The sequence below is a fragment of the Amycolatopsis sp. EV170708-02-1 genome (genome assembly GCF_022479115.1).
Classification (GTDB): domain Bacteria; phylum Actinomycetota; class Actinomycetes; order Mycobacteriales; family Pseudonocardiaceae; genus Amycolatopsis.
On record NZ_CP092497.1, the window covers coordinates 8,606,702 to 8,831,895 of the forward strand.

213 protein-coding genes, 11 tRNA genes and 15 pseudogenes (2 of these 239 running past the window's edge) are annotated in these 225,194 nt (G+C 69.0%); 109 read left to right on the forward strand and 130 right to left on the reverse strand.

Annotation, left to right across the window (positions count from 1 at the left end; all coding sequences use genetic code 11):
* A protein-coding gene (locus tag MJQ72_RS39265) for an AMP-binding protein (RefSeq protein ID WP_240595980.1) crosses the window boundary here: on the reverse strand, nt 1-151 show its 5' end (the start). The gene continues 1,334 nt to the left of window position 1, outside the view; the window shows 151 of its 1,485 coding nt (coding positions 1-151); its start codon is at nt 149-151; the stop codon falls past the left edge of the window.
* A 292-nt stretch (nt 152-443) separates the two neighbouring features.
* Between MJQ72_RS39265 and MJQ72_RS39270 the strand changes: the two genes are divergently transcribed.
* From MJQ72_RS39270 to MJQ72_RS39280, 3 genes are all read left to right on the forward strand, one after another.
* Nucleotides 444-1,142: a sigma-70 family RNA polymerase sigma factor gene (locus MJQ72_RS39270; RefSeq protein ID WP_240595981.1), complete on the forward strand. Its 699-nt coding sequence runs from the start codon at nt 444-446 to the stop codon at nt 1,140-1,142.
* A gap of 109 nt (nt 1,143-1,251) precedes the next feature.
* Nucleotides 1,252-2,334 (forward strand): DUF5667 domain-containing protein, encoded by a 1,083-nt coding sequence (locus tag MJQ72_RS39275; protein ID WP_240595982.1) that lies wholly within the window; start codon nt 1,252-1,254, stop codon nt 2,332-2,334.
* Between the two features lie 96 nt (nt 2,335-2,430).
* On the forward strand, nt 2,431-3,333 hold the full coding sequence (locus MJQ72_RS39280; RefSeq protein ID WP_016330921.1) for an HAD family phosphatase: 903 nt from the start codon (nt 2,431-2,433) through the stop codon (nt 3,331-3,333).
* A 109-nt stretch (nt 3,334-3,442) separates the two neighbouring features.
* Here MJQ72_RS39280 and MJQ72_RS39285 read toward each other — a convergent pair whose 3' ends face one another.
* The 11 genes from MJQ72_RS39285 to MJQ72_RS39335 form a co-directional block, all read right to left on the reverse strand.
* Complete coding sequence (locus tag MJQ72_RS39285; protein WP_240595983.1) at nt 3,443-4,534, reverse strand: lysophospholipid acyltransferase family protein; 1,092 nt, start codon at nt 4,532-4,534, stop codon at nt 3,443-3,445.
* On the reverse strand, nt 4,531-5,580 hold the full coding sequence (locus MJQ72_RS39290; protein WP_240595984.1) for an NAD-dependent epimerase/dehydratase family protein: 1,050 nt from the start codon (nt 5,578-5,580) through the stop codon (nt 4,531-4,533). The genes MJQ72_RS39285 and MJQ72_RS39290 overlap by 4 nt, the downstream gene beginning before the upstream one ends.
* Before the next feature lie 286 nt (nt 5,581-5,866).
* Nucleotides 5,867-5,968, reverse strand: a complete 102-nt coding sequence (locus MJQ72_RS39295; protein WP_007030867.1) for a 30S ribosomal protein bS22 — start codon at nt 5,966-5,968, stop codon at nt 5,867-5,869.
* A gap of 145 nt (nt 5,969-6,113) precedes the next feature.
* The gene (locus MJQ72_RS39300) at nt 6,114-6,329 is read right to left on the reverse strand and encodes a helix-turn-helix domain-containing protein (RefSeq protein WP_016330918.1); all 216 of its coding nucleotides are present in this window, start codon (nt 6,327-6,329) and stop codon (nt 6,114-6,116) included.
* Between the two features lie 213 nt (nt 6,330-6,542).
* Nucleotides 6,543-7,352 carry a pyrroline-5-carboxylate reductase gene (gene proC / locus MJQ72_RS39305; protein WP_240595985.1) on the reverse strand — a complete coding sequence of 270 codons (810 nt, stop codon included), beginning with the start codon at nt 7,350-7,352 and terminating at the stop codon, nt 6,543-6,545.
* A 24-nt stretch (nt 7,353-7,376) separates the two neighbouring features.
* A complete protein-coding gene (locus tag MJQ72_RS39310) occupies nt 7,377-8,207 on the reverse strand; it encodes a thioesterase family protein (RefSeq protein WP_240595986.1) in 831 nt (276 codons plus the stop codon).
* 141 nt (nt 8,208-8,348) lie between these two features.
* Nucleotides 8,349-9,146 carry a sugar phosphate isomerase/epimerase gene (locus MJQ72_RS39315; protein ID WP_240595987.1) on the reverse strand — a complete coding sequence of 266 codons (798 nt, stop codon included), beginning with the start codon at nt 9,144-9,146 and terminating at the stop codon, nt 8,349-8,351.
* 22 nt (nt 9,147-9,168) lie between these two features.
* On the reverse strand, nt 9,169-10,101 hold the full coding sequence (locus tag MJQ72_RS39320; RefSeq protein WP_240601611.1) for a hypothetical protein: 933 nt from the start codon (nt 10,099-10,101) through the stop codon (nt 9,169-9,171).
* Between the two features lie 695 nt (nt 10,102-10,796).
* A complete protein-coding gene (locus MJQ72_RS39325) occupies nt 10,797-11,786 on the reverse strand; it encodes a Ppx/GppA phosphatase family protein (RefSeq protein ID WP_240595988.1) in 990 nt (329 codons plus the stop codon).
* Between the two features lie 143 nt (nt 11,787-11,929).
* Nucleotides 11,930-12,619 (reverse strand): response regulator transcription factor, encoded by a 690-nt coding sequence (locus MJQ72_RS39330; RefSeq protein WP_005167072.1) that lies wholly within the window; start codon nt 12,617-12,619, stop codon nt 11,930-11,932.
* Nucleotides 12,616-13,848, reverse strand: a complete 1,233-nt coding sequence (locus MJQ72_RS39335; RefSeq protein WP_240595989.1) for a cell wall metabolism sensor histidine kinase WalK — start codon at nt 13,846-13,848, stop codon at nt 12,616-12,618. The genes MJQ72_RS39330 and MJQ72_RS39335 overlap by 4 nt, the downstream gene beginning before the upstream one ends.
* A gap of 272 nt (nt 13,849-14,120) precedes the next feature.
* Here MJQ72_RS39335 and MJQ72_RS39340 point away from each other — a divergent pair, with 272 nt between their 5' ends.
* Nucleotides 14,121-14,768, forward strand: coding sequence for a LuxR family transcriptional regulator (locus tag MJQ72_RS39340; RefSeq protein ID WP_073846221.1), 648 nt, complete (start codon nt 14,121-14,123; stop codon nt 14,766-14,768).
* A complete protein-coding gene (locus tag MJQ72_RS39345; protein ID WP_240595990.1) occupies nt 14,765-15,682 on the forward strand; it encodes a hypothetical protein in 918 nt (305 codons plus the stop codon). Before MJQ72_RS39340 ends, MJQ72_RS39345 begins: the two co-directional genes overlap by 4 nt.
* Nucleotides 15,683-15,773: 91 nt before the next feature.
* Here the strand turns inward: MJQ72_RS39345 and MJQ72_RS39350 are convergent, their stop codons facing one another.
* From MJQ72_RS39350 to MJQ72_RS39385, 7 genes and pseudogenes are all read right to left on the reverse strand, one after another.
* Nucleotides 15,774-16,523: a phosphoglyceromutase gene (locus tag MJQ72_RS39350; protein ID WP_125678918.1), complete on the reverse strand. Its 750-nt coding sequence runs from the start codon at nt 16,521-16,523 to the stop codon at nt 15,774-15,776.
* A 450-nt stretch (nt 16,524-16,973) separates the two neighbouring features.
* A pseudogene (locus MJQ72_RS39355) lies at nt 16,974-17,884 on the reverse strand (DUF4349 domain-containing protein); the annotation flags it as partial.
* Nucleotides 17,885-17,952: 68 nt separating this feature from the next.
* Complete coding sequence (locus MJQ72_RS39365; protein WP_240595993.1) at nt 17,953-18,468, reverse strand: YbjN domain-containing protein; 516 nt, start codon at nt 18,466-18,468, stop codon at nt 17,953-17,955.
* Entirely contained in the window at nt 18,465-19,769 is a 1,305-nt protein-coding gene (mshA, locus tag MJQ72_RS39370) for a D-inositol-3-phosphate glycosyltransferase (RefSeq protein WP_240595994.1), read from the reverse strand. The genes MJQ72_RS39365 and mshA overlap by 4 nt, the downstream gene beginning before the upstream one ends.
* 21 nt (nt 19,770-19,790) lie before the next feature.
* On the reverse strand, nt 19,791-20,603 hold the full coding sequence (locus tag MJQ72_RS39375) for an alpha/beta fold hydrolase (RefSeq protein WP_240595995.1): 813 nt from the start codon (nt 20,601-20,603) through the stop codon (nt 19,791-19,793).
* 89 nt (nt 20,604-20,692) lie between these two features.
* Nucleotides 20,693-21,865 (reverse strand): Ig-like domain-containing protein, encoded by a 1,173-nt coding sequence (locus tag MJQ72_RS39380; RefSeq protein ID WP_240595996.1) that lies wholly within the window; start codon nt 21,863-21,865, stop codon nt 20,693-20,695.
* A gap of 137 nt (nt 21,866-22,002) precedes the next feature.
* A complete protein-coding gene (locus MJQ72_RS39385) occupies nt 22,003-23,055 on the reverse strand; it encodes a UDP-N-acetylmuramate dehydrogenase (protein ID WP_240595997.1) in 1,053 nt (350 codons plus the stop codon).
* 26 nt (nt 23,056-23,081) lie between these two features.
* Here MJQ72_RS39385 and MJQ72_RS39390 point away from each other — a divergent pair, with 26 nt between their 5' ends.
* The 5 genes from MJQ72_RS39390 (at nt 23,082) to MJQ72_RS39410 (ending at nt 26,588) form a co-directional block, all read left to right on the forward strand.
* Nucleotides 23,082-23,579: a DUF2505 domain-containing protein gene (locus MJQ72_RS39390; RefSeq protein WP_240595998.1), complete on the forward strand. Its 498-nt coding sequence runs from the start codon at nt 23,082-23,084 to the stop codon at nt 23,577-23,579.
* The gene (locus MJQ72_RS39395) at nt 23,561-24,358 is read left to right on the forward strand and encodes a class I SAM-dependent methyltransferase (RefSeq protein ID WP_240595999.1); all 798 of its coding nucleotides are present in this window, start codon (nt 23,561-23,563) and stop codon (nt 24,356-24,358) included. The genes MJQ72_RS39390 and MJQ72_RS39395 overlap by 19 nt, the downstream gene beginning before the upstream one ends.
* 63 nt (nt 24,359-24,421) lie before the next feature.
* Entirely contained in the window at nt 24,422-25,081 is a 660-nt protein-coding gene (locus tag MJQ72_RS39400) for a DedA family protein (protein WP_240596000.1), read from the forward strand.
* Nucleotides 25,059-25,943 (forward strand): formyltetrahydrofolate deformylase, encoded by an 885-nt coding sequence (purU, locus tag MJQ72_RS39405; protein WP_240596001.1) that lies wholly within the window; start codon nt 25,059-25,061, stop codon nt 25,941-25,943. Before MJQ72_RS39400 ends, purU begins: the two co-directional genes overlap by 23 nt.
* A 15-nt stretch (nt 25,944-25,958) precedes the next feature.
* On the forward strand, nt 25,959-26,588 hold the full coding sequence (locus tag MJQ72_RS39410) for a pyridoxamine 5'-phosphate oxidase family protein (protein WP_240596002.1): 630 nt from the start codon (nt 25,959-25,961) through the stop codon (nt 26,586-26,588).
* A gap of 55 nt (nt 26,589-26,643) precedes the next feature.
* Here the strand turns inward: MJQ72_RS39410 and MJQ72_RS39415 are convergent, their stop codons facing one another.
* The 3 genes from MJQ72_RS39415 to MJQ72_RS39425 form a co-directional block, all read right to left on the reverse strand.
* Nucleotides 26,644-27,642, reverse strand: a complete 999-nt coding sequence (locus tag MJQ72_RS39415; protein ID WP_240596003.1) for an NADP-dependent oxidoreductase — start codon at nt 27,640-27,642, stop codon at nt 26,644-26,646.
* Nucleotides 27,643-27,741: 99 nt separating this feature from the next.
* The gene (locus tag MJQ72_RS39420) at nt 27,742-28,176 is read right to left on the reverse strand and encodes an SRPBCC family protein (RefSeq protein WP_240596004.1); all 435 of its coding nucleotides are present in this window, start codon (nt 28,174-28,176) and stop codon (nt 27,742-27,744) included.
* Nucleotides 28,177-28,328: 152 nt separating this feature from the next.
* Nucleotides 28,329-29,225, reverse strand: a complete 897-nt coding sequence (locus MJQ72_RS39425) for an ABC transporter substrate-binding protein (RefSeq protein ID WP_396427026.1) — start codon at nt 29,223-29,225, stop codon at nt 28,329-28,331.
* 173 nt (nt 29,226-29,398) lie between these two features.
* On the opposite strand from MJQ72_RS39425, the gene MJQ72_RS39430 reads away from it, so the two are divergent.
* Nucleotides 29,399-30,085, forward strand: coding sequence for an ABC transporter permease (locus MJQ72_RS39430; protein WP_240601537.1), 687 nt, complete (start codon nt 29,399-29,401; stop codon nt 30,083-30,085).
* Nucleotides 30,082-30,798, forward strand: coding sequence for an ABC transporter permease (locus MJQ72_RS39435; RefSeq protein WP_240596006.1), 717 nt, complete (start codon nt 30,082-30,084; stop codon nt 30,796-30,798). The genes MJQ72_RS39430 and MJQ72_RS39435 overlap by 4 nt, the downstream gene beginning before the upstream one ends.
* Nucleotides 30,799-30,800: 2 nt before the next feature.
* Here the strand turns inward: MJQ72_RS39435 and MJQ72_RS39440 are convergent.
* From MJQ72_RS39440 to MJQ72_RS39460, 5 genes and pseudogenes are all read right to left on the reverse strand, one after another.
* Nucleotides 30,801-32,228, reverse strand: a pseudogene (locus MJQ72_RS39440) (aromatic amino acid lyase); the annotation flags it as partial.
* The gene (locus MJQ72_RS39445; RefSeq protein ID WP_240596007.1) at nt 32,225-32,779 is read right to left on the reverse strand and encodes a YbaK/EbsC family protein; all 555 of its coding nucleotides are present in this window, start codon (nt 32,777-32,779) and stop codon (nt 32,225-32,227) included. The pseudogene MJQ72_RS39440 and the gene MJQ72_RS39445, both read right to left, overlap by 4 nt.
* 13 nt (nt 32,780-32,792) lie before the next feature.
* A complete protein-coding gene (locus tag MJQ72_RS39450; RefSeq protein WP_034310520.1) occupies nt 32,793-33,086 on the reverse strand; it encodes a DUF2516 family protein in 294 nt (97 codons plus the stop codon).
* Between the two features lie 86 nt (nt 33,087-33,172).
* On the reverse strand, nt 33,173-33,847 hold the full coding sequence (locus tag MJQ72_RS39455) for a hypothetical protein (RefSeq protein ID WP_240596008.1): 675 nt from the start codon (nt 33,845-33,847) through the stop codon (nt 33,173-33,175).
* Nucleotides 33,844-34,251 (reverse strand): helix-turn-helix domain-containing protein, encoded by a 408-nt coding sequence (locus MJQ72_RS39460; protein WP_378373050.1) that lies wholly within the window; start codon nt 34,249-34,251, stop codon nt 33,844-33,846. Before MJQ72_RS39460 ends, MJQ72_RS39455 begins: the two co-directional genes overlap by 4 nt.
* A gap of 151 nt (nt 34,252-34,402) precedes the next feature.
* Here MJQ72_RS39460 and MJQ72_RS39465 point away from each other — a divergent pair, with 151 nt between their 5' ends.
* Nucleotides 34,403-35,533: a methyltransferase domain-containing protein gene (locus MJQ72_RS39465; protein ID WP_240596010.1), complete on the forward strand. Its 1,131-nt coding sequence runs from the start codon at nt 34,403-34,405 to the stop codon at nt 35,531-35,533.
* On the opposite strand, the gene MJQ72_RS39470 is transcribed toward MJQ72_RS39465, so the two are convergent.
* Genes MJQ72_RS39470 through MJQ72_RS39480 form a run of 3 tightly spaced genes read right to left on the reverse strand, consistent with a single transcriptional unit; the run spans nt 35,498 to nt 36,939 of the window.
* Complete coding sequence (locus tag MJQ72_RS39470) at nt 35,498-36,154, reverse strand: AAA family ATPase (RefSeq protein WP_240596011.1); 657 nt, start codon at nt 36,152-36,154, stop codon at nt 35,498-35,500. The two genes, MJQ72_RS39465 and MJQ72_RS39470, sit on opposite strands and share 36 nt — an antisense overlap.
* A 2-nt stretch (nt 36,155-36,156) precedes the next feature.
* Entirely contained in the window at nt 36,157-36,537 is a 381-nt protein-coding gene (locus MJQ72_RS39475) for a zf-TFIIB domain-containing protein (RefSeq protein WP_396426909.1), read from the reverse strand.
* Nucleotides 36,538-36,570: 33 nt separating this feature from the next.
* On the reverse strand, nt 36,571-36,939 hold the full coding sequence (locus MJQ72_RS39480; RefSeq protein ID WP_240596013.1) for a VOC family protein: 369 nt from the start codon (nt 36,937-36,939) through the stop codon (nt 36,571-36,573).
* Between the two features lie 93 nt (nt 36,940-37,032).
* On the opposite strand from MJQ72_RS39480, the gene MJQ72_RS39485 reads away from it, so the two are divergent.
* Nucleotides 37,033-37,500, forward strand: a complete 468-nt coding sequence (locus MJQ72_RS39485) for a CGNR zinc finger domain-containing protein (RefSeq protein WP_043847862.1) — start codon at nt 37,033-37,035, stop codon at nt 37,498-37,500.
* Between the two features lie 318 nt (nt 37,501-37,818).
* On the opposite strand, the gene MJQ72_RS39490 is transcribed toward MJQ72_RS39485, so the two are convergent.
* Entirely contained in the window at nt 37,819-39,117 is a 1,299-nt protein-coding gene (locus tag MJQ72_RS39490; RefSeq protein ID WP_240596015.1) for a DUF445 domain-containing protein, read from the reverse strand.
* Between the two features lie 29 nt (nt 39,118-39,146).
* On the opposite strand from MJQ72_RS39490, the gene MJQ72_RS39495 reads away from it, so the two are divergent.
* Nucleotides 39,147-40,310 carry a pyridoxal phosphate-dependent aminotransferase gene (locus MJQ72_RS39495; protein ID WP_240596016.1) on the forward strand — a complete coding sequence of 388 codons (1,164 nt, stop codon included), beginning with the start codon at nt 39,147-39,149 and terminating at the stop codon, nt 40,308-40,310.
* A 12-nt stretch (nt 40,311-40,322) separates the two neighbouring features.
* On the opposite strand, the gene MJQ72_RS39500 is transcribed toward MJQ72_RS39495, so the two are convergent.
* Nucleotides 40,323-40,796, reverse strand: a complete 474-nt coding sequence (locus MJQ72_RS39500; RefSeq protein WP_240596017.1) for an RNA polymerase sigma factor — start codon at nt 40,794-40,796, stop codon at nt 40,323-40,325.
* Nucleotides 40,797-41,161: 365 nt separating this feature from the next.
* Here MJQ72_RS39500 and MJQ72_RS39505 point away from each other — a divergent pair, with 365 nt between their 5' ends.
* A complete protein-coding gene (locus tag MJQ72_RS39505; RefSeq protein ID WP_240596018.1) occupies nt 41,162-42,229 on the forward strand; it encodes a hypothetical protein in 1,068 nt (355 codons plus the stop codon).
* A gap of 514 nt (nt 42,230-42,743) precedes the next feature.
* On the opposite strand, the gene MJQ72_RS39510 is transcribed toward MJQ72_RS39505, so the two are convergent.
* Nucleotides 42,744-44,198: a PLP-dependent aminotransferase family protein gene (locus tag MJQ72_RS39510; RefSeq protein ID WP_240596019.1), complete on the reverse strand. Its 1,455-nt coding sequence runs from the start codon at nt 44,196-44,198 to the stop codon at nt 42,744-42,746.
* A gap of 61 nt (nt 44,199-44,259) precedes the next feature.
* Between MJQ72_RS39510 and MJQ72_RS39515 the strand changes: the two genes are divergently transcribed.
* The gene (locus MJQ72_RS39515) at nt 44,260-44,892 is read left to right on the forward strand and encodes a YitT family protein (protein WP_240596020.1); all 633 of its coding nucleotides are present in this window, start codon (nt 44,260-44,262) and stop codon (nt 44,890-44,892) included.
* A 282-nt stretch (nt 44,893-45,174) separates the two neighbouring features.
* Here MJQ72_RS39515 and MJQ72_RS39520 read toward each other — a convergent pair whose 3' ends face one another.
* Both MJQ72_RS39520 and MJQ72_RS39525 read right to left on the reverse strand, forming a co-directional pair.
* On the reverse strand, nt 45,175-45,699 hold the full coding sequence (locus tag MJQ72_RS39520) for a Clp protease N-terminal domain-containing protein (protein WP_240596021.1): 525 nt from the start codon (nt 45,697-45,699) through the stop codon (nt 45,175-45,177).
* Nucleotides 45,699-45,908 (reverse strand): sigma factor-like helix-turn-helix DNA-binding protein, encoded by a 210-nt coding sequence (locus MJQ72_RS39525; protein WP_004559389.1) that lies wholly within the window; start codon nt 45,906-45,908, stop codon nt 45,699-45,701. Before MJQ72_RS39525 ends, MJQ72_RS39520 begins: the two co-directional genes overlap by 1 nt.
* Before the next feature lie 61 nt (nt 45,909-45,969).
* On the opposite strand from MJQ72_RS39525, the gene MJQ72_RS39530 reads away from it, so the two are divergent.
* Entirely contained in the window at nt 45,970-46,743 is a 774-nt protein-coding gene (locus tag MJQ72_RS39530; protein ID WP_240596022.1) for a protein phosphatase 2C domain-containing protein, read from the forward strand.
* A gap of 134 nt (nt 46,744-46,877) precedes the next feature.
* Nucleotides 46,878-47,348: pseudogene (locus MJQ72_RS39535) on the forward strand (DUF998 domain-containing protein); the annotation flags it as partial.
* A gap of 78 nt (nt 47,349-47,426) precedes the next feature.
* On the opposite strand, the gene MJQ72_RS39540 reads toward MJQ72_RS39535, so the two are convergent.
* Nucleotides 47,427-48,431, reverse strand: coding sequence for a D-cysteine desulfhydrase family protein (locus MJQ72_RS39540; protein WP_240596023.1), 1,005 nt, complete (start codon nt 48,429-48,431; stop codon nt 47,427-47,429).
* 76 nt (nt 48,432-48,507) lie between these two features.
* Here MJQ72_RS39540 and MJQ72_RS39545 point away from each other — a divergent pair, with 76 nt between their 5' ends.
* The 7 genes from MJQ72_RS39545 (at nt 48,508) to MJQ72_RS39575 (ending at nt 54,929) form a co-directional block, all read left to right on the forward strand.
* The gene (locus MJQ72_RS39545; RefSeq protein WP_240596024.1) at nt 48,508-49,890 is read left to right on the forward strand and encodes an amidase; all 1,383 of its coding nucleotides are present in this window, start codon (nt 48,508-48,510) and stop codon (nt 49,888-49,890) included.
* Nucleotides 49,887-50,435 (forward strand): TetR family transcriptional regulator, encoded by a 549-nt coding sequence (locus MJQ72_RS39550; protein ID WP_315860923.1) that lies wholly within the window; start codon nt 49,887-49,889, stop codon nt 50,433-50,435. Before MJQ72_RS39545 ends, MJQ72_RS39550 begins: the two co-directional genes overlap by 4 nt.
* Nucleotides 50,432-51,283: an oxygenase MpaB family protein gene (locus MJQ72_RS39555; RefSeq protein ID WP_240596026.1), complete on the forward strand. Its 852-nt coding sequence runs from the start codon at nt 50,432-50,434 to the stop codon at nt 51,281-51,283. Before MJQ72_RS39550 ends, MJQ72_RS39555 begins: the two co-directional genes overlap by 4 nt.
* 100 nt (nt 51,284-51,383) lie before the next feature.
* On the forward strand, nt 51,384-52,832 hold the full coding sequence (locus MJQ72_RS39560; protein WP_396426910.1) for a hypothetical protein: 1,449 nt from the start codon (nt 51,384-51,386) through the stop codon (nt 52,830-52,832).
* Nucleotides 52,829-53,236, forward strand: coding sequence for a FixH family protein (locus tag MJQ72_RS39565; RefSeq protein ID WP_240596027.1), 408 nt, complete (start codon nt 52,829-52,831; stop codon nt 53,234-53,236). Before MJQ72_RS39560 ends, MJQ72_RS39565 begins: the two co-directional genes overlap by 4 nt.
* 18 nt (nt 53,237-53,254) lie before the next feature.
* The gene (locus MJQ72_RS39570) at nt 53,255-54,388 is read left to right on the forward strand and encodes a hypothetical protein (RefSeq protein ID WP_240596028.1); all 1,134 of its coding nucleotides are present in this window, start codon (nt 53,255-53,257) and stop codon (nt 54,386-54,388) included.
* Nucleotides 54,381-54,929 carry a hypothetical protein gene (locus MJQ72_RS39575; RefSeq protein WP_240596029.1) on the forward strand — a complete coding sequence of 183 codons (549 nt, stop codon included), beginning with the start codon at nt 54,381-54,383 and terminating at the stop codon, nt 54,927-54,929. Before MJQ72_RS39570 ends, MJQ72_RS39575 begins: the two co-directional genes overlap by 8 nt.
* Before the next feature lie 58 nt (nt 54,930-54,987).
* Here the strand turns inward: MJQ72_RS39575 and MJQ72_RS39580 are convergent.
* Nucleotides 54,988-55,241, reverse strand: a pseudogene (locus MJQ72_RS39580) (DUF397 domain-containing protein).
* Nucleotides 55,242-55,547: 306 nt separating this feature from the next.
* On the opposite strand from MJQ72_RS39580, the gene MJQ72_RS39585 reads away from it, so the two are divergent.
* Entirely contained in the window at nt 55,548-55,820 is a 273-nt protein-coding gene (locus tag MJQ72_RS39585; RefSeq protein WP_240596030.1) for a hypothetical protein, read from the forward strand.
* Entirely contained in the window at nt 55,817-56,089 is a 273-nt protein-coding gene (locus MJQ72_RS39590; protein ID WP_240596031.1) for a hypothetical protein, read from the forward strand. The genes MJQ72_RS39585 and MJQ72_RS39590 overlap by 4 nt, the downstream gene beginning before the upstream one ends.
* A gap of 6 nt (nt 56,090-56,095) precedes the next feature.
* On the opposite strand, the gene MJQ72_RS39595 is transcribed toward MJQ72_RS39590, so the two are convergent.
* From MJQ72_RS39595 to MJQ72_RS39605, 3 genes are read right to left on the reverse strand one after another with little or no spacing between them, the layout of a single operon-like run.
* Complete coding sequence (locus MJQ72_RS39595; protein WP_240596032.1) at nt 56,096-56,953, reverse strand: SAM-dependent methyltransferase; 858 nt, start codon at nt 56,951-56,953, stop codon at nt 56,096-56,098.
* 14 nt (nt 56,954-56,967) lie between these two features.
* A complete protein-coding gene (locus MJQ72_RS39600; protein ID WP_240596033.1) occupies nt 56,968-57,783 on the reverse strand; it encodes an SAM-dependent methyltransferase in 816 nt (271 codons plus the stop codon).
* Nucleotide 57,784: 1 nt separating this feature from the next.
* Nucleotides 57,785-58,642 (reverse strand): helix-turn-helix transcriptional regulator, encoded by an 858-nt coding sequence (locus tag MJQ72_RS39605; RefSeq protein ID WP_037335949.1) that lies wholly within the window; start codon nt 58,640-58,642, stop codon nt 57,785-57,787.
* Between the two features lie 217 nt (nt 58,643-58,859).
* Here MJQ72_RS39605 and MJQ72_RS39610 point away from each other — a divergent pair, with 217 nt between their 5' ends.
* Nucleotides 58,860-59,768: an MBL fold metallo-hydrolase gene (locus MJQ72_RS39610; RefSeq protein ID WP_240596034.1), complete on the forward strand. Its 909-nt coding sequence runs from the start codon at nt 58,860-58,862 to the stop codon at nt 59,766-59,768.
* Nucleotides 59,769-60,261: 493 nt separating this feature from the next.
* The gene (gndA, locus tag MJQ72_RS39615) at nt 60,262-61,701 is read left to right on the forward strand and encodes an NADP-dependent phosphogluconate dehydrogenase (RefSeq protein WP_240596035.1); all 1,440 of its coding nucleotides are present in this window, start codon (nt 60,262-60,264) and stop codon (nt 61,699-61,701) included.
* A gap of 79 nt (nt 61,702-61,780) precedes the next feature.
* Here the strand turns inward: gndA and MJQ72_RS39620 are convergent, their stop codons facing one another.
* Complete coding sequence (locus MJQ72_RS39620) at nt 61,781-62,503, reverse strand: Clp protease N-terminal domain-containing protein (protein ID WP_240596036.1); 723 nt, start codon at nt 62,501-62,503, stop codon at nt 61,781-61,783.
* 32 nt (nt 62,504-62,535) lie between these two features.
* Nucleotides 62,536-63,749, reverse strand: a pseudogene (locus tag MJQ72_RS44965) (NAD(P)/FAD-dependent oxidoreductase).
* A gap of 89 nt (nt 63,750-63,838) precedes the next feature.
* Here MJQ72_RS44965 and MJQ72_RS39640 point away from each other — a divergent pair.
* The 4 genes from MJQ72_RS39640 to MJQ72_RS39655 all read left to right on the forward strand — a co-directional run bounded on the left by MJQ72_RS39640 (nt 63,839) and on the right by MJQ72_RS39655 (nt 69,026).
* Nucleotides 63,839-65,188: a nucleobase:cation symporter-2 family protein gene (locus MJQ72_RS39640; RefSeq protein WP_240596037.1), complete on the forward strand. Its 1,350-nt coding sequence runs from the start codon at nt 63,839-63,841 to the stop codon at nt 65,186-65,188.
* A 24-nt stretch (nt 65,189-65,212) separates the two neighbouring features.
* Nucleotides 65,213-65,713, forward strand: coding sequence for a hypothetical protein (locus tag MJQ72_RS39645; protein ID WP_240596038.1), 501 nt, complete (start codon nt 65,213-65,215; stop codon nt 65,711-65,713).
* A 239-nt stretch (nt 65,714-65,952) separates the two neighbouring features.
* On the forward strand, nt 65,953-68,730 hold the full coding sequence (locus MJQ72_RS39650; protein WP_240596039.1) for an EAL domain-containing protein: 2,778 nt from the start codon (nt 65,953-65,955) through the stop codon (nt 68,728-68,730).
* Nucleotides 68,727-69,026, forward strand: coding sequence for a GNAT family N-acetyltransferase (locus MJQ72_RS39655; RefSeq protein ID WP_016330853.1), 300 nt, complete (start codon nt 68,727-68,729; stop codon nt 69,024-69,026). Before MJQ72_RS39650 ends, MJQ72_RS39655 begins: the two co-directional genes overlap by 4 nt.
* A 4-nt stretch (nt 69,027-69,030) precedes the next feature.
* On the opposite strand, the gene MJQ72_RS39660 is transcribed toward MJQ72_RS39655, so the two are convergent.
* A complete protein-coding gene (locus MJQ72_RS39660; protein WP_240596040.1) occupies nt 69,031-69,852 on the reverse strand; it encodes an arylamine N-acetyltransferase in 822 nt (273 codons plus the stop codon).
* Nucleotides 69,853-70,009: 157 nt separating this feature from the next.
* On the opposite strand from MJQ72_RS39660, the gene MJQ72_RS39665 reads away from it, so the two are divergent.
* On the forward strand, nt 70,010-70,789 hold the full coding sequence (locus tag MJQ72_RS39665) for a trypsin-like serine protease (protein WP_240596041.1): 780 nt from the start codon (nt 70,010-70,012) through the stop codon (nt 70,787-70,789).
* Between the two features lie 125 nt (nt 70,790-70,914).
* Here MJQ72_RS39665 and MJQ72_RS39670 read toward each other — a convergent pair.
* The 5 genes from MJQ72_RS39670 to MJQ72_RS39690 all read right to left on the reverse strand — a co-directional run bounded on the left by MJQ72_RS39670 (nt 70,915) and on the right by MJQ72_RS39690 (nt 72,505).
* Nucleotides 70,915-70,988, reverse strand: a tRNA-Phe gene (locus tag MJQ72_RS39670).
* Between the two features lie 31 nt (nt 70,989-71,019).
* Nucleotides 71,020-71,093 (reverse strand) — tRNA-Asp (locus MJQ72_RS39675).
* Between the two features lie 28 nt (nt 71,094-71,121).
* Nucleotides 71,122-71,194 (reverse strand) — tRNA-Glu (locus MJQ72_RS39680).
* Between the two features lie 145 nt (nt 71,195-71,339).
* Nucleotides 71,340-72,119, reverse strand: a complete 780-nt coding sequence (locus MJQ72_RS39685) for an SCO6745 family protein (RefSeq protein ID WP_240596042.1) — start codon at nt 72,117-72,119, stop codon at nt 71,340-71,342.
* A 128-nt stretch (nt 72,120-72,247) separates the two neighbouring features.
* Nucleotides 72,248-72,505: a hypothetical protein gene (locus MJQ72_RS39690; RefSeq protein ID WP_020633070.1), complete on the reverse strand. Its 258-nt coding sequence runs from the start codon at nt 72,503-72,505 to the stop codon at nt 72,248-72,250.
* Between the two features lie 512 nt (nt 72,506-73,017).
* Here MJQ72_RS39690 and MJQ72_RS39695 point away from each other — a divergent pair.
* A complete protein-coding gene (locus MJQ72_RS39695; protein WP_125686887.1) occupies nt 73,018-73,437 on the forward strand; it encodes a hypothetical protein in 420 nt (139 codons plus the stop codon).
* 117 nt (nt 73,438-73,554) lie between these two features.
* Here MJQ72_RS39695 and MJQ72_RS39700 read toward each other — a convergent pair whose 3' ends face one another.
* Nucleotides 73,555-73,758 (reverse strand): cold-shock protein, encoded by a 204-nt coding sequence (locus MJQ72_RS39700; protein ID WP_003097368.1) that lies wholly within the window; start codon nt 73,756-73,758, stop codon nt 73,555-73,557.
* A 421-nt stretch (nt 73,759-74,179) separates the two neighbouring features.
* Here MJQ72_RS39700 and MJQ72_RS39705 point away from each other — a divergent pair, with 421 nt between their 5' ends.
* The 6 genes from MJQ72_RS39705 (at nt 74,180) to MJQ72_RS39730 (ending at nt 79,154) form a co-directional block, all read left to right on the forward strand.
* On the forward strand, nt 74,180-75,421 hold the full coding sequence (locus MJQ72_RS39705; protein ID WP_240596043.1) for an Ig-like domain-containing protein: 1,242 nt from the start codon (nt 74,180-74,182) through the stop codon (nt 75,419-75,421).
* Nucleotides 75,422-75,553: 132 nt separating this feature from the next.
* Complete coding sequence (locus MJQ72_RS39710) at nt 75,554-75,910, forward strand: hypothetical protein (RefSeq protein ID WP_240596044.1); 357 nt, start codon at nt 75,554-75,556, stop codon at nt 75,908-75,910.
* Nucleotides 75,911-76,468 carry a SigE family RNA polymerase sigma factor gene (locus tag MJQ72_RS39715; RefSeq protein ID WP_240596045.1) on the forward strand — a complete coding sequence of 186 codons (558 nt, stop codon included), beginning with the start codon at nt 75,911-75,913 and terminating at the stop codon, nt 76,466-76,468.
* Between the two features lie 4 nt (nt 76,469-76,472).
* Nucleotides 76,473-77,075 (forward strand): hypothetical protein, encoded by a 603-nt coding sequence (locus tag MJQ72_RS39720; RefSeq protein WP_240596046.1) that lies wholly within the window; start codon nt 76,473-76,475, stop codon nt 77,073-77,075.
* A 69-nt stretch (nt 77,076-77,144) separates the two neighbouring features.
* Entirely contained in the window at nt 77,145-78,560 is a 1,416-nt protein-coding gene (locus MJQ72_RS39725; RefSeq protein ID WP_240596047.1) for an MFS transporter, read from the forward strand.
* Nucleotides 78,561-78,569: 9 nt separating this feature from the next.
* Nucleotides 78,570-79,154: a PaaI family thioesterase gene (locus MJQ72_RS39730; protein WP_016330842.1), complete on the forward strand. Its 585-nt coding sequence runs from the start codon at nt 78,570-78,572 to the stop codon at nt 79,152-79,154.
* A gap of 24 nt (nt 79,155-79,178) precedes the next feature.
* Here MJQ72_RS39730 and MJQ72_RS39735 read toward each other — a convergent pair.
* Nucleotides 79,179-81,478: pseudogene (locus tag MJQ72_RS39735) on the reverse strand (tetratricopeptide repeat protein).
* On the opposite strand from MJQ72_RS39735, the gene MJQ72_RS39740 reads away from it, so the two are divergent.
* From MJQ72_RS39740 to MJQ72_RS39765, 6 genes and pseudogenes are all read left to right on the forward strand, one after another.
* Complete coding sequence (locus tag MJQ72_RS39740) at nt 81,387-81,650, forward strand: hypothetical protein (RefSeq protein WP_240601612.1); 264 nt, start codon at nt 81,387-81,389, stop codon at nt 81,648-81,650. The pseudogene MJQ72_RS39735 and the gene MJQ72_RS39740 overlap by 92 nt on opposite strands.
* A gap of 396 nt (nt 81,651-82,046) precedes the next feature.
* A pseudogene (locus MJQ72_RS39745) lies at nt 82,047-82,774 on the forward strand (ESX secretion-associated protein EspG).
* Nucleotides 82,775-82,868: 94 nt separating this feature from the next.
* Nucleotides 82,869-83,285 carry a hypothetical protein gene (locus tag MJQ72_RS39750; RefSeq protein ID WP_240596049.1) on the forward strand — a complete coding sequence of 139 codons (417 nt, stop codon included), beginning with the start codon at nt 82,869-82,871 and terminating at the stop codon, nt 83,283-83,285.
* An 11-nt stretch (nt 83,286-83,296) separates the two neighbouring features.
* Nucleotides 83,297-83,848 carry a DUF3558 family protein gene (locus MJQ72_RS39755; protein ID WP_240596050.1) on the forward strand — a complete coding sequence of 184 codons (552 nt, stop codon included), beginning with the start codon at nt 83,297-83,299 and terminating at the stop codon, nt 83,846-83,848.
* Nucleotides 83,848-84,387 (forward strand): DUF3558 domain-containing protein, encoded by a 540-nt coding sequence (locus MJQ72_RS39760; protein WP_240596051.1) that lies wholly within the window; start codon nt 83,848-83,850, stop codon nt 84,385-84,387. Before MJQ72_RS39755 ends, MJQ72_RS39760 begins: the two co-directional genes overlap by 1 nt.
* A 19-nt stretch (nt 84,388-84,406) precedes the next feature.
* On the forward strand, nt 84,407-85,879 hold the full coding sequence (locus MJQ72_RS39765) for a hypothetical protein (protein ID WP_240596052.1): 1,473 nt from the start codon (nt 84,407-84,409) through the stop codon (nt 85,877-85,879).
* Between the two features lie 43 nt (nt 85,880-85,922).
* On the opposite strand, the gene MJQ72_RS39770 is transcribed toward MJQ72_RS39765, so the two are convergent.
* The 7 genes and pseudogenes from MJQ72_RS39770 to MJQ72_RS39800 all read right to left on the reverse strand — a co-directional run bounded on the left by MJQ72_RS39770 (nt 85,923) and on the right by MJQ72_RS39800 (nt 93,107).
* Entirely contained in the window at nt 85,923-86,888 is a 966-nt protein-coding gene (locus tag MJQ72_RS39770) for a glutamate ABC transporter substrate-binding protein (protein ID WP_240596053.1), read from the reverse strand.
* Nucleotides 86,888-88,273 (reverse strand): hypothetical protein, encoded by a 1,386-nt coding sequence (locus MJQ72_RS39775; protein WP_240596054.1) that lies wholly within the window; start codon nt 88,271-88,273, stop codon nt 86,888-86,890. The genes MJQ72_RS39770 and MJQ72_RS39775 overlap by 1 nt, the downstream gene beginning before the upstream one ends.
* Nucleotides 88,274-88,379: 106 nt before the next feature.
* Entirely contained in the window at nt 88,380-89,018 is a 639-nt protein-coding gene (locus MJQ72_RS39780) for a response regulator transcription factor (protein WP_240596055.1), read from the reverse strand.
* Complete coding sequence (locus MJQ72_RS39785) at nt 89,015-90,142, reverse strand: sensor histidine kinase (RefSeq protein ID WP_240596056.1); 1,128 nt, start codon at nt 90,140-90,142, stop codon at nt 89,015-89,017. Before MJQ72_RS39785 ends, MJQ72_RS39780 begins: the two co-directional genes overlap by 4 nt.
* Nucleotides 90,143-90,262: 120 nt before the next feature.
* Nucleotides 90,263-91,521, reverse strand: a pseudogene (locus MJQ72_RS39790) (GAF domain-containing protein).
* 73 nt (nt 91,522-91,594) lie between these two features.
* Nucleotides 91,595-92,467 (reverse strand): ATP-NAD kinase, encoded by an 873-nt coding sequence (locus MJQ72_RS39795; RefSeq protein ID WP_240596057.1) that lies wholly within the window; start codon nt 92,465-92,467, stop codon nt 91,595-91,597.
* On the reverse strand, nt 92,418-93,107 hold the full coding sequence (locus MJQ72_RS39800) for a DUF998 domain-containing protein (protein WP_240596058.1): 690 nt from the start codon (nt 93,105-93,107) through the stop codon (nt 92,418-92,420). Before MJQ72_RS39800 ends, MJQ72_RS39795 begins: the two co-directional genes overlap by 50 nt.
* A gap of 132 nt (nt 93,108-93,239) precedes the next feature.
* On the opposite strand from MJQ72_RS39800, the gene MJQ72_RS39805 reads away from it, so the two are divergent.
* Nucleotides 93,240-94,499, forward strand: coding sequence for a sensor histidine kinase (locus tag MJQ72_RS39805; RefSeq protein WP_240596059.1), 1,260 nt, complete (start codon nt 93,240-93,242; stop codon nt 94,497-94,499).
* Nucleotides 94,496-95,164, forward strand: a complete 669-nt coding sequence (locus MJQ72_RS39810) for a response regulator transcription factor (protein WP_240596060.1) — start codon at nt 94,496-94,498, stop codon at nt 95,162-95,164. Before MJQ72_RS39805 ends, MJQ72_RS39810 begins: the two co-directional genes overlap by 4 nt.
* Before the next feature lie 3 nt (nt 95,165-95,167).
* Here the strand turns inward: MJQ72_RS39810 and MJQ72_RS39815 are convergent, their stop codons facing one another.
* From MJQ72_RS39815 to MJQ72_RS39830, 4 genes are all read right to left on the reverse strand, one after another.
* On the reverse strand, nt 95,168-95,845 hold the full coding sequence (locus MJQ72_RS39815; RefSeq protein WP_240596061.1) for a hypothetical protein: 678 nt from the start codon (nt 95,843-95,845) through the stop codon (nt 95,168-95,170).
* A 235-nt stretch (nt 95,846-96,080) separates the two neighbouring features.
* Nucleotides 96,081-96,284, reverse strand: coding sequence for a cold-shock protein (locus MJQ72_RS39820; RefSeq protein ID WP_005163378.1), 204 nt, complete (start codon nt 96,282-96,284; stop codon nt 96,081-96,083).
* A 248-nt stretch (nt 96,285-96,532) separates the two neighbouring features.
* Nucleotides 96,533-96,703, reverse strand: a complete 171-nt coding sequence (locus tag MJQ72_RS39825) for a hypothetical protein (protein ID WP_162836881.1) — start codon at nt 96,701-96,703, stop codon at nt 96,533-96,535.
* 260 nt (nt 96,704-96,963) lie between these two features.
* Nucleotides 96,964-98,625 (reverse strand): thiamine pyrophosphate-binding protein, encoded by a 1,662-nt coding sequence (locus tag MJQ72_RS39830; RefSeq protein WP_396427027.1) that lies wholly within the window; start codon nt 98,623-98,625, stop codon nt 96,964-96,966.
* A 171-nt stretch (nt 98,626-98,796) separates the two neighbouring features.
* On the opposite strand from MJQ72_RS39830, the gene MJQ72_RS39835 reads away from it, so the two are divergent.
* On the forward strand, nt 98,797-100,029 hold the full coding sequence (locus tag MJQ72_RS39835) for a hydroxyacid-oxoacid transhydrogenase (RefSeq protein WP_240596063.1): 1,233 nt from the start codon (nt 98,797-98,799) through the stop codon (nt 100,027-100,029).
* Entirely contained in the window at nt 100,023-100,445 is a 423-nt protein-coding gene (locus tag MJQ72_RS39840; RefSeq protein ID WP_240596064.1) for a thioesterase family protein, read from the forward strand. Before MJQ72_RS39835 ends, MJQ72_RS39840 begins: the two co-directional genes overlap by 7 nt.
* Nucleotides 100,446-100,494: 49 nt before the next feature.
* Here the strand turns inward: MJQ72_RS39840 and MJQ72_RS39845 are convergent, their stop codons facing one another.
* From MJQ72_RS39845 to lanKC, 4 genes are all read right to left on the reverse strand, one after another.
* A complete protein-coding gene (locus MJQ72_RS39845; RefSeq protein WP_240596065.1) occupies nt 100,495-102,225 on the reverse strand; it encodes an ABC transporter ATP-binding protein in 1,731 nt (576 codons plus the stop codon).
* Complete coding sequence (locus MJQ72_RS39850; RefSeq protein ID WP_240596066.1) at nt 102,222-103,889, reverse strand: ABC transporter ATP-binding protein; 1,668 nt, start codon at nt 103,887-103,889, stop codon at nt 102,222-102,224. Before MJQ72_RS39850 ends, MJQ72_RS39845 begins: the two co-directional genes overlap by 4 nt.
* A 213-nt stretch (nt 103,890-104,102) precedes the next feature.
* Entirely contained in the window at nt 104,103-104,246 is a 144-nt protein-coding gene (locus MJQ72_RS39855) for a SapB/AmfS family lanthipeptide (protein WP_123798255.1), read from the reverse strand.
* A gap of 39 nt (nt 104,247-104,285) precedes the next feature.
* The gene (gene lanKC, locus MJQ72_RS39860; protein ID WP_240596067.1) at nt 104,286-106,826 is read right to left on the reverse strand and encodes a class III lanthionine synthetase LanKC; all 2,541 of its coding nucleotides are present in this window, start codon (nt 106,824-106,826) and stop codon (nt 104,286-104,288) included.
* Between the two features lie 426 nt (nt 106,827-107,252).
* On the opposite strand from lanKC, the gene MJQ72_RS39865 reads away from it, so the two are divergent.
* Together MJQ72_RS39865 and MJQ72_RS39870 are read left to right on the forward strand one after the other, a co-directional pair.
* Nucleotides 107,253-107,618, forward strand: a complete 366-nt coding sequence (locus MJQ72_RS39865; RefSeq protein ID WP_240596068.1) for a hypothetical protein — start codon at nt 107,253-107,255, stop codon at nt 107,616-107,618.
* Nucleotides 107,611-108,033: a hypothetical protein gene (locus tag MJQ72_RS39870; RefSeq protein ID WP_240596069.1), complete on the forward strand. Its 423-nt coding sequence runs from the start codon at nt 107,611-107,613 to the stop codon at nt 108,031-108,033. The genes MJQ72_RS39865 and MJQ72_RS39870 overlap by 8 nt, the downstream gene beginning before the upstream one ends.
* Before the next feature lie 53 nt (nt 108,034-108,086).
* Here the strand turns inward: MJQ72_RS39870 and MJQ72_RS39875 are convergent, their stop codons facing one another.
* The 3 genes from MJQ72_RS39875 to MJQ72_RS39885 form a co-directional block, all read right to left on the reverse strand.
* Nucleotides 108,087-109,073: an MCE family protein gene (locus MJQ72_RS39875; protein ID WP_240596070.1), complete on the reverse strand. Its 987-nt coding sequence runs from the start codon at nt 109,071-109,073 to the stop codon at nt 108,087-108,089.
* A gap of 106 nt (nt 109,074-109,179) precedes the next feature.
* The gene (locus MJQ72_RS39880) at nt 109,180-109,563 is read right to left on the reverse strand and encodes a PPOX class F420-dependent oxidoreductase (protein ID WP_240596071.1); all 384 of its coding nucleotides are present in this window, start codon (nt 109,561-109,563) and stop codon (nt 109,180-109,182) included.
* Between the two features lie 36 nt (nt 109,564-109,599).
* Nucleotides 109,600-109,992, reverse strand: a complete 393-nt coding sequence (locus MJQ72_RS39885; RefSeq protein WP_240596072.1) for a MerR family transcriptional regulator — start codon at nt 109,990-109,992, stop codon at nt 109,600-109,602.
* Nucleotides 109,993-110,048: 56 nt separating this feature from the next.
* On the opposite strand from MJQ72_RS39885, the gene MJQ72_RS39890 reads away from it, so the two are divergent.
* On the forward strand, nt 110,049-111,002 hold the full coding sequence (locus MJQ72_RS39890; RefSeq protein WP_240596073.1) for an SDR family NAD(P)-dependent oxidoreductase: 954 nt from the start codon (nt 110,049-110,051) through the stop codon (nt 111,000-111,002).
* Here the strand turns inward: MJQ72_RS39890 and MJQ72_RS39895 are convergent.
* The gene (locus MJQ72_RS39895) at nt 110,999-112,087 is read right to left on the reverse strand and encodes an alpha/beta hydrolase (protein WP_240596074.1); all 1,089 of its coding nucleotides are present in this window, start codon (nt 112,085-112,087) and stop codon (nt 110,999-111,001) included. The two genes, MJQ72_RS39890 and MJQ72_RS39895, sit on opposite strands and share 4 nt — an antisense overlap.
* Nucleotides 112,088-112,227: 140 nt before the next feature.
* Between MJQ72_RS39895 and MJQ72_RS39900 the strand changes: the two genes are divergently transcribed.
* Nucleotides 112,228-113,424, forward strand: a complete 1,197-nt coding sequence (locus MJQ72_RS39900) for a sensor histidine kinase (RefSeq protein ID WP_240596075.1) — start codon at nt 112,228-112,230, stop codon at nt 113,422-113,424.
* Nucleotides 113,421-114,068 carry a response regulator transcription factor gene (locus tag MJQ72_RS39905; RefSeq protein ID WP_240596076.1) on the forward strand — a complete coding sequence of 216 codons (648 nt, stop codon included), beginning with the start codon at nt 113,421-113,423 and terminating at the stop codon, nt 114,066-114,068. The genes MJQ72_RS39900 and MJQ72_RS39905 overlap by 4 nt, the downstream gene beginning before the upstream one ends.
* Here the strand turns inward: MJQ72_RS39905 and MJQ72_RS39910 are convergent.
* The 3 genes from MJQ72_RS39910 to MJQ72_RS39920 all read right to left on the reverse strand — a co-directional run bounded on the left by MJQ72_RS39910 (nt 114,058) and on the right by MJQ72_RS39920 (nt 115,832).
* Nucleotides 114,058-114,702 carry a GNAT family N-acetyltransferase gene (locus MJQ72_RS39910; RefSeq protein WP_240596077.1) on the reverse strand — a complete coding sequence of 215 codons (645 nt, stop codon included), beginning with the start codon at nt 114,700-114,702 and terminating at the stop codon, nt 114,058-114,060. The two genes, MJQ72_RS39905 and MJQ72_RS39910, sit on opposite strands and share 11 nt — an antisense overlap.
* A gap of 102 nt (nt 114,703-114,804) precedes the next feature.
* A complete protein-coding gene (locus MJQ72_RS39915) occupies nt 114,805-115,008 on the reverse strand; it encodes a cold-shock protein (protein ID WP_016330817.1) in 204 nt (67 codons plus the stop codon).
* Nucleotides 115,009-115,136: 128 nt separating this feature from the next.
* Complete coding sequence (locus MJQ72_RS39920; protein ID WP_240596078.1) at nt 115,137-115,832, reverse strand: SDR family oxidoreductase; 696 nt, start codon at nt 115,830-115,832, stop codon at nt 115,137-115,139.
* A 59-nt stretch (nt 115,833-115,891) separates the two neighbouring features.
* Here MJQ72_RS39920 and MJQ72_RS39925 point away from each other — a divergent pair, with 59 nt between their 5' ends.
* The gene (locus tag MJQ72_RS39925) at nt 115,892-116,455 is read left to right on the forward strand and encodes a TetR/AcrR family transcriptional regulator (RefSeq protein WP_240596079.1); all 564 of its coding nucleotides are present in this window, start codon (nt 115,892-115,894) and stop codon (nt 116,453-116,455) included.
* A 19-nt stretch (nt 116,456-116,474) separates the two neighbouring features.
* Here MJQ72_RS39925 and MJQ72_RS39930 read toward each other — a convergent pair whose 3' ends face one another.
* Both MJQ72_RS39930 and MJQ72_RS39935 read right to left on the reverse strand, forming a co-directional pair.
* A complete protein-coding gene (locus MJQ72_RS39930; protein WP_240596080.1) occupies nt 116,475-117,383 on the reverse strand; it encodes a serine protease in 909 nt (302 codons plus the stop codon).
* A gap of 38 nt (nt 117,384-117,421) precedes the next feature.
* Nucleotides 117,422-118,948 carry a nucleobase:cation symporter-2 family protein gene (locus MJQ72_RS39935; RefSeq protein ID WP_240596081.1) on the reverse strand — a complete coding sequence of 509 codons (1,527 nt, stop codon included), beginning with the start codon at nt 118,946-118,948 and terminating at the stop codon, nt 117,422-117,424.
* A gap of 213 nt (nt 118,949-119,161) precedes the next feature.
* Here MJQ72_RS39935 and MJQ72_RS39940 point away from each other — a divergent pair, with 213 nt between their 5' ends.
* The 4 genes from MJQ72_RS39940 to MJQ72_RS39955 all read left to right on the forward strand — a co-directional run bounded on the left by MJQ72_RS39940 (nt 119,162) and on the right by MJQ72_RS39955 (nt 126,935).
* Nucleotides 119,162-123,619 (forward strand): RHS repeat-associated core domain-containing protein, encoded by a 4,458-nt coding sequence (locus tag MJQ72_RS39940; RefSeq protein WP_240596082.1) that lies wholly within the window; start codon nt 119,162-119,164, stop codon nt 123,617-123,619.
* A 60-nt stretch (nt 123,620-123,679) separates the two neighbouring features.
* Entirely contained in the window at nt 123,680-124,888 is a 1,209-nt protein-coding gene (locus tag MJQ72_RS39945; RefSeq protein WP_240596083.1) for an amidohydrolase family protein, read from the forward strand.
* A 168-nt stretch (nt 124,889-125,056) separates the two neighbouring features.
* On the forward strand, nt 125,057-125,785 hold the full coding sequence (locus tag MJQ72_RS39950) for a dienelactone hydrolase family protein (protein WP_240596084.1): 729 nt from the start codon (nt 125,057-125,059) through the stop codon (nt 125,783-125,785).
* A 121-nt stretch (nt 125,786-125,906) separates the two neighbouring features.
* Nucleotides 125,907-126,935 (forward strand): hypothetical protein, encoded by a 1,029-nt coding sequence (locus MJQ72_RS39955; RefSeq protein WP_240596085.1) that lies wholly within the window; start codon nt 125,907-125,909, stop codon nt 126,933-126,935.
* On the opposite strand, the pseudogene MJQ72_RS39960 reads toward MJQ72_RS39955, so the two are convergent.
* From MJQ72_RS39960 to MJQ72_RS39970, 3 genes and pseudogenes are all read right to left on the reverse strand, one after another.
* A pseudogene (locus tag MJQ72_RS39960) lies at nt 126,883-127,050 on the reverse strand (class F sortase); the annotation flags it as partial. The gene MJQ72_RS39955 and the pseudogene MJQ72_RS39960 overlap by 53 nt on opposite strands.
* Nucleotides 127,051-127,169: 119 nt before the next feature.
* The gene (locus MJQ72_RS39965) at nt 127,170-127,967 is read right to left on the reverse strand and encodes a hypothetical protein (protein ID WP_240596086.1); all 798 of its coding nucleotides are present in this window, start codon (nt 127,965-127,967) and stop codon (nt 127,170-127,172) included.
* A 226-nt stretch (nt 127,968-128,193) separates the two neighbouring features.
* A complete protein-coding gene (locus MJQ72_RS39970; RefSeq protein WP_240596087.1) occupies nt 128,194-128,523 on the reverse strand; it encodes a putative quinol monooxygenase in 330 nt (109 codons plus the stop codon).
* 64 nt (nt 128,524-128,587) lie between these two features.
* Here MJQ72_RS39970 and MJQ72_RS39975 point away from each other — a divergent pair, with 64 nt between their 5' ends.
* On the forward strand, nt 128,588-128,947 hold the full coding sequence (locus MJQ72_RS39975; RefSeq protein ID WP_240596088.1) for a MerR family transcriptional regulator: 360 nt from the start codon (nt 128,588-128,590) through the stop codon (nt 128,945-128,947).
* Nucleotides 128,948-129,455: 508 nt separating this feature from the next.
* Here the strand turns inward: MJQ72_RS39975 and MJQ72_RS39980 are convergent.
* The 5 genes from MJQ72_RS39980 to MJQ72_RS40000 form a co-directional block, all read right to left on the reverse strand.
* The gene (locus MJQ72_RS39980) at nt 129,456-130,070 is read right to left on the reverse strand and encodes a hypothetical protein (protein WP_240596089.1); all 615 of its coding nucleotides are present in this window, start codon (nt 130,068-130,070) and stop codon (nt 129,456-129,458) included.
* A 290-nt stretch (nt 130,071-130,360) separates the two neighbouring features.
* The gene (locus MJQ72_RS39985) at nt 130,361-131,461 is read right to left on the reverse strand and encodes a polymorphic toxin-type HINT domain-containing protein (protein WP_240596090.1); all 1,101 of its coding nucleotides are present in this window, start codon (nt 131,459-131,461) and stop codon (nt 130,361-130,363) included.
* 224 nt (nt 131,462-131,685) lie between these two features.
* The gene (locus MJQ72_RS39990; protein ID WP_240596091.1) at nt 131,686-136,614 is read right to left on the reverse strand and encodes an RHS repeat-associated core domain-containing protein; all 4,929 of its coding nucleotides are present in this window, start codon (nt 136,612-136,614) and stop codon (nt 131,686-131,688) included.
* Nucleotides 136,615-136,701: 87 nt separating this feature from the next.
* On the reverse strand, nt 136,702-138,378 hold the full coding sequence (locus tag MJQ72_RS39995; RefSeq protein WP_240596092.1) for a LamG domain-containing protein: 1,677 nt from the start codon (nt 138,376-138,378) through the stop codon (nt 136,702-136,704).
* A complete protein-coding gene (locus tag MJQ72_RS40000) occupies nt 138,348-143,438 on the reverse strand; it encodes a LamG domain-containing protein (protein WP_240596093.1) in 5,091 nt (1,696 codons plus the stop codon). The genes MJQ72_RS39995 and MJQ72_RS40000 overlap by 31 nt, the downstream gene beginning before the upstream one ends.
* Nucleotides 143,439-144,832: 1,394 nt before the next feature.
* Here MJQ72_RS40000 and MJQ72_RS40005 point away from each other — a divergent pair.
* A complete protein-coding gene (locus MJQ72_RS40005; RefSeq protein WP_396427028.1) occupies nt 144,833-145,501 on the forward strand; it encodes a site-specific integrase in 669 nt (222 codons plus the stop codon).
* Nucleotides 145,502-145,703: 202 nt separating this feature from the next.
* Here MJQ72_RS40005 and MJQ72_RS40010 read toward each other — a convergent pair.
* Nucleotides 145,704-145,779, reverse strand: a tRNA-Lys gene (locus MJQ72_RS40010).
* Nucleotides 145,780-145,878: 99 nt separating this feature from the next.
* Here MJQ72_RS40010 and MJQ72_RS40015 point away from each other — a divergent pair.
* From MJQ72_RS40015 to MJQ72_RS40025, 3 genes are all read left to right on the forward strand, one after another.
* The gene (locus tag MJQ72_RS40015) at nt 145,879-146,418 is read left to right on the forward strand and encodes a DinB family protein (protein ID WP_240596094.1); all 540 of its coding nucleotides are present in this window, start codon (nt 145,879-145,881) and stop codon (nt 146,416-146,418) included.
* A 25-nt stretch (nt 146,419-146,443) separates the two neighbouring features.
* Nucleotides 146,444-147,817 (forward strand): 3-carboxy-cis,cis-muconate cycloisomerase, encoded by a 1,374-nt coding sequence (gene pcaB, locus MJQ72_RS40020; RefSeq protein ID WP_240596095.1) that lies wholly within the window; start codon nt 146,444-146,446, stop codon nt 147,815-147,817.
* Nucleotides 147,818-147,898: 81 nt separating this feature from the next.
* Entirely contained in the window at nt 147,899-148,879 is a 981-nt protein-coding gene (locus MJQ72_RS40025; protein WP_240596096.1) for a hypothetical protein, read from the forward strand.
* A 3-nt stretch (nt 148,880-148,882) separates the two neighbouring features.
* Here MJQ72_RS40025 and MJQ72_RS40030 read toward each other — a convergent pair whose 3' ends face one another.
* A complete protein-coding gene (locus MJQ72_RS40030; RefSeq protein WP_240596097.1) occupies nt 148,883-149,458 on the reverse strand; it encodes a DUF4383 domain-containing protein in 576 nt (191 codons plus the stop codon).
* 131 nt (nt 149,459-149,589) lie between these two features.
* Here MJQ72_RS40030 and MJQ72_RS40035 point away from each other — a divergent pair, with 131 nt between their 5' ends.
* Together MJQ72_RS40035 and MJQ72_RS40040 are read left to right on the forward strand one after the other, a co-directional pair.
* The gene (locus tag MJQ72_RS40035) at nt 149,590-150,489 is read left to right on the forward strand and encodes a hypothetical protein (protein ID WP_240601541.1); all 900 of its coding nucleotides are present in this window, start codon (nt 149,590-149,592) and stop codon (nt 150,487-150,489) included.
* Nucleotides 150,490-150,533: 44 nt separating this feature from the next.
* Entirely contained in the window at nt 150,534-151,385 is an 852-nt protein-coding gene (locus MJQ72_RS40040) for an oxygenase MpaB family protein (RefSeq protein WP_240596098.1), read from the forward strand.
* Here the strand turns inward: MJQ72_RS40040 and MJQ72_RS40045 are convergent.
* Together MJQ72_RS40045 and MJQ72_RS40050 are read right to left on the reverse strand one after the other, a co-directional pair.
* Nucleotides 151,365-152,581, reverse strand: a pseudogene (locus MJQ72_RS40045) (alpha/beta hydrolase). The gene MJQ72_RS40040 and the pseudogene MJQ72_RS40045 sit on opposite strands and share 21 nt — an antisense overlap.
* Nucleotides 152,582-152,717: 136 nt before the next feature.
* Nucleotides 152,718-153,665 (reverse strand): alpha/beta hydrolase, encoded by a 948-nt coding sequence (locus tag MJQ72_RS40050; protein WP_240596100.1) that lies wholly within the window; start codon nt 153,663-153,665, stop codon nt 152,718-152,720.
* Nucleotides 153,666-153,809: 144 nt separating this feature from the next.
* Between MJQ72_RS40050 and MJQ72_RS40055 the strand changes: the two genes are divergently transcribed.
* The 5 genes from MJQ72_RS40055 (at nt 153,810) to MJQ72_RS40075 (ending at nt 158,836) form a co-directional block, all read left to right on the forward strand.
* The gene (locus MJQ72_RS40055; protein ID WP_240596101.1) at nt 153,810-154,277 is read left to right on the forward strand and encodes a MarR family winged helix-turn-helix transcriptional regulator; all 468 of its coding nucleotides are present in this window, start codon (nt 153,810-153,812) and stop codon (nt 154,275-154,277) included.
* A 27-nt stretch (nt 154,278-154,304) separates the two neighbouring features.
* Nucleotides 154,305-155,153, forward strand: a complete 849-nt coding sequence (locus tag MJQ72_RS40060) for an SAM-dependent methyltransferase (RefSeq protein WP_240596102.1) — start codon at nt 154,305-154,307, stop codon at nt 155,151-155,153.
* Between the two features lie 117 nt (nt 155,154-155,270).
* Nucleotides 155,271-155,807 (forward strand): PadR family transcriptional regulator, encoded by a 537-nt coding sequence (locus MJQ72_RS40065; protein ID WP_240596103.1) that lies wholly within the window; start codon nt 155,271-155,273, stop codon nt 155,805-155,807.
* A 9-nt stretch (nt 155,808-155,816) separates the two neighbouring features.
* Nucleotides 155,817-157,835 carry an NADPH-dependent 2,4-dienoyl-CoA reductase gene (locus tag MJQ72_RS40070; protein ID WP_240596104.1) on the forward strand — a complete coding sequence of 673 codons (2,019 nt, stop codon included), beginning with the start codon at nt 155,817-155,819 and terminating at the stop codon, nt 157,833-157,835.
* Nucleotides 157,836-157,858: 23 nt separating this feature from the next.
* Nucleotides 157,859-158,836 carry a prephenate dehydrogenase gene (locus tag MJQ72_RS40075; RefSeq protein WP_255431470.1) on the forward strand — a complete coding sequence of 326 codons (978 nt, stop codon included), beginning with the start codon at nt 157,859-157,861 and terminating at the stop codon, nt 158,834-158,836.
* 72 nt (nt 158,837-158,908) lie between these two features.
* Here the strand turns inward: MJQ72_RS40075 and MJQ72_RS40080 are convergent, their stop codons facing one another.
* The 4 genes from MJQ72_RS40080 to MJQ72_RS40095 all read right to left on the reverse strand — a co-directional run bounded on the left by MJQ72_RS40080 (nt 158,909) and on the right by MJQ72_RS40095 (nt 162,742).
* Complete coding sequence (locus MJQ72_RS40080) at nt 158,909-159,136, reverse strand: antitoxin (RefSeq protein WP_016330787.1); 228 nt, start codon at nt 159,134-159,136, stop codon at nt 158,909-158,911.
* Nucleotides 159,137-159,197: 61 nt separating this feature from the next.
* Nucleotides 159,198-160,130 (reverse strand): TauD/TfdA family dioxygenase, encoded by a 933-nt coding sequence (locus tag MJQ72_RS40085; RefSeq protein ID WP_240596105.1) that lies wholly within the window; start codon nt 160,128-160,130, stop codon nt 159,198-159,200.
* Between the two features lie 235 nt (nt 160,131-160,365).
* Nucleotides 160,366-160,704: a hypothetical protein gene (locus MJQ72_RS40090; RefSeq protein ID WP_240596106.1), complete on the reverse strand. Its 339-nt coding sequence runs from the start codon at nt 160,702-160,704 to the stop codon at nt 160,366-160,368.
* A 73-nt stretch (nt 160,705-160,777) separates the two neighbouring features.
* Nucleotides 160,778-162,742, reverse strand: coding sequence for an FUSC family protein (locus MJQ72_RS40095; RefSeq protein WP_240596107.1), 1,965 nt, complete (start codon nt 162,740-162,742; stop codon nt 160,778-160,780).
* Between the two features lie 49 nt (nt 162,743-162,791).
* Here MJQ72_RS40095 and MJQ72_RS40100 point away from each other — a divergent pair, with 49 nt between their 5' ends.
* Nucleotides 162,792-163,232 (forward strand): SRPBCC family protein, encoded by a 441-nt coding sequence (locus MJQ72_RS40100; protein ID WP_240596108.1) that lies wholly within the window; start codon nt 162,792-162,794, stop codon nt 163,230-163,232.
* 229 nt (nt 163,233-163,461) lie between these two features.
* Here MJQ72_RS40100 and MJQ72_RS40105 read toward each other — a convergent pair.
* The 6 genes and pseudogenes from MJQ72_RS40105 to MJQ72_RS40130 all read right to left on the reverse strand — a co-directional run bounded on the left by MJQ72_RS40105 (nt 163,462) and on the right by MJQ72_RS40130 (nt 169,244).
* Nucleotides 163,462-166,085, reverse strand: a pseudogene (locus MJQ72_RS40105) (CHAT domain-containing protein).
* Nucleotides 166,086-166,103: 18 nt separating this feature from the next.
* On the reverse strand, nt 166,104-166,583 hold the full coding sequence (locus tag MJQ72_RS40110) for a carboxypeptidase regulatory-like domain-containing protein (RefSeq protein WP_240596109.1): 480 nt from the start codon (nt 166,581-166,583) through the stop codon (nt 166,104-166,106).
* Nucleotides 166,580-167,185, reverse strand: coding sequence for an RNA polymerase sigma factor (locus MJQ72_RS40115; protein ID WP_007030724.1), 606 nt, complete (start codon nt 167,183-167,185; stop codon nt 166,580-166,582). Before MJQ72_RS40115 ends, MJQ72_RS40110 begins: the two co-directional genes overlap by 4 nt.
* Nucleotides 167,186-167,513: 328 nt before the next feature.
* Nucleotides 167,514-167,684: a hypothetical protein gene (locus MJQ72_RS40120; RefSeq protein ID WP_167337756.1), complete on the reverse strand. Its 171-nt coding sequence runs from the start codon at nt 167,682-167,684 to the stop codon at nt 167,514-167,516.
* Nucleotides 167,685-167,809: 125 nt separating this feature from the next.
* Nucleotides 167,810-168,526 (reverse strand): SGNH/GDSL hydrolase family protein, encoded by a 717-nt coding sequence (locus MJQ72_RS40125; protein ID WP_240596110.1) that lies wholly within the window; start codon nt 168,524-168,526, stop codon nt 167,810-167,812.
* An 85-nt stretch (nt 168,527-168,611) separates the two neighbouring features.
* Complete coding sequence (locus MJQ72_RS40130; protein ID WP_240596111.1) at nt 168,612-169,244, reverse strand: NAD(P)-dependent oxidoreductase; 633 nt, start codon at nt 169,242-169,244, stop codon at nt 168,612-168,614.
* Nucleotides 169,245-169,340: 96 nt separating this feature from the next.
* On the opposite strand from MJQ72_RS40130, the gene MJQ72_RS40135 reads away from it, so the two are divergent.
* Nucleotides 169,341-169,931 (forward strand): TetR/AcrR family transcriptional regulator, encoded by a 591-nt coding sequence (locus MJQ72_RS40135; protein WP_240596112.1) that lies wholly within the window; start codon nt 169,341-169,343, stop codon nt 169,929-169,931.
* Between the two features lie 134 nt (nt 169,932-170,065).
* Here MJQ72_RS40135 and MJQ72_RS40140 read toward each other — a convergent pair whose 3' ends face one another.
* Complete coding sequence (locus MJQ72_RS40140; protein ID WP_240596113.1) at nt 170,066-170,569, reverse strand: GbsR/MarR family transcriptional regulator; 504 nt, start codon at nt 170,567-170,569, stop codon at nt 170,066-170,068.
* Nucleotides 170,570-170,663: 94 nt separating this feature from the next.
* On the opposite strand from MJQ72_RS40140, the gene MJQ72_RS40145 reads away from it, so the two are divergent.
* Both MJQ72_RS40145 and MJQ72_RS40150 read left to right on the forward strand, forming a co-directional pair.
* A complete protein-coding gene (locus MJQ72_RS40145) occupies nt 170,664-171,560 on the forward strand; it encodes an ABC transporter ATP-binding protein (RefSeq protein WP_240596114.1) in 897 nt (298 codons plus the stop codon).
* Nucleotides 171,557-173,191 (forward strand): ABC transporter permease, encoded by a 1,635-nt coding sequence (locus MJQ72_RS40150; RefSeq protein WP_240596115.1) that lies wholly within the window; start codon nt 171,557-171,559, stop codon nt 173,189-173,191. The genes MJQ72_RS40145 and MJQ72_RS40150 overlap by 4 nt, the downstream gene beginning before the upstream one ends.
* A gap of 317 nt (nt 173,192-173,508) precedes the next feature.
* On the opposite strand, the gene MJQ72_RS40155 is transcribed toward MJQ72_RS40150, so the two are convergent.
* From MJQ72_RS40155 to MJQ72_RS40175, 5 genes and pseudogenes are all read right to left on the reverse strand, one after another.
* Nucleotides 173,509-173,820 carry a hypothetical protein gene (locus MJQ72_RS40155; protein ID WP_240596116.1) on the reverse strand — a complete coding sequence of 104 codons (312 nt, stop codon included), beginning with the start codon at nt 173,818-173,820 and terminating at the stop codon, nt 173,509-173,511.
* A gap of 53 nt (nt 173,821-173,873) precedes the next feature.
* A pseudogene (locus tag MJQ72_RS40160) lies at nt 173,874-174,430 on the reverse strand (TetR/AcrR family transcriptional regulator).
* 63 nt (nt 174,431-174,493) lie between these two features.
* Complete coding sequence (locus MJQ72_RS40165; protein ID WP_240596117.1) at nt 174,494-175,279, reverse strand: metal-dependent hydrolase; 786 nt, start codon at nt 175,277-175,279, stop codon at nt 174,494-174,496.
* Nucleotides 175,279-175,686, reverse strand: a complete 408-nt coding sequence (locus tag MJQ72_RS40170) for an STAS domain-containing protein (protein ID WP_240596118.1) — start codon at nt 175,684-175,686, stop codon at nt 175,279-175,281. The genes MJQ72_RS40165 and MJQ72_RS40170 overlap by 1 nt, the downstream gene beginning before the upstream one ends.
* 214 nt (nt 175,687-175,900) lie before the next feature.
* On the reverse strand, nt 175,901-176,209 hold the full coding sequence (locus tag MJQ72_RS40175; protein ID WP_016330769.1) for a WhiB family transcriptional regulator: 309 nt from the start codon (nt 176,207-176,209) through the stop codon (nt 175,901-175,903).
* A 190-nt stretch (nt 176,210-176,399) separates the two neighbouring features.
* On the opposite strand from MJQ72_RS40175, the gene MJQ72_RS40180 reads away from it, so the two are divergent.
* The 3 genes from MJQ72_RS40180 (at nt 176,400) to MJQ72_RS40190 (ending at nt 178,089) form a co-directional block, all read left to right on the forward strand.
* Nucleotides 176,400-176,816, forward strand: coding sequence for an anti-sigma factor (locus MJQ72_RS40180; protein WP_016330768.1), 417 nt, complete (start codon nt 176,400-176,402; stop codon nt 176,814-176,816).
* Entirely contained in the window at nt 176,813-177,586 is a 774-nt protein-coding gene (locus MJQ72_RS40185; RefSeq protein WP_315860798.1) for a SigB/SigF/SigG family RNA polymerase sigma factor, read from the forward strand. Before MJQ72_RS40180 ends, MJQ72_RS40185 begins: the two co-directional genes overlap by 4 nt.
* Before the next feature lie 77 nt (nt 177,587-177,663).
* Nucleotides 177,664-178,089: an ATP-binding protein gene (locus MJQ72_RS40190; protein ID WP_240596119.1), complete on the forward strand. Its 426-nt coding sequence runs from the start codon at nt 177,664-177,666 to the stop codon at nt 178,087-178,089.
* Here the strand turns inward: MJQ72_RS40190 and MJQ72_RS40195 are convergent.
* Complete coding sequence (locus MJQ72_RS40195; protein WP_240601543.1) at nt 178,058-178,534, reverse strand: MarR family transcriptional regulator; 477 nt, start codon at nt 178,532-178,534, stop codon at nt 178,058-178,060. The two genes, MJQ72_RS40190 and MJQ72_RS40195, sit on opposite strands and share 32 nt — an antisense overlap.
* Nucleotides 178,535-178,589: 55 nt before the next feature.
* Here MJQ72_RS40195 and MJQ72_RS40200 point away from each other — a divergent pair, with 55 nt between their 5' ends.
* Complete coding sequence (locus MJQ72_RS40200; protein WP_240596120.1) at nt 178,590-179,225, forward strand: nitroreductase family protein; 636 nt, start codon at nt 178,590-178,592, stop codon at nt 179,223-179,225.
* Here MJQ72_RS40200 and MJQ72_RS40205 read toward each other — a convergent pair.
* Nucleotides 179,203-179,859, reverse strand: coding sequence for an alpha/beta fold hydrolase (locus MJQ72_RS40205; protein WP_240596121.1), 657 nt, complete (start codon nt 179,857-179,859; stop codon nt 179,203-179,205). The genes MJQ72_RS40200 and MJQ72_RS40205 overlap by 23 nt on opposite strands.
* A 28-nt stretch (nt 179,860-179,887) precedes the next feature.
* Nucleotides 179,888-180,535: an HNH endonuclease family protein gene (locus tag MJQ72_RS40210; RefSeq protein WP_394329966.1), complete on the reverse strand. Its 648-nt coding sequence runs from the start codon at nt 180,533-180,535 to the stop codon at nt 179,888-179,890.
* Between the two features lie 177 nt (nt 180,536-180,712).
* Between MJQ72_RS40210 and MJQ72_RS40215 the strand changes: the two genes are divergently transcribed.
* Nucleotides 180,713-181,705: a tetratricopeptide repeat protein gene (locus tag MJQ72_RS40215; protein ID WP_240596122.1), complete on the forward strand. Its 993-nt coding sequence runs from the start codon at nt 180,713-180,715 to the stop codon at nt 181,703-181,705.
* Nucleotides 181,706-181,865: 160 nt separating this feature from the next.
* On the opposite strand, the gene MJQ72_RS40220 is transcribed toward MJQ72_RS40215, so the two are convergent.
* Nucleotides 181,866-182,759: an SWIM zinc finger domain-containing protein gene (locus MJQ72_RS40220; RefSeq protein WP_240596123.1), complete on the reverse strand. Its 894-nt coding sequence runs from the start codon at nt 182,757-182,759 to the stop codon at nt 181,866-181,868.
* 4 nt (nt 182,760-182,763) lie between these two features.
* Entirely contained in the window at nt 182,764-183,432 is a 669-nt protein-coding gene (locus MJQ72_RS40225) for an SDR family oxidoreductase (RefSeq protein WP_240596124.1), read from the reverse strand.
* A gap of 46 nt (nt 183,433-183,478) precedes the next feature.
* On the opposite strand from MJQ72_RS40225, the gene MJQ72_RS40230 reads away from it, so the two are divergent.
* Nucleotides 183,479-184,036, forward strand: a complete 558-nt coding sequence (locus MJQ72_RS40230; RefSeq protein ID WP_240596125.1) for a TetR family transcriptional regulator — start codon at nt 183,479-183,481, stop codon at nt 184,034-184,036.
* A 2-nt stretch (nt 184,037-184,038) separates the two neighbouring features.
* Here MJQ72_RS40230 and MJQ72_RS40235 read toward each other — a convergent pair whose 3' ends face one another.
* Nucleotides 184,039-185,214, reverse strand: a complete 1,176-nt coding sequence (locus tag MJQ72_RS40235) for a YDG/SRA domain-containing protein (RefSeq protein WP_240596126.1) — start codon at nt 185,212-185,214, stop codon at nt 184,039-184,041.
* A 613-nt stretch (nt 185,215-185,827) separates the two neighbouring features.
* Between MJQ72_RS40235 and MJQ72_RS40240 the strand changes: the two genes are divergently transcribed.
* From MJQ72_RS40240 to MJQ72_RS40260, 5 genes are all read left to right on the forward strand, one after another.
* Nucleotides 185,828-185,901 (forward strand) — tRNA-Arg (locus MJQ72_RS40240).
* A 125-nt stretch (nt 185,902-186,026) separates the two neighbouring features.
* Nucleotides 186,027-186,115, forward strand: a tRNA-Ser gene (locus MJQ72_RS40245).
* A 3-nt stretch (nt 186,116-186,118) separates the two neighbouring features.
* Nucleotides 186,119-186,190 (forward strand) — tRNA-Arg (locus MJQ72_RS40250).
* 15 nt (nt 186,191-186,205) lie between these two features.
* Nucleotides 186,206-186,277: transfer RNA gene (locus tag MJQ72_RS40255), tRNA-Cys, on the forward strand.
* Nucleotides 186,278-186,386: 109 nt separating this feature from the next.
* Nucleotides 186,387-187,553: an HNH endonuclease signature motif containing protein gene (locus MJQ72_RS40260; protein ID WP_240596127.1), complete on the forward strand. Its 1,167-nt coding sequence runs from the start codon at nt 186,387-186,389 to the stop codon at nt 187,551-187,553.
* A gap of 70 nt (nt 187,554-187,623) precedes the next feature.
* Here MJQ72_RS40260 and MJQ72_RS40265 read toward each other — a convergent pair.
* The 8 genes and pseudogenes from MJQ72_RS40265 to MJQ72_RS40300 form a co-directional block, all read right to left on the reverse strand.
* Nucleotides 187,624-187,697: transfer RNA gene (locus tag MJQ72_RS40265), tRNA-Arg, on the reverse strand.
* Nucleotides 187,698-187,739: 42 nt separating this feature from the next.
* Nucleotides 187,740-187,828 (reverse strand) — tRNA-Ser (locus MJQ72_RS40270).
* 65 nt (nt 187,829-187,893) lie between these two features.
* A pseudogene (locus tag MJQ72_RS40275) lies at nt 187,894-189,539 on the reverse strand (phosphatidylglycerol lysyltransferase domain-containing protein).
* Nucleotides 189,540-189,569: 30 nt separating this feature from the next.
* The gene (locus tag MJQ72_RS40280) at nt 189,570-191,546 is read right to left on the reverse strand and encodes an acetoacetate--CoA ligase (RefSeq protein ID WP_240596128.1); all 1,977 of its coding nucleotides are present in this window, start codon (nt 191,544-191,546) and stop codon (nt 189,570-189,572) included.
* Nucleotides 191,547-191,565: 19 nt separating this feature from the next.
* Nucleotides 191,566-192,327 carry an ESX secretion-associated protein EspG gene (locus MJQ72_RS40285; protein ID WP_240596129.1) on the reverse strand — a complete coding sequence of 254 codons (762 nt, stop codon included), beginning with the start codon at nt 192,325-192,327 and terminating at the stop codon, nt 191,566-191,568.
* The gene (locus tag MJQ72_RS40290; protein ID WP_396427029.1) at nt 192,327-193,349 is read right to left on the reverse strand and encodes a PPE domain-containing protein; all 1,023 of its coding nucleotides are present in this window, start codon (nt 193,347-193,349) and stop codon (nt 192,327-192,329) included. Before MJQ72_RS40290 ends, MJQ72_RS40285 begins: the two co-directional genes overlap by 1 nt.
* A gap of 113 nt (nt 193,350-193,462) precedes the next feature.
* Nucleotides 193,463-193,942, reverse strand: coding sequence for a hypothetical protein (locus MJQ72_RS40295; RefSeq protein ID WP_240596131.1), 480 nt, complete (start codon nt 193,940-193,942; stop codon nt 193,463-193,465).
* 48 nt (nt 193,943-193,990) lie between these two features.
* Nucleotides 193,991-194,623, reverse strand: a complete 633-nt coding sequence (locus MJQ72_RS40300) for a dienelactone hydrolase family protein (RefSeq protein ID WP_240596132.1) — start codon at nt 194,621-194,623, stop codon at nt 193,991-193,993.
* Nucleotides 194,624-194,720: 97 nt separating this feature from the next.
* Between MJQ72_RS40300 and hisC the strand changes: the two genes are divergently transcribed.
* A complete protein-coding gene (gene hisC / locus MJQ72_RS40305) occupies nt 194,721-195,776 on the forward strand; it encodes a histidinol-phosphate transaminase (RefSeq protein ID WP_240596133.1) in 1,056 nt (351 codons plus the stop codon).
* 48 nt (nt 195,777-195,824) lie between these two features.
* Here hisC and MJQ72_RS40310 read toward each other — a convergent pair whose 3' ends face one another.
* The 3 genes from MJQ72_RS40310 to MJQ72_RS40320 form a co-directional block, all read right to left on the reverse strand.
* Nucleotides 195,825-196,586: a sulfite exporter TauE/SafE family protein gene (locus tag MJQ72_RS40310; protein WP_240596134.1), complete on the reverse strand. Its 762-nt coding sequence runs from the start codon at nt 196,584-196,586 to the stop codon at nt 195,825-195,827.
* 81 nt (nt 196,587-196,667) lie between these two features.
* Nucleotides 196,668-197,018 carry a VOC family protein gene (locus tag MJQ72_RS40315; RefSeq protein WP_240596135.1) on the reverse strand — a complete coding sequence of 117 codons (351 nt, stop codon included), beginning with the start codon at nt 197,016-197,018 and terminating at the stop codon, nt 196,668-196,670.
* 1 nt (nt 197,019) lies between these two features.
* On the reverse strand, nt 197,020-197,646 hold the full coding sequence (locus tag MJQ72_RS40320) for a GNAT family N-acetyltransferase (RefSeq protein WP_240601544.1): 627 nt from the start codon (nt 197,644-197,646) through the stop codon (nt 197,020-197,022).
* A 74-nt stretch (nt 197,647-197,720) separates the two neighbouring features.
* Between MJQ72_RS40320 and MJQ72_RS40325 the strand changes: the two genes are divergently transcribed.
* Nucleotides 197,721-198,413, forward strand: coding sequence for a FadR/GntR family transcriptional regulator (locus MJQ72_RS40325; protein WP_240596136.1), 693 nt, complete (start codon nt 197,721-197,723; stop codon nt 198,411-198,413).
* Nucleotides 198,414-198,490: 77 nt separating this feature from the next.
* Entirely contained in the window at nt 198,491-199,306 is an 816-nt protein-coding gene (locus MJQ72_RS40330) for a class I SAM-dependent methyltransferase (RefSeq protein ID WP_240596137.1), read from the forward strand.
* A 61-nt stretch (nt 199,307-199,367) separates the two neighbouring features.
* On the opposite strand, the gene MJQ72_RS40335 is transcribed toward MJQ72_RS40330, so the two are convergent.
* Nucleotides 199,368-199,868, reverse strand: coding sequence for an FBP domain-containing protein (locus MJQ72_RS40335; protein ID WP_016330740.1), 501 nt, complete (start codon nt 199,866-199,868; stop codon nt 199,368-199,370).
* Between the two features lie 84 nt (nt 199,869-199,952).
* Here MJQ72_RS40335 and MJQ72_RS40340 point away from each other — a divergent pair, with 84 nt between their 5' ends.
* Nucleotides 199,953-201,431, forward strand: coding sequence for an adenylate/guanylate cyclase domain-containing protein (locus MJQ72_RS40340; protein WP_240601545.1), 1,479 nt, complete (start codon nt 199,953-199,955; stop codon nt 201,429-201,431).
* Here MJQ72_RS40340 and MJQ72_RS40345 read toward each other — a convergent pair.
* Nucleotides 201,418-202,454, reverse strand: a pseudogene (locus MJQ72_RS40345) (beta-ketoacyl-ACP synthase III). The gene MJQ72_RS40340 and the pseudogene MJQ72_RS40345 overlap by 14 nt on opposite strands.
* Before the next feature lie 153 nt (nt 202,455-202,607).
* Between MJQ72_RS40345 and MJQ72_RS40350 the strand changes: the two are divergent.
* Nucleotides 202,608-203,081, forward strand: a complete 474-nt coding sequence (locus tag MJQ72_RS40350) for an Lrp/AsnC family transcriptional regulator (protein ID WP_037333334.1) — start codon at nt 202,608-202,610, stop codon at nt 203,079-203,081.
* A 290-nt stretch (nt 203,082-203,371) separates the two neighbouring features.
* Nucleotides 203,372-203,776, forward strand: a complete 405-nt coding sequence (locus tag MJQ72_RS40355) for an SsgA family sporulation/cell division regulator (protein WP_240596138.1) — start codon at nt 203,372-203,374, stop codon at nt 203,774-203,776.
* 79 nt (nt 203,777-203,855) lie between these two features.
* On the opposite strand, the pseudogene MJQ72_RS40360 reads toward MJQ72_RS40355, so the two are convergent.
* A pseudogene (locus tag MJQ72_RS40360) lies at nt 203,856-204,958 on the reverse strand (S1 family peptidase).
* Nucleotides 204,959-205,430: 472 nt separating this feature from the next.
* On the opposite strand from MJQ72_RS40360, the gene MJQ72_RS40365 reads away from it, so the two are divergent.
* The 6 genes from MJQ72_RS40365 to MJQ72_RS40390 all read left to right on the forward strand — a co-directional run bounded on the left by MJQ72_RS40365 (nt 205,431) and on the right by MJQ72_RS40390 (nt 212,678).
* Complete coding sequence (locus MJQ72_RS40365; RefSeq protein ID WP_240601546.1) at nt 205,431-208,379, forward strand: AAA family ATPase; 2,949 nt, start codon at nt 205,431-205,433, stop codon at nt 208,377-208,379.
* 179 nt (nt 208,380-208,558) lie between these two features.
* Complete coding sequence (locus tag MJQ72_RS40370; RefSeq protein ID WP_240596140.1) at nt 208,559-209,410, forward strand: ESX secretion-associated protein EspG; 852 nt, start codon at nt 208,559-208,561, stop codon at nt 209,408-209,410.
* A gap of 31 nt (nt 209,411-209,441) precedes the next feature.
* The gene (locus MJQ72_RS40375; RefSeq protein ID WP_240596141.1) at nt 209,442-209,852 is read left to right on the forward strand and encodes a hypothetical protein; all 411 of its coding nucleotides are present in this window, start codon (nt 209,442-209,444) and stop codon (nt 209,850-209,852) included.
* Between the two features lie 11 nt (nt 209,853-209,863).
* On the forward strand, nt 209,864-211,831 hold the full coding sequence (locus MJQ72_RS40380; protein WP_240596142.1) for a hypothetical protein: 1,968 nt from the start codon (nt 209,864-209,866) through the stop codon (nt 211,829-211,831).
* Nucleotides 211,828-212,157 carry a type VII secretion target gene (locus MJQ72_RS40385; RefSeq protein ID WP_240596143.1) on the forward strand — a complete coding sequence of 110 codons (330 nt, stop codon included), beginning with the start codon at nt 211,828-211,830 and terminating at the stop codon, nt 212,155-212,157. The genes MJQ72_RS40380 and MJQ72_RS40385 overlap by 4 nt, the downstream gene beginning before the upstream one ends.
* Nucleotides 212,154-212,678 (forward strand): YbaB/EbfC family nucleoid-associated protein, encoded by a 525-nt coding sequence (locus MJQ72_RS40390; RefSeq protein WP_240596144.1) that lies wholly within the window; start codon nt 212,154-212,156, stop codon nt 212,676-212,678. Before MJQ72_RS40385 ends, MJQ72_RS40390 begins: the two co-directional genes overlap by 4 nt.
* Nucleotides 212,679-212,730: 52 nt before the next feature.
* Here the strand turns inward: MJQ72_RS40390 and MJQ72_RS40395 are convergent, their stop codons facing one another.
* The 3 genes from MJQ72_RS40395 to MJQ72_RS40405 form a co-directional block, all read right to left on the reverse strand.
* Nucleotides 212,731-213,924, reverse strand: a complete 1,194-nt coding sequence (locus MJQ72_RS40395; protein ID WP_240596145.1) for a diguanylate cyclase — start codon at nt 213,922-213,924, stop codon at nt 212,731-212,733.
* 236 nt (nt 213,925-214,160) lie between these two features.
* The gene (locus tag MJQ72_RS40400; RefSeq protein ID WP_240596146.1) at nt 214,161-215,423 is read right to left on the reverse strand and encodes an MFS transporter; all 1,263 of its coding nucleotides are present in this window, start codon (nt 215,421-215,423) and stop codon (nt 214,161-214,163) included.
* A 72-nt stretch (nt 215,424-215,495) separates the two neighbouring features.
* Nucleotides 215,496-216,230: a glutamine amidotransferase-related protein gene (locus MJQ72_RS40405; protein WP_240596147.1), complete on the reverse strand. Its 735-nt coding sequence runs from the start codon at nt 216,228-216,230 to the stop codon at nt 215,496-215,498.
* A gap of 76 nt (nt 216,231-216,306) precedes the next feature.
* On the opposite strand from MJQ72_RS40405, the gene MJQ72_RS40410 reads away from it, so the two are divergent.
* Complete coding sequence (locus MJQ72_RS40410; protein ID WP_240596148.1) at nt 216,307-217,155, forward strand: LysR family transcriptional regulator; 849 nt, start codon at nt 216,307-216,309, stop codon at nt 217,153-217,155.
* Here the strand turns inward: MJQ72_RS40410 and MJQ72_RS40415 are convergent.
* Together MJQ72_RS40415 and MJQ72_RS40420 are read right to left on the reverse strand one after the other, a co-directional pair.
* Complete coding sequence (locus MJQ72_RS40415; protein WP_240596149.1) at nt 217,143-217,778, reverse strand: hypothetical protein; 636 nt, start codon at nt 217,776-217,778, stop codon at nt 217,143-217,145. The two genes, MJQ72_RS40410 and MJQ72_RS40415, sit on opposite strands and share 13 nt — an antisense overlap.
* A gap of 138 nt (nt 217,779-217,916) precedes the next feature.
* Nucleotides 217,917-218,741, reverse strand: coding sequence for an SDR family oxidoreductase (locus MJQ72_RS40420; protein WP_240596150.1), 825 nt, complete (start codon nt 218,739-218,741; stop codon nt 217,917-217,919).
* Between the two features lie 145 nt (nt 218,742-218,886).
* On the opposite strand from MJQ72_RS40420, the gene MJQ72_RS40425 reads away from it, so the two are divergent.
* Nucleotides 218,887-219,645, forward strand: coding sequence for a serine protease (locus MJQ72_RS40425; RefSeq protein ID WP_240596151.1), 759 nt, complete (start codon nt 218,887-218,889; stop codon nt 219,643-219,645).
* 7 nt (nt 219,646-219,652) lie between these two features.
* On the forward strand, nt 219,653-219,871 hold the full coding sequence (locus MJQ72_RS40430) for an RNA-binding S4 domain-containing protein (protein WP_016330720.1): 219 nt from the start codon (nt 219,653-219,655) through the stop codon (nt 219,869-219,871).
* A 77-nt stretch (nt 219,872-219,948) separates the two neighbouring features.
* On the opposite strand, the gene MJQ72_RS40435 is transcribed toward MJQ72_RS40430, so the two are convergent.
* The gene (locus MJQ72_RS40435) at nt 219,949-220,902 is read right to left on the reverse strand and encodes an Ldh family oxidoreductase (protein WP_240596152.1); all 954 of its coding nucleotides are present in this window, start codon (nt 220,900-220,902) and stop codon (nt 219,949-219,951) included.
* A 113-nt stretch (nt 220,903-221,015) separates the two neighbouring features.
* Here MJQ72_RS40435 and MJQ72_RS40440 point away from each other — a divergent pair, with 113 nt between their 5' ends.
* The 3 genes from MJQ72_RS40440 to MJQ72_RS40450 all read left to right on the forward strand — a co-directional run bounded on the left by MJQ72_RS40440 (nt 221,016) and on the right by MJQ72_RS40450 (nt 221,822).
* Nucleotides 221,016-221,303 (forward strand): DUF2277 domain-containing protein, encoded by a 288-nt coding sequence (locus tag MJQ72_RS40440; protein ID WP_240596153.1) that lies wholly within the window; start codon nt 221,016-221,018, stop codon nt 221,301-221,303.
* A 23-nt stretch (nt 221,304-221,326) separates the two neighbouring features.
* Nucleotides 221,327-221,689, forward strand: a complete 363-nt coding sequence (locus MJQ72_RS40445) for a DUF4190 domain-containing protein (protein WP_240596154.1) — start codon at nt 221,327-221,329, stop codon at nt 221,687-221,689.
* A gap of 44 nt (nt 221,690-221,733) precedes the next feature.
* Nucleotides 221,734-221,822, forward strand: a tRNA-Ser gene (locus MJQ72_RS40450).
* Nucleotides 221,823-221,872: 50 nt separating this feature from the next.
* Here the strand turns inward: MJQ72_RS40450 and MJQ72_RS40455 are convergent.
* Complete coding sequence (locus tag MJQ72_RS40455; protein ID WP_240596155.1) at nt 221,873-222,670, reverse strand: RICIN domain-containing protein; 798 nt, start codon at nt 222,668-222,670, stop codon at nt 221,873-221,875.
* On the reverse strand, nt 222,610-223,596 hold the full coding sequence (locus tag MJQ72_RS40460; RefSeq protein WP_240596156.1) for a hypothetical protein: 987 nt from the start codon (nt 223,594-223,596) through the stop codon (nt 222,610-222,612). Before MJQ72_RS40460 ends, MJQ72_RS40455 begins: the two co-directional genes overlap by 61 nt.
* Nucleotides 223,597-223,699: 103 nt before the next feature.
* Here MJQ72_RS40460 and MJQ72_RS40465 point away from each other — a divergent pair, with 103 nt between their 5' ends.
* Together MJQ72_RS40465 and MJQ72_RS40470 are read left to right on the forward strand one after the other, a co-directional pair.
* On the forward strand, nt 223,700-224,107 hold the full coding sequence (locus tag MJQ72_RS40465; RefSeq protein ID WP_240596157.1) for a YciI family protein: 408 nt from the start codon (nt 223,700-223,702) through the stop codon (nt 224,105-224,107).
* Nucleotides 224,108-224,115: 8 nt separating this feature from the next.
* Nucleotides 224,116-225,194, forward strand: the 5' portion of a protein-coding gene (locus MJQ72_RS40470; protein WP_240601547.1) for an RNA polymerase sigma factor. 55 nt of this gene lie beyond the right edge of the window; 1,079 of the gene's 1,134 nt are visible here — the first part of the coding sequence; it begins with the start codon at nt 224,116-224,118; its stop codon lies beyond the right edge, outside the window.

The window sequence follows — 225,194 nt, forward strand, 5'->3', positions numbered from 1 at the left end:
CGCGCTCGATTCCCGCGTCGAGCAGGGCACGGGCCAGCCCGTTGGCGGCGTTGTCGAGTTCCGCCCAGGTCAGCGCGACCCCTCCGCCGGTCTCCTGGACGGCCACCTTGCCGGGCCACTGACGGGCGGCCTCGGCGAGCAAAGTGGGCACATTTGGATCGGCAACCTGCTCCGCGCTCAACTGCGAACCTCTTCCCTCGGTGAACGGCGTTGCCAGTTTGTCATCCCGGCCACCGTCATGGGGGTCACTCGCTTTCGTCGCAGTTCCGTAACCCCGCCACCGCTACCTACTTCGCGGTAACTACACGTATGCTGCTGGGCGTCGTCGAGTGGTGTTGATCACTCGATGGTGAGAAAGGGAGTCCGGACGTGCAGATCTTGCAGGCCCACGCGGCGGTGGGACATGCGGGCCGATCCTCCCTGTCCGGAACGGGAGGTGGACCGTGACTCTTCCCGCGCCGAACCCCGTCTCGATGCTGGCGGGCCACATCCTCCGCCGGAGTGGTTTCCCCGCGGCGCCCGCAGCCCGGCCCAAGGCCGACGAAGGCTCAGACGCCGCCGAAGCCGCGAAGGCCGAAGCGTGGGAGCTGGTCAGCGCCGCGCAGGACGGCGACACCTCCGCGTTCGGACGGCTCTACGACCGCTATGTGGACGTCGTCTACCGCTACGTCCTGTTCCGCCTCGGCGACCGGGACCTCGCCGAAGACGTCACCAGCGAGACCTTTCTCCGGGCGCTGCGCCGCATCACGTCCGTGAGCTACCAGGGGCGTGATGTCGGCGCCTGGTTCGTCACCATCGCGCGCAACATCATCCTCGACCACGTGAAGTCGAGCCGATTCCGCCTCGAAGTCGTCACAGACGAGGTCGCCGAGCCCAACGGGGCGCCGATCGGGAACGTCGGCGTGCAGGCCGTGGCGGGCCCGGAACAGCAGGCCATCAGCCGCGCCACCCGCGCCGAACTGCTGCGTTGCGTCGCCGAACTCGGCGAGGACCAGCGCGAGTGCATCGTGCTGCGGTTCATGCAGGGGCTCTCGGTCGCCGAGACCGCCGCGATCATGAAGCGCAACGAGGGCGCCATCAAGGCCCTTCAGCACCGCGCGGTACGCCGTTTGGCACAACTTCTGCCCACAGGATTGCGTTAAAGTCCCATATTTATGCCTCACCCGGCCTTGCCGTAACCCTTGGGCGTCCCCGCTCGTTTTCACTGCCAGACCGGTGTCAGGACCGGGCTGAGCAGATGGAGACTTCGCCGTGGGCGTGCCGGGATGGTTCGCGCGGGAGCGGGCGGACGGTGACCGCTTCGCCGACCTTGTCGACGGCACCGAATCCCCGGACGACGACGAGTTCGCGCACGAGCTCGCGCTCGTCGGCGGTTTGCGTGAACTCGGCGCCGGCGGCGCCCCCGACGCGGAGACCCGGCAACGCATCCGAGACGAGATCGCCGGGCGTCTCGCCGAAGCCGAAGCGGCGCCGAAGCGACGTGGTCACGCCGTCGCCAATCTCGCCGCGGCCGCCGTCGCGCTGGTGCTGGCGCTCGGCGGGATCACGCTGTTGCTGTCCAAGGACGCGTTGCCGGGCGATCCGCTCTACGGCATCAAACGAGCGGGTGAATCGGCCTCGCTCGGCCTCACCTTCGACGAGCACGACAAGGCGAAGAAGCATCTGGAGTTCGCCGCGAACCGCGTCGGCGAACTGGACGAGCTGACCAGGCAGGGCGCGCCCACCGACGCGTATTTCACCGGGCTCGCCGATTTCGAGACCGATCTCCGCGCCGGCGTCTCGCAGCTGACGGCGCTCGTCACCGATCAGGGTGGCCAGGCCCGGCTGGCCGAACTCCGCACGTGGGCGCGGAACCAGTCCGACCGGCTCGGCCTCCAGGTCGAGCAAGCGCCCGCCGAGGCGCGCGACAAGTTCTCCGCGGCCCGTGCCCTGCTCGACAAGGTCCAGGAGCGCACGACGGATCTCGGCTCGCGCCTGGTCTGCTACACGATCACCACAGGCACTTCCGACGAACTGGGCGCGGTCCCGGCCGCCGGCGACTGCGTCCGCAACCCCGACTCCCCCGACGCCGTCCTGCCGCCGGTGACGTCTTCCCCGCCGTCGTCGGCTCCGTCGGCGACGCCGACACCGACCTCGGCCCCGCCGTCGTCCGCTGTGGACACCGCGACCCCGACCGGACCGCTCGCCCCGCCGACCGGAGGCACACCGCCGCCCGTGGTGGCCACGCCGCCGCCGACCACGCGGACGGTTCCGCCGACGACCACCACGCGGCCGCCGCCGCTGGTTTCGATTCCGCCGCTCATCCCGGGACTACCGCCGATAATCATCGGCTGACTCGGTGTCACATGAGGCAGTCGCCACACCCGGGACAGCCTGGTCGGCCGCTCGCTACGCTGTGCACAGGCACCTGGGATTCCGGAGGCGGTGTGCGTGTCAGTGTGGCGGGGCAGGGATAAGAGTCAAGAGCTCGAACGGCTGGCCGAGCTCGCGGGCGAGGCGTCGGCCGAGGCCGCCATGGCGACCGCGTCCGCCGAAGCCCTCGAACCGCCCGCGCCGCCCGCTCCGCCGGACCTGACGGCGGCCGCGTTCTTCGACGTCGACAACACCATGATGATGGGCGCGTCGATCTTCTACTTCGCCCGCGGGCTGGCCGCGCGCAAGTTCTTCACGTCCGCCGATCTGGCCGGATTCGTCTGGCAGCAGGTGAAATTCCGGCTCGGCGGCCGGGAGAACAAGGAGGACATCAAAACCCACCGCGAGCGCGCACTGTCCTTTGTGGCCGGTCGCACCGTGCAGGAACTGACCGACATCAGCGAAGAGATCTACGACGAGCTGATGGCGGACAAGATCTGGTCCGGCACCAGGGCGCTCGCGCAGATGCACCTCGACGCCGGACAGCGTGTCTGGCTGGTCACCGCGACCCCGATCGAACTCGCGGCCATCATCTCGCGGCGCCTCGGCCTCACCGGCGCGCTGGGCACCGTCGCGGAGACCAAGGACGGTGTCTACACGGGCCGCCTCGTCGGCGACCTGCTGCACGGCCGCGCGAAAGCTCACGCCGTGCGGGCGCTGGCGTCACGCGAAGGGCTGAATCTCAAGCGCTGCACGGCGTATTCGGACTCGCAGAACGACGTCCCGATGCTGTCGGTCGTCGGGACCGCCGTCGCGGTGAACCCGGACGGCGGTCTTCGCGACGTCGCACGGGCGCGCGGCTGGGAGATCCGTGACTTCCGGACCGGACGCAAGGCCGCGAAGATCGGCGTGCCGTCGGTGCTCGGCGTCGGTGCCGTGGCCGGTGCCGTCGCGGCGGGCATGGCCTACCGGAAGCGCTGACCGCGTAACTCGCGTGCTTGAGGCCGTAACTCACGTGCTTGAAGCCGGAACTCGTGAGTTACGCCTTCAAGCACGCATGTGACGGCTTCGAGCACGCGAGTTACGTGTTCTAGCCCTTGAAGACGCTCTTCCGCTGCGAAAGGCGTTTGTACAGCGACTGCTGGATCGACTCCCGCACCTGGTCGGTCAGCGTGAACACGAGCATCGGGTCGTCGACGGCGTCCGCGTCGTAGGTGTCCGTGCGGATGGGCTCCCCGAACTCGATGCTCCACTTCGTCGGCAGCGGGATCGCGCCGAGCGGGCCGAGCAGCGGGAAGAACGGCGTCACCGGGAAGTACGGCAGGCCGAGCACCCGCGCGAGCAGCTTGATGTCCCCGACCTTCGGGTAGATCTCCTCCGCGCCGATGACGGACACGGGGATGATCGGCGCCCCGGTCCGCAGCGCGGCGGAGACGAAGCCACCGCGGCCGAACCGCTGCAGCTTGTACCGCGACGAGAACGGCTTCCCGATGCCTTTGAACCCTTCCGGCCAGACGCCGACGAGTTCTCCCTTGCGCAGCAGGCGTTCCGCGTCGGCGTTGCAGGCGAGCGTCTGCCCGGACTTGCGGGCGAAGGAGCCGATCAACGGGAGCTGGAACACCAGATCCGCGCCGAGGCCGCGCAGGTGCCTGCCGCCGGGGACGTGGTCGTGCACGGCGACGGCGGTCATCAGCGCGTCGAGCGGCACCGTGCCGGAGTGGTTCGACACCAGCAGCGCGCCGCCGTCGGCCGGCAGGTTCTCGACGCCGAAGGTGTCGACCCGGAACCACTTCTCGTACAGCGCGCGCAGCGGCGGCAGCAGCAGGGTCTCGGTGAGCTCGGCGTCGAAGCCGAACTCGTCGACGGTGTAGTCGCCGGTCAGCCTGTCCCGCAGGAACGCCAGCGCCGTCCTGAGCGAGTCCGGGAGGAGGTCCGCGTCGGCGGGCCGGGTCCGGGCGGGCGAGACCCGCGCCGCCCCGGGGAACTCGACGACAGGTGCGTCGGCCCGGCGTTCCTGCTCCAGATGCTCTTGAGCTTCTTCCGACTCGCGAAGATCCCGTTCCGCCTGGGCGGCCGGGTCCGGCTTCTCTCTGCCGGGGCCGTGCAACGGGATGACCTGCGCTTCAGCGCCGCTCACGTCTTCCGCCTCGCCTTCGTGAGAGTTCTCGTGTGGCCTGCTCATCGGTGCGCCGCCTGTCCGGTCGCCGCGGCCACCAGCACCTTGCCGGCGAATCCGGCGAGCTTGCCGCCGTCCACCACGGGCCGGAGCCCGCGGCCGGTGATGTAGTCGTCGAACGCTTCCCGCGTCGTCCACCGCGGGGTGTAGCCGAAGTCCTTCTTGAGCTTCGTGATGTCCACGACGCGGCCGAAGTTCAGCAGCCGGACCTGATCGGCGGAGAAGTCGACCACCCGCGCACCGCGCAGCACCTTGCCGACCGACGGCACGACGCCGCTGGGCATCGGCAGCTCGACCCGCCCGGCTCGCCGGATCGCCTGGGAAAGGGTGAGAACCCCCTCCGAGCCGACGTTGAACACGCCGGGCCGGTCGTTCAGCGTCGCCTGTTCGAAGACGGCCAGCGCGTCGGAGGCGTGAAGCAGCTGGATGCGCGCGTCGTAGCCGAAGACGGTCGGGACCACCGGCAGCGCGAAGTAGCGCGAGAGCACCGTGTCGATCTCCGGGCTGATGATGTTGGCGAACCGGAGCAGGGTCGTCGTGATGTCGGGACGACGGCGCATGAGCCCGCGGACGTACCCCTCCATCTCGACGGCGTCCTTCGCGTAGCCGCTGGCCGAGGTGGGGATGAGCTCCGAATCCTCGGTGAAGACGGCTTGGGAGCGCGCGCCCGCGCCGTAGACGGCGGCCGTCGACTTCACCACGAGCTTGCGCACGAGCGGCGAACGCTGGCAAGCCGCCAGGAGCCGCATCGTGCCGATGACGTTGACCTCTTTGATCGCCGTCCGGCGAGCCGGCCCCGCCGGATGCGCGGTGCACGAGGCGTGCACCACGGTGTCGACCTTGGCCGTGCTGATCACCTTCGCGATCAGCGGATTGCGGATGTCGGCACGGACGTACTCGGCGTGCCCCATCCGCTGCAGCACCGACTTCTGCGGAGGCGTGGTGTCGACGCCGATCACCCGCTCGAACTCCGGATTGTTGCCGAGTCTGGCGAGCAGCTTCCCGCCAAGGTCTCCCCCGACCCCGGTCACGAGCACGATGTTCGACGGCATAGGACTCCCTGCGGCTTTGGGCGGTTCTCGGACTTCGATCACGGGGTCCTGATGACCTTGAGCGCAAAATTGATCCACCGAGTGTGCGCGTACCTGCACTCATTGGAAGCATCGCGCGGCTGCCCTTGAGATGTTACCGCTCATTAGGGGTAGTCGAGTCAGCGCTTACATGCTATTAACCCGCTGCTCGCAGAGGGGATGCACGTCTCACTCGAATGGGCGGAAACCGTCCACGAAATGGGAATGGCCCGCCCAGAACCTGGGCGGGCCACTCACCGGCTGTGTCTTACTTGCCGGCCTTCCTACGCTGAACGCGCGTCCGGCGCAGCAACTTGCGGTGCTTCTTCTTCGACATGCGCTTACGGCGCTTCTTGATCACAGAGCCCATCGTGAGCGCTCCTTCCTTCGTCGTCGGTCACGCTGCCCGGCGCAGCGTCCAACGGGTGGAGCGCACAGGCACGAGCGGTCTTCCAGGGTACTCGCGCCCCGGAAGACGCCCTCGGGCGGGCACGTTGTGCTCCGCGGACCGAGCCTCAGCCCACGTCGAAGTACGCGCCCTGCAGATACTCGTGTACGGCCTTTTCGGGCACTCTGAACGACTTCCCGACGCGTACCGCGGGCAGCTCGCCCGAGTGAACGAGGCGGTAGACGGTCATCTTGGAGACCCGCATCAGCGTGGCCACCTCGGCGACCGTCAGGAACTGGACCTGGCCCACTGAAGGCAGGTCATCCTTCTTGTTCGGCGGCATGATTCACCGTGTCCTTCGACACGTGTCGCGCCACGAGGCTTCCCCACCTGTGGTATCGACACGCACGTGCTCTCCTGAGAGTAGCGGGACACGTGTGGCTAAAGCGACGCGAGTCACCGGGATGGGCCCGTATCCGGGGGCTGAAGGACGCTTTCACCGCGTCTTATGCACTGAAAGCGTCCTTCACCGCGTGTTATGCGGGGAAAGTCCCCTTCAGCCCTCGTGGGCGCGGCCCAGCTCGGTCGAGCGGTCCTTCGCGGCCTCGATGGCGGCCAGCAGCGCCGCGCGGACGCCGTGCTTCTCCAGCTCGCGGATGGCGTTGATGGTCGTCCCGGCGGGCGAGGTGACGGCTTCGCGCAGCAGCACCGGGTGTTCGTCGGACTCGGCGAGCATCTTCGCCGCCCCGACCGCCGACTGGATGATCAGCTGCCCGGCGAGCGCCCGCGGCAGGCCGAGCAGGATCCCGGCGTCGATCATGGCCTCGACCAGGTAGAAGAAGTACGCCGGACCGGAGCCGGAAAGCGCCGTGACGGCGTCCTGCTGCGATTCGGGCACCTCGACGACCTGCCCGACGTGCGAAAGCAGGTCCTTCACCACCGCGATGTGCTCGGCGGTCGCGTGCGCGCCCGCGGAGACCGCGCTCATCGCCTCTCCGACGAGCATCGGGGTGTTCGGCATGACCCGCACCACCGGGACGCCGTCGGCCAGCCTGCGCTCGTACAGGGCGGTCGGCAGGCCCGCGCACAGCGAGACCACCAGCGACCCCTTGCCGAGCAGCGGCGCGAGCTCGTCCAGTACCGGCTCGATGTCCTGCGGTTTGACCGCGACGACCAGCACGTCGGCCCGGCGGGCGGCATCGGCGACGCTGACGCCGTGCACGCCGTAGCGCTCGGTCAGCTCGGCCGCGCGCGCCGGATACCGCTCGGTGAACAGGAGGTCGTCCGGGCTGTGCCCGCCGTGCAGCAGGCCCGAGAGCAGGGCCTCCCCGATCTTCCCGGCACCCAGAACCGCGATCACGCTCATGCGCTTCAGCGTGCCAAACGGCCGTCAGGCTCCAGGCGCCGGGGCAAGCGCCAGCTGCCGCGCCTGGCAGACCAGCCTGCCCTGCGAATCGACCACGAGGGCGTCCGAGTCGAACCAGGCCTCGTGCACCGACTGGCTCTGGACGATCACGCGCAGCCAGCCCGGCGCCGGCCGGGTGCGCAGCAACGCGGTCAGCTGCACGGTGGGCGCCCAGCCGACCCGGCCGAGGTTGTAGACCACCGGCGGGTTCACGTCACTCGCGAGCAGGGCGAAGTACGGGTCCGCGAGACCGTGCCGGGGCCGGACCCACAGCCGCATCCTCGGCGGGTCGCCGATCCGGCCGTGCAGGTAGCCGACGCTCGCCGGGTCGAGCCGGACCTCGCAGCCCTTCGCGAGGTTGAACAGGCCTTCGGAGGTCTCGCCGGTCACGGGCACCGCGCCGGGCGGCGGCTCCGCGGCCATCGCCGGGACGTCGGTCCACTCCGGCCGCCGCATCGGCAGGCGTCCGGTGGTCACCCTGGCCTCGACGCAGCTGCGGCCCCGCTGCTCCAGCAGGACCCCGACGACCGAGGCGCGCCTGCCGACCTTCCGGACGTCCATGCGCAGCAGCACCGGCCCCACCGCCGGCGGGTGCAGGAACTCCGCGCTGATCGCGAGCGGCTCGGACGGCGGCTCGCCGCGTTCGTGGAGGAACGTGAGGGCGGCGCGTGCCATCAGGGCCATCAGGAAGCCGCCGTGGGGGTGTCCACCGATCGACCATTCGGTACGGAGTACCGCCGTGAACGTGCCGTCACCCAGTGATCTCGTCGCGCATGCCTCGTCGAAGGAGGTGCTCGTTTCGTCGGTCGCGCTCACCGAGCACTGACCCAGGCCACGAGCCGATCCATCGGGGTGCGGGAGATCAACAAGCGCAGCTGGTTCACGGTCGGAACTTTACGTGTACCAGCGCCTCGAGCGCAGGGAGGAATGAATCTCCGCACCTGGAGACGATCTTTGTCACTGACCGAGGTGGAGCCTCGCGAACAAGAGTGACTCCGCAAGGTCCCGCGACCGCCGCGCCGCGCTCGGCGACCGGCGGGTGTTGATCTCCAGCACGACCTGTCCGGAGAAATCGCTGCTCACGAGCTTTTCGAGCAGTTCGGCGCAGGGTTCGATGCCGCGTCCGGGCACCAGGTGCTCGTCCTTCGGGAGTCCGGTGCCGTCCGCCAGATGGACGTGCGCGAGCCCGGAACCCATCCGATCGGCGAGCGCGAGGGCGTCCATCCCGGCTGCCGCTGTATGGGACAGGTCGAGCGTGTAGTGGCGAAACCCTACGTCCGTAGGGTCGATCGACGGCCGGAACGCCGACACCCGCGACGTCCGCGAGCCACCGGGCGGGCGGACCTTGAACATGTTCTCGACCGCGATCTCGATGCCACTGGCGTCTTCGAGTTCGTCGACGAGGTCTCCGAACGCGTCGCCGTAGCGGCGCTGCCACCGGAACGGCGGATGCACGACGACCGTGCGCGCGCCGAGCTCCTGCGCGGCTTCGACCGACATCCGCAGGCGCACCACGGGATCCGGCGACCACACGCGCTGGGTGATCAGCAGCGAGGGCGAGTGGATCGACAGCACCGGCACCCCGGTGCGCCGCGACCAACGGCGCAGCGCGGAGACGTCCTGGCTGACCGGGTCGGCCCAGACCATCACCTCGACACCGTCGTAGCCGAGGTCGGCGGCCAGTTCGAACGCCGCACCCGCCCGCAACGGCCAGACGGACGCCGTCGAAAGGCCTACCGGAACCTGCTGGACCATTCCGGCATTCTTCCCGAGGCCGCTAACGGGCGACCAGCAGGAGTGCGGCCGGTGAGACCGTCACCACCAGTCCGACCAGCACCGCGAGCACCAGGGTCTGCAGATCCTCCGCCTTGCGGATCTTCCGGACGATCCACACCAGCGCGACGATCACCAGCAACGCGGCGACCAGCGCGGCGGCGGGAAGGTTCACCCACAGCCAGTTGAAGCCCAGCCACACCGCGGCACCGCCGACCACGCCGAGGGCGAGCTGACCGGCCAGCGCCAGCCACTGCTTGCCCGGCGAGACCTTCTCCGCGGGCGCCGCGGGCTCGTCGACGACGTCCTCGGCCTGGTCGTCGTAGTCGTCCTCGTACTCGTCGGCGCGGTAGCCGTAGTCGTCACGCTCGAAGTCCGGGCCGCCGTCGGGGTACGCCGGGTCGGCGAACTCGCGTTCGTACTCGTCCAGGTTGTCCTGGCGGTCACGGTCGTCGAGGGAATGCGGCGGCACGAACGGCATCGGCGCCGGGTGGCCCATGGTCGGCGGGCCCGCGTCGAACGGGTCCGGCTCGGGCTCGGGGTCCGGCTCGACGGGCGCGACCGGGGGCGGCACCGGCGGGATCCCGCCGATCTCGGTGTCCTCGGACTGCACCTTCTGCCTGCGCTTGCGCCAGCCGGCGAGCCCGGCGGGCGGTGCCGCCGGCTCGACGGGCGCCTCGGGTTCGGGCGCGGTCTCGTCGCCGACCGCGGCGAACTGCTCGGTGCTCGGCTCGGCCTTCGGCTGCGGCGGACGGGCGGCCGGACGGCGGCGCCGCGCCGGCTGGGCGGGCGGCGTCGCGAACGCGCCACTGGCCATCGGGCCCGGCTGGTCCTGGACGTCTTCCGCCGGGGCGTCGAGGCCGCCGTCGAGTCTCGCCGAGAGGCCGGAGGACGGGGGCCCGGCAGGCGGCTCGGGACGGCGGCGGACCGGCGGCACCGCGCCACGGGTCTCCTCCGGTCCCGACGGCCGCGGACGGCCGCGCGGGGGCAGCCCCTCGGAGTCCGGGGACGCTGCTGGTAGCCGGACTGCTCCTGCGGCGGCGTCGGCCGCACGAACTGACCCGACTGCTGCGGCGGACGCTGCTGGTAACCGCTCTGCTCCTGCGGCGGCGTCGGCCGCACGAACTGTCCGGATTGCTGCGGCGGACGCTGCTGATAGCCGCTCTGCTCCTGCGGCGGGCGCACCGGCGGCGTCTGCCGGGTCGGGGCGTTCGGCGGCACCGGCAGCGGCCCGGAGTCCTGCTGCGGCTGCGGGAGCGGACGCGCGCCGGAATCCTGCTGGGGGCGCGAGCGGCGCGGCGGACGGTTGGCGGGCGGCGGGGTGTCGCCGGACACCCTGTCGATGATCGCCTGCGGCGCGGTGTCGCTCACCGACGGCGCGCGCCGTCCGCGAGTGGGCTCGGGAGCCTCGTCGTCGTCGGCCGCGCGGCGTCGCCTGCGGCGCCCGCCTTCTGGCTGGGCTCCGTGCTGCGCGAGCAGCTCCGCCACGGTCTTCTGTGGCTGGCCGCTCTCTGTCTCGTCCGTCATACCGTGCTGTCCAATGCGCGCTCCAGCCGTTGTGAACCGGCACGCGACGGGGCATCGGCGGCGTCGCGCGCGCTATCCACCGTCATCCGCATTTCCGTCACCTCTTCACCGTGCCCGTTCTCCGTCGACTAAGTCCAGTCGGGCGCTGCCGCCCACAGTCTCGTCCGCACCGTTCGAATGGTCCAGCCGTCGAAGGATGACACCTTCTCGCAGCGCCCACGGACAGATCTCCAGTTCTTCCAGGGAAAGCGCCCGCATGGTGGCTTGTGCGACGAGCGCGCCGGCCACCAGCTGATGCGACCTGCTCGCGCTGACCCCCTCGAGTTGGGCCAGGTCATGGGCGGTCATCCGGGAGATGAACGCGATGAGCTGGCGCAACGCGGTGTCGGTCAGGGTACGGCGCACATGCGGCCCGCTCGCCGACGGCGCCGCTCCGGTCAGCCGGGCGAGTGACCGGAACGTCTTCGAGGTCGCCACGACACGATCGGGTTCACCCAATTTGGCGACCTTCTTCGCGAGCGGGGCGAGTTGTTCTTCGAGCCACACCGAAGTCGCGATGAGCTCCGAACGCGACGGCGGATCGTGCTGGAACCGCGTCCGCGTGGTCCGGCCCGCGCCCAGCGGCAGCGATTCGGCCAGGTCCGGTTCCTCGTCGCGGCCCATCGCGATCTCGAGCGAGCCGCCGCCGATGTCGAGCACCAGCAGCTTGCCCGCCGACCAGCCGAACCAGCGGCGCACGGCGAGGAAGGTGAGCCGGGACTCGTCGATCCCGGAAAGCACCTGGAGTTCGACTCCGGTCTGCTCCTGGACCTTCGCCAGCACCTTCGGGGCGTTCTTGGCTTCGCGGACCGCGGAGGTGGCGAACGCCATGACCTCTTCGCAGCCGAGCCGGGCCGCGGCCGCCTTCGCCGATTCGACCGCGCGTACGAGGCTGTCCGCGCCCGCGCGGCTCAGGTCGCCGTTGCGGGTGATCTGCTCGGCGAGGCGGAGGACGGCCTTTTCGGAATGCATCGGGGTCGGGTGGGCGCCACGGTGGGCGTCGACCACGAGCAGGTGGACGGTGTTGGAACCGACGTCGAGTACCCCTAGGCGCACGAGCGTCTACGGTACCCGCCCCCACGTCAGGTCACGAAACCGTAACCGTGATCTGTATCGCAGGAGGCCGGGGGCTGAAGGACGCTTTCCCCGCATGCGATGCGACGAAAGCGTCCTTCACCGCTCCATCCATGCCCTTCAGCTCACGTCTCGAACTTGTAGCCCAGGCCCCGGACGGTGACCAGGTGCCGGGGCGAGCCCGGGTCCGGCTCGATCTTCGACCGCAGCCGCTTCACGTGGACGTCGAGCGTCTTGGTGTCGCCGACGTAGTCCGCGCCCCACACCCGGTCGATCAGCTGCCCGCGGGTGAGCACGCGGCCCACGTTGCGCAGCAGGTACTCGAGCAGGTCGAACTCCTTGAGCGGCAAGGACACCTCCTGGCCGTCGACGGTCACCACATGCCGCTCGACGTCCATCCGCACCGGCCCGGCGGTGAGCACGAGCGGGGCCAGGTCGCCTTCCGAGCCCGGCTCGCCGCCGCGGCGCAGCACCGCCCGCACCCGCGCGATGAGCTCACGGGCCGAATACGGCTTGGTGACGTAGTCGTCGGCGCCCAGTTCCAGCCCGACGACCTTGTCGATCTCGCTGTCACGCGCGGTCACCATGATCACCGGTACCGCGGACCGCTGCCTCAGCTGCTTGCAGACGTCGGTGCCGCTCATACCGGGGAGCATGAGGTCGAGCAGGACGATGTCGGCGCCGTTGCGGTCGAACTCCTCGAGCGCCTGCTGCCCCGTCACGGCGACGGCGGCGGTGAAGCCCTCTTTGCGGAGCAAGAACGCGAGCGGGTCGGCGAACGACTCTTCGTCCTCGACGATGAGAACCCTCGTCACAGGTTTCCTCCATGGTCGGGGCTTTCTTGCCCTGTTGCCACGAGACGGGGTGTCCGCTCGGGGGTCTTCTCCGGCCGGGACACCGGCGGAGCCTGTTTCACGGGCGCGGCCGGTTCGGCGGGGATGTGCGCGGGGATGCGCAGGGTGAACGTCGACCCGGTGCCGGGACGGCTCCACAGGCCGACCGAACCGCCGTGGTTGGCGGCCACGTGCTTGACGATCGCCAGCCCCAGCCCGGTGCCGCCGGTCGCCCGCGACCGCGCCTTGTCCGCGCGGTAGAACCGCTCGAAGACGCGCTGCTGCTCGTCCTCGGCGATCCCGATACCGCGGTCGGTCACCGCGATCTCGACCTTGCCGTCGACCAGGCGCCTGCTGATCGACACCGGGCTGCCCGCCGGCGAGTACGCGACGGCGTTCTCCAGCAGGTTCGAAAGCGCGGTGACCATCAGCGTCCGGTCGCCCTCGATGAGCAGCCCGCTGGCCGCGTCGGTGGTGATGGTGATCTCGGCGGATTCCGCCGAAAGCGTCGTCCGGCCGAGTGCCTCGCGGACCACGGCGTCGACCTCGACGACGTTCAGGTCGGGCAGCCGCTCGGCGCCCTGCAGCCGGGACAGCGCGATCAATTCGGTGACCAGCTGGCCCAGCCGGGTCGATTCGCGGAGGATCTTGCCGCCGAAGCGGCGGACCTCCTCGGTGTCCTCCGCGGCGTCGAGGACGGCCTCGGTGAGCAGCGCGATCGCGCCCACCGGCGTCTTCAGCTCGTGGCTCACGTTCGCGACGAAGTCCCGCCGGACGGCTTCGAGCCGGATCGCCTCGGAGTGGTCGACGGCCTCGACCACGGTGAACCCGTCGCCGAGCGGGCGGACCTCGCCGAGGACGGCCTCGGGCTGACGGCCCCTCGCCTCCAGCGGGGACAGGTCGATCTCCATCGGCTCGTCGGTCTCGACCACCTGCTCGGCGGCCTTGCGGGCCCGCGGATCGGCCTGGTTGACCTTCACCAGCCCCAGCTCGTAGGCGCGCGGATTGTGCAGGACCATGTCGCCGAACTTGTTGAGGACGACGACGCCGTTGTTGCTGGACCGCACGAGGCGTTCCAGCAGTTCGGCCACGGTGGGGCCGATCGGCCGCCGCTCCTCGCGGCGGGCACGGCCCCTCGCGATCAGGAAGCCGAAAACCACACCGACGATCAGTCCGCCGACGGCCAGGGCGAGTGCAACAGGCGTGGTCACAGGGGAATCGTAAGCGCGTGGGTAGTCTTTTGGCCTAGTCCCGGCCGCGTACTCGTGATGCCTATGACACCTGGAGACACCCTGTTCGCCTGCAGGTCAGCCGCCGTTCACGTGGCCGATCCCTGGCCGAGACCTCGTGGGTGAGGCGGGTCACCCGAAACGGGGACATCGTCGCCGTGTGATGCCCGGATCCCGACTTTCGTCGTGACTATCCACAGGCGAATAGCGACGTTCCCGTCACGGTCCCCGGGGAATGTTGGAAGACTGTCGCCGTGGAACTCGTCAGTGACATCTCCCTGATTCGCGGAGAAGAAGAGCTGTTCGACCGGACGGCTCATCTGTTCGTCGCGGCGACCGACATCGCGTGCGCGGCCGACGACCTCTACACGTGGGCGCTTTCGCGGCCGTCGCTCACGCGGCAGGGCGAACGGCTCGTGCACGACAAGCGGATCCGCAAGCTGTACCGCCCCGGCGTCCTGCTGAACGAGCAGACCGCGCAGCATCTGCACCACCTGTCCGGGCTGGGCGCGCAGATCAGGATCGGCACCGAGGAGATCAACGAGACGATCCTGCTCGACGAGCGGGTCGCGATCATGGCCGGCGACGAGGGCAAGGCGGTGCGCTCCTACAGCGTCATCTCGCGGCCCGAGCTGGTGCAGGGCATCCTGTCGCTGTTCGAAACCGCCTGGCTCGCGTCCACCACCCTGGAGACGTTCGACGCGCGGTTCGCCGACATCCGGATGGAGGCACCGCAGATCCTCGAGTTCCTGACCACCGGCTGCAAGGACGAGAAGGCCGCGAAGAGCCTCGGAATGGGCGTGCGCACCTATCAGCGTCGCGTCTCGGAGCTGCTGGTCGCGCTCGGCGTGACGTCGCGCCTGCAGGTCGACGCGCGGGCACGGGAACTCGGCCTGCTGTGAAGCGCTGGGCGGGGTTGGCCGTGCTGCTCGCGCTCGCGGGCTGCACCACCACGGTCTCCGGCACCGCCCGGCCCGAACCGGAGAGCCCGCCCGCGAATCTCGCGCTGGTCGATCCCGCTCGGACCGCATCGGTCCTGAACGCGGTGAAGACGGCCGCCGAAGCGGTGTTCTCCTACGACAGCACGGCCGTGCCCGCCTACGAGAAGGCGCTCGCCGACAACGTGACGCCGGGCGCGCGCGACGAGCTGGCGAAACTGTTCGCCGAGGTCCGGAAATCGCCCGAGCCGGTCAAGCTCGTGACCAAGGTGATCGTCTCGGCGGCGATCGAGCAGACGCCGGACAAGGCGCGGGTGCTGACCATGCTCGACCAGAGCAGCACCAGGGCCGGTGCCACCAGCAAGGGCGTCGCGTCGGTGCTGCTCGCGGCCGTGCGCGAGGGTGACCGCTGGCGGATCGGCGAGGTCAAGGTGAATCCGGCGGACTCCCCGCCCGCGGCGGAGAAGCCGGGCGCGGGCGACCGGGTGTTCGCGAGGGTGCGCGATTCCGCGCGCGATGGTGCGCTGCGTGCCGCGGAAGCCCTGCTGAACGTGAATCCGGCCGACCCCGAAGGCACGTACGCCCGCTACGAGTCCGTGTCGACCGGGCAGCTGCTGACCCAGTTTCAGCAGGACAAGGCGGCGCGGCTGAACCAGATCCGGTCCGGGGGCACGAAGGCGTCGCTGGCGCCGAACCCGGCCGCCGCGGTCATGGAGGTCGTGGACGACAAGGCGAGTGTGCTGCTCTTCGCGACGTCGGACGTCACGGACGCGGCCGGGCAGGCGACGAAGCGGTACCTGCCGCTCGTCCTGCGCCTCCAGCGGCTGCCGGACGGGTGGAAGGCGGCGGGCGTCGAGTCGGTCCAGCCCCTGCCCTGAGCTGAAGGACGCTTTCCCCGCGTCTCATGCGATGAAGGGAGCTTTCACCGCGTGAGATGCGGTGAAAGCTCCCTTCAGCAATCTGGGGAGGTCAGCGGCCCTGGTTCGCCACGGCGGCCGCGGCTTCCTTGGCGGCCTCCGGGTCCAGGTAGGTCCCGCCGGCGGTGACCGGCTTGAGGTCTTCGGTCAGGTCGTAGCGCAGCGGGATACCGGTCGGGATGTTGAGCCCGGCGATCGCGTCGTCGGAGATGCCGTCAAGATGCTTCACCAGCGCGCGCAGCGAGTTCCCGTGCGCGGCGACCAGCACGGTCTTGCCCGCGCGCAGATCCGGCACGATCTCGGACTCCCAGTACGGCAGCAGCCGCGCGACGACGTCCTTGAGGCATTCGGTCAGCGGGGCGGCGTCGCCGAGGTCGGCGTAACGCGCGTCGCCCACCTGGCTGAACTCGTCGGCCGGGTCGATCGGGGGCGGCGGGGTGTCGTAGGAGCGGCGCCAGAGCATGAACTGCTCCTCGCCGAACTCGTCGAGGGTCTGCTTCTTGTTCTTGCCCTGCAGCGCGCCGTAGTGCCGCTCGTTGAGGCGCCAGTCGCGCTTCACCGGGATCCAGTGCCGGTCGGCGGCGTCGAGCGCCAGGTTGGCGGTCGAGATCGCCCGGCGCATCAGCGAGGTGTGCACGACGTCCGGCAGCAGGCCGGACTCCGCGAGGAGCTGCCCGCCCTTGCGCGCCTCCTGCTCGCCCTGCTCCGACAGCGGCACGTCCACCCAGCCGGTGAACAGGTTTTCCGCGTTCCACGTGCTCTGCCCGTGACGCAGCAGCACCAGAGTCCCAAGCTCAGCCATGGGGTTCAGCCTGCCAGAGGGAGCGGAAGCGCCGGTCAGAGGGCCGCACTCGACCTTGTTTCTACGGAGAGTGCGTTACCCGTGAGTAACACCTTCACCCGTCCAGAAGACGGGTTGCCAACAAGTCCCGATCCCCGGAAATCAGGCTGCACTCCGTTATCCCGGTTTTCGAAGTTCACTCGAACGGAGTAACCGGTAGTCTTGTGATTACAGGTGGAGATCTGACAGGTTGACTACGTCCCGCGCGGCCGGATTCCACGCACTCCCCGGCTCGACGTGGGTGACGACCGCGACTCGTCTCCCCCCTGCCGAGTCGCGGCGCCCGCCGGCCCCGTTGGCATCCCCCTCGTCACCGGGTCCACCTTGGCGGGAACTTCAGCGGGGCGGCTCGAGATCGCGACTCCCCCCTCCCTCGAGCCGTCCCGCCTGTTCATCTTCGGGGGCCGCAAAGTCCAGCGGAGGCGCGGACGGCAGATCCGAAGCGGTCGCCATCGCGGGTTCCGCCGGACGGCGCCGCTTGCGCAGCCACCACACCAGCGCGGCCGCGGGAACGCCGAAGACCAGCAGGAACGGCGCCATCGCGCCGATCGCGGTCAGGAGGCCGCCGCCGAAGGTCAGGAAAGCGTCCCAGCCGCCGGCCAGCCCGCCGAGGAAGCCGCTGCGGGACTCCTCCGCCGCCGCGACCGTCTCCGCCTTCACCTGCAACGAGATCGTCGACATGGCGACACTGCCCGCCAGGCTTTCGCGACGCTTCTGGAGTGACTCGAGTTCGGCTTCCCGGCTCGTCAGCTCGCTCTCCACCGAGGCGATCTCCGAAACCGACGTCGCCCTCGCGAGCAGCGCGCGGATGCGCTCGACGCTCGCCCGCTGGGTGGCCAGCCGCGATTCGATGTCGACCATCTGCTCGGTCACGTCCGTCGCGGTGACCTCGCGTTTCACCTGCTTCCCGAGCTTCCCGAGCTGGTCCAGCACACCGTCGAGGCGTTCGGAGGGCACGATGACGTTGACCGACGCCCGCTTCTCCTGGGTGCTCTCCTGCCCGGTGTAGCCGGCGGCGCCCTGGGTGATGACGCGCACCTGCGAGATCACGTCGGCGACGTTCGGGGCGGTGAGCTCCAGGCTCGCCGTGCGCACCAGCTTGCGGTCGGTGATCCCCGGCTGCCCCGCGGGCGCGGGGCCTTGCCCGAACCCGCGCTGTCGGTGGCTTCCTTCTTGGGCGCACCTTGGTTCGGCGCCGCTTGCTTCGTGTCGGCCGACATCGGCATCGCGGCCGACTCGCTGCTGCCGGAATCGTTCGCCGAGCAGCCCGCCAGCGCCAGCACGATGCCGGCCGCGGCGGCCCATCTCAATCCCTTGTGCATCAAAACCGTCTCCCTCCAGTGCTGCGGAAAGAGACGGAACGGACGACGGTGCCGTTGCACCGTTCGGGTCACGAGTCGGTCAAGGCTCCGGGTTCGTGCCCGTTCGAAGGCTCGACGAGATGTTTGAACGCCTGGAGGTTCGCGAGCGACTCGCCACGGGAAACGCGCCAATCCCATTCGCGTTTGATCGATTCCGCGAAGCCGAGCTCCAGCAACGTGTTGAAATCGCCGTCGGCGGCTTCCAGCACCTGCCCGAGGATCTTGTCCAATTCGGCTTCGGTGACCGTGTCCAGGCCGAACCGGCCGACCAGGTAGATATCGCCCATCGCGTCCACGGTGTAGTGCACGCCGTACAGCTTCGCGTTGCGGCGCAACAGAAAGCGGTAAACGTCCTCATGGGACTCATCAGGACGGCGGCAGACGAAGGCTTCGACGGCGAAAGCGTGGTCACCGGCGACCAGCCAGCAGTTGGTCTGCAGCTTCTTGGTGCCGGGCAACGTGACGAAATACTTTCCCTCGCCACGCCTTTCGTATTCCAGGCCCGCACTGTCCAAAGAGGACCGCAAGGTCTCGTCGAGCGTCAAACCGCCACCTCCGCGCGCTGTTCGAGGGCACGCCGGAACGCGCCGGTCGCCTGAGCGTACGTGTCCAGCAGGCGGTCCGTCGTCCGGCGCCACGAGAAGCGCCGCGCGTGGACGACGGCGTTGGCCGAAAGCTCGGCCCGCCGATCGGGCCGCAACGCGATGTTCGCGAGCGCGCCCGCCCAGTCCTTCGCGTCGTGTGAGGGCACGAGCAGCCCGGAGACACCGTGCGGGACGGCGACCGGCAGCCCGCCGACCTCGGCCGCGATCACCGGCGTCCCGCAGGCCTGCGCTTCGAGCGCGACCAGCCCGAACGACTCGTTGTAGCTCGGGACGGCGACGACGTCGGCCGCCCGGTAGACGTCGACCAGCGACTGGCCTGGCTGCGGCGGCATGAACCGGGTCTGCGCCTCGATCCCGAGGGAACCGGCCAGTTCGCGCAGGGCCTGCGGCTGCTCCAGCCCGGTCCCGGACGGACCACCGACGATCAGCACCACCAGCCGCGACGCCAGCTCCGGCCGCTCGCGCAGCATTTCGGCCGCGGCCAGCAGGAGGACGTCCGGCGCCTTCAACGGCTGGATGCGGCCCGCGAAGGCCAGCACGATCGCGTCCGTCGGGAGCCCCAGCGCCCGGCGCGAGGCGGCCTGGGAGCCGGGCGTGAAGCGGTCGAGGTCGACGCCCGGCGGGATGGCGTGCACGGCGTGCGGGTCGGCTTCGTACAGCTCGATCAGCTCACGGGCCTCGACTCTGGTGTTCGCGACCAGGCAGTCCGCCTCCTCGACCACCTGCTCCTCGCCGATCACCCGGGTGCGCGGCTCGGGGGTGTCGCCTTCGGCCAACGCGGCGTTCTTGACCTTCGCCAGGGTGTGCGCGGTGTGCACCAGCGGCACGCCCCAGCGGTCGCGGGCGAGCCAGCCCGCCTGGCCGGAAAGCCAGTAGTGCGAATGGATGAGGTCGTAGTAGCCCGGTTCGTGGAACGCCTCGGCCCGCAGCACGCCGGCGGTGAAGGCGCACAGCTGCGCGGGCAGCTCGTCGCGCCCCAGCGGCTCGAACGGCCCGGCCGGGATGTGCCGGACGAGCACGCCGGGCGCCAGTTCGGCGATCGGCGGCTGATCCGAGGACGTGGCCCGCGTGAACACCTCGACCTCGACGCCCCGGCGGGCCATCTCGGTGGCCGTCTGGCTCACGTAGACGTTCATGCCGCCGGCGTCGCCGGTACCCGGCTGCTCCAGCGGAGAAGTGTGCAACGACAGCACCGCGACGCGCCTGGGCGCGGCGTCGAACCCGTGCAGAGGGATCGTCACCTGGTCAACACTCCCGAAGTCCTACTGATCGGCGAACCCGCGCAGCAGTTCACCGAACTCGTCCGCCGCTTCGGCGAACGGCAGATGCCCCACCTCAGGTAGCCAACGCACGACGGCCCCCTGAATCTTCCCCGCCGCGTACTCCGACGCCGTCGGATCGATCACAGCGTCCGCGAGACCATGGACGATAAGTGCCGGTTTGTCCAGATCGCGAAGGACGTCCTCGCTCCCGACGTCACGCCGGAACAGCGCGGAGCGCACCGCGGGCGGCGTGGAAAGGCAGGCACCGAGCAGCGATTGGGCGAGCGTGCCGGACACCGGGGCGGCGGTCATCCGCGCGCTGAACTGCACCAACGCGGGAATCGCGACCGCCGGATCGTCCGAAAGCACCGCCGGGATGGCGTCGCGCATCGCGGGCCCGACCTTGCCGCCGGGGCGGTTCTTGCCGATTTCTGTGATAGCGCCCACAAAAACGACGCCGCCGAGCCGCGAAGAGCCGTGCACCCGGAGGTAGTCGGTGATGACCAGCCCGCCGTAGGACCAGCCGACGACGATCGCGTCCTCACCGGCGAAGTCGAGAACGGAGGCGAGATCCTCCGCCCACACCCTCGGATCGTCGTAGCCGGCGGAGGGCACTTCGGAATCCCCGTGACCTCGCAGATCCATCGCGACCAGGCGGAACCGCTCACTGAGCGCGGGATCCGCCAGCTGCGGCGCCCAGGCCCGGCCCGACTGGGCCCAGCCGTGCACGAACACGATCGGACGGGTGTTCTCGGCGCCCTCGACCCACAAACCGATCCGGGTCCCGCCGTAGCCGACTACCTCGGTCTTCATGCCCGCAGCCTATGAGGTTCCGGTATGCGTGGGGCTCGTGAGTGGCAAGGACGGTTCTAACCGTCCTTGCCACTCACGAGGCCGACCGGCTACTTGATCGCCGAAAGCGCCTTCCAGGACTTCCAGTCGTAGAACCAGTTCTTGACGTCCGATTTGGTCGGGCTGCCCAGTTTCGAACCGGTGATCTCGACCGGGTCGCCGATCATCGCCGAGTCGAAGTACTTCTTGGCGTCCGCTTCGAGCAGGTTCACGCAGCCGTGCGAGGTGTTGGCCTTGCCGATGTTCGCCGCGTTGTCCTGGTTCTCGTGGATGTACTCGCCGTTGTTCGAGATCCGGCAGGACCACTTCTTGTTGACGTTGGTGTAGCCGTAGCGCGCGTTGTCGAACCGCGCCATCGGCTCCTTCGTCATCACGATGAACGTGCCGTTGGGGGTGTTGCGCTGGACGTCGGAGTCCAGTCCGTTCGAGCAGGGGTAGCTCGCCGATTCCGATCCGCCCCGGTAGACCTTCATCACGTGGTCCGGGGTGTTGATCTTGACCACCTGGTTGCGGCCGATCTTGAACTCGGTCGTCACGTCGGCCTTGCCGTACGCGCCGCCGCCGAGCGCGACGCCGTAGAGCTTCGCCTCGACGTTGACCTTGATGTTCGCCGGCCAGTACTCCTTGGGCCGCCAGTCGACCTGCGTATCCGACAGCCAGCCCCAGGAGCCCTCGACGTCCTTGTCGGTCTTCACCTTGAGCGCCTTCTCGGCGGCCGCCTTGTCCTTCACCGGGGACGCGAACTTCACGCTGATCGGCATCGCGACGCCGACCTCGGCGTCGTCGGTCGGGTTCAGCGTGGCGCGAACCTCCTTGGCGGGCTTGACCGTGCTGAACGAGCCCTTGAACTCGGCGGGCTTGTTGTCGCTGCCCGTGGCCTTCGCGGCGTACGTGTACGTCTTGCCGTAGCCGAGGACCTCGGTGCTGGTCCAGGTGAGTCCGTCGGGGGAAAGCTCGCCCTTCACGTCCTTGCCGCTGTCCCCGGTGACCTTGACCTCGGTGAGCTTGCCGTCGGCGACCTTCACCACGACCGGCGTCACCACGGACGCGTCCTTGGCGTCGGCGGCGGGTTCGGCGGTGATCTTCGCGACCGGGGCGGCGTTCTGCTCCCCGCCGCTGCCTTCCGGCTTGGCGTTCCCGTCTTCCCCGCTGGAGCAGGCAGCGGCCAGCATGGCCGCCCCCGCGGCGAGCGCGGCCTTGAACACCGAGCGCCGTTCGATCACCGTGTACCTCCCATGAAGATCCCCGCGAGCTTCTACCCGCTCAGCGCCGGGAACCTCTCCGACGTTACCCGCGGCGACGGAACTCACCCTCGCCCCTCAGAGGGATAGACGCACGAGGGTGGCGTGGGGTTGTTCGCTCAAAGCGCGCAGTTGATGAGCAGGGGTTCAGGGTGCAGCGAAACGCCGAAGCGCGCCTCGACGCCGTCGCGCACTTCGCGCGCCAGAGCGAGAAGGTCCTCGGTCGAGGCCTTGCCCCGGTTCGTGAGCGCGAGCGTGTGCTTCGTCGACAGCGAGACACGGCCGCCGGGCCCTTCGTGCCCCTTCGCGAACCCGGCGCGCTCGATCAGCCAGGCCGCGGACAGCTTCGTGCCGCCGGGCGCCGGGTACTGCGGCACGCGCACGTCCTCGCCGACCACGTCCACGATGCCCGCCAGCACCTTCGCCAGCCGCGCCTCCCCGATGATCGGGTTGGTGAAGAACGAGCCCGCGCTCCAGGTGTCGTGGTCGTCGGCGTCCAAGACCATGCCCTTGCCGCGACGCAGCCCGAGGACCGCTTCGCGCGCTTCGGCCGCCGGGACCCGGTCACCGATCTCGACGCCGAGCGTGCGGGCGAGTTCGGCGTAGCGGATCGGGGCGGAGAGGCCGTCCTCGTTGACCTTGAAACGCACCGTGAGCACGACGCCCGCGTCGGTCCCCTTCAGGATCGACGTGCGATACCCGAAGCCGAGCTCGTCGGCGGTCAGCGTGCGGATCTCGCGGGTGGCGCGGTCGTAGAGGTCGACCGAGACCAGAGATTCGGCCACCTCGCAGCCGTACGCGCCGACGTTCTGGATCGGCGTCGCGCCGACCGAACCGGGGATCCCGGAGAGGCATTCGAGCCCGCCGATGCCCTCGGCGACCAGGCCCTCGACGAAACCGTCCCAGTTCTCACCCGCCGCGACCTCGACGAGATCTCCGTCACGTGTCCAGCCGGTGTTGTCCACCTTCAGCACCGTGCCCTCGAAACCGTCGTCGGCGACGACGAGGTTCGAGCCGCCGCCGAGCAGCAGGACCGGCTCGCCCGCTTCGTCGGCTTCGCGGACCGCGTCGACCAGGTCCTGCACGGTCTTCGCCTCGGCATAACGCCGCGCCGGACCGCCGAGACGCAACGTGGTGTGATCGGCGAGGGTGGGAGTTTCGGCAGTGCTCACGCCCGTGAACGGTACTGTCTGGCGCCATGGCCTCCCGTATCGAGCACCGCTCAGCGTTCTCCGCAGACCTCGCGACCACGTTCGACGCGGTCGCCGGCGAGGCGGCGCTGCGGGCGAGGCTGGAGCAGATCGGCGGCGACGACGCGGAACTGCTGGAGTACGTCCCGGCCGAAGACGGAGTGCGCTACAAGCTGCGTCAGGGCATCAGCTCGGACAAGCTCCCGTCGGCCGTGCGGACGCTGCACCGGGGCGACCTGATCGTCGAGCGCGAGCAGAGCTGGAAGGCGGCCGGGGACGGCTACACCGGCACCGCGACGGCGGTGGTCTCGGGCGTGCCGGGTGAGATCACCGCGAAGACGTCGCTGACCGCCGAGGGCGGGCGGACGACGCTGGTGAACAGCGGCCAGGTCAAGGTGCGGATCCCGTTCGTCGGCGGAAAGCTGGAGGGCGTGATCGCCGAACAGGTCACCAAGCTGCTGGAGCGCGAGGCGGAATTCGTCGCGAAATGGCTGGCCGAGCGCTGAAACCGGTCGGGGCACCGACACGGGGCACGACCAACCCCAACCGGCTCCGCCGCGTGGACCGGTGGCTCGCGAGCGATCCGGGAGCGACGCGGCTGCTGCGCGGCGCGGACGAACCGCTCGTGGTGGACCTCGGCTACGGCGCCTCACCGGTGACCACGGTCGAGATGGCGCGCCGGCTGCGCACGGTCCGTCGCGACGTCCGCGTGCTGGGCCTGGAGCTGGACGCCGAACGGGTCGCCGTCGCGCAATCCGCCGTCGACCGGCCGTGGCTGGACTTCCGGCGTGGCGGCTTCGAACTCGCCGGGACCCAGCCGGTGCTGGTGCGCGCGTTCAACGTCCTGCGGCAGTACGACGAAGCCGAGGTCCCGGGTGCCTGGTCGCTCATGCTGGACGCGATGGCACCGGGCGGACTGCTCGTCGAAGGCACCTGCGACGAGATCGGACGGCTGAGCACCTGGGTCGCCGTCGGGCGCGACGGGCCGCGCACGCTGACCCTGTCGGTCCATCTCGCCAGCCTGGAACGTCCGTCCACAGTGGCCGAACGGCTGCCCAAGATCCTCATCCATCGCAACGTTCCCGGCGAACGGGTCCACGAACTACTGTCCACTTTGGATACTTGTTGGGCGACGGCGGCACCGCATCAGAACTTCGGCGTCCGTGCCCGCTGGGCGCACGCCGTCCACCTGCTGACTGCCCGGGGCTGGCCGGTGCTGAACCGCCCGTCGCGGTGGCGGCTGGGTGAACTCACGGTGCCGTGGTCGTCGGTGGCCCCGGAGTAGGAATTCACCGGTCGAACCCCGCTCCGTCACCCCAAAGCGACCTGCGGTGATCACCATGGAACCGTGGAACTGCTGGAGTACGTCACCGGGCTGCTCGAGGGCACGCTCGGATCGCCCTGGCTGTGGGTGATCGTGTTCCTCGTGTCCGGGTTGGACGCGCTCCTCCCGTTCATGCCGAGCGAGACCACCGTCATCACCGTCGCCGTCCTGATCGGCACGGACTTCTCCTTGCTGGCGCTGCTCGCGCTGATCGCCGCGCTCGGGGCCTGGCTGGGCGACTGTCTCGGCTACACCGTCGGCGCCGCCGCGGGCCCGCGGGCGCTGGCCCGGCTGCAGCGCGGCCCGGACGGGGTCCGGCGCTACGAATGGGCGAAGATCCAGGTGCGGCGCAACGCGGTCCTGCTGATCCTCGCCGCCCGCTACCTGCCCGGCGGCCGCGTCGCGAGCGGGCTCGCCAACGGCAGCCTCGGCTACCCGCCACGCAAATTCATCCCGCTCGACGCCCTCGGCGCGGGCATCTGGGCGGTGTACAGCGTCCTGATCGGGCTCGTCGGCGGAGCCGCCTTCGCGGACGAACCGGAGAAGGGCCTTCTGCTGTCCTTCGCGCTCGGCCTCCTGCTGGTCGCGGCGATCGAGATCGGGCGGCGCGTCCGCGTCCGCATCCTGACCCGGCGCCACGCCGCGGCCGGGACCAGCGACAATGGTGTGCGTGTCGAACCCTGAACGTCGCTATGTGATCTCCTTCGGCTGCCCTGACCGCACCGGCATCATCGCCCGCATCTCGGGTTTCCTCGCCGAGCACGGCGGCTGGATCGTCGAAGCGGCGTACCACACGGACCCCGACACCGGCTGGTTCTTCACGCGCCAGGTCGTGCGCGCCGATTCGCTCCCGTTCGACGCCGCCGAGCTGCGTACGCGCTTCGCCGAGGTCGCGAAATCGCTTTCGGACGAGTCGAGCTGGCAGGTCAGCGACACCGGCGAGCGCCGCCGCGCGGTGATCCTCGTCTCCAAGGCCGGGCACTGCCTCTACGACCTGCTCGGCCGGGTCGCGTCCGGGGAGCTGGACGTCGACGTCGCCGCCGTCATCGGCAACCACGCCTCCCTGGGCGACATCACCCGCGCCCACGGCATCCCGTTCCACCACGTCCCGTTCCCCGCCGGCGACCCGGCCGCCAAGGCGTCCGCGTTCGCCGAAGTACGGAAACTGGTCGACGAGCACGACCCGCACGCAGTCGTCCTCGCAAGATTCATGCAGGTCCTGCCCCCGGAACTGTGCGAGGCGTGGGCCGGGCGGGCGCTCAACATCCACCACAGCTTCCTGCCGTCGTTCGTCGGCGCGCGGCCGTATCACCAGGCCCACGCGCGCGGCGTGAAACTCATCGGCGCGACCTGCCACTACGTCACCGCCGACCTCGACGCGGGCCCGATCGTCGACCAGGACGTCATCCGCGTCGACCACGGCGACTCGGTCGAGGACATGGTCCGCAAGGGCCGCGACATCGAGAAGGTGACGCTGGCGCGCGGGCTCCGGTGGCATCTGGAGGGCCGCGTGCTGGTGCACGGGAACCGGACTGTCGTGTTCTAGTGGTTCACTGTCGTTATGGGGACCTCAGAGATCAAAGTGATCGAGACGCACGAAGCGCTGCGTGAGCATCTCGGCCACCCGGCCGAGCGCACCAAGGGGAAGATCATCCCCTTCCTCGATCCGCACGCGCGCACGCTGATCGAGCACTCGCCGTTCTACCTGCTGGCGACGGCGTCGTCCGACGGGACCTGTGACGTCTCCCCGCGGGGCGACCCGGCCGGTTCGGTGAAGGTGCTCGACGACAAGACGCTGGTGCTGGCGGACAGGCCGGGCAACAAACTGCTCGACAGCCAGACCAACATCCTCGAAAACCCGCACGCCGGGCTGCTGTTCCTGGTGCCGGGGATGAACGAGACCCTGCGGATCAACGGCCGCGCGAAACTGGTCGCGGACGGGCCGTTCTTCGACGATCTCGTGGTCAAGGGGAAGCGGCCGGCGCTGGCGATCCTGGTCGAGGTCGAAGAGCTGTACATGCACTGTGCCAAGGCTTTCCTGCGGTCGTCGCTGTGGAAGCCGGAGACGTGGCCGGAGCGGTCCAGCCTGCCGACCGCGGGCCAGATCTTCCGTGACCAGATGAAGCTGGACATGTCGGCGGAGGCACTGGACGCCGCGCTGACCGAAGGCGCGCTCACGACGCAGTACTGAGCCGAAGGACGCCTTCCTCGCATGAGATGCGGGGAAAGCGTCCTTCGCTTCAGGGTCAGACGCGGACCAGCATCTTGCCGGTGTTCGCCCCGCCCAACAGGTCGAGGAACGCCTGCGGCGCGTTGCGGATACCGTCCACAATGGTCTCCGAGTACTTCAGCTGTCCGGAGGCGACGAGCGGAGCGACCTCCTGCACGAACTGCGGCTGCAGCGCGTAGTGGTCGCCGACCAGCATGCCGCGCATGGTGAACCGCTTCGCGATGATCGACGCGAGATTCCGCGGTGCCGCGGCCGGTTCGGTGTTGTTGTAGACCGAGATCATCCCGCAGATCGCCATCCGGCCGTGCAGGTTGATCGAGTCGATGGCCGCTTCGAGGTGCTCGCCGCCGACGTTGTCGAAGTACACGTCGATGCCTTCGGGCGCCGCCGCGCGGAGCTGCTCCATCACCGGGGCGTCCTTGTAGTTGAACGCCGCGTCGAAGCCCAGCTCGTCGGTCAGCCACTTGACCTTGTCGTCCGTGCCCGCGCTGCCGATGACCCGCTTCGCGCCCTTCAGCTTCGCCAACTGGCCGACGACAGACCCGACGGCGCCCGCCGCGCCGGACACGAAGACGGTGTCGCCCTCCTTGAACTCCGCGACCTCGAGCAGTCCGGCGTAGGCGGTGAGCCCGGTCATGCCGAGGACACCGAGGTACGCCGTGACCGGGGCGGCCTCCGGGTCGACCTTCACCGCGTGCTTCGCGGCGACGACGGCGTGCGAACGCCAGCCGAGGCCGTGCAGCACGATGTCACCGGGCTTGAAATCGTCCACGGTGGACTCGAGGACTTCACCGACGGCGCCGCCGTGCATGACCTTGCCGACCTCGTACGGCTCGGCGTAGGACTTCGCACTGCTCATCCGGCCGCGCATGTACGGATCCACGCTCAGCACCTGGTTGCGGACCAGGATCTGCCCCTCGCCGGGCACCGGGATCTCGACGTCGGCGATCTCGAAATTCTCCAGCGTCGGGACTCCGTGCGGACGGGAGGCGAGCCGGATCTCGGTTGCGTTCACGAGGTAACTCCAAGTCTGTTGCCGAAGCGGGGCGATCGCCCCGTATTCACGTCGGGTACAACGAGGGAACCGGGGCGACCATTCCGGTTGTGGCGAGCGCTACACGACCTCGGCGAGCTTGCCGAGCACGCCCTCGTAGATGCGCTTGAGCCCACCGGGCGCGAACGTCTTCTCGAAGAAGCCACCGATGCCGCCCGCGCCGTCCCAGGTGGTCTCGATGCGGACGAGGCTGCCGCCCGGCACCTCGCGGACGGTCCAGGTGGTGACCATGCTGGAGTTCGCGTCGGTCTCGACGAGGGTGCCTTCGGACGGCTCGGTCACCGTCGCGGCGACGTCACGCACGCGCTTCGACGTGGCCTGCAGCTTCCAGCGCGCCTTCGTGCCCGCGCCGGCGCCGCCTTCCGTGACCTCGTAGTCGCGGTAGTGCTCCGTCAGCAGCTTCGGCCGGGTTTCGGCGTAGTCCGCGACGAGCGCCCTGACCTTGTCCGCCGGCGCCTCGATGGTGCGCTCCGCGACGGCCGTGACCTTTCCCATCCCACTCCCTTTCACCCGTGTTGCAAGACAGCGTCCACGATTCCACCGCTGCTCGCAGGGGGAGCGCGCACCCCCTGCCCCGGACGCGATGAAAGGTCCCTTCCTCGCGAATTTCGCAAGGCAGGGACCTTTCATAGCGCGTGCGATGGGAGCTAAATGAGGGACTTCTCCTTCAGCCAGTCCTTCGCGACGTCTCCCGGCTTCTCGCCGTCCGAGTCGACGCGCTTGTTCAGCTCACGCAGCTGCCCGGTGTCGAGCGCCTTGCTCACCGCGTTGACGACGGCCGCGAAGTCGGCGCCGCGTTCGTCGAGGACCTTCTTGTTCACCGCGGGAACGACGTTCTCGGTCGGCACGATGGCGAGGTCGTCCTCCAGCGCCACGAACTGCGGGTCGCCGACGAGCGGGCTCACCGAGTCGACCGGGATGACGGTGACCTTGCCGGACCGCAGCTGCTCGACGCGCGGCCCCGCCTCCTGCACCGTCTGGAACGTGGCCTTCAGCTTGTAGACGTCGGTGAAGCCCTTGAAGCAGGGAAGCCGTTCCGCGCACTCCGGAGCGCCGGCGACGGTGACCTGGCCGACCTTGGCCAGATCGCTGATCTTCGCCAGCCCCTTCTCCTTGGCGAGATCGGCCTTCACGATGTAGGTGTTCTTGTTCTCCGCCGGCGAGTAGTCCAGCAGGCCGATGCCGGACGGCTCGAACAGCTTCTTGAGCTGTTCGTGCTCGCCCGCCGCGTCCTTCGCGGCCTCCTTGCCGAAGCCGGTGCTGATGGCGGCGCCCTGGTACTCCGGGACGAACTGGAGCTCGCCGGACTTCAGCGCCGGGTACATCAGCTCGCGCGAACCGAGGTTCAGCTTGCGGGTGATCGGATAACCCTTGGCCTCCAACGCGTTCGCGTACAGCTCGGCGAGGATCACGCTGTCGGTGAAGTTGAAGGAGGCGACCACGATCGGCGCCCCGCCCTTGCTCTGCGCGGCCGGGGCCGCCGCGTCGTCGCCACCCCCACAGGCGGTCATACCGAGGACGGCGGCGGCGAGCACCGCGCCCACTCGAACATTCCGTGTCCAGCGCACGTGCACACTCCTATGACTCGTTCAGAGGAATGGACAGTATCTCCGGGTCACGACAGAATCCACATTTTGAGAGTTGCACCCCTTGCGCTCCCAGAGAACGGAATCCGGCGCCCCGAACGGGGTAAGGTCGGCCGGTGCGCGCCTCCTCCGTGTTCCCCGTTCCCGCCCAGGGCGGACGGCCGCTCTTCGAGTGGCGGTGGGTGGACCGCCACCTCGACGAGATCTTCGAGCGGCTCGGTGAGCACATCACCCTGACCGCGGCGGCGCTCGCCATCGGGCTGGTGGTGTCGATCGGTGTTTCCGCGATTTCGCTGCGTCGCCGATGGTTCTACGTGATCGCGTTGGGCACGGCCGGTTCCTTGTACGTCATCCCAAGTCTCGGCGCCTTCGCCGTTCTGGTTCCCTTCACCGGCTTGACGTCCTTCACCACCGCGGTGATCCCGTTGGCGACGTACACGTTGCTGATCCTCATCCGCAACATCGTCACCGGCGTCGAACAAGTACCCAAGGAAGTCCGCGAAGCCGCGATAGGTATGGGTTTCACGCGGTCTCGCTTGCTGTGGCAGGTCGAACTCCCGCTCGCGCTGCCGGTGGTGGTCGCGGGCCTGCGGGTCGCGGCGGTGACCACGATCGGGCTCGTGACGGTGACTTCGATGCTCGGCAAGGGCGGCCTGGGGTACTTCATCCGCAACGGCATCCAGACCGCGACACCGAACCCGACGTCGATCATCGTCGGCGTCGTGCTTTCCGTGGTACTGGCCGTGGTGGTGGATCTGCTGCTGTGGCTCGGTGGGCGCGCGCTCGCGCCGTGGTCGCGGAAGGCGGCGTCGCGATGAGCATCATCGACCAGACCATCGAGTGGCTCGGCGAACCGAACCGCTGGAGCTGGACGGATCCGGCGGGTGTGCCGTACCGGACGGTCGAACATCTCCAGTTCTCCTTGCTGGCCTTGGCGATCTCGGCCGTGCTGACGATCCCGCCCGCGTTGTGGCTGGCGCACTACCGCCGCGCGCAGTTCCTCGCAACGAGCGCGGTGAACATCGGCCGCGCGATCCCCAGCTTCGGGCTCGTGATCCTGTTCTGGTTCCTGGCTTCCCGGCTCGAAGCCGACACGACGTTCTGGCCGTTGATGCTCGCGCTGGTGGCACTGGCGCTGCCGCCGTTGTTCACGAACACCTACGCGGGCGTCATCCAGCTGGAGCAGGAAACCGTCGACGCCGCGCGCGGAACCGGCTACCGGGAGTGGCAGATCATGCTGCGGCTGGAGTTGCCGCTCGCGTCGCCGGTCATCCTGGCGGGTGCCCGCGTCGCGTTCCTGCAACTGGTGGCGACGGTCGCGATCGGCGCGATCGTCAACGACGGCGGCGGGCTCGGACGGTACATTGTGGACGGTTTCGCCCTCGGCGATCCCGGCCACGGCGAGATCCTGGCGGGTGGCATCGCGGTCGTCGTCCTGGCTTTGGTGTGCGAAGGCGTTTTCGCGCTCGTCACGCGTTGGGTGACCCCGCGCGGGCTGGCGATCCAGTCCCGCGCGGAAACCCGGACCTAGTCCAAGGTCGTCAGGTCGTTGAAGTACGAATCCCGCAGCACGGCGATCAACGCGGTCACCTCGGGCCCCAGCGGCCGGTCCTCCGTGAGCGGTGGAACGAGCCCGCTCAGCCACTCGTAAGCGGCACGGAGCCGAGGCGAACCCTCCCCGTGCGCCAGGAATCGCGCCTGCGAACCCGTGATCAGCTCGCAGGCCGTGATGGCGAACATCCGCGCGCAAGCGTCACGGAGCTGGTTCCCCGCCGCCCAAGCGAACGCCTGCACGTCCTCCTGCCCGCCGGACGTGTCGACGGAACCCAACGTCGCGGGTGTGGCCAGCCGCCGCAGCGCGTGCAGCTCCCCCACCGCGCGTTTGTGCAAGGGGACCAGCCCCGCCTGCGGCCCAGGATCCATCGCGAGCTGTGCGGGAAGACCGCTGAACCGCTCGTCGAGCAACCGGTGCGTCCGCTGCACGCTCACTTCGCCGAGATGCGCCAGCGCCGCCGTCACCGCGTCCATCCGCAACCCGAGCTCGACGGCGTGGAACCCCGTGGTGGACACGAATTCACCGTCGAGGAAGGCAGGCGAGTCCGTCGGCGCCGAGCGCCGCAGGACATCGTCCAACTCGCCGTTCACCCGCGTCAGGTGAGCGATCGCGCGCGGCGCGACACGCACGGAGACCGGCGCCTGGACGACTCCCTGGCGCACGGTGGCACTGTCGAGCAAGCCGCCGATCTCGTACAGCACCGACTCCAGCACCTGATCGTCTCCCGCCGACGCCGGGCGATAGATCGCTTGCGGCGCACCGAGGACGTCGATCGCGATCGCGGCGGCCAGCGTCTGGAGGTCCACCACCTGCTGGACCTCGGTCCGCGCGAAGGCGGCGAGCGTCTCCGCCAGCGGCGAGCCCTGGATGAGGGTCGCGGCCTCCTTGAGACCTGGCTCGTACGGCTCCGCCAGCACCTCCGACGCGGGTGTCTCGACGCCGTCCACCAGCACGGTCCCGACGCCGAGGAAGGTCTGGAAGGCGTGCGCCAGCGGGATGATCTCGCCGGCACTGCCCAGGCCCGTCCGCGGTACGGCGGGGGTGAACCCCTCGTTCAGCCGGTCGACGAGGAACGTCACCAGCTCCGGGCTCGCGCCCGCCTCGGGCGCGAGCAGATCCCGCAGGCGCACCAGTAGCAGCCAGCGCACTTCCCCGGCCGACAGCCAGGGCGGGCCGCCGACGGCGCGGCCGATCAGGAGGTTCCGCTGGTGTGCGCTCGACGCGGGCGCGGCGACCCCGGCGAGGCGCCCCATCCCGGTGTTCACGCCGTAGACGGGGCGCTCGGTCAGCGCGGCGAGGACGCGGGCACGGTTCTCACCGAGGGCGGCGAGCAACGCGGCGTCGATCTCCAGGTGTCCGGCCTCGAAGGCGGAGGCCAGTGGGAAGTCCTTTGTGGACAGCCTCACTCGACGGGACGCGCGAGCCCGTCGATCACCTCGGCGCCCGGCAAGGACGCGAGGACCCGGCCCGGGATCAGCAGCTTGCCGCCGCGGATACCGCTGCCGATGACCAGTTCGGGTTCGTCGGCGACGCGCTGGTCGATCAGGATCGGCCATTCCCCGGGCAGGCCGACCGGCGTGATGCCGCCGTACTCCATTCCGGTGAGCGAGACGGCCTCGTCCATCGGGGCGAAGGAGGCCTTGCGGACGTCGAGACGGCGCTTGATCACGCCGTTCACGTCGGCGCGGGTGGTGGCGAGGATCATCGCGGCGGCGAAGCGGACCTCGCCGGCGCGTTTGCCGGCGACGACGACGCAGTTCGCGGACGCGGAAAGCGGTGAGCCGTATGCCTCGCAGAAGGCGGCGGTGTCGGCCAGCTCGGCGTCGATCTCGACGACGCCGACGGCGTCCGGATCGGGCAGGGCGGCGAGCGCCTTGGCGACGGACTCGGCGAGCAGATCCGTGCGGGTGAGGGCGGGGACGACGGTGAGGGTTCCGGCGATGGTCCAGTCAGTCACAGGCCCACCCTAATCACCAGTTGCGGCCGCCACGTTGCACCTCGATGAGCTTGGGGCGGACGTCCACGAGGTAGACCAGGACCGCGACCAGCGCGGGCAGCCACAGGATCATGCCGCCGCCGTAGAACTGGAAGAACGTCAGCACCACGGTGGACCCACCGGTGATGAGCATCCAGATGGGTTTGGTCTTCCGATCGGCGGCCGAATACGCGTCCGCACGCTGCAACAGCGCGTGCACGAACGCGAACAGCCCCGTCAGCGCGCCGCCCCAATGGATGGCGATGAGGATCCAGGTGGCAACGAACACGAACTCAGCTTACGTCAAACCGGGCGAATGACCCGGGCCCCCGGCACCGAAGCGGGTGCCGAGGGCCCTGGGATTCACGCGGACCTTTACTTCTCGGTGGTCTTCGGCGCGGTGGCCGGCTTCTTGGCGGCCGGGCTGGAGGTGGTGCGGCGCGCGGTGGCCGTGGTCTTCGGCGCGGTCTTGTTGGCGACCTTGCGCGAAGCCGAGCGGGTCTCGTGCGCGAGGTCGTCGCCGAGCTCCTCGACCTCGTCGGCGATCTCGCCGGCGACCTCGGTCACCTTGCGGGCGGTCTTCTCGCCCGCCGAGCGGGTGCCCTTGGTGACCTTGCCGAGCACGGTGTCGATGCGCTCACGGGCGTCGGTGGTCGCACCCTCGACGCGGTCCTGCGCGGTGCTGATCGCGTCTTCGAGCTGCTCGATGGCCTTCTTGACCTGCGGCTGCGCGGCGATCTTGTCCCACGCCTGCTCGCCGGACTCGGCCAGCTTGTTGTACAGCTTCAGCGCGGCCTCGGTGTACTCGTCGATGACCTTGCGCAGCTCGGCCGGGTCGAGCTTCTCGCGGAGGCCCTCGACGTCGTGCGGGAGCTCTTCGATGTTCTTGCGGGCGGTCTCGCTGCCCTCGACGACCTTCTCCTTGGCCTTCGACACGGCGTCGACGACGGCCTGGCCCGCCAGGTTGCCGGCGCCCAGCGCGGCCAGCAGCGGCGTGCGGACCTGGTCGAGGGCGGTGTGCTTGCGTTCGGTCTTGGTGGCCGTGGTCATGCTGACTCCTTGGTTTCGGTGGCTTCTGTTTTCGCCTCGGCCGCCTGCTCGGGTTTCGCGGCGGCGTTCTCGCGGCGGAACGATTCGTAGACGTCGAGCAGGACCTGCTTCTGCCGTTCGGTCAGCTCGGTGTCGGCGCGGATCGCGTCGCCGACCGGGCCACCTGTCGGCAGATCGAGGATTCCCGCTTGCACGTAGAGCGCCTCGGCCGAGATACGCAGGCCCTTGGCGATCTGCTGCAGGATCTCCGCGCTGGGTTTGCGGACCCCGCGCTCGATCTGGCTCAGGTACGGATTGGACACGCCGGCGAGTTTCGACAGCTGCCGCAAGGAGATCTTCGCGTTGCTGCGCTGCTGGCGGATGTACTCGCCGATGTCGGAAGCGATGTCCGCGACCTTCTCCATCGGTCCGCCCGATGTGGGCTGATCCCGGTCGGTGTCTGACATCGGTCACCTCCTCGCGACGTCTTCAACGCTACGCCCGAGTGCTAGCAATTGCAAGCACTCTGCTTGCAACCATCGGGTGTGTTGGTGCTCACCCCGCTACCGTGGAGGGATGTCGAACGCCACGCGGCTGCGGCGGCGCCTCGTCGAGCACCTGCTCGCCGAGGGCGTGCTGCACGACGCGCGCTGGATGACCGCGTTCCGCTCCGTGCCGAGGCACGTCTTCCTGCCGCGGTTCTTCGTCCCGGCGGCGAACGGCTGGGCCGCGGTCGAGCACGGCGACGACGAGTGGCTCAGGCGCGTCTACTCCCCCGACGTACTGGTCGTGCAGCTGGACGACGATTCCGGGCTCTGGGAACGGGCGCGCTGTCTCGGCGCGCAGCCGGGAACGCCGACGAGCTCGTCCAGCCAGCCGTCGATCATGGCGATCATGCTCGAAGAGCTCCGCGTCGCCGACGGACATCGCGTACTGGAGATCGGCACGGGCACCGGGTACAACACCGCGTTGCTGTGCCATCGGCTCGGTGCCGGGCTCGTGTACACAGTGGACATCGACCCGGAACTCGTCGACGCCGCGCGCAAACGGCTCGCGGAGATCGGGTACGTACCTTCGTGCGCGGCCGCCGACGGCGCCGAAGGCTTCCCGGCGGGAGTGCTCTACGACCGGGTGATCTGCACCTGTTCGGTCTCGTCGATCCCGCCCGCGTGGCTGGCGCAGACGATGCCCGGCGGGCTGATCCTCACCACGCTGAACCGGCCGATCGGCGGCGGGCTCGTCCGGATCGTCGCGGGCGAAGGCGCCACGGGGCATGGACGGGTGCTCGCCCGCGACGGGCGCTTCATGCCGCTGCGCGCGCACCGGTTCAAGCAGTCGAAGGTGCCGGACGGCGCCGTCACCTGGCGGCCGACGCGGCTGCCGATGGGGGTGATCACCGAGGTCCGCAGCCGGTTCGAGTTCTTCGCCGGGCTCTGCCTCCCGGGCGTGACCGCCTCACGAGACGACCAGGGCACGGCCTTGGTTCATCCGGACGGCTCATGGCTGCGCCATCGACAGGCGGGCGACGAGTTCGAAGTGGCCGAAGGCGGCCCGCGGCGGCTGTGGGAGATCGTCGAAGCCGCGTACGAAGAATGGCTCGACCTCGGCCAGCCGGGACGGGACCGATTCGGGCTCAGCCTCGACGGGGACGAGCAGGTGATCTGGCTGGATTCACCCGAGGGCCGCACGTGGCCGCTGGGCTCCTGAAAGCAGGCCTCGCACCCACTTCTCGACATGGTCGACGGCGTCGCCGACCGGGATGTGGGTGGTGTCGAACAGCTCGACCGGCGGCTCCATCGCGGACGCTTCCGCTTGCAGCCACGCGTTGAACTCCAGCATCTCCTCGACGCGCTCCTCGTCCCACTCGCGCCAGGCGGGCCGCGCGAGCAAACGCTTGCGCAACGCGTCGGGCTCGCTGACGAGCGCCAGGTAGTGGATGTCGGAGAAGAAGACGCGCTCGGGCAACCGCTCGAATTCGGGCGGCGCGACGGTGCCGCACAGCACGACCGGCCGTCCGTTCTGGTGCAGCATCGCCGCCATCCGCAACCAGGTCGAGCGGAACGCGGGATGGCCGGGGACGTCGTCGCGCAAGGCCCCGGTCCACAGCACGTCCTGCTCGACCACGAGCGCGAGATCGCCGAGCCGTCGCGCCAGGAGCGGCCCGACCGTCGACTTGCCCGCCCCGCTCGGGCCGGTCAGCGCGAACAGCGGAAGGCGCCGGAACGGCCACCGGTGCGCGCACACCGCGCACACCAGCAGCCCGCTCTCGACTCGTGGCCGTTCGGCGCGATCACCGCAGGCCGGGCAGATCTTGAGATCGAGGACCACGGTCAGTCGAAGAGGCCTTCGAGGAAGCCACCCTTACGACGCTTGTGGCCGTAGCCGTGCGGAGAGTCCGCGTACCCGCCGCGGTACCCCTTGGGCGAGTCGGCGTATCCACCCCGGTAGCCCTTCGGCGAGTCGGCGTACCCGCCGCGATGCGGCCGCGGGGAGTCCGGACGGCCGTAGTGCGGCGCCGGCGCGTGCCCACCCCCCTGATACGGCGGAGGAGGCTGGTGTCCACCGCCGCCGTAGTACGAGGTCTCGGCGTTGGTGATGGCTTCCAGCTCACCCCGGTCCAGGAAGATGCCGCGGCATCCCTGGCACTGGTCGATGTGGATACCGTTCTTGTCGACGGTCTTCATGGCGTTCTGGCACTTCGGACAAATCACGTATCAGAGATTACGCATTTTTCTCGCCCGGGGTCAGCAGGCGCACAGACAAAACGGGTGTCCCGCCGGATCCGCGTAGACCCGGAAGGTCTCCGGCGAGTCGTCGAGCAGCTTCGCGCCGATGGTCAGCGCGCGCTCGTGGGCGGCTTCCATGTCGGTGACGTCGAGGTCGACGTGGGCCTGCTGCGGGTTCTCGGCGGACGGCCACGCGGGCGGCCGGTAGTCCGGCACGCGCTGGAACGAGAACCGCGCGCCGCCCTCCGGGTTCCGCAGGGTCACCCAATGGCCGTCTTCGGCGACTTCGGCCGCCTTCCAGTCGAGCAGCTCGCGGTAGAACTCCGCCAGCGCGACCGGATCCGGGCAGTCGAGAGCCACCGCGCCGAAGGTCGGTACCGCACCCATGGTTCAGCCTCCAGAATGATCGAGTAACCAGTGAAACGAGTATGAGGGTTATCAAAGCCGATGACAACCGGTCTCGCCCGTACACTGGGCGAGGTGAACACCGACGCGTCCCTGGTGGTCGAGTTTCTGAACACGGTGAACGTCGAACGCGGCACCGACCTCCTGGACGAGCTGGAGTCCTGGCAACGTTGGGCCCGCGATCACCGGCTGCGTGCGGATACCCCCGCGGCCGCGCGCGAAACCCGGGACGCGCTGCGGGCCGCGATCGGCGACCCGCGACTCCCCCGCCTCGGCCTGCGCGCGCCGGCGGAGATCGTCCTCGGCGCCGAAGGCCCGCTCCTGGTCTCGGAAACGGTCTGCGAGGCGGTGCTGGCGGCTTCGACCCGGCTGACCGTGCTCGGCGAATGGATCCGGCTCAAGATCTGCCCGGCGGACGACTGCCTGTGGGCGTTCTACGACGAATCGCGGAACCGGTCGAGGACGTGGTGCTCGATGCGGGCCTGCGGGAACCGCGAAAAGGCGCGGGCCTGGCGCGCCCGGACCGCGGACGTCTCGACCTGACCCGCGGCCCGGACTGAGGTGCGGCCCGGGCTGAGGTGCGGCGTGGGCTGAAAGCGTCCTTCACCGCATCTCACGCGGTGAAGGACGCTTTCGTCGCGTGAGATGCGGTGAAAGCGTCCTTCAGCCCCCGCTCGACCCATGACCCGCCGGACCCGAACGACCACAACTTCTGGTGTCACCCACCCCCGAGTTACCCCCAGGGGTTGTGCACACCGTTAGGCCAAAAACGTGAAAAGCTGTGGATAACCCTGGGGATGACTCCACTTCCTGTGGACAACTCCCGGTGCGGCCTCCGGAGTGTGGTATACGCGTGGCCGCTCAGAAGAGCAGCTGCGCGACCGTGTAGATGACCAGGCCGGCGAGCGCGCCGACCACCGTGCCGTTGATCCGGATGAACTGCAGATCCCGGCCGACCTGGAGCTCGATCTTGCGTGAGGTCTCCTCGGCGTCCCAGCGCTCCACCGTGTCGGTGATGATCGTGGTGATCTCCTTGGAGTAGTGCGTGACGACGTACGCCGCCGCACCCTCCACCCAAGTGTCCACTTTGGACCGGATGTGCTCGTCGGAGACCAGCCGCTCCCCGAGCGTCTCGAGGCCCGTGCGCACGCGGCGCCGCAGCTCGCTCGACGGGTCCTCGGCGGCGTTGAGCAGCATCTCCTTCGCCGTCGCCCACGCCGAGCCGATCAGCTTCTGCACCTCGTCGTGCCCCAGCATCTGGGACTTCACCTGCTCGGCGCGCGCCATCACCTCGGGGTCGGTCTGCAGATCCTGGGCGAACTCGCCGAGGAACTTGTCCAGCGCCAGCCGCATGGGGTGGTTGACGTCGGTCTTCACCGCCCAGACGAACGACAGCACCTCGCCGTAGACCTTGTCCGCGAGCATCTCGTCGACGAATTTCGGCGACCAGCTCGGCGCCCGGTCCGACACCACGCGCAGCATCGTCGTGTGGTTGTCCCGCACCCATTCGTAGGCGCGGTCGCACATCAGGTCCACCAGCTTGTGGTGCGCCCCGTCGGCGAACACGCCTTCCAGGATCTTGCCGAGCGGCGGCCCCCACGGCTTGTCCACGATCCGCTTGACCACGGCCTGTTCCATGATCGCCTGGACGTCCTCGTCGCGGAGCACCTTGACCGCCGCCCGCACGACGGTGGCCAGCTCGGACGTCACGCGTTCGGCGTTGGCGGGCTGCGAGAGCCAGCCGCCGAGCCGCTTCGAGACCTCGACCCGGCTCAGTTTCTCGCGGACCACGGACTCGGACAGGAAGTTCGAGCCGACGAAGTCACCGAGGCTGCTGCCCAGCGCGTCCTTCTTGTTCGGGATGATCGCGGTGTGCGGGATCTTGATCCGCAGCGGATGCCGGAACAGCGCCGTCACCGCGAACCAGTCGGCGAGCGCGCCCACCATCCCGGCCTCGGCGGCCGCGCGGACGTAGCCGACCCAGGCGGGCCAGCCCGCGGCCTCGGCCCAGCTGGTCAGCAGGAAGATCACCGTCGCGCCGAGCAGGAACGACAGCGCGACCATCTTCATCTTGCGCAGGCCGCGGCGCTTCTCCTCCTCGGCGGCGGTGCCACCGGGCGGATCGGCTGGGGTCACCTTGGCGGGCGTCAGTTGCTCCACACCGCCATTGTCCGTGAGGATGGCTGATCGTGCGCGAACCTGTCCTCGTACCCCGCCTCCAGCCCTTCACGTCGACCATCTTCGCGGAGATGACGGCACTCGCCGTCCGCCACGAAGCCGTCAACCTCGGCCAGGGTTTCCCCGACACCGACGGGCCCGCCGGAATGCTCGACGCCGCCAAGAACGCGCTGTTCGGGGGTGCGAACCAGTATCCGCCGGGTCCGGGACGGCCCGAGCTGCGCGCGGCGATCGCGCGGCACCGGCTCCGCTACGGCGTCGAGTACGACCGCGACACGGAGATCCTGGTCACCGCCGGTGCCACCGAGGCCATCACGGCGTCGCTGATCGCGCTCACGCAGGCGGGTGACGAGGTGATCGTCATCGAGCCGTACTACGACTCGTACGCGGCCGCCGTCGCCATGGCGGGTGCGGAGCGGCGTGTCGTCGGCCTGGTGGAACGCGACGGCCGGTTCGCGCTGGACGTCGAGGGCCTGCGCGCCGCGGTGACCGGGCGGACCAGGGCGATCCTGATCAACTCGCCGCACAACCCGACCGGCACGGTGTTCACCCGCGCCGAGCTGGAAGCCGTCGCCGCGCTCTGCGTGGAGCACGACCTGATCGCGATCACCGACGAGGTGTACGAGCATCTGGTGTTCGACGACGCCGAGCATGTCCCGCTGGCGACCTTCCCCGGGATGCGCGACCGCACCGTGTCGATCTCCAGCGCGGGCAAGACGTTCAACTGCACCGGCTGGAAGATCGGCTGGGTCTGCGCGAGCCCCGAACTGGTCGCGGCGGTGAAAGCGGCGAAGCAGTTCATCACCTTCGTCTCGGGCGGCCCGTTCCAGCCCGCCGTCGCCCACGCGCTGGACCACGAACTGCCGTGGGCCGAGGAGCTGCGCACGAGCCTTCAGGGCAAGCGGGACCGGCTCGCGGCCGGCCTCGCGGAGGCGGGCTTCGCCGTCCGGCCGACCGCCGGGACGTACTTCGTCTGCGTCGACGTCCGCCCGCTCGGCTTCGACGACGCCGCGGAGCTGGCCTGGGAGCTCCCCGAACGGGTGGGGGTGGCGGCCGTGCCCGTAAAGGTGTTCACCGATCACCCGGAAGAGTGGAAACACCTTCTGCGCTTCGCGTTCTGCAAACGCAACGAGGTCATCGACGAAGCGGTCACCCGATTGCGCAAACTGCGGTGACCCGTCCGATGTTCACGCCCAGCCGCCCTTTTCGAGTAGCCGTCCGAGCCGGTCCAAACACCGTCTTCGGAGCCTGCCGACACTGGCCGGACTGACGCCCAGCTCCTCCGCGATCTGGGCGTAGGACAGCTCCGGCCGGTACGCGAGGAGCCGCACCAGCCTCCGCTGCGAGTCCGGCAGGCGATCGACCGCCGCCCAGAGCGCGCGGTCCCGTTCGACACGGACGATTTCGGCCTCCGGGGTCGTCTCCGTACCGGGCAGCGGACGCGGCGTTTCGCGCCTGTTCCTGGTGATCATCCGAAGCGCGCGCCGCCGCGCCGTGGTGGTCAGCCAAGCTCCAAGCTTCGCTTCGTCGCGTAGCGCGCCGGGCACGCGAAGCAGTTCCAGCCAGGCGTCCTGGCAGATGTCCTTGGCGTCGGCTTCGCTCAGCCGGTAGGTCTTCAGCACCTTGAGCACCGCCGCCGACACCGCGTTCACGTCCCACATCCCGGACCTTCCCCTCCCGGCGGCTTGCGGCCGCCACGCCGATCACCGAACGCGACTTCGACGGCACGCACCGCAGCAAGGATCCGGAAAAGGTCAGGTCACCGAGGATTTGAGTAGTTCCACCCGTCCCCGGATGGCCGCCGGGCACATACCGAGAGTGATCAACTTCGGTACTCCAGGCACCGGAGCCGGTTGCGTCGTTCCGCCTAACGGGCTGGATCGTTGGCGGCTGAGGTGAAACACTCCCCTCCGGTGCTAAAACTGGTGCAGCCCCGGGGGAACTGCGACCTGACCGGAAGAGACCCCAAGAAAGATCGAACTCACGCGGAAAACGTGGGTTTCAGGCGCGGACGGTGGTGATTGCTGTGAGTGGTCCGGCAGTCGTGCGCCGTCACGCCCCCACCTCTTGGAAGACCGGCACGCGAATTCTTTTCGCGGGCGGGCTCGCGCTCACCGGCTGGCTCCTCGGCGCCGTTTTGAGCACCCCGGCTTCGGCCGACGAACAGCCCCCCGTGACGCCGGAGACTTCCGTGGTGCAGCCCGCGGACGAAGCCGGAACCGGGAAAACGACTACTCCGAACGAGTCCACTTCGGACTCCAGCGCGACCGAGACCACGAAACCCGCCGAGCCCACCGAAACCTCGAAAGAACCCGAGGCCGCTAAGGCCACTGTGGAGAACGAAGCGGTTTCGAGCACGAGTTCCGTCGAGAAAACCGCTTCTCCGGAACCGGAAACGCAAACCGCGAAGCCGCAGGCGTCCAACGGTTTGCTGGGCGGCCTCATCGGTGGCGTGCTGAACGTGGTCACGACCACGGTCGGCGGCGTCGTCGAAACCGTCGGCGGGGTCGTCGGTGTCGTCGACAGAATCGGCGACCAGGTCGTCACGCCGATCATCACGCCGAATCCCTGCTGCACCGGCGGTCCGGCGATCCTGCCGGGCACCGGCGACATGCTCGACCCCGTCTTCGGCGGCGGCTCCGGCGAGTCGGCGGGCGGCTCGGTCACCATCGCCGTCCCGGCGAAGGCCGTCACGCCGCCCGCGCCCGCCACGCCGGACCCGCGTCCGCTCGTCCCCGCCGAGAAACCCGTTCCGGTCGCGGCGAGCCAGAACCACCGCGTCACGCTGCCCGTCCGGGTCGAGCACGACGCCAAGCCCGCTCCGGCCGCACCCGCCGAGTCCGACACGCACGCGTCCCCGGACGGCGGCGGCTCGGGCGGCGGCGGTGGCCTGCCGAGCGCACCGGTGGCCCCGGTCGCGCCCACGACGACCGTCCAGCCCGGACACGACAACACCGGCGGCGGCCGCGGGCCGCTCGCCGTGCTCGACTCCGGAATCCCCGCCACGCAGCTGAAGCTCCTCGGGACCGGCTGCGACCACGAAGGCGAGCGCACCGGCCGGGAAGCCGCGCTTCCCGCCACCTCCCCCGACTGACCTGACCGGGTCGCCGGGGAGAACCACGTCCAAACCAAGATCAACTTCTGGTTTCGACGGCTGCTGAATCCTCTGGCACAAGCCGTTTTCGCCTGCCCCTTTTTTCAGGCAACCCACTGTCTTTCCGAACGGCCGACCGCGCCCGGCCGGTTCGGATCCCGGCCCCGGCGCCGCGCTGCCCCTGCGGCGCCGGGACCAGCACCGGGTGGACTCCGGGGGCTTCTGCTCACCGCGCCGAGCAGGAGCCGGCCAAGCTCGAAGTCCGCCTGAACCGCGGGCGGTTCCCGGCACGTCGAGGGGCTGTGCCGGGTAACCGCCGCGGTGCCCGTCCCGAGGTTTCGGCCTCGGGACGGGCCGGATAGCCGGTGCGCTGGTCGTGCGGCGCCGATGCCCTCCCTGGAGCATCGGCCGCCCCGCCGGCGCACCGGCTATTTCCGTTCCCGGCCCGCGTTTCGTCCTCTGGATGCGGTACTTGCACACGCAACTACCGCATCCAGAGGACGAAACGCGGGGGTCAGGTGACCTGGACGGCGACCGGGGCGGCGACGGCAGGGGTCGCGGCCACCGAAGCCGCCGCCACGCCCAGCCGTCGCACGGCCTCGAAGAGCGTCTCGGCCGGAAGCGCGTACGGCAGCCTCAGCCAGCGCTCCAGTCCACCGTGGACACCGAACCGCGAGCCCGGCGCCACCTGCACCCCGTGCCCCGCCGCCGCGACGGCCAGCCGCGTGCTCATCGGCTCCGGCAGACGGCACCACAGCGATAGCCCGCCGGGCGGGACGGTGAACGTCCACTCCGGGCAGTACCAGTTGAGCGCCCCGGTCATCGCGTCGCGCAGGGCCAGCGCCTCCTGGCGGCGGTGCGCCAGCGCGGCCCCGCCGTCGTCGAGCAGCTCCGCGAGGACGAGCTGCTCGAACACCGGCGACCCCAGGTCGACGGCGAACCGAGCGGCGATGAGCCGCCCGATGACATCCTCGGAGGCGCGGATCCAGCCGAGCCGCAGGCCCGCCCAATGCGATTTGGACGCCGAGCCGATCGTGATGCCGAGATCGCCCAGGAACGCGCCCAGCGGCGGTGGCCCGTCCACCGGATCGCCTTCGAGGTCCAGCTCGACCAGCGTCTCGTCGATGATCGCCGGTGTCCGAGCGCGGTTCAGCGCGGCCGCGAGCCGCTCCCGGCCCGCGGCGTCCATGCGCAGGCCGGTCGGGTTCTGGAAGTCCGCGACGAAGTACGCGAGCCTCGGCGCGGACTGGCGCAGCGCGGCTTCGATCCCGACGACGTCCCATCCGGTGACCGGATCCAACGGCACCGGCACCCCGATCGCGTGCGCGGCGCCGATGGCCTCCAGCGAATTCGGGTACGTCGGCTGCTCGACCAGGACACGGTCGCCTGGCCCGGCCAGCATGCGCAGGACCTGCACGAACGCGTGATGCGCGCCGTTGGTGACCATCACCTGGTCGGCGTTGGTCGGCAGGCCGCGTTCGGTGTAGCGGCGGGCGATCCGCTCGCGCAGGATCCGCAGGCCGCGTACCTGGTAGCCGGTCTCGCCGAGGTGGTCCACCAGCGCCTTCCGCGCGGCGTCCACGGCCGGGACCAGGCCGGCGACGGCGGGCGGGCAGGCCTGGGCGAGGTCGATGAGGTCCTCGCCGGTCGGCAGGATCGCGCTCCGGCCCCGGCCGCCGGGGGCCGCGATCCACGAGCCCGCCCCTCGACGGCTGGCGACCAGGCCGTCGGCACGCAGTTTGTCCAGCGCGGCGCCGATCAGCGTGCGGCTGACGTCCAGCGCTTCGGCGAGCTCCCGTTCGGCGGGCAGTTTCGTGCCGAGCGGCAGCCTGCCGTCGAGGACCAGCAGCTCGACGGCGGCCGCCAGATCCGCGGCACCGTGTCGAGAACCACTCTGCCGCCAACTCCCCAGCAAAAGGGCCAATTTCGTCCCTGAAACGCGTCCAGTCAGCGGGATCAGCGGCTCCATAAGGCCAATTGTTCCAGATTGGCCATGGTCAAGATAGCCACTTACCCCCGATGGTGCACTCGTGGCACTCAAACTCGACCTCAAGCCTGTCGTCATCTCCCAGGACACCACCCGCCGTTCGATCCAGCTCGTCGGCGGGCTCGCCCTCTACGGCGGCAGCATGGCCATGCTGACCAGGTCGGGACTCGGCCTCGACCCGTGGGACGTGCTCCACGAAGGCCTGATGAAGATCACCGGTCTCTCGTTCGGCACGGTCACCGCGATCGCGTCGGTCCTCGTACTCCTGCTGTGGATCCCGCTGCGGCAGCGGCCCGGGATCGGGACCGCGGCCAACGTCGTGGTCATCTCGCTCACCGTCGACCTCGTGCGGATCTTCCTGCCCGAGCAGGACGTGCTCGGCTGGCAGATCTTCAACCTGGTCGCCGGCGTGGTGCTCAACGGCCTCGCCGCCGCGATCTACGTCGGCGCGCGGCTCGGCCCCGGCCCCCGCGACGGGCTGATGACCGGACTCTCGGCGCGGACCGGCAAGTCGATCCGCCTCGTCCGGACCCTCATCGAGATCACCGTGCTGGCCGCGGGCTGGCTGCTCGGCGGCACGGTCGGCGTCGGCACGGTCCTGTACGCGCTCGCCATCGGCCCGCTGACGCAGGCCTTCCTGCCTTATGTCGTCTGGCGGGAGCGCGCTCGCCCGTGATCGGCAAGGACCGCCGGTGCGCGGTCGGCGGCTTCGCGTGACTGGATGGACGACACCCGTGACGGGATGGACGACATACGTGATTGGGCGGACGGCTCGCGTCGTTGCCCCGGCCGCGAGCGTGTCGTCCATCCCGTCACGCGTGTCGTCCGTCGGATCACGCGTGTCGTCCACCAGGTCACGCGTAATCGCGGGGCACATCTCGTGCTCGGAGGCGTAACTCGCGTGCTTGAAGACCGCACTCGCGTGCTCGGAGGCGTAACTCGCGTGTGCGGGGGTTGATCAGCTGGCTTCCCGCTGCTCCAGCAGGCGCCGGACGGCGAGGTAGTCGATGCCCCGCTGCGCGAGCACGTCGGCGGCCGCGCCGGGAACGCCCGTCAGCGCGAGCAGGAGGTGCTCTCCTTCGATGCGCTTGCTGCCGACATCGATGGCTTCGCGCAGGCTCTTTTCAAGCACCTTCTTCGCCTCCGGCGTGAACGGCCGATGGCCGCGTCCGGTGCGCCGCCCACCGGTCAGCGCGCCGGGGCCGTGGGTCTGCTCGACCCGCTCGACGATGTGCTCGACGTCGATGCCGAACCCGCTCAGGGCTTCGACGTCGGCGTCGCTCATCCCGCCCCGGCGGCGGACGCGCCGGAGGTCGTCGGCCAGTTCGTCCGCCGGGCACCCCAGGGCGGCGAGGACGCCGGTGTGCCGGGAGAGGGACGTCAGCAGATGCAGCGGATCGACGTTCCCGGACGCCTCGTCAGACGCGACGCGCTGAGCCCCGACGACCGTTTCGCGCAGTTCGGGCGTGAAGCGTTCGAACATCAATGCCTCCCGTACTTCTTGTGCACCGCTTGCCTGCTGACCCCCAGCTCGGCCGCGATCTCCTGCCAGGACCAGCCGTGCACCCGCGCGCTGCGGACCTGCACGGCCTCGAGTTGTTCCAACAGCCGGCGCAAGGCGGCGACGGCGCGCAATCCCACCCGGGGATCGCGGTCACCGGCTCGCGCGGCCAGATCTGTCGCTTCGGTCATGACGTCAACCTACGTTGACATCTCGCCCATGTCAACCTCAGTTGACAGTTAGGGTCGGGGCATGGCCGAAATCGCAGTGGCGGAAAGGGACGGAGTGGGCGCGGACGGATCGACGCGCCCGACCGAGGACCACGTCGCCGTCCTCGGCAACGCCGTGGTGGTGCTGGACGGGGCGACCGCGCCGCGGCCGGATCTGCCGTCCGGCGGCTGGTACGCGAGCCTCCTCGTGCACAGCCTGTCGCGGGCGCTGAGCGCGGAACCCCAGGCCGATCTCGCGGTGTTGCTGGCCGAGTCGATCGCTGACGTCGCCCAGCGCGAAGGCCTCGAACCGGGACGTTCGCCGTCGAGCACGGTCGCGATCGCGCGCTGGACGGACGACACCGTCGACGGGCTGGTGCTCGCCGACAGCCCCATCGTCGCCTTCGGCCCTTCCGGCGCCGACCCGCTCACCGACGACAGGCTCGTCTCGCTGCGCGAAAGCGGTCAGCTCCGCACCGGCGCCGACGTCCGCGCGAAACGCAACGCGCCGGACGGCTTCTGGGTCGCCGAAGCGGAACCCAGGGCCGCCGCCGAAGCCGTCCGCCGCAGTTGGCCGCGCTCGGAGGTCGACGCCCTGCTGCTGGCCACCGACGGCGTCGCGATCGGTGTCGACGAGTACGGCCTGTTCGACTGGCCGGAGGTGCTCGCCATCAGCCGGGAGCGTGGCCCGGACGCCGTCCTCGACGCGGTGCGCACGGCCGAGAAACAGGATCCCGACGGCGAGCGCTGGCCCCGCGCGAAAAGGCACGATGACCAGCTACTGGTACTCGTCGACTTCGGGGTAGCCCCAGGGTAAAACCGGGGGCTTCCCGGATCGGAAAACCGCGTCCGCGCGAGCACGCTGGACGCATGACGTTCCCTGGGGAGAGATCGCGGGCGAGACCCTGGCTGATCGCGTCGGGCGCGGCCATCGGCTGGGCACTGTTCACCATGGTGGTGCTGCACCTGATCAGCTCACGCGATCCGGTGTTCGACACGCTGTCCAGCTACGCCTATGTCGACCGCGGCACCGGCATGCTCGGGGCCAGCGTGCTCTCCCTCTCCATCGGCTCACTCACCGCGCTCGGCGCGCTGGCCGCGGCCGGGATCCCGCTCAGCCGCACCACGAAACTGCTGTTCGTGCTGTGGTCACTCGGGCTGGCGGCGGCCGCGATCTTCCCGGCGAGCTACCCGGAGTTCCCGGATCCGGTCAGCGGCGAGATCCACCTGTACGCGTGTCTCATCGCGTTCCTCAGCCTGCCCGCCGCCGGTTTCACCCTGCGCGACAACCTGCGCGGCACCCCCGCGGCCAGGCTGATCGGCCGCCTGGCCTGGGGCAGCGCCGCCGGGCTGATCGTCTTCGGGCTCAGCTTCATCTTCGTGCGCCTGGCCGACATCCCGTTCTTCAAGACCTTGACCGACATCGCGCCGGTCGGCGTCATGCAGCGGGTTTCCCTGGTGGCACACGTGATCCTGATCGCCGGGATGCTGAAGGTCGCGTCAGCCGCGCACCGCGTCGGCGAATTCGGGGGCGTACCCGTAGAGGCCGGGCAGCCCGCCCGTGTGCAGGAAGACAACGTGCTCGTCGGGCGCGAAATGGCCTTCGGCGGCCCAGCGGATCAGCGCGGCACCCACTTTGCCGGTGTACACGGGATCGAGCGCGATTCCTTCCGTGCGGCCGAAAAGCCGCACCGCGTCCCACGTCTCGCCGGTCGGGATCCCGTAGCCGGGGCCGATCGTGCGGTCGTCGATGCGCAGACCTTCGAGTGACGGCGGCTCAGTGCCGAGCAGCACGGAGGCGGCGATGGTGAGATCGGCCAGATTGTCGAGGGCTTCGTCGACCGGATGGCTGACGCAGGCGATGTCCAGCGTCAGCCGGTCGAGGCCGGCCGTGCCGACGACGAGCCCGGCGGACGTCCCGCCGCTGGCGTGCGGAGCGACCAGCCGCGCCTCGGTGATCCCCAGCTCGGCGAGCTGCCCCTCGATCTCCTGCGCGGCCGCGACGTAGCCGAGCGCCCCGACACCGTCGGAGCCGCCGACGGGGAACGTCGCCACCTGCCGCCCCTCTGCCGCGGCCTCGGTGATCAGCCGGTCGTAAGTCCTGCCGGTCTCCTCACCGTCGCGGCAGATGTGCACGTTCGCGCCGAAGAGGTGGTCGAGGGAGACGTTGCCGGACCGCTCGTACGCGTCGCCGTCGCGAGGGACCTTCGCGGTCAGCACGAGCTCGCATCGCAACCCGAGCTTCGCGCAGGCGGCCGCGGTCTGGCGGCCATGGTTGGTCTGCAGCGCGCCGAAGGTGATCACCGTGTCGGCGCCGTTCTCGATCGCCGCGCCGAGCAGGAACTCGAGTTTGCGCAGCTTGTTGCCGCCCACGCCAAGCGGATGCACGTCGTCCCGTTTGAGCAGCAGATTCGGCAGTCCGAGTGCCTCGCCCAGCCGGGGCGCGGGATGCAGCGGCGTCGGATAGCCGCCGAGGTCGACGCGGGGGAAGCGATCGAGGTTCATGAACTTCACGTAACCACACCGAGGCTACTCGGTGGTATCGTTCGTTTGAACGAACGAGAACCTGCAGGGGGAGCCCATGACCACCTCGAAGGCGGACCTCGCGTTCACCGGCCTCGCCGAACAGGCCTCGATGCTCACCGCCGGAGCCACGACATCCGTCGAGCTCACGCGCTTGGCGCTCGAAAAGGCCGAAGCCAGCCAGCCCGTTCTCAACGCCTTCAAATGCCTTCGCGCGGAAGAAGCCCTTCGCGAGGCCGAGGCGGCCGACCGGCGGCTGGCCGACGGCGAATCCGCTCCCCTGCTCGGCGTCCCCACCGCGATCAAGGACGACCTCGACGTCACCGGCCTGCCGACAGCGTTCGGTTGCGAAGGCGATTTCTCCGTCGCGACAACGGATTCCCCGCCCGTCGCCGCGCTCCGCGAGGCGGGCGCGGTGCTCATCGGCAAGACCAACACCCCGGAACTCGGCCAATGGCCCTTCACCGAAGGCCCGGCGTTCGGCGCGACCCGCAATCCGTGGGACACCGAACGCACCCCGGGCGGTTCCTCCGGCGGCGCGGCGGCGGCCATCGCGTCGGGGGTGATCGCCGCCGCGCTGGGTTCCGACGGGGCGGGGTCGATCCGGATCCCGGCCGCGTGGACCGATCTGGTCGGGATCAAACCGCAGCGTGGCCGCGTCCCGACCGAACGCGAACTCTTCCACGGCCTGACCGTGGTCGGCCCGCTCGCGCGCACCGTCGCCGACGCGGCGCTGCTGCTCGACGTCGCCGCCGGCACCGGCACCGCGTTCCAGGCCGCCGCCCGCCGCGAGCCGGGCCGGATGCGGATCGGGTTGTCCAAGCGGATCCCTTTCACCGCGACGAAAACCAAACTCGAACCGCAGGCGCACGCGGCCGTCGTCCGGCTCGCGGAGCGGTTCGCCGAACTCGGCCACGAGATCGTCGAGATCGAACCCGACTACCGGCTGATCGGCCTCACCTTCCTGCCTCGTTCGCTCGTCGGCGTGCGCGACTGGTCCCGTCGCGTCCCGGACCAGGCTCGGCTCGACCCGCGCACACGCGCCAACGCACGGCAGGGTTCCGCACTGGCCGGGCCGGCCCTGCGGCTCGCCCGCGCCACGGAACCGTTGCTGCAACGGCAGATCGGCTCGGTGTTCGGCCGGGTGGACGTCGTGCTCACGCCCACCACCGCCACGCCGCCACCGCGGATCGGCACCTTCGACAAGCTCTCCGGCTGGCAGACCGACCAGGCCATGATCGCCGCGTGCCCCTACGCTTGGCCGTGGAACGTGCTGGGCTGGCCGGGGGTCAACGTCCCCGCCGGGCTGAGCCCGGAAGGCCTGCCGCTCGGCGGTCAGCTGCTCGGTCCCTCGCATTCCGAGGAGCGGCTGATCTCGCTGGCCGCGCAACTGGAAGAGGTCGAACGGTGGCAGGACCGCAAACCCGAGACCGCTTGGTGAACACCCGCGAGGCCATTCTCCACGCCGCCCTCAAGGTGGTCGGGGAACAAGGTGTCGGCGGGCTGACCAACCGCCGGATCGCGCGGCAGGCCGAGGTCTCGCTCGGCACGCTGACCTACCACTTCCCCAGCCAGACGGCCTTGCTGCGCGAGGCGATGCTGCTGTTCGTGGAAGAAGAGACCACGAAGCTGACCGGGTTCGTCGACGCGTACCGCGAGCAGGGCCTGAGTGTCGAGCAGGCCGCGTCGGTGGTCGAGCAGGTCATCGAGCAACTGCCGTTCGGCACCGACGAACTCGGCGCGCACGAGCTGTACCTGCAGGCCGCGCGCGACCCGGAACTCCAGGACGCGGCCGCCCGCTGTTTCGCCGCGTACGACGAACTCGCGCTGGTGATCCTGAAAACGCTCGGCGTGCCGTCGCCGGAACGGCTGACCGGTCCGGTCGTCGCGCTGATCGCCGGGTTGCAGTTGCGCAGGCTGGCCACGGGCGACGACGGCGTCGGGGTGGCGCAGTCGCTGATGATGCTCGTCCGCGGCGCGTCATGACCGGTCCGCCGATCGTCAAGGGGACGGCGGCGTGGAAGTACTTCGGCGACTTCCGGGCCGGGCTGCTGGCGGGCCAGGTGCTGGTGCTGCAGGTCGCGCATCCGGTCGTCGCGGCCGGGGTGCGGGATCATTCCGACTACGTCGAGGATCCGTGGACCCGGCTCATGCGCACGGCCGCGTCGCTGTCCATCTACATCTACGGCGGCCCGGAGGGCGCGCGGTACGAGGCGGACCGGCTGCGCGCGCTGCACCGGTCGTTCACCGGCGTCGACGGCGGGCGCCGCTACAGCGCGCTGAACCCGCACGCGTACGCCTGGGTGCACGCCACGCTCGTCATGGTTCCCGTTGACACACAACGGTTCTACGGCACCCCGATGACACCGTCCGAATTGGACGAGTACTACGCGCAGATGCGCGACGTCGGACGGCTGCTCGGCCTGCGTGAGCAGGACATGCCACCCACATGGCCCGAATTCGAGCGGTACTACGCGGAGATGATCGACGGGTTCGGCCCGAACGAAACGATTTCGACATTGTTCGAAACGATTCGGACGGTGAAGAAACCGTGGAGATGGCTGCCCGACAAACGCTGGATTCGGCTTCAGCGATGGCAGCATCGGGGGCAGATGTTCGTCATCCGCGCCACACTGCCGCCCGCACTGCGTGATCGCCTCGGTCTACAGTGGACTAGTCGTGACCAGCGCCGATTCGACCGGTTCCGTCGCGTGGTGCGCTTCCTGGGCGGCCTGGTGCCGGTGACGCTGCGTTCGTCGCTCGTGCGGAGGATCGGCAGGCTCAACGTCTGGTTCCGGGCGCATCCCCGCGCGTATCGTTTCCTCGGGGGCTGACCCCCCCACCGGAGTAAGGGACGTGGTCCCCTGTACGGGGGACCCCGATTCCCCCGCGCTGTGACGCTTTCCCGGGCCGTCGTCGTTAACTTCGGCCGGGATGGGGAATTCACCGAGGGGGCGGCGCACGGCGCCGATGGTCATCGCCCGCGTACTCGTGCTCTGCGCGCTGGCGTCCGTTCTGCTGTCCGGCACCGCGCAGGCGGACGGCGTGTCGAGCGGCGCGGACGTCCAGGTCGCGCAGACGCTCGGCACGCGGGATCTCACGGTCATCCTGCGGCGGATGGACATCGCGCCCGGACCGCTGCACGTCGACGTCGTCACGCATACCGGAAGCGCGCCGGGAACGCTGAAACTGCGCGCGTCCACCGCCGGAACGACGTTTTCCGAAACGACGGTGCCGCTGGACGGGAAACCCGGAGCCCATGCGGCGCGGCTTCAGGTCGATCAGCCGGGGCCGTGGGAACTCGGCCTGGACGACGGGACGGATACCGCCTCGATCCCGTTCATCGTTCCGGCCAGGGTCATCCCTCCGTGGGAGAAGGCCACCTTCGGCGGCTTCGTCGCCGCGGGTGTGTTCCTGGTGCTCGGCCTCGTCGTCGCGATGCGCGTCAAACGGCCGCAGCTCGCGCTGATCCCGGCGGGCGGGATGGTCGCCGCGCTAGCGGTCGCGGTCACCGGCGCGATGCTGTCGGCGTCCACTCCGCCGCCGCCCGCGCCCGGTGCGGCGCTGGATCCGACGATCGACAACATCCGGGACCCGTACGCGAACGCGCAGATGTCCACAGTGGACTTCTCGCGTCCGCCGGTGAATCTGGCCGTGCGTTCGCCGAACGCGCGGACGGGCGCTCTCGCCGAAGTGCGTCTCGCCCTCGCCGACGGCTCGACCGGCCGCCCCGTCGACGACCTACTGGTGCACGACAACGCTTTGATCCACCTCGTCGTCATCTCGCCGACGGGCAGGCTCTGGCATCTGCATCCGGTGCGCGTCGGCCCTGGTGACTACCGGGTGAAGTTCACCCCGCCCGAGGCCGGGACCTACGCCGTCGCCGCGGAACTCGCCCGGCGAGGCGGTGGCGTGCAGCTGCTCCGCACCACACTGGGTGTCGCGGCCGGAACGGACTCCCCGGCCGAACCCGTCCCCGCCGGAGCCGGAAAGCGGGTCGTGCAAGGGAATCCGGTCGACGTCGAGATCCGGCCGGGTACGCCGGCCACGATCACCGCGCGGTTCGCCCACGCGGATCTCCAACCCTGGCTGGGCATGCTCGGCCACCTCATCGTCGTCGGCCCGATCACCGGCGACCACCGGGTCGGCGCGGATGCCGCTGCCGCGCCGACCTGGGCCCATGTGCACTCGATGATCCCGCAGGCACCGGGAATGCCGGGCAAACCCGACGAAACCGTCGCCGCGTACGGTCCCGACGTCCCGTTCACGTACACCTTCGCCGCGCCTGGAAAGTACCGCGTCTGGCTGCAGGCCGAGCGCGGCTACACGGTGCTGACCGTGCCCATGCAGATCGAGGTCCCGGCGGAAGGGGCACCACAGTGAATTCCACAGTGGACGGACGCAGACCCGTCCTGCTCATCTCCGTGGTCGCCGTGCTCGCGGCGGCGATCGTGGCCTGGCTGGTGTGGCCGAGCGGCGGCGGGGAACAGACACAGCGCTCGACGCAGGGCCCGTACACGGTGCAGTTGTCGGTCGAAGATCCGCACCAGGGCGGCAATGTCTTCGCGCTGACCGTCACCGGTGCCGCGCCGGACGTCGTCACGCTCGAACCCGTGATGCCCCAGATGGGGCACGCGCTCGCGCCGTCGCCCGCGATCGCGGAGGGGCCGGGCCGGTTCCGCACCGGCGACGTCCTGCTGCCGATGTCGGGGCAATGGGAGATCACCGTTTCACTGCGCGGGCCGTCCGGCGCCACGCAGCACGTTTTTCCTTTGCTGGTCAAGTAAGAGAGGGAGGTCGGGGGTATGGATCTCACCGCGGGAGGGGCGCGGGTCGCCTCGGTGGCGCGAAGTGAACGCACCGGTCTCGTACCGGCGGGCACGGTGCTGGCCGGATCGGTGATCTTGCTGATCGGGCTGACCTGGGACATCCAGTGGCACGGCGACGTCGGCCCGGACACGTTCTTCACGATGCCGCATCTGTTCCTGTATTCGGGCAGCGCGATCTCCGGGCTCGCGAGCCTCGTGGTCGTGCTGATGACCACGGCCGCGCGCCGGGCGGGGCGGCCGGTCGACGCGCGGGTCGGCGGCCGCGCGATCAACGTCTTCGGCAAGATCTTCGCCGCGCCCGCCGGCTACCTGGTGACCGGGACGGGCGCGGCGATGTTCCTGCTGTACGGCCTGTGGGACCAGTGGTGGCACGGCCTGTACGGCTTCGACGCCGTGATCGACTCGCCGCCGCATATCGGGCTGCTGCTGTCGATCACGCTGAGCATCATCGGCACGGTGATGGTGTTCGCGGCCGCGCGGGAACACCGCTGGGGCACCGTCGGCGTGGTCGGCAGCCTCGGCGTGCTGATCGCGTTCAGCACGGTGACCGTGCTGGGGCTGCAGCAGATCGACGTCGACGGGCTCGACGTCGTCTCCGTCGGCATCGCGCTGCTTTCGGTGCTGCTGGTCTCGGCGGGCGCCGGGTTCTGGGGACGGCCGGGCGGAGCGGTCCGGGTCGCCGCGGCGCTGGCGGTGATCCAGGCGATCACCTGGTGGTTCTCACCGTGGGCCGCCGAGGCGTACGCGAGCGCCGTCGGCCTGCCGATGCGCGACTACATCGACGGCGTTCCCGCGATGCCCTCGATGATGCCGATGGCGCTGCTGCCGATCGCGGCCGTACTCGAAGCGGTGTATCTGCTTTCGCGCCGCGGCTGGTCCGCGGGCCGGGTTTCGGTGCTGGCCGGCGCGGTCGGCGGGCTCCTGGTCGGAGCGAGCATGCCGATCCAGAACGCGATCGTCTACAGCGCCGACCGGATGCCCTGGGCGGTCGTGTTCGCGACGGGCGCCGCAGGCGCGGTGGTCGGGCTGCTCGGCGGCTTCGCCGGGTGGCGGTTCGGCGGGATGCTGAGGCTGCTGGCCCCGGCGAAGGGGGAGAACGCGCATGCGTAAGACATTGCTGGCCTTGGCGGCGGCGATCGGGTTGCTGTTCGCGACCACGCCCGCGGCGAACGCCTACGAACCGGTGAACATCGTCCACACCGAACGGGTCCAGGTCGGACCGTACGGGATGACCGTCGGCTTCAGCACCTGGCCGTTGCGCGCCATGCAATCGCTGGACTCCACGTTCATCCCGGACGACGGGATCGCCGGGAAGTCGGGGACGCTCGCGTTCCTCAATCCGGAGACCGGGCGGCTGGGGCGTCCCCAGCCGCTGGCGAAGCATCCGCGGAAACTGGAGGTGTGGGGACTGGACATCCGGGCCCTGCAGACCCAGGGCTCGTGGACGTTCCGGTTCGAGATCGACGGGCCCGCGGGCAAGGGCTCGGGAGAACTCCGTGATCTGGCGGTGCTGGAACAGCCGGGGCCGCCGATGGCGGTGAGCTGGTCGATCAGCCTGATCCCGCTGATCGTCCTCGCCGTCCTGATCGCCGTCGCCTGGCGGCGTACGAAATCCCGGCTGCGGGGGAACGGGCTCGCCGCGACGGTGTGACTCGAAGTGACCGATGATCGGCTGGCTCGCGTGTCCCGATGGGCACGCGAGCCTTTCGTCATGGGCTCAAATCGAACTGTCCGGCCTTGACCGCCTTGAGAAAGGCGTTCCACTCACCGGAATCGAAGACGAAGACGGGGCTGTTGGCCAGTTTGGTGTCACGGACCCCCACCAGGCCTTCGCGCGCGAGGTTGACCTCGACACAGTTCCCCCGTTGGGCTCGCTCGCGAAGGACTTCTCCCACGCGGAGTCGTCGAACAGCGACACGGCCGTGGTCGGATCGTAATCCGCCGCCGATGGATAATCGGCCATTGGTCGTACCTCCGAACGTCGGTCGGGGGTGCGGGCCGCGACCTGCGCGAACCGTCACCGTCCCGGCTTCTCCCTGCCTCAACGGGACTATCCCGCACGGCCAAGTGGGTGATCAACTCCGCCCACCCTCGACATGAAGATTATTCCAGGAGTAGGATTAATCGCAGCGGCCGGGGCTCGGTTGTTGGTGAATCGCTCGCAGTACGTTTCACCGTTTCGGCAGGCCATCGACGGCAGATGACCGGCAGGGACGTCTGCCCCGCGGCGCATGACCACCCACCGCCGACCTCGTGGGGGAGGATCAGCGTGATCATTCAGGACACCATGCCGGCGACGGTACTCGCCGTCGGCAGGCTCATGGCCGGGACGGCGGGCGAAAGCCGCCGCTCCGCGCATCTTTTCGACTTGCACTCCGGGGGTTCGCACCCCGAGTTCCTGCACGCCCGGTGCGGCGCGGCGATGCCTTACGACCACCTGGAATGGGTCCCCGTCGGTTCGGGGATGCCTTGTGAACGTTGCCTCGGCCTAGCCGGTTCGGCCGATCAGGCGCGGCTGCCGCGTCCGAGCCGGGGGGTGTGACCGCCGTGGCCGTCCGCCTCACCACGCTGCTGTTCCGCCGTGAGGACGAACGCCTGGCCTCGGCGAAGCACCACCACCGCACCATCGGGCTGGAACTGCGTCAGCGGTTCGGGTTCAGCCTCATCCAGGCTCCGTTGCGCAAGCAGCCGCCGTGGAACTCCGAAATCGATTCGCCGGGCGCGCACCGGGACCTGATCAGGACCGGCCGGCCGCTCGAAGGTCAGTTCGAGCTGACGCCCCTGATCGGGCATCTGACCGGCCGGGCCTGACGAGGATCAGGGCTTGCGGCCCAAGCCGCCGAGCCCGCCGGTGAACGTCGGGTCGTCCGCGAACCGGTCGCTGGCACGGGAATCCGCCTCGTCGAGATGCCAGGTGGCCATCCAGTCGATCCCCGGCTCGACCATCTCCAGTCCGTCGAAGAACGAGGCGAACTCGGCGCGGGACCGCAGATGGAACGGCGCGCTGGTCTTCTTGTACAGCTCCTGGACGTTCTCCCGGTTGTCGCCTTCCTTGCGCGTGACGCCGTCCTCGGTCAGATGCGAGGACAGGAAGTACGAACCCGACGGCAGGAAATCGAGATAGCGCTGGACCATCTCGTACACGGGCTCGTCCGGGCCGAGGAAGTACAGCAGGCCCACCAGTACCAGCCCGATCGGCTGGCGCGGGTCGATCACGCCGGTCTCGAGGGCGCGTTTCCAGATGTCGGCGGGATCCCGGACGTCGCCCTGCAGGACCGCGTGCCGCCCGAGCAGCCCCTCACGTTCCAGCAGCAGCTGGGAATGCGCGACGGCGACCGGCTCGATGTCGACGTAGACGACCCGGCTGTCCGGGTTGACCGCGCTCGCGATCTGGTGGACGTTGCCGACGGTGGGCACGCCGGAACCGATGTCGAGGAACTGCGTGATCCCCTGGCGGGCCAGGTATCCCACGCCGCGGCCGAGGAAGTCGCGGCCGACGCGGGCGAACGTCTTGACCTCTGGGAACTGCTTGAGCACCTGCGAGCCGAACTCGCGGTCGATGGCCCAGTTGGCCGAACCGCCGAGGAACCAGTCGTACACCCTGGCCACGTTGGGTCGTTCGAGATCGACCCCCTCGGGGGCCACCGGGTCGATGGGGTCGTGCTGCGTCGTCATACCGTCACACCTCGTCAGGAAGCGGGTTTGCGGGCGACCCCGCCGATGGCGCAGTCAACCGCAGGCGGGCGGGGGTCGTCCAGCCGCCATGCGCCGACCGGGACCAGACCCGGTGTCACGAGGTCGAAATCCCCGAAGAAACCGAGGATCTCTTCCTTGTCGCGGAAGGACGCGGGCGTGCTCGACTGTTCGTACTGCTTCACGACGCGCTGGATCTGGGCCAGCTCGTCACCCTCCACGCCGGACATCGTGACGTGGGACAGGACGTAGAAGGAACCGGCGGGCAGCAGCCTCCGGTAACGGGCGATGACGTCGGAGAGTTCGGGGCCCGGCACGAAATGCAGGACCGCGACGGTGAGCAGGGCGACCGGTTTCGCCGGGTCGAGCACGCCTGTGTCGAAGGCGTGTTCCCAGATGTCGTCCGCGTCGCGCAGGTCGCCGCCGATCACCGCGTGCCTGGCGGGATCCCCGTTCCGCTCCAGCAGGATCCTGGCGTGCGCGACGGCGACCGGTTCGTTGTCGACGTACACGCACCGGCTGTCGCCGTCGACCTCGTCGGCGATCTCGTGGACGTTGCCGACTGTCGGCACGCCTGAACCCAGGTCGAGGAACTGGGTCACGCCGTGCTCGGCGCAATACCGGACGGCGCGGCCGAGGAAGGCCCTGTTCGCCCTGGCTGCGGTGCGCACCAGCGGGAAGGTCTTGACCAGCTGCTCGCCGAATTCCCGGTCCACGGCCCAGTTCGCGGTGCCGCCGAGCGCCCAGTCGTAGATCCGGGCGGCGTTGGGCCGCTCGAGATCCACGCCTTCGGGGAGGAACCGCGGGTCCATCTCAGGCTTGCATCTGTGTTCTGTACAGCTCGGCGAGTTCCTTGAGGAACTGCCGGGTTTCCTGGCGTTCCAGCGCGGCGCCGCGCAACCTGTCCCAAGAGTCCACGAAGATGTTGAAGTCCTTGACGTCGTCGAGGTACAGCCCGCCGGCGGAATGTTCGATGTAGACGAAATCCCGGGTGCGGTCCGGGAAACGCATGATGGTGAAGTCGTTGGGCACGGCGGCGAGCCGCGCACCGAACGGCAGCACGTGCACGTACACGCGCGGATGCTTGTCCAACGCCAGCAGATGCTCGACCTGGTCCAGCATCACCGCCGGGGCGGAACCACCGGGAGCGCGGCGCAAGGCGCCCTCGCTGATGATGAACCGGTAGTAGGGCGGCTGCTGCTGCTCGAAGACGGCCTTGCGGTCCAAGCGGTTGCGGACCAGCGAAGTGACGTCGGTGGCGCCGGCTTCGGTGAACTGCTTGAGCATGTAGTGCTCGGACTGCAACGGGCCGGGGATGCGCTCACCGTGCCAGGTGAGGATCTCCGCGGCCGCGGGTTCGAGGTCGGTGAAGGTGCGGAACCAGTGCGGCACCACGGATCGGTAGCCGGACCAGTGGCCGCGCTGCCCGGCCGCGGCGCGGGCCAGGTTCATCAACGTGTCGGCCTCGTCGCCGTTGATCCCGAACGCGTTCAGCATCGATCGCACATCCCCGAGCTTGACCCCGACGGCACCGGACTCGATCTTGTTGACCTTGCCCTGGGTGCAGCCGAGCACTTCGGCGACCTGCTGCTGTGTCATCCGCGCGGCGTTGCGGGCATGCCGGAGCTCGTTCCCGAGCTGCTTCCGGCGCGAGGTGACGGTGCTGGCCATCGCCTTGCTCTCCCGGACATAGACCAGGACCGCGGTTGCCCGCCGTCCTGCGCGCGAATACTCGAACCCACCCAGGGTACTTCACCTTGCGGGGTTCGATGATGACATTGCGCAGCGTTCCAGGAAACGCCCGAAAACACCAGTCACCTGGTACGTCACCCTGGTGGCGGAGCGATCTCGTCACATTTCGGGCACGCCGGTCGGGCATAGTGACCGAGTGGACCAATCCCCCTTCGCCGAGCAGGTCACCGATGGTGTGTTCGGGTACGTCCAACCCGACGGCTCGTGGTGGATCAACAACTGCGGCTTCGTCGCCGCGGGCGATCACACGGTGGTGATCGACACGTGTTCGACCGAACGGCGCACCAGGGCGCTGCTGGCGACGGCCGAAGCGACCGGCGGGGCGCCGGTGACCACTGTGGTCAACACGCATCACCACGGCGACCACACGAACGGCAACTACCTGGCGACCGGTGCGACGATCGTCGGGCACCGGAAGACGCGCGAGGTGATGGTCGCGACCGGGATCAACACCTATGGGAACTCGTTCACCGGGAACGACTGGGGCCATCTGGAGCTTCGGCCACCCGACGTGCTGTTCGACGACCGGCTGACCGTGCATGCCGGCGACGTCCGGCTGGAGCTGATCCACCCCGGACACGCCGCGCACACCACCAACGACGTCCTCGTCTGGCTGCCGGAGCGGCGGGTGCTGTTCGTCGGGGACCTGATCTTCAACGGCGGCAGCCCCTTCGCGCTGATGGGCTCGCCCGCCGGCTGGCGGCGGGCGCTGGACCTGGTCCGCGAACTCGAACCGGAGACGATCGTGCCGGGCCACGGCCCGATCTGCGGCCCCGAGGCGATCGACGTCGTCGACGGATACCTGGGTTTCCTGCAGAAACTCGCTTCGTACGGGAAGGCCGCCGGGTTGACTCCCCTTCAGGCCGCTCGCGAAGCGGATCTGGGGCCTTACGAGGCACTGTCCGAACAGGAACGGCTTCCGGCGAACCTGCACCGGGCTTACGCCGAACTGGACGGTCTGGAGTGGGGTGGGGCGATCGATCTGGGGGCTGCGCTGACGGACATGGTCACCTTCAACGGCGCGCCCATCCGGTGCTTCTCCTGACGCTCTCGCCCCGGCGTGTTGCGAGAGTGGCTTTCGCAACACTTCTTCAGCGCGCCGGACGTCAGGAAAGGAGCGTTCAAGACCTCCGAACGCCCCGTCCGCGGCCTTCGCACTCTCGCTCGCTTCGCCCCGCCACGTGCGTGTTCCCAATGTCGCATCAGAGACCCTCAGCGTCCCAAATGCGACATTGGGAACACGCGTCTCGCCGCAACCCCGCACGCCCCGAAGGCCCCCTTCAAGACGTCCAGCGTCCCCAAGGCCCCTTCAAAACACCCAAAATCCCGCTCGGAGCCCCCACACGCAGCCCCCACCCGTCCCTGGGGGCGACCCCGATCCCAGCGTACCGCCGCAAGTGCCGCGTCAGGCCCCGTGAGCCGAGTTGTCCACAGGCGGGCCCGGTTGTGGACAACTCCCGGTTGATCCCTTCCCGTCCCGGCGCCGTATCCCTCAACGGGGATAGGCTCGGCACGGGAATCGAAGCGGAAGGGTGCGGATGAGCAAGAAGGCGAGCATCGGGGTCACCGGCCTGGCGGTCATGGGCCGCAACCTGGCCAGGAACCTGGCGAGGCACGGGCACACGGTGGCCCTGCACAACCGCTCCGAGCAGCGGACGAAGGAACTGGTCGACCAGTTCGGCGACGAAGGCGACTTCATCCCGGCGTACTCGGCGCAGGAGTTCGTCGACGCGCTGGAGCGTCCGCGCCAGGTCGTGATCATGGTCAAGGCCGGCGCACCGACGGACGCGGTGATCGACGAGTTCGTCCCGCTCCTCGAAAAGGGCGACGTGATCGTCGACGCGGGCAACGCGCACTTCGCGGACACGCGGCGCCGCGAGGCCGCGCTGCGCGAGAAGGGCATCCACTTCGTCGGCACCGGCGTGTCCGGCGGCGAGGAGGGCGCGCTGCACGGGCCGAGCATCATGCCGGGCGGCTCCAAGGAGTCGTACCAGTCGCTCGGGCCGCTGTTCGAGGACATCTCGGCGAAGGTCGACGGCGAGCCGTGCTGCACGCATGTGGGCGCCGACGGCGCAGGGCACTTCGTGAAGATGGTGCACAACGGCATCGAGTACGCCGACATGCAGTTGATCGCCGAATCGTTCGACCTCCTGCGCGGCGCGGGCGGCTACTCCCCCGCCGAGATCGCCGAGGTCTTCCGCACCTGGAACTCGGGGCGCCTGGACTCGTACCTGATCGAGATCACCTCGCAGGTGCTGGCCCACACCGACGCCGCGTCCGGCAAACCGTTCGTCGACATCGTGGCGGACCAGGCCGAGCAGAAGGGCACCGGCCGCTGGACCGTCCAAATCGGACTGGACCTCGGCGTGCCGATCAGCGGCATCGCCGAAGCCGTCTTCGCACGCTCGCTGTCCGGTTCGTCGAGCCTGCGCGAGGCCTCCCGCGGTCTCGGCGGTCCCTCGCGCGCGCCGCTGACGGGGTCCGCTTTGGACACTTTCGCGGACGACGTCGAGCAGGCGTTGTACGCGTCGAAGGTGGTGGCGTACGCCCAGGGCTTCAACCAGATCCAGGCCGGCGGCGCCGAATACGGCTGGGACATCGACCTCGGCAAGGTCGCGTCCATCTGGCGCGGCGGCTGCATCATCCGCGCGAAGTTCCTGAACGACATCACGGCCGCGTACGCCGAAGAGCCCGCGCTGCCGACGCTGCTGACTTCGGGCGGATTCCGCAAGGCTGTCGAGGACGCCCAGGACTCCTGGCGTTCGGTGATCTCCACGGCGGTGCGGCTGGGCATCCCGACACCGGGCTTCTCGACCGCGCTGGCCTACTACGACGGTCTGCGCGCGGAGCGGCTCCCCGCCGCGCTGGTGCAGGGGCAGCGGGACTACTTCGGTGCCCACACGTACCGCCGCGTCGACCACGAGGGCTCGTTCCACACCGCCTGGGCCGCCGACGGCCGCCCGGAATCCCCCGCCTGACGGGGGCTGAAGGGGACTTTCCCCGCATCGCATGCGACGAAAGCGTCCTTCACCCCGTCTGACGAGGTGAAGGACGCTTTCAGCCCTCCCCGCGCGCCGCGACGATCTCCGCCAGCGCCCGCAGAATCACCGCCTCGGTGTTCTCCTTCGTGAGGCCGAGCCCGGTCAGCAGATCGTCGCCGAGTTCGAACAGGGCCAACAGGATGTGCTCGGTGCCGATGTAGTTGTGCCCGAGCCGCAGCGACTCCCGCATGGTCAGCTCCAGCGCCTTCTTGGCCTGCGCGCCGAACGCCATCTTCGCCGCCTCCGGCGGTTCGGCGGCGGGTTCCGGCAGCTTCGCCTCCGCGGCCTCGCGGACGGCTTCGAGAGTCACCTTCTGCGCCACGATCGCCCCGGCGGCGAGGGCCGCCGGTTCGGAGAGCAGCCCGAGGACCAGATGCGCGGGCTCGATCTGCGGGCTCTTCGCCGAGACAGCGGCATCGCGCGCCGCGACGACGACTTGCCGCGCCCGATCCGTGTAGCGGCTGAACACCTTCACCAGGTCTTCCAGCGACGAGCCGCTGGAGTCGACAAAGCGCTTCTGCGCCGCCTGCTTGGACACCCCCATGTTCTTGCCGATTTCGGTCCAGGACGCGCCGGACCGCCGCGCCTGGTCGACGAAGTGGCCGATCAGGTGGTCGGCCACTTCGCCGAGGTGCTCGCCGAGGAAGACCGCGTCGGACAGCTGGCCGAGCACGTCGCCGTCGGGATGCTGCTGCTTGATGTGGGAGATGAGGTCGTCGAGCCGGACTGGATTCGTCATGCCGTCAACTTTAGGTTGACGACCATGAATCGTCAACCCCGGGTTGACGCTACGGTCGCCTTGAGGTCGAAGCCGTTGGCCTCCAGCGTCTCGAACCGCGGCGCCGGATCCGCGGCGAACAGCCGTCGCGCGGCGATGTGGTCCGGTGGCCGGTTCACCGATTCGACCCCGGCGAGCACGCCGTCGCGGAACGACAGCACCGAGAACTTCCCGCCCTCCCGGTCCCCGGTCACGACGGTCTTCTCCGCCCCGGTCAGGATCCCGGCGATCTGCAGTTTCGCGCCGAGCTGGTCGGTCCAGAACCACGGCAGGCTGTCGTAGGGCGCGGGTTCGCCGGCGATCACCGCCGCCACCGCCCGCGCCTGGTCGACGGCGTTCTGCACCGACTCGAGCCGAGTCGCCGTTCCCGCTTGGACACACGGGAAGTTCGCGCAGTCCCCGACCGCCGAGATCTTCGGGTCGCTCGTGCGCAGATGCTCGTCGACGACGACACCGTTCGCCACCGCCAGCCCCGCCCTTCGGCGAGCCGTGTCCGCGGCTCCACCCCGACCCCGACCAGCACCAGGTCGGCGGGCAGCAGGCTGCCGTCGCTCAGTTCCACCTCGGCCACCCGGCCCTCGCCGCGCAGGGCGGCGACGCCCTTGCCGAGCAGGATCGTGTGGCCTGCTCCTTCGTGCAGAGCGGCGAAATACGCCGAGACCTCCGGAGTCGCGACACGGGCCATCAGCCTGTCCTGCGCCTCGACGATCGTCACGGGCCGCCCGGCGTGCGCGGCGAACTCCAGCCCGATGAACCCGCCCCCGACCACGACCACGTTTTCCGCGCTCTCCAGCGCGGCACGCAGGACATCGGCCTCGTCCTTGGTGCGCAAGGTGAACACACCGTCCAAAGTGGACCCGGGTACCGGAAGCACCCGGTTGACCGAGCCCGTCGCCAGCACCAGATGGTCGTACTCGTGAGCGCTCCCGTCCTCGAGCACCACCTTCGCCCCGTCGCGATCCACCGACGCGACGCGGCCCGGGACCAGCTCGATGTTCTTCTCCGCGAAGAAATCCTCGGGCCGCAACCGCAGCTGGGCGTCGCCGGCGGTCCCGGCGAGATAGCCCTTCGACAACGGAGGCCGTTGGTACGGCAGGCCGGGTTCGTCACCGATCAGCACCACCCGCCCGCCGAACCCCTTGTCCCGCAGCGAGGTCGCCACTCCGAACCCGCTCTGCCCGGCCCCTACGACGAGGACGGTCTCCATCGGCGCTCCTTCCGTTGTGCCCGATCCCCATTCAACACAGCTCCGGCCTTTTCGACACGTGATCCTGACGCGGCGCTACGGTCATGCCCATGAGCCGTCCCGAGGTCCACCCGGTGGACGCCCGCCCGCCGCTGCCGAAACTGACGCTGCTCGGCCTGCAGCACATGACGATCATGTACGCGGGCTCCGTGGCCGTCCCGCTCGTCGTGGGCAGCGCGCTGAAACTGGACGCGGCGACGATCGCGTTGCTGGTCAACGCGGATCTGCTGGTCGCGGGCATCGCGACGCTGATACAGGCGGTCGGGATCGGGCGGATCTTCGGCATCCGGCTGCCGGTGGTGGCGGGCGCGACGTTCACCGTGGTCAACCCGATGATCATGATCGCGTCCCAGTACGGCATGCAGGCCGTCTACGGCGCGATGATCGCGTCGGGGGTGTTCGGCCTGCTCATCGCGAAGCCGTTCGCGAAGATGATCCGCTTCTTCCCGCCGCTGGTTTCGGGCACGCTGCTCATGGTCATCGGCATCTCGCTCATCGGGCCGGGCGTCGGCCTGATCGCCGGCCACGACACCGGTTCGCCGGATTACGCGAAACCAGCCAACATCGCGCTGGCGTTCGGCGTGATCGCGGTGATCGTCCTGTTCACCCGGGTGCTGCGCGGGTTCGCGAGCCAGATCGGCCCGCTGCTGGCGCTGCTGATCGGCCTGGTCGCGGCGATCCCGATGGGCTTGGTGAGCTTCAAGGGCATCGCCGACGCCGAGTGGTTCGGCCTCGCGTCGCCGTTCCACTTCGGCCCGCCGACCTTTCCGATCGCGGCCGTGCTCTCGATGTGCGTCGTGATGCTGGTGACCTACACCGAATCCACCGCGGACCTGGTCGCCGTCGGCGAGATCACCGGACGGCCGGCGACGGACTCCGACCTCGCCCGCGGTCTCGCCACCGACGGCCTCTCGGCCATCCTCGGCGGTGCGATGAACTCGTTCCCGGACACGGCTTTCGCGCAGAACGTCGGCCTTGTGCAGATGACCGGGGTGCGCAGCCGGTGGGTGGTCGCGATGGCGGGCAGCCTGCTCGTGCTGATGGGCCTGGTTCCGAAGGTCGGCGCCTTCGTCGCCGCCGTTCCGGAGCCGGTGATCGGCGCGGTCGCGGTGGTCATGTTCGCGATGGTCGCCGCGGTCGGCGTGCAGAACCTGAAGAAGGTGGAGTTCTCCGGCAACCACAACACCTTCATCGTCGCGGTGTCGGTCGGGGTCGGCCTGCTGCCCGCGTTCGCCACGAACCAGTTCGGGAACTCGATCTTCTTCCAGCATTTCCCGGCGTGGCTGCAGACCATCTGCGGCAGCCCGATCACGGTCGCCGCGATCGTCGCCTTCACCCTCAACCTGCTGTTCAACCACCTCGGCAAACGCCGGGAGCCGGACCTACTGCGAGCGCCTTAACAGAAGAGCCACTTCGGCCACAGGTTGCACTCTTCGGTCGGCGTCGTCGAGGGCGGCGGCGGGGTCGGGTTGGGCGGCTGCGGAACGACCGTGGACCCGGTGGTCCGCGGTGGATCGGCGGGCCCGTTCGACGACGTCGGCGTGGCCGGGTCCGGGGAGTCGGACGTCTGCACCGCCGAACTCGACGTGCGGCGGCTGGACGTCGTCCTGCTGGGTCGCGTCGAGGTCCCGCCATCACCGGTTTCGACCGTCTCGGTGGACGGGACGGCCGAAGTCGCGTCGGCGCCCCCGTTTTCCGAAGGCCGCTTCGGCATCTCGATGACGCTGATCGGGTTCGGCGCCGCATTCTGTTCGGGATCCGAATCGAACCCGACGAGAACGGCGGCCGCGCCGCAGGCGACGACCACGGCGATCACCACCGCGATAACTCTCCAGCGTGACTTTGCCCGTGACTCCTCGTGGTCGTCCCAGCCCTCGCGAATAAGCAGGTCGGCGACCGAGACGTCGTCGTCATCCACCAGCTGAAACCTTTCACACCGGGAACGAGCGAAGAGTAGTTTTACCGCAACTCACCGCCGAATGGGTGAAGTTAACCAAAAATTATTCACCCGATGGAACACGCCAGCGTAGGGCAGTCACACAGCGTGTATTCATATGCTTCCGCGCATATCAGCGGTGACCCGCCTTCGGCTCGCGTATACAGCGCCCTCCGCGGGTGGTGTAATCGACGGTGCCAGCACCGGAAGAGGGGGTTCGGACGGATCATGGAGGCTGACGCCCTCGCCGTGCCCGGGGCCGGGAATTCCGGTCGTCCGGCAGGCGCGCCGCTCGGGAACGAGCCGCTCGGCGATCTCGGCCTCGCGGGCGACCACGCCGCCATCTGGTCGTACGACTTCGAGGCGGAGACCCTGTCCTGGCTGCCAGGACTGGAGAACCTGCTGGGCGGAGGCACGCTGACCGAAGCCGAGATCGAGTCCAGGCTCGCCGATCTGGTGGCCCCACTGACCTCCGGCACCCGCACTTCGCCGCCTTGGCGCGAGTTCGAACTAGAGCAGTCGTTCCGGAATCCGGCGGGCGAGATCCGCTGGGTCCGCCTGCGCGCCCGCACCATCGGCGACGACAGCGGCTCTTCGGGGCTGCTCGGCATCGCCACCGACGTGACCGACGTCCGCGAGAACCGGCAGGCCCTCGAAGATCTCACTGACCGTTACCGGCTTTTGGTGGAACTCAGCCCCGACGCGGTCTGTGTCCACGAAGCCGGCGTCGTCACCTACGTGAACCGGGCCGCCCTCACCGCGCTCGGTGCGTCCTCGACCGCGGAGCTGATCGGGCGGCCGATCATGGACTTCGTCGCCGACGAGTCGCTTCCGGCCCTGCTGGACCGGATCGCGTCGCTGCACCGCCAGGGCGCGTCGACCGTTCCCGCCGACACCGTCATGCTCCGCCTCGACGGTACGAAGTACCTGGTCCAGAGCATCTCGGTACGCACGACCTGGGAAGGCAGGCCCGCGTTCCAGGTCATCATGCGCGACATCAGCGCGCAGAAGGCCGCCGAAGCGACGCTGCGCTACCAGGCCGCGCTGATCAGCCATGTCAGCGACGCGATCATCGCGACCAGCGGCAGCGGCGTGGTGACCAGCTGGAACCCCGCCGCCGAGAACGTCTACGGCTGGACAGCGGGCGAGGCGATCGGCGGCACGGTGAGCGATCTCGTCGGCGCCGCGCTCGACCCGGAAACGGTGCTGCGCAGAGGCGGTGTCATGCAGACGACCCACCGCCACCGCAACGGCTCGACCTTGGCCATCCGCATCTCGGCCGCGGAAATGAACGACGGTTTCGTCCTGGTCTGCGCCGACGAAACGGCTCGCCGACGAGCCGAACAGCACTACAGCACGGTGGTCGCGTCGCTCGACGAAGGCGTGGTCGTGATCGGCCCCGGCGGGCTCATCGAATCGGCCAACCCCGCGGCGTGCCGGATCATCGGCGTCGGCCACGACGACCTCATCGGTGTCCCGTGCGTGACGCTGGAGCTGTACGACGAACAGGGCCGCATCCCGCCCGCCCGGATGCCGTCGGTGGTGACCCGGCGCACCGGGGCCACGCTGACCGGCCTCGTGCTGCGGCTGAGGAGGCCGGCGGGCGACGACGTCTGGATTTCGCTGACCTCGCGGCTGCTGACCCCGGAAGACCCGTCGGTCCAGGCGGTGGTCGCCTCGTTCACCGACATCACCGAACGCCGCGCCATCGGCGAGCGGCTCGCCCACGAGGCGACGCACGACCCGCTCACCGAACTCGCGAACCGGACGCTGGTGCTGGACAGTCTCGCCGAAGCATTGTCCGGCGCGGGCCGCGCCGAGCTGACCACGCTGCTGTTCATCGATCTCGACAAGTTCAAGGTGATCAACGATTCCCTCGGGCATTCCGTCGGCGACAAGGTGCTCCGCATCGCGGGCGAGCGGCTGCGCCGCGGCATCGGCGAGAACGATCTCGTCGGCAGGCTCGGCGGCGACGAATTCGTCGTCGTCACCGCGGAGATCACCGAACCGGACGAGATCAAGGCGCTGGCGGAACATCTGCGCGAAGCACTGACCGAGCCGATCACCGTCAACGGCAGGCAGCTGCACATCGACGCCAGCATCGGCATCGTCACCGCCGCCAACGACGACACCCGGACCGCCGAAGATCTGCTGCGGGACGCGGATGTCGCCATGTACCAAGCGAAAACGCTCGGCCGCGCGCGCTACGAGTTCTTCGACGTCGAGCTGCGCGAGCGGATGCAGCGGCGGCTGCGCATGGAGCAGGACCTGCGCGACGCCCTGCAGAACGAGGAACTCTGGACGGCGTACCAGCCGGTCGTGGACATCGAATCCGGCGAGATGGTCGCGGTGGAGGCGTTGCTGCGCTGGAAACATCCCGCGCACGGCACGATCTCGCCCGCCGAGTTCATCCCGCTGGCCGAGGAAAGCGATCTGATCAACCTGATCGGCAAGTACGTCCTGCGCACGACCACCCGCGAGATCGCCAGGCGGCGCGAGCAGCTCGGCATCGACCTCAACCTCAAGGTGAACCTCTCGGCCCGGCAGCTGGACGATCCGCATCTGGTGGCCGGGGTGCAGGACGCGCTGAAGACCACCGGGCTCCCGCCGCACGCGCTGACCCTCGAAGTCACCGAGAGCGCGCTGATGCGGGACCAGGCCGCGGCCGCCGAAGTCCTGACGTCGCTGCGCGATCTCGGTGTCTCCTTGGCGATCGACGATTTCGGCACCGGCTACTCGTCGCTCGCCCAGCTGCAACGGCTCCCGTTGGATACGCTCAAGATCGACCGCACCTTCGTCACCGGCATCGCGGAATCGCGTGACGCGGCCGCGATCGTCAAGAGCATCATCGCGATGGCGCACGCCGTCGACCTGATCGTCGTCGCCGAAGGTGTCGAAGACGAAGAGCAGCTCGCGATTCTCCGTGAGCTGCACTGTGACCAGGCGCAGGGCTTCCACCTCGGTCGCCCCGCGCCGCCGGACGAACTTTTCGGAGCAGCTGGATGAGTGTCGAGATCAAAGCCGGAGAAGACCGCTACGACATCGTCGTGGACGGGAAACCCGCCGGGTTCCTGGAAACCCGCACGCGTACCGACGCGATCCTGTTCCTGCACACCGAGATCTCGGACGACTTCGCGGGCCAGGGCCTGGCGGGCAAGCTCGTGACCGCCGCGCTCGACGACGTCCGGTCGCAGGGCAGGTCCGTCCTGCCCTACTGCCCGTACGTGCGTTCCTTCATCGCGAAGCACCGTGAGTACGAGGACCTCGTGCCCGAGGACAAGCGCGCCGAATTCGAGCTTTGAGCCCTCATCCCGGGTAGATCGTCAGCAGTTTCGCGAGCTCGTCCTCGGTGAGGACGACGTCCAGCTCGCGCAGTGTCGCGTCGAGCCGCTCGGGCGGGATCGTGGTGGTCTCCTTGGTCCCGTCCGGGCGTTCGACGGTGAACTCTTCGCCGACCAGTTTGCGGCTGAGCCCTTCCTCCAGGCGCATGACCACCAGCTGCCCGGTGAACGGCGACCGCGGATGTGTCGACGTGTAGTGGTGGTAGACCTCGTAGTCGATCCGGTGCATCGGCGTGAGCGTGAAGGCGTGCAGGTCGGTCCAGTCTTCGCCCTCCTTCTTCTGCAGGCGCCACCAGTCGCCGTCGGCGACGAGCCGGTGCGGCCAGCCCGCCTGATCCACCACCGCGCCGTCGACCAAGGGCATCGGCACCAGCATCCCGGCGCCGAAGCCGACGTCGACCAGGTGCTGGACGCCGTCCGCCTCGACCGCGAGCGTCATATGCGTGTACGGCCCGTTCTTCTGCGGCTGCACGCGGGCGACCAGGCGGCGCACGGGGTAGCCGAGCTGCTCGGCGGCCGCGGCGAAAAGGCTTCCGTGCTCGTAACAGTAGCCACCGCGATGACGGCCGACGAGTTTTCCGATCACGTCTTCGAGGGCGATTCCCTTGTGCTGCCCCAAAACCACGTCGACGTTCTCGAACGGGACGGCGAGGACGTGCGCCTTCGCCAGCTCTCGCAACGCGGCGGCGGAGGGCGTCTCGCGCTTCTGACCGATCCGGCCGAGGTACGCGTCGAGGTCGAGGGTGCCGACGGTCCATTCGTCGACCTGCTCAGGTGCGATTGTCATGCCCCGAGATTGACACCTCCACCTAACTCGAAGTCAAGGCCGGCCAACTGGTAACTGGCAACGGCCACCGACTTTCGTCACTTCCACGGACGAGTGACGATTGGCCACCCTTCCGGAGTGAGCCGGTGAAACACACCGGCCTGGAAGGAGAAAGCAGATGAGGACTCGTACCCTCGTCGCCGGTCTGCTGACCGGCGCGGCCGCCGTGCTCGGGTTGGCGATGCCTGCTGCCGCCGCCGAACCGCCCTCGGGCGTACAGCCGCTGATCGTGGGCGGTGTGGACGCGACCGAAACCTACAGCTTCATGGCGTCCATGCAGACCAAGAGCGGCGACCACAACTGTGGCGCGTCCCTGATCAGCCCGGAGTGGCTGGTGACCGCCGCGCACTGCGTCGAGGGTGAGCAGCCGTCGAACTGGCAGTACCGCATCAACACCACCGACCACACCAAGGGCGGCGAGGTCGCCGAGGTGGACAAGTTCGTGGTCCACGAGAAGTACGACGGCTCCGGCCCGTACGACATCGCCCTGGTGCACCTGACCAAGCCGGCGGAGGCGGCGCCGATCGAGATCGGCCAGTCGCCGGCGGCGGGCACCGACGTGCGGGAGATCGGCTGGGGGCTGACCTGCCCCACGCGCGGCTGCGGTGAGGCGCCGGTGGTGCTCCAGCAGCTCGACACCAAGATCGCCGAAGACTCCGGATGCTCCGGCTCCGGCGCGTACGACGCGCAGAGCGAGCTCTGCATGGACAACCAGGGTGGCAAGGCGAGCGCCTGCTACGGCGACTCGGGCGGCCCCGCCGTGGTCAAGAACGGCGACAAGTGGACGCTGGTCGGCGCCACCAGCCGCGGTCAGACCGCCAGCTGCCCGGAAATGCCGGGCATCTACACCGACGTGACCGCGTTCACCGACTGGATCAAGCAGCAGACCGGCAAGTAGACACCGTCAGTGCGCGGTGGCGCCCGATACTCCTGCGATATCGGACGCCGCCGCGCACTGCTGTGTAATCGGCCTCAGGCATGAAAAAACCGCCTCGATGCTGATCGAGGCGGTTCGTTGAGCGGTGGCCAGGGCCGGGGTCGAACCGGCGACCTTCCGCTTTTCAGGCGGACGCTCGTACCAACTGAGCTACCTGGCCGGGAACGCCGGCGAGGAGCCGAACGATCTTGCGACCCTGACGGGACTCGAACCCGCGACCTTCGCCGTGACAGGGCGACGCGCTAACCAACTGCGCCACAGGGCCTTGCATACTGCTTTGTAACTGTACTGCGTACTCCCAACGGGATTCGAACCCGCGTTGCCGCCTTGAAAGGGCGGAGTCCTAGGCCGCTGGACGATGGGAGCCCGGTTCGGTTTCGGCGAACCGACCGACCCGCGCTCTCCGGTGTCCCCGGGAGCGAACATAACTATAGGACACCCCCATTTCCGCTCCCGCACAGGGGGTCCTCTAGTTGTTCACAGGGCTGGGACCTGCGAGAACGCGGCGAGTTCAGGATATCAGGACCAAGGCGTCCTCGAGGGCTCCGAGGCGCCGCCGAAGCTCCTCCCGCTCGTCGCCCGTGAGAGTGACGGCGAGGAGCTCGGCCACGCGCCGATCGGTCAGGTCCTCCGCGTGCCGCCACCGCTGCCGCAGATCGCCCTTCGCCTCCGCCGCGGCGATCAGCCGGTCGGCGGCCTCCTCGGACCACGCGGTGCGCAGGAGGCGGGCGCGGCCGCCTTCCGGATCCGCGACGACCGCCTCGGGCACCGTCAGGCCCACCGCGCGAAGGGCGGCGAAGTGGAGGCCGCCACGAAACTCGCGGAAGACCATGAGCGCGAACGCCAGCCTTTCGACGTCGTCCACCGGACGTCCGGCGAGTTGCCAGCCGGCGAACAACGCGAGACCGCTCGCGTCCGCGGCGTCCACGAGACGGAACAGCAGCTCCGCCGGACGGCCGGGCTCGCCGGCACCCGAAAGGTTGACGCGTGCCCAGTTGGCCAATGACCGCGAGTAGGCGCGGACCGCGGAGGCCGCGTCGAACGCCGCTGTCGCGGACGGGAGGGCGTACTCGAAGAGCCAAGACGGGAAGATCCCGAACAGCTCCGCGACCACCTTCGGCGGCGGGTCGCCCAGGACGGCGGACCGGCCGCGCAGGTACAGCGTCCGCGGTGACAGCCCCACCTCCGCCTCGACCGCGGCGAGCTCCGGAGAGGTCATGAACTTCCCGCCCAGCACCTGCACCGGACCCCGGATCTCCCGCGCCACCGCGATCGCCGCTTCGTCGGCCATGTCGCCACACCTTCCCGCCCGTTGTTTGATAACAGTGTTACACAACCGGCGGACGGGCGTCGAGGACAAAACGAAGGCCCGGCTGCGCGGCACACCCCGCGCGACCGGGCCTTCGTGAACGAACGAACTCAGCGCTGAACGGGCGCCTGCCCGTCCTCGTCCAGCGTCAACCCCAGCATGTCCAGCAACTGGACGCAGTCATCGACGCCCAGCGCCCCGTTGGCCACCGCCAGCCGGGCGCGCCGCACCTGATCGTCGGACACGCGCTGAGCGTCCCCCTGACCCGTGCGCTGCGCCGGCAGACCACCGGCCAACGTCGTCGAGCTTCCCCCATCGGCACCTTCGTACCGAAGGAGGAACTGTCGCACTTCCACAGACCCACCCATGGTTCCTCCAGACGGCCAACGAACAGCTTGGCCGCGAGGCTAGCCAGAGCCGGCCGCGACACACAGCCCCCGGAGAGTGAACCTGTCGCCACGCTCCGCACAACGCAGAGCGATCACGCGCACACCCGCGCCACATGAACCACAGGCGAACCAGAGGTGGCGCCCCGACCGGAATTCTGCCCGCGCCCACTCGCCCTTCTCAGGAAACCGTGCAACAATCGATTTGCTGACACACCCCCGGTCAGCGCCTGTGGAGATCCCCTCCGACCCCCGCGTTCCTCCCCCTGGCGCGGGGTCGCTCCGTTTTCTGGGGGCCACCCCCAGACCCCAGGTTCCTTCAGGTGGCGGTTGGCAGCCCATGCCCGGTCCCGTTGATTTTTCCTCTTCCGGTTGCGGTTCGTGATCACGGGAAAAGGATTTCCTGTCGGCGTTGGGCCGTTCGAGACAAGAAAATCGGTGTGTCGTGGCTCACTGTGGTTGGTTTGCCGAGACCGAACCGTTATCGTGGCCCGGTGCCCCTTCCTTCCCTGAGCCGTCGTAGCGGCAGCCGCACGAACCTGAAGCCGGTCAACCCCGGTCGTCACCGCAACTCCCCCACCAAGGAGGCCGAAGCGGTCGTCGAAGACACGGAGCTCACCAGCTACCTTCGTGCCCTCGCCCCGGAGAACGACCCGGAAAGCACCGGCACCGGCAAGCGTTTCGGCGAAGCGCAGGTCTTCCAGCTGCGGATGAACCTCATCGCCTGCGAACAGCTCAAGGACGCCGCCGCCGAGCGCAACCTGTCGCCGCAGGCGCTGGCGCAGGAATGGATCCTCGAGCGCCTTTCGTGGGAGTCGCAGGCCAACTCGGCCCAGCAGCGCCGCCACGAAGAGGCCCACACCGACGAATTCCGCTTCGACGCCAACGCGTGGGATCAGCCCGTTCCGCGCTGACTCTCACCCCGGAACGGAACAGCACAACAGAAGAAGCTTGAGCAGCAAAGGGAAAAGCCCCCGGCGAGATCGCCGGGGGCTTTTCCGATCAGTCTGAGCAACGCCTGAAGGGCGGACTCAGATCGCGCGGACCTTCTGGGCCTGCGGGCCCTTCTGGCCCTGACCGACCTCGAACTCCACTCGCTGGTTCTCCTCGAGCGTGCGGAAACCGCGCCCCTCGATCTCCGAGTAGTGAACGAAGACGTCGCCCTCGCCGCCATCCTGCGCGATGAAGCCGAAGCCCTTCTCCGCGTTGAACCACTTCACAGTGCCTTGCGCCACCGCTTTACTCCTCGTTGCACATCCGCTTCGAGTGCCTCCGAAGCGACACCCAGACCGTCCCGGGCGGTTCCAACGAGTCGAGCGAAGAGCGCGTCACCGGCTCATGGCTCGCGTCAGAAGTTCCGCGAGTGTGAAGCCACGAACACGCAAAACGACGGCCTGATGGCAGCGTACCGGGATCTGGCCATATTTGAAGCCCGTGATCGGACTCTGGGCACCCCCAAGTACCAAGGTCACCGGAACGTCGTATACCGATCCGGCTTCTGTCGGACCCCCTCGCTAGCCTGTCGCCGCACGCCGACCTCAGGTCATCGCCGGACACGGACCGAAGTCGGCCATGCCCCGATCGTGAACTACGATCCACCCGATTGTGACTCGCATCACTCTCGGTGGGATCAACTTACGGGGCTGTCCGGACGTCATGGTCGGTGTACAGGGGAGCAAAGGGGAAGCTTTGAGGTTCACGGAAACCGCGCGCCGCCGGGCGGCGATCGCGGCACTGGGGTTGGTGGCCGTTCTGACGCTGGGGGCGTGCAGCAGCGAGCCGACCGTGTCGGCCAGCGGGCCGGACGGCGGCGGGCCGGTCAGCAGCGACACCGGCGGCAAGGCGCCCGCGCCCGCCAAGCTGACGTACGAGCCCGCCGCGGGCGCGCAGGACGTCGCGCCCGGGCAGCCCATCAAGGTCAGCGTCGCCGACGGCACGCTCGACCAGGTCGTGCTGACCAATCCGGACGGCAAGCAGGTCGCGGGGCAGCCGTCCGAGGACAAGAAGAGCTGGTCCACCACCGAGCAGCTCGGCTACGGCAAGTCCTACACGTGGTCCGGCAAGGCCACCGGCACCGACGGCAAGCCCGTCGACATCGGCGGCGCCTTCACCACGGTCAAGCCGCGCAAGCAGGTGGGCGCGAACATCAACGTCTTCGACGGGCAGACCTACGGCGTCGCCATGCCGATCACGCTGACGTTCCCGAGCAAGGTCACCGACAAGGCCTCCGTCGAGAAGGCGCTGTCGGTCGAGACCACGCCCAAGACCGAGGGTTCCTGGGCCTGGGTCCACGACGACACCTCGGTGCACTGGCGGCCGAAGGCGTACTGGCAGCCCGGCACCACGGTGAAGTTCAACGCCAAGATCTACGGCGTCAAGATCGGCGAAGGCGTGTACGGCAAGGAAGACCGCTCGGCGAGCTTCACGATCGGCCGCTCGCAGATCGTCAAGGGCAACACCCAGACCCACCGGCTCGTGGTGATCCGCGACGGGCAGCAGATCGCGGACTACCCGGCCAGCTACGGCCTCGACGCCGACCCGGGCCGCGTCACGCCGAGCGGCACGCACGTGGTGATGTCCAAGCACGACACGTATTCGATGACCAACGAACGCTACGACTACGAGAACATCGTCGTGCCGTCCGCGGTGCGGTTCTCGACCAACGGCGAGTTCATCCACGGCTACGCGCCTTCGATCTGGGCGCAGGGCAAGAAGAACATCTCGCACGGCTGCGTGAACCTGGCGCCGGCGAACGCCAAGGCGTACATGGACGGCGCCCTGGTCGGGGATCCCGTCGAGATCGAGGGCAGCACGGTGAAGATCAACCGGGCGCGCGACTACAGCGACTGGACCTACTCCTGGGACGAGTGGACGAAGCTGTCCGCCCTCGCGAGCTGAAGTACTTCCATGGAACCGGGCGGCCGGAGACCTTCGCGGTCTCCGGCCGTTCGTGCTTCGGAATCCGCGAAAACTCGATGCAACCGAGGATCGGGCGGGACGCATGTCTAACGACGTAAGGCGCCGCGGCCAATGAGCGGCGCCCGGATCGAGGAGACTCTCTTGCGTACTCGTATCGCTCTCACTCTCGGCGCGCTGCTGCTGGCGGGCGGCGCCGCCTTCGCGACCACGTCGCTGGCGTCGGCCGATCAGAGCGCGCCGTCGCCGACGGCCACCCAGGCGCCCCAGCCGCCGGTCAAGGCGCCCACCACCACGCGGCCGGCGGAACCGCCCCGGGCCACCACCGCCCCGCCGCGTCCGGAGCCCGCCCCGCGGACGACCGGCCCCGCCGTCGTGAAGCCGGGCGAGCACCGCGTGCCCAAGGCCGTTCCCGCCGGGCCGACCGGGGATCTGCACCTCCCCGCCATCGTCGAAGGAGCCGGTAACTAGGTGTCGTCGAGCCGCTCGTCGAAGACCGGGACGGGCTCGCCGTGGGACGGCGAGTTCGCCCGGTACTTCGACGAGCGCGCGCACAACCTGCGTGCCACCGCGTACCTCCTGTGCGGGGACTGGCATCAGGCCGAGGACATCACCCAGGCCGCGCTGCTGAAGCTGTACCTGGCTTGGCCGAGGCTCTCCCGGCACGACGCGCTCGACGGCTACGCGCGCAAGATCGTGCTGCGGACGTTCCTGTCCGAGCATCGGCGCGTCTGGCGCAAACGCGAGAAGCTCACGGACGCTCTTCCCGACGTCCCGAGCGAAGCGAACGGCACGGAACAGGAGATGCTGGTCAGGCATGCCCTGTCCGGCATCGCCCCGAAGCAGCGCGCCGTGCTGGTGTTGCGCTACTTCGAAGATCTCAGCGTCGACGAGACGGCCGCGGCGCTGGGCTGCAGCACCGGGAACGTGAAGAGCCAGAGCGCGCGGGGGCTGGCGACCCTGCGCAAGCGGCTCGGACCGCATTTCAGCGAACTGGCCTTGAGCGGAGCGCACGAAGATGGGAGGTGAGGAGATGGACGAGGACATCAAAGGCGTGCTTTCGCACGGCGCGAGCGGTCCCCCGCTGGGTATCCGGGCGGCGGACATCATCGAGCGGGGTGGCCGGATCCGGCGACGACGCAAACGGCTGGCCGTGGCGGGGAGTTCGCTGGCGACGATCGGGGTGATCGTGTTCGGCGCGATCGCCGTCGGCGGCCGCGGCGGTGAGGGGCCCGCGCCGGTCCAGCCCGCGGGCCCTGGCCTGTCGACCATCGCCCCTTCCCCGGTCTCGCCCGCGCCGTCGGAGTCGACCCCTCGGCCGGAGGTCACTCCCGAGGCGCCGCCTGCGGCCTCCTCGGCCCCGGCGACTCATCAGCCGCGTTCGACGCCGAAGACCGTCACGCCCGGCCGCACGACGACCACCGTCCCCCGCGCGCGCCCATCCCGACGAAGCAGCCGAGCGAGCCCCCGACGACGGCCTCGACTCGCTGATCCCCCGTCCGGAACGTCCGATTCCCGAAGTGTGACCCAAAGTAATCGGAAATTCTCCGACATCGGCTTCACCTGGTGGTTCGTCACCGTCTTGGGGGAACGGCGCTCTCACGACCGATCCGAAACGCTGAACACGGACGTTTGAACCCCTACGGTCGAGGGAACAAACCCTCGACGATGGGTAAGTAAACGGGTGGGTCGGGAGGTCAAACCCATGGCCGAAGAGGCGCTGAGCGCGTCATATCAGGAAAAAGGGGAACCGGCGGAGGCCCCACCTGAACAGATCAGAAAGGCCGTCGCCGGAGCGGCGATGGGTAACTGCATCGAGTGGTACGACTTCGGTGTTTTCGGCTTCATGCCGGCCATTCTGGGGCAAGTCTTCTTCAACGCGTCGAGCACTTCCGAAGGCGCTCTGGCGACCTTCGCGGTCTTGGCGATCACGTTCATCGTCCGGCCGTTCGGCAGCTTCGTGTTCGGTCCGCTGGGGGACAAGATCGGGCGCCAGAAGGTTCTCGCGCTGACGATCATCCTGATGTCCGGGTCGACGTTCATCATCGGCCTGTTGCCGTCCTACGCGACGATCGGCCCCGCCGCGGCGGTCCTGCTGATCCTGTTGCGCACCATCCAAGGTTTCTCGGCGGGCGGTGAGTACGGCGGCGCGGCGACGTTCATCGCGGAGTACGCGCCCGCCCGGCGCCGTGGTTTCTGGGGCAGCTGGCTGGAGTTCGGCACGCTCGTCGGTTTCGCGATGGGCGCCGGCTTCGTCACGATCTTCACCGTCGTGCTCGGCGACGAGGCCATGCGCGAATGGGGCTGGCGCCTGCCGTTCCTGATCGCGGGCCCGCTCGGCATCGTCGGTCTCTACCTGCGGAACAAGCTGGAGGACACTCCGCTGTTCCAGGAGATCGAGAAGAAGGACCAGGTCGAGAAGTCGCCGCTGAAGGCGCTGCTCAAGAAGCACTGGACGTCGATCCTGCACCTCATCGGCATCGTGGTGATGCTGAACGTCGCCGACTACATCGTGATCACGTACCTGGAGACCTATCTCAAGGACGTGGTCGGCTTCAGCGGGCACGCGCCGTTGCTGATCATCCTGGCGACCATCGCGCTGATGCTGATCTTGATCGTGCCGATCGGCATGCTGTCCGACCGGATCGGGCGAAAACCCATCCTGATCGCGAGCTGTGCGAGCTTCCTGGTGCTCCCGATCCCGGCGTTCTCGCTGATGGGCGCGGCCGCGGACGACCAGAACGGCTGGCAGCTCACGCTCGGCGTGCTGATGATCGCGGTGCCGCTGGTGCTGATCCTGGCCGTGCTGGCCGCGACGCTGCCGGCGATGTTCCCGACGCAGGAACGCTACGGCGGCTTCTCCATCGGGTACAGCGTTTCGACCGCGGCCTTCGGTGGCACGGCGTCGTACATCATCGGCAGCCTGGTGACCTCGACCGGCGACAACCTGTGGCCCGCGTACTACCTGATGGGCGCGGCGGCGATCGCGGCCATCCCGATCCTGCTGCTGCCCGAAACGGCCGGGGTGTCGCTGCGCGGCATCGTGAACTCGCGGATCGCGCGGCGCCGGAAACCGGAAACGGCCACTCCCGGCGGCGCTTCGGAGCTACCGGCGAGTTAACGTCTTTCCATGAGCCGTATCTCGCAGCCGTGGCCGCCGGTCGAAGTCGAACCGGCGACCGTCCACCCGGAAGCCCCCAAGCAGGGCAGCCACCTCGGCATCCACTTCGGTGAGTGTTTCGGGTGCGGCGACGAGATCGAGGCCGGGCTCCACCTGCATTCGACGGTGGGCGAAGGGACGACGGTGTACTCCAAGTTCACCGTCACCTCCGCCCACCAGGGTGCGCCCGGCCTCGCCCATGGCGGACTGCTGGCCTGCGCCTTCGACGAGGCGCTCGGCGCGACCGTCGGCAACCTGCTGCGCCGCCCCGCCGTCACCGGGAAACTGGAGACGGACTTCCTCCGGCCGGTCCCGGTGGGCTCGACCCTCTACATCGCCACGAAACTGGACGGCATCGCCGGCCGGAAGATCTACGTGAGCGCCGACGGCCGGCTCGACGCCGAAGACGGCCCCGTCGCGGTGCGCGCGCGGGCGTTGTTCGTGCGGGTCGAGTTCGAGCACTTCAGCACCCACGGGGATCCCGAGGCGCTGCAGAAGCTCGCCGCCGCGCACGAGAAGGCCCAGCGCGCCCGCGAGTGGGACATCAACCCCTGAGCATTTAGTCCTCTGAATGCGTGGCTAGGTGAGGGTTCGCGGTCGGATCGCGTTCGCCTTGTCGACGAGTTCGACCCGCTGGTCGACCGATCCGGCCAACCGCGCCAACGTGCGGTAGCAGCGTTCGAGCCCGAACCGCAGGTCTCGTTCGTCCAGGGCACAGCCCAGGACCTTCGCGCCCGGTGTCGGCTGGTTCTGCGAGTTCAGCCAGCCGTACGCCGCTTCGAGGACCTCCGCCGACAACCGAGTGCGGCGTTCGGCGTCGAGCTGCAGGCGCTCCAACCGCGTCGAGGCGTCGACGAGATCCCGCTCGGACACCATCACCGGATCCTTGCCGCCGCCGTTGATCCTGGTCTTGATCTTGATCGCGGCCACCTGCGCGGCGACGTGATGCGACGACGACGCCGGGACGGCCTCCAGCACCTCGATCGCGCTGGCCCTGGCGCCTTGCGCGAGGTACACGCGAGCGAGCCCGAAGGCCGCGCTGACGTACGACCGATCCGTTCGCCACACCAGCTCGTAGTAGCGCGCGGCGCCGAAGTAGTCCCCGACGCCCTCCGCGCTGACGGCCAAGGCCAGCTTCGGCGCGATCTCCCCGGGAAGATCGTCGTACACCGCTTCGAACGCGACTTGCGCGACGCGGGACCGCCCGCCCGCGAGCTCGATCAGGCCTCGGTACCAGTCGATCCGCCAGTCGTGCGGGAAACCGGCCTTGATCGCGAGGTACTGCGCGGCCTGCAGCTGCCGCTGCGCCTCGACCAGCTCACCGAGCTCGATCCGGGCGCGGACGATGCGCAGCCGGACCTCGATGGACTCGCGCGGCGCCCCGGCCAGCGACTCGATCGCACCCGCGGGATCGAGCGCGACCGTCGACGCGAGCACGCCCGCCGCCGGATCGTCCGTGTCGACCTGCGGGATCGGCAGCCCGGCGACCACCTCGCCCGGGTCGGGCAGCGGCACGCTCCCGCCGTGTTCCGGGACGACCATGTCGACGCCGAACGTGCGGGTCTCCGGCCCGAAGACGGTCGACGCGCCAGGGCGCGGTTTCCCGGTGCCCAGCGCCATGATCTCGCGGAGCACGCCGGTCAGCTGGTCCGCCATCTCCTCGGCCGCGATGAACCGGCGGTCCGGGTCGGTGTGCGTCGCGCGCTTCAGGAAGCGGTAGTACGAACCGAAGAGCGCGAACAGCGGCACGACGTCCGGACCAGGCAGGGTCGTCTTGTACTTGGTGGTGTAGCCGGAGAATTCGAAGCTGAGCACGGCGAGCGTCCGGCCGACCGTGTACAGGTCCGACGCCACCGAAGCGCCGTGCGTCGCCAGCTCGGGCGCGCTGTAGCCGGTGGTGAAGAACAGCGGGCTCTCGTAGTCGTCGACGCGGCGGACCGCGCCGAGGTCGATCAGCTTGAGCTGTTCGTGCGTCTGGATGACGTTGTCGGGCTTGAGGTCGCAGTACAGCAGGTTCTGGCCGTGCAGGTAGCCCATGGCGGGCAGGATCTCGAGCCCGTAGGCGATCACCTGGCCGATCGGCAGCGGCTCCGGGCGCTTCGTCTCGCGGTGGTGCGCGAGCGCGAGCTGACGCAGCGACTGGCCGCCGACGTACTCCATGACGATGTAGCCGACCGAGTTGCCGGTGTCGCCGTCCGGATGCTGCACGAAGTTGTGGATCTTGACGATGTTGGGGTGCTCGACCTCGGCGAGGAAGCGCTGCTCGTTGGCGGCGGCCGCCATCGCGGTGGCGTCGCCGGTGTCGATCAGGCCCTTGAGCACCACCCAGCGGTCGCTGACGTTGTGGTCCTGCGCGAGGTAGATCCAGCCGAGGCCGCCGTACGCGAGCGCGCCGAGCACCTCGTACTGGCCGCCGACGATCTCGTTCGGCCGCAGCTTCGGGACGAAGGAGAACGGGTTGCCGCACTTCTCGCACTTGCCCTCGGGCGAGCCGGGCTTGCCGTCCTTGCCGCGGCCGACCTTGGCGCTGCAGCTGCCGCAGAAGCGTTTCTCCTCGGACACCATCGGGTTCTCGAGGACGGCGGACGCCGGGTCGCGGTACGGCACCTGCGGGACGTCGACGAGCCCGGCGCCGAGACGGCCGCGGCGCGACGTGCGGGACGACGTCCGGCGCGCGGTGCCGGGGAACGAACCCGTTCCGGTCCCGGTTCCGGTGCCGCGGCTGCCCGACCCGGTGCCGGTGCCCGTGCCGCGGCTTTCGCTGGAACGTTCGGGAGGACGCTTTCCGTGCCCGGGTCCGGCAACGGCCCCGGGCCGCTGTCGACGCGCGGCGTCGGCGGCATGATGCTCTGCGTCTCCGGCGCCGGCGAAGCGAGCACGCTGGTCGGCTGCGGCGCGTCGGCGGGCGCCTGCCACGCGGGGCGGACGACCTGGGCCTGCGGGCTCACCGGGGCCATGTCGCCCGGCGGGCGTGTCGGGTCCTCGGCGCCGGGGATCGGCCGCTGCTGGCCGCGCGGCGGAGTCTGCGGACGCTGGACGGGCGCGTGGTAGACCGTGCGCTCGGCGTCCTTCTCCGGCTTGGGTTCGGCGAGATCGAGCCTGCCGGAAATGGACGGTTCGGGCGTTTCCCAGCGGACCGGCGCCGGCGGTGTCCAGGAGGCGGACTCCGCCTCACGGTCCGGCGTGGCGTCGTCCGGCGCTGCGTGCCGAGGACGGCGCGGCTCTTCCGACACTGGTACCTCCCGAAATCCCCGCGACCACGTCTCCCCAGAGTCTATGCCTGGGAGCGCAGCTCCTCCGTTGAGGGCGGTGGCGGGGGCATGGATGGATTAGAGGTGAGCGGCCGGGTCGTGCCCGCGCCGGGTCGAACCCGCTACGGTGCGATGGAGAACCGATTCAGCAGGTGATGAGGGGGAGGGACCGGTGCCTGCGTCATTTTCGATGTCGATGGCCCAGCTCGACGTCGTACTCGAGGATCTCGGGCTCGGCAGATTCGTGCTGCCCTTCGAGATCCCGACCGTCGGAACCACCATCACCGAACGCGAGCGGCACTGCGAAGAGATCTGGGCCGGGCTGGCCGACCGGGGCTTCGCCCGCGGCCGCGAACTCCTGCGCGACTACGAACAGTCCCTCCGACTCTGGGCGACCGGGGATTTCGTCGTCACCATGGAGGCGCACGAGGTCGAGCAGGATGCCGAATACCTCTATCGAGGCGCGTGGAACAGCCGCCTCGGCATCGTGAGCGAGCAGCGCGGCTTCGACATCCTCTTCGAGCCGGTCTACCCCGAACAGGTCGTCGCGACCCTGCTCGGATATCTGCCGTCGCTGCAGCCGTTCCCCGGCCGGGTGACGACGTCCAGCACACTCCCCCGGCCAAACGACCGGACGACCCCTTCGACGAAGACCCGGACAACCTCCGCCTGGGCGCGGCCGCCCGCTTCTTCGAACACCCGCTCGCGCGACTGGGCACGATCAGCCTCACCCTGCGCGACGACCGGGGCAAACCGCAGCAGAAGAGCGTCCAGTGGTTCGACAGCCTTCAGGGCCGCTTCATGCTCACCACCGACCGCTTCCCCGACGGCGAAGTCCGCCGCACGTTCACCCCGACGAGTGGCTCTCACCTGGCACGATGGGTCCACGACCTGGTCGAAGCCGCCCGCGTCGGCAGCGCGTGATCCTCGCCGGAAGGCGGCCTTCGGGGTCGTTTCCGCTGATATCGTGATCTGACGAGCGCTACGAGTAACCGGGACTTGGTACAGGGGAGAGACCATGACGGACGGCACCGGCGGACCGCCGGGCAACTTCTCGGACATTCTGGGCGACTTCTCGGCGCAGGCCGATGCGATGGTGACCGCTGCGAAAGAGGGGCGGTTCGCGGTCAGCGAGGAGGCTGGGGAAGCCCTGAAGAGGGCGATCTCCGACTACATCACTGACTGGTCGAACCACCAAGTCCAGTTCCAACGTCTTACGGAAAAGCCGAAGCTGGGCACTGGCCCCTTCGCACAGCAAGTCGGTCAGCACGCGACTCTCGTAGCAGACGGCGACGAGCTATCCGCCAAGACTCAACTCGACGCACTACGGGATGTTCTCAACCGCGCGGAAGAAGCGATCAACTTGGCCAAGTCCAAGTACATGCAACGAGACAACGCCAACGCCGACCAGCTGAAATCTCTCCAAAAGGACTGACAAAGACCGACATGATCACAAAATCACGGACCTTGCTCGTCGTCTCTTTGTCGACCATTCTCGCCGTCGGGCTTTCCTCGTGCTCAACAGAGAAACCCGGTAACGCGACGCCCGCGCCGACGCAGTCCAACTCGACATCGGCGCCCAACAGCGGGGCCCCTGCTGATGTTTTCAAGGAGTTGAAAGCCTGCGACCTGCTGGAACCGACGACTACAGCCAAAGGCTTCGCTTCACCTGTTGAAGAGACCTATGAGAGCGACAACGGGTGTGGAGCGCGGAAACAGGGGTTTGGCTTCGTGAGCCTCTACCTCGTTCCCGAGGCCGGGATCGACCAACTGTCTCCTGGGCAGGGAACCAAAATCCCGACGAAGGTCGGCGAACGCGAAGCCGTCGAGATACCGGGTGATGCAGGGAAGCAGGCCTGCACGGTGGCGATCGCCGTCACACCGAATGCCCGGTTGACGGCTTCGACTGGTTTGAACAAGGGAACCAACGAGGAAGCCTGCGCGCTGTCCAGGGAAATCGCGGTCGCCGCTGAGCCCAAGCTTCCCAAGGTGAGCTGATGCCCCTTCGCCCGCACCGAGGTTCTCGGATCGCGCCGATCGCGGTACTCGCGATCGCGGCCAGTGCCTGTTCGTCCGAGCTTCAAGGCGACGCCTTGCCTCAGGCTCCGACGATCAGGGCCAGCACTCAGCCGACCGATGTGTTCAAGGATCTCAGTGCCTGCGGTCTGCTGGAGCCGACGACCGCGGTCAAGGGGTTCGAGCCTCCGAAGGTGGAGACCTACGAGAGTGACAACGGATGTGGGACCGCGAAACGGGGCTACGCCTCCGTCAGCATCTACCTCGTTCCCGAGGCCGGGATCGACCAACTGTCGCCAGGTCAAGGAACCAAAGTTCCCTCGAATTTGAACGGTCGCGACGCGGTTGAAATCCCGGGTGACGCGGGAACCGACGCGTGCACGGTCGCTGTCGCCGTCGGCCCCAACGCACGAATGACGGCGTCAACCACTCTGGAACGGAACGGAACCAACGAGGAAGCCTGCGCTCTCTCCCGCGAGATCGCAGAAGCCGCTGAACCGAAACTGCCTAGAAGCAACTGACGACGGAACGGGAGGGACCATGGTCAACGTCGGGCAAGACGACTTCGACAGCAAGTTCTCCGCGCTGGGTAACCCCGGCCGGACGTACGAGGCCAAGCGGTACTCCGACACGTACAACGAGACCAACGCTGGCCCCGGCGGGAACTCCCTGACCGCGAGGCTGACCGCTGAAGCGAAGGCTGGGCAGTACTCGGCCGATCAGGCCGCGGCGCTCACGCAAGGCCAGCAGTTCCGTACTGGACTCAACCCGTCTGAGCAGCGCTATGAAGCCGTTCCGCACGGCGAGCTGAAGAACATGATCACGCAAGATCTCGACCCGCAGGACGTCGACCGGCAGGGTGAGCTCTGGAACAACCAGGGCAACTCGCTGAACAACTTCAGCAACGCCGTCCGCGACGCGATCGGCAAAGAGGGCGAGCACTGGCAGGGCGACGGCGCCAAATCGGTCACCGACTTCTTCACCAACATCAGCAAGTGGGCCGACACCGCGGGCGACGGCGCGTATCTCGCGTCCAACCGGTTCTCCCAGTCCGCCGCGGCGGCCACCACCGCGAAGAACTCGATGCCCGAAGAGGTCCCCTTCGACCGCAACGCCGAGTACAAGAACGCCCTCAACCAGCTCGCGACGGGGAATCTCGCCGGCGCGGTGGACACGGTGGGCAACATCTCGGCCAAGCAGGAGCAGTCGTTCCAGGCGCATCAGCAGGCCGCGCAGGTGATGCACAACTACGACCAGTCGCTCTTCGACGTCAATTCCAAGCAGCCCACTTTCGCCCCGCCGCCGGAGATGGGCGAGTCGACGACGGCGTCCGGGTTCTCGGGTGGTACCGAGCCCAGGGGGTTCAGCGGCGGGCCGGGGCCTGGGCCCAACAGTGGTCCAGGGCCAGGGATGCCGGGTGGTCCGAGCGGGCCCACGCCGGGGCCCGGGATCACGACCGGTGGCGGGCACACCGGCGTGCCGGGGCCGAATCAGCCGGTCAGCGGGCCGCCGGGGTCGTTCCGGCCGGGTCCGGGGCCAGGGCTGGCGGCGATGAACGGGCCTGGGCCCACCGGGCTCGGCCGGCTGGGCAGCGAGCAGTATCGCGGCAAGCCCGGCCGGACGACGAGCGGGCCGGGCGGCAGTGCGGCGAACCGGTTGACCAGTGGCGGCTTCGGGCGCAACGGCGGGTCGGGCAACGTCGCCGAGCGGCTCGCGGGCGGCAAGGTTTCGGCCGGTGACGCCGAGAAGCTCGCGGGCAAGGGCGGCGGGTCCGGGGCGGGCAAGCTGCCGGAGGAGCGGGTCACCCGGGGTGGCGCGGCCGCGGCGGGCAAGAGCGGCGGCGGCCACGGGCCGATGGGGGCCGGCGCGCCCGGTGGCAAGGGGCAGAAGGAAGAGGACAAGGAAAAGAAGGCCCCGAGCTACCTGCAGGAGGAAGACGCCGACGTGTTGTTCGGCGGCTACGACGGCGAGACGAAGCCGGTGCCGCCGGTGATCGGCGACAAGGCCCCGTAAGACGAAGCGGGCCGTTCGGGAGCGAATCCCGAACGGCCCGTTCTCATTTGTACTGTGGCGAGGGCGGCGTCCCGCCTTCGAGTTTGTTCCCGATCCATTTCGCGTAGCTCGCCTGCCACGCGCCCCCGCGCACGCTCTCCAGCACGGCGTTCACGTACCGCACCATGTCCTCGTTCTCCTTCGGGATCCCGATGCCGTAGTTCTCCTCGGTGAACCGGTCCCCCACGATCTTCAGTGTCGGGTCCTGCGCGAGCATCCCGGCGAGGATGACGTCGTCCGTCGACACGGCCTCGACCTGCTTCTGCTGCAACATCACCAGGCAGTCCGACCAGTTGTCCACCGAGACCGGCACCGGCTTCGACGGATCCGCGGCGATCTTCGTGAGCGAGGTCGACGTCTTGGTCGCGCACACCCGGCGCCCGGCGAGGTCCGACAGCTGGGCGACCTTCGAGCCGGATTCGACCAGGATCCGTTGTCCCGCCTGGTAATAGGCGGTCGAGAAGTTGACCTTCTTCAGCCGGCTGCAGGTGATGCTGTAGGTCCGCACCACGATGTCGACCTGCTTCTTCTCGAGCACTTCTTCCCGGAGTTTCGACGGGATCGCCCGGAACTGCACGCGGCCTTCCGCGCTGCCGAAGATCGCCTTCGCGATCTCGTTGACCATGTCGATGTCGAAACCTTCGAGCTGGCCCGACGTCGGATTCCGGAAGCCGAACAGGAACGTCGTCTGGTCGACGCCCGCGACGAGCTTGCCGTTCTCCTTGATCTTCGCCATCGTCGAGCCGCTGGTGATCGACGTTCCGTTGGTCGGCCGCAGGCTGGCCAACGGGTTGCAGCTCGTGTCGGTCGTTCCGCCACCGCCGGTGTTGTCGGCGCCGCCGACGTTCGCGGGCAGCGGCGGCGCGACGTCGCCGACGGGCGCCGGGTCGACCGGTGCCCCCGCGCTGCCACAAGCCGTCGCCAGCACCAACACCGCGCCGAGCACGGCCGTTCGCAGACCGTTCCGCATCACCGGTACTCCCTCAGCCGTTCACGGATTCCCAAGGCCGACCCCGCCGCCGCCAGCACCGCCAGCACCGCGATACCGGGCGCGAGCAGGGTCAGCGCGCGATCGGCGCCGCGGGTGTCGTCGAGGAATTCCTGTCGTCCCACGTTGATCGCGGCCACCAGGTTCTCGTCGAGCCGCAGGAACGCCCCGGCCGCGCCGTCCTTCTTGTCGTCGCGGATGGCGGTGGCGACGGCGTCCTGGTAAAAGCCGTCTTCGTCCTGCCGCCGGACCTCGCCGTGCGCCTTGAACCACGCCGACGCCGCCTGGATGGCCGCGTCCACCTTCTCCGCGGCCGCGCCGCCGGCCGCGAGTCCGCGCGCCTCACCCAGCAGACCGCCTTGGCCGTCCGTCCCGCCGAGTTGCGCGGCGAGATCGCCGAAGTTCTTTTCGTACGCCGCGCCGTCGCCGCGGGCGACGAGGGTCAGCGTTTCGTCGGCGCGCGCCTGCAGCGCCGCGATCCTGGCCCGGACGAGCACGTCCACCTGGTGCGAGCCGTCTTCCTCACCGCTGCTCACGAGGGTGCTCTGCACGATCAGCGCGACCGCGCCCCACAGCAGGGCGACCACCACCGACGCGGTCGCGACGACGAGCCCGACATTCAGCAACCGGTTGGTCTTCCGCGTCAGGTGCACCTGCGTGACGATCAGCGCGGCGAGCAGTGCGAGCACCAAAGCCGTTGACAGCCAAGGGAAACCGGTCGCGTCGTCCTGTTCGGCGGCGAGCCGGTCGGTGTCGGTCCGGTAGAGATCCTGTGCGGCGGGAAGGATTTTCGCCCGCATCAGCTCCGATGCCTCGCGCAGATACGAGGCACCGACGGGATAACCCAGCCGGTTGTTGACGCGTGCCGTCTCGATCAGTCCCGTGTAGACGGGGATCTCACGGCCGAGGATGTTGATCTGTTCGGCCGCCTTGCCGGCGCCGGACGAGTCGGACGCCGCCTTCGCCAGTGCCGCCCCGGCCTCCGCGATGTCGCGTTCGTACCGCTGGCGCATCGGGAGCGGCTCGGTGCCGATGGAGAGGAACGAACTGGCCGCTGTCGCGTCTGCGTCCGAAAGCGCGCGATAGACCTGTTGCGCGGCGGCGGCCAGCGGTTCGCGGTGGTCGATCAGGCCGTTGATCGTGTCCTTCTTGTCCTGCGCCGCCAGCGTCCCGAACAGCCCCGCGACCAGCGACAGCAGGACGAGCCCGATCGCGATCACCGACAGCCTGCCCGGCGTGGTCGCCGCGGACCGGACGATCGCGCGGATCCCGTTCCCCGGCAGCTCGAGCAGCCCGGCGATCCCGCCGCGGCCTTCCGGCGCGGGGGGTGGCGCGGGGCTCCCCGGCCGGGTCACAGTGCTCGTCATCGCCGATCCTCCCCATTGGCTCCATCCGCACAGAAGGTATCCGAGTCGGGATCAGCGCAGCCAGTGACACCGGCGTGTGTCATCGGCACGTGATCTCCGGGCAGGTTCAGAGCCCTTTTTCCAGGCCGTACCGCACGGCCTCCGCACGATTGCGCACACCGATCTTGGCGAAGGCGTGGTTGATGTGGCTTTTCACGGTCGCCTCGCCGCTGAACAGCTCGGCGGCGATTTCCGGATTGGACAGCCCCCGCGTGATGAGGCCGAGCACTTCGGCTTCGCGGGTGGTGAGTCCGTCGGGCAGTTCGACCTTGGCCCGCGTCACCGATCGCGCGTCGAGCGCGGCGGCGAGCCTGTCGGAGACTTCCGCGGCGAAGATCGCCTGCCCGTTGGCGGCCGAGCGGACGGCCGCCCCGATCTCGGCGCGTCCGGCGTCCTTGGTCAGGTAGCCGCGGGCTCCGGCACGCACCGCGTCGGCGATCGAAGAGTCGTCCGCGTATGTCGTGAGGACGACGACCGCGACCTCCGGGTGATCGCGTTTGAGCAGCCTGGTCGCGGCCACCCCGTCCAGGACGGGCATGCGCAGGTCCATCAGCACGACGTCGGCCGCGGTGTGGCGGAGCAGGTCGAGCGCCTGCCGTCCGTCGCCCGCGGCGCCGGCGACCTCGATCCCGTCGAGTAGCCCGAGCAGCGCGACGAGCCCTTCGCGCATGACCTGCTGGTCATCGACCACGACCACCCGGATCACGCCCGCACCACCGCCTCCACCGTCCAGCGCCCGTCACCCGGGCCCGCGGTCAGCGTGCCACCGGCGAGCGCGAGCCGTTCCCTCATCCCGGTGAGTCCGAACCCGCCGGTGTCCTCCGATCGGACGGTCTCGCCGAGTTCGTTCCACACTCGCAGGCGGACCTCCTCCTCGGTGAAGTGGAGCCGGAGCGACACCGGCCGCCCGGCGGCGTGTTTGGCCGCGTTGGTCAACGCCTCCCGGGCGACGCCGACCAGCGAGACCACCGCGGCGGACGGCAGCGGCCGCTGCTCCCCCACCACTTCGAAGGTCGCCCCGCCGTGGTGCGCGGCGGCCAGCTGCCGCAGGGCTTCGGCAGGCGACGGGACGTCATTGCGCAGGGCGGCGGCCGCGTCCCGTGCCTCGGCGAGCCCGTCCGCCGCCAACCGCCGTGACAACCGGACCCTGCCGAGCGCACCGTCCACATCGGACTTCTCGGCGAGCAGCGCCTCGGCGACCTCCAGGTGGACTCCCAGCGCTCCCAGCGAATGCGCGAGTACGTCGTGGATCTCCCTGGCGATCCTGGTGCGCTCGTCGAGCGCCGCCGCCCGCGCGTGTTCGGTCTGCGCCAGCTTGGTCTGCGCCAGCAACTCCGCCGCCTGCACCGCCTGCACCTCGTACTGCCGCCGGTTCAAGCCCAGCAGCATCAGCACGAGCAGCACGCCGACATTGCCGAACACCAGCGGTTCGGCCGCGCCCGCGACCAGGCCGGTGACCGCCGCGAGGCTCGCGTCGAGCCCCACCACCCCCACGATGGCGGCCACCGACGGCTCGGTCAGGGTGGCGAACCGGCTGACCGTGACCACCGCCAGCACGATGGCGGAGGAGTCCTCCGCCCAGCCGAGCGCGATCGACGGCGCGACACTCGCCACCGCGAGCAGCACGGTCGCCACCCGGGGGAAACGCGGGGAAGCCGCCACGAAACCCAGCCAGCAGGCTCCGCTGACGCCGTACGCCGTCCAGATCCACGGATCGGACTCGCTCGCGGTCAGCAGCACGACCACGACCGCGGCCGTGCCGAGCGCCTGGACAACCAGCCAGCTCGGCGCGATCGTGTCCGGCAGGAGCGGCTTCTCCCGCTTCCCCATCTCCCCCCTCAGTGATCGCTCGGACGCGTGATCATCTCGACCAGGACGACGACACCCACGGACGTTAGGCACGCCGAGGGGTGGAGCGGGACCACCGGCGGGTTGAGGAGGGGATGGAACTCAAGCTCGGACGGCGGGCGCGACGGAATGCGGCAGGACCTCGCCGTCGGCGGGCCGTTCGACGAACACCTCGACGTCGTCGCCGAACCGGTACGGCCTGGCCAGCAGGAATCCGCCGAAATGCCGCCTCATCCTGGACATCTCCGCGCGGACGGTGACGGTGCGCCCGGCGTCGCCGAACAGGTCGAGCGACAGTTCCGAGGCCGACCGCCCTCACGATGGCGCGCGAGGACGTACAGCATCTCCGCGTGCCGCGGGCTCAGCCGATGCGACCAGGTGCCGGCCGCGCCCGAGACTCGCAGCGTGCTTTCCCGCGAAGACCTCAGATCGAGCACGACCCGGGTCGGTGGCGCGTCCTCCTCCTCGGTGAGCCGGACGAGCCAGCCTCCGGGCAGCGGCTCCAGCAGGCAGTTCCCGTACGTCGGCAGCCAGGTGCGGCCGGGGGTCGCGTCGTTCGGCAGCGCGATCCGGCCGACCGGGACGAGTCCCGCCGAGGCCGCGATCCAGCCGTGCGGGTCGGTGATGACCGCCCGGCCCTTCACCTTGGCGAGCAGGGGTGTGGCCAGCCCGCGCAACCGTTCGAGATCCGAGAGATGCGTGGTGCGCAGATGCGCTTCGGCGAGCTTCGCGACCGCGTCGACCAGGGCGAGGGTGGACGGATGCACGGTGGAGGCCGGTCCCGAGAGGTCGACGGCGCCGAGCAGCCTGCCGGTCCTCGGGTCGTGCAGTGGCGCGGCGGCGCAGGTCCAGTCGTGCTGGTTGCTGACGTAGTGCTCGGCCGAATAGACCTGCACCGGATGCCTGGCGACCAGCGCCGTCCCGATGGCGTTGGTGCCCGCGGCGGGCTCGTGCCAGTCGGCCCCTTCGACGAAACCGAGCCCGTCGGCGCGACGGCGGACCGCGGTGCTGCCGTCGCGCCAGAGCACCCGGCCGTCGGCGTCGACGACGACCATGATGTGCGCGGCCTGCTCGGCGAGGCCGATCAGGCCGCCGCGAAGGGCGGGGAGAACGGTGGCGAGGCCGCTGTCGCGGCGCCGGGATTCCAGCTGTTCCGGAGCGAGCGGAGACGTCGGCGAGCCGCGGTCCGGGTCCAGGCCCAGCTGCCGCATGCGCTGCCAGGAGGCGCCGATGACCGCACGTGGCCGCCCGGGGAGCGCGGTCCCGGCGAGCGCGGCCTCGCGCACTTCGGCGAGGGCACGCGCGTGCCGCCGCGGATCCGCACCGACCGGCAGCGCCGCCTCGAGCTGCACCTGGCCCACTCCTTCTGCTCTGTTCAGGCCAGTGTGCCCGGGCGTCCCGGGGAGCGGAAGGTCTCTGTGACCTGGGCGAGGTCTACCCGGGGAAGGGGGCGTCGGCCAGGCGGGACGCGGAAAAGGCACCCGTCGGTTTCCGGCCGAGCAGCAGGCCGGTCCTGGTGGCCTCGGCCATCACGGCGCGGACGTCGACGCACCACGGGCCATCGGGCTTCAATTCGACGAAAGCGCTCTCTCCGGGCTTGAGCACGAAATGCGGCTGGCCGTCCAGCGCGATGGAGCCGCCGGCGGCGGCGAGATCGACGCGGACCCCGGCGTGCAGCACGCTCCAGCCGCGTACGCCCACCTCACGGACCTCGCCGGGCGCGATCGGCGCCTGCACGACGTACGGCGTCTCGTCGACCGGCCCGAGCGAGACCGCGACACCGTCCACAGTGGACTTCGGGCTGGGGCACAGCCGCCCGGGGATGCTCGACAGCCCGACCCCGTCCGGAACCGCGAACGTGCAGTACAGCTCGGTCAGCGACGCGGGATCCCACCGGCTCTCCGAGCACACGCTGACGTCGATCAGCGCGATCTCACGGCGGGCCTTCGTGACGACCTCGAGCACGGTGGCGCGGTTCGTGACCAGGTCCGTGTCCACCTGATGGGTGGCCACCAGCCCGGCGGCGAGCCCGGCGACGGTGGACTCGTCGGCGCCCCCTGCGGGGAGCATCAGCAGCGGGACGTCACCACAGGCGGCCGCCGCGGCCCGCATCATGCTCTCGTTGCCCAGGCAGATGAGCACGCTCGCACCCGCGTCCACCATCCGGCGGACGGTGCCGATGATCTTGCCCGCGTCGGTCCACACCATCACGCGGCCGACGCCGGCCACCCTCAGTGCCGAACGCAGGCTCTGGATGTCACGCTCCGAAGCGGGGTTCGCCACGATCCCCGCAACCGCTTCGCCCACATGTCCTCCGCTGCCGCGCCAAGTCCCTACTAGGAAACGACGTCCGGGCCACGAAAGAAAGAGTTGCACGAGGTTGCATCACAAAGTCACCGTGGCTCCGGCGGGCGAAGGCGACCAGCAGGGCGAGTTCGAGGACCAGCAGGATCCGTTCGGCCAGGCCGCTCACCGCACCGGCGTCGCCCAGGAACGTCGACACGAAGACCACCAGCGCCGCCAGCGTGGCGCAGGACGACCGCCGGGCCGCACCGAGGACCAGCCCTGCCGTCGGCAACGCGGCGAAAGCGGCGAGCGCCACATACCGATGGATCGCGCCGTGCCAGGTCAGCGGCTGGTCCATCGGCTCCTGGGGGAACACCGCGAGCACGCACAACCCGATGCCGAACACGGAGACGAGCCTGGCCGCCCACACCGCCCCGGACAGCCGGACGCCTGCCGCGACGGCCAGCGCGCCGAAACCGGTGGCGAGCATCGCGACCCCGACGAGCCGCGCGCCCTGGCCGACGTGGACGTACTCGCTGAAGGTGGTGGCGAGCGGATCGACCGCCCCGGCGCTGACGATCTCGACGTAGATCGCGATGGCCACCCCCGCGGCCAGCCACGCGAACGCGGACAGCCGGAGCAACCCCCTGATGTCGTTCATGCGACGAGCCTGGCCGCGCGCGGCCGTCCGGCACATCCCTCCCGGGCGAGCAGTCCGCCTCACCCCGTGGGGGGCTCCTGGTGTCCCCCTGGAGGGGATGTGCCCGGTCCGCGGCGTCGTTAGCGTCGAGCCATGGACTCGTACGGCGCCTCCGTGGGGTGGGCGCTCCTCACCGGCCGCGACGCCGATCTCGAACCGCCGTCCGCCTGGTGGCGCGGGCCGGTCTGGGTCAAGGCCCTCCTCGCCGGGTCCGCGCTCGCGGTGCTGGCGGGCCTGACCTACGGAACGTGGGCGCGTTACCTCGGCGGCAGCAGCGCGCCGCTGGTCTTCTTCCTGCTGCTCCTGCAGATCGTGCCGCCGTTGCTGGTCGTCAAGCGCCCGCTGACCGCCGTCCGGGTGGCGGCGGCGGGCATGGTCGCCGCGATCGTCGCGGTCCTCTTCCCCGCCGACCACACGCCGTTCGGCCCGCACCTGTCGGACTGGCCGTTGCAGATCCATGTCCTGCCGTATCTCCCGGTACTCGCGATGACGCTCGCCCGCGCGAAACCCGGGCAGGGCAGGGGGATCTCGGCCATCGCCGTGACGCTGGCCGTCGCGGTCGGCATCGCCCAGCTCCCGCGCGCGGGCACGAAGACCTTGGTGTGGTCGCTGATCGTGGTGGCCGCGACCATCGCGGCCGGATACGGGATGCAGCAACGCCGCCGGGCGCTGGAGCAGGCCGACGCGGCCGAGCGCACGACGGTCGAGGAGCGGGCCAAACGGGCCACGTTGCAGGAACGCGCGCAGATCGCCAGGGAACTGCACGACATCATCGGCCATCACCTCTCGCTGATCGCGCTGCGGACCGACAGCGCCCGCTATCGCGTCCCGGACGTGTCCGAGGCGGCGGAGGAGGAGTTCCGTGCCATCGGGGTCGCGGCGAGGGAAGCGCTCGACGAGGCCCGGCGGCTGGTCGGCGTGCTGCGTGACACGGACGCCGAACCCGAACACGAGCCGCAGCCGGGCCTCGCGGAGGTGCCGGCGCTGATCGACGGCTGCCGGGCCTCCGGTATCGAGATCCGCGCGGAGATCGACGGCGGGGACGACGTTCCCGCCCTGATCGAACTGGCCGCGTACCGGATCCTGCAGGAGGCGCTGAGCAACGCGGCGCGGCACAGCCCGGGAGCGGACGTGGACGTCGAGGTGCGGCGGACACCGGACGGGCTCACGCTCCTCGTCGAAAACGGGGCGCCGTCAAGGCTCGCGGCGCCCACGGCGGGCGACGGCACCGGCCTTGCCGGGATCGCCGAACGCGTTACGCTGATCGGCGGCACCTATGCGGCCGGGCCGCGGCCGGACGGCGGTTTCCGCGTGGCCGTCAGGCTGGATCTCCCGGGGGTGGGTGACGCGTGACGTCCGTCTTCATCGTCGACGACCAGGCCCTGGTGCGAGAAAGCTTCGCCGGCTTGCTGAACGCGCAGCCGGGGCTGGACGTGGTGGGCCAAGCCGGTGACGGGATCGCGGCGCTCGCCGGTATTTCCGCCTTGGCGACGCCACCGGACGTCGTCCTGATGGACATCCGGATGCCGGTCATGGACGGCCTCGAAGCGACGAGGCGGTTGCTCGAAGGCGAAGGCGAAGGCGCGAAGCCGAAGGTGATCGTCTTGACGACGTTCCATCTGGACGATTACGTCTACGAGGCGCTGCGGGCGGGCGCGAGCGGATTCCTGTTGAAGGACGCGCCGTCCGCCGAGCTGATCAAGGCCATCGAAGTGGTTTCCGCCGGTGATGCGCTGCTCTCCCCCGCGGTCACGAAGCGGCTCATCGCGAACTTCGTGGCCGCCGCACCGGTTCCGCGGCCGTCCCCGGCGCGGTTCGACGTGCTCACCGAACGCGAGCGGGAAGTGCTGCGGTTGATCGCGAAAGGGCGGTCTAATCCGGAGATCGCCGCGGATCTGGTGCTCTCGGCACAGACCGTGAAGACGTATGTGGGCCGGATACTGGCGAAACTCGGGGTGCGGGACCGCGCCCAGGCGATCGTGCTCGCGTACGAGGCGGGACTCGTCTCCCCGGCCTGAGAGTCACCAGGAAAGCGGCCGGGGCTTCCGCTCGGCGGGCGAACTGCCCGTCAGCACGCGGACGCCGAGCGGGACGAGCACCAGGCCGAGGGCCACCGCGGTGACGATGCTCAGGAACTCGCTTTCCTTCAGGACTCCCATCCAGAGGGTGCACGGCCAGAGGAACAGCAGCGCCCGCCCGGTGCCGAAGGTGCCGGCCCGGAACGCCCCGATGGCCAGCAGCAGTCCCCCGGCGTATTGGCCGACCGACGCGGTGACCGGGATCCGCCACAACCCGTAGGACAGGTCGACGTAGTCGTCCATGACGAGCCTCGTCGCCTGGTCCAGGCCGAGCTTGTCGACGAGCTCGAAGGCCGTCAGCTCGACGCCTGCGAAGTAGACCCGCGCGAACAAACCGAGCGCGAGTAGCAGGAATCCCCAGACCGCCAACGCCGGTGCCTTCGCCGCGACGATCTTCGCCAGCATCAGGAAAGCCGGTAACAGGAGGATCGCTCCGAGCAGGAAGACCGAGTACGCGGCCGTCACGAAGGCGGGGTTCGCGGCATACGCGGCCAGCTGCCCAGGCGCCGCGAAGGGCTGCTGGTCGAACCATGCGACCTGCTCCGGCGTGAAGTCCTTGAGCACCAGATGCCGCAGCAGCATTCCCGCGAACCAGACGAGCGGGGCGAGAATCAGTGCCACTCCGCCGATCCATCGGCCTGTTCCACCGTTCATGGTGGAATCGTCGCCGGGACGGGCGACACGGGGCAGCGCACGAAAGTCAGGCGGAGGCGTCGACTTTCGTCAGGATCGGGGGCGGGCAGGCACCGCACTCATGTGCTTGAAGGCGTAACTCGTGTGATCGCCCGAAGCCGTCCCGGAAAAGCAGCAGGGCCGCCTCCCCGAGGGGATGACGGCCCTGCTTGGAAAACCTGGATCAGATCACGGTGACCGAGGTGGCCTGCGGACCCTTCGCGCCCTGCCCGATCTCGAACTCCACGCGGGCGTTCTCCTCGAGGGTACGGAAGCCGTTGCCCTTGATCTCGCTGTAGTGCACGAAGACGTCGCCGCCGCCGTTGTCGGGAGTGATGAAGCCGAACCCCTTCTCGGAGTTGAACCACTTCACAGTGCCCTGAGTCATAAAATCTCCATATGCAACACAAACAAACAGGAAGCCACGTCGGCAGCCCGGGTCATGACCAGACGGTTTGCTTCCCCGGAAACACGAGGAGACACTACGCCCGCTGAGTTCTGCGAGCGTGAACCAACACGAACACAAAAATCGAGACCTGGTGCAGTAAAGCACACCTCACGCAGGCCGACAAGCGCCATCACCCGGGTGTGCGCCGACGCACTGTACCTCTCCGGCCGGAGCGGTCACCGGCCGGGCTATTCCCCGCTGGCCGCGCGCAACGGCGCCTCGTTGCCGAACGGCGAACGGCGCAACGCCTCCCGGTTCGTGGCCACGACGGCGATGTCGTGGGTCTCCGCGTCCGCGCTGAACAGCACCGGCACCACGCCGGAAACGGACTTGTCCTGTGGCTTCGCTTCGTCAGCCATGTTTTCTCCCAGTGTCAACACAACGCTCTACGTACGTACTGCGTGCCAACAACCACACCGGCCATTGCCCCGGTCCATATCGGACTCTCGGTGTTGCCGCGATTGTGCCACGGCCGACCGACAAAATCCGGTGTCCGCGACCGAAAGTCGGCCGAGTCGTCACCTCGCTCCCACCCTTCGGGGCAGGTGAAGACGGCACCACAAGGGTTTCTGTGTATCCCCTGAGAAAACGTACCGCCCGGTAATGGGCGTGGCGGCCCCTACTGGCCGCCCTGTTGCGGCCTCGACGCGCCCAGCAGAGTCGTCAGCCGGATGTCCGGCGTCACCACGTCCGGATCCGTGCGGATGTCGATCACACAAGGCCGTTGCCGCACCAGCGCGCTGGCGATGATCGGCTCCAGCTCTTCCCGATCGTCCACGGTGTACCCGGCGGCGCCGAGGCCGCGCGCCCACGACGCGAAGTCGGTGATGGGGACGGTGACCCCCGAGAGCCGCCCGTGTTTGCGCGCCTGGTGCACGGCGAGCGGGCCGTGCACTCCGTTCTGGAACACCAGAACGGTCACCGGGACGCGGTAGCGGACGGCGGTCTCGATCTCCTGCCCGGTCATGAGCGCGCCGCCGTCGCCCGCCATCGCGATCACCGTCCGGCGTGGTTCGGCGAGTTTCGCCGCGACCGCCGCGGGGACCGCGTAGCCCATGGCCGCGTTGCTCGGCCCGAGCTGGCTGCGCGGCGCGGTGAAACACCAGTAGCGGTGCATGAACTGGGCGAAGTTGCCCGCGTCGCTGGTCACGATCGCGTCTTCGGGCGCGAGTTTGCGCACCGCGCGGATGACGTCGGCGGGGTGGACCCGGGTGGCGCCGCTGGTGTCGGGCGGCGTCATGAAGGTGTGCACCGCGGCGTTCGCGGCCGACGCGCGCCGCTGCCTCGGCGAGGCGACATTGCGCAGTTCACGCAGGAAGGGCTCGACCTCGGAGTCGACCCGGAAGGTCAGCCCGCCGCGGCGGGCGGGCTCGATCCCGGTGCCGACCAGCACCAGCGTCTGCGACGGCGTCGGGTAGCGGAAGGACTGGGTGGTGACCTCGTCGAGCTGCGTGCCCAGCGCGAGCACGAGATCCGCGCGCTCCAGCGCGTCGAGCTGCCGCGCGGGGATGCCGATGCCGAGATGGCCGGCGTAGCGCGCGTGGTTCTCGGGGAAGGCGTCCTGGCGGCGGAACGCGTTGTACACCGGCAGCGCGAGCTCGTCGGCGACGGCGATCAGCTCGTCGCGCGCCGCGCGGGCCCGGCCGCCGACGATCACCACCGGGTAGCGGGCCTCGTCGACCAGCTGCGCGACGGCCTCGGCGGTCCGGCCGAGCGCGCCGGTGGCGGGCGGCCGCACGGCGGCGACCGGTTTCGCCGAATCGAACGGGACACCCCAGAAGTCGGCGGGGACGGCCACGACGGTGGGTCCGGGCCGACCCTCCCGGCAGCGGGTCAGCGCCTCGACCAGCAGGCCGGGGACCTCGTCGGGGGATTCCGCGCGGCCGGTCCACTTCGAGATCGGCTCGAACATCGCGGTCAGGTCGGCGGTGGGCAGCTCACTCGTCGGGCCGGGATCCTGCGGCGGGTTCTCCAGGAGGACGACCATCGGGCTCTCGTCCTGGTACGCCGTGGACACGCCGATCGCGAGGTTCGCCGCGCTCGGGCCGCGGCCCGCCAGCAGCACCGCGGGGTGCTCGGTCAGCTTGCCTTCGGCCTCGGCCATGAAGGCGGCGCCCGAGTCGTGTCTCGCCGACACGAAGGTGATCGAGCGCTCGCGTTGCAGCGCGTCGAGCAGATCCAGGAAGGACTCACCCACCACCGCGTACACGCGGTGGATCTGCGCCTCGGTCAGGATCCGCACGGCCGTCTGGGCGACGGACGCTCCCGGTTGGTATCTAATGAGAAGAGCTTAGGCGGGCGGTGATCGGTGCCGTCAAGCGATCTTCCGATTCCGGCAACCCCGGAGCGGCGGAATGTCCGATATTCGGAACGTGTTCGAGCAAGGGAGCACGAAAACGTGACCTCAGCCACCGCCGGACGTGAAACTGTTTTCACTTACGGGGCGCCGGCCTTGAAGTACGGCACCGGGTCGAGCGATGAGATCGGCTACGACCTCACCCAGTACGGCGCGCGCCGCGTACTCGTCCTGACCGACGCGGGCGTCGCCGCGACGGGCTGGCCACAACGGATCGCCGAAGGCATCGAGAGCTATGGCATCGAAGCCGTCGTCTTCGACGGCGTGCACGTCGAGCCGACCGACGTCAGCATGCGGAAGGCCGTCGACTTCGCCCGCGGGCAGGGCGAGTGGGACGCCTTCGTCGCCGTCGGTGGCGGGTCGGCCATCGACACCGCCAAGGCGGTGAACCTGTTGACCAGCAACGACGGCGACCTGATGGATTACGTCAACGCGCCGGTCGGCGGCGGCCGCGCCCCTGGCTCGCCGCTGAAACCGCTGGTCGCGGTGCCGACCACGACCGGGACGGGCTCGGAGAGCACCACGGTCTGCGTGCTGGACGTGTTGTCACTGCGTGTGAAGAGCGGCATCAGCCATCTCCGGATGCGCCCGAGCCTCGCCGTGGTCGACCCGAGGCTGACGGTCTCGCAACCGCCCGAGGTGACCGCCGCCAGCGGGATGGACATCCTTTGCCACGCCGCGGAAAGCTACACGGCCAAGCCGTACACCGAGTTCGACCGGAAGCGCCCGGAGGACCGCGTTCCTTACTGTGGCTCGAATCCGCTGGCCGACATGTTCGCCGAGCAGTCGCTGCGGCTGTTGTCGTGGGCACTGCCCGCGGCCGTGCGGGACGGCTCGGACATGAAGGCGCGCGAGGCGATGGCGCTCGCGGCGACGTTCGCCGGGCTCGGCTTCGGCAACGCCGGGGTGCACATCCCGCACGCCAACGCGTATCCGATCGCCGGGCAGGTGCGGGAGTTCCATCCGTCCGGGTATCCGGGCGACGAAGCGATGGTGCCGCACGGGATGGCCGTCTCGCTGACGGCGCCGGCGGCGTTCCGGTTCACCTTCGACGCCGCGCCCGACCGGCACATCCGGGTGGCGCGGCTGCTCGCGCCGGACTACGAATGGCCGGGCGATCTGCGGGATCACCTGCCCGCGGTGCTCGGGCAGATCATGCGGGAGATCGGGATCCCCAACGGGATCGGCGCCGTCGGCTACTCCGAGTCCGATGTGGACTCGCTGGTTTCCGGCACGGTGAAACAACAACGGCTGCTGGCGACGGCACCGCGCGAGGCGTCGGAGGCGGACCTCGCCGTCATCCTGCGGGAGTCGGTGACGCTGTGGTGACCGCCGAGTATCCGCACTGGCAGACGGTTCCGTTGCGGTGGAAGGACAACGACGTCTACGGGCACGTCAACAACGTCGTCCACTATTCGGTGATGGACACCGTGATCAACACCTGGTTGATCGAACGCGGCGGCCTCGACATCGAGACCGGTGAGGTCATCGGGTTGTGTGTGGAATCGCAGTGCAAGTACCACGCTTCGGTGTCGTTCCCCGGAGAACTCGAGGTCGGCCTGCGGGTGGGCCATCTCGGCCGGTCCAGCGTCCGCTACGAGGTCGGGATGTACTCGAAGGAGACTGTGATCGCGGAAGGGCACTTCGTGCACGTCTTCGTCGACAGGACGTCTCGACGTCCAGTTCCTGTCGAAGGCCTCCTTCGTGCGGCCCTCGACGAGCTGAAGGGGACTTTCGCCGCATAAGACGCGGTGAAGGACGCTTTCGTCGCATCGCATGCGGTGAAAGCGTCCTTCAGCTCCTTTGGACCGGAGGCGCACTGGGCTGGGGTAGCCGCGGCGACCAGGCGTGCATGAGCTGGGCGTAGCGCGTGGACCGGTCCATGAGTTCGAGGTGGCTGCCCAGTGCGGTCTCCTTGCCGTCCATCACCAGGACCCGGTCCGCGCGCAACGCCGACGACAGCCGGTGCGCGATCACCACCAGCACCCCGCCCCGCTCGGCGAACGCCCGTTCCGCGCGGGCTTCGGCGGGCGGGTCGAGGTGCGACGTCGCCTCGTCGAGGATGACGACGCCCGCTTCGCTCGCGTAGACGCGCGCGAGCGCGATCAGCTGTGCCTCGCCGGCGGACAGCGTGCCGTGCCCGATCTCGCCGTCGAGCCCGCCCAGCCGCGTGACCAGCGGTTCCGCGCCGACGGCCGCCACCGCCGCCAGGAGTTCGCGGTCCATCGCCGTCTGCGCGAACAGGCCGACGTTGTCCCGCACGGTCCCGGCGAAGACGTACGCCTCCTGCGGGATCAGCGCGATCATCCGGTGCCGCAGCGCCGCCGGGACCTCCCGGACCGGCACTCCGCCGAGCAGCACCCGACCGCCTTGCGGTGCGAGCATGCCGGTCAGGAGCCCGGCCAAGGTCGACTTGCCGATCCCGCTCGGTCCCACGACCGCGAGCCGCTCGCCGGGCCGCAGGTGCAGGTCGAGTCCGCGCACCACCGGCTGCGCGGCCACGCCCCAGCTGAAGGTCAGGTCGCGCACGTAGATCGCGGTCCCGTCGGGTTCGGCCGTGCCGTCGGCTTCCGGCTCCGCCTCGGCCGTCTCGGCGAGCCGCCGCAGCGCGACGATCAGCCGCAGCACCACGGTGCTCGCGGTCGCGGCCAGCCCCCGCAACGCCGGCTGCATCGTCGTCGCCAGGTAGACGAGCGCGCCCAGCGCGGCACCGGCGGTGAGCACCCCGGCCTCGACCATGCCCGGCGCCACCAGCAACGCCAGGAGCAGCGGCACGAAACCACCGGTCGCGATCACCACCGTCCTGGCCGCCCCGGACCGCGCCACCCGCACGGCCGCCTTGGCCTGCGTTTCGATGGCGTCGTAGAGCTCCAGCGCCGCCAGGGGTTCCGCGCCGCACGCGACGATGTCACGCATCCCGGACAGCGACGCGCCCGCGACCTCGGCGGTCCGCTCGTCGGCCAGCGCGAGCGCGCGCTGACGCCGCGCCAGCGACGGGAGCAGGCAGGCGAACACGAGAACCGAGACCACCACCGGGATCGCCACGATCAGGGCGAGCGAACCGGCGACGGTGAACAACCCGGCGAGCGCCGCCACCGTCGTCACGATCATCCCGCGCGCCTGCACCAGCAGCCCGGCCGTGGCGTCGCGCACCACCTCGACGTGCTGGGTGATGCGGGCGACGCCACTGGCGTCCGGCTGATTGCGCGGTGGCGCCGGATCGTGCAGGACCCCGCGTACGACGGCGGTCACCAGCGCGTCGCGCAACGGCTCGACGACCTTGCCGAGCTGATGCCACACCAGCCGCGAACCGAACGCGCCGATCACCGCGACCAGCCCGAAGACCGCGAGCCAACGCAGTCCGGTGCCTGGCCGATCCGCGGCAAACCCCTCGTCAACCGCGAGTTCGACCAGGCGACCGGACAAGAACGCGGGCGCGCTCTCCAGCACGGAGCAGGCCAGCAGGACCAGCCCGCCGCGCCACTGCCCGGCCAGCGCCGAGCGATAGAGCCCCCAGACGCTCATTGCGCGCCCTCGGTGAAGACAGCTCGATAAGCCGGATTCCGCCACAGCCCGGCATGCGCGCCGACCGCCCGGACGCGGCCGTCTTCCAGCCACACCACCGTGTCCGCCCGCGACGCGGTGGCGGCGCGATGCGTCACCACCACCCTGGTCCGGCCGGGGAGCGTGCGTTCGATCGCCTCCTCGACGGCGGCTTCGGTGACCGTGTCGAGGCTGGCGGTGGCGTCGTCGAGGATGAGCACCCGCGGCGCGTGCGCGATCGCGCGGGCCAGGCCGATCCGCTGCGCCTCCCCGCCGGAGAGCGGTGTCTCCCTGAGCGGCGTCCGGTAGCCGTCCGGCAGCCGGACGATCAGATCGTCGACCTGCGCGGATCGGCAGGCGGCGCGCACGGCGGCCTCGCCCGCCCACGAGCCGTAGCCGACGGCGTCCCCGATCGTCGCGCCGAGCAGCGCGGGCCGTTCGAAGGCGAACCCGACCACCGCGCGGAGTTCGTACGGCCGCAGCTTCTCCAGCGGACGGCCGTCGAGCGTCGCCGTCCCCTCGTCCGGCGACAGGAGTCCACCGAGGACGTTGACCAGCGCGGACTTCCCCGAGCCGGACCGCCCGACGACCGCGGTGAACCGGCCGCCCCGCACGAGCAGGTCGACGTCGCGCAACGCGCCTTCGACGGTGACGCCGCGCAGTTCGAGCGTGCCCCGCCCGGGGACGACGCCGAGTTCGCCCGGTTCGGGGACGGGCGACTCCAGCACCTCGGTGATCCGCCGCGCACACGACCGAGCGCGGGAAAGCGTGGTGAGCAAGGGAATCTGCGTGATGAGCCCCATGCCGAGCGCGACGTAGCCGAGGGCCGCGAGGACCTGGCCGACGGTCAGCCTGCCTTCCAGCACACCGAAACCGGCGGCGGCGAGCACCGCGAGTTCGACCGCGGGCAGCAGCAGACCGGAACGCCACACCATCCGCGCCTGCGTGCGCCACATCCCGCGGCCGGCGAGGCTCAGTTTCGGCAGGGGCCGCAGGACACGGTCGGCTTCGCGATCGGCGGTGCCCGACGCGGCGATCGTGCGGAGCCCGGCGACGGCGTCGACCATCCTCGCCGCGAGTTCGCCGGAAACCTCTTGATAGGTGAGGACGTCGTCGGCGGTGTTCTTCAGATGGGTGCGCGCGAGCATCAGGCCGAACGGGATGCTGCCGAGGAAGACGAGCGCGAGCCGCCAGTCCATCAGCGCGAGCAGCACGACGGCCCCGCCGGAGATGAGGGTGGTCGACCCGAGCTGGACGACGACCGAGGCGACCAGTCCCGCGCCGGTGCAGTCGCCGGTGAGCCTGCTGATCGCGTCACCGTCGGCGAAGGTCGATCCGGTGCCGAGCGCGAGATAGCGGTCGGCGAGTTTCCGGCGCAGCCAGGCCGTGGCGGACGCGGTCATCCGGGCGGTGAGGATGCCGCCGATCAGGCCGACGGCGATCTCGGTGACGCCGAGGACGATCAGCCAGGAGACCTCGGGCAGGCTGGGCCGCCCGGCGACCACGGCGTCGACCGCGGCGGCGAGCGCGCCGGGCAGGAGCAGCCCCGCCGCCGTCCCGGCGAGCGCGCTGAAGATCAGCGCGATCAGGCGGGGGCGATCCAGCGCGGTCACCTTGACCAGCAACCGATCGGCGGAACCCGCCATCCCACTCCTTAGTCTCGGGTCGGAGGCGAGGGCCCCCTTCCCCTCGTCTCACGCGGTGAAGGGCGCTTTACCCGCATCGCATGCGGTGAAGGGCCCCTTCAGCCACTCCTCAACACCGTGATCCCAACGAGATGAACCGGAAGGCAAAATGAAGACGCGGGAGCGGCGCACTTGGCCTGTGCCGCTCCCGCGCCTTCAGTGATCAGCCGTGACTCAGTGGCAGGTCAGCAGGCTGACGGTGCTGTTCGCGCAGGAGGCCAGCAGGCTGAGGTTGCTCGCGCCGCCGTGGCTGCCACCGCCGCCGCCTTCGAGAACCTCGGGGGCTTCCAGGGCCTGCAGGTCGAGAACCAGTTCCATGGTGTTCCCTTTCACTAGTTACCTCTTGGTCCGCCGTCCTCATCGGACGGCAGTTCGGGAGGACAGGAAGGGCAGCGCGGCCTTCCCGTCCAGGGTGGCGGCCAAGGCGAGCAGGACGCCCGCGCCGCCGGTGACGACGTCCATCGACAGCCGCAGCAGCTGGTTGCCGGGGAACGCCAGGCCGCCCTTGTACGGCACCGCGTACCAGGCGAGCCGGGAAAGATGCAGGTCGATGGCGTCGCGGACACGCTGGTCCGGTTCGGCGCCCATGGCGAGCGCGGTCATCAGCCCGCCCCTGCCGAACAACAGCCCGGGGTGGATGACGAACTCGCCTCGGCACGCTTCACGCAGGCCGGGAAGGCTCTTCAACGCCTTCGCGTCCGGGCGGTGCTTCGCCAGCTCTTCGGCGACCATGAGGATCCCGGCGCTGCCGACACCCGCGTACGGCAACGTCCGGGTCTCGCCGTCGCGGACCTGCAGCGAACCGTCGTCGGACTCGACGCATTCCTCGATGTCACGCTCCAGCGCCTGGTCGGCGAAGGACAGCCAGCCTTCTTCACGGGTGCGCTCGAACAGTCGCACGAACAGCAGCGCCGGACCGGACCAGCCGTTGAGCAGCCCGGCGCGGCCGAAGTCGCCGGGCGGGTCGGCGATCTCGAGCGCTTCGGCGAGCCGGACGGCGGTGGCGAGCGCCTGCCTGCCGAACTCGTTGTCCTTGCGGGCCACCGCGAAGTGCAGCTGAGTGAGCCCGATGCCGGACAGGCCGCCTTCCAGGCCGTGGTCGGTGGTCTGCTCGACCAGCCTCGCCGACGCCGCCAAGAGTTTGGTGGCCTCTTCCCGGTATCCGAGTTCTTCGAGGACGTACGCGATCCCGTACGAGCCGTCGTAGAACCCCGGCCGTCCCGGCGGATCGCGGCGGATCGAGTCCAGCAGCCAGCGCTCGTGGGCGGGATGCCGATGACCGGCGCCGTGCAGGGCGTGGAGGACGCCGGCCGCGCCGTAGCCGAAGCACGCGCCGCCGACGCGGAACTGTTCGATGTCGCCGGGGAAGAGCCGGTCGGTGCGCTCGGGGGTCGCGCTGGCGAGGATCGCCTCGGTGATCTGCTTGCGGACCAGCGCCCAGTCGGGTCGGTCCTGGTCCAGCTCCGTGGTGCTCGTGAGCGGCGGCATGTTCCGGGGCGCGAGCTCCGCGACGATCGAGTCGGCGTAGCCCTCCGGGACGTCGAAGCGCTGCTGGACGAAGTCCGCGAGACCGCGCAGCTTCGCCGGGGCGAGTTCGAGGAGCGTCGTGAGCGGAAGGAAGATCCACAGCTTGAGGACGGCGAGCGCGTACTCGTCGACCTCGAACCCGTTCCGGTCCCTCGGGGCACGGAAGCCGGGCGCGCCGAGCGCGGGCCGCGTGCCGCTTTCGATGTCGGCGGCCATCTCGAAGTCGATCAGGGAGACGGTGTCGTCGTCCCCGTCGACCAGGATGTTCAGCGAGTGCAGGTCGCCGAAGACGATGCCGCGGCCGTGCACCTCGCCGAGGGTCGCCTCCACCCGCCGGACCAGCGCCAGCGCGCGTTCGGTGTACGCGGCGATGTCGGCCTCGGTGGTGTCGCGCCTGGTGAGCGGGTAGTTGCGGGCGAGCCAGTTGCCGAGCGAGACGCCCGGCATGTACTCCATCGCCAGGAAGTGGTGCTCCCAGACGGTGAAGCGGTCGTAGGCGGCGGGGATGCCGTCGATGCCCTTCAGTCGCTCCAGCACCTCGTGCTCACGGCGGAGGCGTTCGACGGCGTCGACCTCGTCGCGGTCCAGGCCGGCGAACGGCCGGGCCTCCTTGAGGACCACTCGTTCGCCGTCGGACTTCCGGTCGGCGAGGTACACGCCGCCGCCGTTCGAGAAGTGCAGCGAACTTTTCACCTGATAGGGGAACTGCTCCGCGCTGCCGCTCTTGCGAGCTGCGAGATGAGGGGCGAGGAACTCCGGAATCGTCACCCAGTCGGGTACGGAGAAGGTCGGTTCGCGCTTGTCCGGGACCAGCGTGCCGTCCGGTTTGCGGACCGCGAGAACCCGCTTGCCGTCGAGTTCGACCCATTGCTCGGCGAATCCGCCGTAGCGGACGTAGAGCGGCCCGGCACCATACCGAAGATCACTGAGAATGTACGCCCCTGGTTCGCCGTCGAGCTTCGCCGACAACGCGACGAGAACACGTTCGAGCTCGTTGTTGTCAGCTGGATAAAGAGTCAGTAACTTACCGCTTCCGTCACGCGGGGCATATTTGGAATTCCTGGCGAGCAGGGTCGTCCGCGAACGCAGATGCTTGTAGGACACGGCGTGCTCGACACAATGCTCGTGCACCTTCACGAGCACCCGCTCGGCGTTGCCCAAACCTGCCGACACGTGGATTTTCCAGCCCTGCAAGGGAAGGTTTCGAGCAACAGGGTGCAACAACCGCCACACTCCACGCACTCCGGTGCGCCAGCCGTCCCCGGGGGCGGGCAGCAGGGAGGCGAAATCGTCGGCGGCGTCCCCCGTTTCCCGCTGTTCATCGAAGAACAGTGGATCGGCGAAGCAATACGCTTCGTACCGGACGTCCATCGAACAGCCCCTCCTTGGCACCAATCGGATGGGCCATGTGCACCATCGCGATGCAGAATATTCCACCTGCCGGACCCCGAACGGCCAATCCGCCATATCGGGGGTTCGGATGGGCTGTTCAGGGTCGTGAATTCGAAATCTACCGAATGGTAGGGGTACCCAGCGTGAGATCAACTCGGATTCCAACCACCCGGTCGGTGTGTAACAGGAACGCACCGGCGTCGTAATCCCAGGTCGAAGCGCGGAAAACAATATTGCGCGACGGAATTGACAGAGCGCCAACCGGCCGCGCTTCGTGATCTATTCACCCGAGGTCTGGACCACTGCCCCGGCCCGTGGCGCCCGCCACGCGGCCCACCGGTCGCCCGTCGGCGGTGATCCGCCCGGAGGTACGTTGTCGCCGGTGGAGCGGGTAAGGAGGCCGACGTGATCACAGGGTTCGCGGTGACCGTCGCGATCTGCGCGACGCTGGTCGCGGTGTGGAGTTTCGTCCAGGCGGCACGCAAGAAGCTGCCGGACAACGCGCTGCTCGCCGGCCTCGCCGTACTCGAGGTGCTCCTGGTGGCCCAGCTCGTGATCGGCGTGGTCCTGCTGATCGGCGGCGGCCGCCCCGGCAGCATGGCCACCTATCTCGCCTACCTGATCGGCTGCCTGGTCGTGCTCCCGCTCGGGACGTTCTGGGCGCTGGCCGAGCGCACCCGGGCGAGCACCGCGATCCTCGGGATCGCCTGTCTCGCCATCCCGGTGATGGTGCTGCGGCTGCACGAGGTGTGGGCGGGCGCCAGTGCCTGAAGAAACCGAGGAGAAGACGGTGGACACCGCGACGGACAAGGCCTCCGGCCCGGGACGGATCCTGGTCGCCGTGTACGCGATCTTCGCGCTGGCGGCGACCTCACGCGCCGCCGTGCAGATCAGCACCAAATTCCACGAAGCCCCGCTGGCCTACGCCCTGTCCGCGTTCGCGGCCGTCGTCTACCTGCTGGCCACCGTGGCACTGGCCCGCCGCGGCGCGGGCTGGTGGCGGATCGCGCTGATCGCCTGCGGCGTCGAACTGCTCGGCGTGCTGACCGTCGGCACGTTCAGTCTCTTCGACCGCGAGGCCTTCCCGCACGCCACCGTGTGGTCGGTCTACGGACAGGGCTACCTCTTCATCCCGCTGGTGCTGCCGGTGATCGGGCTCTTCTGGTTGCGTAGGGCAAAGCCGTAGCGGAGAGCGTTGGGCTCGTGAGTGGCAAGGACGGTTAGAACCGTCCTTGCCACTCACGAGTCGAAACAGCCCTTTTCGTTGAGCGGGCCGAAGGTGGGCAGGACCAGCCCGCACAGGTAGCCGTCGATCCAGCGCCCGTTGCCCGCGACGTTGGTGAGCACCCGGATCGCCGGCGCGAACGCGGCGATCCCCTTCGCCAGCGAATCCTGATTGCGCTGGAGCATCGACGTCAGCCGGTCGAGTTGTTCGAGCACCGGGCCCAGTTGCCCGTCGTTGTCGGCGATGATGCCGTCGAGCGCGGTCGCGAGCCGTTTCGAGCCGTCGAGAAGCTCCTTGATCGCCTGCTGCCGGGTGGAGATCGCGCGCAGCAGCGCGTTGCCGTCCTGGATCAGCCGCTGGGCCTCGGTGTCGCGGTCGGCGAGGGTCTGCGAGACCTGCCGCGTGTTCGCGACGAGCGTTCGGAGCTGCCGGTCTCGGGAGGCGATGGTGCCGGAGAGTTTCGTGATCCCGTCGAGCGCGGAGCGGACGTCGGCCGGAGTATCGGCGAAAGTCGCGGAAATCGTGTCGAAGCTTTTCGCCAGTTGGCCGACGTCGATGGCGTCGACGGTTTTCGACAAATCCCGAAACGCTTCAAGGACGTCATACGGCGCGGTGGTCCGCCTCAGCGGGATCGGGTCTCCTGGATCGAGGATCGCTTCGCCGCGCGGATCGAGCGCCAAGTACTTCTGCCCCAGGACGTTCTTGATCTGGATGGACGCGCTCGTGGCGTCGCCGACCCAAGCGTCCTTCACCCGGAAGGAGACGAGCACGCGATCGCCTTCGAGGTCGATCTCGGACACCTTGCCGACCTTCACCCCGGCGATCCGGACGTCGTTGTCGGCGCGCAGTCCGCCCGCGTCGGAGAATTCGGCGGAATACGTGGTTCCGCCGCCGATCACCGGCAGGGCATCGGCGTTGAGCGCCGCCGCCATGCCGAGGGCCATCGTGGTGAGCCCGGCGAGCGCCACCTTGACCGGATCCGCCGCGCCGAAGGACCTCATCGCCTCACCTCGCAGGTCACGAGCGGCAAAGCTTAGGGGGCCTCCTTGCCCATCGCCAGGCGAAACGTTGCACCGATCGGGTGGCAACGTCCGTCCATTGTGGACTCTAAGAGGCGTCGAGCCGGACTTCGTAGTGAAGCGTCTTGTACTTCTTCATCCGGTGGAAAAGCGGCACGAGGAAGCCGTGCAGGAGCCGATGTTTCCTCGCCAGGAGGGCGGCCGCGTGCCGCGCCTCGGCACCGTCGAGCAGGCGGACCCGCGCGGTCACGGGCGCTCCGGTCGGGACGCCGCGGAACGTCGACGGGGCGATCTCGACCCGCGGATCGTTGCGCATCCGCTTGGCCTTCCACGCCGCGTCATACGTCCGGATGTACGCGTGATCGCCTTCGACGGCGATGTTGATCGGCGTCCCGACGGCCGTCCCGTCCCGTTTGAAGGTCTTCAGCAGGATCGTCTTCTGGTCGGTGAACCTGGTGAGCTGCGTAGTCATGCCCCTGGGACGAAGCCGCCGCGCGAAACGTGACCGCTACCGCCAGAGCTCGTTCGCGGTCCCCCGCGCGACATGCTCCTCGTAGACCTCGACCTTCCGGCTGATCAGGTCCAGGCAATCGGCCAGCTCGGCGATCCGGTCGCGGACGGTGTTCTGGTGGTCCCGCAGCAGTTCGAGCCGCTTCTCCTCGTTTCCCGGCCCTTGGCGAACGAGTTCGGCGAATTCGCGGATGACGGCGAGCGGCATTCCGGACGCCCGGAACTTCGTGCAGTTCAGCAGCCATTCGACGTCGTGTTCGCTGTACACGCGGCGCCCGTTCGCGTCCCGTTTCACCGGCGCCGCGAGCAGCCCTTCCTTCTCGTAGAAGCGCAGCGCGTGGACGCTGAGGCCGGTCCGCTCGGTGACCTGGCCGATCGCGAGTTCCGTCACCGGACCGACGATAGCGCCTTGACCTAGAGGACCCTCTAGCTCTTAGCGTCCGCCTCATGACCACCGCACAACACAAGATCGGCTCCGGCTTCGGCGCGCGCAGCACCGCCGGTGAAGTACTCGACGGCCTCGACCTCTCCGGAAAGCTCGCCCTCGTCACCGGCGGATATTCGGGGCTGGGCCTGGAAACCACGCGGGCGCTGGCGAACGCCGGCGCGCACGTGGTTGTCCCCGCGCGCCGCCCGGCCGACGCCGGGGCCGCCCTCGCCGGGATCTCCGGCACCGAGGTCGCCGAGCTCGACCTCGCCGACCTGGCGAGCGTCGAGGCCTTCGCCCGCCGCTTCCTCGGCACCGGCCGCCCGATCGACGTCCTGATCGCGGGCGCCGGGATCATGGCCGCGCCGGAACGGCGGGTCGGCCCCGGCTGGGAGTCGCATTTCGCGATCTGCCATCTCGGTCACCACGCCCTGGTGAACCGGCTTTGGCCCGCGCTGAAGGCCGGCGGCGCCCGCGTCGTCACGGTGGCCTCCGCCGGTCATCACTCGTCGCCGATGCGCTGGGACGACGTCCAGTTCGAGCGCGGCTACGACCGCTGGCTCGCCTACGGCCAGGCAAAGACGGCGAACGTGCTGTTCGCGGTACACCTGGACAAGCTCGGCGCCGAACACGGCGTCCGCGCGTTCAGCCTGCATCCGGGCGCCATCCTCACTCCCCTGCAGCGGCATCTGCGCCGGGAGGAGATGGTCGAGCGCGGCTGGATCGACGAGCACGGGAACCAGGCCGACCCGGACTTCAAATCGCCGGAGCAGGGCGCGGCCACCCAGGTCTGGGCGGCGACGTCGCCCCGGCTCGACGGGATGGGCGGGCTCTACTGCGAGGACTGCGACATCGCCGAGATCGCCGCCGAAGAGGGCGAGTGGGTCGGCGTGCGCCCGTACGCGATCGACCCCGGTGAGGCCGAGCGGCTCTGGGAGTACTCCGCCGGCCTCACCGGGGTCTCGATCGGCTAGTTCCAGAACTTGATCTCCGGGTTCTCCGCCACCGGCCCGTCGAGCAGGGGCTGATACCCGCCGCGCAGGTTCGCGTCGAAGAACGCGGAGACGTATGCCCTGGTCAGCAGCATTCCGCGCTCGCCACCGAGCAGGCCGGGCTTGCCCAGGCCGAGCTGTTCACCGAGGACACCGACGTCGGTGAAGGACGCGTGCCCTGCCGTCGCGACGCTGATCCAGCGCTTCCAGCCGGTGAGGTTCGGCCAGCTGCCCGCCCAGGTCGTGTCGGGCCCGGCCGGGGTGTACTCGCTTTCGCGGCCGAGCAGCAGGAACGGCCGGTCGATCCCGGACGCGGGGATCGGCGACCACAGCCTGCCGTCCAGGTCGGCGCCCGCCCGGATCCGCCGGTCGCCGACCATCGCGGCCGGCGTGCTGTACCCGCCGATGGAATGCCCGGCCATCCCGATCCGCGTCCGGTCGATGAGCCGGGACCAGCGCGACGACGGCTTGGTCAGGGTGTCGAGGACGAAGGAGACGTCCGCGGAGCGGATCGGCGGGAGCAGCGTGGAGTCGGACCCGCAGGCGGCGCATCCGGTGACGTGCCCGTCGGGGAAGGCGGTGCCGTGGGACTCGTGGTTGTGGCCGATCAGCGCGACCACGAAACCCTTGCTCGCCAGCTCTTCCGCCAGCCCGGTGAGCGTGGTGCGCGGTTTGCCGAATCCCGGGGACAGGACGACGAGCGCGTGCTTCCCCGGCAACGGCGGGGCGTCGACCCTGGCGCTGGTCCGGAGCCCGGAGAGCAGCCCGGGGTCGACGTCGGGGAGGCCCGATTCGGTCAGGAACGCCTTGGCCTCGGCCTCGGTGAGGTACGGCCGTTTCGGGCCGAACGGCACCAGCGCGGGGTAGAACATCGACACCATCAGCTCGCGCGGCCCGGACGGCACCCACGGGTCCTGGCGCGACGAGTCGGTCAGATGCAGATCGGTGGAGCCGACGGGATGCGAGCCGGTCGGCGGCGGCAACTTCAGCCGTGGGGCCGCCGCGGCCGGGCTCGCCAAGGACACCAGGCCGGCGAGGGCGACCAGCGCGACGAGAAGCCTTCTCATGAGGATTCCGTTTCTGTCGGGGATCTTCCTGCGTCCAGCCTCGGGCCCGGTGCCGTATTCGCGCGTCTGCCGCAGGTCGTATCCCGATGTCTGCCGCGAGAGGGATCCGCGACGCCCCGATCCGGGATTACGCTCGGCCGGTGCTCTCCTTCCTCAGGAACCATCCGAAGGCCGTGGACATCGGGCTGACCGCGCTCATCGGACTGTCCACTGTGGTCGCGAGCGACGATCCGGAGGGCTTCGACTGGTGGCTGACCTCCTTGGTGTCCTTGGCTTCCCTGCTCGTCCGGCACCGCACTCCCGTGATCACCTTCGTGACCGGTGCCACCGTCTCTCTCCTGCATCTGGTCATGGGCAACGATCTCCGCCCGGTCGACGTCGTGGCGCTGATCGGCCTCTTCTCCGTGGCGGCCTGGGGATCTCGGCGGCTTTCGTTCACCCTGCTGGCGGCGAGTCTGCTGGTCACCGGCGCGTGGATGATCCACGCCGCCGAATCGAATTCGCGGGAACCGGCTCCGGTACCGCCGCGGATCATCATCATCGATCCGCTGGCGCCTCCCGGGCCCAAGGACGATCAGGTGCAGGACTGGGGTGGTTTTCCCGCCATCGGGTTGTCGCTGGCGGTGGTGTGGCTGGCCGGGCTGAACACGCGGCAGCGCCGGATCCGCCTTTCGGTGCTGGAACAGCGGGCCGCCGACCTCGAACGCGAGCGCGACACCCAGGCCGCGCTGGCCGTGGCCGCCGAACGCGGGCGGATCAGCCGCGAACTGCACGACGTCGTCGCGCACGCGCTTTCCGTGGTGGTGTTGCAGGCGCAGGGCGCCCAAGCCGAGCTGGAGCGACGGCCGGAACGAACGCGGGAGGCGCTGGACGCGATCGTCGGCACCGGGCGGACCGCGTTGAGCGAAATCCGGCGGCTGCTCGGCGCGCTCGGCCAGGACGAGCCGGATTGGGAGCCCCAGCCCGGCGCCGAACGCCTGCCACGGCTGGCCGCCGACGTCCGTTCCGCCGGCACACCGGTCGAGTTCCGGGTCGAAGGCGAACCCCGAACGCTTCCGTCCACAGTGGACCTCGCGGCGTACCGGATCGTGCAGGAAGCGCTGACGAACGTGCTGAAACACGCCGGTCCGGCGGCGTCGGTGACTATCGTGATGCGGTATGAGCCCGAGACGCTGGAGATCGAAGTGACCGACGACGGCACCGCGGCCGAAGTGCCGTCCGGCTCCGGGCACGGCCTCGAAGGCATGCGGGAACGGGTGAACGTACTGGGCGGCACCTTCGACGCGGGACCGCGTCCGGGACGCGGTTTCGCCGTCCGCGCGACCCTGCCGTCATGACGATCCGGGTGGTGATCGCCGACGACCAGTCGCTCGTGCGCACCGGCCTGCGGATGATCCTGGACAACGCGGACGACATCGACGTCGTCGGCGAGGCGGGCGACGGCGCGGAGGCCGTCGCGCTGGTGGCGGAACTCGATCCGGACGTCGTGCTCATGGACATCCGGATGCCCGAGATGGACGGCGTCGAGGCCACCGCCGCGATCGCCGCGGCCCATCGGGCCCGCGTCCTGGTGCTGACCACGTTCGATCTGGACGAGTACGTCTACGCCGCGCTCCAGGCCGGGGCCAGCGGCTTCCTGCTGAAGGACGCGCTGGCGCCGGATCTGCTCTCCGGCGTCCGGGTGGTCGCGTCCGGCGAGGCCACCCTGGCGCCCACCGTCACCCGGCGGCTGCTCGACCGCGTCGTCACCGGCCTGCCCGCGGCGCCGCCGGACGACCGGCTCGCCCTGCTCACCGGGCGCGAACACGAGGTGCTGCAGCACCTGGCCCGTGGCCTGTCCAACGCCGAGATCGCCGAGCTGCTGTTCCTCTCACCCGGGACGGTGAAGACGCACGTCGGCCGCATCCTCACGAAACTCGGCCTCCGCGACCGCGTCCAGGCGGTCGTCTTCGCCTACGAATCGGGGATGATCAGCCGCTGATCGCGGCGGGCGTACGCCAGTGCTTGCCGCGCCGGGGCCGCCGGTGCTGCCCACGCCCGCCGAGGTCGCCGAGCGCGTAAGGAGGCCGTGCGGCGAACTCTTCGGCCGTGATACCCATCCGCACCAGGTACTTGATCTCGCCGCGCACCACTTCGGTGTCCCGCAGCCTGCCTTCCTCGCGGAAGCCGAGGCCGCCGTGCAGCGAGAGCGACGCGAGGTTGCCGCCGTACACGGTGACCTCGCATTTGCGGAAGCCGCGCTGCCCGAACATATGCGCCAGCAGGACGGTGATGGCGTCCGTGGCGTAGCCGCAGCGCTGGTGGCGCGGGGCGATCCCGATGCCGTAGCCGAACCGGCCGGTCGCCGGGTCGGCACCGATGGTGCAGACCGAGCCGACCAGCATCCGGCCGCGCACCGTCTCGATGCCGAAGTGGATGTCGTCGCCCGCGGACCCCGAGCGGTGCGAAGCCCAATGCCGGTGCCCGCCGCCGATCAGCGGCGTCGCCTCGCGGGCCATGTCACGGTCGAAGCCCATCAGGACCCGGCGGTCCCGGAGGCCGACCTCGCGCAACCGCACCTTCCGCCCGACCTGCTCGGGCTCCAGGGCGGAGCGGCTCACCGTGTCCGGCCGCACGGGTGCTCACGAACGATCACAAGCATGCTTCGACGATATCGGAGCCGAAACGCCCGAAGGCCCCCACCCGGTACGGATGGAGGCCTTCGGCGTGAGAGAAAGTCAGATGGCGACGACGCGCTGGGCCTGCGGGCCCTTCTGACCTTGGCCGATCTCGAACTCGACGCGCTGCCCCTCGTCCAGGGACTTGAAGCCGGTGCCCTGAATCTCCGAGTAGTGCACGAAAACGTCCGGTCCGCCGTCGTCCTGAGCGATGAAGCCGAAGCCCTTTTCGCCGTTGAACCACTTAACGCTGCCCTGAGCCATACTTTTTTACCTGCTCTTCATAGCGAGTCTGAGCCCATTCGATGCCCCGATCTCGCCGTCCATTGTCGCAGGTCTTGCCCGTTCGCACACGCTGCCGTCCCAAACCGGGTCATTTCCCCAGGTCAACATCAACCTTGGCGAGTCGGCCGGATCGTCAGATCGCCGATTTCGACGTCTTCGGGCTGCTCGATCGCGAAGGCGATCGCCCTGGCGACCGCCGCTGGGTCGATCCCGAGTTCGGCGTGACCGGAGAGCGCGGTGCGGACGTAGCCCGGTGAGATCGACGTCGTCCGCAGGGCGCCGTCGGTGCTCTCCTGCCGGAGGCCCTCCATCAGGGTGCGGACCGCGTTCTTGGTGCCGGCGTACACCGCCTGGGTGGGGACGATCCGCAGGCCCGCCGTCGAAACGACGGTGACGAAATGACCGCTGCCCTGCCTCCGGAACACCGGCAGGGCGGCGGCGATCCCGTGCAGGACCCCCTTGAGGTTGACGTCGACCATCGCGGACCAGCCGTCGACGTCGAGATCGGCGAGCGCGCCGAGCTCGGCGACACCGGCGTTGCCCACGAAGACGTCCAGGCGGCCGAAGCGCTCGACGGCGACGTCGACCAGGGTCTCGAGGTCGCCGGGGTCGGTGACGTCCACCCGCGTGGCGGCCGCCTGCCCGCCGTCCGCCTCGATCTCGGCGACCAGCTCGGCCAGCCGATCGGCACGGCGGGCGCCCAGGACGACCGGCGCGCCGAGCGAGGCGAGAAGCCGGGCGGTCGCCGCGCCGATTCCGCTACTGGCGCCGGTGATCGCGACGACCTTGCCGGAAAGGGTCATGACCATCCTCCGTCTAGAGTGGACACATGTCCGGTTACCCCGACCAGCTTAGCGGACACATGTCCGCTTCTGCCGAGAGCGGCCCTCGCCGCGCGGATGCCCAGCGCAACCGCGAACGGATCCTCCAAGCGGCGCGCGCCCTCGTGCACGAGCCGGGGGAACTGAAGCTCAACGCCGTCGCGAAGGCCTGCGGCATCGGGCAGGGCACGCTCTACCGGCACTTCCCGACCCGCGAGGACCTCCTCGCCGAGGTTTATCGGCGCGACGTGGAGGATCTGGTCGCCGCCGCTCCGCTGCTGTTGGCCGAGCACCGGCCGCTGGACGCCCTGGCCGCGTGGTTCGACCGGGTGGCCGCGTACGCGAGGGTGAAACGCGACGTGTTCGCGGCCGTCGAGGCGGCGACGTGGCGCGACCTCGCCGCCCACAGCCTCGGCCCGATCGGCGAAGCGCTGGAGCTGCTGCTGGCCGCCGGCCGCTCGGACGGCAGCGTCCGAGCCGACGCCGAAGCCAGGGACGTGATCGTGCTCATCGGCTGGCTGTCGCGGCTGGACGACGCCGAACTCGACGCGCGCGGGCCGCGGCTGCTGTCGATCCTCGTCGACGGTCTCCGGGCCCAGGCTTGAGGCGGCACGGACGTCGCACTCAGAGTTCGCCCGCCCGCTCGTACAACTTCCGCACCGGCTCGGTGAAGGCGGCGCCGCTCAGGTCCGTGGTCACGCCGTCCTCGGTCATCGTCCCCCGGCTCGTGACGCTGAAGAGCGTGCCCTTGCCACTGGCGGGATCGAAGTTCCGCAGCCACGGGCCGCCGCTGGAGCCGCCCGCCAGATCGCAGTCCGTGTTCCACGTCGTGGTCACCGAATTCGCCTCGCGTGTGGCGGGCCGGACGCAGGAGAACAACGCCTCGCCGCCGGCCGCCCGCGAAACGGGATAGCCGAGGATCGTCGTATCCACAGGGGACGGTAGCTCGGCGAACGAGATGTCCTGGGTGCCCGCGACGTCCTCGACGTGGTGGCCGCCGACCGGGTCCAGCGCGATCACCGCGTCGTCGTCCGACCCGCTCGTCGGTCCCGAGTACGTGCTGGACCAGGCGAAGGACCGCGCCGGGAACACCCCGTGCGGCGCGGCGCCGTGATCGTAGCCCGGGACGAACACGACGTTGACGATCTTGATCGGCCGGTCGAACCGGTCCAGTCCGCCGTTCACGCAGTGCCCGGCGGTGAACGCGACATCCTTGCTGGAGCTGGGAACCACCGTCGCCGTGCAGGATCCGTCGACGCCGGACTCGGCGGTGAAGAACAACCTCCCGACACCCGGCGGGACCGGCCCTTCCCAGACGCGGCCGATCTTCTCGGCGGGCGGCAGGTCCTCGTCGCCCACCCATTGCCGCATCCGCTCCGGTGTCCAATGGGCCAGGGCCGCCGCCCGGTCGGCCTCGCTCACGACGGTGACGACCCGGTCGTCAGCCGTGGCAGGAGCGGCGACGGCCACCGTCGCGGCACCGAAGGCGGCCGACAGGGCGACGATCCGGCGAACTGCGTGCTTCAAGTCCATACGAGGTGGACGTTCCGGCCGCCGGGGAGGTTGTTCACTCACCCGTGTGCGTCGGGCTCCGAGCCGATCCGATAGGACACGGGCCTGCCTTCCTCGTCCCGCACCTCGACCGGCTTGCCGTCGGCGTCCACGATCTTGCCGTCGACGATCTTGTCGCCGTTTTCGAGGCGGGAGAAGGCTTTCAGATCGGAATAGTCGATCACCCTGGTCGCCGTCGCGAACACCGACGGATCGCCGCCCGCCTTGGCGGGCTTCAGGTGATTGAACAACAGGTTCAGCACGACGGCCGTGAGCGCGGCGGAGCTGATCCCCGAGTGGAAGATCGTGCCGACCCACGCCGGGAAGTGGTGGTAGAACTCCGGCGCCGCGATCGGGATCATGCCCATCCCGACCGACGCCGCGACGATCACCAGGTTCATGTTCCCGTTGTAGTCCACTTTGGACAGTGTCTTGATACCGGACGCCGCGACCGTGCCGAACAGCACGAGGCCGGCACCGCCCAGCACCGGGTACGGAATCGCGGCCACCACGCGGCCGAGCACCGGGAGCATGCCGAGGATCAGCAGGATCACGCCGCCCGCGGTCACCACGAACCGGCTCCTGATCCCGGTGATCGCGACGAGGCCGACGTTCTGCGCGAACGCGCTCTGCATGAACCCGTTGAACACCGGCGCGATCGCCGAGGACGCCATGTCGGCGCGCAGCCCGTCGCCGATCCGGCGTTTGCCGACCCGCGTGTCGACGATCTCCCCCACCGCGAGGATGTCGGCCGTGGTCTCGGTGAGGGTCACCAGCACGACGATGAACATCGACACGATCGCGGCGACGTCGAAGGTCGGCATGCCGAAGGCGAACGGGGTCGGTACCGCGAAGATCGGGCCGTCCCAGACCTGGGAGAAATCGGCCTTGCCCAGTACGGCGGCCAAGACGGTGCCCACCACGATCGACAGGAGGATCGAGAGCCGGGAGATCGCCGGCACGGCGACCTTGCTGAGCAGCAGCACGATCGCCAGCGTCATCGCGGCCAGCCCGACGTTGGAGACCGAACCGAACTCCGGCGACTTGGTGTTGTTGCCCATCGCCCACTGGGCCGCGACCGGCATCAGGCTGAGCCCGATCACCGTGATGACCGTCCCGGTGACGACCGGCGGGAAGTACTTCACCAGCCGCGAGAACACCGGCGTGACGAGCAGGCCGAGCGCCGCCGACGCGATCACCGAGCCGAAGACGGCGGGCAGTCCGCCGTCCGCGACGATCGCGGTCATCGTCGCCACGCCGGCGAAGGAAGTGCCCTGGACCAGCGGCAATTTGGAGCCGAAGAAGGGGATCCCGAACGACTGCAGGATCGTCGCCAGCCCGCCGATGAACAGGCACGACGCGACGAGCAGCCCGATCTCCGCCGTCGAAACGCCCGCGGCGCCGCCGATGATCAAGGGTGGCGCGATGATCCCGCCGTACATCGTCAGGACGTGCTGGATGCCGTAAGTGAAACTCTTGCCGATCCCGAGCCGTTCGTCCTCGGGCCTGCCGCTCGCGGCCGTTTCGGCCTGCGTCCTCTTCACCATGGATCCGCCTCTCGGTAGAAGCGAGCGATGCCGGGCAATTTCAATCTGCGGAGGTTAACTTCCGCATGGCAGAACTTGCAAGACCCTGCCCCTACGGGTCGACCTCCCGGCGCGCGGGCAAAGATCCTTTCCCGCACGGGGAACGGGAGCGCGGCGCTGGTAGAAATCGCCTTGCCCAGTCGGCGAGGATCCCGAGGCAGGAAGACGGCACATATGGCGAATCCGCTGGTCGCTGAACGTGAGGACTCCACCAAGGGGCACTCCGGCGTTCCGCTGCTGGAATCGGCGAACGACCTCAAAGAAGGCATCGAGAAGGGCGACTGGGCCGCCGTCGCGATGGGTGCCGTCGGGACGGCTCTCGACGCGCTGTCGATGGCCATGGATCCGTTCGGGTCGATCCTCGCCGCGGGCGTCGGCTGGCTGCTCGAACACGTCGGCCCGCTCTCCGACGCGCTCGACGCCCTGACCGGCGACGCCGACCAGATCAAGGCCCAGGCCGAGACCTGGGCCAATATCGCCAAGGAACTCGGCGCCGTCGGCACGGAGCTGACCGAGCTGGTCAAGGCCGACCTGCAGACCTGGGCGGGCGACGCCGCGGACCGTTATCGCGAGCGCTCGGCGGACACCGTCAACGTCCTCACGGCCGCGCAGAAGGGCTGCGAAGGCGCCTCCAGCGGGGTCAAGACCGCGGGCGAGGTCGTCGCCGCCGTCCGCACCCTCGTCCGCGACATCATCGCCGAACTCGTCGGCCACCTCATCAGCTGGGCGCTGCAGGTGCTGTTCACCCTCGGCATCGGGCTGACCTGGGTGGTGCCGCAGGTGGTGACCGCGGTCGCCAAGACCGCCGCGAAGATCGCCGACATCACCACCAAACTCGTCAAGGCGCTCAAGGGCCTGATGCCGCTGCTCAAACGGGCCGACTCGCTCTTCGACGACGCGGCCAAGGCCCTGCGCAAGCTGAAGGGCGGGAAGGTCGACGCCCCGCCGCCGCCCAAGACCAAGGGCGGCAACGATCGCGGGCTCGACACCAAGAAGGACAAGGACCCCGACGAAGGCACCTCCAGCTCCAGCGCCGACGGCAAACCCGACAACGGCAACAACGGCGGCGGAGGCGGCAACTCCAGCGACAAGAGCACCAACACCAAGAGCGACAACGACCAGACGAACAGCAGCGGCACCGGCGGCGGGGGCACCCGGGACCGGGGCGGAAACAACGACACCACCAAGAAGGACGGCAACGGCGACCGCTCGACGTCTTCGGATTCCAAGAACTACTGCGGTGACCCCGTCGACGTCGCGACCGATGAGGTCGTCATGAAACAGGTCGACGTGACGTTGCCCGGCGACGCCGCGGAGCTGGAGCTCTCCCGCACGCATCTGTCGTCCTACACCGCGGGCCGCTGGTTCGGTCCTTCTTGGACGTCCACAATGGACCAAAGGCTGGCGTTCGCGGGTGACCGGGTGCTGTTCTACGCCGAAGACGGCATGGTGCTCACCTATCCCGTTCCGGCGGGCACACCGGTGCTTCCGGTGCAGGGGCCGCGGCATCGGCTGCGCCGCGCGGCGGACGGCTACCGGCTGTCGATGGGCGATCGCGAACTACGCTTCGCCGGGGCGGGCCGGATCCTGCCGCTCGTGGCCATCGAGCAGAACGGCGGACGCACGGAGTTCGCGTACGCGGCCGACGGCACACCCGTGGGGCTTCGCCGTGACGACGGCGTCGAACTCGCGATCGGCACCGCGAACGGGCGGATCGTCGCGCTCGGCGCTCCGGGACAGCCTCCGCTCGTGCGCTTCTCCTACAACCGGCACGGCCAGCTCAGCACCGTCACGGACTACGCCGGCCGCCCGATGACCCTCGACTACGACTTCGGGCACCGGCTCGTCGGCTGGAAGGACCGCACGGGCACCTGGTACCGCTACGTCTACGACGACGCCGGGCGCTGCGTCCGCGCCGTGGGCGCGAGCGGCTACTACAACGCGACGTTCGCCTACGAGCCCGGCACGACCCGGCACACCGACGCCGTCGGCCACACGTGGACGTACCGACTCAACGACGCCAAGCAGCTGATCGAACGGATCGATCCGCTGGGCAACTCGCAGCGCTACAGCTGGAACCGGCGCGACGAGCTTCTGTCCACAGTGGACGAGCTCGGCCGCGAGACCGGTTACGAGTACGGCGAAGACGGCCAACTGGTGGCCGTCCACCGTCCCGGCGGGGACACGGTGTCGCTGGCGCACACCGAGGGCGCCGTCCGGCTGTCGGCGGGAGACGTCCAGCGGACGGTCCCCGCGTTCGACCCGGCCACCACCCTCACCGGCACCGGGCTGCCGGTGGAGATCCCGGACGCGCCCGACCCGCTGACCGACGCCCCCGTGACGGATCGCCCCGGCGACCGCGATCTGTTCGGCCGCCCGCGGCTCGCGTACACGGCCTCCGGTGGCGCGGCGAAGCTCGGCTGGACGGCCGACGGCCGCCGCGCGTGGCGGCTCGGCCCGGACGGCGGTCGCGAGACGTGGGTGCACGACGCGGAAGGCCACGTCGTCGAGCACCGCGACGCGACCGGTGCCGCGCGGCGCCGCAAGTACGGCCCGTTCGGCCTCGTGCTGGAGGAGACCGACGCGGCGGGCGCGCGCACGCTGTTCACCTACGACGGCGAACTGCGGCTCACCTCGGTGACGAATCCGAACGGTCTCACCTGGCGCTACGTCCGCGACGCCGCGGGACGGCTCGTCGAAGAGACCGACTACGACGGCCGCCGGATCGGCTACACCTACGACGCCGCCGGGCAACTGCTTCGCATGACCAGCGGTACGGGCGACGCGACCGAGTACTTCTACGACGTTCAGGGCAACGTCGTGGCGCGGCGCACCCCGGACGACGTCACGCGGTACGAATACGACGCGCTCGGCAGGATGACCGTCGCCGAGAACATCGAGTCGCGGGTCGAGATGGTGCACGACGACGGGGACCAGGTCGTCGTCGACACGATCAACGGGCTCGGGGTGTGCTGGCGGCACGAGGGCGACACGCTCCTGCGCCGGACTTCGTCCGGTGTGGACAGTGAATGGCGGTTCACGGAATCAGGACTGCCGCGCTCGCTGCGGATCGCGGGGCACGACATCGAGTTCGGCTACGACGACGCCGAACGCGAGATCACGCGCAGCGTCGACGGCACCGTGGTGCTCCGGCGGCGTTTCGACGCGGAAGACCGGCTCGCCGAAGAGGAGATCGCGGGCGTCGGGACGCGCGTGTACGGCTACCGCCCGGACGGCAGGCTCGCCGCCGTCGACGACGCGATCAGGCCGTGGCGGCTCGCCTTCGACACCGCGGGCCGGGTCAGCGAGGCGCACGGACCCGCCGGGGTCGAGCGGTTCACCCACGACGCGGCGGGCAACCTCACCCTCGACGAAGGCGTCTACGACTCCGACGAGCGAGGGCGCGTCACCGCCGACCGATCCTGCGCCTACGAATGGGACCACCTCGACCGGCTGCGTTCCGTGCGCACACCCGACGGCGCGCTGTGGACCTACCACTACGACCCGCTCGGGCGGCGGTTCGCCAAACGCCGCTGGCTGATCGACGAGGACGGCGAGGCCGAACTCACGCACGACGTCCGCTTCCTGTGGAGCGGGATGAACGTGGTCGAGCGCATGGACTACAACCCGGCCGACGAGTCCTACCGGCTCTTCACCTGGGAACGCTACGACGACGACCGCCCCGTCGTGCAGATCGAGCGCACCGGCGATGACGTGTCGTTCCGCGCCGTGATCACGTCGCCGGCGGGCACGCCGACCGAGATGCTCGACGACCGCGGCACGCTGGTGTGGCAGGACCGCAGCAGTTTCTGGGGTGTGCCGCTGCCCGGTGCGGACACCGCGTCGATGCCGCTGGCCTTCCCCGGCCAGCACCGCGACGAGGAGACCGGGCTGCACTACAACGTTTTCCGGTACTACGACCCGCGGACGTCGCGCTACCTCAGCCAGGATCCGCTCGGTCTCGCTGCCGCGCCGAACCCGGTCGGCTACGTCGATCAGCCGCTGCTCATCGGCGACCCGCTCGGCCTCGTCCCGCCTTGCGGGCGGAGCGGTCCGGGCAGGCAGACGCGGCCGCAGCCGGTCGGCGGCAGGGGGCAACCGCTGCCGCCGCGAAGGAGCCCGAGGGGGCACTACAAGCGCGTCGACAAGATGACGAGAGAAGAGTTCGAGGCGTTCAAGCCGGAACTCGAACAGATCCTGAAGGCCGACAAGCACTACTTCTGGTCAGGCGGGCACAAGCGGCGCAAGACCGACGGGTCCGAGGAGTACCTCGGCCCGGTCATGGATACGGCCGAGCAGATCGCGAAGAAGGACGGCGGCAATACGCTCGAAGGAATCCTCAAGGACCACGGCATCCGGATGCCCGGTTGGATCAACGACCCCAACGACCCGAACAAGGCACTCGTCCAGGAGAAATGGGACTTCGTCTCCGAGACCTTCGCCAAGAACTCCACCAAGGACACGCACGTGGTCTTCCCCGGCTGGCCGGGGAAGGGTTTCGACACCTTCCCGTACCGCCGTGAGGACAACGTGTTCAAGGTGACCGAGTACCCGCGGCTGCAGGAAATGGGCGTCGACATCACCAAGCACAACTCCATCACCGGCCACAAGCGTCCGTACCGGGACACCTGACGTTGCCCCTGACGGAGCGCTTTGGTATACCAAAGGGAGCTCGTCGAGAAAGGTGCTCCCGTGTTGATCCGTGACGTCCGCCCCTGGGGTGGACAGCGCAGCGACGTCGAAGTGGCCGATGGCCGGATCACCGCGGTGCGGCCGCACGATCCCGCCGCCGCGACGGCGCCGGACACCGTCGACGGCCGAGGGCGGCTGCTGTTCCCGTCGTTCAGCGACGTGCACGTCCACCTGGACTCGACGCGGATCGGGCTGCCGTTCCGGCCGCACACCGGCGCGCCCGGCGTGTGGGCGATGATGCTGAACGACCGCGAGAACTGGCGAAACGCCGAAGTCCCGCTGCCCGAACGCGTCGCCGGGACACTGGAGCGGATGATCGCCAACGGCACCACCCGCGTGCGCACCTACGCGCAGGTGGACGTCGATTGCCGGCTCGAGAAGCTCGACGCCGTCCTCGCCGCGAAGGAGCGCTTCGCCAAGCACGCGGACGTCGAGATCATGGCGTTCCCGCAGGCCGGGATCCTGCGCGAACCCGGCACCGTGGACGTGCTGGAGGCGTCGCTGCGCTCGGGCGCCACGGTCGTCGGCGGGATCGACCCGTGCTCGCTGGACAAGGACCCCAAGGGGCATCTCGACGTCGTGTTCGGGCTCGCCGAGAAGTACGGCGTCGAGGTCGACATCCACCTGCACGAACCCGGCCACCTCGGCGTGTTCTCCACCGATCTGGTGATCGAACGCGTCCGAGCGCTGGACATGCGCGGCAAGGTCACCCTGTCGCACGCGTACGAACTGGGCTCGATCTCGGAATCGGTGAGCCGTCGCCTGATCGACACGTTCGCGGAACTGGACATCGCGATGGCGACCGTCGCGCCGTCGACCGACGGACAGCTGTCGCTCGCGGACCTCACGACCGCGGGCGTGCGCGTCGGCCTCGGCGAGGACGGGCAGCGGGACTACTGGAGCCCGTACGGCAACTGCGACCTGCTCGACCGCACCTGGCAGCTCGCCTTCACGAACGGCTTCCGCCGCGACGACCTGATCGAGATGGCGCTGGCCGTCGCCACGATGGGCGGCGCGTCGATCATGAGCCACGACGTGCCGCGGCTGGCCGGCATCGCCGACCGCCCGGGGGTGGCCGTCGGCGACCGCGCCGACCTCGTGCTGGTGGACGGCGAGACCCCGACGAGCGCGGTGATGGACCGCGGCAAGGACCGCACGGTGCTGCACGACGGCGTCGTCGTGGCGGACGGGCTTTCGGTGGTGGGTTAAAGCGTTGGCGCGCGATCGCGGCCGCTGCTACCTTGCCGGGGGCCGTGCGAGCGAACGAGGAGGTGGTACCCGTGGACATTTCGACATGGGTGCTCCCCTCAGGGGTCACGGTCGGGCGATAGGTCGTCCGGGAGCGCCGTCTCACGAGCACTCCCGAAAGGCACGACCATGCGTTTCACTTCCGAGAAGCACCTCGAAAACGGTGTCCTCGAACGCGAATTCCTCCTCGGCGAGATCCCCGGCATCCTGTGGACGCCGGATTCCGCGACACCGGTCCCGCTGATCCTGATGGGCCACCCCGGCGGCCTCGGCACCATGCACCCGCGGCTCGTGGCCAGGGCCCTGGGTTGCGCGGCGGAGGGCTACGCCGCGGCCACCATCGAACTCCCCGGAGCCGGTGACCGGCCACGTTTCCCCGTCGTCGACGAGGCCCGCGCCGATCTGCTGCGCGTGCTGAAGGCCGGGGAGCCGGTCACCGACGACATCGTCGACCGGCTCGTCCTCCCGCTGGTCGAAACGGCGGTCCCGGAATGGCGGACCACCCTCGACGCGCTCCTCGCACTGCCCGAAATCGGCGGCCCGGTCGGGCTTTCGGGTGGGGTGATCGCGATCGGCACCCGGCTGGCGGTGGTCGAGCCACGCGTCGAAGCCGCCGTGCTGTTCGCCGGGAGTTATGTTCCGCGCAGCATCCTCGAAGAGGCCCGGCAGGTCACCATCCCGCTGCATGTCCTGCTGCAGTGGGACGACGAAGGAAACGACCGGCAGCAGGCGCTGGATCTGTTCGACGCCTTCGGCTCCCGGGAGAAGACGTTGCACGCCAACATGGGCGGGCACACGGGTGTCCCGTGGTTCGCGGGGGAAGCCGCGGGCCGGTTCCTCGCCCGGCACCTGACGTGATGTTCGGGGCCGCGGCGGTACGAACCGTGCCGCCGCGGCCCCGGCACGGGTGCGCCGCCCGTATCCTGGTCTGTTCCGCACGAGGCGGACCCGCGAACCGCGGCGATCACCGGAGTGCGGAGTGGACGAACAAGCCCGAGACATCCTGTGCGGTCTGACGGCGAACCCGGCGTTGCCCGGCCGCCTGCGCGCACTCCTGCCCGCCCGGCCCGCGGCATCGCCACCCGACACGATCTGGGCCGACGTCGACCCGGACGTCGCGCGGGCGGCTGATCCCGCCACCTCTCCGGACGAGGTGGTCGCGCTGCTGGACCACGACCACGCGGTGGTCCGGTGGACACTCGCCGGTCGTCCGGATCTGGCCGGCGAGATCCACGGACGGCTGGCCGCCGATCGCATCCCCGGAGTCCGTGCGGACCTCGCCGCCAATCCTGTCGTGGTGTCGGCGTCGATCCTGCGCGGGCTGGCGAACGACGAGGACGCGGACGTTCGGCGGAGCGTGGCGCACAACCCGTCCGTCCCGCTGGACGTGCTCGTACACCTGGCCGAGACGATCCGGATCGGGCCGAACCTGTTGCCCCGCGTCATGTCGGCGACGGACGACGAGCTGCGTCTTCTCACGGCATCGTCGTCCGCGCGGGTCCGCATGCTGGCCGCCCAGCGCACCGCACTGCCCGCGGACGTCTTCGAACTGCTCGTGGCGGACGACGACATCCGTGTCGCCAAAGGAATCGCGCCGCATCCCGCGCTGTCGGCCGACCGGCTGCGGGCGCTCGCCGCGCGCCACGGGCCGGGCCTGTTCCGCAGGCTCGCCACGAACCCCAACTGCGATCCGGAGCTGCTGCACCGGATGGCCCGCGACGCCACCGCACGCCGGACCTACCGCGCCGTCGCCGAACACCCGAACACCCGCGGGGAAACCTTGCTGATCTGTCTCGCGGACGATGTCGCGCGACGGTGGGCCGCGGCGCACCCGAACCTGCCTGCCGACGTCCTGCTCGGACTCGTGGAAGACCCGGGCCTGGCCGGATACGCGGCCGCCAACCCGTCACTCCCCGTCGAGGTGATGGAGCGGCTGATCGCTGCTCACGGCCCGGTCACCCATGCCGGGCGTGGCCGTCGTCCCCTTCGAGCCGAGCGAAAACGATGACGTTGTCACGGTACGAGCGCGCTGTCCGGTCGAAGGAGCCGCCGCAGGTGATGAGCCGTAGTTCCGGGCCGGCGGTGCGGCCGTAGACCTCCTTGGTGGGGAAGCGATCTTTGGGTGCGTGAACCGTCCGCGTCTCCTTTCATGACCGGCATCACGAGTCGAAGGATTCTGCCCCTTCGAGAGCCCGGCCATGGCACGGACCGGGCGGGGCGGCGCCCGGCCCGTGCGTTGGCGTCAGGCCAACCGGACCTGGAAGACGGCGACCCGGGCGTCATGCCCGTCCACTCGCATGTCCACCGTCTTGGTGTCGATGAACTGCTCCTGGACGACGCCGTTGCCCGCCAGCCAGTTGATGCGGTCGATCCCGGTGCCGAAGCACCGGCGCTCCGCGTCCAGGCTGGTGGCCTTGTAGTAGTTCGGGTTGTTGGTGTCCGCGGTCCAGAAGACCAGGCGCCCGACGTTGTGGTGCGCGAGCACGCGACTGGCGTGGAGTCTCTTGTGCTCGTTCCACTCGTCGCGCAGGTCGGCACGCTGGTCGCCGTTGTACGCGTTCGCGATGTAGTGCGAGTTGATCAGCGCGAATTGGAGCGTCGGGTGGCTCTGGTGACGCACCACGACCTCGTTGATCCAGCGCGGCGGGGTCACCCCGGTGATGCCGCCGTGCACATACGTGGTCTTCGCGCTCGCCACCTCCCACGGCTGTGGGATCGAGATCGGGACCCGGAACGACGTGTTGTGCCGCAGGAACGCGTTGTTGTACAGGGGCCCGAAGTAATGGTCGATCATCGCGGGCTCACCGGTGTCGCCCTCGTTGATCTCCTGCCAGCCGACCAGCGGCCGCACCAGGGAGTCACAGTTGCGGACGGCGTCGATCGCGGCCTCGCGTGCCCCGAGGTTGTCGCGGCCGATGTTGGCGGTGACGATCGGCAGCCGGATCCATCCCGTCGCGGCGGAAGCCGTACCGGTACCGGCGGCCATGAGGCCGAGCGCGGCACCACCACCGAGAGCGAGCGCCTTACGTCTGTTGAGCATTCCGGACACAGAAGATTCCCTTCTCGCGCTGTCACAGCGGGACACAGCCCGTGAAAGTGTCACAGAACGCGGTGCGGTTGTGACCCCTTTGCGCCAAAACTGCCGCTTGCCGGTCAGTGCTCCGAACTTGTGAACGCCCGCGTTGCCGCCGATCGCGGCCATGACCACGACAAGTACCGCGAGCCTTCCTCGACCTGGTCTGCGGCATCATCTGGTGCCGGCCCGGTCAGGCCGCGATGGCCGGATAGGGACTCTTCATAGCGCCGAAGTAGGCCTCGGGCGCTCCCTCCAGGTGCTCGGGCAGTTCGTCCATGAAGGCGCGCAGCAGCGGGGTCGTGTTGTGCCGATCGAGGTCCTCCTGCGAACGCCAGGTCTCATAGAGGAAGAACCGGCCGTCTTCTTGCTCGTGGAGGTGGTACTGAAGGTTGCCCGCGTGCCCTCGCGACGGCTCGACGAGGTCCAACAGGAGGCTCCTGAGCTCGTCGGTGTGCCCGGGCTTGGGGGTCAGGAAGCCGTAGAGGGAAACGGGCGCCGGCGCGGTCGAAATAGTCGTCATGCAAGCGACGTTAAGAGCTGACATCAATGTCAGCTTCAAGCCGCTGCGGTATGAGATGGGTCATATGAAGATCGGGGAGCTGTCCCGCGAAACAGGCGTTGCCGTACGGCTTCTCCGCTACTACGAGGCCCAAGGGCTGCTCACCTCCCGCCGCAGCGAAGGCGGCCACCGCCAATACGATCCCGAGGCCCCCGCCGCCGTGACCCGAATCCGAACGCTGCTCGCCGCCGGGCTCCCTACCAAGGTCATCCGCGAGCTCATGCCCTGCTTCGTCGGTGACGGGACCCAACTCCAGGCCTGCGTTTTCGACCACCTCAGAACCCAGTACGCCGAGCTGGACTCCCGCATAGCGGACCTCACCCGAGCCCGCACGGCTCTGGGAGACATCCTCCAAGCCTCCACCCGAGCGGTCATCCACAGCTGACCACGTATTTCGGCGCAGCAAGGGCAAACGGAGACGAAAGAGTGGGCCGCCTGGGGCTCGAACCCAGAACCTACGGATTAAAGCGCAGTGCCGCGAGGTGTCGGATTTCGACCATCCGCGCAGGTCAACACGGACATCACAGCCGAACCAGGTGTCAGGCCCTATCAGGTCGTGCCGGGCTCTACGTCAGCAACGGAGCCCAATCGGAGACGGCGTGCTCCCCCATCGCCCACTCTTTCAACACTAAAGTCGGCTACCGAGGAGCTTCGCCAGATCGCCCGTTACGTGGAGAACCGAGGCACCATTCGCCTGGGTCGATCCTCACCGGCCGCGGACGGCCAGCCCTGCCGTTCACAGCATGTCCGTGTCCGTGCTCCCGTCTTGTGCTGCCTCGGACACGTCATCCCCATCGAGACTATTGCGTCTCGCGGCCTTGCCTGCAGACAATTGAGCGCCATGCTGTGCTCGGGTCCGATCAGAGACCGGATGGCTCGCTTAACTTCGGACGCTACAGCCTGCCGCCGAGAAGTCGCGCCAGCGAGGCGTACCCGGGGATATTGGCAGCCATTGGACTACCGGCCAACGTCAAGTGCGCGATCCGGACCCCACCGTGGCTCCGCTTCACGGTTACGACCAGGGTGTCGAGGTCCTCGTTCCGGCACCACATCGCCGCTTCCCCGGCGTCCGCCAGCGGCTGGGCCTGCCCCTCACCCCGACAGTCCCGCTCGGCAACGGCGAGCGCGCTCTCCGGCGCCGCCTCACCCTTGATGGCGGTCACCATCAAGCTACCGACACCCGACCCATCATCAACACGACTGAACTCGCAACCATAGGCGATGCTCCGCTGTCCCTCCACCGGCTTCTCCTCAACCGACCGGTAGGCGGCCTTCGACTCCAGGGCACTTCGAAGCTCATCGGCGCCAAGGAAGCCGCAAGCCGAGGAAACCACTTCCGGCGAAACCACCGGAGCCCAGCTCGGAGAGGGAGCCGAGACCGAACCGACCGGATTCGCCACCACGCTCCCCGCACCGATCGAACATGAGCAGCACAACATCACCGGCAACAGCCAAAGTCCGCGCAAGCGTTTCAAACTAGACCCATCATCAATCATCTCAACAGCCAAATATTTAATTTTCACTCAGCGGCGATCGATACTAATGATCATCTAAGCTGACCGCCTTCATAAGCTGAACATCGGCCGACCAACCATCAGGGCGTGACGACGGTTGCACCCATTGAAACCCCGACCTCGCCCACTTTTCCCTAGCGCGAGCTACTCCAGCGGGGGTTGCATCCTCGTATCCAAATTCAGTTCCACAGCAGTCGCAAATATCATAGCTGGGCGTCTTCCCATCCTCCCCCCACGGAGGGTCAATCTGCATAAGGCCGCAGACTCGACAGTACATGTGGCTTTCATTGAGCATTGAAGTAGTCCAAATTTGTCGGATAACCATGAGTCGCCGGGTTCGGTATAAAATACGTACGAGGTACACCCGACGGATCCATTACGCCGAACTCATTCGTTCTCGGATTGAAACGAACAACATCTCCATTTTGTCGGGTTCGTTTCAAAACATTCGCGTCTGCACTATTCAGAAAAGCCGTTGCCGCCTCCACATACTCCTTCGCATTGTTGAGATTCGGAAACTCCGACTTATGCTTCTGCCAGTGCCCGAAAGCGTTCTCTACAGACGTTTTATTCGACTTGGAACTCCAGCAGTTGGTGTTGTGCACAAGGACGGGCGTCTCACCCACCAAGACGTGGTAGGTGTGCAGACTGTCGATAGTGAGGTTATAGACGCGCTGGCGCTGGGCCTCCCATCGGTCGACCTTGACCACGGTAACGACCGCTCCAGCTTCCGTCCGGAGGTTATCACCGGCCTTGAGGTCGGTCGCGTCGACCCAGGACGCGCGACCTGGCGACCAGAACGGGTGCTCATCGGTCGCGATGACAGCGCCGATTCGATCCCCAACTGGCCCGTCAACGTCGACGGTCAGCCTAACCAGGTTCTTTTGACCTTCGCCTACGATGGTCGCGATTACTGGTTGTGACTCGGTGCGGCCGGTTTCGGGGTCCGTAGCCACGACCTCGTCACCGACCTTGACCTCTTCAATCGGCTTCGTCACCCCGCCGGCGAGCAGCACCAGAGTTCCCGCTACGAAACTGTTCGGCGTGGCACATTCACCCGCGGGTGAACCAGTGTCACCAGCCCCCTTGTTTCCACGATTGCCGCCACCGACCATCCCGGCAAGCTCGGCAAGCAGATCCCTGCCAAGCTGCTGAACTCCCGCAGCCTGCTGACACTCGTCATAGTTGTCCACACAATAGGTGGCCGCGATTACCTTCGCACCTTCAAGGTCGTTCTCCGTTTCAGGCGCACTCAGATATTTCCACGCCTTATCGCAACCCATTTCACCAAAGCAAGCACTTACCCCTGGCTCCACATTGAGCGGGTGCACCCAATAGTCCATGGATGCAGCCGGGTTTCTAATGACCTTTTCAAACTCGGCCATCAGCTCACTACGTTTCTGCGAGCTGGGCGCGTTCTTCTTAGTCCAATTTTCCCGAGCCTTCTTCTTTGACTTACCGCCACCTCGCTTTACATCCATTTGATCCAACTGACCGGGGGTGTACTCGCCGTGGAGGTGGTTTCCAACGTTGGGATCGATGCCGCAGTCGCCGCGCCAGCCGACGCAGTAGCCGGGCGAGTCCTCCGGTGCGAGACCGGAGGGGTCGCTCAGTGCGATCGGGTTGTTGTTGGCGTAGTTGTAGCCGTTGATCTGCTGGGGGTGCTCGGATCCATGATCGGGTCGAGGGAGATGAATCGGCCGAGGTCGGCGTCGTAGCTGCGGGCTCCGAGCGTTGTCAACCCGGTGGAGGCGTCGATCGTGCCGCCGACGAAGCCGCGCTCACCAGGCATACCGGCGCTCGGACCACGCTCGGCTCCGAACGGGGTCTGTCGGCGTTGCTTGACCGTGAGGTCGCTGGCATTGATCGCGACCTGTGTGGTGCCTTGGTGGTCGCCGGCGAGCCAGGTCAGGGCACCGCTCTTGCGCATCGCGATGGTCAGACCACCGTGGCTGTAGTACCTGGTCGTGGTCGCGTTGCCGCTCGCTTTGTCGAGGCGGACCTCCTGCGACCCGAGGTAGAGGGTGGTGCCGGTCGGGTCGCGGCGGATGAGGCGGCTGCCGTCGGCGTCGTAGAGAAAGGTCGTGTCGGCAGTTCCGTCGGTGACCTTCTCGAGCCTGTTCTCGACGTTCCAGTCGAGGTTCTGCTGCCCGGACGTGCCGGGGCGGGTTTTGGTGTTGCCGAGTTCGTCGTAGGTGTACTGGGCTGTTTTGGTGCCCGCCGGTCCTTCGGAGGTGACCGCGTTCAGCAAGTGCGGTTTCGGCGTGCCAGGTGCGGAGTAGCTGTACTTACGGGTGATATCGCCGCCGGCGACGTGCTGAGTGTCGCCGATCCGATTCCCGGATTTGTCGTAGGAATAGGACTGCCAGTACGGGGCGGGGCCACCGAGGCCGGTGACTGTGGGTGCCGCGCCGCAGTCGGTGTTGGCGGGTGTCCAGGCTTCGGTGAGGCGTTGGAGATAGTCGTAGCCGAAGCATTGTTTGTCCGCGGGCTGCCCGATCGGGGCGTTGGAGATCGAGGTGATGTTGCCTGCGGGGTTGTAGTAGTAGCGTGTGTCGGCCTGCATCGGCTGCGGCACTTCAGCGTCGACGATGGTGCGGTCCAGGCGACGGGTGTTGGTGTCGTAGTAGAAGGACAGCCAGGCGCGTTTCCCGTTGGTGGCGGTGCTGCTCGAGCCACCGAGGTGGAGGCGTTGCGGTTCGCCGTAGCGGGTGTATTCGGTTTCAGATACGTAGGTCTGGAAGTCGTCGTCAACGCCGCCATCGGCGGTGAGGACGTTGTTCAGTTCGTCCTGGGTATAGGCAACTGTCTCGGAAGAGAGGTCACCAGCCTTCGGATATCCGACCGCGCCGAGGCTGCCGTCTTCCTTGTACGCCAGCGAGGTCTGGTAGGTGCCGGCCAGCTTCGGCCCCTCGATCGGTGGGATGACAACCGATTGATTCAAAGGCTGGTATAGAGGGTCGTAGTTGATGACTTTGTTGACGTAGGCGTTGCCGTCGACCCAGCGTGTGGACGACGCGAGCTGCCCGATGCCCTTGTACGCGGTGTCGTAGGTCCACTCGCTGAGTTTGGTTCCGCCGAGGGTGTCTTTGAAGACGCCGGTCTTGCGGCCGAGTTTGTCGTAGCGGAACGCGAGTGTGACGTTGCGGGCGTCGGTGCTCGAGATCTGCTGGTTCAGCTTGTTGTACTGATAGGTGGTGGCGCCACGGTCAGGATCGTCCGTGCGGATGAGGGAGCCGTGGATGTCGTAGGTGTAGGACCAGCGGTTACCACTGGAGTCGGTGAGTGCGGCGAGCTTGTCCGAGTTGGTGTAGTCGTACTTGGTTTCGTCGTAGGCATCGGTCGGCTGTGCGCCGTGGTGCTGCCGGAGAGCGCGTGTGCGGCCGCGGGCGTCGGTGATCGTGGTGGTCGCGCTGCCGCCTTCCGGCGGTGTGACGCTGACCGAGTCGCCGTTATAGGTGGTGCGGGTAATCCATTCTGTGGTTCCGCCTCGGTAGGTGGCGGCGATCGCGCGCCCGGCGCCGTCGAAGTCGGTGACGGTCAGACCGGGGACTTCGGTGTCGCTGGCCACCCAGAGGGAGGTGTCGACGGGTTGGTCGTTGTAGTACGGCTGTGTCGTCTTGTAGGCGCGCCCTTGTGAGTCGTAGCGTGTATCGACTAGCAGCCTGCCACCACCCGGCGCGGGCGTCTGGACCTGCCGGGTCCGGTAGAGACCGTCGAGGATGGTGGTCGAGGTGACGTAGTTGCTCTTGGGGCCGAACCGCATCGACGTGATCGAGCTCGGCGCGTTGTTCCGGACGTCGTAGGCGAAGCGTGCGCTGGGTTCGGTGGGATAGTCCGCTCGAGGGCGGTTGGGCTGCCAGACTTCGGCTTTACGGCCGAGCGCGTCGTAGCTGATCTCCATGACCCGGTTGTTGGGGTCGGTGATCGTCCGCGCGGATCCCCACGCCGGTTCGTAGACGGTCGTTGTCTTGTGCCCCAGAGCGTTGGCGGTGACAAGCTGGGTGACCGGACCACCGGTGGCCGGCGTGTAACTGGACGTGGCGGTGTTGCCGTCAGCGTCGGTGATTTCGATCGCGCGCCCGTGGATGTCGCGTTTGGTCTTCGCGACGGTACGGTAGACCGGCGTGAATCCGTTGTATCCGTCGACCTCTTCAGCCAGCGTGACGTCACCCACCGTGGGTGGTACGCCGGGTGCGAGCGTGTCGTAGGAGGACCGGACGTCGGAGATGGTGTCCCGCGGGTAGACCGGCAGGAACCCGCAGACCGTCGAGAGGGTCTCGACCCGTGACGGGAAGTTCAGCAACCATCGGTCGGTGTTCTGGGCGTAGGTCGTGCTTGTGCAGCGCTCGTCCCCGGTGACGTTGAGGTCGCCGTGGTCGTTGACCTTGGTCGGCAGGCCGTTGGGGTCGTAGTCCGTGGTGGTTTTGGTGGTCCGCCAGCCACCTGCCGCCAGCGCCGTGAAGGAGCGCTGCGTTCCGGCACGGACGATATAGGCCTTGTACGTCCCGCGTGTCGCGGTCGGGCCTTGCCAGCTGGGTTCGGCGATCGTCTTGCCAACGACCGCGCCGCCTTCACCGTTCTTGGTGAGGCTTTCCAGCTCTAGCCCCTGGAGCCAGTCCTCGTCGACGTGGGATCCGCCTTCGCTGTCCGGGATGCTGACCGATCGTGTGCCGTTGTTGGGGAGTTTGTCGCCGTGCATGCCGCGGAAGTAGCGGGTTTCGCTGTAGCTCGTCGGTCCGCTGGGGTTGTCGGGTTTCCCTGTGCGGACGATGACTTTGCCGAAGCCGCGGAACTCGTTCCAGGTCTTGTCCTTCTCGGGCGCGAACTCGGAGGTGGTGTAGTGCCACGCCGCGCCTTCCGGGTAGTCGTAGTTGGTGACCTGTTCGGAGCTGGTGCTCATCCAGTCGGACTGGACGACGGATCCGACGACGTACTTGTGGAAGTAGTCGGTGCGTTCGGCGAAGTCCCGTTTGGTCCACGTGACAGGGAAGCAGCGTTTGGTGTTGGTTTCCGGCTTGTCCGGTAAGGACGTGGCGGAACAGTCGGCGGGCGCGTAGTTGATCGTGGTGACACCGCCGGCTTCGGAGACGATGGCCGAGAGCCGGTAGCGGTTAAGATGGCCGACGCCGTCATCCTTCACGACGCGGTTCGGCAGCTTCTTGCCTTCGAAGGTGACCTTCGGCAGCGTGATGGGCGTGCCGACGTGACCGGTGTGCGTGATGGACTTGAGCCAGAGAGCGGCTTGGTTGCCGTCGTCCGGGTTCGGGAACTGCTGCTCGAGGGTCCAGCTGTCGACGTCGATGTAGCCGGTGCCCGCGCGTACCTGGGTGGTGATCTTCGCGAGGCGTTTGGTCGACCAGAACGTCGGGCTGTAGTGATCCTTGCAGGTAGGACCGTCACAACGATCGGCCAGGGCGACATCGGGGAAGTTCTCGGTCTTGTCGAGGGTGCACACGCTGCCGGGAACGCACCGCTCCTCGGTCACGAAGGTCACCTTCCCCGTAGCGGGAGCGGGATCACCTTCACGCAGGCCGTACTGGATCTCCTTCAGCGTGCCACCACGGACATAGGAGACCGCGGTGTCTTTGACGTTCTGCCCATAGTTGTTGGTCTCGATGTCGTAGCTGTAGAGGATCAGGTTCCCGTGCCGGTCGACGACCTTGTCGAGGTTCCAGCGATAGGCCTGTGTGCAGGCGGAGTTGTCGAACTTGTTGTCCGCCGCGTGGCAGGGTTCACCGACGTCGTCGCCGTAGACGGGCACGGTCCAGGTCGACTTCGACACCGCGGCCGACCCGAAGAAGTACTGAGTCCCGTCGACCGTGGTGATCTTCCAGTACTCGCCGTCACGAGCACCATTGGACGCACCGGTGAGGCGCTCGATGCGGGAGCCGTTGTCGCTCTTCTGCCGCCACACCTTCTTGTCGGTGTCATGGATGAGCATGCCGCCGGATCCGTTGTAGACGGCGGTGGCGTTGTCGCTCTTCCAGCAGAGGTCGCCGACCTTGGGCGGGGTGGTTCCGCCTTCTTTGTCGTCCTGGCAGCTGCCGTAGGTGCGTTCGACGAAACCGGGGTGCAGGTCCCAGCCGTCGCCGACCCACGAGGCCTGGTTGTTGGTGGCGCTCGTGCGTCCATCCACCGTCGAGGAGTTGTAAGACAACGCCAAGTTGGGTTGCAAGTCCCCCGGTGCAGGCGGCACGCGCAGCGGATACGACCAAGTGAAGTCGCCGGTCTGCTTCGACACATCCCACGTCGCTGTTGGCGAGAGGGAGGTCGCGCTGCTGGTACCTACGCCGTCGGGCGTGGTGGAACCAGCGGGCTGGTTCCCGGTGAGCGCGGCCAGGCTCGCTTCGTCGAGGTTCCGTCCCTGCATGGTCTGCTTCGCCACCGGAGTCGACTTGACTTCCGGTGAGGCGACGCTCCAGCCGTTGGCGGCGCTCGCGATCTGCGTGGTGCTGACGCCGGTCACGACCAGCGAGCAGATCAGCGCGACGGTGATGGTTCTCGACGTGCGGCGTGTGGACGGTTTGTGTCGCATCAGTTCTCCAGGCTGGACGCGGCGAGGCCCTCCCCTGCGCGGGGTTACCTCGTGTGCGGTGGACAATTCGCGGTTTGGGCTGGAGATCTAGCCGCCACCGACTGCCGATGGACGTACTTCACCGGGCGCCAGCTCCGCACTGCCCGTAGCTACGAAGACGGGTTCGACGTGGGGGATGTCGGCGAGGACGTAGCCAAGGAATCGGTCCTTGGGCAGGCCTTCGCAGTTGTCGTCGTCGCTGGTCATCGACTCGGTCCCGCTGCTGCCACATCGGTAGAGAGGTTTCGCGGCGGGGTCGTCGGGTTTCTGTGTCCAGAGATGGCCGATCGATTCGATGACGGTTTTGCCCTCACAGGCGCTGTCGAGGGAGACGAACAGGTCCGTGTCGTTCACGCACGCGGTCAAAGGTTGTGTCCCGGTCTGCGGGAGCAGTGACAGATAGCCGTGCCGGAACTCGGCGTAGTACCCGGGCCGGGCCGCTTGTGTGGTGCCGAGGTGGTCGTAGGCGGCGTTGTTGTAGTACCGCACGAGCGGCGCGTAGGCGAGGGTGTACCCGAGGAGTGATTCCTGGGTCGCTCCCCCACAGTCGGCCTGGCGGCTGTCGAAATGCCCGGCCGACGAGGTGCACCGGTAGACCGGGATCGTGGAAATGTTGGTCGGTTGCTGGGTGTAGACGGACCCGATCTCACCGAGCTTGGTCTTACCCTCACAGGCGGCGTCGGCCGAGGTGAAGTAGTCCGCACCGGATTGGCAGGAGTGCAGCACACGTGTGTTGGGCTGTGCGCCGTCGATCAGCATGCCCAGGCTTTCCTCGAACCGGAAACCGGCCGCGGGCGCGGCACTCGTGCTCGCGGTTCGCTTGCGTCCCGCACTATCGACGTAGCTGCCCAGCTGGCCGCCGTCGGGTGCGGGGAAGCTGCCGTAGGTTTTGATCGTTGCGTCGGAGGCCATGCCGTAGTGGGCGTAGACCTCGTCGATCATGCCAGGGAAGAACTCGGCTGCCTTGCCGTTGGTCTTGCCGCGGCCGATAGCGAAGGATCCGTTCGCCTGCCAGAGCACGACACCGTCCTTCTTGCCCGCGAACTGCCCATCGACATAGAGCCGAAGCTGGTGAGCCGCCTGGTCGTAGATCCCGGCGAGGTGTGTCCACCGGTTCACGACCGCGGGGTCGAACGAGCTGACGTAGGAGACCGGTGACGCGTCAACGTCCTGTGCGGTCGCGCCGAACGTCCACCGCCCGGCCTCGGGCCGGTACTGGAGGGTGAAACCGCTCATCCGCGCACCGTCCTGTGACAGCACGGTCGCGACCTGATCGGTACGGGAGAGGTTGGCCCAGGCGGACACGGTGAAGCTGTCCTGCATGGCCAATCCCCGCTCAGGCGCAGTGGCCTGCCCGTCAGTGCCGTTCAGCTTGAGCGCGGTACCGCTCACACCTGGCGCGAAGGACGCGCCGCCGGTCGGGACGACGGCGTTACCGCGCCAGCTGTAGTCCTTACCTGTGCCGTTGTCGAACCGCCAGGCCCCGCCGTCACCCCGGGGGGTGTCGTCGTGCACCTTGCGCACTTCGGCGTCGGTGAGTGCTCGCGAGAAGACCCGCGTGTCGTCGATTCCTTGCGGGAAGAAGCCCGCGTTCCCGCCGTTCCACCACGCTCTGCCGATCGAGAAGACACCGGCCGACGGAATCACCGTGACTCCCACCTGGACCGCGCTTTGCACCCCATCGACGTACAGCTTCAGCTGCCGGAACTGAGCGTCATACACCACGGCCAGGTGCGTCCACTGATACGCCTGCGGAGCCTGGCCGGCCCACAGCGCGACACTCGGGGGTTGTCCTTGTCCTCGCTGGGGACGACGACACGCCACTTCTTCGCGCCCCCGTCGTATTGGACCTGGAACGCGCTGACCCGAGCACCGTCCTGCCCGAACACCGAGTAGAAGCCGCCGTCGGTCTTCGTCAGCTGAACCCAGGCCGCGGCCGAGAAGCTCTTCGCCGTATCCAGCACCGGCCCAGTGGTCTGCGCGTAGCCGGTGGCCCCGTCCAGACGCAACCCCGGCGTGTTCAGCCCACCGCCCCACCCGGCGCCGTTCTTCAACGCCACGGTCGATCCACGACCGCTCGCGTCCATGGCCACCTGGCCGGCGTTCTCGTCGAACCGCCAGTGCCCCGCGTCCGCGACCGGCAACGTGGCGGTACCACCGTCAGCAGCGGGATACGACTTGTACAGGCTCGACACCCGCTCTTTGTCCAGAGCAGTCGTGTAGAGGCGGGCATCGTCGACCTTGCCGGTCCAGAACTGGCTCGGCTTGTCCGCGGTCAGGCCACGGCCGATCTGGGCGGCTCCGGAGGCCTGCCAACGTCCGTTCAGAGTGCCGTCGCCCACGCGCTTTCCGTTGACATACAGCCAGATCTTCTTGGTTTGGCGGTCATAGGTGCCGGCCAGATGCACCCAGGAATTGATCTCCGCGGGGAACGCCGACACCGCAGCTCTCGCGATCGTGGTGTCCGTGTCGGTCTCCGCCATTTCGAACACCCACCTGCCGCAGGCGTTGGGATTGTCGAAGACTTCGTCGAAGCAAGTCGCGTTCATCTCATCGGCGACATGCCCGAGCCGGAACTTGCTGGTCCGCTCGCCATCGATGCTCAAAGCCGTGAGCTTGGAGACGATGTCGGACTTGCGGTCCATGTAGACCCACGCCGACGCGCTGAAGCTCTCATCGGTTCGCAGGTCGACGCCGGTGGTTCCGATGGCGCCGGTCTTGCCGTCGAACTGGACCGCGTTCCCGACCCGGCCGGGCGCGAACTGTGTCCCAGGTTCGAGCGTTCCGGTGCGGGCACCGGTGGAGTCGGCGACTTTGGTTCCGCTGGATTCGTCGAGCTGCCAGTTGTGCACCAAGGTGAGGTCCTGGCCGGACATGGTGCGGATCTCGTCGGTGAACAGGGTGCGGCTGTAGACCTTGACGTCGTCGACCGTGCCCCCGAAGTGGTCCAGCCAGTTGCCTGCCCACTTCCCGCGGCCGATGTCGAACTCGGTGGTCGCGTTCCACCTCGCGGTGAACGACGCGGTCCCCGACAGGGTGCCGTTCACATACAGCTGCATCTCGCCGGTGTTGCTGTCGTAGTTCGCGGCGAGATGTGTCCAGACACCGGTCTGCACCGGCTGCGCCGAGCGCGCTCGAGCAACCGCGGTAGGTGCGGTGTTGTCGGGGCCGTGCATCGCGAAGGCCCATCGGTCATCGGCGGTGCCGGTGTAGCCGATGTTGAACGCGGACACGTTCTGCCCGCTCTGGCTCACCACAGCACCCCAGCCTGGGGTCTTGGTGGTCAGCTTGACCCACGCGGCGACGGAGAAGCTCATGCTGCTGTCGATCGGCGCGGGAGCACTGACGTGGTCGTCGACGCCGTCCAGGTTCACCGCGAGATCGGTCTGGTCCGGGTAGCTGGTCTGCCCGGCGACCCACTGGGCACCGTTCTTCGCGGTGCCGTGCTTCGCCATGCCCGAGGTGTCCTGGGCGTCGCCGTCGAGTTTCCAGGTGGCGGCGGTGACGTTGTTCTGGGCGACGATGCCCTGGATCTCCGCGACGTCGAGCGTGCGGCTGTAGGCCCGGACCTCGTCGATGCCACCGGACCAGTACCCGAGCGGGGTTCCGTACTTCCCGCGCCCGATCGCGAAGGGACCAGCGGCGTGCCACGGTGTCGCCGGAGCCGGGACGCTCGCGACCTGCTTCCCGTTGACCACAAGGGTGAGTGTCTTGGCGGTCGCGTTGTACACACCGGCCAGGTGCGTCCACGGCTCGGTCTGCACCGTGTTCGCCCCGGACCTGGCCTCTGCCGCCGTGCCACCGGTGGCGTCACCGGGATTCATCCCGAAGACCCAGGAGCCGTTGTTCTGTTTCAGGTAGAAGCCACTCACCGCCATGCCGTCCTGGGAGACGGCGGTCATGTCCCCGAGTTTGTCTGGCCTCACCCACGCGGTGATCGCAAAGTTCTGATCGGTCCGCACCACCGGCCCGGACGTGGCCGCGAAGCCCTTGACTCCGTCGAAGGTGGCCGCGCCGTTGACCGCTCCCTGGGGAGCGAACCTGGCACCGGGCTGCAGGACGGCCATCTCACCGCCCGAGGCGGCGTTGCGCGCGGTCGTTCCGTCCGCGTCGTCGAGGTTCCAGTAGCCCGCGGTGACGTTGTCCCGCGTAACCGCGGACTTCACTTCCGCATCGGTCAGCACCCGGTCATACGTGCGGATCTCGTCCACCGCGCCGGCCAGATAGTCCGCCCCGGCACTGCTGACGATCGCCCGCCCGACCGCGAACTCGTGAGTCGCCGGCCAGGGGTTCGTCCACGGCGCACTGCCCTGGAGATCGCCGTTGACATACAACCGGATCTGCTGGGCTCCGGAGTCGTAGACACCGGCGAGATGAGTCCACGTGTTCGTCTGCGCAGCACTGATCGAGGACACCGTGGTCGGAGTCGACGCAGGGTCGTTCCCGGGCCGGAACTCCAACGCCCAGCGATCGGTCGCGGTGCCGGTGTGCCCGAGCTTCACCATCGCCGTCGTCGACGCGTTCTGACTCAGCAACGTAGACCAGCCTGGCTTCTTCTCCGCGAGATTGACCCAACCCGAAAAGGAGAAACTCGGGTACGTGCTCGCCGAGACCGGCGCCGTCACGTAATCGTCGACACCATCCAGCTTGAGACCCGAACCAGTACTCCCCGGAACGTAGACGGGGCCGCCGTGCAACGTCGCGTCCCGGAAGCCAAGCGTCGCGGTGTCCTTCGTGTTGCCTTCCAGGGACCATTGCGCCAACGGGCCGTTACCCGCCCGCACATAGAAATGGTGCACCTGCGTCGGGCTGGGATTCCCGGCACGGTCGACACTCTGCACGAACAGATCCCGCGGCCCGTCACCAGGCGGGGTCAACTTCACATACGCCTTACCACCCAGGGCGACCGCATCGACCTTCGTCGTGGGCGGATCCGTCCAGCCATAAAGGTAGTGATCGACGTCCGCGACCGTGGTGGTCGGATCGCTGGCGTCGAACTCGAACACGTCCGGCACGCCGACACCACCGTGCCAAGCGTTATCCGCCTTGTAGAGCGGCGCAGTCACAGTCGGCTTGATACCGATACCCGTCCTGTCGACGATGAACGGGCCCGGCCCATTCCGGAAGTCACCACCGTCCGCGGAATCGTGCCCCCACACCGTCCACGTGACACGCTGCCCGTTACGCGTCGTCAGATCGACATCGGTGCTGTGGTAGGCACCCGACGCTTGATAAATCACCGGAGCGCGCTGGTCCGGAGCGCCACCATAAATGTTCCAGACCGGGCGGAGCTGATCATTGGCATCCGGATCGGACAACCTGCTCAACAGCCTGATCGACTTGCCCCCGACATACGGCACACCGTCACACCATCGGCACGGCGCGGGCAGCGGCGGATCGGTCTTCATGTCATACGGCGGGTTCGGCTTCGTGTTGTAGCGGATCTCCAGTTTCGTGTCGGGCACGGAATACCTGCGCCAGGCATCGGAGTCCGTTTCCGACTCCGCCTGCATGTAATAGGTGGTGGGCCCGCTGGGATTGTAGTAGCCGCCGACTCCGAATGTGATCGCCTTGTAACCCTCACAAGGCGAGTTGTCGTTCGCCGGCACCAAGGTCGTGCCGATATCCCGCCCGCCGGGCTGGTTATTCCAGGTCAGATTCGACGATATATTACTCTGCGCAACGAAGAGCTTGTGATTCTTGAAGCTACAACTCGGCCGGTGCACCATGACCGTGTTGAACTTCACCGACGACACCTCTTTCCCGACAAGGAAAGACGTGTCGAACTGGAAGTACGTGCGCGCCAGGTCAATGGTGTTGCATTCCGCGAAAGTACATTTTCCGACTTTCGCCCACGCGTCCCCATCCACTGCGCCGTTGATATACGACTGATTCGGGTGACCACGGAAAACCTTCGCCCACATGCTCTGCCCCGGCGACCGCATATCCGGGTCGACCACCACCGGGTACCGCGTACCAGGATCCGCCAGCATCGCTGCATTCGGCGTCAACGTCATCGCGGACCGGTCGACCTTGACCTCGACCGGCGTGCTCGTGCTCTCGCGCCCCCTGGCGTCCCACATCGTGGCCGCCGGCGCGACGAAAACCTTCCGCCCATCGCCATCGACAGCCTGAACCCGGCCGGCTCCATCCGACGTGAGCTGCACGCCCTCTGTCTCGAGCGCGAGCTTGATGGACGAGAGCTCTGGGTTGCGTCCCGCCTCCCGCGTCTTGACCACGAAACGCTGGTTATAGCCTTCCGCCTCTGCCTGCATTTCCAGGTCAACCCCGGGCAACACCTCCCGGTACCGGGCCGTGTTTCCGTCAAGCTCTGGCTTCGGCAAACTGCCAGGCCACCGCAACGCGAGACGCTTGCCCTCACGTGAGAACTGAACCAGCGGTCCCTCGCCACCGGCGGAGAACACCACATCCGCCACAGCCGCTTTCGCCCTGATCGCGCCGCCCGGCACGGGCGTCAGCGCCGTGTCGATGGGCACCCAACCGTCGCCCTTGCGGACCCGTACAGGCTGCGGCGACAACTGCGCGGTCAACGTCCCGTCAGGGTTCGCCAGCACCTTCTTCGCCTCAGCGGTCTGGTCCGCCACCCCGACCGGTGTGCCCTGCAACCGGGCCGCCGCGAACGCGCTGGCGGCATCCGGCGCCTCCGCGACAGGAACGACCGGAGTCGGCAGCGAACTCTTCGGCGAACTCGCCGTCACCACGACGACGCCGGCGAGCATCAGGAACACCATGGGTAACGCGCGCAGCCTGAAACCACGCGTCACTGACGGACGCACCATTGAAAGGACCCCCTCGGCCCGGTCAGCACGCGTCCCCCGACGCCACGCGACCCACAAAGTCATCGTGACTCTTCACGATCACTATCGAGTGAAGGAAGACTCCAACAGAGTGAACGATCATGACATGGCCCAGACCAATTCGCGGCAACACTGCAAGCAAACCTCGGTTCCGGCACCCGTCATCCCGGCAAATTGTTGGCTTTTTTCCAACTCAGCGCTTTAATCGTTGTTCGCCATTTACACCGTTGGCAGTAACCGCAGGCGAGTTCCGGCTCTAACTCGCCCCGCCTGGAACGCACGCCGTCGTACCCCGGAATTCGACGACTCCGCCGCGAGGCGGACCGAGACACGTCAGTTCGACTCCGAACGCGCAGCGATCTGACACATGCTGGAGCAGAATCTCCGAAAGCCACACACGACAGCCACGATGGCCTGCTGCCCAGCGCCTTGGTGTATTACCTCGACACAACGACGTCGGTCCTGGCTTCTCTGCGTTCACCCAGCGCACAGGCTTCCCGGTTCCGCCCAGCGCCTCGGCCCCGTACGAGTTCTGGCTCGGGCAGGTCAAGCAGCCGCATGCGCCCTACCGTCGGCCGCGGCGACCACCGCGAAGCTCTGACCAGCAACTCCACCGCCTGCCGAGGGAGGATAGCGGGAGCGCGGGCGACCAGCGTGCCCGTTGCGAAGGCGGTGGTCTCCATGGGCGCGGAAACAGGCGTGTTCAAGCGCTGCGGCTGCCGGGACCTCACTGGCAGAGCCCTGAACAGCCGGTGTCCGCGTCTGCGGGACCGAGGACATGGGAGCTGGTATTTCCGGGTCGAGATGCCGTCTCATCCCGATGGTCGACGGCGGCAGCTACGCCGCGGCGGGTTCCCATCCCGGTGCGCTGCGCGCCAGGCACGTGACTACCTGCGCGCTCCGCACGCCCACGCCCTCGCACCCGCGACGATCAGCACCGCTCACTGGCTGCAGCTCTGGCTGGACACCCGGATCGGCCCCGAGAGCTCGACCCTGCGGTCTTACCGCCAGCGCATCCGCTTCTCCCTCATCCCCTACCTCGGCGGAACCCTTCTCAAGGAACCGACCAACGCCAATATCCAGGCGATGTTCCTCGCCCTCATCCGCACCCACGGCGCCGCCGGCAACCCCTTAACCCCTGGCACCCTGCAACGCATCCACGCCACGCTCCGCGCCGCGCCGCCCTCAACGCAGCCGTCCGCCGCGGCCTCATCGACCACAACCCCGCCCGCTAGTTCGAACTCCCAGCACACCGACGCCCGCACGCCGTCGTCTGGACACCACCACGCATCGCACAATGGCAAGCGACCGGAGAACGACCCGCCGTCGCCGTCTGGACCGCCCAGCAAACCGCGGTCTTCCTGCGCAGCGTTCGCGACCACCGGCTCTACCCGCTCTTCCACCTCGTCGCGCTGCTCGGCCTCCACCGCGGCGAAGTCGCAAGGCTGATGTGGAGCGACATCGACCTGGACGCCGGCTACCTCACCGTGTCCCACCAAGCCCGCCAAGTCGGGTCCGAAGTCATCCTCGGCAAACCCAAGAGCGAAGCCAGCAACCGAGTCATCGCGCTCGACCACAACACCGTCACCGTCCTGCGCCGCCACCGCGCCCAGGCCCGCACACCTCTCCGCAGTCAACCCGTCGGCTACCTCTTCCCCAACGGATGGGGCGAACCGGTCCGCCCCGACTCCATCACCCACCTCTTCCGCACCCTCAATGACCAAGCCGGACTACCACCCATCCGGCTCCACGACCTCCGGCACGGCGCGGCGAGCCTGTCCCTCGCCGCCGGAAACGACCTCAAAACCGTCCAAGACCTCCTCGGCCACGCCAGCATCGTGCTCACTGCCGACACCTACACCAGCGTCCTACCCACCCTCGCCCGCCAATCCGCCGAAGCCACCGCACGCCTCGTCCTCGACGCCGCCCGCACCACCGCCGCCCGCCTCCGCCCCAAACGACGACCCCACCGGACCACGGGACGCCGTCCAATCACCGCCGGCAGACGAGCCGCCGCCCACGCCGCATAGCCAGACCCAAGAGCACGCCAGCAAGTACAGCCGTCAACGAGAGGGAGCGAGCCGGGGCTGAAGCACGCCCGCATCCGTCCAGGCCACCACGAAGGCGAGCCAAACGCAGGCCCGAGCACTCAGCGAGCCCAGCCAAGATCACGCCGACGACCGTATGATCCACAAACAAGAACATCCTCGCTGATCAGCGAGGATGTCGAGGTGGTGGGCCGCCTGGGGCTCGAACCCAGAACCTACGGATTAAAAGTCCGCAGCTCTACCAATTGAGCTAACGGCCCGTGCGGCCGAGTCTAGTAGACCGCCGTCGGCCACCAGGATGCCGGGGCCGACGCCGGAGCGCCACGGAATTGTCGGGGGTCTCTGCCATGGTCGTGGGCATGGACACGATCCCCGACGAGAACTACGCGGCGAGCTGGGAGGGCGACCGTCCGGAGCCTCCGCGTGTGGCGAGCGAGCGCGAGATCCTGACATCGACGCTCGATTGGCATCGCCGCACCTTCGAGCTGAAGTGCCAGGGGCTGACGCCGGAGCAGATGGCCATGCGGCCGATCGAGCCTTCGGGTTTGTCGCTGCACGGGCTGCTCAGGCACCTCACGGGCGTCGAGCGCTGGTGGTTCCGCCTGCAGTTCGCGGGCGAGGACGTCCCGTTGCTCTATTACTCCGACGAGTGGCCCGAGCAGGATTTCGAAGACACCGGTGGTGACGTCGAGGTCGCGTGGGCGGCTTGGCGTGCGGAGTGCGCGCGGTCGCGGGAGATCGTGGCGGCCGCGTCGCTCGACGACACGGGCAAGTCTCGCCGCGACGGGGAGCCGTTCTCGTTGCGCTGGTTGCTGACGCATCACATCGCCGAGTACGCGCGCCACGCCGGGCATGCCGACCTGCTGCGCGAGCGCATCGACGGGAGGACAGGCCACTGAGACCTTGAAATGCGATGCTGGGCCGATGAACGCCGATCCCGATTCCGGCCTCCTGTCCCCGGTCCGCGCCGGCACGCCCGCCGAGGCGGCGACGGGTGATCTCGCCTGGTTGCGTGCCCTGTTGGACACGGAGGCGGCGCTCGCCAGGGCGCAGGCCAGTACCGGGCTGATCCCGCAGGCCGCCGCGGCGGCGATCACCGAGGCGGCCGCCTCCGTGGAGATCGACGTGGTCGCGTTGGCGAGGGGGGCTCGCGAGACGGCGAACCCGGTCGTGGGGCTGATCAAGGAGCTGACCGAGGCCGCCGGGACGGAGTACGTCCATCGCGGCTCCACCAGCCAGGACATCTTCGACACCGCGATGATGCTGGTCGCCGCGCGGACACGGGCGCTCATCGCCGCGGATCTCGAGTCGACGGCGGCGGCGCTGGCGGATCTCGCCCGCGCGCATCGCGACACGGTCATGGCCGGGCGCACCCTCACCGCTCACGCGGTGCCGACCACGTTCGGGCTCAAGGCGGCGGGCTGGCGTCAGCTCACGCTCGAAGCGCTCGACAGGCTGAACCGGGTCGTTCTGCCGGTCTCGCTCGGGGGCGCCGCGGGCACGAGGGCCGCGTACGCCGAGTACGCGCGCCTCGCCGACCTGCCCGAGGGCTATCCGCAACGCCTCCAAACAGCCTTCGCCGAGGAGACCGGGCTCGCCGAGACCACGCTCCCCTGGCACACCCTCCGCACACCGACGGCCGACCTCGCGGCAGCGCTCTCCTTCACCGCCGCCGCGCTCGGGAAGATCGCGGTCGACGTCCAGTTCCTGACCCGGACCGAGGTCGGGGAGGTCGCCGAGCCGGCGGGTGAGGGCCGTGGCGGGTCCTCGGCGATGCCGCACAAACGCAATCCGGTGCTCGCGACGCTGATCCGGTCGGCGGCGCTCCAGGTGCCGGTGCTGGCCACCGGCGTCACCCAGGCCATGGTCTCCGAGGACGAACGGTCCGCGGGCGCGTGGCACGCCGAGTGGCAGTTGCTGCGCGAGTGCCTGCGCCTGACCGGCGGCGCCGCGCACACGGCGGCCGAGCTCGCCCGGGGGCTGGTCGTCGAAGGCGAGCGCATGCGCGAGAACCTCGGCCTCACGCACGGCCAGATCGTCTCCGAGCGGCTTTCGACCGTGCTCGCCCCGCTGCTCGGCAAGACGCGGGCCAAGGAGGTTCTCGGGCACGCGTCCAAGCTCGCCCTCGAAGAGAACAAGAGCCTCGGCGAGGTTCTTTCCGGCCTGCCGGAGATAACCGGAGTGCTCCCCGCCGATTCCCTGGCCGACCTGCTGGATCCGGCACGCTACACCGGCTCGGCCGGGGTGCTCGTCGACGCCGCGCTGGAGGCCCGCGAAGAAAATCCGAAAACTCCTTGAACCGGTCCCGGACCGGCTCCGTGTAGGGGTACAAGCTCACCGCGCCAAGCCGCGGAACCCCTACGAACAAGGAGAAATCCCATGCTTCGCAAGCGTTTCGTCGTCGCAGCGGCGTCCGCGGCCGTGGGCCTGGTGGCGCTGTCGGCCTGCTCCGGCGGCACCGAGGCGGCGGCCCCCGCCGTCGCTCCCGCCGCGGCGGTGGCCGGGGCGGGCGGGAACGCCCCCGCGGCCAAGGGTGAGACCAAGGTGGCCGTGGCCGAAGCCGGGGATCTCGGCCAGGTCCTCGTCGACAAGGACGGCTTCACCTTGTACCGCTTCGACAAGGACAGCGCGAAGCCGCCGAAGTCCAATTGCGACGGTGACTGCGCGAAGGCCTGGCCGCCGGTGCTGGCCGAGGGCGACGTCCAGATCGAAGGCGTGGATCAGGCCCTGGTCGGCGAGGTGACCCGCGCCGACGGACGCAAGCAGGTCACCGTCGGCGGCTGGGCTCTTTACCGCTACGCCAAGGACGCCAAGGCAGGCGAAGCGAAGGGGCAGGGTGTCGGCAGCACCTGGTACGCCGCGAACGCCAAGGGCGGCAAGGCGGGCCAGGCGGCGAAGGAGGCTCCGGCCGAACAGAAAGACGGTGCCACGAAGCTCGTCGCGAGCAACGTCGACGGCATCGGACCGGCCATTGTGGACCAGGACGGCTTCACCCTGTACATGTTCACCAAGGACAAGAAGAACAAGCAGCCGACCTGCAACGGTGACTGCGCGAAGGCCTGGCCGCCGGTGCTCGCCGAGGGCGACGTCCAGCTCGAAGGCATCGACGCGAAGCTGCTCGGCAAGGTGAAGCGCGCGGACGGCACCATGCAGGTCACCGTCGGCGGATGGGCCGTTTACCGCTACGCCAAGGACGCGAACGCCGGCGAGGCCAACGGTCACGGGGTCGGCGGCACCTGGTTCGTCATCGAGCCCGCGGGCTGCAAGAGCACCGCGCCGGTGAAGGACAAGGCCGCCCAGAGCGGGAACGCCGCCCCCAAGAAGGAGGAAGACGCTCCCGCCCAGGATTCCGGCTACTGAGTCCTAGTGGGCGAGGCCCGGCGGTCGCTCATCCCGAGCGACGGTCGGGCCTTTTTCATGCTTCGGCCGGGCGACCGTGGCGCTGTCGGCCCGCCGGTCCGACACCACGGTCTCCTCGTCGTCCTCCGGCAGCAGCACCTTGTGCCGCGCGGGCAGGAACGCGATCACCAGCCCGAGCGCGGCGAGGCCGAGGTGCAGCCAGTTGTCCGGCCCGTTGAGGTTGAACGGGTTCCCGGCCTGTGAGACCGGGTTCGTCGAAACGGTCCCCGCGATCATGAGACCCCAGACGAACAGCGCCCCGAAGGCGGCGAACGTCAGGAACCCGAAGACCCGGGACCGGCCCGACCCGAAGGTCAGCAGCAGACCGATCGCGCCCAGCACGACGAAGCCGAGGTTGTAGAGGGGGTTCACCGAGAATCCGAGCACGGTGGCGTCGCTGCGGCCGGCGAAATCGGCGAACCCGGTCCTGGTGAAGCCCACGATCCCGAACACCAGGAAGGCCAGGCTCGCCAGCCCGGCGAGGACCTGGGCGGGCTGCAGTCCCGCCGTCCGGATTCGAGCGCGTTGTGCACGTGCCATTGCTCCGCCTCCCAGCGTTGGCGACCTGAATTCACGCTGGGCCCCGGATACCCCGGTGCCCTTCCGGCCAAACGACGGTGGCCGAACGGCCTAACCGTGAACACGAACGGGTGACGCGGCCAACAGGTCATGTGGGCAAGGTGAGCGGAGTCTTCATCCTGGTGGGGCTGTGCCTGGGCGCCATCCTCGCGATGGTCCTGATCCCGCCGTCGCGGCCCGGTCCGGCGGCGGTCGCGGACGCGGCGCCGGGGACCGGGGCGCCGGCCGTCGAAGCCGAGCCGGAGGAGCCGGTCGTATCCCCGGCCGCCTCGTCCTCCGCGGCGCCGGATCCGCCGCCGAAGTCCGTCGACGCCCAGGCCCTCGCGGACCTCGTCCCCGGCGGGCAGGTGAGCGTGGTCGTCTACGACCGCACCGCCAAGAAGAACACCGTTTCCCTCAAGCCGGAACGGTCCTACACCTCGGCGTCGCTCGTGAAGCTGCTCATCGCGCTGGAAGCGCTTCAGGCGGGCGCACCGCCGAGCACCGTGCAGAGGATGCTCTCGGTCAGCGACGACGACATCGCCAGCAGGCTGTGGACGGTCCACGGCGGTCCCCGCATCGTCACCCGCTGGGCGGCCAAGATCGGCCTGGGCGGCACGCGTCCGCCTGAGGATCCCGGCCGCTGGGGCGACACCCGGATCACCGCCGCGGACGTCGCGAAGATCTACCGCTACCTGCTGGAGCAGGCGGGCGAGGGGACACGCACGACGATCATGCGCGCGTTGAGCGGCGCGACGGAGAGCGGTTCCGACGGGGTGCGGCAGTACTTCGGCATCCCGGACGCCGTCGGTTCGCTCCCCTGGTCGATCAAACAGGGCTGGGCGTGCTGCCGCGGCTCGCGGATCCTGCACAGCTCGGGCGCGGTCGGCGAAGACGACCGCCACATCGTCGTCGTCCTGACCTCGCAGCCGACGTCGACCACGTACGCCGGTGCGGGCCGGCGGGTGACGGAGGTGGTCAAGGCGCTGCTCCCCGCTATTGACGACATGTAAACAAGGTGGGACAGTGGCCGTACGCCGCTCTTCGGGAGGTCGCCATGAGCACCGAAGCCCGCCTGCCCGCCGTGACCCCGCTCGGCCCGGATTCCGTGGCCTGGCGAGTGGTCGGCGACCGGAGACTGCTGCTCGGCGCGGGGACGGCGTTGCTGCTGCAGGTCGCGCATCCCGTCGTCGGCGCGGGCGTCCACGACCATTCGAACTACACCGAAGATCCGTGGGGCCGCCTCGACCGGACCATCGATTCCTTGCTGAGCCAGGTTTTCGGCGGCCAGGCGGCGATCGCGGAGGCCGAGCGGCTCCGCGAGATGCACAAGGCGATCAAGGGCGTCGACCAGCACGGCGAGCGCTATCACGCGTTGAACCCCGAGGCTTACTGGTGGGTGCACGGCTCGACGTTCTGGACGACCGTCCGCATGCACGAGGTCTTCGTCCATCCGTTGTCCGGCGCGGAAAAGCGCCGGTTCTACGCGGAATGGCGACGCCTCGGCCTGCTGCTCGGCCTCCGCGAGCACCACATGCCGGAGGACCTCGAAGGATTCGAGGCCTATTTCGACGACGTCGTCGCGAACCGGCTCGAAGACAACCGAACGGTCCGGGAACTGCTCCACTCGATCACCATGCGCGACACGCCACCGCCGCCGTGGTGGTTCTTGCCGGAGGCCCTGTGGCGCCCCGTCCGTCCCGCGGGCGGGAACGTGCTGACCCTGTGCGCGATCGGCTTGCTTCCGCAGGCTCTCCGCGACCGCTTGAGTCTCAAGTGGACGGACGCCGACGAACGCCGCCTCCGGCGCCTCGGAGCGGTCACACGGGCGGCCGGGAAACGGGTTCCCGACCGGATCCGCTTGTACCCCAAGGCTTATCGAGCCAAGTTACTCGACGACATCCACTAGCGCGCCCTTGGCGCCGGTGTTGGGCAGGGCCATGGCGTGACCCCGCCGTTGGTGATGATCTTCTTGTCCTGCGGCGCGCACGGCGGCACGGTCCGCGCGCCGATCCACGCCAGCACGTCGGGCACCTGCGCCTTGAAGGTGTTCATGTTGTGCCCGGCGTCCGGGATCCGCCACGACGAGAGCGTCGCGGGCGCGCGGACGGCCGCCTGGATCTGGTCGATCGAGAAGCTCTCGAAGCTTTCCTTGTCCCCCGCGATCGCGAGGATGTCGACGGGCGACGGATGCTTCTGCAGGTTCACCGTGACCGTGTTCGCGTCGGCGATGTCCTGCCTGCCCTTGAACAGGTTCTCCGTCTCCGCGTCCACCGAAGCCTTGTAGTAGCCGCTGACGCTCGCCGCCTGGCCGTACCACTGCGGATGCCGGGTCACCAGGTTCATCGCGCAGTACCCGCCCGACGACCAGCCCGCCATCGTCCACGCCTTCCGCTGCGGGTTGGCGCCGAGTTTCTCGATCGCCCAGTCGCGGATGTCGGCGGTCAGGTAGGTGTCGTTGGCGGTCCCGTTGACCTCGTCGATGCATTCGGTGTCGTGGCCGACCTTCGGTTTCCCGGTCGGGTCCGGGATGATCACCAGGGTCGGCGGGAGCACGTGCTTCGCGATGGCCGCGTCGAGCCTGGCGGGCAGTTCGTAGGGACCGGTGACCACCTCGGGCCCGGACGGGTAGTTCGGGATCCATTCGATGACCGGGAACTTGAGCGACCGGAACGCGGGATCGTAGTACTGGGGCGGGAAGTACACCGAGACGTCGCGGGTGAGGCCGGTGCGCTTGCCGGTCACCGTCATGTGCACGACGGATCCCTTGCCCTCCTTGGCCCGCATCGCCCCGGCGTCACGCAGTTTGTCGAGGTCCGAACCGTTCTGCCCGGCGACGGCGTCGACACTCTCCCCCGAGTACACGCCGGTGCCGAACAGGGCGCCGACCGTCGGGAAGAACCCGCCGATCATGTTCCCGCCCATCCCGGTGCTGACCACGACCAGCACCACCGCGACGAGGATCGTGGTGCTACGGCCGAGAACCTTGCGGCGCCAGCGTTCCCAGAGGAACGGGACGGCGATGATCGCGAGCAGCGTCAGCACCAGGACGATGACGAGGTTCAGCGTCGAATCGAGCCGGATGGCACTCAGTCCCAGTCCCATGGCGATCGTGTCCCTCTCCGGCCGCGGCACGCCCCCGCACCGCATTTCCCACATCCGGATCAAGAGACGTGCGACCACCGGAAAGTGTTGTCCAGGGTGACGCGTGTCACCCTGGACAAACCGTGTTCCGGACTGCTCAGTCCGTCAGAGCGGTGCGCAGCACCCCGATCGCCTGCGAGATGGCGGCTTCCGCGGCGTGCGTTTCGCGCAACGTGTTGAGCATGACGAAGTCGTGGACGATGCCCTGGTATCGCACGGCCGTCACCGGCACTCCGGCCTGACGCAGCTTCGCGGCGTACGCCTCACCTTCGTCGCGCAGCACGTCGGCTTCCGCGGTGATCACCAGCGCGGGCGGGAGACCGGCCAGCTCGTCGAGGCTCGCCCGCAGCGGCGACGCGGTGATCTCCGCGCGCTGCGCCGGATCGGTCGTGTACTGGTCCCAGAACCACTTCATGCCGTCGAGGGCGAGGAAGTAGCCCTCGGCGAACCGCCGGTAGGACTCGGTTTCGAAGCTCGCGTCGGTGACCGGGTAGAAGAGCACCTGCTGCCGGAAGGTGACGTCGCCGCGCTGTTTGGCGAGCAAGGTGAGCGCGGCGGTCATGTTCCCGCCGACGGAGTCTCCGGCGATCGCGATCTTCGTGGCGTCGAGCCCGTTTTCGGCGCCGTGCTCGGCGACCCACTTCGCCACCGCGTAGTTCTGCTCGATGGCGACCGGGTACCGCGCCTCCGGTGAGCGGTCGTACTCGGGGAAGACGACGGCGGCGCCCGCGCCGACCGCGAGCTCGCGGACCAGGCGCTCGTGGGTGTGGAAGTTCCCGAAGACCCAGCCGGCGCCGTGGATGTAGACGATCACGGGCAGCGGCCCGGCCACGCCCTGGGGCCGCACGATGCGGACCTCGACGCCGTCCACGTGCGTGGTTTCGACGTCCGCGGCGGGCAACTCGACGTCGCCGCCCTGGACCTCGTCGACGGCCTTGCGTCCTTCCTCCGGCGGCAGCTGGAAGAGGAACGGCGGCGTGGCGGTGGCCTCGACGAAGGCCTGCGCGGCCGGTTCGAGGGCCAGGTTGTGCGGGTTGGCGGTCATTTCTGCCTCCTGGGTTCCGAAGTCGATGCGACCAAGGTAGCTCGCAACTTAGTTGTGCACAACTTAAATGTGCTCAAGGAGATTTAGCCCACTCAAGTGGCGATCCGCGGCATGATCGGCGCACCATGGGGACGAGGAGGACCGATGCCCACGGACAACACCGGGTCGCTGTGCCTGGACGATCAACTGTGCTTCGGGCTCTACGCGGCATCGCGGGCCGTGACCGCGCTTTATCGCGTGGTGCTCGACGATCTGGGCCTGACCTATCCGCAGTATCTGGTGATGCTCGCGCTCTGGGAGGAGGACGAGCGGCTGGTCAAGGAGCTCGGCACCGTGCTGAACCTCGACTCCGGCACGCTGTCGCCGCTGCTCAAGCGGCTGGAGAAGTCCGGACTGGTCCAGCGCGTCCGGCAGGCCGACGACGAGCGGTCCGTGCGCATCAGCCTGACCGGGGACGGCGCCGGGCTCAGGGAGCGCGCGAGCGGGATCCCGAAGATCATCGGCGACGCGATGGGGCTCGACGCGGCCGGTCTCGCCCGCACCCGCGCGGAGCTCGATCGCTTGACCGAATCCGTCAACGCCTACCGCGAGGCCTACGTCCCGGCCGGTTAGCATGGGATTTCCGGCGCGGACAAAGGGATGACGATGATCGATCACGACGCGGCGCTCAAGGCCGTCGAGAACAGCTTGGACCGGCCGTCCGCGGCCCGCGTCTACGACTACTTCATCGGCGGCGACACGCATTACGCCATCGACCGCAACTTCGCCGAGAAGGTGCGCGAGCGCCTGCCGCTGATGGGCGACTACTGCAAGACCAGCAGGCAGTTCCTCGGCCGCGCCGTGCGGCACTGCGCGGAACAGGGCATCAGGCAGTTCGTCGACATCGGCTCCGGGCTGCCGACGGCGGGCAACGTGCACGAGGTCGCCGACGAGGCGCGGCCACAGGAGGACACGCACGTCCTCTACATCGACAACGAGCCGATCGCGCTCGCGCATTCGACGCTGCTGCTCGCCGACACCGCCGACCCGGACCGCCACCACGCGATCGCGGCAGATCTCTTCGACCCCGAGGACCTCTGGGAACGGGTGATGGACTCCGGGATCATCGACGTCCGCGAGCCGATCGCGCTGGTGGTCAACGCGGTCATGCACTTCATCAAGGACGAGCAGGACCCGGACGGGCTGCTGGACTTCTACCGCGACCGGCTCGCGCCGGGTTCGCTGCTGGTGCTTTCGCAGATGACCAACGAGAACCCGGCCAACGAGGAGGAACGGCAGGCGCTGCTGGACATCCTCGAGTACTACGAGACCACGACGAACCCCGGTTTCCTGCGCACCATGGACGAGTTCCGGCGCTTCTTCGGCGGCTGGCCGCTGCTGGAGCCGGGCCTGGTCTACGCGCCGGCGTGGCACCCGGACGAGAAGACGATCTTCGCCGCTTCGCCTTCGGAGTCCCGCGTCATCGGCGGGATCGCCCGCAAGCCTTAGCTTTCCCGAAGTACATGAAGGCCCCCTTCCTTGCGCCTAGGTACAGGAAGGGGGCCTTCATGTACTTGTGACGCGCGTCGCCTTGCAGTGCAACTAGGTGCATATGAAACTGGGTGCATGGCATTGGAGCACGCGATCCTCGTTTCGCTGTCCGAGCGGTCCGGCTCGGGCTACGAGCTCACGCGTCGCTTCGAGAAGTCCATCGGACTGTGGTGGAGCGCCACCCACCAGCAGATCTACCGCGTCCTCAAGCGGATGGAGGACGCGGGCTGGGTCACCGTCGACCAGGTCGCGCAGTCCGGGAAGCCCGACAAGAAGGTGTACACCGTCGGCGACGCCGGGCGGACCGAACTGGCCCGCTGGCTCGCCGAACCCGATCCGTCGGCCACCGCCAGGGAGCTTGCCGTGAAGATCCGCGGCGCGGCGCTCGGCGATCCGGCCGCCGTCGCCGCCGAGGTCACCCGGCATCGCGACGCGCACGCGGCACAGCTCGACGCGTACCTGCTGATCGAGAAGCGCGACTTCCCCGACCCGAGCGTCCTCAGTGGACAGTCGTTGCACCAGTTCCTCGTGCTGCGCGGAGGAATCCGAACCGAACAGGGCCACGTCGAGTGGCTCGAGGAAGTCCTCCAGGCATTCCACCACGATGCGTAAGGACCAGCGATGAGCCCGTACCCGAACCTGCTGTCCCCTCTCGATCTCGGCTTCACCACCCTGCGTAACAGGGTGATCATGGGCTCGATGCACACCGGCCTCGAAGACAAGGAAGCGCATTTCCCGCAACTGGCCGAGTACTACGCCGAACGCGCCCGCGGCGGCGTCGGGCTGATCGTCACCGGCGGCTTCGCGCCGAACCGGACCGGCTGGCTCCTGCCGCTGGCGTCGAAGCTCTCGACCCGCGCGGAAGCCAAGGCGCACAAGCAACTCACGGATCCGGTGCACGAGGCGGGCGGCAAGATCGCGCTGCAGATCCTGCACGCCGGCCGGTATTCCTACCACCCGCTGAGCGTTTCCGCGTCGGGTATCAAGGCGCCGATCAATCCCTTCAAACCGCGGGCCCTTTCCGGGTACGGCGTGCTGCGCCAGATCCGCGCGTTCGCCGATTGTGCCTTCCTGGCCAAGGAAGCGGGCTACGACGGCGTCGAGATCATGGGCTCCGAGGGCTACTTCATCAACCAGTTCCTCGCCGAGCGGACGAACAAACGCACCGACAAATGGGGTGGCAGCGCGGAGAACCGGCGCCGGATCGCCGTCGAGATCGTGCGCCGCACGCGGGAAGCGGTCGGCGAGGACTTCGTCATCATCTATCGACTGTCCATGTTGGACCTCGTCGAGGGCGGGCAAAGCTGGGAAGACGTCGTCGCGCTGGCCAAGGAGGTCGAAGAGGCGGGCGCGACGATCATCAACACCGGTATCGGCTGGCACGAGGCGCGGGTGCCGACGATCGTGACGTCCGTGCCGCGCGCGGCGTTCACCTGGGTGACGGGCAAGCTCAAACCGCATGTCGGGATCCCGGTGGTCACGTCGAACCGGATCAACATGCCCGAGGTCGCCGAGGAAGCGCTGGCGAGCGGCGACGCGGACCTGGTGTCGATGGCGCGGCCGTTCCTCGCCGACCCGGAATGGATCCGGAAGGCCGAGACCGGGCGCGAGGACGAGATCAACACCTGCATCGCGTGCAACCAGGCCTGCCTCGACCACGCCTTCAAGCGGAAGCTGGTGTCCTGCATGGTGAATCCGCGCGCGGGCCACGAGACGACGCTGACGCTTTCGCCCACCCGCAAGACCAAACGCGTCGCCGTCGTCGGCGCGGGGCCTGCCGGGCTCGCGGCCGCGACCGGGCTCGCCGAACGCGGGCACACGGTCGAACTCTTCGAAGCCGACGACGAGATCGGCGGCCAGTTCGGGATCGCGCGCAAGATCCCGGGCAAGGAGGAGTTCGCGGAGACCATCCGGTACTACGCGCGGCGGCTGGAGGTCACCGGCGTCAAGGTGCGCCTCGGCACCCGCGTCGCCGCCGCCGACCTGATCGGCGCCGGGTTCGACGAGGTCGTGCTGGCCACCGGCGTGACCCCTCGGGTGCCGTCGCTCCCCGGGATCGACCACCCCAAGGTTCTGTCCTATGTGGACGTCGTCCGGCACGGGAAACCGGTGGGCGGCAAGGTCGCGGTGATCGGCGCGGGCGGGATCGGCGTGGACGTCAGCGAATTCCTGACGCACACCACCTCCCCCGCGCTCGATCTGGACGCGTGGATGGCCGAATGGGGCGTCACCGATCCCGAGCGGGCCGCGGGCGGGCTGACCGAGCGGAAGGTCGAGCCGTCACCGCGGCAGGTCTTCCTGCTGCAGCGCAAGAAGTCCGGGATCGGCGCGGGGCTGGGCAAGACCAGCGGCTGGGTCCACCGTGCCGCGCTGAAGGCCAAACGCGTCGAGCAGCTCACCGGCGTCGCCTACGACCGGATCGACGACGACGGGCTGCACATCACCGTCGGTGACAAGCCGCGCGTGCTCGACGTGGACACCGTGGTCGTCTGCGCGGGACAGGAGCCGGTGCGCGACCTCGTCGACGACCTGCGCGCGGCCGGGCTGCCGGTGCATCTGATCGGCGGCGCCGACGTCGCGGCCGAACTGGACGCCAAACGGGCCATCGATCAGGGAACCCGCCTGGCCGCCGTTCTCTGACGAGTGGCCTCGTAGATGGCAGGATGAGCCTTGTGCGGGACGTATGCGTGATCGGGCTCGGGTTGATCGGTGGTTCGCTGCTGCGCGCGGCGCATTCGATCGGCCGCACCACGTTCGGGGCGACGACCTCCGAAGCTGACGCGGACGCCGCCAGCAGAGCGGGTTTCGACGTCACCACGCAGGTCGAAGCGGCGCTGAGCAAGGCGGCGGAGCGGGACGCGATGATCGTGCTCGCGGTGCCGCTGCCCGCGGTCGAGGAGGTGCTCCGGACCGTTTCGCGGGTCGCCGGGCACTGCGTCCTCACCGACGTGACCAGCGTGAAGGGCCCGGTGCTCGACTCGGTCCGGCGCCGCGCGCCGTACGCGAAGTTCGTCGGCGGGCATCCGATGGCCGGGACGGCGAACTCCGGCTGGAAGGCGAGCAATCCGGCGTTGTTCGGCGGCGCGGCGTGGGTGCTGGGCGTCGAACACGACACCGATCTGACGGCGTGGGCGGAGGTCGCCCAGCTCGTACTGGACGTCGGCGCGCACGTCGTGCCGCTGCCCGCGGACTCGCACGACGAGACGGTCGCGCGGATCTCGCATCTGCCGCATATCTTCGCGGCCATCCTGGCCACGATCGGCGCGCAGGGCGGGCCGCTGGCGATGTCGCTGGCCGCCGGGTCCTATACGGACGGCACGCGGGTGGCCGGATCGAGCCCGGCGCTGGTGCGGGCGATGACCGAGGGCAACCGGGACGCGCTGCTGCCGATCGTCGACGAGGCGCTCGGGCGGCTGGGCGCGGCGCGGGGCTCGCTGGCGTCGACGGGCGGTCTCGCTGTGACGGTCAACGCGGGCCACGAGGGCGCGCAAGCGTTTGCGGCCAGTAAGGACGCGGAACGCGCCGGGGTGCGGGTCAGCCTGACCGCCCCGGACGCGCGCGACGGCCTGATCGCGCTCGGCGAGCGCGGCGGCCGGATCACGGCCATCGAGGGCGACACCGCGATCGGCGAGGTCTCCTGACGCGTTTCGTCCTCTGAATGCGGTCCTTGCACACGCAAGTACCGCGTTCAGAGGACGAAACGCGGGAGATGGTTACTGGCCCTGCGGCGGGTTCTGGGGCTGGGGGTTGTCGGGGGTGTCGTCGAACTTGTTGATGAACCCCTTCGCCTTCTCGACACCCGAGTCGATCTGGGAGTCGTGACCGGAGAACTTCGACTTGGCGAAGTCGGCCGCCTTGTCCAGGCCGCCCTCGATCTTGTCGTTGTGCTCGCGGAGAGCGTCGGTGGCCTTGTTCTTCAATTCATCGAAGTTGATGCCCATGGCCACATCGTCACACAAGGACCGGCGAACACGCCTCGGCGATCACCCGTCGTGGGGACGCTCAGAACGGCCGGTCGCCCGTGATGGCGACGCGTTCGGCCACCCGCGCGTACGGGTGGTAGTCGTTGACGGCGTAATGCTGGGTGGCGCGGTTGTCCCAGAAGGCCACCGAACCCGGCCGCCAGGCGAAGCGCACCTGGAACTCCGGGATATGCGCCCGGCTGAACAGGTACCGCAGGAGCCTGTCGCTCTCGTCGCGGTCGATGCCGACGATATGCGTCGTGAAGGCCTGGTTCACGAAGAGGGTGCGGCGGCCGGTTTCCGGATGCGTGCGGACGACGGGGTGCTCGACCGGCGGGAACGCGTCTTGGTGACGCAGCAGGAGCTCCGGGTCGGAGAAGCGGTCGAAGCCGGGGATGAAGTCGTGCACCGCGGTCAACCCGTCGACGCGCTCGCGGATGTCGTCGGGCAGGTTGTCGTAGGCGGCGGCCATGTCGGCCCACATCGTGTCGCCGCCCACCGGCGGGACCTCGATCAGCCGCAGGACCGAGCCGAGCGCCGGCGCGGGCCGGAACGTGACGTCCACGTGCCAGATGTTCTCGAACGCGGGCATGGTCGCGGACCGGGCGAACCGCGTGGTGTCCTCGGTGTCGCCCTTCGGGATGAACGGGTTCGTCTCCAGTTCGCCCCAGTTGGCGGCGAACGCGCGCTGGTGCGCCGAAGTGATGTCCTGGTCGCGGAAGAACAGCACCTTCCACTCCAGCAGCGCGCGGTTCAGCTCGGCGTGGAGCTCCGGCGTCAGCGGCCGGGCGAGGTCGACGCCGCCGATCTCGGCGCCGATCACCCTTCCCAGCGGGCGTAGCGAGAAGAGCTCGTACGGGCGTTCCTCGACACCTTCCGGCAGGCGCCGCAGCAGGCGCGGCCCTTCGAGGATCCCGCCGTCGGGGACGGTCGCGGGACGGAGACGGACACGGTCGGGCAGTTCGATGGACATGCTGGGCTCCAAGGGTTTCCGATTTCCGGGTAGGACGGAACCGGCCACCTTTCACAGGCGGCCTTCGCGGGAAATACGGCTACGCGGGCGGAGAACCCAAACGTCCACGGCGCAGGAGCAGTGCGGCGACGCCTTCACCCAGCGAACGGTGCGGCGCGGACTCCCAAGTGACGGACACGACCCCATGGTGGGCGCGATTTGGCGCGCGGTCAACAGCGTCCATGCGACGGGACGATCACCGTCTCCGCTCGGACGGGAAGCTGCCCGACCACGTGTTCCGATGCTCGCGGGGCCGCAGCGCTTCGGCCAGCACCCACTGCGAATGCGTCGTGCCGCCCCGGCCCACCGGACCGAGCTGGAAGGTGACCCAGCCGACCCAGTGCCCCGTCGTCGTCGCCCGCCACATCCCCAGCAGCCCGGGGACGGTGGCGGTCAGATCCAGGCCGTCGGGCAGGCGGGTCTTCACCGCGCCGACGGGGTACACCAGCTTGAGATCGACCCAAACGGGCTGGTTGGGCCGGACCATGTGCAGGTGACGCGGCCCCGGCGGCAGCGTGTCACCAGTGTCGAGCATGCGTCGATTATGCGTGAAAACTCGAACATTAGTTCGAGATGATGCTCACCCATCCCCCGTCCGGGTGGGTAGGTCAGGCGCGGCGGTGATACGGCAGAAACCGCCGGACCAGCCGCAGCGGCGCGCGTTCGACGAGGTCGGGGCCGCGCACGGCGTCGAAGGCGGCGCCGATCTGGTCGACGACGCCGGACAGCTGCTCGTTGTCGGGCATCGGCATCTCTTCCGGGTCCCGTTCGTCGCGGACGGCGGCCGCGAGTTCGGCGAGGGCCGCCGTCAGGAGCGCGATGTCGGCCTTGCCGGGGGCGGGGGCACCGCGCCCGAGGGTGACGCCGACCTCGGTGACGGCGTCGGCGACGCGTTCGAGCCCGGCGATCACCGGCCACCAGGCGACGGCCTGCCGTCCGGCGGCGGAGGGTTCGACGACGACCTGCTGGAACGCGGTCCGCAGGTCGGCCAGCGCGCGGTAGGCGCGGCGACGGGCGCGTGAGCGGTCCAACCGGGCCTCGCCGGACGGCGCGAGCACGAGTCCTTTGTCGACGTACTTCACCAGGCTGTCGAGGCTGTCGGCGAGCCGTCCGCCGACCTGTGGCCGTCGGCTGCCCGGCCAGAGCAGGTAGCCGAAGATCAGGACGATCGCGCAGCCGAGCACGGTGTCGACGAGCCTGGCGAGCACGACGTTCCAGCTTCCGGTGCTGGCGAGGTCCATCTGCAGGATGATCAGCGGTGTCACGAAGGCGCTGAGGATGCCGTAGTTGCGGACCTTGCCGACCGCGACGCCGCCCGCGAAGACGGCGATCAGCAGGACCAGCAGCCAGCCCTCGCCGCCCGCGGCGAGCACGGCCGCGCCGATGCCCACGCCGATCACCGTGCCGATGCCGCGCAGCACGGCGCGGCCGAAGACCGAGCCGAAGTCCGGTTTGAGGACGATGCCGACGGTGAGCGTGATCCAGTAGGACCGTTCGAACGGGACGAGCAGCGCGACGACTTCGGCGATCGCGACGCACAACGTGAGGCGGAGCGCGGCGAACCAGGTGAGCGGGCCGGAAACGAGCGAACCCGCCCAGCCGCGAAGGCGTTTGTGCCACGGCTGGACATCGCGCCGTTTCCGGTTGTCGCCCTTGCCTATCCGGGCGAGGCCGGCGTAGAGCGCGGCGAGGACCGGGTCGGCGTCTTCGGGCGCTTCGGGAGGCTCCGGTAGTTCCTGGTTCGCGAGGACGGCGGCCGAGGTCGCGATGAAGTGGTCGATCACGTCGTCCGGGGCGTGGCGGCCGGCGTTGACCATCGCGACCGACGCCTCGACGGCGGGGGTGCTGGCCGAGAGCAGGTTGAGCAGCTGGCGATAGGTGGCGTCGCGGCCGGACAGCCAGGACCGGGCGGTGAGCAGCCGGTCGTACGCGGTGTTCATCGCGGTCGTGAGCTGGTGCCGCGCGACACGTGAGGTGGCTTCGTCGGTCGCGGAGAGCATCGCGGCGAGCTCGACGTAGACGTGCGCGACGGCGCCGCGTTCGGGGCTGGTGGCGCGGAAGGTCCAGGTGGCGAGCGCGATCAGCAGGCTCCAGGCGGCGCCGGCGCAGAAGTAGCCGAGGAGGACTTCGACGCGCAGCCCGGTGACGTGCTGGCCGGTGCCGAGCACGCAGAAGACGAACATCTGCAACCCTGCGACCGACGCGTTGCTGCCCGCCGCGCTGATCAGCGCGGACACCGCGGCGACCCCGACGACGACCGGGATGGACGCGGCGGGGATGCCGCCGGTGATCAGCCCGGCGAAGTAGCCGAGGGCGGCGGCCGCGGTGGCTCCGCCGAGCCGCCGCGCGCGGTAGCGATACGGGCCGGCGGATTCGGAAAGGACGGTGGGCAGGGCGCCGGTGGAGACGAGCGCGCCGACGCCGATGTCTCCCAGTGCGTAGCCGACGGCGAGCGGGACGGCGAGGGCGAGGACGGCGCGGGCGACCATGTTCCACGGAATGGGAACCGGTGTGCTGCGGAGCAGCTGCACCAGCCAATGTGGTGCGGCGATCTCGCGGCGCGGCGTGCTCACGCCTCCATCTTTGCTTATCCGTGGCGTTCGGAGCGGTTATCGTCGCCACATGGGCAAGACGTACTCCTTCGAGGTCAACCGGACGAGCAGCGCCTCGCCCGCCTCTCTGTTCGCGCTGGAGGCCGACGGTTCCCGGTGGTCGGAATGGGCGAAGCCGGTGGTGTTCCACTCGCGCTGGGCGCGGGAACCGGACGCGGACGGCGTGGGCGCGGTGCGGGCCGTCGGCCTGTGGCCGGTGTACCTCCATGAAGAGACGCTGGAGTACGAACAGGACCGGAAGCACGTCTACGGCTTCGCGGGTCTCGCGCTGCTGAAGGACTATCGCGCCGAAGTCTCGTTCACGCCGAACGCTTCCGGCGGCACGGATCTGCGATGGACCGGCCGGTTCACCGAGCCGCTGCCCGGCACCGGCGCCGCCGTCCGCACGGCGCTGCGCACCGTGATCTCGATCCTGGCCACCCGCCTGGTGAAACACGCGGAACGCGCCTGACCCCACCCCCCGCCCTTCCCAAGGGGGGCGACCCCGAGTCCAGTCTACCGGCGCTGGGCGACGGGAACGGGCGCTCGGCGGAGTTGTCCACAGAGGGCGTTGGTTGTGGACAACTCCTGTGGGTAGCCGAAGGACGCCACGGCCACATTGGACGCGGTGAGGGACGCCTTCGCCGCGTGCGACGCGGCGAAGGGAGCTTTCGCCACATTGGACGCGGTGAAAGTCCCCTTCAGCCCGCGCCGAGACACAGGAAGGGACGCCGCAGCGGATCGGCGGCGGTCGCTTCCGCGAGCGCCAAAGCGGGCGCGGTCCCCAGCGCCAGCCGCCGATGCAGATCGGCCATCGCGGCGGCGGCCGCCTTGTCGCCGACCCGCGCGATCGCGCCGATGACCGTTCGCGAGCCGCTGGCGAGCAACGTCCCGGCGAAGCCGAGCGCCTCCTCGCCGGGCCGGATATGGCTCATCGCGAGTTCGCACGCGGCCAGCACCACCCGTTCCGGCGGCTTCGCGAGCCGGGCGGTTTCGTGCGCGTACAACGGGCCGTCGACCAGCTCCAGCCGCGAGAACAACGCGTTCGCCGGTTCGTGCGCGCCGTGCGCGACCAGGTGCGCCATTCCGGAACCGTCCAAAGCGGACAGGACGGCATCGCTGGTCGCGTCCTTCCCGTCGACCAGCCGCGCCTGCGGGTACACGGCCCGCAGGTTCCGCACCTCACCCACCGAACCCGGCACCCCCGGCCCGCCGGCGAGCAGCACCGGCCCGGAGTTCCGCCGCCCGGACGCGGTCACCCAGGCGGTCGCCGACGGCGCGATCGACACCGGGTGTCCGTGCAGTGAAGGCAAAGCGCCCCAAGGCAACGCGTACAGCGAACCGATCGGCACGATGATCAGCTCGCGGTTCTCCAGCGTCTTCGCCAGCGACGCGGAGATCAGCCGGTCCAGTTTGTCCGCCCGGCGCCGCGCGGAACCGGTGACGACCTCGACCAGCGGCGCGGGCAGGTTGTCCGGGGCGAGGGCGTCCAGATCCGCGTGCAGCTGCCGCGCGGTCTCGACGATCTCCCCGAGCGGCCCCAGCTTCAGGAGCCGGAACCGGCCGCGGTCGACGACCACCGCGTACAAGGTGTCGCGATACCCCATCAGGCTGACCAGCACGCGATCGCCGAGCCGCTCGACCACCTCTTCGGGTGCCGAGACGGGCCGCGGGCGACCCCACTGGCTGGTGTACCACCCGAGCCGCGTCGCCTCCCGCTGCAAGCGGTCGTAGCGCTCCTCGAGCTTCCCGACCGGTTCACCGGACAGCCGCCGCGCCTGGATCGTCCCCTGCACGTGCCGCATTTCGTTGATGTGCCGGGCGAGCGCGGGATCCTCGATGACCGGGAGCGGCTCGTAGCGGTACACCTGCGCGCGCGTGCGTTCCAGCCACGCGAACAGGCTCTTCGCCCCGGCGCCGCTGCGCCTGGCCTTCTTGAGCACCAGCGTCAGCGCGAGTTTGCCCAGCTCTTCGCCGTGCGCCGCCGTCCCGCAGACGAGGTCGAGCCCGCCCATGCGGTCGCGGATCTGCCCGAGTTCGGCCAGCCCGGCCCGCGCCTGCGCGAGCGCCGAACGCGGCCGGTGGGACGCCACGGCGAGTTCGGCCCGGCACAACCGCAGCTGCATCCGGTGGTCGATCGGCGTGGTCTGCCGCGGTTTCGGCACCTGCGCCAGCAGTGCTTGGGCGGCGGCCGTCTCCCCCGACGGATCAGCAGCCGCACCGCGAACATCCGCGCCGCGCCCGCTTCGTCGCGCAGACCCAGGCCCGCCAACCGGATGGCGAGTTCGGCCAGTCGCTCCGGCAGTTTCGCGGGCGGCTTCTTCTCCCTGTCCGCCAAGACCTTCACCGCGTCCGCGCGAAGCCTGGTCAGTTCGGCGATCTCCGCCCATCGGCCGTTGCCACGCCGCAGGAAACTCCGTCGCGCGGAAGTCGCGAGCTTCTTCGCGAGAACGTGGTCGCCCTCCAGGATGGCCGCCCCGGCCCGCGCGACCTCGGCTTCGGCGACGAGATGATGCGCGCCGTTGCCGCGGAGTTCGGGGATCGCCTCGTCGAGATGCCGCGCCGCCTCCTCGGCGAGCCCGGCGGTGAGCAGGGCCTTCGCCTGATCGAGCCGGACCAGCGGCAGCGAACCAGGACCGTCGGTGACGAAGATCGAGGCTGCTTGCTCGTAGTGCCGGAGCGCTTCGGGGATGTCACCGAGCAACTGGGCGTGATCACCCAGGTTGTGCCGGATCTTCCCTTCCAGCATCCGGTGCCCGTGTTCGACGGCGAGATCGAGTGCGTCGGCGAGGTCCCGGTGCGCGTCGGCGGGATTGGTCTTCTGCAGCTGAAGCCAGGCCCGGTTCATCAAGGTCTTGGTCACCAGGAGACTGTGTCTGTCCGCCTCGGCGACGAGCTGGGGGATCACCGCGTTGTAGAGCGCGAGCGATTCGTCGAGCCGCCCCACGCGCATCATCACCAGCGCGCGCTGCAATACGACGATGAAACCCAGTTCCCGCCGGGCTTCACCGCTCGGCAGCCGAAGCCGCGTCCGCTCCGCCTCGTCCAGCCGGACGAAACCGTCCTCTTGGGACGTGATCTCCGCTTCCGCCGCCGCGAGGCTGACCAGGATCCGGACCCGGATCTCCAGCCGTTCGGGACTGTCCGCGTCCACCCGCCCGAGCCGGGACAACCCGCTCTGAAGCAACCTGATCGCCGCGCCGGGCCCGTGGTCGGAAGCCGCGGCCCTGGCCCGGCGATGCAGATCGGCCGCCGATTCGACTACGGCGTCGACGACGGAAGGCTGCGCGGGCACACGCACTATGGGAGCACACCCACGCCGCATAACGGAACAGCCGTCCGGTTACAGCACCACTGTCGGGGTCACGACCGTCCGGCGACAGGTCACGTCGCCGAGGTGGATCACGATCTGGGTGGTGCCCTGGGGGACGTTGTCCAGCACGAACCGGCCTCCTTCGTCGGCGGTGGTGGAACTCGTGCCGTGCTCGGCGACGCGAACCTCCACTCCGTACTCGCCGGCGGGCACGAGCCAGCCGTCGATCCGGTGCTTCTTGCCGATCTTGGTGAGGTTGATCATCACGGTCAGGTCGCTGACGGTGAAGGTGATCGTGCCGGTGTCGTTGCCACGGACGCCCGCGGTGGCGTCCATCCGTTCCCAGCGGGCGACCTCGACGTCGAGGTTTTCGAGCGCGAGCGCGAACTGAACCCGCTGCACCAGGTCTCCCGGTGGCGGGTCCAGTTCGTCCATGAAGCGCCCGATATCGGCGAGCAAGGCCTCATCGCCCGGGGAGGTCATCTCCCCCGGCGTCCCGAGGTCGTTCATCGGCTTCCCCCTTCGTGGGCCAGCAGGTCGCGCATCGATTCGAGGCAACGGCCCCTGGTCGGGCCGACACTTCCGCGCGGCATACGGAGTGCTTCGGCGACCAGTTGGTATTCGGCCCGCCCGGCGAGCACGGTCAGCCGAAGGAGCTGCTGACAGCGGTGCGGCAGGCGGAGGAAGGCGCGCCAGACCCGGCGATCCCGGTCGGCGCGGACGGCTTCCTCTTCGGGGGCCGGATGGGTGCTCTCCATGCTTTCGGCCAGCTCGTCGGTCAGCGGGACGGGCTGAGCGCGGCGGCCGAAGGGATGCTGGGCTTCGCGCCTGGTGGTGGTGATCAACCAGGCGGCGAGCGCTTTGGGGTCACGGAGTTTTTCGAGCTGGCTGAAGAGCGCGAGCCACACCGTTTGGACCACGTCCTCGGCGGTCAGGCGGTCGAGCCCGTTCGCGCGCGCGACATGCCACACGAGCGGGGTCAGCTCGTGCACAAGTCTGTCCATCGCCTGGCGGTCACCGGCCCGCGCCGCGCGCATGCAGGCGGCATGCAGGTCGGCACCGGTCAGTCCTTCCCATGGCGGGTCTACCTCGGTCGTTTGCACGTCGGTCACCGTATCTGCCCCACTTCGGACGTGTCTTCGTGTCGGCGCTGGCAGTATCGCGGGCCCTTCGGGGAGAAGGAGCGTGCAAGAGGCTCTGGGATACATCAAGTCACTAACTTTTTTGTCGAGTTTTCGGTGGTCCCCCTCGGTGCGGGTGGAGGACAAAGGCACCGGCCGGCGCGAGTAGGTGTGGACTGCGCACCGGCCGGCCCTTTTTCCCTCCCCCGGGCCCGCTCCCCAACGGGCCCGCGTCCGGGCGTCCCCTCCCCCGAAGGAGCACCCGGAGGTGATGCCCGGCGGCCCCCTCGGCCTCCGGACATCACCTGTCTGTGTTCATTCAGTTCGACGGCGGGTTGGTGCCGTACGGGTCCCAGTTGCCGTCCGGGCTGGTGCCGGGACGGGGCGGGACCGGCGCCGTGATCGGCTTCGGCTTCGGGGTCGTCTCTTCGAGGTCTTCGGTGGCCGTGGCCTCGTCGTCGACGGGCGCGGTGTTGGTCTCGGTCGTCATCGGGTGTCCCTCATTTCCTCGACTGCTCCATAGGACGCAACGAGGCTGCCACCAGATACACGCAGAGCCAGCTTTTTCATGGAAATTTCTTAATCTGTGGCAAGCGAGTGACCTGATCAGCGCTTTTACGCCGAAAAGGTGTCGCTGAGTAGCCGGCGGCTCACGTCCGCGAGTTGTCCCGCCCAGCGCCGGTAGCCCTCGGGGCCGGGGTGGAAGCAGTCCTCGGCGAAGGTCGCGGGGTCCAGCATCGCGGCGGGCATCGGGACGTGGACGACGCCGGGCAGCAGTGCCAGCCGGGCGGCCGCGGCGTCGAGGACGGCCGACCGCGCGCCGAGGACGTCCCGCAGCGGACGCGGCAACGAGGGGAACCGGCCCATCGGCGGCACGCCCGCCAGCACCACCGGGACCCGTCCCACGCGACGTCGCAGTGCGACGATCAGGTCGAGCAGGTCACGCCGGTAGCGCGTGGCGGAATGCAGTTCGATCGTGTCGTTGACGCCGAGCGCGATCACGACGAGGTCGGCGGGTTCGAGCAGCGGCAGCAGGTCTTCGCGCACCACGCGGGCGTTGGCGCCGGTCCGGCCGAGCGCCTGCCAGGCGACCGCGCGGCCGCCTCGCGCGAGTTCGTCCGCGAGCCGTCCGGTCAGCGCCTCGGCGTGCGTCGCCGCGCCGACCCCGTCCACAGTGGACTCGCCGAGCACAGCGAGCCGCACCGGGTCGCCGTCGCCGGCCACCAGGCCGGTCACCGGGTCCGCGGCACCGGGCAGCCTGGGCGTCGTACGGCGCACCCGGACGGCTTGCGCGAGAAGGATCGGGGCGAGCACCACCGCACGGCTGATCACCTCGCGACTCTACTTCCGCGTTTCGTCCTCTGAACGCGATCGTTGCGCACGCAACAACCGCATCGAGAGGACGAAACGCGGGGAGTCAGCCGTGGGCGATCGAGACGGTCTGGCGGACGAGCGAGTCGTCCGCGGCCGCGCGGAGCAGGTAGTCGGCGACGTCGGCGCGGTTGATGCTGTAGCTCCCGCGGACGTTGCCGTCGGTGCGGGCGGCGATCTCGCCGGTGTGCGGCCCGTTCAGCAGACGCGGCGGACGCACGATCGTCCAGTCGAGGTCGCTCGCGCGCACGATCCGCTCGGCGGCGATCATGTCCGTGAACGCGTGCCGGAGGATCCTGCCCAGGATCGGCTTGACGACGTTCCTGGTGAAGAAGGCGTCGCCGTCGACGAACGGGCCGCTGGCGCTCACCAGCAGCAGCCGCCGGACACCCGCCGAGCCGAGCGCGGCGACGGCGGCATGGGCCCCGTCGGTGACGATGGTCGTCGGGTTGCGGTCGCGGGAGCCGAGGGCGGAGATCACCGCGTCGCGCCCGGCCACCGCCTCGGCCAGCGCGCCGTGTTCGGACAGCTGCGCGACGACCACCTCCAGCAGGTCGCCTTCGGCCTCCAGCCTGGACGGGTCGCGGACGACCGCCGTGACGTGGTGTCCCGCGGCCAGCGCCTGCTTGACGACTTCGGACCCCACCCCGCCCGTGGCACCGAGAACAGTGAGCTTCATGGTCACGCCTTCCTGGGTTAGTGAACACTCACCCACTATGGTGAGTGTTCACTGACCACTTGTCGAGCGAACGCTGAGAAGCCCTCAGGAGCGAACATGGGAAGCCGCGAGGAGATCGTCGCCGCGGCGGCGAAGGTGATGCGCGAGCAGGGCTACGCGCATGCCACGACGAAGGCCATCGCGCAGGCGGCCGGCTACTCCGAGGCGTTGCTGTACAAGCACTTCAAGGACAAGACCGAGATCTTCACGAGCGTGCTCACCGAGCGGCTGCCCGCGCTCGGGACGACCTTGGACGAGCTGATGAAGACAGCGGCGGACACCCCGCTCGCGGCGAACCTCGCCCGGCTGGCGCGGATCACGCTGTCGTTCTACCTGGAGAGCTTCCCGATCGCGGTGTCGCTGTTCTCTTCACGGGAGCTGCTCGCGACCCACCGGGAACGGGTCATGAGCAGGGACCGCGGGCCGGACGTCCCGCTCGTACGCGTCGCCGAGTACCTGAGGGAAGAGGCCCGGCTCGGCAGGATCCGCGAGGACGCGGATCTGGACGCGTCGGCGTCGCTGCTGCTCGGGGCGTGTTTCCAGTACGCGTTCCTGGCGTCCTTCGAGGACCGCGAACCGTCCGCGAAGGAGCTGGACGAGTGGGCGGAACGGCTGGCGGGCACGCTCTTGGTCGCGGTGGCCTCGTGAGCGCGCACCAGCTGCCCGGCCGATGTCGCGAAAGCCGTCGGCGCACGACCTCTGACCGGCGCACGACCCCGCCTGGGCCTCGTGAGTGTTCAGGACGGTTAGAACCGTCCTGAACACTCACGAGGCCCGAGGGCTCACTTGCCCTTTTCGGCCCGCATCTCGTGCCACTTCGCGTACATGTCGTTGAGCTCCTTGATCATGAAGCTCAGGAAGTCGCGCATCTCGGCGACGCGTTCACCCGCTGGGGTGTCCTGTCCCAGCGCCGAGACGCCCTCGTCGGCCGCGTCGCGCCACATGGTGATCATGCGGTCGCGTTTCATGAAGGTGGCGTACCAAAGGTCGTCGAAGAGCCGGTAGTGGTCGCGGCGTGAGCCGGGCTCGCGTTCCTTGGCGACCAGCCCGATCTGTTCCAGGTACCGCACGGCCCCCGAGATCGCGGCGGGGCTCACCGACAGCTGGTCGGCCAGCTCGGCCGCGGTGAGACGGCCGGCGTCGGTGGTCATCAACGCGGCGAACACCCTGGCGGGCATCCGCTGCATCCCGATCTGGGAAAGCGTGAGGCCCAGGTGCTCCACGTAACGGCGGACGGCGTCCTCGTCTCTCTGGGTGCTCGAAGCACTCTCAGGCGTCGTCGTCATGAGCACATCCTCTCTTACCTCCCCCAGAGTGATCACACCATCCATACGTTTTCTTAACTTCACAACTTCATGAAATCACTGTACCTTCAGCTTCATGGAAAACGCCATCTCCATCTCCGGCCTCCACAAATCCTTCGGCCGGACCAAGGCTTTGGACGGCCTTGACCTGCGGGTACCCGTTGGGGAGGTGCACGGCTTCCTCGGCCCGAACGGCGCGGGGAAGTCGACCACCGTCCGGGTCCTGCTCGGTCTGCTCCACGCGGACTCGGGCGACGTCCGCCTGCTCGGCGGCGACCCCTGGAAGGACGCGGCGAGCCTGCACCGGCGCCTCGCCTACGTCCCCGGCGACGTGAACCTCTGGCCCAACCTCTCCGGCGGCGAGGTGATCGATCTGCTGGGGCGGCTGCGGGGCGGGCTCGACCAGCGCCGCCGCAAGGACCTCGTCGAACGCTTCGACCTCGACCCCAAGAAGAAGGGGCGCACCTACTCCAAGGGCAACCGGCAGAAGGTCGCGATCGTGGCCGCGCTGGCCTCGCGCGTGGACCTGCTGATCCTCGACGAGCCGACCTCCGGCCTCGACCCGCTGATGGAGGCCACCTTCCAGTACGCGATCCAGGAGGAGCGCGAGCAGGGCCGCACGGTGCTGCTGTCGAGCCACATCCTGGCCGAGGTCGAGGCGCTCTGCGACAAGGTCAGCATCATCCGCAACGGGCACACCGTCGAGACCGGCACGCTGGCCGAGCTCCGGCACCTCACCAGGACGTCGATCTCGGCCGAGCTCGCCGGCCCGCCGAACGGGCTGACCAAGCTGGAGAACATCCACGATCTCAAGATCGAGGGCAACCGGGTCCGCTTCGACGTCGAAACCCGCTCCCTCGACGACGCCCTGCGCCAGCTCACCCAGGTCGGCGTCCGCAGCCTGACCAGCCAGCCGCCGACGCTGGAGGAGCTGTTCCTCCGTCACTACACCACCGAAGCGAGCGCGAAATGACCGCGACGCTCGACCGTCCCCTCGTCGCCGGACCGGCGCACGGGCTGGTCGGCACCTGGCACCTGACCAGGCTGGCGCTGCGGCGGGACCGGATCGTCCTGCCGATCTGGATCGTCCTGCTCGGGATCATGCCCTCGACGTCGTCGGGGACGTTCGAAACGTTGTACCCGACGGCCGCCGAACGGGCCGGGCTCACCGCGAGCATGGGCGCGAACCCGTCCCTTTCGCTGATCTACGGCCCGGCCTTCGACCTCTCGACCGCGGGCGGGTTCACCGCGTGGCGGCTCGGCGGCTTCCTCGCCCTGGTCGTCGCGCTGATGGCGGTCTTCACCGTCACCCGGCACACCAGGGCCGAGGAGGACTCGGGCCGCGCGGAGCTGCTGGCCTCCGCGGTGGTCGGCCGGTACGCCCTGCTGACCTCGGGTGTGCTGGTGTCCGCCGGGGCGAGTGTCCTCATCGGACTCGTCGAGACCGGGCTGATGATCGGCGCGAAGCTGCCCGCCGGAGGCTCGCTCGCGTTCGGCGCCGCCACCGCGGTGACCGGGCTGGTCTTCACGGCGGTCGCGGCGGTCGCCGTGCAGGTGGCCGAGTACTCGCGGACGGCCAACGGGATCGGCGCCACCGCCGTCGGGGTCGCGTTCCTGGTGCGCGCGGTCGGCGACTCGACCTCGGACGCGGCCTGGGTCTCGTGGCTGTCGCCGCTCGGCTGGGCGCAGCAGGTGCGGCCGTTCGCCGGCGAGCGGTGGTGGGTCTTCCTGCTTCCGCTGGCCGCGACGGTGGCCGTCGGCGCGATCGGTTACGCGCTCCTTCCGCGCCGCGACGTCGGCACCGGCATCATCCCGCCGCGTCCCGGGCCCGCCGAAGCGGCGGCGTCCCTGCGTAGCCCGTTCGCGTTGGCGTGGCGGCTGCACCGGGGCCCGTTGATCGGCTGGCTGATCGGCACGGCGGTCTGTGCCGCGGTGTTCGGCTCGGTGGCGAGCGGGATCGGTGACGTCGTCGGGGAAAGCCGGCAGGCGAAGGAGATCTTCACCCGGCTGGGCGGCACGGACGCGCTGATCGACGCCTTCATGGCGGCGATGGCCGGCCTGTTCGCCATGATCATCGCCCTCTACGGCGTACAGGCCGCGCTGCGGCTGCGCGCCGAGGAGACCGCGGTGCGGGTCGAGCCGCTGCTCGCGACGAGCGTGGGCAGGCTGCGGCTGCTGGGGAGCCATCTCGTGTTCGCGTTCGGCGGCACGGCGCTGATGATGGTCGTCAGCGGTGTCCTTTTGGGACTGTCGAACGGGATGCGCGCCGGCGGTGTCGGCGGCGCGATCGGGGACATGGTGGTCGCGTCGCTGGCGCAGCTTCCGGCGGTGTGGGTGATCACCGGCCTCGCCGTGACGCTCTTCGGCCTGACGCCGAAGTTCACGACGGCGGCGTGGGCGATCGCCGGGCTGGCGTTGCTGCTCAGCCTGTTCGGCCCGGTGCTGGACCTGCCGCAGGCGATCGTGGACGCCTCACCGTTCTCGCATGTTCCGAAACTGCCCGCCGCGGAGTTCACCGCGACACCGCTGGTCTGGCTGACCGGGATCGCCGTGGTCGCGCTCGTGGCCGGGCTCATGGGCTGGCGGCGTCGCGACGTCGGCTAGCCACAGGGGAAACCGTGAAGGCCGCCCGACGGGGAGGGCGGCCTTCACGGTACTTGCCGTACTCCGCCGTCCGGCGCGACGACCAGTTTTACGACCGGCACGCCGCCTCCGCACGGTCACGCAGGTGCCGACCCAGCACAACTCCAGCGACACCCGGGTGACTTCAGGTGGGACGTCGAGGGAGATCCCCTCCGACAGGGCGATGGCCGGGCACGCCTTCTCACCGGGACCGCACGCGGTCGAAGCGGTGAGCAGGAGCAGGAAAACGGGTAGCCGCCGCATACCGGGCAGACGAGGCGAAGGTCGCCCTGATTGCATCAGTCGCTTCGGAATCCCGTGGTCGTCGACGGCGGCAACGTCGTCGAGGTGGGCGAAGGGGTCACGGTCCTGGTCACCGTGCGCGGCGCCGGCGTGCTGGTGCGCGTGACGACGAGCGGCTCCGGGGTGCTCCCCGGCACGGTCACCGTGACCGGCCCGACCGAACGGGAGGTCGAGGTCGGGGACGGGGTGGTGCCGACTTCGTAGACGCGGTGCTGCGGCTCGCGGGCGGCCACCAAGAGCGCGGCCACGAGGAGCCCGGTCGCGAGGCCCGCGATGGCCGCGACCGCGACGGAACCCTGGCTCGACATCCGGCACCCCCTCGCCATGCGAAGCGCAGGTACGGGGACTACTCGCGTTGATCTTACGTTTTGTTACGCAACGTGCGCAATCCGTCGACAATGATCCGCACCAGATGCCGTTCTTCGAGTGAATACCGTTCGGCGGCGAGGCAACCGGCGATCAGGGCGCGCAGGTCGTCGCCGTCGATGTCCTCGCGGACGGCGCCCGCGGTCTGTGCCCGCGTCAGCAGCGCCTGCGTCGCCGAGCGGAACTCGTCGCCCGCGCTCGCCTTGAAACCCAGCCCGGTCGTTTCGGCGAGCGCGTCGCAGAGGGCCCGGTTGCGGGACGCCTGCTGGACGACGCGTTTGAAGAAGTCGAAGAACGCTTCACCGGGATCTTCGGCGGTCAGCAGCTCGCGGGCCTCGCGCGCGAACTGTTCGAGACGGTCCACGACGACGGCCTGAAACAGCGCTTCCTTGCTGGGGAAATGCCGGTAGACGGTGCCCGCGCCGACCCCGGCGATACGGGCGATCTCGTCGAGGGGACGGCGAGGCCGTCGACGGCGAAGGCCTCTTCGGCGGCCGCGAGCACCTTCGCTCGGTTGCGGCGCGCGTCGGCGCGCAGCACGGGCTTGTCCACTGTTCCCCCTCCTCAACCGGGTCCGGCGTTCCGATTCAACGCCGCCGGCGACGGAGGCATTCCTCAGTGCACCGCGGTCTGCGTCCCGTCCGGCGTGAGCAGCCCCTGGACCGTGGTGAAGAGGTACTCCCAGACACCCGGGATCAGCACCACCGCGGCGATCGCGAACACCGGGAAGATCAGCCGGTTCTCCACCTTCTTGCCGGTGCGGAACCGCAGCGGCTTCGGCGGCCGGATCTCGTACCAGGTCTCGCCCGCGATCGGGATCGGGAACAGGAACGGGCAGCCGGACTCGGTCAGCGCGTCGCCGAGGCAGTGCACGAAACACCCGGCCGCGACGGCGATGCCGAGCCAGCCGGAGATCTCCGCGAGCTGCGCCGCCTTGTCCGGCGGGGCGGTCCACACCCACCAGCCGACGGCGGCGCCGCTGACCGGCAGGAGCCAGTCGCCGAGCGCGCCTTCCGCGAGCAGCAGGCCGAGGACGACCACGCCGAACACGGCCCAAGGCCCGCCCTCGGCGGTACCCCAGGAGGTCAGGAAACCGAGACCGACGGCGAACAGGACGGTGTGCGAAAGATGGCGGTGCTTACCGGTGACCTTCTCGTCGCGGGGTCCCTTGGTCAGCGCGTAGAGAGCCGCGGAAACACGGCGAAGCAGCCATGAGATCGCGCCGGTGAACCAGCCGAGCAGCTTCGACGCGCGAGCGCCCGGGTGGTCGAGGTCGGGCAGGAGGGCGAAACCCGCCGTGGTGGCGGCGAAGACGACCGCCTGGTGCACCGTGCCCGCCCCGACGGCGGGCGCGAGCGCGAGGCCCGCGCACCACCCCGTCAGGGCATGCGTCCGCCCCATCATCTTGCTGCCCCCAGGTGTCGCGGATCACGAGCCCACGACCGTAGCGGGGGATCAGGCGGGGGCTCCTCCGACACGCTGAGGTGCTCGGCGACGCCGGTGAGCTCGATCACGCGGCTCACCTGCGGACTGGGCACCAGTTCGAGCTCGACCGCCTTCTCGGCGGCCTGGCGCTGCGCCTGGAGCACCACGTTCAGCGCCGAGGAGTCGAAGAAGGTCACGCCGGTCAGGTCGGCGACCACCCGGCCCGACGGTTTGTCCGTGATCAGGGCCCCGAGGGTCTCCTGAAGCTGCGGGCTCGTCAGCAGGTCTAGCTCACCGGTGACCACCACACGCGGTTCAGACGCGTCGGCGTCCAGCGTGATGCTGAAACCGGGCGGCGTGGTGTTCTGGTCCGCTGCGGGCATGCACATTCTCCTCATCAGGTGAGAACCGACGCTCAGCGCCGGAACGCGCCTGTGGTCTCAAGCGACGGCCGCGCCCAGTCCGGACACGGACGCACGCTCTTCTTCGGCGGGTAGGCGTGGCTGTCCCCGCAACGACAGTCCCAACCCTAACCCAGTACGGACGGGGCGCCACGATCGCCGTCGTGCGCGTCGCCGACCGGTGCCCGGGGCGCGCTCAATGTGCCGTCAAGGCCTTGCGCCCGGCGCGGCGTTCGCGGAGGAACAGCTCGCGGCGCTCGATCTCGCCAAGGCCACCCCAGATGCCGTACGGCTCCTGCACCGCCAGCGCGTGCTTGCGGCACTGCGCCAGCACGGGGCAGGTGTGGCAGATCGCCTTGGCCCGCGATTCGCGCCGCTCACGGGCGGAACCGCGTTCGTTGTCCGTGTGGAAGAACAAGCTGCTGTCCGCGCCTCGGCACGACCCACGGAGCTGCCAGTCCCACTCTTCCGCCACCACGTTCGGCAGCCGGCTCACGTCAGCCATGTCGGTCCCCGCCTTCCAAGGAGATCGTTTGTCGCCGGTTACATGCCCGCCCCTGCACGGCTCAAACGTGGGTTTGGTTTGCTCACACCCAGGGCATTGAATCCAACGCCGGGCGCGTTGCGCCTCCTTTGAGGGTGGCGGCGGGGGCATCGGTGGAGGATCGGCAGCGCAGCTCGAGAGAGGAACAAACGTGGTGGACAACACCCCGCCCGGCGGGGAGGGCGCTCAACTCATCGAGGTACGCACGGCCGCGGTACCGCACGTGGTACCGACCCTCCGGACGATCGTCGCGGATATCGCGATGCGCCAGGACTTCGACCTGGACGCCGTCGAAGATCTCCGGATGGCGGTGGACGAGGCCTGCTCCATGCTGCTCCCCTCGGCCGCCGACGGTCATCTGACCTGCGTTTTCTCGTGGAAGGACGGGCGGATCGAGGTGACCGTCTCGGTGCTTTCGGACTCCCCGGAACCCGACGACGAGACCGGTCTGTCCTGGCAGCTGCTCACCGCGCTCGCGACGTCCGCGCGGCGGAGTGTCACCCCGGCCGACGGCGGCTACCTGTCCAGGGTGGAACTCATCCGGGAGAGCGAGGCGGCCCGGCCGTGACCGAACCCGTCGAGCAAGACGGCGCGGATGTCCCGGCCCTGTTCGAGCGCATGTGCGCGCTGCCCCCGAACGCCCCCGAACGCGAGGCGCTGCGGGACGAGCTGGTGCGCGCGCACCTCGAACTCGCGCGCAATCTGGCGCGCAAGTTCCGCAACCGGGACGAGTCGATGGAGGATCTGGTCCAGATCGCGACGATCGGGCTGATCCACGCCGTCGACCGGTTCGACCCCGGCCAGGGCAGCGACTTCCTGGCCTTCGCGGTCCCCACCATCTCCGGCGAGCTGCGGCACCACTTCCGCGACAACAGCTGGTCGGTCCGGGTGCCGCGGCGGCTCAAGGAGCTGAACGCGAACATCTCGGCCGCGCGCGAGGAGCTGACCGTCCGGCTCTCCCGCGCGCCGAAACCCAGTGAGATCGCCACGCATCTCGGCGTCCCGATCGACGAGGTCTACGAGGGCCTTCGCGCCGGTCAGGGCCGGTACGGGGCCTCGCTGGACAACCTGCTGGAGAACTCGGCGCACACCCGCTTCGGCGAGGCGGACGCCAATCTGAGCCAGGCGGAGCTGCGCGAGGCGCTGCGGCCGATGCTGGAACGGCTGCCCGACCGCGAGCGCAAGATCGTCGCGCTGCGGTTCGGGTCCGGGATGAGCCAGTCGGATATCGCGCGCCGTGTCGGCGTTTCCCAGATGCAGGTGTCAAGGCTGCTGGCCGCCACGCTCAAGAAACTGCGCGAAGGATTGACCGAGACGGAACTCACGGACGGAGCCTGATTCGACCTCGGCCCTTGTGGGTATCAGGGAGGCGAACAGCGGATCTGGGAGTCTCTCGTGAGGGGAGGTGCGGAACCATGACGATGTCCAAGACGCGATCGGAGGGCTCGTTGCCGGTGGTCTCCCTGCCCCTTCCGGTCGATGTGACTGCCCCCGCCGTCGCGCGGCAGGCCGTGCGGGCGACCCTGGGGAGCCTCGGCCTCGACGGCCCGGCTGTCGACGACGTCCTCTTGGCCACCTCCGAGCTGGTCACGAACGCCTTCGAGCACGGCGAGAAGCCGGACAGGCTCGAAGTCGAATACTCCGGCGGAAGGCTCACCCTGCGGGTCTTCGACTCCGGGACGAACCGGCCGAAGCTGAAGGAGCCGTCGCCGATGGCGGCGCGCAGCCGCGGTCTTCAGCTGGTGCACGCGTTGTCCGACGACTGGGGACACGAGCTCTGCTCGGGCGGGAAGTACGTCTGGGCCGTGTTCAGTCTTGCCCGAGCCGACGCTTCAGCTTGAGCGCGGCGTCCGTCTCGGCGATGCGCTCCCGGAGCGGTTTCCGCTCCAAGGCTTCGACGGCGGCGACCAGCACCTCCCTGAGCGGGTACGGCAGTTCGGCTTCCAGCTGCGCGGCCGCGGCGCTGGTCGCCGCCCATTCCGCTTCGAGTGTCGGCATCAGACGGAGCGTCTTCTCGGTCAGCGAGACGATCCTCTGCCGGGCGTCGGTGCCCGGCCGCAGCGAGACGAGGTCCTGCCGCGCCATCTGCGCGATGGTCTGACTGGCCGCGGAATGGGTGACGCCGACTTCGGCGGCGAGGTCGCGGATGGGCAGCGGCCCGTGCTCGACGATCGCGCGGACGAACGGGGTGAACCGCGGGCGGTAGTCCCCCAGCCCGATGTCCTCGAAGAACGCGGAGACGTCCGCTTCGGTCACGTCGAGGACGTGCCTGAGCAAAGTGCCCATCCCTCGTTCGCGCGGCGGCCTCCCCACCAGCGGATCATAACGACATAATCCTCGGATGACGCCCGAAGAGCTGCTGACGACCACCCGGACCGTCCGCAAACGACTGGACCTGACCCGGCCGGTGCCTCTCGAACTGGTCAAACACGCCCTGCAGGTCGCGCTGCAGGCGCCGAGCGGGTCGAACACGCAGCGCTGGCACTGGCTCGTGATCACCGATCCCGGGCAGCGGGCCGAGCTCGGGAAGCTCTACCAGCGGGCTTGCCGCGAGTACCTGGATTCCCCTCGGGCGGCGGGGAAGCTGTTCGCGGACGACCCGGAGCGGTCGAAGGTGCAGAAGCGCGTCGGCTCCAGCGTCGAGTACCTGGCCGACAAGATGGGCGAAGTGCCCGTGCACGTCATCCCGTGCCTGGAGACGAACAGCGCGGAACTGCCGGCCGGGAACCAGGCCGGACTGTGGGGGAACTTGCTGCCGGCGGTGTGGAGCTACATGCTCGCGGCGCGGGCGGTCACGCTCGGCACGGCGTGGACGACGCTGCACCTCGCGTACGAGAAGGAGGCCGCGGAGATCCTCGGCCTGCCGGAGAACGTGCACCAGGCCGCGCTCATCCCGACCGCGTTCTACACCGGCGACACCTTCAAGCCCGCCGCGCGTCAGCCGCTCGAAGACGTCATGCGGCTGGATCGCTGGTGAGGTAGGACTCCAAGCGGTCCGCGAGTTCCTTGGGGTGGCTCAACGGCACGGCGTGGCAGCCGTCGATCTCGTCGGGCGCGAAACCGAGCCTGTCCTGGACGACCCGGCGTTGGAACTCAGGCGTGAAGAAGCGGTCTTCGCGCGCGATGAGCGCCTTCGTCGGGACGTCCGGCCACTTGTCCAGCGGCCACGGCTGTCCCCATTCGGCGCTGACCTGGTTCCGGGCGTGCGAACCCGCCTCCGCGACGATGTCCGCGGGGACGCCGCCGTAGAACTGCTCTTCTTCGCTGAGGCTTTCGTCGGATTTGAAACCCGTGTTACCCCACCAGTCCCCCGGCGACTCGCCCGGCTTCGGGACCATCGGCGTCAGCATCACGAGCAGCCGCGGCGAGAGCTTCTCGGCCACCAGCGGCGCGGTGAAACCGCCGTAGGAATGGCCCAGCACCACCAGGTCCTCGCGGTCGCCGATCGCGTTCACGACGGCGTCGACGTGTTCTCCGAAGCCCGCCTTCTCGTCGTCGATCGGCAGGTTCACCGCGACGACGTCGTGCCCGCGGCCGGTCAGCTCCGCCTCGAGGAGGTGGAAGTCCCAGGCGCTGCCGCCACCGCCGTGGATCAGTACGAAGGTCGCCATCGCCCCAGCCAACCCGATTCCGGGCGGATCAGCAACGACCGAGCATGTCGCTGAGCGCGCTCTTCTCCGCGGTCGTGATCGTGAGGCCGTAGTAGTGCTTCACGGTGATCCAGTCGGTGGCGTAGGTGCACCAGAACGACACGAGCGGCGGCTTCCACTGATCCGGCGCCTTGTCGCTCTTCTCCTGGTTGACGTTGTCGGTGACGGCGAACAGCTGCGGCCGGGTCAGGTCGTTCGCGAACTGGCGCCGCTTCTCGTCGGTCCACGACTTCGCGCCGCTGACCCAGCTTTGGGCGAGCGGCACCATGTGGTCGATGTCGATGTCGGTCGGCTTCGTCCAGGTCTCGCCGTCGTAGACGCTCGTCCAGCTACCGGAGGTCGGGGCGCAGTCGGAACCGGCCTTGACGTCCTTGCCGTCGCGTTTGAGCACGAACTCGCGGGTGTTGCAGTTGTTCCCCTGGTTGTCCCAGTGCGGGTACTTCTTGCGGTCGTAGCCGTCCATCGAACCGCGCGGGGCGACGGTGAGTTCGTCCAGCTGCTTGCGCGCGTCGGCCGCGCTGGCCGGGTTCGCGGGCTTCGGCTGCAGCGCGTCGCCCTTGCCGCTCACGAACCAGAACACCGCGAGCACGACGGCGGCGAGGGTGATCAGCAGGAGCAACCGCTGAGCAGTGGTCATCTGGCTGGTACGCGTGGCCACCGCGCGGTTCCTCTCGACGGGGATTGGGGAGCGCCAAGTATCGCCGCGGCGGGCGCGGAAACCGGGTGCGACACGGCGATGACACCCGGTAGTTGTTGTCACATCGGGGCCCTGAGCAGCGACTACCCCAGGGACGCTGCCGGAAGGAGCGGGCTTGTGGGCGCCGAAAAACGTAAGTGGAACACCAGGGTCGACGACTATCTGAACCGGAAGGCCGCGGAGCGCGGGCACGTGATCGCCATGGCGCGTATGGGATCCACCGCGCTGGAGCGTGGTGATCTCGACGAGGCCGAGACGTGGTTCCGCAAGGCCGCCGAGGGCGGGGACAGGGTCGCGATGGGCAACCTGGCGCGTCTGCTGAACGAGCGCGGCGTACCGGAACAGGCCGAACGCTGGTACCGCGAAGCCGCGACCGCCGGTGATTCGCATGCCATGTCGCATCTGGGAAATGTCTGTGCGCGCCGAGGCGATCGGGAGGCGGCGGAGGACTGGTGGCGCCGCGCCGCCGCCGAGGGCCGCGTCGAGGCGATGGCGGAACTCGCGCGGTCCCGGCACCGAAGCGGCGATCTCGAAGAGGCCGAGTACTGGGCGGGCGCGGCCGCCGAAGCGGGCAGCGTCGAAGGCATGATCACGCTCGGCGCGGTGCTGTGCGACACCGGCCGGACGGCCGAAGCGGATCCCTGGTGGCGCAAGGCGAGCGAAGAGGCCGACGCGGCGTCGCTGATCAAACTCGGCCACCAGGCCCAGCAGCGGGGCGACCTCGCGCGCGCCGAAAGCTGCTTTCACGCGGCCGCGGCCGCCGGTGCCCCCGACGCCGCCGTCCGCCTCGGCCTGGTGCTGCACCGCCGCGGCGAACTCGACGCCGCCGAACGCTGGTATCTCAAGGCCGCCAAACGGGGCGACGCCGCCGCGATGACGAACCTGGGTGTGCTGGCCAACGACCGGAACGATCCCGGCGAGGCCACCGCCTGGTACCGGAAGGCCGCGGAGCTCGGCAGTGTTCCCGCGTACACCAACCTCGGCAGGCTGGCCGCCGACCACGGGAACTTCCAGGAGGCCGAACACTGGTTCCGCGCGGCCGCCGACACCGGCGACCAGGCGGGGCTGAAGGATCTGGAGGAGCTGTACCGCAACCGCCAGCGGTACTAGGCCGTGTCCTGCAAGGCTTGTTCGCGGTCTTCGCGCCCAGGTGCTCCCTGACGGCACGGCCGGGCTCGGCCGAGTACGACCCGGTACGAGGCCGACCCGCCCGCACCGCCAGGAACCACCTGGATCACGAAGCCCATCGAACAGCCTTACAGGACACGGCCTAGGCCTTCCAGTTCCGCATCGCCGCGAACCCCTCGCGCAGCCGCTGGAGCTTGCGGCTGCGGTACGGGTCCTCGCCGTCGTCGAGCCGCCACCGCTCCTCGACGCCGGCGCGGAACACCGCGAGCCCCTCGAAACCGAGGCCCGCGGTGAAGTCCGCGATGTTCACGTCGACCCGGCCGGAACCGTCGAGATCCAGCCGTAGCAACCATTCCGCGAGTTCCTTGGGCTCCGGCGGCGAGTCCGCGCAGGCCTCCGCGTACAACGCGAGCGCGCCCTGCACCTCGGAGCCGAGCGCGCCGAAGGAGTCTTCGACGAAGTCCAGCGCCTCCACCACCAGCTCGATGACGCGGCACAGCAGCGGCCCGTCCATGAGTTCCCTGGCGGTGGCGAGCACCTCGCGCACCTTCTCGGTGTACGCGACCGTGCCCTGGAAGCCGACGAAACCGCGCAACCGCAACGTTCCCTCGACGTGCCGGCGCAACGCGCCGAGGTCTTCGCGACCGGCCTTGAGCGAGAGTTTGCGGAACAGGACCGGGTCCTCGTTCGCGTGCCCGACGAGCAGTTCGATCAGCTCGTCGCGGTCCAGCGTCTCGACGTACCCGCGGATGTCGGCCGCGCCGCCGTCCGCCACTCCTTCGAGGACCAGCAGCCCGACGGCCACGCAATGCTTGCAGAAGAAGCCGTCCGCCGCGTGCGGGCAGGAGCACTCGCCGACCAGCTCGCCGTCGACGTTGCGCAACCGGACCGTGTACCGGTCGGTGCCGCTGACCACCGCCGTCACCCCGCCCGCGACGTCGTCCAGCGTCTCGACCGACTCCAGGTACTTGGCTCCGCGCGCGAAGGAGACGTCGCCTGCCTGCCTGCGGAGTTCGTCCTCGCTGAACCACGTCACCGGCCTATTCTGCGCCTCGCGCCGGAGGACCGAGGAACAACCCACCGCTCGCGTCGAGGACCTGCCCGGTCACCCACCGGGCGTCGTCGGAGACGAGGAACGCGACGACGTCCGCGATGTCCTCCGCGGTACCGAGCCTCCGGTGCGCGGTGAGGCTCGCGATCGCGGTTGTCAACTCGGGCGTGAAGATCTGGCCGTTGTCCGCGGTCCTGGTGGCGCCCGGCGCGACGACGTTGACCGTGATGCCGCGGGGTCCGAGCTGGTGGGCGAGGGTGCGGCTCATCGTTTCGAGCGCTCCCTTGGTCATCGCGAAGGACGTTTGTGCCGGGTTGGCCATCCTGGTGGCGACCGACGAGACGTTGACGATGCGGCCGCCGTCGTTCAGCGGCGCCCGCTGGATGAGGAAGTACGGCGCCTTCACGTTCACCGCCATCAGGTGGTCGAAGCTTTCGGGCGTGTCGGTCTCGATCGGCCCACGCGGCGCGGCGGCCGCGTTGTTGACCAGGATGTCCAGGCTGTCGATGCCCTCCAGGGCTTTGTCGACTCCCTCCATGGTCGACAAGTCGCCCTTGGCGCTGTCATGCCTTCGGACTTCGATGCCGTCCTTCTCCAACCTGCGCGCGATCGCCGCCCCGATCCCCCGCGACGCCCCGGTCACCAATGCCGTCTTCATGCGCACCCCAGATGTTAGTGACTAACACTTTGATAGTGTCTACCACGTGAGCCTCCGAGACCGCCAACGCGCCGAAACCCGCCTCGCGGTCCAGACTCACGCCATCCGCCTCTTCACCGACCGCGGCTACGACGCGACCACCGTCGCCGACGTCGCCGCGGCCGCCGGCGTCTCGGCGATGACGGTCTACCGGCACTTCCCGACGAAGGAGGACCTGGTCCTCTACGACGAATACGACCCCGTGACCGCTTCGGCCGTCGCTGCCGCGCCTCCTGGCCCCTTGCCCGCGCGGATCGGACACGCGCTCTCGGAGACGGCCGCTCACGGGTCCTCATCGGAGAAGGCGTTCCTGCTGGCGCGGCTGCGGCTGATGATCTCGGTCCCGGCGCTGCGGGCGCGGCATCTGGACAGCCAGTACGCGACGGCCGATGCGATCGTGGGCGCCCTCGACTGCTCACCCAAGGAGGAGTTTCGGGTGCGGGCTACGGCTATGGCGTGCCTTGGGGCGGCGCATGTGGCGCTGCTTCGGTGGGCGGAGACGGATGGGGAGGCGGATCTGGCGGGTTTGATCCGCGAGGCGCTGACCAGCGCTTTTGGGACTTGATCTTAAGTGTAGTGCTCTCGATGGTAATCGAGATGATCCTTATCAATGTGGTGATCTACATGCTGGCGAAGCTCGCTTACCACCTCGCCATGCACGACCACCTTCATATCCTCACTAATCACCATGGCCCCATAATCAAACAGCACATGGCAATTAGGGCATAGACAAAGGACGTTCGAGTAGACATCTGGACCATTATGCGGACGCCCAAGGCCGCGAATATGAGCTCCTTCAGAATAGGCTTTGTCGCCAATTCTCAGTCGAACCCCACAAGTTTGACACACGTCGTTATGCACTTGCTTCACATAGTTGACCACCTGAGTGGACCTAATCAAGCGCTGGACCTTGGCCGCCACTCGGACAGGAGCGTCGTTGCCTGCGGGAATCGGCAGCAACGCCTGAGTTTGTGGCTCAACAGCCACCACGGCCTCGGCCACCAGCTTGATCATGCGAAACTGGCAAACCGTGAAGCCATCCGCGCCAGCCTGAAGCCACACCTCGGCAACCCGGTAGAGGCCGTCATAGCGAAGACCTGAATCTGGCGCATAGGAGTTTTTCTTGTCAGCCCCACGAATTACCCGAACAGGCTCACCAGTCACACTGCTTTTCACCAAGGCAGCGTTTCCACTGGCCTTGAAACTTTGATCTTCAATTTGCTTGCCCGACGGACCACGTCCACCATGGCCGGTATAGATGATTTCGTCACCAAAGTCTTTGTCGTCCGAGTACCCGCCAGAGACAACGATCGACTTCGCCCCAGTTTCGCCAGTTCCAGAAATACCAGCCTGCAGCTGCCTGTGGACTCCGCGATCGAAAGCGTCTCGCCTGTTGACGAAGGTGGTCCCCTCAGGGATACCAGGGATCTCCCCGAATCCTTCTCCGCCGACAGCTAGCCGGTGAGTTTCGACGTTCCTAAACTCGAACCCGAGACGCCCCAGGCAGGCAACTAGCTTTTCTTCTGCCGCCCCAAAATCAGCCGCACCAAGCTCCGCACCGACCGTCGAGCGGTGCGCGGACACCACGAGCGCCTTCGCGTCGTAGTCCGCCCCCTCGTGCATCACTACGTAGCGAGATGCACGCGTCACACCCTGCAGACGCCTGAAGCGCTCGGCGCCGACGTTGTCGTGCTCAGCGATCGCCGCAAGCACCGCTTCTCGAGAGATGTCTTTCAAGCCCACAACAAGACGCTAGGCCAACTTGCGGCAGCGCAACACCCTCAACCAGACGAACATCAACTTTGTCTTCGCCTCGCGACTACACGCTCTCGCCACAGGTCCACGCCCGCTACTTGAAGAACGAGATCGATAAATAGCATTGCGCTACGTTGACTCATCAGCCATAGTTAGAGCACTCGACCAATCCCAGGAGCAGTCATGATGAACATGAACGAGCGAAAGGCGCAGCGCCGGCATTCGACCGTCGCGCCCATCGCCGCATGTCCGTCGCCCTGCTCCTGGCGACGTTCATGCCGGGCTGACCAGCGGATTCTGGTCGACAAGGGCTCCCCATCATGACGCCATAGCGCGTGTGATGCCAGGGAGCCGCCCATCGGGAAACCGATCCGGGCGGCTTCTCTTTTGCTGCGCAAAAAGCAATTCCCTATCGGCGAGCTTGGGAAGCGGAACGGCCTCCAAAACCGTATCCAGGGGGTTCGACTCCTCCCGCCGGTGCTCGACGCTGCCTAGTCAGTGCGAACGTTGATAACAGAAGACTTTTCCCAAAGCTTGTCCCCGTCGCCGAAAGAGGCAGCCAGGACGAGCGCCGGTGGAGGCGTGCACTCGTCTCCACCTCGCCCCTGTAGCTCAGGTGGACAGAGCGCCGCACTACGAATGCGGAGGTCCCAGGTTCAAGTCCTGGCAGGGGTACTGGTCGGCGTATCGGAGGGGGATACGCCGGTCGACGGATGCGAGGGGCACTGGCGACCCCGCCTGATTTGGGATCAGGAGTCACCGCGTTCGACTCGCGGGCGTCCGACGAGACAGTGCGGCAAGGAGGATTGGCCGAGCCTGGTAAGGCAACCGTCCCGAAAACGGTAGTCGGCGTGAGAGCGTCGCGCAGGTTCGAATCCTGCATCCTCCGCAAGCCCTCGTGGTCCAACGGATACGACGCCGGCGTCCGAAGCCGGGAACGCAGGTTCGACTCCTGCCGAGGGCACGATGACCTGCACTTGGCCCACTTCACGACGGTCGTGCGGCGGCTTGCAAAGCCGTTGGACTCCGGGTTCGACTCCCGGGTGGGTCTCCGCCGCAGAGTGACCACCTCGCGACACAGTTGCGTAGGTGGCAACAGAGTTCCACCGCCGCAAGCTCCTGCGCTACATTCGGACGTACGTTCGATTGGGGGTAGCTAGGTGTCTTTGAAGGAGCTCACGAGTCGCGACGCGGTGCTCAAGGCAGTACATCAGTGCGATGTCATCGACCCAGGAGCGCTCGGAGCCGGGTTCACTCGTGCCTTCGTCCTCGAACTCGACGGCAAGTACTACCACGCCGAGAGAGTCGCCAGTCTCGCATACACCGTTCAGTACCCAGACCGCGACGAACTCCCCGTCTCCGATCTCACCGGAGAAGCCGCAGCACGCCGCCTCAGTCGGCTTGGCTTCGCAAGCTCCACAACGGCCCGGTTATGGCCTCCACTACTGGGGGCGGAGTACCCCAACCGAACCGCCATCCGGAACACCTTTGGTGGCAACGGGGTCGCCGGGATCACCACGTTTCTTGGCGACAGTGTCCTCAACATCTTCTCTGACGAAGAGGGTCCATACGCCGACGAACCACCAGACGCAGTAAACCCCTTTGAGTACCGCGGCGAGGGGCGCGCTGGCCATCAGAAGCTGTTACGGGGGAACAAGGCACTCGACAGCGCTCGCAAGAATCGCGAGGCGGTGCGGTATTGGTACCGACCGGCCGGCGGCACCTTCAAGTTCACCACGTGGGTGGCAATCCTTAGCCGAGCGCAGGTGTGGTCACCTGACGACAACAAGCAACTCCGCCTCGAGTACGCGTTCCAGGTGATGGCAGTCCCCGGTCCCAAGCTAGACACTTGGCCGGCTCAGGTACGAAAGCTCATCGACAGCGGAGACATCAAGGACACACCTCCGCCGCAGCCGCCAGACAAGAACGCCACAAGCGGTCAGCGCAAGAAGACCTACCAGGACTACCTTCGCCTTATCGACAAGCCATCAAACGCTGGTCGCGGTGGACGTAAGCCGACTAAGGGAAGCCGGAATCTCTATCCTCGCAGCCGCAGCGTGCGAGATGCGGTGCTCATCCGCGCGGACGGCGACTGCGAGAACGACAAGTGCACAGGCATGCCCTTCGACACCGCACCTGGTGGCGAGTCCATCCTCGAAGTGGACCACGTCGACGATCTCGCACTCAACGGGCTTGATCACCCATCCGTCATGATCGCGCTGTGTCCTAACTGCCATGCGGCAAAAACCCGCGGGGGTAACCGCGCGGCCATCAAGCGCTATTTCCGCGCCAGGGCTGCCGAACTCCACCGTAAGGCCAACCAGTAACACTCCACACAGGACAGACAAAAAGGCCCTCCCGCGAACGGGAGGGCCTTAGTGCTGTCTCAACCAGACGTGCGCCCGAAGGGATTCGAACCCCTGACCTTCTGATCCGTAGTCAGATGCTCTATCCAGCTGAGCTACGGGCGCTTGTTCAGTTATCAATCTAGCACCTGCCGGAACAGGCACCAGCGGAGGCTCCGGGATTTGAACCCGGGAGGGGGGTTACCCCCAACCGCATTAGCAGTGCGGCGCCATAGACCAGACTAGGCGAAGCCTCCCAGGCCCAACGACCACTGCTCAAATAGGTTACACACCCCCTGGCCCCCCTCGGAAGGCACCCCCCTTAGACGCGTTGCAACGCTCTGAGCAGGCCGGATGGGCGTCCGCCGAGGCCTTCGGCTTCGAAGACGGCGACGCCGACTCGGGGAGATCGCGGGCCGCGGGGTAGGCGAGGTAGCGCGGGACCCAGCGCGGCTGGAACTTCGCGTTGAAGCGGTAGAGGGTCTCGATCTGGATCCAGCGTGAGAAGAATCGCAGTGTCCGGGCGGACAGGCGGGCGACGGGGCCGGCGCCGATGCGCTGGCCTTGTTCCAGCACCGCCCGGAAGGCGGCGAAGTTCAGGGAGACGTGCCGGGCGGGGGTCGTCAGGAGAAGTTCGGAGATCATCAGTTCGTTGACGCCGTTGTCGGCGGTCCGGTCGCGGCGCATGACGTCCAGCGACAGGCCCTTCTCGCCCCAGGGCACGAACTGGAGGACACCGCGCACCCGGCCGTCGTGTTCGGCGGTCACCAGGACCGAGCCCGGGTCGCCCATGCGGCCGAGGGCCATCGAGAAGCCGCGTTCCGTATCCGTGCCGCGCCAGGTGGCGGCTAGCGCGCGGAGTTCCTCCAACTCAGCCAAGGGCAGGTCTTCGGCTTTTCGGATGCGTGCGGTGTAGCCGGCGCGCTTCGTGCGTGAGACGGCTTGGCGGACTCCGCGCATGACGCGGCCTTCGAGGGTGAAGGTGTCGGTGTCGACGACGGCTTCGTCGCCGATCTCCAGCACTTCGAGCCCGAAGCGCGCCCAGACGGTCGCGCCCAGTTCCGAGCAGCCCATGGTCGCCGGGGTCCAGGCGTACCGGCGGCAGACGTCCAGGTACTCCTCGATCGCGCCTGGCCACGCTTCCGGGTCACCGAGGGGGTCCGCCGAGCACAGCGCGACCCCGGCGATCACCCGATAGGTCACCGCGGCCTTCCCCGACTTCGAGAAGACCACGAACTTGTCCCGGCGCAGCGCGAAGTACCCGAGCGAGTCCCGCTCCCCCAGCAGGCCCCTGAGCCGCTCGACCTCGTCGTCGGTCAGCTCCGGCGCGGGTTCGGCCGAGCGGAGCAGGAAGTACGCCGCCAGCAGCACCGCGCCGATCCCGAACAGCAGGCCGACCGCGGCCGAAAGGTCTTCCAGCCACAGCGCGGGGAACGTCACCGGGCCGCTTACGCCGACCAGGGCCAGCGTCGACTGCGCCAGGCGGTCGCCGATACTCCAGGAGCCGAGCGCGACCGACAGCAGCGCGAAGTTGATCGCGACCCCGGCCACCGTCAGTTGCAGGAAGACCCGGATCGCGCGCCACCGGCCGGTCACCGGATCGGGCAGCGCGATGAAGTGCCGTCGCGTCGCGATCAGGGCGATCAGCAGCGAGAGCGACACGAGCCCCGCGCCGAGGGTGTGCCGCAGCCCGAGGTGCGACACCGTCAGCAGCGTCGCGGCGGCGACCGCCAGCTGCCAGGCCCGGCGCTTCCGCCGTTTGAGACCGGTGGCGAGCAGCATCAGCAGCACGCCGGTGACCAGCGCGACCGTGGCCGCGCCGACCGTGGCCTCGTGCGGCAGTTCCAGCCAGGTGGCGACGCGTCCGCGCAGGGTGCGCCCGGCCGGGACCAGCACCGAGATCAGGGTCAGCAGCCCGGCCAGCCGCGTCACCCAGGTGATCACCGCCACCGAAGTGGCGCCCGCCACCCGCCAAGCACCTGCCAAAACCCGCCCCTGTCAGCTCCTTGCCAGCTCCACGAACGGTACAAGGGCGTCGGGGTTCAGCAGGGCATCCCGGCTGACGGCGCGGTCAGGTGAAACCCCCGAAAGGATCTTCTTGACCGGGACCTCGCATTTCTTGCCGTTGAGCGTGCGGGGTACCTCGCTCACCTGGACGAACCGGTCGGGCACGTGCCGCGGCGAGAGGGCTCCGCGCAGCTCCTTGCGCAAGGCGGGTTCGACCTCGTCGAGCGACGCGCCCTCCGCCAGCACGAGGAAGCACAGCAGCTGCCCGTCCTCGTTGCCCGCCGCCGACGTGTCGATCACCAGCGAGTCCGCGACCTGGTCGAACGACTCGACGACCCGGTAGAACTCGGCCGTGCCCATCCGGACGCCGCCGCGGTTGAGCGTCGAGTCGCTGCGTCCGTAGATGACGGCGGAGCCGCGGCCGGTGATCCGGATCCAGTCGCCGTGCCGCCAGATCCCCGGGTACATCTCGAAGTACGCCTCGCGCAGCCGCGAGCCGTCCGGGTCGTTCCAGAAGAACACCGGCATCGACGGCATCGGCTCGGTGATCACCAGTTCGCCGACCGTCTCCACCACCGGTTTCCCGTCCTCGTCGAAGGCGGCGACGGCGGCGCCGAGCGCGCGGACCGAGAGTTCGCCCAGCCAGACCGGGACGTCCGGGGCCGCCGCGACGAACGCCGCGCACAGATCCGTGCCACCGGACACCGAGCAGATCTGGACGCGTTTACCCACCTCGTCGACGATCCACCGGAAGCCCTCGACGCTCAGCGGCGCGCCGGTGGATCCCAAGGCGCGCAACGCCGTCAGGTCGAACCGTTCGGCCGGTTTGATCCCGGCCTTCAGGCAGCTCTGGATGAAGGGCGCCGACGTGCCGAAGTACGTGACGCGGTGCTGCTCGGCCAGATGCCAGAGCACGTTGAGGTCCGGGCTGCCGGGGCTGCCGTCGAAGAGCACGATCGTGGTGCCGGTCAGCAGGCCGGAGATGAGGAAGTTCCACATCATCCAGCCGGTGGTGGTGAACCAGAAGAACCGATCGCCCGGGCCCAGATCGCTTTGCAGGGCAAGGGCTTTGAGGTGTTCGAGGGTGATCCCGCCGTGCCCGTGGACGATACCCTTCGGCAGGCCGGTGGTCCCCGAGGAGTACAGGACCCACAGCGGGTGGGCGAAGTCGACGGGCTCGAAGGCCAGCTCCGCGCCGTTGTTGCCGGCGAGCAGCTCGTCCCAGTCGAGGGTGCCGTCGAGGCGGCCGCCGGCGTAGTCGATGAGCACGGTCGCTTCGAGCGTGGAGATCTCGTCGCGCAACGAGTTCACCGTCGACCGGCTGTCGAACCACCGTCCATTGTAGACGTAGCCGTTGACCGCGATGAGCACCTTCGGCTCGATCTGCGCGAAGCGGTCGGTGATCGCGCGGACACCGAAGTCCGGCGAGCACGACGACCAGATGGCGCCGAGGCTCGCGGTGGCCAGGAAGGCGATCAGCGTCTGCGGGCAGTTCGGCGCCAGCGCGACGACCCTGTCCCCTTTGGACACTCCGAGCTTGCGCAGCCCTTCCCGCGCGGAGGCGACGGCGGAACGCAACGCGCCATAGGTCAGCTGCGACGAGAGACCGTCCTCGCGGTGGAAGATCACGGCGATCTCGTCGTCGGCCTTCGCGGCGCCCGCGACACCCGGCATGAGCGAGTGCTCGGCGTAGTTCAGCGTGCCGCCCGCGAACCACCGGGCGTTCGGCATCTCGCCGGCGAGCACTTCACCGGGCTGGTCGTGCCAGCGCACGCCGAGGAACTCCGCGACGGCGGACCAGAACTCCGGCCCCTGCCGCACGGAGAACTCCCACAACGCGTTGTAGTCGTCGGCCTCCACGCCGCGTTCGGTGCGCAGCCACTGGCGGAACGCGTCGATCTTGGTGTCGGGCAGGCGGCTCGGCTCAGGGCGCCAGAGCACTTCTGGGGCGTCGGCGGTGTGCGTCACCCCGCGATGTTAACCCTCGTTAACCTGCTTGGCGAGCCCCCGTGAACAGCTCGTACGCCATCGACTTCAGCCGTGACGCGTCGAGCGGGGTGACGGTCAGCCACCCTCGGTCGCGCCGGAGCCCGTAGCGGCCGTCCGGGGTGTCCACCCAGGTCAACGTACCTTCTCCGCGCACCCAGCGGCCTTCCCAGGACTTCCTGACCGCGCCGAGCCGCCCGCTGCCGATCCGCTGCGTCGCGATCCGCACCATGACGATGACCTCGGGTTCCCGCAGGCCGGCGTCGCGCAGGACGTCGGAGAACGCGGGCTGCCCGCCGCGTTCCCCCGCCTCGCAAGCGGCCGTGTAGTCGTCGACGCGCAGGTTGACCGAGAGGCCGCGCCCCTGGTCGCACGGCGGCAACGCCTGCAGCAGGGTCGCGGCGACGAGCGGTTCCCGCAGCGCCGCCAGCTCGACGTCGGTGCCCGAGACGCCGATCACGACCGCGCCGCGATCGGACACGCAGCCGACCGCCCGGTACTCCGGGTCGCCGTCGAGCCGCAGGTCGAGCGTGAGTTCGCTGTTCGCGACGGTGTGCAGCAGCCCGACCAGTTCGGGCGCGGGGGCGTCCACCGTGCCGAGGCCGCGTTCCGACAGCGTCGCACTCGCCGTGGCCACCAGCTCCGCGCGGAACTCCGGTGTCCGCCCGACGTGCGGGACCGCCAGCACGGCGGGCAGCTCGTCGCGTCCGTACGCCGACCAGAGCAGGAACAGCTCGCCGACGTGCAACCGGATCCAGTCCATCAGCGCCCGCTCCTCGGATCCTCGCCGATGACCGGCGGGGTGACGTGCCCGCTGAGACCCCACACGTCGGAATCCTCGACGAGGTAGTCCGGCGCCTTGTGGTCCTCTTCGCCCTGCCGTCCCTGCGTGGGCGCCATCCCCATCGGCATGCCGCCGAAACCGCCCATTCCGGCGGCCGCGGCGCGAGTCCCGGCCGGTTGGCCGAGCTGTCCCGACGGCCCGAAGCCACCGGCCGCGGCGCCGGACCGGCCGCCTTGCCCGAGCTGCTCCTGGGTTCCGCCGACGGTGCCGGGTGGCGGTGGCACGTAGGCGCCGCTGCCCGCGCCCGGTGCGCGCGGCGCCTCGACCGGCTCCCGGACCTGGATCGGGGATGTGTCGTCGACACCGCTGCTGTGTGTCGAGTCGTCCGGCGGCGGGACCGGCTCCGGCTTCGGATCGGGTTTCGGATCCGGCTTCGGTTCTTCGGGTGTCTCAAGGATCTTCGGCTGCTTGCCGTACGACGTGAAGCTGGGAACGTTTTCGTAGACCTCGCCGGAGCTGAACTGCATCCGCGTCATCACGTCGGCGGCCTGACGGTGCAGATCCTGCGAACTCTCGTCGGTGGGTTCGGCGACGATCCGCCCCGCTTCGGCGAATCCGGATTCCGACGGTGCCGAGGTCGACATGGCCTGCGTCGAATCGGAGACCGGGATCGGACGGCGCTTCGGCGGCTCGGGCAGCTTGGGGCGCGGCATGTACCCCGGTGGCTCGGGCATCGTGCGGCGCGCGGTGTCGGCGATGTCCGCCTGACGGCGCACGCAGTTCGCGACGTTCTCCGCCCGCCAGCCCGTCTCGCCCGCCCAGTCGACGAGCTTGACCGCGGCGTCACGGGCCCTGTCCGCGCCCTCGCCCGTCCAGCCGTCGGCGGTGGCCGCGAGGGCCGCCCTGAGCTCGGTACCGACCCGGTCGAGGAAGGCGCTGATCTTCGTCCACTGCGCGGCGACGGCTTCGGCGCTCGCGAGGTCCAGCTCGTTGTGGACCATCGCGTAGAGCTCTCGATGCGAGTAGCTCATCCAGTCGATGTCGGCGGTGAGGTTTTCGGGGACCGGCTGCGGTTCGGGCTCCCGCGGCGGCCACGGCATGGGCAGGATGCGCATCAGAGCTCGTCCTTCCGCTCGTGGCCGACGATGTCCTCCATGTCGAACCGGCGGGCGACCCGTTCGAGCTGCTCCTGCCCCTCCTCGTCCGCGGCGACGTACATCTTCCGCGCCGCCATCACGGTGAGCTGGAAGTCCTTGAGGACCTTCGCGAAATCCTTGAGAACGGGCACGGCCGCCTCGGTCCCCTTGTTCGCGGCGCCCTGGAAGCGATCGCTCATGGTGTGACCGATGAAGTTGTCGCCCAGCTTCAACGGCGCGTTGAACTCCGTCGAGTCCTTGATCAGCGCGTTGAGCTCATGACGCGCCTTGAGCAGGGCGTCGACGAGCTTCTTGGCGGCGTCTTCGGAGACCTTGACGGCCCCCTTCTTGGCATCGGTCTTGGAGTCCCGGATCTGACCCGCCACCGGAGCCAGCGCCGGAGCCGAAGCTCCGAACGCGGCTTGTGGCGTCACGGGCACCTTGGGTGACTGTGCCATTCGACCCTCCCCTGTCACATCTTGAGGGGAATGCTAGCGCGAATGGGGTCAGCGCAGGTGGGCGTCGAACCAATTCAACGTGCGCTGCCAGGCCTCCGCGGCGGCGTCCGGGTCGGCGTCGAAGCGGTGATTGGCGCCCGGGTAGTGGACGACGTTCGTCGCAACGCTCGCCGTCGCCGCCGCGTCACGCAGCTGCTCGACCGCGGCGCCTCCGGCCGCGTCGCCCGCGTCGCCGTACATGCCGAGCCAGGGGCTGGTGAGCCGTCCCGCAATCTCGACGAGGACCGGCAGCCCGGTGACGCCCTGCCCGCCGACGCTGACCGCCGCGCCCAGCCTGCGGTTCGACGCCACGACCAGCGCGGCCGTCCCGCCGAGGTCGAACCCGACGACACCGACGAGATCCGCTTGGACACCGCGCTCCGCGAGCCAGGAGAGCGTCGCGTCGGTGGCTTCGAGGAGGTCCTGCTGCGTGAGGTTGTCCCGGTCGAGATGCGGGGTGACGGTGAGCCAGCCTTCGCCGGCGAGACCGGCCAGGAGCAGGCCCAGACCCTCTTCGACCTCTTCGGCCTCCTCGTGCAGCACCACGAGTCCGCCGCGGACGACACCATCCGGTTCGGCGAAGGTCAGGCGCAGCGTGTGGCCGTCGGCGTGCTGGTGTTCCACGGTGGTCGTCAGGGTCATTCCTCCATCAGACCACTCTTAGGTAAATATTCGGAGCTTGCGCTCGCGCGGGAGGATACGGTGTCGGAGCCGTCCCCCAGACGTAGGAGCGCCGAAGATGTCACCTGTTTCGCCGCGTGCGGATCTCGAATCGTTGCCGAAGTACGTCCCTGGCCGGACAATCCAGGGCGCGATCAAGCTGGCGAGCAACGAGGTCCCCGGTGGCCCGCTGCCGAGTGTGGCGCAGGCCATAGCCGAGACGGCGCAGGGCATCAACCGGTACCCGGACATCACGGCTTCCGCGCTCGTCGAGCGGCTGGCCCGCGAGCTGAACGAGTCCACCGACCGGATCGCCATCGGCTGCGGTTCGGTTTCCCTTTGCCAGCAGATGATCCAGGCCCTGTGCGGCCCGGGCGACGAGGTCGTCTTCCCGTGGCGCTCGTTCGAGGCGTACCCGATCGTCACGCAGGTGGCGAACGCCGTGAGCGTGAAGGTGCCGCTCACGGCCGGGCACGGGCTGGACCTCGACGCGATGCTGGCCGCGATCACACCGAAGACGCGGCTGGTCTTCGTGTGCAACCCCAACAACCCGACCGGGACGGTCGTGCGGCGCGCGGAACTCGAGCGTTTCCTCGACGCCGTGCCCTCGGGTGTGCTCGTCGTGCTCGACGAGGCGTACAAGGAGTTCGTGACCGACGCCGAGGTGCCGGACGGCGTCGAACTCGCGCGCGGCAGGGACAACGTCGCGGTGCTTCGGACGTTCTCGAAGGCGTACGGCCTCGCCGGCCTTCGCGTGGGTTACGCGGTGGCGCCGGAAGCGATCACCGTCGCGCTCAAGCAGGTCTACGTCGCGTTCTCGGTGAACATGATCGCCCAGGCGGCGGCCATCGCTTCCCTCGACGCGGCCGACGAACTGCTGGAACGCTGCAAGGAGATCGTCTCGGAACGCACCCGCGTCCGGGACGCGTTGGTGGCCAAGGGTTACGAGGTGCCGGAGACGCAGGCGAACTTCGTCTGGCTGCCGCTGGGCGAGCGGACCACCGAGTTCGCGGAGCACGCCCTGGAGCGCAAGCTGATCGTGCGTCCCTTCGCGGGCGAAGGCGCGCGAGTGACCATCGGGACTCCCGAGGAGAACGACCTCTTCCTCGAAGCGGCCGGGGACTTCCCCCGCTGACAGGCTTGGCGGCGGCCCGCACTTCGTGGACGGAGTGCGGGCCGTTTCCTATTTCAGGAGCAGCTGCACCATCGCGGCGACACCGACGACGACGATCACGCCGCGCAGCACCTTCGGCGAGAGCTTGCGGCCGATCTTCGCGCCGAGCTGGCCGCCGATCGTCGACCCGACCGCGAGCAGCGCGACCACGGGCCAGCTGACCGGCGCGATGAAGGCGTAGATCGTGCCCGCGACGATGTTCACGACGGCGGAAAGGGCGTTCTTGACGCCGTTGAGCCGCTGCAACGACTCCGACATCAGCATCCCCATCACGGCCACCATCATCACGCCCTGCGCGGCCGTGAAGTATCCGCCGTAGATGCCGATCAGGAAGATCAAGAACAACAGGAGCGGCCCGATCTTGTGGACCTTCCCGTTCTCCTCGCGGCGCTTCGCGACCCAGGCGGCCACTCGCGGCTGGACGATCACGAGCACCACCGCGAGCCCGACGAGCGCGGGCACGACGGTCTCGAAAGCGTCCTTCGGCAGGGAGAGCAGCAGGATCGTCCCGCAGATCGCGCCGAAGAACGACGCCACGGCGAGTTTGACGACCTGGGGCCAGTAGCCCTTGAGCTCCTCCCGGTAGCCGATCGCCCCGCTGACCGTGCCGGGAGCGAGGCCGATCGCGTTGGAGGTCGTCGCCGTCAGCGGCGAGTAGCCGAGCGCGACCAGGACCGGGAACGTCACCAGCGTGCCCGATCCGACGACCGTGTTGATGGTGCCCGCCCAGAGCCCCGCGATGAAGATCACGACCGCGTGCCACCACGTCATAAAGCACTCACGTCCGCACCCTAAGCACCGTTACCTCCTTTCGCGCCGCGGATGTGTCTAGTCGAACATTCAACGAGCCCGTTATGTCTCGTTCGGCCGGAAGACACAGAACTCGTTGCCTTCCGGGTCTGCGAGGACGTCCCACTCGATTTCGCTGTCTCCGGCCCGGACGAGCCTCGCCCCGGCGGCGACCAGCTCGGCCGTCGAGCCGAAGACGTCGATGTGCATACGGTTCTTCACGGTCTTCTTCTCGGCCACCGGGTTGACCCAGATCAGCGGGCCGCGACCGGCCGGATCCTCAATCGCGACCGGCCACTCCGCCGGCCTCTCGTCCCGGTGGCGGCGGACGTAGCCCATCGCGGCGCACCACCAGTCCGCGAGGGCCTGGTGATCGTTCGCGTCGAGGCAGATGTCCTTGAACACCGCCGCCATTTCAGTTCTCCTCCGGCAGATGGGCCGCGGTGATCTCCGTGGCGACCGTCCAGCCGAGCGTCAGGTACAACTCGCGCCCCTCCTCCGTCGCGACCAGGACCGCTCGCTCCGCCCCGGCGGCGACCGCCACCTCGTCGAGCCTGCGCATGACGAACCGGCCGAGCCCTCGCCGCCGGTGCTCGGGCTCCGTCACCACCTGATCGATCACCGCCGTGCCGCCGGCTATCGCGACCCGGCCGGTGGCCGCGCGCGAACCGTCGGGCGCGCGCACCACGACATCGGTGACGACGCCGTCGCCGACCAGCTCCGCCCGGTACGGCTCCGGCGCGGCCATGACGGGCCGCACCGCGATCGGGGCGCTCATCAGGTACTCCGGCGGGCCGACCTCCCACTCGGGCGGCACCGTCTTCGCCACTTCCTCACGTGAACCGCTCACCTTCAACCACGTTCCGGGCTCGGACAGCGAACGCGCCCGGCTCGCGACCGATCCGGTGCCGGCCAGCACATAGCGCACGCGGTGCCCGGGGCGCCCGACGTCGAGCCGGTAACCGTCCGGCTCGGCGACGGGGACACCGACGCCGCGGGAGAGCGCCCAGCCGTGCACCCATGCCTTGATCAGCCCTGCCACCCCAGTCATCGTCAGAGGATGACATCCCGCACCGACAATTCCGGGCGTCCCGCCGGGCCTGCGAGGATGGGGCCGTGGCCGACGACGAGCGCGAACAGGTGTGGAGTGCGACCGTCGATCATCTGCGCACGATGATCGACTCGGGCAGGCTCCCCGCCGGGTCGAGACTGCCCGCCGAACGGGCGCTCTGCGAGCAGCTCGGGATCAGCCGCGGTTCGCTGCGGCAGGCGTTGCGGGTGCTGGACTCCATCGGGTACGTGCAGGTGCGGCCGGGTTCGGGCACCTACGTCCGCGAGAACCTCGCCGAACAGCCGCTGCGCGGTTGGTTCTCCGAACACGAGCAGCTGGTCGAAAAGCTCTTCGACCTGCGGACCACCGTCGAGCCGACACTGGCCGAGCGGCTCGCGCTCGACCACACGCCGCGCGTGCTCGCCCGGCTGGAAAGCACCGTCGACGAGATGGACCAGGCCGCCGCCGACGGCGACATGCTGCGCGTGATCGCGGCCGACGCCGAATTCCACCGGGTGATCGCGGGCAACGCCGGGAACGACGACGTCACCGATCTGCTGCGTTCGGTGCTCTCGCTGGTCGGCGAGGAGCGGCGGGCGGCGTTGCGGCTTCCGGGGCAGATCCGCAAGGCCGTCGACGAACATCGCGCGATCCTCGAAGCGATCCGCCGGTCCGACGCGGCGGCCGCGCGGGAGATCACCTTGCGGCATCTGCTCGACGCCAAGACCTACGTCCACGACTACACGACCGGGGATTGACGCTTTCTTGATGGCGCGATCGCCCTCGCGCGAGTATTGTTTTCAGAAGTTTGTGAAACTTCTGACGGGGGTGTGCGGTGGAGAAGGTCCGGTTCACCGAAGAGAAGGCGACGATGCTCGCCACGCTGTACGGCCGGGCGCTCGACGCCCGCGGCGAGCGGCCGATCCTCGGCGACAAGGCCGCGGACGAGGCCGTCAAGCAGATCGACTACGACTTCGCCTCGCTCGGCGTGAACGCCGACATGGGGCTGACCGTCGCGCTGCGGGCCAAGCCGATGGACGACTGGGCCGCGTCGTTCCTCCGGGCGCATCCGGACGCGACCGTCGTCCAGCTCGGCTGCGGGATGGACAGCCGCGTGTACCGCGTCGACCCGCCGCCCACGGTGCGGTGGTTCGACGTCGACTACCCCGAGGTCGTCGACCTGCGCGCCCGGATCTACCCCGAACGGGACGGATACCGGACCATCGGCTCGTCCGTGACGGACTTCGGCTGGCTCGACGAGATCCCGTCGGACAAACCCGGTCTCGTGATCGCGGAGGGGCTGACGATGTACCTGCGGCCGTCCGAAGGCGAGGAATTGCTGCGGCGGCTGATCGCGCATTTCCCGCAGGGCGGCGAAATGGTCTTCGACATCTTCAGCAGGCTGGGGATCAAACTGCAGAAGTTGAATCCCGTGGTCCGCAAAGCCAACGCGACGCTGTACTGGGGCATCGACGAGATCTCCGAATTGGAACGGCTCGGGCTGACGCTGTTGTCGAAGCTCGACTCGACGGACTACGCGACGCCTGAGGTGAAGGACCGGCTTTCCGGGTCGATGCGGGCGCAGTTGTGGTTCGCGGGACTGTTCCCGGCGTTCAAGAAGATGGGGCGGATCCTGCGGTTCCGGTTCTGAAGGCCTCACGGCTCGTGAGTGGCAAGGACGGTTAGAACCGTCCTTGCCACTCACGAGGCGTTCAGCGCGACTCCAGCACCCGCTCCACGAACCGGTGCAGCTTCTCCTCCAGCCGGAAGACGCGTTCTTCGAGCGACAGCGTTTCCGCCGGCTGCGGCACGTCCGACTTCAGTTCACCGCGGATGTACTGGCTGCACGCCAGATTCGCGCACGCGTAGATGCCGAGCGTGTTGCCCTCGCGGCCGAGTTTCCCGGCGCGGCGGCCGGAGAACAGCGCGATGTCGGAAAGCGGATGTGTCGTCGTGCACAGGCCGCACATGTTGCTGAGCAGCACACGGCCCTTCGGCCGGGGCGCGGCGCGGAGGGACAACCCGACGGTTTCCCCGCGGTACGGCAGCACGAGATACGCCCTCGCGGCGGCCTTCGGATCGCGCCAGCCGAGGAATTCCCTTTTCTCCCAAGGGATCTCTTCGGGCCGGGCGGGCAGCGTGACCCCCTTGGCCTCGCCTCGGGTGCAGTTCACGAAGGACGCCCTGATCTCGTCCTGGCCCAGCGGTTCCATACCCGCACGGTAACCACCGCGCCCGGGAACTGGCGAACCGTTTTCCGCCGGAGGTCATACGATCACCGGGTGCGCGGGAAGACGATGTCGAGCCGGTTCCGGCTGGTGCTCAGGACCAGTCTCGGCTTCGCCGCGCTCGGCGTCGGGTCCAGTGTGTGCGGCGCCGGTGTGGTGGCGTTGCTGCTGCTCCTGCAGGGCCTCCCGAGCGAGGTCGGCGACCGCGGCTGGATCCTCGGCGTCACCGCGGCCGGGATCGTCGCGCTGTCGCTGATCGTCGGCACCTTGTGGACGGCGTGGCTGCAGCGGCGCACGGCGGTCTGGTTCGTTTTCGGCCGCCCGCCGACGAAGGCCGAGGCCGCGCGGGCGCTCCGGCTCCCGGTCGACATGGGGATCGTGAGCGGGACGCTCTGGCTGATCGGCACGATCGTGCTCGGGTCACTCGCGCGGGTGCTCGGGTCCTGGATGGACGCGCTCGGGATGGCGCTGGTCATCGGGCTCGGCGGGCTGACCACGGTCGGCCTCACCTATCTCGCCGCCGAATGGGTGGCCCGGCCGGTGATGACGATCGCGCTCAAGGTGACCCCGCCGAAGGGGAGGCTCAAGGTCACCGTGCTGACCAGGGTGGTCGTCACCTGGTCGCTGGCGAGCGGCGTCCCGTTCCTCGGCGTGCTGCTGGTGGCCACGCCGCCGGATCTCGGCCAGGGCGACCACGTCGCGAGCCTGATCATGATCTCGGTGATCGGGCTGGGCGTCGGCGCGATCGGGACGGCGCTGCTCGCGAAGGCCGTCGCGACCCCGCTGCACCGTCTGCGGAGAGCGCTCGACGAGATCGCCCGCGGCAACAAGGAGGTCGTGGTCGAGGTCGACGACTCCAGCGAGATCGGCCTGCTGCAGACGTCGGTCAACGACCTCGCCGCCGGGCTGCGCGAGCAGGAACGGATGCGGGACCTCTTCGGCAGGCACGTCGGCGACGAGGTCGCCCGGCACGCGCTCGAGTACGGCGCCTCCCTTTCGGGTGACGTGCGCGAGGTGACGGCGCTGTTCGTCGACGTCGTCGATTCGACGGCCTTGGCGAGCCGCACCCCGCCCGAAGACCTGGTGAAGATGCTCAACCGGTTCTTCACCAGCGTGGTGCACGCGGTCGGGGCCAGGGGCGGGCTGGTCAACAAGTTCCAGGGCGACGCCGCGCTCTGCGTCTTCGGCGCCCCGACCCGGCTCGCGGACGCGCCGACGGCCGCGCTTTCGGCCGCGCGGGCGATCCGGGACGCCGTCCAGGAGACCGGCGAGCTCGACCTCGGCATCGGGGTCGCGAGCGGCCGGGTCTTCGCCGGTCAGCTGGGCACCAGCAGCCGGTTCGAGTACACCGTCATCGGCGACGCGGTGAACGAGGCCGCGCGCCTGACCGAGTACGCGAAAGCCGCCGACGGCCGGATCCTGGCGAGCGAAGCGGTGCTCAAAGCGGCCTTGGAGAGCGAGCGCTCGCACTGGGAGCCGTACGCGGAGCTGGAGCTGCGCGGGCGTCAGGAACCGACGCACGCCTGGGCGGCGCTCAGCCAGGAATGACGTCCGGCCAGCGCAGCACCGTCGAACCCCAGGTCAGCCCGGCCCGAAGGCCCCCATCACGACGCGGTGCCCCGGCTGGAGCGCCCCGTCCTTGGCCGCGTCGGCCAGGGCGATCGGGATCGACGCGGCGCTCGTGTTGCCCACCTTCTCGATGTTCGAATACATCACGTCCTCCGCGAGCCCGAGCTGCTTCGCGCAGGTCTGCAGGATGCGGATGTTCGCCTGGTGCCCGATGAACCGGTCGACGTCCCCGATCATCCAGCCCGCGGAATCCAGTACCGCGCGCGCCGACTGGACCATCCGGGCGCAGGCGTGGCGGAAGACGGTCTGGCCCTGCATCACCAGATAGTGGTCACGCGGGTCGTCCGAACGGCGGTTCTTCGCGCCTCCCGCCTCGACCCAGAGCAGTTCGGCGAGTTCGCCTTCGCTGTGCAGGTCGAACGGGCCGAGGGCGCCGAGTTCGCCGGGGTCGCCCGCGCGCAGCAGGACGGCGCCCGCGCCGTCGCCGAAGATCGGCACCGTGCCGCGGTCTTCCGGGTCGATGAGCGAGGTGAAGACGTCGGCGCCGATCACCAGCACCCGCTGCGCGATCCCGGCGGCGATCAGCCCGGCGCCGGTGGCGAGCCCGTAGACGAACCCGCTGCACACGGCGTTGACGTCGAAGGCGGCGACACCGTTCAGCCCGAGCTTCGTCGCGACCTGCGGCGCGCTGGCCGGGCACAGCTGGTCCGCCGTCGACGTCGCGAGCACGACCGCGTCCGCCTCGGTCTCCCCGGCCGAGGCCAGCGCCCTCCGCCCCGCCTCGACGGCGAGATCCACAGTGGACGTCCCGGGATCGACGACCCGGCGCTCGGCGATGCCGGTGCGCGAGCGGATCCACTCATCGGAGGTGTCCAGCCGCTGGGCGATCTCCTCGTTGCCCACCACGCGCGGAGGCAGCCAAGAGCCGAGACCGGCGAGAACGGCCGCCTGAGATGAGGGCACCAAGAAATCCTTTCGCGGGGGAAATGAGAGGTCTGCCATTCACTTGTAAGCGCTACCATTCAGTAGACCCGTCAGTTGTGTTCCGGGTCACAATTCAAAGAATTCTCACTTTCGCGGCGGCGTGACCCACGCCGCGTGGCGCCACGATCGGAGAACGGGCGCCGGGCGGAGCCGTCCGGATAGCCTGACCTGGTGCACACACCCGACCTCGACCGCCTTGACGTCGCCATCCTCGCCTGCCTGCAGTCCGACGCCCGCACGATCGCCGAGCACATCGGCGCGAAGGTGGGCCTGTCGGCGGCGGCCGTGCAGCGGCGGATCAAGCGGCTGCGCGAGGCCGGGGTGATCGAACGCGAGGTCGCGGTGCTGTCGCCGGCGGCGCTCGGGCTGTCGATGACGTTCGTGGTGATGGTCGAGATGGAACGGGAGAACCTCGCGGTGCTCGACGGGTTCCGCCGTCAGGTGCTCGCGGACGACAACGTCCAGCAGTGCTACTACGTCACCGGCAACGCGGACTTCGTGCTCGTGGTGACCTGCCGGGACATGGCGGATTTCGAGACGTTCACGCGGCGGATGTTCTTCGACAACCCGAACGTGCGGCACTTCACGACGTCGGTGGCGATGGACCGGGTCAAGACCGGGCTGTCCCTGCCGCTGGAGCCCTGAGGGGGCTGAAGGACGCTTTCCCCGCGTCTCATGCGACGAAAGCGTCCTTCACCGCATCGCATGCGACGAAAGCGTCCTTCAGCCCCCCGATCCAAAGAGGACTGTCCGCCGTCACCACGGGTATCGGCCCGAACGCAAGGGGTCTGTGCCCGGCGTTACACCACTATGGACATATGCAGCCGATAGCGTGAACGTGGCGACAGTCGCGTCATCCGGCCCGTGTCCGGCCATCTCCTCCCCGAGACGAAAAGTTCGCGCCGCGCGAACCACGAGAGCACTGAGGAGTGGCCGTGCACACCGACGCAATTCACCAGAGCCAGTTCGTTCTGCTGAACAACAGCAGCACGCCCGTTCTCTCCCGCCTGTCCTTCCACGCCGGCGAACCGTTCGCGGTCACCGTGTCGTTCCGGACCGAGCGCGGCCGGTGGGTCGAGTGGACCTTCGCGCGTGAGCTGCTCGTCACCGGTCTCACCGACCCCGCCGGGCTCGGCGACGTCCGCGTCCGCCCCGACCTCTCCGAGGACGAGGCGATGCTGACGCTCGAAATCGAGTCACCCGACGGCTATGCGTCGTTCGAGCTGGAGCGCGAGGACGTGGAGACGTTCCTCGAGTCCACTTACGAGCTGGTCCCGCTCGGCTCCGAGAGCGAGCACTTCGACGTCGAAGCGCTGATCGAGGAGATCAGCAACGTCTGAAAACTTTCCCGCGGCACGAAAACGAAGGGCGGCCCGAGTGCGCTGGAGGCACTCGGTCCGCCCTTCGTCCTTTTCAGGATCAGCCGAGGACCAGGGAGGTCCCGGTCGCGGACAACGCCGGCCGGACCGGGAAGAAGTAGGTCACCGAGCTGTTCCCGCCGGACAACATGCCCTGGGCCTGGTTGCCCGCGATGAACGAGCCGCCGGAGTCGCCCGCCTGCGAGCGGACGTTGGTGGCGGTCATGCCGTAGACCGTGCCCTCGGCGTAGCGGACGGTCTGGTTCTTGGCGCCGACGGTGCCGCAGGTCCAGCCGGTGGTCGAACCCGACTTGCAGACCGAAGCACCGGTGGCGGCCTCGCTCGAACCGCTCACCCGGGTGCCGTTGTTGATGACCCCGCGCGGCGTCCAGTTGCTGTTGACCCGGACGTGGCCGTAGTCGTTACCGGGGAAGCTCGCGCGGGCGAACGAGCCCATCGAGACCCGGTTGTAACCGGTCACCGTGCCCGGGCCGCAGTGCCCGGCGGTGAGGAAGCCGCCGTTGACCGAGAAGCCGATCGAGCACCGCGAAGAGCTGTTGATGTAGTAGGCGTCCCCACCGCGGACGTCGTATTTCAGGGTCGGCACCGAAGTGGTCTCGACCACCGCGACGGCGGCCTTGTCCACCTTGGCCTTCTCCAGGTACGAGTCGACGACGCCGCTCTTGCCCGGCAGGACGTTCACCGTCACCCGGTTGGTTTTGGTGTCCACGCCCCAGCCGGTGATCGCGCCGTCCGCCGCGCGTTCACTCGCGTTCAGTCTGTCCACAGTGGAGTCGAGCTGGGCGGCCGAGAAGCGGACCAGTTCGGCTTCCGCGCCACTGGCGAGCACCTGGCCGAGTTTCGCCGCGTCCGTGACACCGACGCGGAGCTTGCCGGTGGCCTCGTTGTAGCTCGCGCCGCCGAAGCTGCCGGCGAGCGCCGAGGCGAGTGCCTGTTCGAGCGTGCCGGCGGCGGTCTCGCTCTGGATCCGGGCGAGTGCCTGGCCGGCGGTCAGGCCGAGGTCCCGTTGCAGGGCGGGGACCATCTCGGCGTTGAGCAGGGTGTCCGAAGATGCTGAGGTCGCTGCCGCGGGGTACCCGTGACGAGCGCGCCGGTGGCCAGTGCTGCCGTGGCGGCCACACCGAGGAGCTTCGTGATCTTCATGCTTCTCCCTCGTCATCACGCACGGCTCCGGTTCGCCATGCGATAGCCCTCCCCTGACGGGTGAGGGTTCTGGACTCCGGGGAAGCCCGCAATCCGGGTCGGCGCGGGATAGGTATACCCATTCTTCGGCAGCCGAATCCCCTGCTCCACGGGCGGCCACCTAGAGCAGGCACCCGGACGGACACGTCCGTAAGTAGGGTTTCGAGCAAATACCTTGCGTAGTCATTGCCACCCCCTGAACGTGGGATGAATCGCCGAATCGGGTTGGTGGCCGACGTTTCGGGTGTCCGGTGATTTTCCAACCGATGATCCGTCAGGCAACCGGTGACGCTGCGTCCGCGAACGGCCTCAGGGGGTGCCCGGGGTGTCCGTGTTGGGTGGTTTACGACCCGGTAGGCAGTGCTTAGGCTCCGCAGGACAACGCACAAGATCGTGTCGGGCTCAGCGGGAACTCCCCACCGAGGAGCGCATGATGTGGCTTGCCACCCCTCGCCCGACCTCGGTTTCGGTCCGCGCCGGATCGACGGCATTAGTGGGCCGCGACGTCGAGGTCTCGGCGATCGTGAAGATCCTGCTGCGCCGTCCCGCCGCCGTGCTGATCGAAGGCGAACCCGGGATGGGCCGCAGCAGGCTGCTCGAAGAGCTGGCCGGACGCCGCGAGTTCGCGGCCGCCCGCGTGCTTTCGGGTGCCTGCCAGCCGATGCGCGAACCGTTCCCGTTCGGGCCGCTGCTCGAAGCGCTGCGGTCGGCGGGCGACCGGCCGCTCGGGCCGCTCAGCCCGGTGGCCGGGGTGCTGAGACCCTTGCTGCCCGAACTGGCGGAAAGCCTTCCGCCCCAACCGGAACCGCTCGCCGACCCGTGCGCCGAACGCCACCGCCAGTTCCGCGCCGTCCGTGAACTCCTGATCGCCTGCGGGCCCACGCTCGTCCTGATCGACGACCTCCAGTGGGCCGACGAAGGCACCCGTGACCTCTTGCGTTTCCTCGCCGCCGCGATGCCCGCCGAGCTCGCCGTCGTCGCGGCCTACCGGACCGGTTCCCCGTCCGGGCACGGTGCGGGGATCCCGTTCCGCACCCCGCCGAACGTCCAGACCGCCCGCGTGACGCTGGGCCCGCTCGATCTCGACGCCGTCGGGAAGCTCGCGGAGGAACTGCTGGACCTGCCGAGGGTTTCCGCGTCGTTCACCGCGAAGCTCCACGAAAGCACCGCCGGGATCCCGTTCGTGGTCGAGGAGACCCTGCGGGCATTGCGGGACGCGGCGGGGCGGCTGCCGATCGGTGAAGTGCTGGGCGACCGGCTGCTGGAAAGCCTCGAAGTCCCGATCTCCCTGCGCGAGGCCATCACCGAACGGCTCGACGCGCTGCCCGGCCCCGCCGTCCGGCTCGCCCGCGCCGCGGCGGTGCTCGCCGTCCCGTCCGAACCGGCGGTGATCGGCGAACTCGCCTGCCTCGACGGCGACGACCTCCGCACCGCCCTTTTGTCCACTTTGGATGGCGGTGTCCTCGGCGAACTCGGCGGCGACCGCTACGGTTTTCGGCATCCCTTGGCCCGCAAGGCCGTTTACGACACGATCAGCGGTCCGGAACGGACTCTGCTGCATTCGCGCGCCATCAAGGTGCTCGCCGAGCAGCCCGCCCCGCCGCTGACCCTGCTGGCGAACCATTCGCGTGCGGCGGGACGGACCGGGCAATGGCGCCACTACGCCGAAGCCGCCGCCGACGAGGCCATCGCCCGCGGCGACACCTCACGCGCCATCGACCTGCTCCAGTCCGTGCTGGCCGAGGCGGGGCTCGGCGAGGACGACATCGCCCGGCTGGCCACGAAACTCAGCCAGGTCGCGCTGCGCGGGTTCCGCCCGGACGTCATCGAGACACTGGAACGGATCCTCGAAGACCTCACCGAACTGCGGCCGAGCGTGCGCGGGACGATCCGCCTCAGCCTCGGGATGCTGCTGGTCCGCACGATCGGGCGGCTCGGCCGCGGCCGGGTCGAGGTGGAGAAGGCCATCACCGAACTGGTCGACGAGCCGGAGCTGGCCGCACGCGGGATCAACCTGCTCGCCCAGCCGATCGACGGGCTGACCCCCTTGTCCTGGCACGAGGTCTGGATGGATCGTGCCCGCGAGGTCTTCGACCGGATCGAAGACCCGGAGCTGCGGCTCGCCCTGCTCGGCGACCGGATCTCCACCCAGGCGCATATCGGCGACGGCTCGGCCTGGACCGAGTTCACCGAACTGGCCGAACAGGGCGGCGTAGCAGATGGGGTCGCCGAACGGGTCCAGCTGGCGCGGCTGTGGTGCAACCTCGCCGACGCGCAGTCCTGGGCAGGCCATCTGACCAGGGCGGAAAAGCTGGTCACGGAAGGGATCCGCCGCGCGACCGACGCCGGCGCGCTCTACGCCGCCGGCCTCGCGCAGGGCACCAGGGTCCGGCTCGACTGGGTGCGCGGCGACTGGTCCGGGCTCGCGGAGGCCACCGAGCAGCTCCGCGACGGCTACCCCGACCTCGGCCCGATCGTCATGGAATGCTCGCTCGTCCTCGGCGGGCTGGCCGCCGTACGCGGGGAATTCGCCGCCGCGCAACGACATCTGGCCGCGGCGAGCGTGCACGCCCCGGAACACGGGCCCATCCCGGTCGTCCTGTCGGCGGCGGGTGTGCTGATCCGGGTGCTCCTCGCCACGGACGACGTCGACGGGGCGTGCGCGGCGGCCGACAACGCCGTCGCGGCGGCCCGGCGCAAGGGCGTCTGGGTGTGGGCGGCGGCGCTGGTCCCCGCCGCGGCCGAGGCCTACACGCGCGCCGGACGCTGGTCGGAGGCGGACGCCGTGGTGGAGGAATTCGCCCGCGGGATCGACGGCAAGGATTCGCCGGTCTCCCGGGTCGCGCTGCTCGCCGGCCGGGCGATCCTGCTCGACGCCCGCGGCAAACATCCCGCCGCGGCAACGGTTTTCGACGAGGCCGCGGCCGGTTACGAAGCCCTGCCGATGCCGTATCAGGCCATCGGCGCCCGCGAGCGGGCGGCGCTGTGCCGCCTGACCGCCGGCCGCCTCGACGCGGGCCGTCTCACCGCGGGCGACCGCAAGGCGATCGAGGAGCTCGCGGCGGCCGCGGAGGCCTACGAGCGGCTCGGCGCGACCAGGGACGCCGGCCGCTGCCGCCATCTGCTGCGGGAACACGGCGCGTGGGCGCCCTCTCAGCGCGGGCGGCGTGGCTACGGACAGGAGCTCTCGCCCCGTGAACTGGAGGTCGCGCGGATGCTTTCCGACGGCCGGACGAACCGGGAGATAGCGGACGGATTGTTCCTTTCCCCGCGTACCGTGGAACAGCACGTCGCCAAGGTCCTGCGGAAACTCGGGGCCCGTTCGCGGACGGACGTGGCCCGCCGGATGACGAATTACGCGCCGGCGGCGGCCGACCGGTAACGTCCCGGTGAACGGCCGTTATTCCTTTAGGGGCAAGAAAAGTGCCCGATCGGGCATGGTGATCCATTCCATCGGGTTCAGCGGTGTACGTATGGTTTCGTAGGTTCATGCGCTGTGCTAGTTTGTTTTGGTCATTAACAAAGTCGGGGCCCGACCCCGTGAGGGAGTAGCGCAGAAGCATGGCTGAGCGAGCCGATTTCGCGCTGGGGACGGTCGAGGCGACAGTGGTCGGGCGGGCGCTTGGCGTCGATGCCCGCTTGTTTCCCTTGCGCGTCCAGAACACTTCGATCGACCCGGAGCGCTACGCCGCGATCGTCCGGAAGGTCTATACCGATCTCGAACAGCGCCGCCTGTCGGTCAACGGCGAGCTGAACCAGGCCGTCCGCACCGCGTTCGCGCTGCTGGCGAACCACCGGATCACCGTTTCGATCAACGGTATCGACGGCCTCGGCCAGGACATCGCCGTCCTCGCCCTCACCGACGGCAGGCAGGCGCTCGGCATCACGCAGGCCCACGGCGAAGACCTCCTGCAGTTCGCGCTCTTCTCCGACGAAGAGCTGGTCGAGGTCCTCTCCGGCGTGCTGCCGCGGATGCGCCCCGCGTCGACCGGCCGCCGCACGATCGTGCAGAAGGAGGAGCGCGCCGTCTCCGCGATGACCGCGCGCCGCCAGGCCGAAGCCGAGTTCGACGAGGAGGAGACCGACGCGTTCGGCAACCTCCAGTTCACCGGCGTCGTCCGCGCCCGGCCGGAAGCGCCGTCGCCGCGCAACGACGAGAGCGACGTCGAGGTCTTGGAGAAGGTGCTGTCCGGGCCCCGCCTCGGCGGCGGGTACATCATCGTGAGCGGGATCGGCCGCCGCGGCGAACGGCTCCGGTCCACACCGTTGAGCTGGCTCGACACCGAAGACGGCCGGTACCTGGTCTGGACCGAGACCGACGAAGCCTCCGGTGCCGTGATCGGTCACTACGACCCGGCGAGCCAGTCGGGCGTGGCGAATTCGATCCGGGACGCCATCGCGGACATCTACTGACCCTTCCCGAATCCGGCGAGAGGACCCTCCGTTGACCGAGGAAGCACAAGAAGCGCAGCCGTTGATGGCGGCACGCAAGGTGGCGTTCGCGAGCGCGCGGCTGAAGGACATGGCCAAGCAGGGCGGCTTCGCCGTCGACGAGACCACCGGCAAAGAGATGATCCGTTCGCTCCAAGGAGTGATCGACAGCCTTGAAGAGCGCTGGAGCGCGCTGACGAAGCTGCAGAAGTCGCCGGCGATGAGCTCCACCGCGACCGCCCGCTGGGTTTCCGAGCACATGCACGGCACCGCGACCGACGCGCAGGGCCTGCTCACCCAGCTCCAGGCCGCCCGTGCCGAGTTCCCGACCTACATCGAGGCGATCGAACTCGCCCAGCGGAACTACCGGGAACGCGACACCCAGAACCAGCGCGACCTGAAGCAGATCGACACCGAGATCTGAAGGAGAGACCCGTGACCGAATCCGAGGAGAAGACGGCGAAGGTCTCCGACCCGAACTCGCCCGACTACGACAAGCTCGACCCGCACTACGACCCGACGGCCGACTCGTCGTCCGATTACTACGTCGGGCCGCTGGCGGACGAGGCCGCCTCCGGTGACGAGATCCGGGCCGGGGCCTCTGCCGGGACGGACGCCATCTTCAACATCCTCGGCTGGGGGAACACGCCGCTCGTCCTCGTGAAGGACCAGTTCACGCAGAAGATGTACGAGGCGCAGCTGGAGAAGGCGCGCGAAGGTCTCGACAAGAACCTGGACCTCCGCAAACCCGGCGAGCCGCCGTCCACGGTCTGGGCGAACGCCACCCACGAGCAGATGCAGACCGCGATCGCGGACAACGCGGATCCGGCCGCGGTGGGCGAGACCTCCGAAGAGTGGATCCGGGCGGGCAACGACCTGGCCTCGCATCAGCGCAACCTGGCGAAGGCGATCAGCGCGAGCACGGCCAACTGGGAGGGCGAGGGCGGCGACGCGGCCCGCGAGCACCTCGCCGGTGTCGGCAAATGGCTCGGCTCGACCGCGAACGGCGCGACACTGGCCGGGCGGCAGCAGCAGATCCACTCGCAGACGCTCAACGAGACGCAGAAGCTGATGGCGGCGAACCCGCCGGTGGCGTTCAACGTGCAGGAGGCCAACGCCAACCTGCAGAAGATCACCGACCCGTATGTGTACATGGCGCAGCTCGGCAAGGATCTCACCACCTTCAAGAAGCAGCAGGACGCGCGGGACCAGGCCGCGAAGGTGATGACCGAATTCGACACCACGGTCGGCGCGGCGATCGCCACCCCGGCGTTCCCCGCCCCGCCGAAGCTGGCGACGGCGACCAGGCAGCTGCAAGGGAGCCCCGCCGGTGGTGGCGCGGGTTCGCCCGCCGGCACGCTTCGCGACCGGATGGCACCCGAAGGCGCCGACGGCACCCCGTTCACCGCGGCCTCGGACCGTACGCGCCCGGACGGCCTCGTCGCTTCGATGGACGGGACGCCGCAGGGCGGGACCGGCGGCCCCGGCGGTGTGTCGCCGTTCAGCTCGCCGAACGGCGGACCGGGCGGCGGTCCCGGTGGTGGACCGGGTGGCGGTCCGGGCGGCTTCCCCGGCGGTGGCGGTCCCGGCGGCCCGGGCTCCAGCCCGGCCATGCCCAACATGCCCACCATCCCGAACGGGCCGACCGGCGGCGAGACCTACAAACCCGCCGCGTCTTCGGGCCCCAACCTCCCGAACATGCCCAAGATCGACGACAGCACGCGCACCACGGGCTACACGCCCCCGTCCGTTTCGCCGCCGCCGTTCACCCCGCCGAACATGCCGCCGATCCCGGAGAGCGGCGGACCGCGGCCCGGCAACGGCCTTCCGTTCACGCCACCGAGCCTCCCCATCCCGAACGGGCCCAACAGCGGCGGGCCGAGGCCGGTCATGCCGAACATCCCGCCGATCCCGCGGCCCGGCGGTATCGGTGAGCGGCTCACCGGCCCCTCGTTCCCCGACGGCAACTCGTACAAGGGCACTCCGTACAACGCGCCCAAACTCGGCATGCCGAACATCCCCGGCGGTGGCGGTACCGGCGGGACCAGTGGCTTCGGCGGCGGCACCGGTGCGGGTGGCGCCGGCGGTGCGGGCGGTGGCGGTCTCGGCGGCGCCGGACGGGCGACCGGCTCGCTCGGCATGGGCGGCGCCGTCGGCGCGGGCGCGATGGACGCCGAGGCGGCCGCGGCCCGTGCGGCGGGCTCCGGCGGCAAGCCGGGCACCCCCGGCGGCATGGGCCCGATGGGCGGCATGGCCCCCGGCGCGGGCAAGGGGCAGGGCCAGGAGGACAAGGAGCACAAGGTCGCCGACTACGTCGAATCCGACGACCCGTCCTTCTTCGCCGCCGACGAGGTCGTGGCGCCGCCGGTGATCGGCGACTGGAAGAACAAGGACTGGAAGTGACGGCTTCGTTCGAGGTCGATCCGGACGACCTGACCGCGCACGCGAGCCATCTCGAAGGGCTCGTGGACCGGCTGAACACGGCGCACGCCGCGACCGGTTCGGCGATGTCGTCGGACGCGTACGGCCTGCTGTGCGCGTTCCTGCCGCCGATCGTCAACCCGGCGGGCGAACGCGCGGCGGAGACGATCAAGGCGGCCGTGGAAGGGATCCAGTCGACGGCCGACAACGTCCGCACCGCGGCCAAGTCCTATGTAGACGGTGACAAGACCAACGCGGAACCGTTCAAGGCGGACTTCCCGGCCTTGGACATCGGAGGAAAGCAGTGACCGGCGCGAACGAACTCGGCGAGCTCATGCTGGACCCGGACGAGGCCCAGCGCAAAATGGAGCGATGGGCCGCGGGGCTGGAAGAGAAGGCCCAGCGTTACGCGGCCGCCCAGGAGCGGACGGAGCAGCTCCGGCTGACCGCGTCCAGCTCCGACGGCGCCGTGAAGATCACCGTCGGGGCGGACGGCGGCGTGACGGACATCGAGTTCGGGAACAAGGCCAGGACGTACCCGCTGGAGGAACTGTCGCGGGCCATCCTGCAGACCATGCACCAGGCGCAGGCCGGGATCGCGGGCCAGGTCGCCGAGGTCATGCAGGAATCGCTCGGCGACGAGGACCAGGAGACCAGGGCGCTGATGATCGGCACCCTGCGCAGCCGCTTCCCCGAGATCGAGGAGGAAGAGCCACCTGCTCCGCCGCCCGCACCGCCGGCGTCCGCGACCGACGCTCCGCCTCCGCCGCAGGCCCCTCGCGAACGGCGTCACGAAGCGCCGGACGACGAGGAGAACTCGCCCTGGTAACCCCTCGTGAGTGGTAAGGACGGTTCTAACCGTCCTTACCACTCACGAGGCGTCAGGCGGCCGCGAGCGAGACGACGCGGTTCCGCCCGCTGTTCTTCGCCTGGTAGAGCGCGGAATCGGCGACGTGCAGCAGCCGTTCCAGCACGGTCCCGCCCGACGGGTACACCGCGACGCCGATCGACACCGAAAGCCCGCGCACGACCCGGGGCCCTGAAGCGGTCGCGACCTCGACCTCGATCGCCATCACCGCGCGGCGGACGCGCTCGGCCACGGGGAGCACCTCGCTCTCCGTCGCGCCGGGAAGCAGCACGACGAACTCCTCACCGCCGAAGCGGCCGACGGAGTCGTAGTCGCGTACGTGCTCGGAGATCGTCTTCGCGACGACCTTGAGCACGACGTCGCCCGCGAGATGCCCGTAGACGTCGTTGACCTGCTTGAAATGGTCGAGGTCGAGCATCAGCACGCCGAGTTTGCGTTTCGCCCTCGCCGCCGACGAAAGCTCGCGTTCGCTCAGCGCGTGCCACGCGTGCGCGTTCAGGACGCCGGTCTTGCGGTCGATGCTCGCCGCGATCTCCAGCTGCCGCACCAGCACGCTGCGGTGCAGCACCAGCACCGGGAGCAGCACGAACGGGACGAGCGCGGGCGCGTGCACGATGCCGAGCGCCGTCGAGGTGCCGAGCACCAGGGTGGTGACTTCCAGCAGGTTGTCGTCGCCGGTGCCGAACAGCGACCGCAGGGACCTGGCCCCGGTGTGCAGGTAGACCGAGAGCGCCACGATGAACGCGTTGGCCACGGTGAACACGGCCGCCGCCTCGACGATCTTCAGCGAGCCGGCGAACCCCGCGGGCAGCCCGTTCCAGCCGGAGACGATGGCCCCCGCGGCCAGGCAGGAGATCACGATCGCCGCCGCGCAGTACACGACGCGGTAGGCCGGGCGGTGGCTCATCCCCCGCCACACCCGGAGCCAAAGATGCAGGTAGATGAGCAATCCGAGGGCGAGCGCGAGCCCGGACGGCAGGACGAGCACCCCCGCGAACGTCCACACCGAAGTCATGTTGATATGCGGCCGGTCGCACAGCGTGCGGCGCAACCGTTCCACCGAACGCGAAAGCTCGGCCTGCAGGACGGCGAGGCCGAGCAGTGATCCAAATCGGACGAATTCCGTAGTCTCGTAGTTCGATCGGAGCAAGGCGATTACCGCGGCCGCCGCCGCGAGGCCTTCCACCACAAGGAAAACCGCGGGCACACCGCGTGGTCCGGACCATAATTCCCAGCGTCGGACCCTGGCTCTCAGACGTGTACCGGCCCCTTCTCCGGCGAGTTCCACATCCCCCATAATCATCGTCACCGGTCCCCCTTCCGTACACATTTCAATGTATCCGAGGTAGTACTGAGGGTGGCTCGAGTCATTTCCGGAACACACAGATGGAGCAGTGGGAGGGAGGACCATCATGAACGGTCGCGAGGACTGATCCCACCAATTCAGCCGGTTCGGCTCCCGGCCGGGAGCCATACATCGGGGCCGGTGGCGATGGCGCGTTTCCACGCCATCGCCATCGGTCCCGCCGAGACGACGGCCACCGTCGCGGCCACCCCGACGGCCACGAACGGACCGGTCAGCTGGGCGAGGCCGCCCGCGAGCATGATCCCGATTCCTTGCACGGTCACCAAACTCGTCGAGGTCAGCCCCATCACCTGCGCCCGGACGCCGTCCGGCACCGCGCGGGCCATCAACGCGACCGCCTGCAGGTGGTACGGCGCCGCGAAGGCCCCGCTGAGCGCGATCAGCGCGAGGCAGACGGGTAACGGAGGGCGAAAGAAGACAAAGACCAGAGGAACGACGGATGCGATGGCGAGAATGCCGACGATTCGCGTTTTCCGTCGCGCCGGAACCCATTTCGTGAAGATCCACGAACCTATTACCGAGCCGATCGGATCGGCCGCGAGAATAAGACCGACCGCGAAACTGCCCGCCCCCAGCCCGACGGCGAGCGGTGCCGCGAGCCCTTCCGGCGCGATGGCGAACCCGGCGAGCATCTTCAACCCGAAGAGCACCCGGATTCCCTTGCCCTGCCACAGTTCTCTGGCGCCTTCGCCACTGAAAGCCCGCGCCACACGGCTTTTCACCGAAGATTCCGTGGCGGCGGGCCTTCGGCGACGCACGCCGATGGACACGAGCAACGCCGAGACCACAAAGGTCACCGCGTCGATCACCAGGCCCCAGTAGGGCGTCACGAGCCCGATCACCAGTCCGCCACCGCCGAATCCGGCCAGCTGTGCCGTTTGGATGGTGATCGTCCGGACCGCGAGCCCGGCGATGTACCGGTCGCCTTCGAGGACGTCCGGGAGCAACGCGAGCTGCGCCGCCCGGAACGGGCCGCCCGCCGTCGTCAGGATCACCAGCAGCCCGGCCAGCACCGGCAACGGCACCCCCGGGACGGCCATCAGCGCCGCGATCGCCGCGCGCAGCAGATCGCAGACGATCATCACCGTCCGTCGCGGATACCGGTCCGCCAATCCGGCGAACAGGGTGCCGCCGATCAGCGTCGGCAGATACGTCAGGCCGTAGGTGAGCCCGGTCAGCCCCGCCGACGTCGTTCTTTCCCAGACCAGCACCGACAACGCGACCCTGGCCAGCTGGTCACCGGCCTGCGAAAGCGCCTCGGCCGCCCACAACGCACGGAACTCGCCGACCGCGAAAGCGGCTTTGAACGCGGTGCTCCGAGCGGGATCCCCCTTCTCCATGAGCCCCTCCCCTTGGCTCACGGTAGTCGATCACTTCCGCTGTGTCAGCGGCCATCCGGCCCACGACGACCGTCAGTGTCCACTATGGACACTGACGACACTGTGGATCGACCGGCTCGCGTGCTCCACCGCGGCCAGCGCGAACGCCCGGACGAGCGGATGCGGCCGGGTCCCGTCGCCGGCGAGTTCCGGCTGGAACAGCGTCGCCAGGAAGAACGGGTGCTCCGGAAGTTCCGCGATCCGCGCGTCGCCATCGTCGTCGAATCCACTGAAGACCACCCCGTTCGCCGCCAAGGTGTCCAGGTGCCGGGCGTCGAGACCGTACGAACAGTGGTATCGCTCGACGGAACGCGCCGCTCCGAGAACCCGTGCGGCCAGGGTGTCCGGCGTGAGGTGGACGGCGCCCTCGTGCCCGACGAGCGAACAGGCGAGCGGGACGATCAACCGCTCGGCCGAATCCGGCTCGTTCTCCGCGTGCCCGATCCCGCCGAGACCGCAGACGTTCCGCGCGAACTCCAGCAGCGCGTGCTGGAAACCGGCGCACGTGCCGAGGAACGGGATGCCGTTCTCACGCGCGGCACGCACGGTCTCGACCGCACCGGATTCGGAGCGATAAGGACTGCCGGGCACCAGCCAGACGGCGTCGAAACCGGTGAGGTCCCCGGCGGCGTCCGTCGGGATCCAATAGGCGTCGAGTTCGAGGCCGTCGCGTTCGGCGAGCCGCTCGAAGAGCGTCGGGATGCGGACATGGGAGCGGACGCCGTCCGATCGGTCGCCGACCAGGGCGACCCGGGCTGTCTGTGTCATGCGGCCATCCTGACCCGCGAACCGAGTTCAGCGCCAACGATGATCCCTGCTGCTCCCATAAGCGATACTGATGGGCATGGAGACCCATCTGCTCCGCACCTTCGTGGCGGTGGCCCGCGGCGGCTCGTTCTCGCAAGCGGCTCGCGACCTCGGCTACACGCAATCCGCGATCTCCCAGCACATCGCCGCGCTCGAACACGACCTCGGCACCGAGCTGCTCACCCGGCGTCCTGTCGCCCCGACCCGGGCCGGGGAACGTCTCCTCGAACACGCCGGTCCGCTGCTGACCCGGCTCGACGCCGCCCGAGCGGACCTCGCCCGGCTCACCGCGGCCCCCACCGGACGGGTCGTCCTCGGGCTCACCCCGCTGTCGCTCACCGCCGAAGTCGCCACCGCCGCGCGTCGTGGCACCGAATTGCGTGTCCTGGGCCGTGAAGACGTCCTGACGGAGGTCGCGACGGGATCACTCGACCTCGGCCTCGTCGACGGCATGACCGCGCCGAGCGATCCGCTCCCGCTGCCGGACGTCGGCCCGCTCACCACCACCGTCGTCGGTGAACGCCCGCTCGCGGTCGCGGTACCCGACGGCCATCCGATGGCGGGGCGGACGGTCCGGCTCGCCGAACTCGCCGACGCGGCGTGGATCGACGCGCCGGATACGGCGATTCCCTTGGCACGCTTGAGAAAGTTCGCCTCGACCGACGGATTCCGCGGCCGGCTGCGCTATACCGGGACCGACGTCCGCGGGCTGCTCGGCCTGGTCGCCGCCGGTCAGGGGCTGGCCCTGCTCCCGGCAGACGTGATCACCGGCGTGAGCGCGCTTTCCCTGTCCTCACCGCGGGTGGTGCACCGCACCGAACTCGTGCACGGCGATCCCGGCGAGGGCTCCGCGCTGGCCGCCACACTGACCGGTCAGCGGCCGTAACTCACCATTCCCTGCGCCATCTCCATCGCCAGGGAACTCGCCACGACGGGGTCCATCATGTTCCGGATGTCCTGCGTGACCTTTTCGCGCGAGCCGAGGTCGGCACGCGGCTGCTCCGGCGGCCTGGTCTCGGCGGGCGGGAGGGCGACGACCCGTTCCTTGGCGGGCTTCTTCTTCGTCGCGGGCGCTTGCTCCTTCACGGTGACCGGGACATAAACGGTCACCGGGGCGGCCTGCGGCGCGGGCGCCGCGACCGGCGGGGCCGCCTGCTGGGTCACCACGGCGGGCGACGGCTGCTCGGGCAAGGCGGTGTCGTCGACCGGCTGGAAGGTGAAGGTGCCGGCGAACCAGCCGATCGCGAGCAGCGCCACCCCCGCTCCGCCGACCAGCCAGGACCGGGCGCGGCGATGGATGACGACGGCCTTGGGGCGCAGATCCTTGTCCACCACCGGTTCGCAGACCGGGGGCCGCACCGGCATCGGCTCGGGCTCGGGTTCGTTCTCCGGGCTGCGCCGCCGTTTCGGCAGGCTCGCGGCGATGATCCCGGTCCGGTCCAGCAACTCCGCCGTCTCGACGGAGAGCGCGGCATCGGTCGGCGTACGGCGCTGGGCGGCGCGCGGCATGGGGACCTCCGGAAGGGGAATCACGAACTTGAGCATTGTGGTGCATTTCCGACGCCGCCGTAAGTAACGCACCCCGATCGAGTTATCCCGAGCCGTCCGGACCACGGAGGGTTACTCCGTTCAGTGGCTTCCGGTTTCTCAGAGATTCCGCATTCCCCAGCGCCCCAACAGCGCCAGCGGCCGCTGGTAAAAGGAGCCGAGCACGCGGGGAATCGCGTCGATGGCGTACGCGTCCGGACCGATCAGGATCCGCGCCGTCCCCCGTTCGATACCACGGACGATGGTCTGCGCGGCCTTCTCCGGCGTCGTCCTCGCGATCTTTTCGAAGCCCTCGGCGGCTTTGTCGATGTCCCGCTCGACGCCGCCCCGCGCGTCACGGGCGATATTCGTCTTGATACCACCGGGATGCACGCAGCTGACCTTGACCGGATGCCGGGCGATCAGCATTTCCTGCCGCAGCGCCTCGGTGAACCCGCGCACCGCGAATTTCGCGGCGTTGTAAGCGCTCTGTGTGGGCACGCCGATGAAACCGAACACACTCGAAAGGTTGACGATGTGCCCGTCACCCGAAGCGATCACCTGGGGCAGAAACGCTTTCGTGCCGTTGACCACACCACCGAGATTGATCCCCATCAGCCAGTCGTAGTCGTCCCAGGTCATTTCCTCGACCGTGGCGCCGAGCGCGACCCCGGCGTTGTTCACCACGACGTTGGCACCACCGAAATCGACGGCGACCTCCTCGGCGTGCGCGAGAACGGCGTCACGGTCGGCGACGTCGAGCTCGTACGCCTTCGCGGTCGCGCCCGCCTTCTCGCATTCCGCGACGGTGCCCGCCGCACGGACGACGTCGACGTCGGAGAGCGCCAGCCGGGCGCCCCGCCCCGCCAGCTCGATCGCGAGCGCCCTGCCGATTCCCGAGCCCGCGCCCGTGATCACCACGACCTTGTCCGTGAACGACTTCATACCCGCTCCCAACCCACTCGACTGTTACCGGAGGTAACACATACTACGGCTGTGAGCTTGCTGTGCGTTGATCGATTCGGGCTGTGTTCGCCCCCCGCTTATGGTGATCTGTAACCGACGGCCGTGGACGAGCGAAAGGAAGGCGATGCGCCGCGCCCTGTTGCTCGTGCTCTGTGTCGTTCTGTCCGGTTGCTCCGCCGTGCCGGAGCCCGCGCCGGCCGAAGACGGCGCCGCCGCGACGGTGGCGGCCACCCCTTCGGCACCGCGGACCAATCCCGCGATCGGCGCGCTCTTCCTGGACGGAACGCATTTCTGCACGGCCAGCGTCGTCCACAGCGCTCCTGGAGACCTCCTGCTCACGGCGGCGCATTGCCTGCACGACGGCGAAGGCGGCGAGTACGCGACGGGGATCTCGTTCGCGCCCGGCTACCACGACGGTATCGCGCCGTACGGCTACTGGGAGGTCTCGGATCCGCAGGTTCCCGACGGCTGGGCCGATTCCTCCGATCCCGACCTGGACGTCGGGTTCGCGACCGCCCGTCAGACCGGCAACCCCAAGACCCTCGAAAGCGTCACGGGCGCCAACACCCTGCTGACCGGTGGCGGTTTCGCCCACCCGATCACCCTGACCGGGTATCCCGACGAACGGGAGGCGCCGGTCGTCTGCCACGGCACCAGCGCGCAGGCCGACACCTATCAGATGCGCGTCGCGTGCCCCGGCTTCACGACCGGGACCAGCGGCGGGCCGTGGGTCGTCGACCCCGACCCGAAGACCGAACTCGGCACCGTCGTCGGCGTGATCGGCGGCTACCTGTACGGCGGGGACGATCCGGACACGTCGTACAGCAGTTACTTCGACACCGACGTCGCCACCTTGTACCGGAAGATGGACGCACGGGGATGATCTCCCCATGAGCATCCACGACGTCCCGATCACCGGTGAACCGATCCGCCTCGGCCAGTTCCTCAAACTGGCCAACCTGGCCGAAGACGGATCGCACGCCAAAGACCTCCTCGACGCCGAAGAGGTCACGGTCAACGGCGAGGTCGAGGTCCGGCGCGGCCGCCAGCTGACGAACGGCGACGTCGTGGAGGTCGGCGGCGAAGGCGGCCGCGTCGTCCTGGGCTAGCGGGCTGAAGGGGACTTTCCCCGCATGCGATGCGAGGAAAGCGCCCTTCACCGCGTCTTATGCGGGGAAAGTCCCCTTCAGCGGCCCTGCAACGGCGCCAGGCGCAACGCCCTCGCGAGTTCTTCGAGTTCGCGGTGCACCGGCTCGTTCAGCGGGACACCCAGCGCCTGGCACTGTTCGAGGTACTGCGCCTCGCGCCAGCCCGGATAGCGGACCGGGGTGCCGCCCTCCCAGCCGAGCAGGCTGCCGAACAACGCGCTCGCGGCCTTGTAGAACCCGTCGGCGCTGCGCAGCGTCGTCGGCGCGATGGCCATCACCATCAGTCCGGTGTCGTGATCGTGGTCGCCGACGCCCGCCAGCACCCCGGCGAAGATCTCCACCAGCAGGGCGAAGCCGGCGATGGCGGCACTGCCGGCGCCGTCGACGTCCCCGAGCGTGTCCAGATCGAGGACGAATTCGGGGTACGCGCCGGCGGGGGCGGCCATACCGAGCGGGTTCGCGGCCGTCCCGCGCTCCCCGCCCGCCGCCATGACGAGCCCGATCATGGTGTGCGGCAACGCCCTCGCGGCATGGTGCCCGGCGCGGCCGAACGGCCCGACGCCGCGCACCGACATGAGCCCGACGCCGTACCGGCCGGCCCGGGACACCGCCCGGTCCATCGCGTCGCCGACGGCCCACAGGCCCGGCGCGCGGCGGTAGTCGATCAGGGCGGCGGCGCCGCGGTCGGCGATCATCAGCGGTTCGGCCCTCGGCCGCACCGTCCCGTCGGCCAGCATCGGCAGATGCAGCCGGGTCAGTTCGGCGACACCGGATTCCGGCGTTCCGGTGAGATCGCCGTGGCACAACGCCTCGGCGGCCATCCTGGCCCGCGACCACGGCAGGTCGTGCGCGGTGAAGATCTCGGTGACCAGGTCGATCAGGGCGTCGATCGGGACGCGTTGCCAGACCTGTTCCGGTATCGGGGAGGGTTCGGCCGGTTCGGGGATCGGCTCGACGGGCGCACGGCGAAGAGAGCGAGGTCTGAGGGGCACTCCGCCGAGGGTGCCCAAACGCGTTTTTCGGCGTCAACGAACCAGGGCAGCTTCTAACCGACTGTGTGATCGGAGCACTCGGAAACGTCGGTGGGCGGACGTACGATCGGGGCATGTGCCGCAACATCACCACGCTGCGAGGCCTGGAACCGGCGGCGACGCCGGACGAGATCGAGGCCGCCGCCCGCCAGTACGTCCGCAAGGTGTCCGGGGTGCAGAGCCTGTCCGACGCCACCCGCGAGCCGTTCGAGGCCGCCGTCGCCGAGATCACCGAGATCACCCGGCGAGTGCTGTCCGAGCTGCCGCCACGCCGTCAGCCGCCGGCGACGGTGCCGCCGCTGCGCCGTCCCGAGGTCCAGGCACGAATCGCGGCGAAGGCCGCGAAGAGCCAGGCTTCCTGAGCCCCGGCGGTTACGGTTAGCGGGTGACATACCCGCAAGACCCCTACGGTCAGCAGCAGCCCTACGGCCAGCAACCTCCGTACGGGCAGCCGTACCAGCAACCGGGTTACGGATACGGCCCGGCGATGCCGCCACAGGAACAAGGTCTGGCGATCGCGGCGCTGGTCGTGTCGATCGCCAGTCTCGTGGCGTGCAGCGGGCTGCCGTCGATCGCCGGCGTCATCATGGGGCACATCGCGCACTCCAAGGCCAAACGCGGGGAAGCGGGCGGCCAGGGAATGGCGCTCGCGGCGATCATCATCGGCTATCTCGGCGTCGCGGTCATCGTGCTGATCCTGATCGGCGTCATCTTCGTGGGCATCCTGACCGACTGGGACTTCGACTAGATCCGAAGCGTTTCACCAAAGCCCCGTCGGATACCCTCGACAGCGGTAGCGTGTCCGAGCGGCCGAAGGAACATGTCTTGAAAACATGCGAGGGCTCTGTCCTCCGTGGGTTCGAATCCCACCGCTACCGCCACTCTTGAAAACGAAAGCGCCCCAGGTCCAGCCGACCTGGGGCGCTTCGCGTCACGCGGGCACGAGCGCCCAGACGGTCTCGTCGCTACGGCCGCCCTGGAACGGCCGCTGCTCCAGGAGCGAAGCCGTGCCGTTGTTGATCTGCCGCACCGCCAGCTTGCTCGCCCGGTTCACCAGCCCGTAGCGCATGTCGGCGCTCCGCAACAGCTTCCACTGCTGGTTGGTGGCCGAGCCGCAGTGCGTTTGTTCGAACTGCGCGCCCTCGGCGGTGCTGCCGGAGACCGGCCGCAGGCACTGACCGCTCCGCTCGTTGGAGATCCTCCAGTACCCGCCGCCCGCGTCGGTGAGCCGCCACTTCTGGCCGTTGTCGTTCTGCCTGGCCACGTTGGTGATCTTCGCGCCCGCCGACGACGAGCCGTCCACGACCGCCGCGCTGTTGCCGTTGGTGGCGACGGTCAAGTAGTACTTCTTGCCCGCCTTCGGACCGGGATCGGCGACGGGGTTCAGAGTCCACTGCTGGTTCGCCGCTCCGGTGTAGGGCCGCTGGACCAGAGGCGCCGGGTAAGCGCCGCCGTCGGTGATCGCGTAACCCGTCAGGTAGTTGAAGATCGCCACCTTGCCGTTGCCGAGCGGCTGGAACGCCCACCGCATGCCGTTCTGGCCGTTGCAGTTGTACTGCAGGATCGGCGTTCCCGGCGCCGTCCCGCTCTGGGCGCTGTCGGCGCACAGCTGACTGTTCGCGTTGACCAGCTGAAGACCGGTGTTGTAGCCCAGGATCCACTTCTGGCTCATCGCGTCGGTCCGCGGCCGGTGGCTGAGGTTGACCAGGCCGCCGGTCGACGAGCCCACGACGTCGATCGCGTTACCGCTCGCGCCGGTGATGACGTAGGTCTTCCCGCCCCTGGCGTGGCCGTCGTCGTTGTCGGGGTGTCCTTCTTGATCAGGAAGGCGCTGTTCGCGACGTTCCAGTGCGTGGCGAGCCAGCTGCCCGGCGTGGGGTTCGTGCTGAAGTAGTCGTCGTTGCCGCAGTCCAGCAGCCGGTCGAAGTCGCGTTCCGTGCAGTCGAAGGACTGGGTGTCGCCGTAACACATCAGATCCCATTCCTGGGAGCAGTGCCCGCCGCCCTGGTAGTGCGGGGCACCCGGCAGGACCGCGCCGAGCATGTGGCCCAGTTCGTGGGCGGCCGCGTTGACCCCCCAGCAGGGGACGGCGATCTCCGTGTAATGCCTGCCGTTGTTGAAGGCGTTGGCGGGACCGGGCTGGTCGTCGCTGTCGCCCCAGGTGCCCGCGCAGGTGTGCGGGTTGTCGGAGAACAGCATGTAGTCGCGGTTCGCGTCGAAGAAACCGGCCTGGATGGCGCGGTCGCGGATCGCGCCGGACTGGTATGTGCCGTCGGGCACCACGAGGTTCGCGACGGCGACCTGGCAGCCCGCGCCCGCGGCCGTCACGTAGCGGAGATGCCTGCTGCCGCCGGTCGCCGCGGCGCTGTCGTTGAACGAATCGTCGATCCCGGACGCGTAGGCGCGCAGGGACGGCACGACGGTCGCGTACCGGTCGGGCTGGCCGGCTTCACGGACGTACACCAGCTCGACACGTTTGCCGGAGACTCCGTCGCCCTCGCAGATCACCGGGTTGGCGGCGATCAGCGCTTGAGCGACGGCTGGAGCGAGCGGGGCCGGGTCCACACCGGAGGCGACCGCTTCTCCGGTGAGCAGGCCACAGACGAGACCGATGGTCACGAGCAGGCAGGCTGATCGCCGTTTCGCCTTGGACAAGGGCTCTTCCTTTCGCGGTGGAGGAACGCGACAAGGACGCTAGAGATCGGATGTATAGCCGCACCAGGCAGAAGGACCGGCAGACTCCCGCTACCCTTCCGGCATGCCCAAGTACCTGCTGCTCAAGCACTACCGCGGCGCTCCGGCAGCGGTGAACGACATCCCGATGGAGCAATGGGCGCCGGAGGAGATCACGGCGCATATCGACTACATGAGGGACTTCGCGAACCGGCTAGTGAAGACCGGCGAGTTCGTCGGAGAGCAGGCTCTCGCTCCCGAAGGCACCTTCGTGCGGTACGACGGCGAGGGCAAACCGCCGGTCACCGACGGCCCCTTCGCCGAGACCAAGGACCTCATCGCCGGTTTCATGATCATCGACGTCGACAGCTACGAGCGAGCGCTCGAACTGGCGGGTGAACTGTCGGCCGCCCCGGGAGCGGGCGGGAAGCCGATCCACGAATGGCTCGAACTGCGTCCGCTGTGGGGCGAGCCGCTCGTCACCACGGAGTGACCGCCGAGCTGGACGAGGCCCTGCTCCGGAGCCTCACGCCGAACGTCCTCGGGATCCTCGTCCGCCGCGGAGCCGACTTCGCGTCGGCCGAGGACGCCGTCCAGGAGGCGCTGATCGAGGCCGTCCGCGTCTGGCCCGATGGACGGCCGAACGATCCGAAGGGCTGGCTCGTCACCGTCGCGTGGCGCAAGTTCCTCGGCATGGCACGGTCCGATGCCGCCCGCCGCCGTCGCGAGGACCTCGTCGACGACGAGCCGGCGCCGGGTCCCGCGCCCGCGGTGGACGACACGCTGCAGCTCTACTTCCTGTGCGCCCACCCGTCGCTGACGCCGGCTTCGGCGGTCGCGCTCACCCTGCGCGCCGTCGGCGGGCTCACCACCCGTCAGATCGCCCAGGCGTACCTGGTGCCCGAGGCGACGATGGCGCAGCGCATCAGCCGCGCCAAGCGCACCGTCTCCGGAGTGCGTTTCGACCAGGCGGGCGACGTCGCCACCGTGCTCCGCGTGCTCTACCTCGTGTTCAACGAGGGCTACTCGGGCGACGTCGACCTCGCCGCCGAGGCCATCCGGCTCACCCGGCGGCTCTTCGCCTCGATCGACCATCCCGAGGTCGCCGGGCTGCTCGCCCTCATGCTGCTCCACCACGCCCGGCGCGCCGCGCGGACGGCGGCCGACGGCGAGCTGGTGCCCCTCGCCGAACAGGACCGCGGCGCCTGGGACACGCGCCTGATCGCCGAGGGCGTCGAGATCCTCCAAGCCGCGCTGGCCCGCGACCGGCTGGGCGAATTCCAGGCACAGGCCGCCATCGCGGCGCTCCACGCCGACGCGCCCACCGCCGGAGAGACCGACTGGGTGCAGATCGTCGAGTGGTACGACGAACTCACGCGGCTGACCGGCAGCCCGGTCGTCCGGCTCAACCGCGCGGTCGCCGTCGGCGAGGCGGACGGACCGCGCGCGGGGCTGGCCGCGCTCGCGGAACTGGACGATTCGCTGCCGAGGTACGCCGCGGTGGCGGCGTACCTGCACGAGCGCGACGGTGATCCGGTGACCGCGGCAAGGCTGTACGACGAGGCCGCAGACAAGGCGTC

Excerpts from the sequence above, each read along its gene's own strand:
- MJQ72_RS39285 (WP_240595983.1), bottom strand. The coding sequence starts at position 4,534 with ATGAGCAGGCCACACGAGAACTCTCACGAAGGCGAGGCGGAAGACGTG.
- MJQ72_RS39290 (WP_240595984.1), bottom strand. The coding sequence starts at position 5,580 with ATGCCGTCGAACATCGTGCTCGTGACCGGGGTCGGGGGAGACCTTGGC.
- MJQ72_RS39295 (WP_007030867.1), bottom strand. The coding sequence starts at position 5,968 with ATGGGCTCTGTGATCAAGAAGCGCCGTAAGCGCATGTCGAAGAAGAAG.
- MJQ72_RS39300 (WP_016330918.1), bottom strand. The coding sequence starts at position 6,329 with ATGCCGCCGAACAAGAAGGATGACCTGCCTTCAGTGGGCCAGGTCCAG.
- proC (WP_240595985.1), bottom strand. The coding sequence starts at position 7,352 with ATGAGCGTGATCGCGGTTCTGGGTGCCGGGAAGATCGGGGAGGCCCTG.
- MJQ72_RS39315 (WP_240595987.1), bottom strand. The coding sequence starts at position 9,146 with ATGGTCCAGCAGGTTCCGGTAGGCCTTTCGACGGCGTCCGTCTGGCCG.
- MJQ72_RS39350 (WP_125678918.1), bottom strand. The coding sequence starts at position 16,523 with ATGGCTGAGCTTGGGACTCTGGTGCTGCTGCGTCACGGGCAGAGCACG.
- MJQ72_RS39375 (WP_240595995.1), bottom strand. The coding sequence starts at position 20,603 with ATGAAGACCGAGGTAGTCGGCTACGGCGGGACCCGGATCGGTTTGTGG.
- MJQ72_RS39390 (WP_240595998.1), top strand. The coding sequence starts at position 23,082 with ATGGCCTCCCGTATCGAGCACCGCTCAGCGTTCTCCGCAGACCTCGCG.
- MJQ72_RS39395 (WP_240595999.1), top strand. The coding sequence starts at position 23,561 with ATGGCTGGCCGAGCGCTGAAACCGGTCGGGGCACCGACACGGGGCACG.
- purU (WP_240596001.1), top strand. The coding sequence starts at position 25,059 with ATGGTGTGCGTGTCGAACCCTGAACGTCGCTATGTGATCTCCTTCGGC.
- MJQ72_RS39410 (WP_240596002.1), top strand. The coding sequence starts at position 25,959 with ATGGGGACCTCAGAGATCAAAGTGATCGAGACGCACGAAGCGCTGCGT.
- MJQ72_RS39420 (WP_240596004.1), bottom strand. The coding sequence starts at position 28,176 with ATGGGAAAGGTCACGGCCGTCGCGGAGCGCACCATCGAGGCGCCGGCG.
- MJQ72_RS39435 (WP_240596006.1), top strand. The coding sequence starts at position 30,082 with ATGAGCATCATCGACCAGACCATCGAGTGGCTCGGCGAACCGAACCGC.
- MJQ72_RS39455 (WP_240596008.1), bottom strand. The coding sequence starts at position 33,847 with ATGACCACGGCCACCAAGACCGAACGCAAGCACACCGCCCTCGACCAG.
- MJQ72_RS39460 (WP_378373050.1), bottom strand. The coding sequence starts at position 34,251 with ATGGAGAAGGTCGCGGACATCGCTTCCGACATCGGCGAGTACATCCGC.
- MJQ72_RS39465 (WP_240596010.1), top strand. The coding sequence starts at position 34,403 with ATGTCGAACGCCACGCGGCTGCGGCGGCGCCTCGTCGAGCACCTGCTC.
- MJQ72_RS39480 (WP_240596013.1), bottom strand. The coding sequence starts at position 36,939 with ATGGGTGCGGTACCGACCTTCGGCGCGGTGGCTCTCGACTGCCCGGAT.
- MJQ72_RS39500 (WP_240596017.1), bottom strand. The coding sequence starts at position 40,796 with ATGTGGGACGTGAACGCGGTGTCGGCGGCGGTGCTCAAGGTGCTGAAG.
- MJQ72_RS39510 (WP_240596019.1), bottom strand. The coding sequence starts at position 44,198 with ATGGAGCCGCTGATCCCGCTGACTGGACGCGTTTCAGGGACGAAATTG.
- MJQ72_RS39520 (WP_240596021.1), bottom strand. The coding sequence starts at position 45,699 with ATGTTCGAACGCTTCACGCCCGAACTGCGCGAAACGGTCGTCGGGGCT.
- MJQ72_RS39525 (WP_004559389.1), bottom strand. The coding sequence starts at position 45,908 with ATGACCGAAGCGACAGATCTGGCCGCGCGAGCCGGTGACCGCGATCCC.
- MJQ72_RS39530 (WP_240596022.1), top strand. The coding sequence starts at position 45,970 with ATGGCCGAAATCGCAGTGGCGGAAAGGGACGGAGTGGGCGCGGACGGA.
- MJQ72_RS39540 (WP_240596023.1), bottom strand. The coding sequence starts at position 48,431 with ATGAACCTCGATCGCTTCCCCCGCGTCGACCTCGGCGGCTATCCGACG.
- MJQ72_RS39545 (WP_240596024.1), top strand. The coding sequence starts at position 48,508 with ATGACCACCTCGAAGGCGGACCTCGCGTTCACCGGCCTCGCCGAACAG.
- MJQ72_RS39555 (WP_240596026.1), top strand. The coding sequence starts at position 50,432 with ATGACCGGTCCGCCGATCGTCAAGGGGACGGCGGCGTGGAAGTACTTC.
- MJQ72_RS39560 (WP_396426910.1), top strand. The coding sequence starts at position 51,384 with ATGGGGAATTCACCGAGGGGGCGGCGCACGGCGCCGATGGTCATCGCC.
- MJQ72_RS39570 (WP_240596028.1), top strand. The coding sequence starts at position 53,255 with ATGGATCTCACCGCGGGAGGGGCGCGGGTCGCCTCGGTGGCGCGAAGT.
- MJQ72_RS39575 (WP_240596029.1), top strand. The coding sequence starts at position 54,381 with ATGCGTAAGACATTGCTGGCCTTGGCGGCGGCGATCGGGTTGCTGTTC.
- MJQ72_RS39595 (WP_240596032.1), bottom strand. The coding sequence starts at position 56,953 with ATGACGACGCAGCACGACCCCATCGACCCGGTGGCCCCCGAGGGGGTC.
- MJQ72_RS39600 (WP_240596033.1), bottom strand. The coding sequence starts at position 57,783 with ATGGACCCGCGGTTCCTCCCCGAAGGCGTGGATCTCGAGCGGCCCAAC.
- MJQ72_RS39605 (WP_037335949.1), bottom strand. The coding sequence starts at position 58,642 with ATGGCCAGCACCGTCACCTCGCGCCGGAAGCAGCTCGGGAACGAGCTC.
- gndA (WP_240596035.1), top strand. The coding sequence starts at position 60,262 with ATGAGCAAGAAGGCGAGCATCGGGGTCACCGGCCTGGCGGTCATGGGC.
- MJQ72_RS39620 (WP_240596036.1), bottom strand. The coding sequence starts at position 62,503 with ATGACGAATCCAGTCCGGCTCGACGACCTCATCTCCCACATCAAGCAG.
- MJQ72_RS39640 (WP_240596037.1), top strand. The coding sequence starts at position 63,839 with ATGAGCCGTCCCGAGGTCCACCCGGTGGACGCCCGCCCGCCGCTGCCG.
- MJQ72_RS39650 (WP_240596039.1), top strand. The coding sequence starts at position 65,953 with ATGGAGGCTGACGCCCTCGCCGTGCCCGGGGCCGGGAATTCCGGTCGT.
- MJQ72_RS39655 (WP_016330853.1), top strand. The coding sequence starts at position 68,727 with ATGAGTGTCGAGATCAAAGCCGGAGAAGACCGCTACGACATCGTCGTG.
- MJQ72_RS39660 (WP_240596040.1), bottom strand. The coding sequence starts at position 69,852 with ATGACAATCGCACCTGAGCAGGTCGACGAATGGACCGTCGGCACCCTC.
- MJQ72_RS39665 (WP_240596041.1), top strand. The coding sequence starts at position 70,010 with ATGAGGACTCGTACCCTCGTCGCCGGTCTGCTGACCGGCGCGGCCGCC.
- MJQ72_RS39685 (WP_240596042.1), bottom strand. The coding sequence starts at position 72,119 with ATGGCCGACGAAGCGGCGATCGCGGTGGCGCGGGAGATCCGGGGTCCG.
- MJQ72_RS39690 (WP_020633070.1), bottom strand. The coding sequence starts at position 72,505 with ATGGGTGGGTCTGTGGAAGTGCGACAGTTCCTCCTTCGGTACGAAGGT.
- MJQ72_RS39705 (WP_240596043.1), top strand. The coding sequence starts at position 74,180 with ATGGTCGGTGTACAGGGGAGCAAAGGGGAAGCTTTGAGGTTCACGGAA.
- MJQ72_RS39710 (WP_240596044.1), top strand. The coding sequence starts at position 75,554 with ATGAGCGGCGCCCGGATCGAGGAGACTCTCTTGCGTACTCGTATCGCT.
- MJQ72_RS39720 (WP_240596046.1), top strand. The coding sequence starts at position 76,473 with ATGGACGAGGACATCAAAGGCGTGCTTTCGCACGGCGCGAGCGGTCCC.
- MJQ72_RS39725 (WP_240596047.1), top strand. The coding sequence starts at position 77,145 with ATGGCCGAAGAGGCGCTGAGCGCGTCATATCAGGAAAAAGGGGAACCG.
- MJQ72_RS39730 (WP_016330842.1), top strand. The coding sequence starts at position 78,570 with ATGAGCCGTATCTCGCAGCCGTGGCCGCCGGTCGAAGTCGAACCGGCG.
- MJQ72_RS39750 (WP_240596049.1), top strand. The coding sequence starts at position 82,869 with ATGACGGACGGCACCGGCGGACCGCCGGGCAACTTCTCGGACATTCTG.
- MJQ72_RS39755 (WP_240596050.1), top strand. The coding sequence starts at position 83,297 with ATGATCACAAAATCACGGACCTTGCTCGTCGTCTCTTTGTCGACCATT.
- MJQ72_RS39760 (WP_240596051.1), top strand. The coding sequence starts at position 83,848 with ATGCCCCTTCGCCCGCACCGAGGTTCTCGGATCGCGCCGATCGCGGTA.
- MJQ72_RS39765 (WP_240596052.1), top strand. The coding sequence starts at position 84,407 with ATGGTCAACGTCGGGCAAGACGACTTCGACAGCAAGTTCTCCGCGCTG.
- MJQ72_RS39770 (WP_240596053.1), bottom strand. The coding sequence starts at position 86,888 with ATGCGGAACGGTCTGCGAACGGCCGTGCTCGGCGCGGTGTTGGTGCTG.
- MJQ72_RS39775 (WP_240596054.1), bottom strand. The coding sequence starts at position 88,273 with ATGACGAGCACTGTGACCCGGCCGGGGAGCCCCGCGCCACCCCCCGCG.
- MJQ72_RS39785 (WP_240596056.1), bottom strand. The coding sequence starts at position 90,142 with ATGGGGAAGCGGGAGAAGCCGCTCCTGCCGGACACGATCGCGCCGAGC.
- MJQ72_RS39800 (WP_240596058.1), bottom strand. The coding sequence starts at position 93,107 with ATGAACGACATCAGGGGGTTGCTCCGGCTGTCCGCGTTCGCGTGGCTG.
- MJQ72_RS39805 (WP_240596059.1), top strand. The coding sequence starts at position 93,240 with ATGGACTCGTACGGCGCCTCCGTGGGGTGGGCGCTCCTCACCGGCCGC.
- MJQ72_RS39820 (WP_005163378.1), bottom strand. The coding sequence starts at position 96,284 with ATGACTCAGGGCACTGTGAAGTGGTTCAACTCCGAGAAGGGGTTCGGC.
- MJQ72_RS39825 (WP_162836881.1), bottom strand. The coding sequence starts at position 96,703 with ATGGCTGACGAAGCGAAGCCACAGGACAAGTCCGTTTCCGGCGTGGTG.
- MJQ72_RS39845 (WP_240596065.1), bottom strand. The coding sequence starts at position 102,225 with ATGAGCGTCTGGGGGCTCTATCGCTCGGCGCTGGCCGGGCAGTGGCGC.
- MJQ72_RS39850 (WP_240596066.1), bottom strand. The coding sequence starts at position 103,889 with ATGGCGGGTTCCGCCGATCGGTTGCTGGTCAAGGTGACCGCGCTGGAT.
- MJQ72_RS39855 (WP_123798255.1), bottom strand. The coding sequence starts at position 104,246 with ATGGAACTGGTTCTCGACCTGCAGGCCCTGGAAGCCCCCGAGGTTCTC.
- lanKC (WP_240596067.1), bottom strand. The coding sequence starts at position 106,826 with ATGGACGTCCGGTACGAAGCGTATTGCTTCGCCGATCCACTGTTCTTC.
- MJQ72_RS39875 (WP_240596070.1), bottom strand. The coding sequence starts at position 109,073 with ATGAGGTCCTTCGGCGCGGCGGATCCGGTCAAGGTGGCGCTCGCCGGG.
- MJQ72_RS39880 (WP_240596071.1), bottom strand. The coding sequence starts at position 109,563 with ATGACTACGCAGCTCACCAGGTTCACCGACCAGAAGACGATCCTGCTG.
- MJQ72_RS39890 (WP_240596073.1), top strand. The coding sequence starts at position 110,049 with ATGACCACCGCACAACACAAGATCGGCTCCGGCTTCGGCGCGCGCAGC.
- MJQ72_RS39895 (WP_240596074.1), bottom strand. The coding sequence starts at position 112,087 with ATGAGAAGGCTTCTCGTCGCGCTGGTCGCCCTCGCCGGCCTGGTGTCC.
- MJQ72_RS39905 (WP_240596076.1), top strand. The coding sequence starts at position 113,421 with ATGACGATCCGGGTGGTGATCGCCGACGACCAGTCGCTCGTGCGCACC.
- MJQ72_RS39915 (WP_016330817.1), bottom strand. The coding sequence starts at position 115,008 with ATGGCTCAGGGCAGCGTTAAGTGGTTCAACGGCGAAAAGGGCTTCGGC.
- MJQ72_RS39920 (WP_240596078.1), bottom strand. The coding sequence starts at position 115,832 with ATGACCCTTTCCGGCAAGGTCGTCGCGATCACCGGCGCCAGTAGCGGA.
- MJQ72_RS39925 (WP_240596079.1), top strand. The coding sequence starts at position 115,892 with ATGTCCGCTTCTGCCGAGAGCGGCCCTCGCCGCGCGGATGCCCAGCGC.
- MJQ72_RS39930 (WP_240596080.1), bottom strand. The coding sequence starts at position 117,383 with ATGGACTTGAAGCACGCAGTTCGCCGGATCGTCGCCCTGTCGGCCGCC.
- MJQ72_RS39935 (WP_240596081.1), bottom strand. The coding sequence starts at position 118,948 with ATGGTGAAGAGGACGCAGGCCGAAACGGCCGCGAGCGGCAGGCCCGAG.
- MJQ72_RS39940 (WP_240596082.1), top strand. The coding sequence starts at position 119,162 with ATGGCGAATCCGCTGGTCGCTGAACGTGAGGACTCCACCAAGGGGCAC.
- MJQ72_RS39950 (WP_240596084.1), top strand. The coding sequence starts at position 125,057 with ATGCGTTTCACTTCCGAGAAGCACCTCGAAAACGGTGTCCTCGAACGC.
- MJQ72_RS39965 (WP_240596086.1), bottom strand. The coding sequence starts at position 127,967 with ATGCTCAACAGACGTAAGGCGCTCGCTCTCGGTGGTGGTGCCGCGCTC.
- MJQ72_RS39970 (WP_240596087.1), bottom strand. The coding sequence starts at position 128,523 with ATGACGACTATTTCGACCGCGCCGGCGCCCGTTTCCCTCTACGGCTTC.
- MJQ72_RS39975 (WP_240596088.1), top strand. The coding sequence starts at position 128,588 with ATGAAGATCGGGGAGCTGTCCCGCGAAACAGGCGTTGCCGTACGGCTT.
- MJQ72_RS39985 (WP_240596090.1), bottom strand. The coding sequence starts at position 131,461 with ATGGCCGAGTTTGAAAAGGTCATTAGAAACCCGGCTGCATCCATGGAC.
- MJQ72_RS39990 (WP_240596091.1), bottom strand. The coding sequence starts at position 136,614 with ATGCGACACAAACCGTCCACACGCCGCACGTCGAGAACCATCACCGTC.
- MJQ72_RS40015 (WP_240596094.1), top strand. The coding sequence starts at position 145,879 with ATGGACACGATCCCCGACGAGAACTACGCGGCGAGCTGGGAGGGCGAC.
- pcaB (WP_240596095.1), top strand. The coding sequence starts at position 146,444 with ATGAACGCCGATCCCGATTCCGGCCTCCTGTCCCCGGTCCGCGCCGGC.
- MJQ72_RS40025 (WP_240596096.1), top strand. The coding sequence starts at position 147,899 with ATGCTTCGCAAGCGTTTCGTCGTCGCAGCGGCGTCCGCGGCCGTGGGC.
- MJQ72_RS40030 (WP_240596097.1), bottom strand. The coding sequence starts at position 149,458 with ATGGCACGTGCACAACGCGCTCGAATCCGGACGGCGGGACTGCAGCCC.
- MJQ72_RS40040 (WP_240596098.1), top strand. The coding sequence starts at position 150,534 with ATGAGCACCGAAGCCCGCCTGCCCGCCGTGACCCCGCTCGGCCCGGAT.
- MJQ72_RS40050 (WP_240596100.1), bottom strand. The coding sequence starts at position 153,665 with ATGACCGCCAACCCGCACAACCTGGCCCTCGAACCGGCCGCGCAGGCC.
- MJQ72_RS40055 (WP_240596101.1), top strand. The coding sequence starts at position 153,810 with ATGCCCACGGACAACACCGGGTCGCTGTGCCTGGACGATCAACTGTGC.
- MJQ72_RS40060 (WP_240596102.1), top strand. The coding sequence starts at position 154,305 with ATGACGATGATCGATCACGACGCGGCGCTCAAGGCCGTCGAGAACAGC.
- MJQ72_RS40065 (WP_240596103.1), top strand. The coding sequence starts at position 155,271 with ATGGCATTGGAGCACGCGATCCTCGTTTCGCTGTCCGAGCGGTCCGGC.
- MJQ72_RS40070 (WP_240596104.1), top strand. The coding sequence starts at position 155,817 with ATGAGCCCGTACCCGAACCTGCTGTCCCCTCTCGATCTCGGCTTCACC.
- MJQ72_RS40075 (WP_255431470.1), top strand. The coding sequence starts at position 157,859 with ATGAGCCTTGTGCGGGACGTATGCGTGATCGGGCTCGGGTTGATCGGT.
- MJQ72_RS40080 (WP_016330787.1), bottom strand. The coding sequence starts at position 159,136 with ATGGGCATCAACTTCGATGAATTGAAGAACAAGGCCACCGACGCTCTC.
- MJQ72_RS40085 (WP_240596105.1), bottom strand. The coding sequence starts at position 160,130 with ATGTCCATCGAACTGCCCGACCGTGTCCGTCTCCGTCCCGCGACCGTC.
- MJQ72_RS40090 (WP_240596106.1), bottom strand. The coding sequence starts at position 160,704 with ATGCTCGACACTGGTGACACGCTGCCGCCGGGGCCGCGTCACCTGCAC.
- MJQ72_RS40100 (WP_240596108.1), top strand. The coding sequence starts at position 162,792 with ATGGGCAAGACGTACTCCTTCGAGGTCAACCGGACGAGCAGCGCCTCG.
- MJQ72_RS40110 (WP_240596109.1), bottom strand. The coding sequence starts at position 166,583 with ATGAACGACCTCGGGACGCCGGGGGAGATGACCTCCCCGGGCGATGAG.
- MJQ72_RS40120 (WP_167337756.1), bottom strand. The coding sequence starts at position 167,684 with ATGACGACCGAGACCAACACCGCGCCCGTCGACGACGAGGCCACGGCC.
- MJQ72_RS40130 (WP_240596111.1), bottom strand. The coding sequence starts at position 169,244 with ATGAAGCTCACTGTTCTCGGTGCCACGGGCGGGGTGGGGTCCGAAGTC.
- MJQ72_RS40135 (WP_240596112.1), top strand. The coding sequence starts at position 169,341 with ATGGGAAGCCGCGAGGAGATCGTCGCCGCGGCGGCGAAGGTGATGCGC.
- MJQ72_RS40140 (WP_240596113.1), bottom strand. The coding sequence starts at position 170,569 with ATGACGACGACGCCTGAGAGTGCTTCGAGCACCCAGAGAGACGAGGAC.
- MJQ72_RS40145 (WP_240596114.1), top strand. The coding sequence starts at position 170,664 with ATGGAAAACGCCATCTCCATCTCCGGCCTCCACAAATCCTTCGGCCGG.
- MJQ72_RS40150 (WP_240596115.1), top strand. The coding sequence starts at position 171,557 with ATGACCGCGACGCTCGACCGTCCCCTCGTCGCCGGACCGGCGCACGGG.
- MJQ72_RS40155 (WP_240596116.1), bottom strand. The coding sequence starts at position 173,820 with ATGTCGAGCCAGGGTTCCGTCGCGGTCGCGGCCATCGCGGGCCTCGCG.
- MJQ72_RS40165 (WP_240596117.1), bottom strand. The coding sequence starts at position 175,279 with ATGGGGCGGACGCATGCCCTGACGGGGTGGTGCGCGGGCCTCGCGCTC.
- MJQ72_RS40170 (WP_240596118.1), bottom strand. The coding sequence starts at position 175,686 with ATGCCCGCAGCGGACCAGAACACCACGCCGCCCGGTTTCAGCATCACG.
- MJQ72_RS40175 (WP_016330769.1), bottom strand. The coding sequence starts at position 176,209 with ATGGCTGACGTGAGCCGGCTGCCGAACGTGGTGGCGGAAGAGTGGGAC.
- MJQ72_RS40190 (WP_240596119.1), top strand. The coding sequence starts at position 177,664 with ATGACGATGTCCAAGACGCGATCGGAGGGCTCGTTGCCGGTGGTCTCC.
- MJQ72_RS40195 (WP_240601543.1), bottom strand. The coding sequence starts at position 178,534 with ATGGGCACTTTGCTCAGGCACGTCCTCGACGTGACCGAAGCGGACGTC.
- MJQ72_RS40200 (WP_240596120.1), top strand. The coding sequence starts at position 178,590 with ATGACGCCCGAAGAGCTGCTGACGACCACCCGGACCGTCCGCAAACGA.
- MJQ72_RS40205 (WP_240596121.1), bottom strand. The coding sequence starts at position 179,859 with ATGGCGACCTTCGTACTGATCCACGGCGGTGGCGGCAGCGCCTGGGAC.
- MJQ72_RS40210 (WP_394329966.1), bottom strand. The coding sequence starts at position 180,535 with ATGACCACTGCTCAGCGGTTGCTCCTGCTGATCACCCTCGCCGCCGTC.
- MJQ72_RS40225 (WP_240596124.1), bottom strand. The coding sequence starts at position 183,432 with ATGAAGACGGCATTGGTGACCGGGGCGTCGCGGGGGATCGGGGCGGCG.
- MJQ72_RS40285 (WP_240596129.1), bottom strand. The coding sequence starts at position 192,327 with ATGGACTGGATCCGGTTGCACGTCGGCGAGCTGTTCCTGCTCTGGTCG.
- MJQ72_RS40290 (WP_396427029.1), bottom strand. The coding sequence starts at position 193,349 with ATGGTCCACAACGAGCTGGACCTCGCGAGCGCCGAAGCCGTCGCCGCG.
- MJQ72_RS40295 (WP_240596131.1), bottom strand. The coding sequence starts at position 193,942 with ATGGCACAGTCACCCAAGGTGCCCGTGACGCCACAAGCCGCGTTCGGA.
- MJQ72_RS40300 (WP_240596132.1), bottom strand. The coding sequence starts at position 194,623 with ATGACCCTGACGACCACCGTGGAACACCAGCACGCCGACGGCCACACG.
- hisC (WP_240596133.1), top strand. The coding sequence starts at position 194,721 with ATGTCACCTGTTTCGCCGCGTGCGGATCTCGAATCGTTGCCGAAGTAC.
- MJQ72_RS40310 (WP_240596134.1), bottom strand. The coding sequence starts at position 196,586 with ATGACGTGGTGGCACGCGGTCGTGATCTTCATCGCGGGGCTCTGGGCG.
- MJQ72_RS40315 (WP_240596135.1), bottom strand. The coding sequence starts at position 197,018 with ATGGCGGCGGTGTTCAAGGACATCTGCCTCGACGCGAACGATCACCAG.
- MJQ72_RS40335 (WP_016330740.1), bottom strand. The coding sequence starts at position 199,868 with ATGGAACCGCTGGGCCAGGACGAGATCAGGGCGTCCTTCGTGAACTGC.
- MJQ72_RS40340 (WP_240601545.1), top strand. The coding sequence starts at position 199,953 with ATGTCGAGCCGGTTCCGGCTGGTGCTCAGGACCAGTCTCGGCTTCGCC.
- MJQ72_RS40365 (WP_240601546.1), top strand. The coding sequence starts at position 205,431 with ATGTGGCTTGCCACCCCTCGCCCGACCTCGGTTTCGGTCCGCGCCGGA.
- MJQ72_RS40370 (WP_240596140.1), top strand. The coding sequence starts at position 208,559 with ATGGCTGAGCGAGCCGATTTCGCGCTGGGGACGGTCGAGGCGACAGTG.
- MJQ72_RS40400 (WP_240596146.1), bottom strand. The coding sequence starts at position 215,423 with ATGGAGAAGGGGGATCCCGCTCGGAGCACCGCGTTCAAAGCCGCTTTC.
- MJQ72_RS40405 (WP_240596147.1), bottom strand. The coding sequence starts at position 216,230 with ATGACACAGACAGCCCGGGTCGCCCTGGTCGGCGACCGATCGGACGGC.
- MJQ72_RS40410 (WP_240596148.1), top strand. The coding sequence starts at position 216,307 with ATGGAGACCCATCTGCTCCGCACCTTCGTGGCGGTGGCCCGCGGCGGC.
- MJQ72_RS40415 (WP_240596149.1), bottom strand. The coding sequence starts at position 217,778 with ATGCCGCGCGCCGCCCAGCGCCGTACGCCGACCGATGCCGCGCTCTCC.
- MJQ72_RS40420 (WP_240596150.1), bottom strand. The coding sequence starts at position 218,741 with ATGAAGTCGTTCACGGACAAGGTCGTGGTGATCACGGGCGCGGGCTCG.
- MJQ72_RS40425 (WP_240596151.1), top strand. The coding sequence starts at position 218,887 with ATGCGCCGCGCCCTGTTGCTCGTGCTCTGTGTCGTTCTGTCCGGTTGC.
- MJQ72_RS40430 (WP_016330720.1), top strand. The coding sequence starts at position 219,653 with ATGAGCATCCACGACGTCCCGATCACCGGTGAACCGATCCGCCTCGGC.
- MJQ72_RS40440 (WP_240596153.1), top strand. The coding sequence starts at position 221,016 with ATGTGCCGCAACATCACCACGCTGCGAGGCCTGGAACCGGCGGCGACG.
- MJQ72_RS40465 (WP_240596157.1), top strand. The coding sequence starts at position 223,700 with ATGCCCAAGTACCTGCTGCTCAAGCACTACCGCGGCGCTCCGGCAGCG.